This is a genomic window from Corynebacterium humireducens NBRC 106098 = DSM 45392 (assembly GCF_000819445.1).
Classification (GTDB): domain Bacteria; phylum Actinomycetota; class Actinomycetes; order Mycobacteriales; family Mycobacteriaceae; genus Corynebacterium; species Corynebacterium humireducens.
Genome location: NZ_CP005286.1, coordinates 1748967 through 1978630 on the forward strand (window position 1 = coordinate 1748967; position 229664 = coordinate 1978630).

Below are 229664 nucleotides of genomic sequence, written 5' to 3' on the forward strand. Positions count from 1 at the left end.
CCCGTGTTCCGCCGTCGTCGCTTCCTCGCGGGCGGCCCGCTGGGTTCCGACGTCCGTGAGCGTGACATCGCCTGGCTGGTGCCCTCCGGCAAGCTGATGACCCAGGACGACTGGGACTTCGCCTTCGGTAAGGCACTCATGGTGTACCTCAACGGCAACGCCATCAGCGAGCCGGACGCCCGCGGCCAGAAGATCGTGGACGACTCGTTCATCCTCATGTTCAACGCGCACTACGAGGAGATCGAGTTCACCCTCCCGCCGCGCTCCCTGGGTGTCCGCTGGCAGCTGCTCGTCGACACCACCGAGGACATCGGCTACCCGATCGAGGCCTCCATCATCGAGGCGAAGGGCACCATCACGGTCCCCTCCCGCGCGACGATGGTGCTCAAGCAGATCGAGCCGCCGGCCTTCGACGAGGAGGACGAGGTCGAGGAGCTCGAGGTCGTCGACGAGGCCGAGCGCGAGAAGGACCTCGGCGTCGTGGGTGACAAGGTCACCGCCGATTCCGCGGCCACCGCCGAGAAGGTCGCCGCCGAGCCGCCGGTCAAGGAGCTCGACGAGGAGGAGGCCCCCGAGCCGGAGGCCGAGGAGTCAGAGGAGGACGAGAACAAGCCCACGACCGTCCTGCCGAGCCTCTCCGAGATGACCGAGGAGCAGCAGATCGCCGCGAAGCGCCACGCCGCCCTCCGCGACGAGTACACCGACGAGGAGCCCTAGACCCCGTTCAGCGGTGGTGCTCCTCCACCGTGGCGTAGTTGTCCGCGACCCAGTCGACGAGCGCCTGCGCCACGGGCAGGAGGCTCCGCCCCAGGTCGGTGAGCTCGTACTCGACCCGCGGCGGGATCTCCTCGTAGGCCCAGCGTTCGATGAGGCCGTCAGCGGTCATGGTGCGCAGTCGCTGGGTGAGCATCTTCTGGGAGATGCCGTCGACGATCTCCTCGATGCGTCCGTAACGCAGGGGGCGCTGCTCCAGCGCGAGGATGATGAGGATCGTCCACTTGTCCCCCACCGAATTGAGCAGGCCGCGGCTGGGACAGGTCCGGTCGAAGGGGTCGTACCGGCGCGCCCACGAACGCTGGCGGCTGCTCATACCCCCTGATCGTAGCCGGGTAGACTGGCCTGACCCAGCCCCCGAAGAAACGGAGTCGACGAGTGATCCCGGCCCACGGCGCCCACCTCAGCGTCACCGAGACGAGCATCCGCATCGAACAGTCGGCGTTGGCCGCCGCCCTCACCGGGCAGACCGTGGTCACCGTCCCGTTGGCGGAGGTCACCGGCGTGCGGTCCACACCGCCCACGCTTCTCGACGTCGGCGTGGTCCTCCTCGAGGGCCCCGGCACGACAGTCACCTTCGCCCCCGGGCAGGACCGGGCCGCTGCGGACTTCGTCGCCGACGTGGAGGCCGCCCTGCGCGGTGAGGCCCCCACCGCCTCCGCCGGCGGGGTCACCGGGCTCAGCTTCGTCGGGTTCGACGTGGAGACCGCTAACGCGGACGTCGGGTCCATCTGCCAGATCGGCGTGGTCCGGGTCGTCGACGGCGTGGAGGTCGCCGCCGAGTCGTGGCTGTGCACTCCCCCGCCGGGTCTGTCCGAGTTCCAGGCCGCCAACATCGCGGTGCACGGCATCACCCCGGAGATGGTGGCGGACCAGCCCGGCTTCGCGGAGCGTCTGCCCGCCCTGCTGGAGTTCATCGGTGACCTGCCGGTCATCGCCCACAACGCCCAGTTCGACATGATGGCGCTGCGTCGTGCCTGCCTGGCGGCCGAACTGCCGGTCCCGGAGCTGACCTTCGGCTGTTCCCTGGTGCTGTCGCGGGCCGCCCGCCTCGGTCTGCCGGACCACCGGCTGCCCACGGTGGCGGCTGGTCTGGGGGTGCCGCTGGACAGGCACCACGACGCGACCGAGGACGCCCGCGCGGCGGCTGGCATCGTCGTGGAGCTGGCCCGACGCTCAGATCACAGGGGCCCCTTCCGGGAGATGCAGGAGGACGCCGGTTTCCGCACGGGCACCCTGAGTCAGGACGCGGTCCACCCGGTGCTGCGGCAGCGCCCCGGTCTGCCCACCGAGCCGACGCAGGCCCCGGAGCGGAAGCCCGCGCGGCGGGCCCCGTGGCAGTCGGTGGCCACGCCGGACGTCATCCCCGACGCCAACCCGGACGCCGATCCGACGGGACCGCTCTTCGGCCAGCACGTCACCCTGACCGGTGACTTCGAGCCCTTCGACAAGGGGCGGCTGTGGTCGGCGATCGCGGACATGGGTGCGGAGATCGGCCGGAACGTCACCCGGAAGACCACGATCCTCGTGGCCGGCACCTGGGCGACGAAGACCTCCAAGGAGAAGCGGGCGGAGGAGCTCATCGCCAAGGGGCAGGAGCTCCAGATCTGGACGGGTGAGCAGCTCATCGCCGTCCTCGGCCTGACCGAGGACGGGAGCGAGGACGAGCAGCCCCCGTTCTAGGAATTTTCGCGGGGCAGGGAACCTCCGGGCGGTTTCCGGAGTCCAACAGTGGTGAAGGAATCAGCTCCCGATCCGAGGACCGCCCATGCCACTGTCCCCGTCCACCCTCCTCCCGGCCCTGCGCCCCGCCACGTGGGTCCGTCGTCGCGGTCTCAGCGACGACGGGTTCAGCGACACCGTCGCCTCCATCACCCTGTCCCGGGACCTGTGCGTGACCTTCGTCTGTGACGGGGTCGACGTCAGTTACCGCGGTCTGGGGGAACTCGATCTCTCGGCGCACCGGGCGTGGGAGCTGGCCGCCACGAACCTCGTCGCGCGGGCGCAGACCCCGGTGGGTGTCCGGGTGCACACCCGTCCCGCCGCCGCGCTCCTCGGGCCCGGTGCGCCGGGCCTGCAGGTGGCGTTGCCCGGGGCCCCGGCGGCGAGCTGGCTGGCCCACCCGCACCCTTTCGCGGTGCTCGACGAGCATCTGGCCGCCCTCACCGGAGGGCCCGTCGCGTGGCTCGCGCTCACCGAACGGACGGTGGTGGCGGTGCCACGGGAGGACGTCGGCAGGCAGGTGGTGGACCTGGGGGACGCGCTGTCGCGGGTGCCGCTGGAGCGGCGTCACGGCTTCCCGGCGGCTGTGTCGCCCCGCACACCGGTGTCCACTCCCGCCTAGGCTGTGGGGGAACACTTTTCTCTCTATTCCGTTCTTTAACTGAGGAGTTCCATGCGTCGTCCGATCACCGCCACCTACCGTCTGCAACTGCGCGGACCGCAGGCGGACCCGTCGGGACGGGCCTTCGGTTTCGCCGAGGCGGCCGCCCAGGTTCCCTACCTGCAGTCCCTCGGAGTCAGTCATATCTACCTCTCCCCCATCTTCACGGCGATCCCGACGTCGAACCACAACTACGACGTCACCGACCCGACCGAGATCAACCCGGAGCTCGGCGGCATCGAGGGGCTGCGCGAGTTGGCGGACGTCGCCCACGAGGCCGGCCTCGGGCTCATCATCGACATCGTGCCGAACCACCTCGGCGTGGAGAACCCGCGGCTGAACAAGTGGTGGTGGGACGTCCTGCGCCACGGCCAGGACTCCGAGTACGAGCACTACTTCGACATCGACTGGCACGCCGACAACGGGGCCGGCGGCAAGCTGGGGCTCCCGGTGCTGGGGTCGCCGGAGGACGTCGACAAGCTGGAGCTGCGGGAGGTCGACGGGGAGGTCGTCCTCGCCTACTACGACAACCTCTTCCCCGTCGGGGAGGACGTGACCCTCGACGACGACGTCGCCGAGGTGTACGAGCAGCAGCACTACCGCCTCATGTACTGGCGCGACGGGGTCATCTCCTACCGCCGTTTCTTCTCGGTCAACGGTCTGGCGGGCATCCGCCAGGAGGACCCGATGGTCTTCGAGCACACGCACCGCATCGTGCGTCAGCTCATCGCCGAGGACATCATCGACGGCGTCCGCGTCGACCACCCCGACGGACTGTCCGACCCCTTCGGCTACCTCAACCGCCTGCGGGAGGTGGTGGGTCCGGACCGCTGGCTGGTCGTCGAGAAGATCCTCGAGGTCGACGAGACCCTGGACCCGCGCCTCGCCGTGGACGGCACCACCGGCTACGACGCCCTGCGTGAGCTGGACGGCGTGTTCATCGAGCGGGAGGCCGAGGACTCCCTGTCCATGCTGGCGCTGCAGCACTCCGGCTCCACGTGGGACCAGGCCGCCATCGACGTCACGCAGCAGCAGCTCAAGCGGGAGGTCGCACAGACGGAGCTCTCTGCGGAGATCCGCCGTCTCGCCCGCGCCATGCGCCGCGACAACTTCTCCACCGCCGGTTCCTCCGTGTCGGAGGAGGACCTGCTCACCACGATCACCGAACTCGTCGCCGCCATGCCGGTCTACCGCGCCGACTACCTCTCCCTGTCGCGGGTGACGGCCACGGTCGTGGCGGAGATGTCGCGGCGGTTCCCGTCGCGCCGTGACGCACTCGACCTCATAGTCGCCGCCCTCAACGCCAACGCGGAGGCGAAGATCCGTTTCGCGCAGGTCTGCGGTGCCGTCATGGCCAAGGGCGTGGAGGACACCACCTTCTACCGGGCGTGCCGTCTCGTCGCCCTCCAGGAGGTCGGTGGCGCGCCGGGTCGTTTCGGGGTGTCGGCGGCGGAGTTCCACCTGCTGCAGCAGGAGCGTGCCCGCCTGTGGCCGAAGGCCATGACCACGCTGTCCACCCACGACACCAAGCGCAGCGAGGACGTCCGCGCCCGCATCATCGAGCTGACCGAACGCCCCCTGGACTTCTCGGAGCTGGTCCACCGCGTGACCTCCGTGGTCCCGGCCCCGGACTCCGGGACCGGCCACTTCCTGCTGCAGAACCTGCTGGGCGTGTGGCCGGCGGACGGGCAGATCACGGAGCAGCTCCGTGAGCGTTTCCGCGCCTACGCCGTCAAGGCGCTGCGGGAGGCGAGCGTGCACACCACGTGGGTGGATCCGGTGGAGTCCTTCGAGAACGCCGTCCTCGACTGGATCGACGTGCTTCTCGACGGCCCCGTGACCTCCATGATCACCGAGTTCGTGGCGCCGCTGGCCCGTGGCGCGGTGCGTATCTCCCTGGGCCGCAAGCTGCTCCAGCTCACCGGCCCGGGCATCCCGGACGTGTACCAGGGCACCGAGTTCTTCGACGACTCCCTCGTCGACCCGGACAACCGGCGCTTCGTGGACTACACCGCCCGCCAGCAGACGCTCGACATCCTCGCGGAGGGCGTCGACTGGGAGGATCTCGCCGCGGAGGCGGAGGCCCAGGCGGAGACCACCGGCGACTACCCGCACCTCGACCTCTACGGCGACCGCGCCAAGCTGCACATCGTGCACGAGGGGCTGAAGGTGCGCACCGACCACCCGGAGTACTTCGTGGGCGGTGAGATGCAGGCCGTGTTCGCGGTCGGCCCGGCGGAGGCGCACCTCATCGGTCTGGCCCGCGGCGCGTCGCACATCCCGGGTGAGGCGGGTATCGGCGTGATCACCCTGGCCACCCGCCGCCCGCTCGACCTGGAGCGCAACGGCGGCTGGCAGGACACCACGGTCACCCTCCCGGAGGGCACGTGGCTCGACCGTCTGACGGGCCGCACCTACGAGGAGACGGTGCCGCTCGCCGAGGTTCTCCGCCTCTTCCCGACGGCACTGCTGGTCAAGCAGCCGGTGGAGCGTGATGTCTGACCGGATGGCCCGCCTGGGCAGCAGGTACCACGACTGGGTGCGGGCGCACCCGGACGCGGCGGAGGACTTCGCCGCGGGCGTGGAGGATCTCCTCGCCGACGCCGGCGTCACCTATGACCGGGTGGTCGCGCGGGTGAAGGACTGGCCGTCGATGAAGGCCAAGGCCTACAAGAAGCGTGCCGACGGCTCGTGGATGTACCCCGACCCCTGGAAGGACATCCACGACCTCATCGGTGTGCGGGTGACCACCTTCCACTCGACGGAGATCCCCGTGGCCATCGAGGTGCTGCGGCAGTCCTTCACGGTGGAGCGTTCCGTGGACAAGACCGCGGAGACGCGGATCTCCGGTGGCTTCGGCTACGGCTCCCACCACCTCATCCTCACGGTCGACGAGAACTCCGCCGACGTGACGGAGCTCGCCGACTATGCGGGGGTGAGCTTCGAGGTGCAGATCCGGACGGTCCTGCAGCACGCCTGGGCGGAGTTCGAGCACGACATCCGTTACAAACGGGGTCAGGAGGAGCTGGATCCGAAGGTGGACCGTGCCTTCGCGCTGGCCGCCGGGCTCATTGAGCTGGCGGACCAGCAGTTCGACCAGATCGCGGCGGCGCAGTACACCGACGAGTCCTCGACTGAGGATGTCGACCTCACCGCCGAGACGCTGCCGGGTGTGCTGGCGATGCTGCTGGGCAACCGTTTCCCGCGTTCGCGTTCGGAGAACTACCGTTTCCTCGCGGAGATCCTCGCCGCTGACGGGATCACCACGGTGGCTGAGCTGGATGCGCTGCTCGACGACATCGACATCGACTCGGTCCGCGGTGCCCTGAACTACCGTTTCCGCCCCGGTCAGATCCGTCTCATCGACGATCTGCTGCTGCGCAGGTACGGGCAGGAGCACATCCGGAGGACGGGTGAGATCGGTCTGCGTCCGGCGCAACGTCCGCAGCAGTTGGCCCGTCGGCTGAAAACAATGCGCGCCGCACGGATCCTTCGCGACGGAAGGACAGACAGGCAGTAGTATGAACAGGGTCTACCGCACCCGCGAATAAAGGAGCACCAAAACATGGTTTCGTCCATCCGTGAAGATTTCCCCCAGGTGGCTGACGCCATCCACGTGTGGGCACTGACCATCGCGAACTTCTTCCGTCCGCTGGGCATCGATTTCCCGCCGGCGCACTGGGGACTCTGGTAGGGCCCTGAATCACCTGTCGGCCCCGACGACCTGCACGCTCATGAGCGCGGAGGTCGTCGGGGCCGACTGTCTGTGCGGCCTCAGTAGCTCTCGCGGCCCCGCAGCCGGTCGAGTTCGCGGCGTTCCCGTTTCGTGGGTCGGCCCGCTCCCCTGTCACGTTGCGGCAGGGAGGCGAGGATCTCCTTCGGCGGGGGCGGCGGCGAGTGGTCGATGTAGCAGGTGCGGGCCACGGGGGCGCCGACGCGCTTGCGTGGGGTGTCCACCACCTCGAGGTGGAGTTCGCGGTGGTTCACCCACACGCGCACCCGGTCCCCGGGGACGACCTGCTGGGCCGGTTTCACCGACGCGCCGTTGAGTTTGACGTGACCGGCCCGGACGGCGGTGGCGGCGGCGGACCGTGTCTTGAACACGCGCACCGCCCACACCCACACGTCGATACGGACTGCCTCAGACACGGCTAGTAGTTGTCGCGGTGGTTGACGATCTTCTGCACCTGGTTCCAGTTGTAGAAGCCACCCACGACGGCGACGACGAGCCCCAGGATCACCCAGGTCCAGCTGGTGAAGAGGAGGCCGAGGGCGAGGCCTCCGACGACGCCACCGCCGACGGAGACGGCGGCGTTCCGGGTGTACTTCCGGACGGCCTGCTTACGCTGTTCAATCGGGTTGTTCGGGCGGCGCTGCATTGTCATGCGCACCATCCTAATACTCCACCCAGGACGTGCCCGCCTCCACCGGCACAACGGCACCTGCGGTGAGTGAGGCGAGGGTGGATTCCAGTTCGGCGCGTCCGCCCGGCTCCACCGCGAGGGTGTAGGTGACGGCTGCGCCGTAGTCGGTGTCGGTGACCGCGATGCCGCGGTTGCGCAGGTCGGCCTCGAGGCGGCCGGCGTCGGCGTGCGGCACCTCGATGAGGTAGAGCTCGCGGATCGCCCGGGTGACGCGCTCTATCTTGGGCAGGAGGTCGCCGACGGACTGGGAGTAGGCGTGGACGAGTCCGCCCGCACCGAGCTTGATGCCGCCGAACCAACGGACGACGACCACGGTGGTGTCGAGAAGCTCTGAACCCCGGAGCATGTCGAGCATGGGCTTGCCGGCGGTGCCGGAGGGCTCGCCGTCATCCGAGGAGCGCTCGATGGGGTTGGAGCCCTCGACGTGGAGCATGTAGGCGCTGCAGTGGTGGCGGGCGTCCGGGTACTCGGCGCGGATCTCGTTGATGAAGTCGCGGGCGGCGTCCTCGTCGGAGGTCCGGCGGGCGAGCGAGTAGAAGCGTGACCGTTTGACCTCCCACTCGTGCGTCCACGTCCGGTCGGCGGCGGGCAACTGGTAGGTCGTGAGCATGAACACTGATAGTAGCTGGCGTTTCCGTTAGCCTGGGTTGCATGACTGCGCATGAACCGTTCTCCGTGTGGGCCCCCTACGCCCGGGATGTCCGTCTCCGACTCGACGACGAGGTGATCGCCATGCGGGCGACCTCCGGCGGATGGTGGGTGGCTGACCGCATCGCGGAGCCGGGCATGCGCTACGGCTACGAGCTTTTCGACGGCGAGAACTGGTCGCAGACCCTCCCCGATCCGCGCACCACCTCCCAGCCCGACGGCGTGCACGGGCTCTCCGAGGTGACCGACCCGCACTTCGACTGGACCGCCGAGTGGACCGGCCGCCCGCTGGCCGGGCAGGTGCTCTACGAGCTGCACGTCGGCACGTTCACCCCCGAGGGGACGTTCGACGGGGTGATCGGGAAGCTGGGGTACCTGCGGGATCTTGGCGTCACCGCCATCGAGCTCATGCCCGTCCAGCCCTTCGGCGGCGAGCGGAACTGGGGGTACGACGGCGTGGAGTGGCTCGCCGTCCACGCCGGCTACGGCGGCCCCGAGGGGCTGAAGAGGCTTGTCGACGCCGCCCACGCCGCCGGCATCGGCGTCATCCTCGACGTGGTGTACAACCACTTCGGCCCGGACGGCAACTACAACGGCATGTTCGGCCCCTACACCGCGGGTGGTTCCACCGGCTGGGGTGAGGTGGTGAACATCTCGGGCCACGACTCCGACGAGGTGCGCCGTTTCATTCTCGACTCGGTGCGCCAGTGGCTCGCCGAGTTCCGTTTCGACGGCCTGCGTCTCGACGCCGTGCACTCCCTCGACGACACCGGCGCATACTCCATCATGGAGCAGATCCAGGAGGTCGCCGACGACGTCACCGCCCGCACCGGTGTCCCCCGCCACATCATCGCGGAGTCCGACCTCAACGACCCGCGCCTGATCACCGAACGTGACGGCGGCGGTTACGGGCTGGCCGGCCAGTGGGTCGACGACATCCACCACGCCCTGCACACGATCGTCTCGGGTGAGCGCCACGCCTACTACGAGGACTTCGGTTCCCTCGACGCCCTGGCGAAGACCCTGCGCGGCGGTTTCTACTTCGACGGCACGTACTCCTCCTACCGCGGGCGGACCCACGGCCGTCCGATCGACGTGCGCTCCATTCCGGCGCACCGCCTGGTCACGTACACCACCACCCACGACCAGACCGGCAACCGTGCGCGGGGCGACCGCCCGTCGATGAACCTCACACCTGCTCAGCAGGTGTTGAAGGCGGCGGTGATCTACTGCTCCCCCTTCACCCCGATGCTGTTCATGGGTGAGGAGTTCGGCGCACAGACCCCCTTCGCCTTCTTCTGCTCCCACACCGACGAGAACCTCAACCGCCTCACCTCCGAGGGCCGCAAGCGGGAGTTCTCCCGCTCCGGCTGGGACCACGCCGAGGTGCCGGACCCCGCTGACCCGGCGACGTTCGAGATGTCGCGGCTGGACTGGGACTTCACGGAGGAGCAGCAGGAGATCCACGCCGCCTACCGGGAGCTGCTGCGTCTGCGCCGCGAGCTCGGCCTCTCCCGCGCCGATCTCTCCCGCCTCACCGTCGAGACCGGGGACGGCTGGCTGGCGATGGGCTGGGAGGACGTGATCCTCGTGGCCAACCTCTCCGACGCGGAGGTCCGCGCCCCCTACGGCGGCGAGCTCATCTACTCCTTCACGGAACCGGAGGTCGGCCTCGACGACACGCGCCTGGGCCCGTGGGAGTTCGCGCTCCTGCGCAGGTAGAGACCCCTAGGTGTTGACCAGGTACTCGTACTCGGGGGTGTTCGGCTTGAGGTGCTGGCACTCGATGCGGGAGGCGTTCATCCGCTCGAGCAGCGGGTCGAGGTCGCTGGCCCGGCCGAGCTCGAGGCCGACGAGCGCGGCACCGGTCTCCCGGTTGTTGCGCTTGAGGTACTCGAAGAGGGTGATGTCGTCGTCGGGGCCGAGGATGTCGTTGAGGAAGTGGCGCAGCTGGCCCGGCTCCTGCGGGAAGTTCACCAGGAAGTAGTGCTTGAGGCCGCGGTGCACCAGGGAGCGCTCCATGATCTCGGCGTAGCGCAGCACGTCGTTGTTGCCGCCGGAGATGATGCACACCACGATGGAGTCCTGCTGGAGCTTCATCTCCTTCAGGCCCGTGACCGACAGTGCACCGGCGGGCTCGGTGATGATGCCCTCGTTCTGGTACAGGTCGAGCATCTCGGTGCACACGGCGCCCTCGGAGACGTCCATGACGTGGATGCGGCCCTTGTTGCGTTCGATGATGTCGAAGGGCAGGTCACCGATGCGCTTGACGGCGGCGCCGTCGACGAAGGGGTCGACCGCGGAGAGGGTGACGGGGGCGTCGGCACGCAGGGCGGCCTGGAGGGAGGCGGCACCGCCCGGCTCGACGCCGACGATCGCGGTGCGCGGCGCCATGTCGGCGAGGTAGCTGGCGACACCGGCCAGGAGGCCACCGCCGCCGACCGGCACGAGCACCGTGTCGAGGGACTTGCCGATGGACGTGAGCTGCGTGAGGATCTCCGCCGCGATGGTCCCCTGACCGATGACGGTGTCGCGGGCGTCGAAGGGCTCGATCATGGTGGCGCCGCGCTCGGCGGCGTCGGCACGCGCGGCCTCGGCGGCCTCGTCGAAGTTGTTGCCGGTGACGACCAGCTCCACCATGTCACCGCCGTGGACCATGATGCGGTCACGCTTCTGCTTCGGCGTCTGGTTGGGGACGAAGATGCGACCCCGGATGCCCATCGTGCGGCAGGCGTAGGCGACACCCTGTGCGTGGTTGCCGGCGGAGGCGGCGACGATGCCGGCGTCCCGCTGCTGCTCGTCGAGGTTGGCCATGGCGTAGTAGGCGCCGCGGATCTTGTAGGAGCGCACGTCCTGCAGGTCCTCGCGTTTGAGGTACACCTCGCAGCCGGTCTCCTCGGAGAGGCGGGGGCAGTACTGGAGCGGGGTGGGCTCGATGACGGAGGAGATCCGTGCCTGCGCCAGCTGAATGTCCGAGGCGCGGACAGGCTCGAAGGTGGTTACGGCAGACCGGGTGTCACTCATGGGGACTCAGTGTAGTCCCCCTGTCCACCGGCCACGGCGTTGCAGCCCACTTCACCGACTGTTCACCTGCAGGTGGTCCGGAATTGAGATTGGTGTCATGTCACTGGTCCACCATGTCACACGATCTGCACCCCACCGACCACAGGAGTTCTCCCCGTGTCCCTTCGCCGTTCCGCTGTCGCGCTGTGCGCGGCGCTCGCCACCAGTGTCTCCCTCATCGCCCCGGCCCACGCCGCTGTCGTGGACAACCCCGTCGTCCACTCGGCCCCGGGTGCGGCCCTCTCGCTGGCCCCGATCGGCACCTACGAGACCGGCATCTTCGACAGGTCCGCCGCCGAGATCGTCACGTACCACGCGGCCTCCCAGCGCGTGCTCACCGTCAACGCCCAGTCCGGCCAGATCGACGTCCTCGACATCTCCGACCCGACCGAGCCCGTCAAGGTCGCCTCCGTCGACGGCGGCCCCGGCACCACCATCAACTCCGTCGACGTGCGTGCCGACGGCCTGGCCGTGGCCACCGTCGAGCCCGCCACCAAGACCGATGCCGGTACGCTGCTGTTCTTCGACGCCGCCGCCGAGCAGCCCGTCGCCCTCGGCGAGGTCGCCGTCGGCGCCCTGCCGGACATGGTCACCATCACCGCGGACGGCGCCTACGCACTGGTCGCCAACGAGGGCGAGCCGGCCGAGGACTACTCCGTCGACCCGGAGGGATCCGTCTCCGTCGTCTCCCTGCCGGAGACCGTCACCGCCGCCACCGACGCCGACGTCCGCACCGCGGACTTCCGCGCCTACAACGCCCCGGGCGCCCTCCCGGAGGGTGTGCGCGTCTTCGGCCCCGAGGGCACTGAGAGCACCGTCGCCCAGAACCTCGAGCCGGAGTACATCACCGTCCAGGGCGGCACCGCCTACGTCTCCCTGCAGGAGAACAACGCGCTCGCCGTCGTCGACATCGAGACCGCCACCGTCACCGACATCCTGCCGCTGGGCACCGTCGACCACTCGGTCGTTCCGCTGGACGTCTCCGACCGCGACGACCAGATCAACATCACCACCTGGCCGGTCAAGGGCCACCTCATGCCCGACTCCATCGCCTCCTACGAGGTCGGCGGCGTCACCTACATCGTCACCGCCAACGAGGGCGACGCCCGCGACTGGGAGGGCTACTCCGAGGAGGCCCGCGTCAAGCACTTCGGTGACGCGGACCGCGGCATCGCCCCGCTGTGCGAGGACTTCAACGGCATGACCGCCGAGGAGATCGCCGACCTGCAGAAGGACGAGAACCTCGGCCGCCTCACCGTCACCACCGCCGACGGTTACAACGAGGAGCGTGGGTGCTACGAGGAGATCTACTCCTTCGGCGCCCGCGGCTTCTCCATCGTCGACGAGAACGGTGAGCGGGTGTTCAACTCGGACGACCAGTTCGAGCGGATCACCGCGCTGGCCAGCCCGGAGAACTTCAACTCCAACCACAAGGAGGCGAACCTCGAGGGCCGCTCCGACGACAAGGGCCCGGAGCCGGAGGGCGTCACCCTCGGTGAGATCGACGGCCGCACCTACGCCTTCATCGGCCTGGAGCGCATCGGCGGCATCATGGTCTACGACGTGACCGACCCGGCCCGCGCCACCTTCGTCACCTACGTCAACAACCGTGACTTCACCGCCCCGGCCGACAGCCCGCAGGCCGGCGACCTCGGCGCCGAGGGTCTGGTCTTCATCCCGGCGGTCGACTCTCCGAACGGTGAGAACCTGGTCGTCGTCGGCAACGAGGTGTCCGGCACCACCACGATCTTCGAGATCACCACCGCCGAGGTGACCGGCCAGTCCTCCGTCTCCGCGTTCTCCTCCCTCTCCTCCCGTTAACCCCTCGCGTCGGGAGGGGATGGCTGCTAAGTTCTATCAACGATCAGTAATCCCATCCTCAAGGAGTTCCTCTGTGATCCGTCGTCGTCTCGCCGTTGCCCTGGTTGCCGCAGCCAGCACCTCCCTGGCCCTGGTCACCCCGGTACACGCCGAGGAGACCGAGCAGGGCATCTCCTCGCTGTCCTCCCTCTCCTCCACCACTGGTTCCTCCGACTCCACCGAGTCCACGCCCACGCCCACCCCGGGTGAGGACGAGGACGAGGAGAAGGAGGTCCAGCTCCCGGGCTGGGCCGGCTCCCTGGAGATGACCCCGGAGGCCGAGCTGACCTTCGAGATCATCAGGGCGGTCTTCACCCTCGGACTGGCGGCCACCCAGGCGGCCGTCGTCCTCGTCCCGCTCATGCCGGGCGGCGTCGACCAGCTCCGCGCCTTCCTCGCCCAGTTCGGCATCCAGGGCTAGGACACAGAGAAAGGGCCCGCAGTTCCGTCACGGAACTGCGGGCCCTCCTGTCATCCGAGGATGCCCGCCCCCATCGTCGCCTTGAGGTCACCCATGAGGGAACCGGAGCGGTCGACGCGCAGGTGCTCACCGAGGATCATCATGGTGGACTCCTCGCCGTTGACCAGCTTGAGGTAGACGTCGGAGTCGCCGGCGTTGCGGACGAGGACCTCCTTGAGCTTCGCGATGGTGTCCATCGTGCACTGGTCCGTCCGCATCGTCAGGCGCAGCGGCAGGCCCGCACCGTTGCCGGGGCCCAGCTCGGGGACCTTGAGGTCGTCGCAGAACAGGGACATGCGGTCGTCTCGGATGGACACGTGCGCCTTCGCGAGGATGATGTTGTCCTCCACGATCGACGAGCTCACCAGCGAGTAGACCTTGTTGAACACCAGCAGTTCGACCTGCGCGCCGTTGTGGTCCTCCACCGTGACGATCGCCCAGGGAGAGCCGTCGCGCTTGGAGAAGCGCCGGTCCACCGCCGAGATGATCCCGCCGATGAGGACCTCCGCGCCGTGGCGCATCTCGCCGGCCAGGATCGTGGTCAGGGCGGTGTCGGTCTGCGCCTCGAGGGCCTCCTCGTAGCCGTCGAGCGGGTGACCGGAGACGTAGAGACCGAGCATCTCGCGTTCGAGGGCGAGCTCGTGCTTGCGGTCCCAGTTGTCGTCGGGGATGTCGATGGCGAAGACGCTCACGTTCTCCTCGTCCTCGCCGCCGAAACCCGCGAAGAGGTCGAACTGCCCCTTGTCGGCGGCCTTCTTGGTGGCCAGGACGGCGTCCACCGCATCCTCGTGGACGAGCATGAGGCCCTTGCGGGGATGCCCGAGGGAGTCGAAGGCGCCGGCCTTGATGAGGGACTCGGTGATGCGCTTGTTGCAGGGCAGCAGGTCGATCTTCTCCAGGTAGTCGGAGAAGTTGGCGAAGGTGCCCTTGGTCCGCCGCGTCTCGACGATCGAGTCGACCACCTCGGCACCGACGTTGCGGATCGCGCCGAGGCCGAAACGGATGTCCTCGCCGACGGCCAGGAAGTCGTTCTCCGACTCGTTGATGTCCGGGGACAGGACCTTCAGTCCGAGGTGGCGGCAGTCGCCGAGGTAGATGGCGGACTTGTCCTTGCGGTCCGCCACCGAGGTGAGCAGCGCCGCCATGTACTCCGGGGCGTAGTGGGCCTTGAGGTAGGCCGTCCAGAAGGAGACCAGGCCGTAGCCTGCGGCGTGCGACTTGTTGAACGCGTACGAGGCGAATGGGAGGATCGTGTCCCACAGTGCCTTGATCGGCTCCGGGCCGAAACCGTTGGACTTCATGCCCTCGGAGAACTTCGCGTACTCCTTCTCCAGGACCTCCGCCTGCTTCTTGCCCATGGCCTTACGGAAACCGTCTGCTTCACCGGCCGTGTAGTTGGCGAGCTTCTGCGCGATACGCATGATCTGCTCCTGGTACACGATGAGACCGTAGGTCTCCTCGAGGATGTCCTCGAGCGCGTCGCCTAGATCCGGGTGAATGGGCTCGATCGGCTTGCGCCCGTTCTTGCGGTCCGCGTAGTCGAGGTGCGCGTTGACGCCCATCGGGCCGGGGCGGTACAGCGCCAGGGAGGCGACGATATCGTTGAAGCCCGTCGGCTGCATGCGCTTGAGCAGTTCCTGCATGCCGCCGGAGTCCAGCTGGAAGACACCCAGGGTGGAGCCGCGGCCCAGGAGTTCGTAGGTCTCCTTGTCCTCGACGGAGAGGTTCTCCAGGTCGAGGTCGATGCCGCGGTTCTTCTTGATGTTCGCCAGGGCGTCACCGATGACGGTGAGGTTGCGCAGGCCCAGGAAGTCCATCTTCAGCAGGCCGATGGCCTCACACGCCGGGTAGTCCCAGCCGGTGATGAGCGCACCGTCGGCGGGGCGCTTCCACATGGGCACGTGGTCGAGCAGGGGCACGGACGCCATGATCACCGCACAGGCGTGGACGCCCGCCTGTCGGACGACGCCCTCGAGGCCGCGGGCGGTCTCGTAGATCTTCGCGACGTCCGGGTCGGTCTCGATGAGGGTGCGCACCGCGCCCGCCTCGTTGTAGCGCTCGTGGTCCGGGTCCATGATGCCGGCGAGGGGGATGTCCTTCGCCATGATCGGCGGCGGGAGTTCCTTCGTGATGCGGTCGGCCATCTGGTAGCCGGCCTGGCCGAACTGCACGCGGGCGGAGTCCTTGAGGGCCTGCTTCGTCTTCACCGTGCCGAAGGTGATCACCTGGGCGATCTTGTCCTCACCCCAGCGCTCGGCGGCGTAGCGGATCATCTCACCACGGCGGCGGTCATCGAAGTCGATATCGATATCAGGTGCCGACGGGCGCTCCGGGTTGAGGAAACGCTCGAAGAGCAGGCCGTGCTCGATGGGGTCGATGTTGGTGATCGTCAGCGCGTAGGCCACGAGTGCACCCGCCGCGGAACCACGGCCCGGGCCGACCCAGATGCCGATCGAGCGGGCGTGCTTGATGATCTCGGCGACGATGAGGAAGTACGACGGGTACCCCTTCATGTCGATGACCTCGATCTCGTAGTTCGCGCGGTCGATGTACTCCTGCGGGATCTCGCCGCCGTCGAAACGCTCGCGGAGGCCCGCCATCACCTCGTGGTGCAGCCACGTCGTCGGGGTGTGACCGTCGGGGACGTCGGCGATCGGCATGCGGTCATGGGGGTGGGACTCCCAGATCTCGCCGTAGTCCTGGACACGCTCGGCGATGAGCAGGGTGTTGTCGCAGCCGTCGGGCACGGTGTCGTCGAAAAGTGCGCGCATCTCCGCGGCGGTCTTGATGTAGTAGCCGGTGCCGTCGAACTTGAAGCGGTCCTCGTCGTGGAGGGTCTTGCCGGTCTGCACGCAGAGCATCGCCTCGTGGGCGGTGGCCTGCGACTCGAGGACGTAGTGGCAGTCGTTGGTCACCAGCGGCGGCAGGTCCAACTTCTTGCCGATCTCCAGCAGCTCCCGACGCACGCGCTGCTCGATGTGCAGCCCGTGGTCCATGAGCTCGAGGAAGTAGTTCTCCTTGCCGTAGATGTCCTGCCACATCGCGGCGGCCTCGAGGGCCTGGTCGAACTGGCCGAGGCGCAGCCGGGTCTGGACGTCACCAGAGGGGCAGCCGGTGGTGGCGATGATGCCGTCGGCACGCTCGGCGATGAGCTCGGCGTCCATGCGCGGCCACTTGCCCAGCTGCCCCTCGTAGGAGGCCATCGACGAGAGGTAGAAGAGGTTCTTCAGGCCGGTGGCGTTCTCCGCGATCATCGTCTGGTGCAGGTAGGCACCGGAGGCGGAGACGTCGTCGGACTTCTGGTGCGGCTCACCCCAGCGCACACGGTTCTTGTTGAAGCGGCTCTCCGGCGCGAGGTACGCCTCGATGCCGATGATCGGCTTCACCCCGGCCTTCGTCATCGCCCGGTAGAAGGCGTCGGAGCCAAACATGTTGCCGTGGTCGGTGATTCCCACGGCCGGCATCCCCTGCCGCACGACCTCGTCGGCGAGCATGTCGATCTTCGCCATGCCGTCGAGCATCGAGAACTCGGTGTGGTTGTGGAGGTGCACGAAAGAGGAGTTCTTGGCCATGGATGTGAGTGTATCGAGTCGGTCAAACAGGCATGCCCGCACGCTTTGATATGACCTGCGGGTACGATCCCACCCATGATCTTCGGCCTGCTCGCCTACCTCCTGTGGGGGCTCTTCCCGGCGTTCTTCCCGCTGCTGCTGCCGGCAGCTCCGGTGGAGATCCTGGCGCACCGCATCCTGTGGACCGCCGTCATCATGTCCGGGGTGCTCACCGTGGTGCGTGGCTGGGGTGAGCTGCGGCGGGCGTCGGGACGCTCGTGGGCGCTCATCCTCGCCGCCGGCGTGCTCATCTCCTCCAACTGGGGAATCTACGTCCTGGCGGTGAACACGAATCATGTGGCCGACGCCGCGTTGGGGTACTTCATCAACCCGCTGCTCGCGGTGCTGCTGGGTGTGGTGTTCCTCCGTGAGCGGCTCACCGGGCTGCAGGTCGTCGCGGTGGCGATCGCGACGGTCGGTGTCCTGCAGCTGACGTTCCTGTCGGGTCAGGCTCCGGTGATGGCGCTGGGGATGGCGATCTCCTTCGGGCTGTACGGCCTGGTGAAGAAGCAGGTGCAGGTGTCCCCGATCGCCTCGCTGGCCGCCGAGACCCTGGTCATGGCTCCCCTGGCCGCGATGTACCTGCTGTGGATCGGGGGCGGCACGTTCCTCACGGAGGGTCCCTCCCACACGGCGCTGCTGGTGCTCTCGGGGCTCATCACGACGGTCCCGCTGCTGCTCTTCGGCGTGGCGGCGAAGCGCCTGCCGTTGAGCACCGTGGGCATGATCCAGTACATGACGCCGACGATGCAGATGCTGTGGGCGCTGTTCGTCACGCAGGAGCACCTGTCCCCGGCGCGCTGGGCCGGGTTCATCATCATCTGGATCGCGGTGGCGGTCTACGTGTACGACCTCATGCGCCGGTCTCGATCCAGAACTGGCAGATCGGTGTAGTCATCCCCCAGCCACGGGCGAAGTCATCGACGGGGCGGATGTTCTCCAGCACTCCCCCGCAGGCGCGGATGACACCTATCGACGCCGCGTTGTCCTCCCGGCAGGTCACCAGCACCCGGCGCAGCCCCAGGACGGCAGCCTCCCACAGGACGGCCCGGAGCATGAAGGTCGCCAGCCCCTGTCCGCGGGCGGAGGGGCGCACCCCGTAGCCGATGTGGCCAAAGAGCTCGCGGAGCTGCAGGCTGTTGAGGTAGTGGCGCAACTGGACGGCGCCAAGGTACACGTCGTCCTCGACAAGCCAGAAGTTGCTGTCCGGGGCGAAGCCCTCCGGCCGCTCCGGGGAGATGAGCAGCTCGACCCAGCGGCCGAAATCCGCCCGGTCGCGGAGGTCGAGGCCGTTGAGTTCAGCCAGGTGGTAGGCTGCCCCCTCCTGGTCGAAGGTGCCCCATTCGGTGGCGGATTCCAGCCAGGACCGGTGGAGTTCGACGGTGGGGGCGACCAGTTTCATACCCGAATTCTAGGGCACCTCGACCGGGCGCACCCCGAAGCGGCCCCACGCGGCGTCGGCGGGCAGGGTCTCGAGGGCGGCGACCTGCGGTGCCTCGGCGAGCTGCCGCAGGGTGTCGCCGTTATCGCGGACGACGACGGCGTCGAGGTGCTCCGGCACAGGGACCGTGCCGACGCCCTGCAGGGACGCCGCGATGCGGTCGAGTTCCCGCTGGAACACGTCCTCCCGCCCCTCCCCCGAGACAGGTTCGGGCAGGGAGAAGGGCGCGGCGAGCTGGACGATCATCGCGTTGACGCGGGCGACGTCGTCCAGCAGGTCTCCCGCCTCCGCGGGGGTCAGCGGTGCGGTGAAGGTGACGAGGGCGTAGACGGGCTGGTCGGCGGGGGCGTCGAGAAGCGAGGTCCGGGCGCGCTCGGAGTAGGCGGCGAAGGACTCCCCCGAGTCCGTGCCCAGCATGTCGCCCTGCGGCGGGACGGGTTTGTGGGTGGCGTCGTCGAGGAAGGCGAGGACGAGGGCACCGAGCAGCGCCACGACGGCCAGGATGGCCAGGCTGCGGCGGATCATCCCCGGATCACCTCGAGGGCGTGGGCCAGGTCGTCCGGGTAGGGGGCCTCGATCTCCATGTACTCGCCCGTGCCCGGGTGGTGGAAGCCGAGCCGCACGGCGTGCAGCCACTGGCGGATGAGGCCGAGACGTTCGGCCAGGGCCGGGTCCGAGCCGTACATCGGGTCGCCGACGCACGGGTGCCCGATCGCGGACATGTGCACGCGGATCTGGTGGGTGCGGCCGGTCTCCAGGTCGATCTCGAGGAGCGTCGCCTCCCGGAAGGCCTCGATCGTCTCGTAGTGGGTGATCGCCGGCTTGCCGTCGGTGGTCACGGCGAAACGCCAGCCGGCGGAGGGGTGCCGGCCGATGGGGGCGTCGATGGTGCCGGTGAACGGGTCCGGGTGCCCCTGGACCAGCGCGTGGTAGACCTTGCGCACCGTGCGGTCACGGAAGGCGTTCTTGAGCACCGTGTAGGCACGTTCGGAGGCGGCGACGACCATGACGCCGGAGGTGCCGACGTCGAGACGCTGCACGATGCCCTTGCGCTCCGGCGGGCCGGACGTGGAGATGCGGAACCCGGCGGCGGCCAGACCACCGACGACGGTCGGTCCCTCCCAGCCGACGGTCGGGTGCGCGGCGACGCCCACCGGCTTGTGCACCGCGATGATGTCGTTGTCCGAGTAGAGGATGTCCATGCCCTCGATCAGCTCCTCCTTGGGGGTCAGATCGGGGGCCGCGGGCAGTGTCACCTCCAGCCAGGAACCCTCGTGGAGGCGGTCGGACTTGCCGACGGCCTGCCCGTCGACGAGCACGTCACCCTCGGTGGCCAGGTCTGCGGCGACCGTGCGGGAGATGCCGAGGAGCTTGGAGAGGGCGGCGTCGACACGCATGCCGGCCAGTCCCTCCGGGACGGGGAGAGTACGGGTGTCGCGGGTCATGCGGCCACCTTCGCCTTCCGCTCCTCCAGGAACAGCACGAGGACGAACACGACGACACCGACCGTGATGGCGGCGTCGGCGACGTTGAACACCGCGAAACCACCCACGGAGATGAAGTCCACGACGTGTCCGAACCAGAAACCCGGCTCACGGAACAGCCGGTCGATGAGGTTGCCCAGCGCGCCGCCGGCAATGAGCGCCAGCCCGAACGCCTGGCCCCGGTCGTGGATGCGGCGGGCGGCGACGGAGATGCCCACCACGAAGAGCAGCTGGATGGTGGTGAACAGCCAGGTGGAGTTCTCCCCCATGGAGAAGGCCGCACCCGGGTTGAACAGCAGCAGGAAGCGGAACCAGTCGCCGATGACGGGGAACGGCACCCCCGGTTCCAGCCACGCCAGCATGAGCGCCTTGGTGGCCTGGTCGATGGCCGCCACCGCAAGGATGATCACCGCCATGAAGGTGACGTTCCGGGAGGATGGTCTCGACTTTGTCTCACTCACGGCCCCCATCATTCCCCACCACGGCCGTGCGGGTCCACCCGGTGACCTGCCTGCGGTAGCCTTGACGAGGTGTTCTCCCGTGTTCCGCGGATCGCCGCCGCTCTCGGCGCCACCGCCCTTCTCGCCCTGACCGCCTGCACCTCCGAGCAGCCGGACCCGACGATCGAGGCCGCCGTCGGCCTGCCTGTCGACGCCGCCCGCATCACCGTCGTGTCCACCGGCGCCACCGGCACCGACGCCCGCGTCCTCACCTACGCGGACGTCGACGCGGAGCAGTCCGTCGAGGTCGAGGTCGCCGAGGGGTTCAACCAGCTGCTCATGCGTGCCGACACCGTCGACGTGCAGGCCCCGGCGGGCGGGGACGTCACCCGTCTGACGGTGCCGCTCACCGGTGCCACCACGGTCGCGGGCGAGGCCGTTGAGGGTGAGCGTCCCGCGACCCGGGACGTCGAGTTCCGTGTCGGGCGGCCCGCCGCCGACAACCTCGAGCTCACCGACGACATCCGCTCCGCCGAAGGCTTCCTCCTGGGCTGGCGCGCCGGGGACGCCGGGGACGTGTCCACCGTCCGTCTGGCGGCCCCGAAGGAGGCCACCGACGAGGGGCGGGCGCTCGTCGAGAAGGCGCTGATGAAGCTGCTCAGCCTGCCGGTCGTGTTCCCGGAGGAGGCCGTCGGCGAGGGTGCCACCTGGTCGGTGGACACCCGCGTCACCGGCGAGTCGACGCTCCTGCAGACCGCGACGTACACGATCACCGGCATCGACGGCGACCGCGTGGACCTGGATGTCAGCGTCCAGCAGCGCCCCGCCCTCGGTGCCCTGGAGATGGAGGACGGCCAGTCGCTGAACGTCCTCAACTCGAACACCACCAGTGAAGGCACGCTCACCGTCGACCTCGGCCGACCCCTGCCGGTCGACGGGCGTGTCTCCTACACCACCCGCGTCATCTACGGTGGCGCAGACTCCGACGTCCGCGTGGTCCAGGACTCCACCACGTCCCTGGCGTTCGCTGACTCCCCCGACAGTTAGGAACCACCATGGCCTCCCCACACCACATCAAGGTTGACGGCGTCAGCTTCACCTACCCCGGTTCGATCCGGCGGGTGCTGACGGACATCACGTTCGCCGTGCCCTCCGAACGCGTGACCGGCCTGATCGGGGAGAACGGTTCCGGCAAGTCGACGCTGCTGCAGCTCATCGCCGGCGAGCTGGAACCGGACGTCGGGGAGATCACCACTCCCCCGGTCACCGGTTTCATCGAGCAGGAGACGCAGCTGCCCTTCACCTCCCCGGCGTCCGCGCTGATCGACGCCGCGGTGTCGGAGCTGCGCGACGTCGAGAAGCAGATCGCCGTGGTCTCCGAGCGCATGGCCGAGGAACCCGACAACCCGCGGTTGGCGGAGGAGTTCGACGCGGCGCTGGCGATGGCGGAGCAGTCCGGCGTGTGGGAGCTCGACTCCCGTATCGCGACGGTGCTCGCCGGGCTGGGCCTGGCGAACGTGCCGCTGGGGACGACGCTGGGCGACATGTCCGGTGGCCAGCGTCGTCGTTTCGCGCTCGCGGCGCTGCTGCTGCGGCCGGTCGACGCGATGGTCCTCGACGAGCCGACGAACCACCTCGACGATGACGGCGTGGACTTCCTCATCAGGGAGCTCGCCGAGTTCAAGGGGCCGGTGCTCGTGGCCAGCCACGACCGTTTCTTCCTGGACAAGGCGGCCGACTCGCTCGTCGACCTCGACCCGGGTCTCGGGCACGAGGGCGGCGGTGGCGAGGACACGCGGCAGGGCACGCTGTTCACGGGTTCCTTCACCGACTACCTGGAGTCCCGCGAGGACATCCGACGTCGCTGGGAGGAGCTCTACACCGTGCAGGAGCACGAGCGGGCCCGCCTGGAGAAAGCTGCGGAGCAGACCGCGGAGGACGTGTTCCACAGTCAGGTGTCGAAGTCGGAGTCGCGGATCTCGGACAAGTTCTTCGCCGACCGCGCCGCCAAGACCGTGGGCAACCGTCTGCGTTCCGCCCGCAACCGCCTCGAGGCCCTCGAGCGTGACGAGCTGCCGAAGCCCCCGGCACGTCTGACCTTTCACGGCATCCCCGAGCACACGTCGGCGTCACTGGGTGAGCCCGCGGTCTTCGCCAGGGACATCTGGGTGGGTGACCGCCTCGGTCCCCTGACGGTGAAGATGAACCCCGGCGACCACTGGCTCATCGAGGGGCCGAACGGGGCCGGCAAGTCGACGTTCCTCAAGGTCGTCGAGGGCAAGTGGGAGATCACCGCCGGTGAGCTGCGCATCCCGGAGGAGGTGGTGATCGGCCGTCTCAGCCAGGATGACGAGTGGACGGACCTCGACCTCACCGCGGAGGAGATCTTCGCGTCGAAGGTGCCCCCGAAGTCCCCGTCCCTGGTCGACATGGGGCTGATGAACGAGGAGACGGTCACCCGCCCCCTGGGCGAACTGTCCCTCGGCCAGCGACGCCGCGTGTCGCTGGGCATCATCCTGGCGTCACCGCCGGACATCCTGCTTCTCGACGAGCCCACCAACCACCTCTCCCTCGCGTTGGCGGAGGAACTGGAGGAGGCTCTGTCGACGTTCCCGGGCACGGTGCTGCTGGCGACGCATGACCGGTGGATCCGCCGCAGGTGGGCGGTACGCACGGACGGCCGCGGCAAGGTGCTCACCCTGCCGGGCCGTCGCGACGACTAGCTACTGGGCCGGAGCCTCCTCGACGGGGGCCTCCTCAGCCGGGGCCTCCTCGACGGGGGCCGGGCTGTAGTCGAGGCACATCTGCGGCACCTGCTCCGGGGCCACGGTGTTGGTGATCAGGGTGCAGGCCCAGGACTGGGACAGCTTCCAGGTCCCGTCCTCGAAGATGAACTCGACGTTCTCGGCCGGCTGGGCCTCGGACTCGGGGAGGATGAAGTTGACCGACGCGAGGACGGAGTCCGGGGTGTAGCCCGGCAGGACCGGGTTGACCACCTGGAACTGGGCACCCGACTCCGCCTGGGAGGCGGCCATCGTCTCGAAGAGCTCCGGCGCGGTCTCGCCGCCCTGGACGGTGTTGACCTTCTCCTCGAGCGGGACGTTCGGGTCAGTGGCGCGGGCGAGGATGGCGTTGAGTTCATCGGCCGTCGGCAGGGCCGGGGCGGCGGCCTCCGTGGTGGTGTCGGTGGCCTCGACGGTGCCGGTGGTGGTCGTGGTGCCACCGTTGCCGTCCTCGCTGCTGCACGCGCTCAGGGCCAGGGCGGCACCGAGTGCGGCGGTGATCGCGGTCATCTTGGTCAACTTCACGGGAAAATACTCTCCTGTAGTTAGGGGCACATCTGGTCCGATGCTACACGCAATCCTGTGGCACCCTGGTTCCATGACCCGTATTGCGCTGCTCACCACCGGCGGAACCATCGCCTGCACCACCGACGAGTCCGGGGCGCTGCGCCCGACGGTCTCCGGCACCGAGCTTCTCGACGCCGTCCGTGACCACCTCGCCGTCCCCGCCGACGTCACCGTCACCGAGCTCACCCGTCTCGACTCCTCCGCGATCACGCTCGCCGAACTCGACGGACTCATCGCGGCGGTCCACTCCGCCCTGGAGGATCCCTCCGTCGACGCCGTCGTGGTCACCCACGGCACCGACTCGATGGAGGACACCGCCTTCGCACTGGACTGTTTCCACTCCGATGACCGTCCGGTGATCCTCACGGGGGCGCAGCGGGCCTTCGACCACCGCGAGTCCGACGGTCCCGGCAACCTCATCGACGCCCTGCGTCTCGCCGCCGATCCCCTCGCCCGCCGTCAGGGTGTGCTCATCGCCTTCGGCGGCTGGACCATCCCGGCCCGCGGCGCCGTCAAGCGGCACACCACGGATCTCGACGCCTTCATCTCCACCGTCCCGCGCGAGGTCCGGCGTCCCGCCTCCGTGCCGGTCGCCCCGCTGGCGGACGTCTCCGTCCCGGTGCTCGCCTCCTGGCCCGGCGCCGACCGTTCGCTTGTCGACGCCGCCCGTGCCGCCGGCGCCCAGGGCCTGGTCATCGAGGCCCTCGGCTCCGGCAACATCGGCCCGGAGATGGGGGCGGGCGTCGTCGAGGCCCTGGAGGCCGGCGTGCCTGTCGTGATCACCACCCGTGTCCCCTCGGGTCCAGTCGGTCTGGCCTACGGCGGCGGTGGCGGCGGCGCCACCCTCGGTTCCCTCGGCGCCGTGAGTGCCGGACACCTGCGTGCGGGCCAGGCCCGGATGGCGCTCATCGTGGCGCTGGCCACCGGACACGACGTGTCTGACCTGCTGGTTTAACGCGACCACCCCCGAGGATCACCCCCATGTCCGGGGCGTGTTCTAGCCTCAGTTTCGAACACACGAACGAGGCTTCAACGAGGGGGTGAACCTCATGTCCGAACCGTCCTGGTCAGTACTCAACCCGCACAGCTTCTACTCCCGCGCCCGACGCATCCGCGTCGAGGCCGAGTACGCCTTCTGGCACCAGCTCCGCCCGGTCGCGGACGTCGAGTCCGACGAGGACTGGACCACCCTGACCACCCTCCTCCACAAGGACACCGGCCTGTCCAAGGTGCCCCTGACCCGCAACTTCGACGCCCTCGACACGCTCGACCAGCTGCCCCGCCTCAAGGCCCTGATCCAGGAGACCTTCCTGCTGGATCTGCATCACGTGTCCATCATCGACTCCGCCGTCAAGACCGCCCCCGCTGCCCTCCTCCACGACGACTTCTTCTGGGCCTCCCTCGACGAGGACCTGATGACCCGCTTCACCCCCTCCCGGCCGCAGCAGCTGCTGCCCGGTCGCAGGGCGATCACCGACACCGTCATCAACACCATCCGCAGCGTCGAGGAGTTGGCCGCCCCCGCGCGTCCCTCCCCCTGGGGTGATCCCGCTCCGCCGCCGGAGCCCGCAGCGGGGCCGGCACCCTGCGAGGACCCCGCCGCCACCATGCGGGCCCTGCCTCCGGCCGATGACGACGCCGCCCGCGTGGCCTCCCTGTTCACGGAACCCCAGCCGGACGGCACCATCTGCTTCACCCTCACGGTCGACCAGGCCACCGGCACCCTCATCTCGGATGTCGTCGCGCAGGCCGCCCACACCCGCGGGACCGGCCAGGCGCGTGCCATGGCCGATCTCCTGTTGGAGCCGGCGACCATCCAGGTCAACTCACTGCTGTACTCCGCGCACGACGTCGACGACGCCCCCGTCTTCCACCCCACCACCGGCCTGCTCACCGAGGAGACGGCGGCCACGCTCCGGGAGATGGTCACCCGCACCCTGGACATGGACGACGCCCAGCAGGCGGAGACCCCCGCCCATGACATGCCCTTCCGCATCCGCTGCTGCGTGATCGGCCGCGACTGGGTGTGCCGCTGGCCCGGCTGCAACGCGAAGGCCACCCATCTGGACGGCGACCACCGCATCAACCATGAGGACGGCGGTCCGACGCGGGCGGACAACATGGTCATGCTCTGCAGACACCACCACAACCGGAAGACCGATGTACAGGCCACCTACCTGCTCGACCCGGTCACCGGCGACGTGTACTGGCACTTCCAGGACGGCACCTACGCCGTCGACCTGGCCACCGGTCCCCTCGCCCCGCGGGAGCGCCGCTGGGTGCAGACCTTCGCCCAACGCAAGGCGAAGGCCCGGGAGTACGCCCACCGCAAAGCTGTCGCCGAGCGTTTCGACGCCTACCGGGCCCACCACGAGGAACGCGAACACCCGCCCCCGTTCTAGTGTTCTTCAGCCAACCAGTCGTCCCACGCGAGGCTCGCCAGTGGATCAGCCGGCTGCAGGGCAGGGTCATCCTCGGCGAAGGTCCGGGTGAAACCGGGGCCGGTAGCACGGGTCTCGAAACGCACCGAGACTCTCCCGTGCCCCGCGCCCTGCACCCAGCCGTGCCCGAACTCGGGGTGGTGCACGTCCTGGGTGGCCCGCCACCCCACCGGAGGGGCGGTCTCGACGCGGGGCTCGACGTGGTGCTCCAGCTCGGGGCGCTGGTCGAGTTCGGGGAAGAGCACGTCCTGCCGCGCCTCCTCGAGGCCGGAGAAGCCGACGCCGACGAGGCGGATGGGACCGACCTCTTCCGGGTAGCGCACGAGCCGGAAGGCGGCGGACTGGAGGGTGTCGAGGTTGTCGGTGGCGTAGGGCAGGGTGGCGGACCGGGACTCGATGCGGAAGTCCGCCATGCGGAGTTTGACGGTGATGGTGCGGGAGCCGCGGCCGTCGAGAAGCAGGCGGCGGTGGGCGGACTCGGCGGCGCGGACGACGGCGGCGTCGACGTCGGCGTGGGTGGTGAGGTCGCGTGGGTAGGTGTACTCGGCGGAGATGGACTTCGCCTCGGCGCGGGGTTCGACGGGACGTTCGTCGATGCCGCGGGCCAGGTTCCACAGGACGGGGCCGACGGTGCCGCCGAGCAGGATCTCGACCTCCCGCTCGCTGAGTGCGGCGAGGTCACCGATCGTCTCCACGCCGATCTGTGCCAGGCGGCCCTCCGTCACCGGGCCGACGCCCCAGAGCTCCCGGACGGGCATGGGGTGGAGAATCTCGAGCTGCCGGTCGCCGGGGATGACGAAGGTACCGTCCGGTTTCGCGCGCCCGGAGCCGATCTTCGCGTACTGCTTGCCCGTGCCGGCGCCGATGGAGGAGGGCAGGCCGGTCTCCTCGCGGATGAGTCGCCGCAGGTCATCGGCCCAGGCGCGGACCTCCCCGGGGGTGGCGCCGACGAGTTCGGCGGGTTCCATGAAGGCCTCGTCGATGGAGAGCTGCTCGACGACGTCGACACGTGTGGCGATGAGCTGGAACACCCGGCGCGAGGCCGCCACATAGACCTCCCGGCGCGGGGCGACCAGGACCGCCGAGAAGCCGACGAGGCGGGCGGCCTGGTGGGTGGGCATGGCGGAGCGGGCCCCGAAACGGCGGGCCTCGTAGCTCGCGCCGGCGACCACTCCCCTCCCCGACACACCCGCCACGAGGACGGGGCGGCCGCGCAGGGTCGGCCGGGTCAGCTGCTCCACGGAGGCGTAGAACGCGTCCATGTCGATGTGGAGAACCCAGCGCTGCATGCCGACCATCCTAGGATCGGCGCAGTGCGACGGCGGCCACCACCAGGACGATGCCGAGCATCTCGGCGCCGGAGAGCCACTGCCCCAGCGCCACCGCCCCGAGCACCGCGGCCACGACCGGCAGCAGTGCCTGGAGCAGCGCGAAGTGAGCCGCACCCGCCATCCGCATGACCACCTGGTCCAGCGTGTAGGGGATGACCGCGGACAGCACGCCCAGCCCGAGGGCCAGGCCGAGGAGGGTGGTGCCGGGCGTGCCGACGTCCGCCGGCCAGAGCCACACCATGAACGGCAGCGCCAGCACGGCGGCGAGGGAGAAACCGACGGTCATCGACGTCCGCGGGCTGTCCGAGCTGGCCACGATCCGGGAACCCACGACGATGTACACCGCCCACAGACCACCCGCCAGCAGCGCGAACCCGAGGCCCACGGCGGCCGTCGACCACACGGCCCCGGAGATGACCACCACCCCGAGGGTCGCCAGGCCGAGAGCCAGCCAGTCCCGGAGGGAGCGGGACCCGAGGGCCGCCACCAGGACGGGGCCGAGGAACTCCACCGCCACCGCCGTGCCGAGCGGCAGGCGGGCGATGGCCTCGTAGAAGCTCATGTTCATGCCCATCGTCGCCACGCCGTAGACCAGCGCGGAGGAGCTCCGGAAGTCCCGCAGGCGGGGACGGACGAGCACGAGCAGGATCAGCGCCGCCGCTGAGATACGGAACCAGGCGACGATGACGGGCGGCAGGACGTCGAAGAGCCCGACCGCCACGGCGGCTCCCGCGTACAGGCTGACGCCTGACGCGATCATCACCGCCGGGGCGCGGAGGTTCATCGCTTCGCGACGGTCGCCTTCACGTCCTTGACGACGTCGTGGGCGTCACCCGCGAGTTCGTCGGTGGTGACGTCCAGCTCCACGGCGAGCACCTCACCGGCGATGAGATCGCGGTGACGCTCCGCCCACTCCTTCTTCTCCTCCGGGACGGAGAGGACGACGGAGATGCGGTCGGAGACCTCCAGGCCGGTGGCCTTGCGGGCGTCCTGCAGGCCACGGATGACGTCGGCGGCCCATCCCTCGGCCTCGAGCTCCTCGGTGAGGGTCATGTCGAGGACGACGAGGCCGTCGAGGCCGTCGATACGCGCGGTGGACTCCGGGTTCGCGGCGACGAGACGCTCGGTGTACTCGTCCTCGTTGAGCTCGATGCCGTCGGCGACGACCTTGTCCCCGACACGCTCGTAGTTGCCGGACTTGACGGCCTTGATCACGCGCTGGACGTCCCTGCCCAGGCGCGGTCCGGCGGCGCGGGCGTTGACCACGACCTCGAAGGTGCCCACCGAGTCGACGTCGGAGGTCAGCTCGATGTCCTTGACGTTGACCTCGTCACGGATGATGGCGGCGAACGGCGCGAGCTGCTCCGAGTCGGGCAGCGCGACGGTCAGGGACGGCAGCGGCAGGCGGTTGCGCAGCTTGTGGGCCTTACGCACCGAGGAGGCCGCGGAGCAGACGCCGCGGGTGGCGTCCATGGCGGCGACGAGGTCGGCGTCGGCGGGGAAGTCTTCCGCGGAGGGGTAGTCCGCGAGGTGGACGGAACGCTCGCCGGTCAGTCCCCGCCAGATGACCTCGGAGGTCATCGGCAGCAGCGGGGCGGTGACGCGGGTGAGTACCTCGAGCACGGTGTAGAGGGTGTTGAAGGCCTCCGGGTGGGCGTCGTCGCCCTCCCAGAAACGGTCACGGGAGCGGCGCACGTACCAGTTGGTCAGGGCGTCGGCGAACTGGCGGACGGCGTCGGTGGCGTCGGCGATGTCGGTGTTGTCCAGCGCGGTACGCACCGTGTCGACGAGGTCGTGCAGCTTCGCCAGGATGTAGCGGTCGAGCACGTCCTCCGAGGAGACGGACCACTCGGCCGGCTTCGAGGAGTACAGCTGCAGGAAGGAGTAGGCGTTCCAGATCGGCAGCAGCGCCTGGCGGACACCGTCGCGGATGCCCTGCTCGGTGACGATGAGGTTGCCGCCCCGCAGGATCGGCGAGGACATGAGGAACCAGCGCATGGCGTCGGAGCCGTCGCGGTCGAAGACCTCGTTGACGTTCGGGTAGTTGCCCTTGGACTTGGACATCTTCTGGCCGTCGTCACCGAGGACGATGCCGTGGGCGACGACCTTCTTGAACGCCGGGCGGTCGAAGAGCGCCACGGACAGGACGTGCAGCAGGTAGAACCAGCCGCGGGTCTGGCCGATGTACTCGACGATGAAGTCCGCCGGGTTGTGGTCCTCGAAGAACTCCTTGTTCTCGAAGGGGTAGTGGAACTGCGCGAAGGGCATGGAACCGGAGTCGAACCACACGTCGAGGACGTCCGGGACACGGCGCATCGTGGACTGGCCCGTCGGGTCGTCCGGGTTCGGGCGGGTCAGCTCGTCGATGTACGGGCGGTGCAGGGACGTCGGGCGGACACCGAAGTCGGCCTCGAGCTCGTCGAGGGAGCCGTAGACGTCGACACGCGGGTACTCGTCGTTGTCGGAGACCCACACCGGGATCGGGGAACCCCAGTAACGGGAACGGGAGATGTTCCAGTCGCGGGCGTTCTCCAGCCACTTGCCGAACTGACCGTCACGGACGTGCTCCGGCAGCCACTCGATCTCCTCGTGGTTGAGCTCGACCATGCGGTCGCGGATCTCGGTGACGCGGACGAACCAGGACGGCAGCGCCATGTAGATCAGCGGCTCGCCGGAACGCCAGGAGTGCGGGTAGGAGTGCTCGATGGTCTGGTGGCGCAGGACGCGGCCGCGCTCCTTGAGGTCGCGGATGATGTCCTTGTTCGCGTCGAAGACCAGCTGGCCCTCGTACTCCGGGACCTGGGAGGTGAACTTGCCGTCCATGTCGACCGGGATGACCACGCCGATGCCGTACTTCTTGCAGGACTCCATGTCGTCCTCACCGAAGGCCGGGGCCTGGTGGACGATACCGGTGCCGTCCTCGACGGTGACGTAGTCGGCGAGGATGACCTGGAAGGCGTTGACCTCGTCGGCGAAGTAGTCGAACATCGGCTGGTACTGCAGACCCTCGAGCTGCGCGCCCGGGACGGTCGCCAGCACCTCGTGGTCCTCGCCGAACTCCTTCGCCAGGGTCCCGACCAGCGGGGCGGCCATGAGGTAGACCGCGCCGTCGGCGGCACGCACCAGCGCGTAGTCGACCTCCGGGTGGACGGCGAGCGCCAGGTTCGACGGCAGGGTCCACGGGGTGGTGGTCCAGGCGAGGGCGGCGGCGTCGGCGAGCAGCGGCTGCTCGGTGAGGGTCTTCTCCGCGGCGGAACCGGCGACGGCGCCGGTGACCGGGAAGGTGACGGTCAGGGCCGGGTCCTGGCGCATCTTGTAGGAGTCGTCGAGGCGGGTCTCCTGGTTGGACAGCGGGGTGTGCTCCGCCCAGGAGTACGGCAGGACACGGAAGCCCTGGTAGATCAGGCCCTTGTCGTAGAGCTGCTTGAACGCCCAGATGACGGACTCCATGTAGCCCGGGTCCATCGTCTTGTAGCCGTTGTCGAAGTCCACCCAACGCGCCTGGCGGGTGACGTACTCCTTCCACTCCTCGGCGTAGCGCAGGACGCTCTCGGCGCAGTACTCGTTGAACTTCGCCAGACCCATGTCCTCGATCTGGCCCTTGTCGGTGATGCCGAGCTGCTTCTCCGCCTCCAGCTCCGCCGGCAGACCGTGGGTGTCCCAGCCGAAGACACGGGGCACGTGGTGGCCGGTCATGGTGCGGAAACGCGGGATGATGTCCTTGACGTAGCCGGTGAGCAGGTGGCCGTAGTGCGGCAGACCGTTGGCGAAGGGCGGGCCGTCGTAGAAGACGTACTCCTTCTCCCCCTCACGCTGGTCCAGCGACGCCTGGAACGTGCCGTCCTGCTTCCAGTACTCCAGGACGACCTTCTCCATGTCGGGGAATCGGGAGGAACCCCCGGTCATGTCGACGCGGGGGTACACGCCGCCCACGGCGGTCTTCTTCTGCTCGGACATATCTTCCTTCACTCACGAGTCGTCGGTCGGTGCAGGGACGCACGTGCGTGCGCGGTACCACCCTGCTTGGGTGCCGGGGCACCCCACTTCATTCGTGGTGAAGGTCTGTCACGGTCCCACCCGTCCGGTTCTACTCGGCGTGCGCCTTTCTTCCGGATGCTCCCCGGTGATGGCCGGATCACTGCGTGTTGCCCGCCGACACGGCGGAACAGTCACAGGGGATTATACACGGTGGCCGGTAGCCGCTCCCCTCCGGCATCGGGAAAGCCCGTGGGGGTGGGAACGACCTGAGTCGTTCCCACCCCCACGGGCTTCAACCGGACTAGTTCTACTTTCCTGCGTCGGCGTTCGGGGCCGCGGAACCGCGGGCCTCGAGCTCCTGCAGCTGGGTCTCCAGCAGGGTCTTCAAGCGGGTGCGGTACTCACGCTCGTAGGTGCGCAGCTCCGCGATACGGGTCTCCAGGGCCGTCTGCTGCTGCTTGACGGTCGCCATGATCTCCGTGTGCTTGCGCTCGGCGTCGGCCTGCAGGGCGTTCGCCTTCTCCTCGGCCTGACGGATCTGGGCCTCGGCACGGGAGGTCGCCTGGTTGGTGGTCTCCTGCGCACGCTTCTCAGCGTCTGCGACCAGCGACTTCGCACGGGTGTCGGCCTCGTTGATCTGCTGCTCGGCGCGCTTCTTGGCGTCGGCCAGCTGGGCCTGGGACTTCTCGTCGGCGTCGGCGAGCTGGGCCTCTGCCGCGGTGCGGGCCTCGTCGAGCATGGAGCGGGACTCCGCCTGTGCCTCGGAGGTGAGGCGGTCGGCCATCTCCTGGGCCAGGCCCAGGACCTTGGCGGCCTGCATGTGGGTGTCCGCGGTGGCCGGTGCGGTGTCCTGCGGGACAGCTGCCACGGCGGCGGCCTTCTGCGGCTGCTGCTCGGCCTTCTTCTTGGCGGCCTCGAGCTCCGCCTTGGTCCTCTGCAGCTCGGCCTTGACGTTCTTCGCCTCGGACTCGGCCTTCTCGGTGGCCTTCCGGGCGTCGGTCAGCTTGGCCTCGTACTCCTTGCGGAGCTCCTCCTCGATCTCCTTGCGGAGCTTCGCCTCGTCGACACCGTCGCCGGCCGGGGCGGAACCGCCCTGCTCCAGCTTTGCGCGGAGATCGTCGTTGTCGTCCTGCAGCTGGGCGAGGGTGTCTTCGACGAGGTCGAGGAACTGGTCAACCTCATCCTCGTTGTAACCCCGCTTGCCGATCGGCGGCTTACTGAAAGCGACGTTGTGCACATCAGCTGGTGTCAGCGGCATTGGCGTTCCCTTCGAGTTTGTGGTGGCCCGGTAGGCCGGTGCGGGCTGGCCCACACTATGCGTTTTCAATAATCGTACGTTGAGTGCTTGGTCAAGTGTAACCCCCGGAGGGGCCGTCCGGACCACGGACACTCCAAATCTTTACCGGAGGTTGAACCCTGCGGCCACTCAACCGGCGAACACCGCCAGCACAATGTACTGCAGAACACTGAGGATGATGAACAGGACAATCACCGACATGTCCAGGGCGACGCCACCCAACTTCAGGGGCGGAATCACGCGGCGCAGCGCCTTGACCGGCGGGTCGGTGATGACGAACAGCGGCTCCGCGATGTAGATGAACCACCGCGGCGGCTGGAAGTTACGCGAGAAGGACTGGATCATCTCGATCACGATGCGCGCGATCAGAACGAGGATGAAGATCCGGATGACGAGGTAAATGGCAGAACCGAGGAGACTCACATTCACCGAGCCTAGTGGTTGTCACAAAGAAAAAGGTAGGTACCCCACCGGGAGTGGGACACCTACCTCACGACCAAAAGCTGCGTGACCGGTCGGGTCAGCGCAGCTTGGCTGCCCTTTCAAGCTCGATCTGGGAGAACTCCGCGCCCTCCGGGGTGATGGCGAAGACGGTGCGGTCCGTGTCGATGTTGCGGGTCACGTTGACCATCTTGCCGCGCAGGGCGTAGCAGAGGCCGGCGGCGAAGTCGACGATCCGCTTGTTGTCGCCCGGCTCCATGCGGGTGAGGTCGAAGACGACGGCGTCGCCGTCGCGGAAGGGCTCACCGATCTGGGCGGCCTGGCTGTAGGAGGTGACCTCCACGGCGATCAGCTTCGGCTCGGGGGCCTGGTACTGGGGGCGCTCCTCGCGCTCCGGGCGGCTGTAGCCCCCGTACTCGTAGTCGCGGGACGGCGCGTAGGCGGCGGAACCGCTGGTGCGGTAGCGCGGGTCCTCGCGGTCGTAGTCGTAGTAGGCGTCCTCGTGCTCCATGTCGATCGGAGACAGACCGAAGAACTCCTTGGCGTTCCTGATGAAGGACATTTGTTTTCCTCTCCCGTTAGTGCAGCTGGCGCGGGGTTTTGGTCGTTTACTGACCCCTACGGTAGTGGTCGGCTGCCCAGCACGCCGGTTCCGACACGCACGATGTTCGAGCCCTTGGCGACGGCGCTCTCCAGGTCGGCGGACATGCCCGCCGAGAGCTCCATCCCCGGACCGAGGTCATCACACAGCGTACGCGCCCACGCGAAGACAGGTCCCGGATCCTCCCCCAGGGGAGGCACCACCATGAGACCCCGCAGTTCCAGGTGCGGGGCGGCCTCGACGACGTCGACAAGCTCCTGCAGGTTCTCCTCGGTCACGCCGCCGCGGGAGGGGTCGCCGTCGGCGGAGAGCTGCAGGTAGACGGGCAGTACACCGGCCGGGCGGTCGCCGCGCTCGATGGCCAGGCCCATGCCGCGGTTGAGGCCCTCCGCGAGGCGCACCGAGTCCAGCGAGTGGACGCTGGCGGCCCAGCGGGCGACGGAGTTGGCCTTCTTGGTCTGGATCTGGCCGATCATGTGGATGCGGGCGTCCGGCACCTCGGCTGCCTTGGCGCGGGCCTCCTGCTCGCGGTTCTCGGCGACGTCGGCGACGCCGAGCTCCACGAGCAGCTCCAGGTCGGAGGCCGGGTGGAACTTCGTCACCGGCAGGAGGCGGATGTCGGCGGGGTCACGGTCGGCGGCGCGGGCGGCGGCGTCGATACGCTCCCGCACGGCGGTCAGGTTGGTGCGCAGTTCCTCGAGTCTGGTCACGGCAGCCACACCAGCCCCGCCTGGCGACCGGTGGTGCCCTCCCGACGGTACGAGAAGAAATCCTCGTCCTCGATCGTGCACCGCGGGTCCGCCTCGATGTTGGTCACCCCGAGGCCCATGAGCTGGCGCACCAGCCCGGCCCGGATGTCGAGGCCGACGGTCCCCTGCTCCGTGCGGGTCCGGGACCCCGGGAGATGCTTCTCGACGTCCGCCGCCATCTCCGCCGGCACCTCGTAGTGCCGCCCGGAGGCCGCAGGCCCCAGGACCACCTGGATGGCACCCGGCTGCGCGCCGAGCTCCACCATCTTCGCGACCGTGCGGGAGACGATCCCGTTGCGGGCGCCCAGGCGGCCGGCGTGCGCCGCGGCGACGACGCCGTGGACGTGGTCGGCCAGCAGGACCGGCACGCAGTCCGCGACGAGCACCCCCAGTGCCAGACCACGCTGCGTGGTCACGAGGGCGTCGGTGGCCTCGACCGGACCAGGCTGGGGCCCGTCGACGACGGTGACGTTGTGGGAGTGGATCTGCTCCATCCACACGATGTCGTCCAGACCGAGGATGCGGGCCAGCCGCTCCCGGTTGGCGGCGACGGCGTCGGGGTCGTCCCCGACATGGTCACCGAGGTTGAAGGAATCATACGGAGACGACGACGCCCCGCCCGCACGGCTGGTGAAGACCATGCGGACGGGGCGGGGAGCCTCGTTCGCGCTGCTGAGGGACATGCCCTACAGGTTAGCGCAGGAAGTCGGGCACATCGAGATCGTCGTCACGGGTCGGGCGGGAGCTGGTGAACAGGCCGCCGTTGCCGGAGCTGCGGTGACGACCGGTGTCGGCGGCCGGGGCCGGGGTGACCGGCGGCGGGGTCGGCTTCGGCTCCTCCTGCTGCTGACGCTCCTCGAAGAGGCCGCCGCGGGCCGGCTCCTCCATCGGGGAGGGCACCGGGGTGGGCTCGGCGGGACGGCCGGCCGGCGGGTTGTTCTTGGCGGCGTCGAAACCGGTGGCGATGATGGTCACGCGGACCTCGTCGCCCAGGTTGTCGTCGATGATCGTTCCGAAGATGATGTTGGCGTCCTCGTCGGCCTTCTCCTGGACGATGGTGGCCGCCTCGTTGACCTCCATGAGGCCGAGGTCGGAGGCACCGGCGACGGAGAGCAGCAGACCCTTCGCGCCCTCCATGGTGGACTCCAGCAGCGGGGAGTTGATGGCCTGCAGGGTGGCGGTCATGACGCGGTCGTCGCCACGCGAGGAGCCGACGCCCATGAGCGCGGAACCGGCGTCGGACATGACGGAGCGGACGTCGGCGAAGTCGACGTTGATCACACCCGGGGTGACGATGAGGTTGGTGATGCCCTGGACACCGTTGTGCAGGACCTCATCGGCGGCGCGGAAGGCCTCCATCATGGACAGCGACGCGTCGCCCAGCTGTAGCAGACGGTCGTTGGGGATGACGATGAGCGTGTCACAGACCTGACGCAGCTCCTCGATGCCGGCCTCGGCCTGGCGGGTGCGGCGCGGACCCTCGAACTTGAAGGGCTTGGTGACGACGCCGACGGTCAGCGCACCGAGCTTCTTCGCGATCCCCGCGACGACCGGTGCGGCGCCGGTTCCGGTGCCACCGCCCTCACCGGCGGTGACGAAGACCATGTCGGCGCCCTTGAGGGTCTCCTCGATCTCGGACTTGTGGTCCTCTGCGGAGGTGCGACCGACCTCCGGGTTCGCGCCGGCACCGAGGCCACGGGTGGCCTCACGGCCGATGTCGAGCTTGGTGTCCGCGTCGGAGAAGAGCAGGGCCTGCGAGTCGGTGTTGATGGCGACGAACTCGACACCCTTGAGGCCCTCTTCGATCATGCGGTTGACGGCGTTGACTCCGCCGCCGCCGACGCCGACGACCTTGATGACGGCGAGGTAGTTGTTCGGTGAGGTCATGGGTTCTGGCCGCGCCTTTCGGGGAAGTGTGTGATCTGGAACGAGGTTGTTTCCATCATGGGTGACCGCGCCCGAAAAGTCAGGGACATTTCGGGGCGTGTCGATACCCTCAACCTCAGGTTTAACGTACGGTCAGCAGCGTGGGATTGGACACGTTCCAGTGTTCTCCCGGCTGCTGGATGGCGGTCTGCATCGCCAGGGACTTGTCGTGGTTGCTTTCCGACGCGCCCCAGTAGACCGTACGCCCATCATGCAGATTGAGTTTCAGAGCATACCTGCCCGGGGCGTCGATGGTGTACACCATCGCCCGCACATGCTCCGGAAGCGAGGAGATGACCGCCGCCACGTCGGCCAGCACCTCCGGGTCCTCCCGCAGGTCACCGGTGACCTCCACGGAGCTCTCCGGGGGCACGTCGATGATGAAGGGACGCCCATCCTCGTCGATGAGGTGGTCTCCGTCGGACTCCCGGCTGTACAGCAGCGCCTGCCGCTCGGTCACCTCGACGACCAGCGTGGACGGCCACTGACGCGAGACCGTGGCACTGCGGACCCACGGCAGGTCGACGACGCCCCGGGCGGCCTGCCCGGCGTCGACACGCACGAGGTTGTCGCCCCGCGACACCCCCGTCGCCTCGATGACGTACTCCTCCGGGGAGTGGACGTTGCCGCTCACGGCGTAGTTGTTCACCCGCAGGACGGGGAACACCCACATCACGGCCACCAGGAGCAGCAGTACCGCGAGCAGGGCCCCGCCGATGCGGAGGATGCTTCTGCGTGACATCTACCGGCCCAGCGCCGCCAGGATCTCGCCCGCCAGCAGGGTGACGTCACCGGCACCCATCGTGAGGACGAGGTCACCCTCCCGCACCAGACCGAGGACGGTCTCCGGGGCGTGCGAGAAATCCGGCTCATAGGTGACGTCGCAGGTCATCGCGTCGGTGATGATGCGGGAACTCACGCCCTCCACCGGCCTCTCGCGGGCCCCGAAGATGTCGAGGACCACGGCGGCGTCGGCCAGCGAGAGCGCCGCGGCGAACTCCTCGGCGAACTCGATGGTGCGGGAGTACAGGTGCGGCTGGAAGACGACGACCACCCGGCCGTCCTCCCCCTCCGCCTCCACCTTCTGCTGCGCCGCCTGCAGCACCGCGGTCACCTCGGTCGGGTGGTGGGCGTAGTCGTCGTAGACGCGCACCCCGCCGGCGGTGCCGCGGTACTCGAAGCGCCGGCGCACGCCGTTGAAGTCGCTCAGGCCCTCGGCCAGCTTCTCCAGGTCACCGCCCGCCAGGTGGCAGGCCAGCAGGGCCGCCGCGCCGTTGAGGACCATGTGGCTGCCCGGGGTCTGGAGGAGGACGGTGAGGTCGCGGCCGTCGATACGGATGTGCGCGGTGGTGCCGCCCTCGGTGACCTCGGTGCTGAGGATCTCCGCCCCCAGCGGGATCACCGGGTGCAGGGCCGCCGCATCGGTCGTGCCGTAGCCCAGCACGGAGATGCCGTTCCGCATCGCGCGTTCACCGAGGGCGGCGGCGTGGATGTCGTCGAGGCACACGACCAGGTGGCCGTTCTCGGTGACCCGCTCGGAGAAGTCGTCGAAGACCTGGTGGTAGGCCTGGGCCGTGCCGAAGAAGTCGAGATGGTCGGGCTCGATGTTGGTCACCACCGCCACGTCCGGGGAGTAGCGCAGCAGCGAGGCGTCGGACTCGTCGGCCTCCGCGATGAAGCAGTCACCGGTGCCGTGGTGCGCGTTGGTGCCGGAACGGCTCAGCTGGCCGCCGATGGAGAAGCTCGGGTCCATGCCCGCCGCCTGCGCCGCCGCGACCGCCATCGAGGTGGTCGACGTCTTGCCGTGCGTGCCGGCGAAGAGGATCTGGCGGTACCCGGTCATCAGCTCACCGAGCAGGTCGGAACGCCGGATGACCGGGATCCCCTGCTCGTGGGCGGCGACGAGCTCCGGGTTGTCCTGAGGGATCGCCGCGAAGGAGACGACGACCACCGTCGGCGGCTCACCGGCGAGCGTCAGGTTCGCGGCGTCGTGGCCGACGGCGACATGCGCGCCGTTGGAACGCAGGGCCCGCACCGGACGGGAGTCCTTGACGTCGGAGCCGGTGACCACCGAACCGCGGTCGAGCAGGATCCGGGCGACGCCGGACATGCCGGAGCCACCGATGCCGATGAGGTGGACGCGGGAGAGATCGACGGTCACGGTGAGTGCTCCTGGGTGCTTGAAGGTGGACGGGTCTGAATTACTCTACTGCCGCCACGACCGCGTCGGCGAGCAGCCCGGCGGCGTCACCGGCGGCGTGGTCACGGGCGGCGGCCCGCATGGCGGCGAGCTGCGCGTCGTCGCCGAGGATCTCCGTGACCTCGGAGACGAGGCGGTCGGGGGTGAGCTCGGCGTCGTCGATGAAGCGGGCGGCCCCGGCCTCGACGACCCCGGTCGCGTTGAGCGCCTGCTCACCGTTGCCGTGCGGCAGCGGCACGTACAGGGCGGGGAGGCCGGCGGAGGTGACCTCGGCGACGGTCATCGCGCCGGAGCGGCAGACGATGAGGTCGGCCACGGCGTAGGCGGCCGCCATGTCGTCGATGTAGGGCAGCGCGACGTAGTGGTCGTGCTTGTCCGGCGCGGTGTTGCGCTTGCCGTAGGCGTGGAGGATCTGGATGCCGGCGTCCGTGGTGAGCGTCTCCACCGCCCCGGCCACCGCCTTGTTGATGCGCACCGCGCCCTGGGAACCACCGGTCACCAGCAGGGTGCGCCGCCCCGGCTCGAGGCCCCACAGTTCGCGGGCCCGCTCGACGGCCGCGTGGGTGTCGCCCCCACGCAGACCGGCGCGCACGGGGATGCCGACGACCTCGCCGGGCATGCCCGAGTCCGCGACGGCGTTGTAGCTGCGGCCGCCGAGGCGCTGGCCCAGCTTGTTGGCCATGCCGGCGCGGGCGTTGGCCTCGTGCACGAGGAAGGGGATGCCCAGCGAGCGCGCCGCCAGGTAGGCGGGGGCGGAGACGTAACCGCCGAAGCCGATGAGGACGTCGGCCCCGGTGTCCCGGAGGATCGCCCGGGTCTGACGGACGGCACCCAGCACGCGGAACGGCAGCTTGAGCAGGTCCAGGTTGGGGCGGCGCGGCACCGGGACGGGGTCGATCAGACGCAGCTCGAAACCGCGGGCGGGGATGAGGTCGCGCTCCAGTCCGCGGGGGGTGCCCAGGGCGGTGACGGTGGCACCGTGCTTCTCGACGAGCGCCTCAGCCACCGCGAGAGCGGGCTCGATGTGGCCGGCGGTTCCACCTCCTGCGACAACTACGCTCAGAGGCTTCTTCGCTGCGGGCATGGGTCACCGTCTCCTGTCGTTGGGGGGCCTGTTTCTCCTCCTGACGCTACCAGTGACCGGCTCCCCAAACCTCTCACGTGACGTGGGGGCGGGGGCCCGCCGCACCGGGGTGGGGCGGGTCGCCGGTTCGGGCAGCAGAGCGAGCCGGTCGAAGAGGGGTCGGCCGTAGGACTGCATCGCGGAGACCGCCTCCGGTTCGTGGCGGGCCACCGAGGCCAGCAGGCCCATCGAACCGAGGGTGATGATCGTCGACGTGCCGCCCGCGGAGATCATCGGCAGCTGGATGCCGGTGACCGGGAGCAGGCCGATGACGTAGCCGATGTTGATGAAGGCCTGCGACACGACACCCGCCGTGAGCGCACCGGCCATAAGCGACTGGAACTGGTTCTGCGCGCGGAACGCGGCGCGGATGCCGAAGTATCCGAGGAGGGCGAAGAGGATGATGACCAGCGCGCCGCCCCACAGTCCGAGCTCCTCGCCGATAATGGCGAAGATGAAGTCGTTCTTCGCCTCGGGGAGGTAGAACCACTTGGCGCGGGACTGCCCCACGCCGACGCCGGTGACGGAGCCGTCCGCCAGGGAGAGGAAGCCCTGGTAGGACTGGAACGCCACGCCCTGGGTGTCCTCGAAGCGGCCGAAGAGGGCGTCGAAGTAGACGTGGAAGCGGTTGGAGCGGAAGCCGCCGGAGAAGAACACCCACAGCAGTCCGAGTCCGGCCACGGCCACCGACGCGAGGATGAGACGGAGATCCACGCCCGCGAACAGGAGCGTGAAACCGACGACCACGGCGAAGTTCACGGCCATGCCCAGGTCACCCTGGAGAGCGATGAGCAGCGCCATGATGGCGGCCACGCCGGCGTAGAGGGTGAAGGGGCTGCGCATGCCGGTGCCGGGGGTGTGCCGCCGGTCGGCGAGGTAGGACGCGCCCCACACGGCGATGGCCACCTTGGCCAGCTCGGAGGGCTGGAAACGCAGTGGTCCGAGGACGATCCACGACTGCGAGCCGACCTCGAGTCGGCCCGTGCCGATGCCCGGTATGAGCACCGCGATGAGCAGCACGAGTGACAGGCCGAGCAGCCAGGGCGTCAGGCGCCGTACGGTCTCCGGGCGGGTGCGCAGGGCGATCCAGAAGGCGACGAGTCCGGCGGCGATCATCATGAACTGGCGCACGGCCTGGTTCCACACGGTCGCGCCCTCGAGGACGGACCAGGTCATCGTCGAGGACATGACCATGACGGCGCCGATGCCGACGAGCAGGAAGACCACGGAGCGGATCATGAAGTAGTCGAAGCCCGGACGGGACTCCAGCATGCGGTGCCAGTCGGCGCGCCACCTCGTGAATCTGCCGGTGGAGTTGCTCATGAAAGCCTCCGTGCTGCCGCGGCGAACAGGTCGCCGCGCTCGGCCATGCCGGTGAACATGTCCAGGGAGGCGGCGGCGGGTGCGAGGAGGACGGTGTCGCCCTGCTTCGCGACGCCCGCCGCCCACCCCACGAGCTCGTCCATCGCGGCGGCCGGGTCGGTGTGGGTGGTGGTGTGGACTGGGACGTCGGGGGCGATCTCGGCCAGTGCCGCCGCGATGAGCGGGGCGTCGACGCCGAGCAGCCCGACGGCGCTGAGCCGGTGGGCGTGGTCCCGGATGAGCGGGACGACGTCCGCCCCCTTGAGCTGGCCGCCGGCGATCCAGATGACGTCGTGGAGTCCGGCGAGCGCCGCGTCGGCGGCGTGCGGGTTGGTGGCCTTGGAGTTGTCGATCCACGCCACTCCCCCGCCCTCCGCGACGGTCTGGCCGCGGTGGCCGTCGACCTGGAAGTCGGCGAGGGCGGCGGCGATGTGCTCCGGGCCCGCGCCCTGGCTGCGGGCGATCGCGGCCGCGGCGAGGGCGTCGAGGACGCCGGCCGGTCCGGCGGGCTGGATGCCCGCCACGGGGGCGAGCACGACGCCGGTGTCGTCCACCAGGTGTCCGTCGCGCACGCCGAACTGTCCGGGGACGGGTTCCCCGAGGGTGAAGCCGACGTACGTGTCGACGCCCGCCCGCTCCAGCACCGCCCGCACCTCCGGGTCGTCGACGCCGGCGACGGCCACCGCGCCCCGCAGGGCACGCGCCTTGTCGTCGGCGTAGCCGGTGAAGGAGCCGTGCCAGTCGATGTGGTCCTCGGCGAGGTTGAGCAGCACGCCGGCGTCCGGGATCAGCTGGCTCGACCAGTGCAGCTGGAAGCTGGAGAGCTCGGCGACGAGGATGTCGACGCGCTGCGGGTCCACCAGGGCGTCGGCCACCGCGACGCCGATGTTGCCGACCGCCTCGGCCCGCAGGCCGGTGTCGCGGCCGAGCTGCTGCATCATGGCGGCGAGCATGGCGGTGGTGGTGGTCTTGCCGTTGGTGCCGGTGACCACCAGCCAGGTGCGCGGCGGGCCGAAGGTCCCGGCGCGGTCGAGGCGGTAGGCCAGCTCGACGTCGCCGATGACCTCGAGGCCGCGGGCGGCGGCGTCGACCAGCAGTGGGCTGTCGGGGCGCCAGCCCGGGGAGGTGACGACGAGCTCGACGTCGTCGAGAAGCTCGCGTGCCTCGGCGACGGAGACGGTGCGCACGCCGTCGAGGCGGGTATTGTCGTCGGCGACGATCAGGTCCACCCCCAGACCGGCGAGCAGGCGGACCAGGCCGCGGCCGGACACTCCGGCTCCGGCGACGAGGGCGGTTCCGGTGATCATCGCAGGCTCACTCCCGTGGCTGTCAGCCACTCAGCGTAGAAGATGGACGTTCCCAGCATGACGGCCATGACGGCGATGAGCCAGAAACGGATGACGACGGTGGTCTCGGGCCAGCCGCCGTTCTCGAAGTGGTGGTGGAACGGTGCCATGCGGAAGAAGCGCTTGCCCGTCGTGCGGAACACGATGATCTGGATGAGCACGGAGGCCGCCTCGATGACGAAGAGGGCGCCGATGATGATCATGAGCAGCTCGGTGCGGGAGGCGACGGACAGTCCGGCGACGAGGCCACCGAGGGCCAGGGAACCGGTGTCGCCCATGAAGATCTTGGCCGGTGCCGCGTTCCACCACAGGAAACCGAGGCAGGCGCCGAGGCCGGCGGCGGCGAGGACCGCGAGGTCCAGCGGGTCACGCACCGAGTAGCAGCCCGGCTCCACCGAGACGGTGCAGGAGTTGCGGAACTGCCAGAAGGTGATGAGCGAGTAGCCGCCCATGACGAAGGCGGTGGTGCCGGCGGCGAGGCCGTCGAGGCCGTCGGTGAGGTTGACGGCGTTCGACCACGCGGCGATGAGGATGTACATGAACACCAGGAACACGATGATGCCGATCACCGAACCGCCGAAGGCGATGTCCAGGGTGTCGATGTCACGGATGAACGACAGCTGCGTCGACCCCGGGGTGAGCCCCTGGTCGTCCGGGAACCACAGGATGAGCAGGCCGAACGCGATGGCGATGACCAGCTGGCCGACGAGCTTGGCCGTCTTGTTGAGGCCCAGGTTGCGGGCCTTGAACAGCTTGATGAAGTCGTCCGCGAAGCCCAGGGCACCCAGGCCCAGGGTCAGGCCGAGGACCAGGAGGCCGGAGACCGTGAAGCCGCCGGAGCCGGTGATGAGCCCGTAGAGGCTGACGGTGAGGTAGGCGATGACGATGCCCGCGATGATGGCGATGCCGCCCATCGTCGGGGTGCCGCGCTTGCGCATGTGCGACTTGGGGCCCTCCTCACGGATCTCCTGCCCCAGGCCCTCCGCGGAGAAGCGCCGGATGAGGACGGGAGTGGTGAAGATGGCGACGAGGAAGCTGACGATTCCTGCCATGATGATCTGTGTCACGTCGAATGCGCCCCTAATGACCCTTCTGGATGAGTTTCTCTGCCACCCGCCACAGCCCCAGAGCATTGGAGGCCTTCACCAGCACCACGTCACCGGGGTTGCCGGTGCCCGTGTACTCGATGGGACGGGTCTGCAGCACGTTCCCGACGAGGCGGGTGGCCTCCTCGACATCGTGTGCGATCTCAGTAGTTATACCCCGCGCCTGCGCCGCCGTCGCCATGGCACGGCTGTTGGGGCTGTCCCCGACGGCGATGAGGTGGGACACGCGGTAGCGTCCCAGCTGCTCACCGAGCTCCCGGTGGGAGGCCTCGGCGTCGTCGCCGAGCTCGCCCATCTCACCGAGGACCGCGATGGCCCGGGCGTGCGGCCGCGCCGCCGCCGTGTAGGCCAGGGCCGCGACGCCGGCGCGCATGGAGTCGGGGTTGGCGTTGTAGGAGTCGTTGATGACCGTGACGCCGTCAGCCCGGGTCTGCACGTCCATGCGGTGCGCCGAGGCGTTGGTGTGGCGCGACAGTCCCGCCGCCACCTGCTCGAGGGTGAGCCCGGCCTCCAGGCCGACCGCGGCGGCGGCCAGTGCGTTGGACACCTGGTGCTCGCCGAAGACCTGCAGGGTGACGGGGACGGAGCCGTCCCGGCTGTGGAGGGTGAAGCTGGCGCGGGCGACGTCGTCGAGGCGCACGTCGGCCGCCCACAGGTCGGCGCGGGAGTGCGTGGAGTAGGTGACCACGCGCGCCCGGGTGCGCGGCGCCATCGCCGCGACGAAGGGGTCGTCGGCGTTGAGGACGGCCACGCCGTCGGCGGGCAGCGCCTCGATGAGCTCGCCCTTGGCCTGCGCGATGTTCTCCTGGGAGCCGAACTCCCCGAGGTGCGCGGAACCGACGTTGAGCACGACGCCGATGTGCGGCGGCACCGACTCCGCCAGGTGGGCGATGTGGCCGATTCCGCGGGCCGACATCTCGGCGACGAGGTAGCGGGTGTCGGCGTCACAGCGCAGGGCGGTGTACGGGTGGCCGATCTCGTTGTTGAAGGAGCCGGGCGGGGCGACGGTCTCCCCCGCCTCCCGCAGCACGGACGCCACGAGGTCCTTGGTGGAGGTCTTGCCGGCGGAACCGGTGATGCCCACCACCGTCAGGTCGGGCAGGCGCGTGACCACGCCGTGCGCCAGGGCGGCGAGCGCCTCCACGACGGCACGGGCGGAGCCGTCCTCGTCGTGGGCGTAGATGTCGGCGTTGGAGTCACTGCGGCCCCGCGGCTTCACGACGACCGCCGGCACCCCCACCGGCCGCGCCGCCAGGACGGCGACCGCGCCGGACTCGACGGCGGTGGCGGCGAAGTCGTGTCCGTCGACGCGCGCCCCCGGCAGGGCGAGGAACAGCCCGCCCGGGGTGACCCGGCGGGAGTCGAACTCGACGGACCCGGTCACCCGGGTCTCCGGGTCGGTCACGTGCGAGAGTTCACCGCCGGTGATGTCCGCGATCTCCGCGAGAGTGAGGGGGATCAATGCTTCTTCTCCTTGAGTGCGCGCCGGACCTCTTCCCGGTCGTCGAAATGGTGGTTGACGCCGTTGACCAGCTGGCCGACCTCGTGGCCCTTGCCGGCGACGACGACGCCGTCCCCCGGGCGGGCCCACTCGATCAGCGCGTCGATGGCGGCGGCGCGGTCCCCGATCTCGCGGATCTCCGCGTCCGTCCCGGCGTCGACCGCCCCCTGCAGCACGGCCGCCCGGATGGTGGCGGGCACCTCGCTGCGCGGGTTGTCGTCGGTGATGATGACCAGGTCGGCGCGGTGGGCGGCCTCCGCCCCCATGAGGGGACGCTTGGTGGCGTCGCGGTCACCACCGGCCCCGACGACCACGCCGAGGCGGCCGCGGACCTGCCCGCGGAGGGTGTCGAGGACGGCGGCGACGGCGGCCGGCTTGTGGGCGTAGTCGACGACGGCGAGGAAGTCCTGGCCCTCGTCGATACGCTCCATGCGCCCGGGGACCGCGACGTCGAGGAAACCGGCGGTGAAGGCCTGCGGGTCGACGCCCACGGCCCACGCCATGGCGGTGGCCAGGGCGGCGTTGGCGATGTTGAAGTCACCCGGCAGCGGCAGCTCCGCCTCGACGGCCCCCTCCGGCAGGGTGAGCCGGATGACCTGGGCGCCGGTGGGCGTGAGCGAGCTCTGGACGGCGGTGACGTCGGCCTCCGCGCCGCGGGTCGCGACGGTCACCGGGTCCGAGGCCAGGTCGGCCATCCGCCGCCCCCACTCGTCGTCGACGCAGACGACGGACCGCTCCGCGGCCAGCGGCGACGCCGGGTCGAAGAAGCGGGCCTTGGCCGCGAAGTACTCCTCCATCGTCGGGTGGAAGTCGAGGTGGTCCTGGGAGAGGTTGGTGAACCCGGCGACGTCGAAACGCGTGCCCGCCACCCGGCCCAGCTCCAGGGCGTGGGAGGAGACCTCCATGACCACGTGCGTGACGCCCTCCGCGAGCATCCGCACGAACAGGGGCTGCAGGGTCGTGGCCTCCGGGGTCGTGAGGTCGGTGGGGACGGGACGGCCGTTGATGCGCGTGCCCGTCGTGCCGATGAGGCCGACCTTCAGGTCGGCCGCCATGAGCCCCTGCTCGAGCAGGTAGCTGGTGGTCGTCTTCCCGGAGGTGCCGGTGATGCCGAGCAGGGTGAGACGCTCCGAGGGGTGGCCGTGGATCTCCGCGGCCACGGCCCCGAGGACCGCGCGGACGTCATCGACGAGGATGACAGGGCGGGTGTCGCCGGCGGCGTCGAGAAGCTCCTTTCCGGCGGCGTCGGTGAGGATCGCGACGGCCGGCGTGCCGCGCGCGAACTCCGCACCGTGGCGGCGCGTGCCGGGGACGGCGGCGAAGAGCGCGCCCTCGTCCGCGAGGCGGGAGGAGTCGAGCTCCACCGACGTGACGACCGGGGCCACGGATCCGGTCAGCTCTCCCCCGGCGATACGGGCGAGGTGGGACAGTGTGGTCACTGTGGTCTCCATGGTCATACTCCTCCGTGGTGGGCTGGGTTAGTGGGCGTGGAGGATCAGCATGTCCTCCATGGGCGGTGACGCCGGGATGTTGTCCCGGTTGAGCAGCCAGGACGCGATGTCACGGAACAACGGCGCCGAGGACTGGCCACCGCCGCCTCCCGCCTCGACGCCGGCGCGGGGCTCGTCGACCATGACGGCGACGACGAAGCGCGGGTCATCCGCCGGGGCGATGCCGGCGAAGGTGATCCAGTAGTCCGAGTTCGAGTACGCGCCCGTCCGCGGGTCGACCTTCTGGGCCGTACCCGTCTTGCCGGCGGTCTGGTACCCGGGGACCGCGCCGTTCGCGCCGGTACCCGACTGCAGACCACCCGGGTCGTTCTGCATCACGGAACGGAACATCTGGACCACCGTCTCCGCCGTCTGCGGACTGACCACCTGCGTCCGCCGCGGCTCCGTGGTCGAGGTGACCTTGCCGTCCGGACCGGTGACCGACTCGATGATGCGCGGCTCGATGCGCTCCCCGTGGTTGGCGAGCGCCTGGTAGATGCTCGCCATCTGCAGGGTGGTGAAGGACATGCCCTGCCCGATGGGCAGGTTGGCGAAGGTGCCGCCCGACCACTGCTCACGCGGCGGCAGCAGACCGGCGGACTCGTTCGGCAGCTCCACCCCGGTGGGGCGGCCGACGCCGAAACGGTCGAGGTAGTCGGCGAAACGGTCCTCCCCGAGGCGCTCCGCGAGCATCAGCGTGCCCACGTTCGAGGACTTACCGAAGATGCCGGTCGTGGTGTAGGGCACGAGTCCGTGGTCCCACGCGTCCGAGACGGTCACGCCCGCCATGTGGATGGAGCCCGGCACCTGGTGGACCTCGTCCGGCGTGGTCAGCCCCTCCTCGAGGGTCGCGGCAGCGGTGATGACCTTCGCCACGGAACCCGGCTCGTAGGGGTGGGAGATGGGCTGGTTCTCGAAGTCCTTGCCCTGCTCCAGCTGGCGCTCGATGTTGCCGTTCGGGTCGATGGTGTCGGTGTTCGCCATCGCGAGCACCTTGCCGGTGGCCACGTCCAGGACGACGGCCTCCGCGGACTTCGCCTGCGAGTTGGCCTTCGCCTGTTCGAGGAGCTGCTGCACGTAGGTCTGCAGGTCCAGGTCGAGCGTGAGCTCGATGGAGGAGCCGTCGACGGCGGGCACCACGTCACGCAGCGTGCCCGGGATGACCTGCCCGTCGGTGGAGACGTCCTCCGTGGACCGGCCGTTGATGCCCGAGAGCATCGCGTCGCCGGAGGCCTCGAAGCCGAACTGGCCCTGGCCGTCCATCGACACCTTGCCGATGATGTTCTCCGCGATCGCCCCGTTGGGGTACTGGCGGATGTCCTGGTGGTCGGCGGCCACGCCGTGGAAGGTCGAGGCGATCTCCGTCGCGACGTCCGGGTCGACGTTGCGCACCAGCACCTCGTAGTTCGTCTCCGCGTGCAGCTTGTCCAGGATCTCCTGCGACTTCACCTCACCCGTGATGGCTCCGGCGTCCTCGATCATGCGGGGGATCTCCTCCGACATCCGCACGAGGACGTCCTCGACGCGGCCGTCGATCTGGGAGTCGATGTCGGCGCGCGACATGCCGTCGATACGCATCGCCAGGTCCTGCTGCTGACGCAGCTCACTGCGCAGCAGACGCGGGGAGACGGTGAGGCTGCGGGCCTGCATGGTGTAGGCCAGCTGGTTGCCGCGCCGGTCGACGATCTCGCCGCGCCGCGCCGGATCGACGTACACCCGGGCACGCTGCTCCTGCGCCTTCGCCGCCAGGTCCGGGCCCCACACGACCTGCACCCAGGCGAGACGCCCGACGAGGACGAGCGCGATGACGAGGAAGATGTTGAGGATCACCCGCATGCGGGTCACCATCATCGTCTTCTGGTCCTGCGGCTGACGGCGTGGCCGCTGCTGCGGCGGCGGCACAGGGCGGCGGGGCCGGGTGACGCGGGCCTCGGAGTAGGTGCGGGATGACGAACGGCGGGACGAGTGTCCCCGTCCCGCATCACGTCTCACGCCACCGGTACCGGGTCGTGTCACTGGCTGTCCTCACCTGTCAGTTGTCGTTCATGTTCTCTGGTTCCGCCTCCGGCACATTCGGGGCATACGGGAGCACCCCACGCTCCGGCGCCGGGGCGACGGGGTCCGGGAGCGCATCATACGGGGAACGGAGCTGGTGTCCCTGCGGCACGGCCTCCAGGTTGTCCTCGAGCTCGTGGGTCGCCTCCGGGTCACTGGACGCCTGTCCCGGCCGGACCGGGGCACCGTTCACGTCAATGATAGGGTGCGTCGCCGGATCCGCCGGGCGCTGCACCACGATCTCGCCGTTCTCGTGCACGCCCAGGATCCCGGGCTGCGCGGGCAGGACCAGGCCGAGTTCACCGGCCCGACGGGCGATCTCCGCGGAGGACCGGACGTTCTCCAGGTCGCGGTTGAGGGTCTCGAGCTGGTTCGACAGCTGCTTGTCCTGCGTCTGCAGGAGCTGCGTCTGGAAGGTCTGCTGCGTCGCCAGTCCGGCCAGCCACATGGCCACCGCCACGCCGGCGATCGCCAGGACGATGGACACGCTGATGAGCTTGGCCAGCAGCGAGGTCTGCTTGAGTTCCGCGACCCTGCGTCCCCGGACGGAGACGACCTGGCGGGAGCCCAGCCGGTTGGGCACCGGGCGGCGGCGCGTCGGCAGCGGCGTCTGGGCCGGCGGGGTGAAGGATCGGGTGTGCTGCTCCCGGTCGAGGAGTGCGGTCCCGACACTGTAGTCACGGCTCGCGCCCATGCGACGCTGCTTGCTGGTGGTGCTGTTGGTCGGGTTCACGATCGGTCTCCAAACGGGTCAGGGAGCTTCTCGACGGCGCGGACCCTCACCGGGGCCGCACGCGGGTTCTCCTCGATCTCGGCTTCGGTCGCCTTCTCCGCGCCACGGGTGACCGTGGCGAAACGCGGCGCCGTGCCCGGCAGGTCCATCGGCAGGCCGGGCGGGGTCTTCGATGCGGTCATCTCGGCGAAGGCCGCCTTGACGATGCGGTCCTCCAGGGACTGGTAGCTCATGAACACGGCACGGCCCCCGACCGCCAGCAGCCCGGCGATGACGGGGATGACGTTCTCCAGCGCCTCCAGCTCGGCGTTGACCTCCACGCGCAGCGCCTGGAAGGTGCGCTTGGCGGGGTGTCCACCGGTGCGCCGGGTGGCGGCGGGGATGGTGGCGTAGAGCAGCTCCACGAGGCGGGCGGAGGTGGTGAAGGGAGCCTTCTCCCGCTCCCGCAGCACAGCCGAGGCGATCTTGCCGGCGAAACGCTCATCGCCGTAGGTCTTGAGGATGCGCGCCAGCTCACCGTGGCTGTACGTGTTGAGGATGTCGGCCGCGGTCCGCCCCTTCGTCGGGTCCATGCGCATGTCGAGCGGCGCGTCGGTGCGGTAGGCGAAACCGCGCTCCACCTGATCGAGCTGCATGGAGGACACACCGAGGTCGAAGAGCGCGCCGGCGACGCCGTGCTCCCGGACCAGGTCGAAGATCGGCCCCTCCCCCGTCTCGACGGCCTCGCCGATCCCGTCGAAACGGGTCTGCACGCCCACGAACCTGTCCCCGAAGGGGGCGAGTCGGGCGCGGGCGTCGGCAAGCGCGACGGGGTCACGGTCCACGCCGATGACGTGGGCCTCGGGGAAGGTGCGCAGGAAGTGCTCGGTGTGGCCGCCGGCACCGAGGGTGCCGTCGACGATGACAGCCCGGGAGCCGAGCTTCTCGACGCCCGGCGCGATCAGATCCGCCATGCGGTCCCGGAGAACCGGGACGTGGCCGTGGTTGTCGTTGATGTCGAAGCTCATGTCACTCATGACCGCACCCCCCTTCCTGATTCCTGTGTCCGGACAGCGGGACGCGTACAGGGCCCTGCCCGATGTGTCCATCTGATGTCGGGGAAGTACACCAGAGCATCACCTCGGGCAGAGTCCTCCACGCATCCCGCTCATCCCGTGACGACCGTCGTGGGTCAGAGCAGTCCGTCGAGGATCTCTTCCGCGTCGGCCGCGGAGAACGCGGCCTCCGTCTCCTGCTGGTATGCAGCCCAGGATTCGGCATCCCAGATCTCGAGAAAATCCACAGATCCGATGACCACACACTCCTTTGTCAGGCCCGCGTACTCACGGTGCCCGGCAGAGAGGGTGATGCGCCCGTTGCCGTCAGGTCGCTGTTCATCCGCGCTGGCAGCCAGATTGCGGATGAAGGCACGAGCCTGCGGGTTGGTGCGAGACACCGCTGCAGCCTTACGGATGCGGGCGGCGAACTCCTCCCGGGGATAGACCGCAAGACTGTGATCCTGCCCCTTCGTGACCATCAACCCTCCGGCCAGTTCCTCACGGAACTTGGCCGGTAGTGTCAGTCGACCCTTGTCGTCGAGCTTCGGAGTGTAGGTACCGAGAAACATCCCCGGGCCACCTTCCTCGTCTCGACTCCACGGATCTGTCTGACCTGATTCAATTCTGGCGGTGCACTACGTCCACCGCTGCGCCCCACAATACCCCACTTTGCCCCACCAACAACCCTCATTCCCGGCCTGTCGGATACCTATATCTACAGATCCGCAGGTGAAGGGAAGAAAAGAAGGTGGGGCGCGCCACCCGCCGGGCGCGTCACGCATGTCGGCACACCCCGTCGCCACAGGCCACCGGCGGCCGGAGGGGCGCCGTTCCGACCCCCGGTGGGGCAAAGTGGGGCCTGTGGGAGGGCATGAAAAAACCGCCGCCCCGGGTGCGGGACGGCGGTGCTTTTCTCTGGCTGTGAGGGGTCAGCGCTCCTCGAAGCGGCGACGGAAGTTCTCCTCCATCTTGCTCGCCATGGAGGACGGGTCGTTGGAGCGCTCCCTGCCCGGGCGACGCTTGATGATGCGGTCCGCGGAGGAGGCACCTCCACCACGGAGCATCCACACGCCGGCCCCGAACATCACGAGGAAGCCGACGACACTGAGGGCGATGAACCACAGGCTCTGCTGGGCGAGTGCGACACCGCCGACGAGCATGACGAGCCCCACGACCGCGATGGCGAGTCCACGGAGCGTGATCCCCGGGGCACCGTCCCCACCGAAGACGTGATCGCCCGCCACAGTGGACCCGAACTTGGGGTCATCGGCGAGGAGAGACTGTTCGATCTCCCGGAGCATCCTCTGCTCCTGCTCTGAAAGCGACACTGTTCCTCCCGGATATCGCTGGGGTTTGATCTATCTACTCGTTTAACGCCCAGACTATCGGGAATGTTCCCGCAATTGCCAACCTGCACTTTCGGCACCCTAAGCAGCCGCCGGAACCCACCCCGCCTCAGCCTCGGTCTCCGCCAGGAACTGCGCGGCGAGGTCCATCACCGTGGACACGACCCCCCGGTCGACGTCGAGCTCCAGTCCGGAGGCCACCCGGGAGCGCAGGCGCGAGTACTGGCTGAAGACGAGCGCCCACCGCTCCCCCTCCGCGTCCACCATCCGGAGCTGGTCCCATGCGCCGGTGGGCCGGCGCCGCCTGCCGGCCACGGCCGACGCCGAGATACGCGCACCCGCCGTGCGCAGTGCGGCCTGATACGCGACCTCCAGGGCGAGGTCCCACTCCCCCGCCTCCCGGTGGCGGTGGGCTTGGGCCAGCAGGACCTGGGCCTTGAGAATGAAGCCGGCCCGTCGCGTCCCCGCACCCGCTCCGGCGAACCTCGTCGTTGCCGAGATGATCTGTGCCATCGGGACCGTCTCCTTTCCTCAACCTCTGCGATCCAACCTGCCCTCACCCTAGGAACGGGCCTGGACACCACACCCCAATTATAGAACAGCCTTTCGAACAGGTCAATGGTTCTCCTGCGGATTCGTCCACTCCCGGTGGTCTTTTCCCCACACACCCGGCCGTTCATGGTTCAGTGGTGGTGTGACCATGGAGATCCGCCGCTTGTCCGGCCCCGAATTCGCCGTGCTGGCCCCCCAGCTCGTCGACCTCTACATAGAGGCGATGGGCTACGACCCGAGCATCCGCGCCGGTCGCATCGACGTCTGGAGGCGCGAGATCGTCCAGCCGGGATTCACCGCGCTGGCCGCCCTCGACCAGGACGAGGTCCTCGGCGTGGCTTACGGCTACATCGGCATGCCCGACATGTGGTGGGACCGACAGGTGCGGCGCGGCATCCGGGAGGCCGGCGGGCCGGACACCCGGCAGGTGCTGCTCCTGCGCGACTACTTCGAGGTGGCGGAGATCCACGTCTCCCCCACGCAGCAGGGACGCGGGATCGGCCGGATCCTGCTCTCCCAGCTGCTCTGGCTCGCCCCCGCCGGCAACGCCATGCTCTCGACGCCCGAGGTCGACGACGAGGCCAACAACGCCTTCTCCCTCTACCGATCCATGGGCTTCCGCGACGAGCTGCGCCACTTCCGCTTCGACGGCGACGCCCGCCCCTTCGCCGTCCTCTCGGTACCCCTCCCCCTGCCCGGCATGGTGGAGAAGCCCGCCGTTGAACGACGCGGGTGACCGGCTGGGTATCGTGGGAGCAGTCCGCCCACCACCCACATGAAGGATCATCCGCGTTGAGCACTCCCAGCCCCCTCACGACGCTGACCCTCGACCAGGTCCCGGACGCCGTCCGGGAGGAACTGACCCGCTTCATCGACGACCGTCGCCGACAGGTCGCCGCCATCGGCGGCCCGGTCACCGAGGCGGTCGCCCACCTGGAGTCCTTCGTGCTCGGTGGGGGCAAGCGCATCCGCCCTCTCTACGCCTGGGCCGGTTTCGTCGGCGGCGGCGGCCTCGAACGCGCGGCGGAGGACCCGGCCGCGATGCTGCGGGCCGCCGCCTCCCTCGAGTTCATCCAGGCCTGCGCGCTCATCCACGACGACATCATCGACTCGTCCGACACCCGGCGCGGCAACCTGACGGTCCACCGGGCCGTCGAGAAGCAGCACCGGGACCGTGCCTGGGCGGGTGACCCCGCGCACTTCGGCGAGTCCGTGGCCATCCTCGTCGGCGACCTCGCCCTCGTGTGGGCCGAGGACATGCTGCAGGACTCCGGGCTGTCCGTCGCCGCGCTGCAGCGCGCCCGCGATCCGTGGCGGGGCATGCGCACCGAGGTGATCGGCGGGCAGCTGCTCGACATCACCCTGGAGGCGACCGCCGACGAGAACATCGAGCTCGCCGACTCCGTCAACCGCTTCAAGACCGCCGCGTACACCATCGAACGCCCGCTGCACCTCGGCGCCGCCATCGCGGGCGCCGACCAGGCCACCATCGACGCCTTCCGCGGCTACGGCCACGACATCGGCATCGCCTTCCAGCTCCGCGACGACCAGCTCGGCGTCTACGGCGACCCGGCGGTCACCGGCAAGCCCGCCGGCGACGACCTGCGGGAGGGCAAGCGCACCGTCCTGCTCGCCACCGCTCTGCAGCGTGCCGACGACCGCGACCCCGCCGCCGCCGCCGAACTGCGCGCCGGCGTCGGCGCCACCGACGATCCCGCGCAGATCGCCCGTCTGGCGCAGATCATCGCGGACACCGGCGCCGTGGAGGAGATCGAGGAACGCATCACCGAGCTCACCCGCTCCGGTCTCGCCCACCTCGCCGCCGCGGGCACCTCCCCGGAGGTCACCGCGACGCTCACCGACCTCGCCCACCGCGCGACGGCGCGCCGCCACTGATGACGCTCCGTCTGCCCGGCGCGCTCCCGCTGGGAATCATCGGTGCGGTCATGCTGTTCCTGGGCTCCTTCGGAGGCGGCGCCATCCGCAACCGCGGTGGCGTGCTGGAGGCCCTCGACCTGGACTTCCTCTCCTACGGGCACGGCGCAGGAATCTCCAACGCCGTGTTCTGGGCGGGCGTGGCGACGCTGCTGGTCGCGTGGGCGGTCCTCGGGCGTCGGCACGTGCTCAACCGCACGGAGGGGGCGGAGAAACGGGTCCGCACCGCGCTGTGGGCCTGGGTCCTGCCGCTCCTCCCGGCCGCCCCGATGCTCTCCCGCGACGTGTACTCCTACCTCATGCAGGGCGCCATGCTCCGCGACGGCTACGACCCGTACACGCAGGGCGCCGCGGTCAACCCGGGGCCGTTCCTGCTGGAGGTCTCCCACGACTGGCGCAACACCACCACCCCGTACGGGCCGCTCCACCTGTGGATCGGCGAGGGCGTCACCCGCCTCGTCGGGGACAACGTGACGGCCGGGGTGGTCGTGTACAAGCTCATCTCGGTCCTCGGCTTCGCCGCCATCGCCTGGGCGGTCCCCCGCATCGCCCGCGCCCTCGGCGGCGACCCCGCCCTGGCGCTGTGGCTCGGCGTGGCCAACCCGGTGATGATCCTCCACATGGTCGGCGGCATGCACAACGAGTCCGTCATGGTCGGTCTGGTCAGCCTCGGACTGCTCGCCAGCCTGCACCGGCGTTTCCTGCTGGGCGTGGCGCTCATCGCGGTGGCCGTGTCCCTCAAGGCCACCGCCGCCATCGCCCTGCCCTTCGTCGTGTGGCTGGCCACCATCCACTACGCGAAGCGCATCCACCGCGTCCCCGCGTTCGTGCTCAGCGGTGCCGTGGGCGTCGTCGAGACGCTCGCGGTCGTCGCCGCGGTCACCTGGCTGTCCGGGTCCTCATGGGGCTGGCTCTCGGAAATCTCCGGCAACTCGAAGGTCATCAACCCCCTCGCGCTGCCATCACTGCTGGCCAGCTGGATCACCTGGCTGATCCAGGTGTTCCAGACCTCCTTCGAGTACAACACGGCACTCGGCGTCCTGCGCAGCATCTCGATGGTGCTCATGCTCGCCGGGCTGGTCATCGTGTGGTGGCTCTTCCGGCAGAACGAGCGCCGCGCCGTCGCCGGCACGGCGCTCGCCTACCAGGTCGCGTTCGTGTTCAACTCGGTGACGCTGCCCTGGTACTACGCCTCGGTGATCTCACTCGTCGGCGCGGTCCGCCCGCCCGAGTGGGTGCTGCGGCTGGCCGTGGGCGCGTCGGTGGTGGTCACCCTGGCGTTCACGGGCAGCGGCAACCACCAGCTCTACAACACGTGGTGGATGCTCGGCGTGTTCGTCATCGCCTGGTTCCTCACGGACTGGGTGTTCGGGCGGGACCTCACAGGGCCATGGCCTGCGCGCGGCGCAGCACCTCACGCGCCAGCTGACCGTGGAGAGCGTCCACCGGCCGACCCGGCAGTGTCTCATCCTCGGTGAACAGGTAGCGCAGGATCTCCTCGTCGGTGTAGCCGCCGTCCTTCAGAAGGGTGATCAGGCCGGGCACGAACTTGCCCGTCGAGTGTGAGCCCTCGTGGAACAGCGCCTCCGGGATGTGCCGCTTCCCGTCGATGACGTGCGCGATGAGCTTGTTGGCACCCAGCAGGTCATGGACGCGGGTGATCACCACACCCAGCCTCTCGGCGGTCTCCGGGAGGGTGAGCATGGGCTCGTCGGCGAGCAGGGTCTCAAGGGGGATGTCGTTGGGAATCACGTCGTCCACTCTACCGCCCGCGTTGGCGTGGGCACCCGCGTGTGGACCATACTGTCCCCATGGCTCAACTGGCAGTGGGAGACCTCCTCGACGACAGGTACCGCATCGATCACCCGATCGCCCGCGGCGGCATGTCCATGGTCTGGCGCTGCGTCGACCTCCGCCTGGGGCGCGCCGTCGCCGCGAAGGTCCTCGACGAGAAGTACATCGCCGACCCCGTCTTCCGGCAGCGTTTCCGCCGCGAGGCCCGGGCGATGGCGCAGCTCACCCACCCCAACCTGGTCAACGTCTACGACTTCGGGTCCGACGGGGACCACCTCTTCCTCATCATGGAGCTCATCACCGGCGGCACCCTGCGGGAGCTGCTCGCCGAGCGCGGCCCCATGCCCCCGCACGCCGCCGCCGCGGTGATGCGGGCGGTCCTCACCGGCCTGTCCATCGCCCACACCGCCGGTCTGGTGCACCGGGACATCAAGCCGGACAACATCCTCATCAACGGCGACCACCGCGTGAAGCTCGCCGACTTCGGCCTCGTCCGCGCCGCCGCCGCGGGTGCCACGCCCTCGCAGATCGTCGGCACCGCCGCCTACCTCTCCCCGGAGCAGGTCGACGGCACCGACATCACCCCGGCCTCGGACGTGTACTCCGCCGGCATCGTCCTCTTCGAGCTGCTCACCGGTTCCACGCCCTTCTCCGGGGACACCCCGATGGAGCACGCCTACCGCCGCCTCAGTGAGGACGTCCCCGCCCCGAGCTCCCTCATCTCCGGCGTGCCCCCGCTTATCGACGCCCTCGTGGCCACCGCCACCGCCCGCCGCCCGCAGGACCGCTTCGCCGACGCCGCCGAGTTCCTCGCCGCCCTCGACGACGTCGCCGGGGAGCTGACCCTCCCGGCGTTCACCGTGCCCATCCCGGAGAACTCCGCCGCCACCCGCGCCGCGGCCGTGCCCACCGACATCACCGACCTGGTCGGCCCGCCGACGATGGTCACCGAGATCTCCCCCGCCCCCTCCCCCGACGTCACCGAGACCCGGGTCCAGGAGCCCGTCCCCGCCCTGCAGCCCCAGGCTCCGCCGCCGGTCCCGGCGGTGCCCACAGCGCCGGCAGCGCCCACGGCTCCCACGACCCCCAAGCCGGTGAGCAACCGCTCGCGTACGGGCCTGGTCGTATGGCTGCTGGTCATCGCCCTGCTCACCGCCGCCATCGCCGTGGGCGGCTGGTGGTTCGGGTCCGGTCGCTACGGCGAGATCCCGCCGGTGCTCGGCATGGACCGCACCGCCGCCGTCAGCACGATCGAGGAGGCCGGGTTCACCGCGGTCACCGAGCTCGTCTACCACGACGACGTCGCCTCCGACCTCAGCGCCGGCACCGACCCCGCCGACGGGGAGAAGGTCGTCCGCGGCCAGCAGGTCACGGTGCTCGTGTCCCAGGGTCGGCCGACCGTCCCGGAACCGAAGGGCATGGACGTCCTCGCCTACCAGGCGACGGCCGCGGAGCGCACCCTCAAGGTCGCCACCGGGGAGCCCGTCTGGTCCGCGGACGTCGGGGAGGGACTCGTCGCCGCGACCGACCCGGCCGCCGGGGAGCCCGTGAAGATCGGCTCCACCGTCACGGTCCACCTCTCGCGGGGACCGGAACCCATCCAGGTGCCCACGATCATCGGCACCGACCTCGCCACCGCCGAGGCCCGCCTCGCCGAGCTGGGGCTGACGGTGGCGGACGTCGAGAGGCGTTTCGACGAGGACGCCCCCGCCGGGCAGGTCCTCGACGTCTCCCCCGCCCCCGGCACGACGCTGACGCGCGGCAGCGAGGTCTCGCTCGTGGTCAACAGCGGACTGACCGTGCCGGACGTCGAGGGCATGTCCGAGGCCGACGCCACCGCCACCCTGCAGGCCGCGGGATTCAGCGTCGAGGACACCCGCCGGGACCGCAGCGCCGTCGGCGCCACCCCGGACACCGTCGTCCGCACCAGCCCCGCCGCCGGCGAGACCGTCGCCCCCGACGAGGCCGAGGTGACGCTCACCCTCGCCGGCCGGGTCATGGTGCCGGACGTCGTCGGCATGACCGTCGCGCAGGCCCGCGCGACGCTCGAGGCCGTCGGCCTGGACACCACCGCGCGCGAGCGGGACAACGACCGCATGGTCACCCGCCAGCGCCCCGAGGCCGGCACCGACGCCCGCCTCGACTCCACCGTCCGCCTCACCCTGTAGTGGGAACGCAGGAACGCCGCCTGCCCCGGGGTGGGGCGGGCGGCGTTCAGGCATTCAGTCCGGCTAGTTGCGGAGCATCTCCGCGACCAGGAAGGCCAGCTCGAGGGACTGCTGCGTGTTCAGACGCGGGTCGCAGGCGGACTCGTAGCGGCCCGGCAGGTCGACGTCGGTGATGTCCATGGCACCGCCGAGGCACTCGGTGACGTCCTCACCGGTGAGCTCGATGTGGATGCCACCCGGGTGGGTGCCCAGCTGACGGTGGACCTCGAAGAAGCCCTGGACCTCGTCGATGACCTTGTCGAAGTGACGGGTCTTGTAGCCGTTCGACGCGGTGAAGGTGTTGCCGTGCATCGGGTCGGACTGCCAGATGACCTTGTGGCCGGCGGCCTCGACGGCCTCGACGACCGGCGGCAGCGCGGTGCGGACCTTGTCGTGGCCCATGCGCGCCACCAGGGTCAGGCGGCCCGGCTCCTTGTCCGGGTCCAGCTTCGCGGCGTACGCGACGGCCTCCTCCGGGGTGATGGTCGGGCCGATCTTCAGGCCGATCGGGTTGGCGATGAGGGCGGCGAAGTTGACGTGGAAGTCCTCGATGCCGCGGGTGCGCTCGCCGATCCACAGCTGGTGTGCGGACAGGTCGTAGAGGCGGGTCTGGCCGTCCTCGTCCTCGTGCAGGCGCAGCATGGCGCGCTCGTAGTCAACGAGCAGTGCCTCATGGGAGCAGTAGATGTCCGAGGTGCGCAGCGACTCGTCGCTGACTCCACAGGCATCCATGAAACGCAGGCCGCGCTCGATCTCCGCGGCGAGGGCCTCGTAGCGGGCGCCGGCCGGGGACTGGGCGACGAACTCCTGGTTCCACTCGTGGACCTTGTTCAGGTCGGCGGTGCCGGAGCTGACCAGCGCACGGACCAGGTTCATCGCCGCGGAGGAGTTCGCGTAGGCACGGATCATGCGGGCCGGGTCGTGGCGACGTGCCTCCGGGGTCGGCTCGACACCGTTGACGATGTCACCGCGGTAGTTCGGCAGGCCGTTCTCGTCCAGGTCCTGGGAACGCGGCTTCGCGTACTGGCCGGCGATGCGGGCCAGCTTGACCACCGGGGTCGACGCACCGTAGGTCAGGACGACCGCCATCTGCAGCAGCGTCTTGATGTTCGAGCGGATGTGGGGCTCGGTGTTCGACTCGAAGGTCTCGGCGCAGTCACCGCCCTGCATGAGGAAGGCCTTGCCGAGTGCGACGTCGGCGAGCTCCTTCTTCAGGCGGGTCACCTCCGGGGCGACCACGGTCGGCGGCACCGACTCGAGGATCTTGCGGACGGTCTCCGCCTGCGTCCGGTCCCAGCTGGGCTGCTGCTTGGCCTCGCGGGAAATTACGTCCTCGAACCGCTCCTGCAGGCCGGCGGGAAGCGGCGGCAGGTCGGGGAGAACCTCTTTGGGAATGTCAACAGTCCAACTCACACCCATATTCATAGCACGGCTGTCCAGTCAAGTAACCCCCTTGGGGCAGGAGGAACCTCAGTTCTGCACCCGGTTGCGCCGTGTCAGGGGGAGCGCCTCGGCGCAGATCCGGAACTTCTCCAGGTTGTGGCGGGCGTCCACGAGCGCGTCATGCGAGCCGTCCGGGGTCTTCGGCAGGTAGGGCCGACCGGCGAACTCCCAGTACTGCTTGAGCTCCCGGGTGTAGCGCGGGATGGCCCGCGGCAGACCGGCCATGTCTCCCCACAGCTGGGCCAGGACCACGTGGTCGTAGGCGCCGACCCAGGCCCACAGCTCCGGGTCGCCGTCCCGGGCGGAGGTGAGGAACGCGAGGACCTCCTCCCGGATGGTCTCCAGGGACTTCCACACGGGGTCCCCCGGGTTGGGCAGCTTGTCCAGCACGTTCTCCCGCACCCAGGCGTTGGCGCGGGTCGCGTCGAAATCAGTGGAGACGGCGTAGTACTCGCGCCCGTCCTCCGCGACGATGCCGATGGAGACCAGTTCGATGGTCCGGCCGTCCTCGATGAACTCGGTGTCGTAGAAGTAGCGCACGCCAACAGCCTAACGTGTGACCTCCCACGCCTGGGTGCCGGGTGCCGCCGGTTATAGTTTCAGCCGTGAGCACCACTTCTCCTGCCCCTGTGCTGTCGACCCGTCGGAACCGGACGTGGACGGTGATCGCTGCGGTGGCCTCCGTGGTGGCGGTCCTCCCCTGGCTCATCGACGGCGGTCCCTCCATCCGCTACGCCATCGACATCGACGTCTACCGTGCCGGCGCCGCCGCGCTTCTCGACGGCGACAACCTCTACACCCGCGGCTACGAGGTCGGCGACATCACGCTGCCCTTCACCTATCCCCCGCTGGCGGCGATGCTCTTCGTCCCGCCGGCGTTGGTGCCGTACGCGGTGGCCCTGGTGACCTGGACCCTCGCGTCAGCGCTCCTGCTGTGGTGGTGCCTGGTCATCGTCCTGCGCCACGCCGCGCCCCGGCTGGCCGACCACCGCATGGTCGCCACCTGGATCCTCCCCTTCGCGCTGGTCGCCGAACCGGTCCGGGAGACCATCGGCTTCGGGCAGATCAACATCCTGCTCATGACGCTGGTGCTCGTCGACACCCTCACCCGCCGCCCCTGGCTGCCCCGCGGCGTGCTCATCGGGCTGGCCGCCGCCATCAAGCTCACCCCCGCGGTGTTCATCCTCGTGTTCCTCGTCCGCCGGGAGTGGCGGAACGCGGCGGTGACGTTCCTCGCCGGCGTCGGCTTCACCCTGGCCGCAGCGGCCGTGCACTGGGAGAACTCCCGGACGTACTGGCTGGACACCCTCCGCGACACCGGCCGCATCGGCAGCGAGTCGTATTCCTCCAACCAGTCGCTCCGCGGATTCCTGGCCCGGCTGGCGGATCCCGGCGAGTCCGCCGACTCCCTGGTCTGGCTCATCCTGGTCCTGCTGGCCGTGGGCCTGGTCGTCTGGGCGATGGTCCGCGTCGACTCCCTCCTGTGGACCGTCCTGCTGGCCTCGACCGTGGCGCTGGTCTGCTCGCCGGTGTCCTGGTCGCACCACTGGGTGTGGCTCGTGCCCATCGCGGTCACGCTGGGCATGACGGCGGGCAGGCTCCCCCGGGTCCTCGCCGCGGCGGTGGTGCTCGCCGTCCTCACCTCACCGCACTGGCTGCTGCCCAACAACGGTGTCGAGCACGCCTGGCCCTGGTGGGCGCAGGTGCTCGGCAGTTCCTACCTCGTCGTGACGCTGGCGGTCGTGGGGGCTGCGGCGGTGGCACCGGCGGCGTTGACGGGGCGTCGGGAAGCAGCGACCAGCTGAGGCGGCATGATCGTCCACCGCAGGTAGGGGATGCGGGTGATGAGGTACAGCGCGAGGGAACCGACCGCGGAGATCAGCAGGCCGATGACCATCCACAGGGAGGTGCTCAGCAGCGCGGACTCCGCGTCCCGGCTGATCGGCAGCTGCCACCCACGCACGTTGTAGTGGTACAGCACCGTCAGTGCGATGGGGTGGCCCAGGTAGATCACCAGCGTGTGGCGTCCGAGGAAGGCCAGGACGTCGTTGAGCACCGGGACCCGGCCGAGCAGCACCGCCACGATGACGGCCATGGGCAGCATGAGCAGCTGGACCAGTGAGTTCACCACCAGGCGCACATCGGAGTAGCCCACCGTCTCCGCGAAGGGCAGCATCCACGGGAGGGACACATCCGCGACCGTGTTCCACCAGGCCCACACGGCGGCCAGGCTGAAACCGGCCGCATAGAGGATGGTGCCGCGGGTGAGGTGCCGCAGGCTGGTGGCGGTCTCCGCGAACTCGCGGATGTGCCGACGCAGATGCGCACCCAGCAGGAAGGCCGGCAGGTAGAGGACGGCCTTGCCGATCATCTGCTGTTCCGCGTGCAGCGGCAGGATGAGGATCGGGGCCAGACCGACGAGGAGACCCGCCCACCAGGGGAGCTTCCGGGTCAGCCAGAGGATGACGTTGAAGATGACCAGGGCGTAGAGGAACCAGTACATGTTCCGACCCTCGATGATGTGCTCGAGGTAGCGGTCGACGCCCGGCATGGGCTTGTCGTCGAAGCGGTGCCACTCCTGGAACTTGAACCACAGCTCGATGGGCACCCACAGGAGGTAGGGCACGAGGAAGAACCACAGGCGCCGCAGGAAGAGGTCCCGGAACGTGAAGCCGAACACCTTCGCCGAGAAGAATCCGCTGACCATGAAGAACAGCGGCATACGCAGCGGGTCGAGGAGGCTGTTGATCTGCGCCGCCGTGGTGCTCATCCCCTCGGGGACTGCGAGGCTGACATGCAGCAGGACGACGCCGATGATGGAGAGTCCCTTGGCCACGTCAGGCCAGCGCATCCTCGTTGCCGGGGTCGCCTGACCCGCAGCCGTCCTACTGTTCAGCGTCATTCGCCACGCCCCTTCACGTCACCGGTGATCCAGCGGCTGAGTATATAAGAGGAACACCCCAGCGGCGAACAAGGTTCCGGTCAGGTGACCCCTAGGAACGTGCCGGTTCCGTCCCCTTGGGCCAGCCGCGACCGGCGGCCAGGGAGGCCTTGACCTCGGAGGCGTACATGTCGACGTAGGGCTGACCGGACAGCTCCGTGAGGATGGCCATCACGTGGTCGGTCAGCGGGCGGGCGGCCTCGCGGGAGTCCGGGTCGATGCCCAGGGACTCGACGTAGGCGCGGCCGTCGATAGGCTCGCCGACCTTCATGCGCACCTTGAACGGGCGCGGGATCCACGTGCCGATGGGGTTGGCGTTCCGGGAGCCGATCATGGCCAGCGGCACGATCGGGGCGCCCGTGGCCAGGGCGATGCGGGCCATGCCCGTGCGTCCCTTGTAGACGCGGCCGTCCGGGGAGCGGGTGCCCTCCGGGTAGATGCCCAGGACGCCGCCCACGTCCAGGACGGTGCGGGCGGCGGCGAGGGTGGCGTCGCCGGCGTTGCTGGCGGTGCGGTCCACCGGGATCTGGCCGATGGAGGTGAAGAACCAGCGCTGGATCGCGCCGATGACGCCGGTGTTGGTGAAGTACTCCTGCTTCGCCGGGAAGGTGACACGGCGGGGGCTGAGGGCCGGGAAGTAGAAGGAGTCCATGACCGACTGGTGGGTGGAGGCGACGATCGCCGCCCCGGTGGCCGGGATGTTCTCCCGTCCCTCCATGGTCGGGCGGTTCCACACGCGGAGGAAAGGACCGATGAGAACGTTCTTGTACAGCCAGTACCACTGCTTTTGCATCGGTGTCTCCCCTTAAGAATGCGTACGCGCTAAATCTGCCACGCCAATCATACCCGCGGCGGGGCCGAGTTCCGTGGTTCCCACGACCGGGAGTGGCCGGTGTCCCGCGCCGACGATGTTCGCGGCCAGCGCGGCCTGCGCGTCCGCGAGGAAGAGGTCGGCGTCGACCGCCACTCCCCCGCCGAGGACGATGAGTTCCGGGTCGAGCACGTCCACCACCGTGGCCAGGCCCTGCCCGAGCCACGCGGCGAAGTCCGCGATGACCGCCTCCGCCCGGGCGTCTCCTGCACGGGCCGCGGCCATCAGCGCCGGTCCGCTCATCCCGGGCGGCAGGCCGTGCTCGACGGCGGTGTCGGCGAGCGCGGTGCCGGAGGCGTAGCGCTCCAGACAGCCCCGACGGCCGCAGGCGCAGAGCCGTCCCCCGGGCACGACGGTGAGGTGCCCGAACTCGGGGGCGGTGCCGTAGGCGCCGCGGAACAGCTGCCCGTCGATCATGAGTGCCGCGCCGATGCCGGTGCCCACCGCGAAGAACACCCAGGTCCCGGCGCCGCGGGCGGAGCCGAAGCGGTACTCGCCCCAGGCGGCGGAGTTGGCGTCGTGCTCGAGGACGACCGGCAACCCCAGCCGGTCCTGCAGGCGTGCACGCACGGGTACGTCGCGCCACGGCAGGTGCGGGGCGAAGCGGACGGTCTCGCGCTCCGCGTCGAGGAATCCGGCGACCGCCAGTCCAACGGCCGCCGGGTCGTGCTCTGCACGGAGCTTCTCGACGAGCCCCACCACCGCGTCCTCCAGCGCCGCCTCGGTGTCCGGGGTGGGCACACTCAGCGTCGTGAGGATCTCCCCCGCCGCCGACACCACCGTCGCCCGGCACTGCGTCCCACCGATGTCGAACCCCACCGTCGGGCGGGCATCCGCCTCACTGAGCTTCATCAACGGAGTATATCCCGCAGCCGGGCACCCATGATGTCCCAGGTCCAGCTGTCCGTGACGTGCCGACGCCCCGCCTCCCCGAGGGCGGCGGCGTGCGGAGGGTCGTCGAGAAGCTGCAGGAGGGCGGCGGTGAGCTCCTCCCCGCTGCGGCCGTCGACGACGATGCCGGTCTCGGGGGTGACGGTCTCGGGTGCCCCGCCGGAGTCGCCGGCGATGACGGGCACGCCGCAGGCCTGCGCCTCGAGGTAGACGATGCCGAGGCCCTCGACGTCGAGTCCCCCGCCGCGGGTGCGGGCCGGCATGGCGAAGACGTCCGCGGAGGCCAGCAGCGAGCGGAGGTCAGGAGTGGACAGCGGGCCGGTGAATGCGACGGCGTCGCCGAGGGGGGCGGCCATCCTGCGCAGCACAGCCTCGTGCGACCCCGAGCCGACGATGAGGAGCCGGGCCGTCGGATGCCGCTCGAGGACCTGCGGCCAGACCCCGATGAGCATGTCCTGTCCCTTGCGCGGGACCAGACGGGAGACGCACACCACGAGCGGGCCGGTGCCGTGACGCTCCCGGGTGTCGGCCCTCTCCTCCGGGGTGGCGGGGCGGAACCAGTCGACGTCGACGCCCGAGGGCAGGTGGCGGAACTCCGGGTGCGGGCCGAAGGCGCGGCGGACGCGACGCAGGGTGTAGTCGGAGATGTAGGTGACCACGTCGGCGGTGTCCCCGATGCGCCGCAGGACGCGGCGGGCGCCGGGCAGCATGGACCAGCCGACCTCGTGGCCGTGGGTGCTCGCGATGATGCGCGTGGCCCCCGCCCGGCGGGCCGCGGCCCCCATGAGTGCCAACGGGGCGGCGGCGCCGAACCACACGGTGTCGATGTCCAGTTCACGGATGATCTGGCTCATGGCCTCCGCGGTCGTCGGCGTGGGCAGCATGACGTGACGCGGCCAGCGGATGACGCGGTACGGCAGCCCCGCGTCGTGGGCGGCCGCGGCGGTCCGGTCCTGCGTCGAGGCGAACACCACCACCTGCTCCGGGTCGAGGGTGCCCAGGAAGTCACGCAGGTACGACTGGATGCCGCCGACGGTGGGCGGGAAGTCGTTGGTGACCAGCAGCGTCCGGGACATGGGTCAGTAGCGGACGGCGCCGGCCCACGGCATCGAGTCGACGGACACGACCTGCACCGGGATGCCGTAGTCGGAGGCGTGCACGAGCTGGCCGTTGCCGATGTACATGCCGACGTGCGTGACACCCGGGTAGTAGCCGACGATGTCGCCGGGCTGCAGCTCCGCGCGCGACACCGGCCGACCGCCGGCGAGCTGGGCCTGCGAGGTGCGCGGGATCGACTTGCCCTGCTGCTGGTACGCCCACACCATGAGACCGGAGCAGTCGAACTGGTTCGGGCCGGTCGCGCCCCAGCCGTAGGGCGAGCCGAGCTTGCTCAGGGCGGCGCCGACTACGCCACTGGCGTCGCCGGTGAGGATGGGGGCCAGCGGGTTGTTCTTGTTCTCCCAGGCCAGGCGGGCCGACTCGTCGAGGGAGGCGACCTTCTCCTCGATCTCCCGGATGCGGATCTGCAGCTCCTCCTGCTGCTCGGCGAGGACCCGGTGCTGCTTCTCCAGCTGGGACTGCTTGAAGTTGGCCTCCGCCACCATGCGGGAGGCGTCGGTGTGCTCCCGGCCGGCGGCGGCGGTCGCCTCCGCGAGCTTCTCGACGGTCCGCTCCGTGTGCCTGGTCAGCGCCCCGAGGTAGGACGCGCGGTCGATGGCGTTCTGCGGGTTCTCCGCGGAGATGGCGTTGGTGACCGGGTCGATCTGCAGGCTGCGGTACTTCGCGCCGGCGAGTTCATTGACGTCACGCTGGTAAGCGTGCTGCGCGTCGCGGGCCGCGGTGGCCCGCTCCCGCGCCGCCTCCGCCTGCTCCCGCAGGGTCCCGAGCCGTTCCTCGCCCCGGGTGAGGTCATCCTCGAGCTGCTTGACCTCCTCGTTGCGGGCGGTCGCCTCCTGGGAGACGTCCTCCAGGGAGGCGATGAGGGTGTCCAGGTCCTCGTCGGCAAGTGCCGTGGGAACGGCGAATCCGGAGGTCAGCAGGACAGCGCCGAGGGTGGTGGCGCCGGTGGTTCGCAGGGTGCGGGGGAAGCGCAAGGTCACTCTTTCAGTAACGGAGGCCGGTGTTGTCCAGACACCACTATAGACCGCGGCCCCTCCCCCGGTACAGCCTCCCCACCTGCTCTTTCCTCTTTGCCCGGAAACGCGAAGACCCGCCTCGGGGGCGGGTCTCGGAAGGGGGTGCGGGGCGCTTAGAAACGGACCGCGGAGTGGATCGGCTGGAAGTGCAGCGGACGCTCACCGACCGGGGTGCCGGAGTTCAGGGCGTCGACGATCATGCCGTTGCCGACGTAGATGCCGACGTGGGTGGCACCACCGTAGTAGGCGATGATGTCGCCCGGCTGCAGCTGGTCCAGCGGGACACGCTGGCCCTGGGCTGCCTGCGCCTGGGAGGTGCGCGGGATCGACTTGCCGACCTGCTGGTAGGCCCAGGTGGTCAGGCCGGAGCAGTCGAAGGCGGACGGGCCGGTGGCACCCCAGGCGTAGGGGGCACCGATCTTGGAACGCACGGCGTTGGCGATGGCCTGGCCGGTGGAGGAGGCGGCCGGAGCTGCCTGTGCCGGGGCCGGAGCCGGGGCCGGAGCCGGGGCGTTGTTCACGGCTGCCACGTAGGAGTTGGTGGCCTGCTGCAGGGAGGGGACGAACTGCTCGACGTTCGGGACGCTCTCCAGACCCTGGACGTTGGCCAGTGCCGGGACGTCGACACGGATGTCGGTGTTCGGGATGACGACCTCAACGGCGTCGGCGACCGGTGCGAGGATGGTGGCGCCCATGACGACCGCGGAGGCGGTCGCGAGACGACGGGTAGCGGTCTTGGTGAGGCGACGGTGCTGAGCCACGAATGTTTCTCCAGATCTTCCTTGTGCCTACCGGGTTAGCTGACGGGTTGGGAGCGGAAGCTTCCCTCCCCCACTCCACGCCCCACACTCTGGTGTGCGGCGCTCTTGCGGAGGATGAACCCCAGAAAACGCTGTATGGTTCCCCGGCTCCCCTGACGGGGATTAGGCATTCTTTTCAGTTCAGTCATTCGGCGGCTTCCTTGCGAAGCCCCGCAATGTCTCGATCAGGTTACGAAACGACAACGAAGCTTGTCCAACGCTCGCCTCTGGCGTGTCGCCGTTATCGCACTGTTATCGAACAGGGGCGCCCTCCCCGGCCGGAACGCGTTCGGGGACAAATCAACTATCGACGACCGCCCATATGACCCCCTGACCTTGCGGTATCCAGCCTTGGAAGGTTCCGTCGACATGGCCCGACCACACCTCGGGAAAGGCGATCTTCGCCACCCCACGATTCCACTGTGATTTAGCGCACTTTTCGACGTTCCAGCGGAAACCGGGGCGTTATCTCCCCGGTCCCGACCGGATACTCCCAGGGGTACTTCTCCCCTCGGGGCGTCGAGAAGGAGGAGACAGCAACTGGGATATGCCGTGAGGGGCTCCCGTCACTGTCGCCGGGAGCCCCTCGCGGCATTCTTTGGTTGCCGCTAGGGGCCGGAGGCACCTACCGGCTCGGCCATCACCCGCGCCACCCTGATACCCAACCCCTCAGAGGAACGCCTCCAGAACGGCGCGTGGGGCGTCGAGAAGCAGGAGACAGCAACCGGGATATGCCGCGAGGTGCCGGAGGCACCTGCCTGCTCCGCCGTCACCCAAGTCACCTGATACCGAAACCCTCAGAGAAACGCCTCCAGAACGGCGCGTGGGGCGTCGAGAAGCAGCAGACAGCAACCCGGACATGCCGCGAGGGACTCCCGTCGACAGCAACGAGAGCCCCTCGCGGCATTCTTTGGTCGCCGCTAGGCACCGGAAGTGCTTGCCCGCTCGGCCATCCCAACCGGTCAAGTCCGCGGGAGTGGTGTTTCTGCCTTTCGATAAAACAAGCAGCGTGACGGTGTCAGGGACCGGCACGAGCCTGGGGCCGTGACTTGCTCATGCGACCTCCTGAGTGGCTTCGCCGGCATCGATCACAGCCGCGGCCATCATCGCCTTCGTCTGCTCCAGGCTCGTCAGCGACATGTAGCGCTTCTGCTGGATCCAATCATCGTGCTGCTCCGCCAACACGGCACCCACGAGGCGGACCACGGCCTCGCGGTTGGGGAAGATCCCGACGACGTCGGTGCGCCGGCGGATCTCCCGGTTGAGCCTTTCGGTCGGGTTGTTCGACCACACCTTCGTCCACACCGCCCTCGGGGCGTGGGTGAAAGCCAGCAGCTCGTCGAGGGACTCCTCGAGGTAGTCCGCGACATGCGGGAACTTCTGCTCACAGAAGCCCACCACCTCCCGTGCCTGATCCCACACAGCCTGGGCATCGGGTTGCTGGAAGATCGTCTGAAACATCGCCGACAACGTCGGCCACTGCGTCTTGGGCACCAGCCCGGAGAGGTTCTTAGCGAAGTGCGTGCGGCACCGCTGCCAGGAGGCGTTGGGCAGCACCTCGCCGATGGCGTGCTGGATCCCCAGGTGCGCGTCGCTGGTGACCAGGTACACCTGGTCCAGGCCCCGGGCCTTGAGATCGCGGAAGAAACCGGTCCAGGAGGCCACCGACTCCGAGGTGGCGACCTGCATACCGAGTAGTTCCCGATAGCCTTCGGCATTGACGCCGGTGGCCAGCAGGACGGAGGTCTTGACCACCCGCCCGCCTTCACGGACCTTCATGGTCAACGCGTCGCAGGAAACATACAGATACGGGCCAGAATCCAACGGGCGGGTCCGGAAATCCTCCACCATCTGATCAAGATCTTTGGCCATCTCTGAGACCTGTGATTTCGAGAGATTGTTGATCCCCAAGCTGGCGACCAGGTCGTTCATCCTGCGGGTCGACACGCCTTTGAGGTAGCAGGTGGCGATCACGGTGGTCAGGGCCCGTTCGGCCCGGGTGCGTCGTTCCAGCAGCCAGTCCGGGAAGAAGGAACCGGTGCGTAGTTTCGGCACGGCGACGTCGATGGTGCCGACTCTGGTGTCGAGGTCTCGGTGGCGGTAGCCGTTGCGGACGTTGGTGCGGGACTCGGATGTGGTGGCGTAATCGGCGCCGCAGATCTGGTCGGCCTGGGTGGACAGGATCTGGTTGATGAAATTCTGCAGCATCTGTCTCATCAGGTCCGGGGACGCTTGAGACAGTAGGTCGTCGAGGTAGGTGGTCGGGTCGATATGATGGGGGCCAGCGGCCATCGTGGGTTGTCCCTTTCGAGGAGATGTAGGAGTTGATTCGAAAGGTACTGCGGTGGCCGCCTCATGCATTCATGAGGGTTGTCACCGGCAGTCACAGATACACCACGCTAACGGACGCAACCATCCCAACCCTCAGCCCGGATCCAGAGCTCGGTAGCAGTCTCCACCTCGGACTAGCACCCCCACCCGTGAGAAATGAGGAGGTACACCGAGACGGCAGCCGAGACGACGGTGATGCGTCGTTCAGCCAAGCCAGAAGGGGTCAGAGTCCGTGCTTGCGCCCACACGGACACACAGGCCCGCAGAAACGAGGAGACCCCGCCTCCCCCAGGTACCGGGGAAGCGGGGTCTCAACTCGTGAGCGCAGTGGAAACTGCAGGCGTGGCCTAGTCGAGCAGGCCGGCCTCGCGGTCCTTCGCGCGGTTGGCCTCCTGGAGGTTCTCCAGCATGGCCTTCTCCTCACGCTCGTTGGCGTGTGCGGTCTCGACGGCAGCGTCGGTGAAACGCTGGTCGTCGGCCTTGATGAGGGAACCACGGGCGATGCGGTCAGCGAAGCCCAGCTGGTTCATGCGCTTCGGGACGGTGGCGCCGGCGTATGCCAGCGGAACCGGGTGGCCGTGCTCATCGACCGGGCCGAGCGGCTGGTGGATCTCCACGAAGGCACCGTTCGGCATCTGCTTGATGACACCGGTCTCGATGCCGTGCTCGAGCACTGCGCGGTCAGAACGCTGCAGGCCGACACAGATGCGGTGGGTGATGTAGTACGCGATCGGCGGCAGGATGATGACACCGATACGACCGAACCAGGTCATGGCGTTCAGCGAGATCTGGAAGAAGTGCGCGATGTGGTCGTTACCACCGGAGATGGTCACCAGCAGGAAGAAGGTGATGGCCATCGCACCGATGCCGGTACGGACCGGAACGTCGCGCGGACGCTGCAGCAGGTTGTGGTGGGCGTCGTCGCCGGTGGCGTTCTTCTCGATCCACGGGTATGCGAACAGCAGGACAACCATGGCACCACAGACCAGTGCGACCCAGAAGGCGGACGGGATGGTGTAGTTGCCGATGTACAGCTCCCACGCCGGCATGACACGGGCGACACCATCAGTCCACAGCATGTAGACGTCAGGCTGGGAACCTGCGGAAACCTGCGACGGGTTGTAGGGGCCGATGTTCCAGATCGCGTTGATCGTGGTGAGGCCGGACATCAGGGCCAGGACACCGGCGGTCAGGAGACCGTAGCCGATGGCCTTGGTCGCGAAGACCGGCATGATGCGGACACCGACGACGTTGTTCTCGGTGCGGCCGGCACCCGGGAACTGGGTGTGCTTCTGGTACCAGACCAGCGCCAGGTGAGCGGCGATCAGGCCGAGGATGATGCCCGGCAGGATGAGCACGTGTGCGATGTAGAAACGGTTGAGCATGAGGTCGGACGGGAAGTCGCCGCCGAAGATCAGCCAGTGCAGCCAGGTGCCCATGATCGGCAGACCCAGGATGATGGCGGACATGATGCGGAGGCCGACGCCGGAGAGCAGGTCATCCGGGAGGGAGTAACCCATGAAGCCCTCGGCCATGCCCAGGATGATCAGGGTGCAGCCGATGATCCAGTTGGCCTCACGCGGGCGTCGGAACGCACCGGTGAAGAAGACACGCAGCATGTGCGCGACCATGGCCATCATGAACATCAGGGCGGCCCAGTGGTGCATCTGGCGGACGAAGAGTCCACCGCGGACCTCGAAGGAGATGTCCAGTGCGGTTGCGTAGGCACGGGACATTTCGACACCGTTGAGCGGCAGGTAGCCGCCGTCGTAGATCACCTTGGTGATGGAAGGGTCGAAGAACAGCGCCAGGTAGACACCAGTCAGCAGCAGGATGATGAAGCTGTAGAGAGCCATCTCACCGAGCATGAAGGACCAGTGGGTCGGGAACACCTTGTTCAGCTGCGGACGCAGCAGACCGGACGCGGTGTAGCGCGAATCAATGTTGTCGGCAGCTTGTGCCAGCTTGTTGCTCATTAGGACTTACGCTCCCAGAATGCAGGGCCAACGGGCTCGATGAAGTTGCCCTTGGCGATGAGGTAACCCTCTTCGTCGACAGTGATCGGCAGCTGCGGCAGTGCACGGGCGGCCGGGCCGAACACCGGCTTGCCGTACTGCAGTGCGTCGAACTGAGACTGGTGGCACGGGCACAGGATGCGGTTGGTCTGAGCCTCGTACAGAGAGGTCGGGCAGGCGATGTGCGTGCAGATCTTGGAGTACGCGTAGTAGTCGCCGTAGTGGAAGTCCTCCTGGCCCTCACGCTCGATGGCCTTCTCGGCATCGGAGGTGCGCAGACGGATCAGCATGACAGGGTTACGCGGACCGTGCACGGAGTGCATGTGCTCCTCGTAGACGTCACGCTCCGGGTTGTACATGTCGCCGTCGTTGACCAGGGAGGTCGGCAGCGGGTAGACGGTCTCCATGCCGCCGGCGTCCAGGTCCTCCGGGCGGACACGCACGAGGCGGGAGACGCCTACGGTGGTCCAGTGGGAACCGGTCTCGCCGGAGTGCTGCTCGGCGATGGCGCCGGTGTCACGGGCGAGGTAGAGCTTGACGCCCTGCTCGTGGAGGGTCCAGCCGGAGGTCCACAGGGTGCCGTCACCCATGATGCCCAGCTCGCCGCGCTTCCACGGGTTCTTGATCATGCCGCCCAGCGGGGCGACGACGACCAGACCGAAGAGGATGCCGGCACCGCCGAGCAGACCCTGCAGCGCCTTGCGGCGGCCGAGGGTGGAGGTCTCCCAGGAGTCGTTGAGCAGCGCGGTCAGGGTGCGACGGTCGACCTCGGAGGAGGGGCCGTCATGACGACGCTGGACGGAGATCTCCTCCGGGACGATGGTCTTCACGTAGAGGACCACGGCGATACCCAGGGCGACGATCGAGATGCCCGAGGTCAGACCCAGCAGCGGGGTGTAGAAGGTGTGGAAGAGGTGGCCTTCCTCACCGAGGTTCTTGAACTCCCACGGCCAGAAGATGTAGACGCCGAGGAAGGCGATGGCGGCGATGATGCCGACGAGCACCCAGATGGTGACCGCACGGGCCGCACGCTTCTCAGCCGGATCGTTGGCGACCGGGAAGCGCTCCTTACGGAAGGCGACGGTCACATCATCCAGCTCAGTACCCAGACGCGCGAGCTCGTCGTTGCTCATCGCGTTGAGTTCCTGGTTGGTGTAGTTCTTCTTCACTTCGTTGCTCATGAACGCGATCCAATCCACATAGCGGCAAGACCAAGGATGGTGATGCCGATGAACCACATGGCCATACCCTCAGAGACCGGGCCGAGGCCGCCGAGGCCCCAGCCACCCGGGGACGGGGTCTCCTTGGTCGCCTTGATGAAGGCGATGATGTCCTTCTTCTCGTCAGCGGAGAGCTGGCGGTCGGAGAACTTCGGCATGTTCTGCGGGCCGGTGAGCATGGCCTGGTAGATCTCCTGCTCGTTGGCGAAATCCAGCGTCGGTGCGTACTTACCGGAGGACAGTGCGCCGCCACGGCCGGTGAAGCTGTGGCAGGAGGCGCAGTTCAGACGGAACAGCTCGCCACCACGGGCGATGTCCCGGGCGTCGATCATGCCGTTGTAGTTCTTGCCGCGGAGCTCCTCCATGGCAAGGGTGCCGTCCTCGTTGTACACGAGCTCCGGGCCGCCGCCGTTGGCTGCCACGAAGGCGGCTATGGCGAGGGCCTGGTTCTCGGTGTAACGCGGGGCCTTACGCTCGGCCTGAGCGTCGTTGGACATCATCGGCATACGGCCGGAGTGCACCTGGAAGTAGACGGCACCTTCGCCGACACCGATCAGGGAGGGACCGCGGTCCTTGACACCCTGCAGGTTGGCGCCGTGGCAGGTGATGCAGGCCACGTCATAGATGTCCTTGCCCTCCTGGATGAGAGCCTGGTCGTCACGCTGTGCGGTGGCGACCTGCGCGTCCGGGGTGATTGCGGTGGCGAGAACGCCGGCACCGGTCAGACCCAGGGTGAGCGCGAAGGCTCCGACGGCAGTCCGGCGCATCTTGCGGCGGCTGCGGGCCTTCTTGGCCGACGCGGACGACACAGCGGAGGTGTCGCCGTTGGCGGCGATGTTCGGATTGGTATCCATCATTTTCCTTTGAAATTCGGTTGCGGAAAGTGAATGGCTGCAGGCCGATTGCTCGGCAGGCTACGGCCTACTGGACAAGGTAGAGAGTGATGAAGACGCCGACCCAAATGACGTCAACGAAGTGCCAGTAGTAGGACACTGCCATGGCGGCGGTGGCCTGTGCCGGCGTGAACTTGGACACGGTCACACGACGGAGCACGACGAGGAAGGCGATAACACCTGCCGACACGTGCAGAGCGTGGAAGCCCGTGATGATGTAGAAGACCGAGCCGAAGACGCTCGACTGGACGGTCACTCCGTGAATGATCAGCTCGTACCACTCGTACGCGAGGAAGCAGAGGAATCCCACTGCCAGCGCGACGGTGATGAGGTACCAACGACGGAGACCGTAAACGTCACCCCTTTCTGCTGCGAAGACGCCGAACTGCGAGGTGACCGAGGAGGCGACCAGAATACTGGTGATGATGAAACCGAACAGGACGTTGAGATTTGCCGTCTGTTCGTTCCAGTCGCCTGCCAGGCCGTTCGCACGCGAGGTGAAGTACATCGCGAAGAGTCCGGCGAAGAACATCAATTCCTGAGACAGGAACACAATCGTGCCGACACTGACCATGTTGGGTCGGTTCAGTGCGGGAACACGCTGTGGTGCTGCCATACCTGAGTTTGAAACTGCGCTCGTCACGCTGACTAGTATGACCGCTCCGGGCGGCAAAGTCACTTCAACTCCCCCCGCTCACGTGAGGGATTTCTGATTTTCACCTGCGGTTTTGTTTGTTGAAGGGCCCCCGAAAAATTCTGCTACACCCGCGGGAACTTTTCCGGGAGACATCCGACGCTCTAAAAGTGCAGGTCATTTCCCCGGGTTCGGTGCCACACCCCCTGCGACACTCGTTTGGCGTAACCCTACCCCAAAACCAGGGCACAGTCCTGCATTCGACACGTGGGGGGTAAGAGATGTAAATCACACCCCCCAGGGGAACTCAACCCTGGTTTCCAACTTTCGGTTGACCCCCTCCTACCTGCGGTTTCCCGGCTTTTCAGCGGCCGCCCACACCTCGACCCCACGCTCCTCCCATACAGCTTCCAGCCTGGCGCGTGGGAGGGAGAGGGACGGGAAGCACGACGAGGCACCCGCCCCCTGGGTGGGGACGAGTGCCTCGTTCGTGATTCGTGTGGCTTACGCCGGGAAGACTAGTGCTTTTCCTTCGGCAGGCCGTACTGCATGCTGAGGTTGTAGGTACCCCAGATCAGCAGGATCGCGCCCATGGCGATGAGCCAGAAGTGCCAGAAGGCGATACCCAGACCCAGGACACCGACGGCGCTGGCCATCCATGCCGGGTAGATGGAGCCCGGGGAGAAGAAGCCGAGGATGCCGGCCTTGTCCTCGACCTCAGCCTCTTCCCAGTCCTCGGGGAGGACGTCAGAGCGGGAGTCGGTGAAGTGGAGGTAGACGCCGAGCATGAGAGCCAGGGCGGTGGAGAGGACCAGCGCGGTGATGCCGACCCACTCGGTGCGTCCGCCGTAGCCGTCCTCTGCGACGAAGCCGGTGCCGAAGGTGTAGATCACAGCCATCAGAGCCAGGAAGGCTGCGATGCCGTACATCAGTTTAGAACCAGAGTTCATGGTGACAATCCTCCGTTAGATGTTGGCGTTGTGGTCGACGTAGTTCTCGCCGTCCCAGGTCTGACGGGACGAGTTGAACGGGTGGGTGGTGGTGGCGTACGGAGCCTCACCGATCGCAGCCAGGGCCTCGGAGTTCGGGGCGTCCGGGTTGTCCATGCGGAACTGGATGTACTGGGTGAAGGCCTCCGGGGAGACGACACGCAGCTCGAAGTTCATCATGGCGTGGTAGGTACCGCACATCTCGGCACAGCGGCCGACGAAGGCACCCTCTTCCTCGATGGCCTCGATCTGGAAGGCACGCTGCTGCTGGTTGGCCTCCGGGTGAGCGTAGGCGTCACGCTTGAAGAGGAACTCCGGGATCCAGAAGGAGTGGGCGACATCGCCGGAGGCGAGCTGGAACTCGACCGGGGTGTTGCTCGGGAGAACCAGGACCGGGATCTCGTCGGTGGTGCCGACGGTCTCGATCTGGTTGAAGTGGAGGTAGGACTGGTCACCCTTGGACATGCCGTGAATCGGGTTCGGGTTCTTCACGAGCTCCGGGTCGTCGTACTTGGAGGCCTCGGCCAGGGCCGTGCGCTCCTCGTCGACGCCGTTGTACTCGGAGCCGGTCGGGCTCAGGTTGGCGGCGACGTTCTGGTAGCCGAACTTCCAGTTCCACTGGAAGGCGGTCACGTCGACGACGACCTCCGGGTTCTTGTCCAGGGCGGTGACCTTCTGCTGGGTCTGGACCGTGAAGAAGAACAGGCCCATGACGATGAAGATCGGCATGATGGTCAGGACAAGCTCCAGGGGAACGTTGTACTGCAGCTGCTTCGGGAACTCGCCCTCGCCGCGCTTCTCAGCCTTCTTGGCGTTCCAGCTGAAGACGGCGACGAGCATGAGAGCCCACATGATGATGCCGATGATCCAGGCGGTGACCCACACCCAGACCCAGAAGTTGTACATGGCGGTCGCCTCCGGGGTGATACCCGTCGGCCAACCCATACCGATGATCCTGCCGACGCTCTCCGGCGGAGCGACGTCACAAGCGGCGAGGGCGAGGCCACCAAGAGCCATCACACCGCCGAGACCCGCCTTACGGGCGAAGCCGCGCTTCTTACGCTGTTCCACGTGTGTCTGCCTTCCTGTCCACACTAAATCCTTGAACACTGGTTTAAGCATTCCTGATACAGCAGGATAGTTCATTCACGGTGGTTATCCATGCTCTTTCCATCCTGCCGAGATCTTCCGGATGCCACCGGTGCCCCTCGAAGTACCCCGGATGTTACAGCCCATATGGGCTTACTCACGAATGATGGGCCACCCCCTCCCGAATCCGTGTAACCCATCTCACAATCCGCAGGTCGCGGGATCATCCGAAAGTATCCACCCATATATCCGTCCTTACTACCCCCTGCCGGACCTGGGACGGAACGGCGTCGACAAGCACTCCGCCGCTATCTCGTGCCGGTGTCGCTTCCCGACGCCCCCGCGCCGTATCGTAGGACCGGACACTTTCGTTATATATGAGGAGAACAATTCCACATGTGCGGCTTTCTTGGCATGCTCACCGCCGGCGGTGACGCAGAGGCCTTCGTCGACGCTGTGACCCGGGCCCTGCCGTGCATGCGCCACCGCGGCCCGGACGACGCAGGCACCTGGCACGACGAGGACGTCGTCTTCGGCTTCAACCGGCTCTCGATCGTCGACCTGGAGCACTCGCACCAGCCGCTGGTCTGGGGTCCGGAGGAGTCGCCGGAGCGCTACGCCCTCATCTTCAACGGCGAGATCTACAACTACGTCGAACTCCGCGAGGAGCTCAGCGCCGCCGGGTACGAGTTCCGTACCCGCGGCGACTCGGAGACCATCGTCGTCGGCTACCACCACTGGGGTGAGGACGTCGTCGAGCACCTGCGCGGCATGTTCGCCTTCGCCATCTGGGACACCGAGGAGAAGGTCCTGTTCGTCGGCCGCGACCAGTTCGGCATCAAGCCGCTGTTCTACGCCACCACCCCGGCCGGCACCGTATTCTCCTCCGAGAAGAAGTCGATCCTGGAGATGGCCCCGGAGCTCGGTCTCGGCCTGGACCTTGACCGTCGCGCCATCGAGCACTACGTCGACCTACAGTACGTGCCGGAGCCGGAGTCCCTCCACGCCTCCGTGCGCCGCCTCGAGTCCGGCTGCACGGCGACGCTGCGCGCCGGCGGGGAGGTCGTCGCCCGCCGCTACTTCAAGCCGCGTTTCGACGTTACCCCGGTGCCCAAGGGCGGGGAGCAGGACCTCTTCGACCGGATCGCCCGCGCACTGGAGGATTCCGTCGAGAAGCACATGCGTGCCGACGTCACCGTGGGCTCCTTCCTCTCCGGCGGCATCGACTCGACCGCGATCGCCACGCTGGCCAAGCGCCACAACCCGGATCTCCTCACCTTCACCACCGGTTTCGAGCGCGAGGGCTACTCCGAGGTCGACGTGGCCGCGGAGTCGGCGGCGGCGATCGGCGTGGAGCACATCGTCAAGGTGGTCTCCCCGGAAGAGTACGCCGCCGCGATCCCGAAGATCATGTGGTACCTGGACGACCCGGTGGCGGACCCGTCCCTCGTTCCGCTGTACTTCGTGGCCCAGGAGGCCCGTAAGCACGTCAAGGTCGTCCTGTCCGGTGAGGGCGCGGACGAGCTCTTCGGCGGCTACACCATCTACAAGGAGCCGCTGTCGCTGGCGCCCTTCGAGAAGGCCCCCACCCCGCTGCGCCGCGGCCTCGGCCGCCTCTCCCGCGTGCTGCCCGACGGAATGAAGGGCAAGTCGCTGCTCGAGCGCGGCTCCATGACCATGGAGGAGCGCTACTACGGCAACGCGCGCTCCTTCAACTTCGAGCAGCTCAAGCGCGTGCTGCCGTGGGCGAAGGAGGAGTGGGACCACAAGGAGGTCACCGCCCCGATCTACGCCCAGTCCACCCACATGGACCCGGTCGCCCGGATGCAGCACCTCGACCTGTTCACCTGGATGCGCGGTGACATCCTGGTCAAGGCCGACAAGATCAACATGGCCAACTCCCTGGAGCTGCGCGTGCCGTTCCTGGACAAGGAGGTCTTCGCCGTGGCGCAGACCATCCCGCACGACCTGAAGATCGCCGGGGGCACCACCAAGTACGCCCTGCGCAAGGCCATGGAGCAGATCGTCCCGCCGCACGTCCTGCACCGGAAAAAGCTGGGCTTCCCGGTGCCGATGCGTCACTGGCTCGCCGGCGACGAACTCTTCGGCTGGGCCCAGGACACCATCAACGAGTCGCAGACCGACGACATCTTCGACCGCCGCGCGGTGCTGGAGATGCTCAAGGAGCACCGCGACGGCATCTCCGACCACTCCCGCCGCCTGTGGACGGTGCTGGCGTTCATGGTGTGGCACGGCATCTTCATCGAGGACCGGATCGATCCGCAGATCGAGGAGAAGGACTACCCGGTCGACATCTGACCCGGACGCAGAAAAGCGCCCGCACTCCATGGTGCGGGCGCTCTTTCGTCCCGTGACGATAGACTCCTAGTTGAAGGAGTCGCCGCAGGCGCAGGCGCCGCCGGCGTTCGGGTTGTCGATGGTGAAGCCCTGGGACTCGATGGTGTCGGAGAAGTCGATCTTCGCGCCGGAGAGGTACGGCACGCTCATCTTGTCGACGACCAGGCGCACGCCGCCGATCTCGTCGGACTTGTCACCGTCGAGCTCACGGTCGTCGAAGTAGAGCTGGTACCGCAGGCCGGCGCAACCGCCCGGCTGGACGGCGATGCGCAGAGCCAGATCGTCGCGGCCCTCCTGGTCGAGCAGAGCCTTGGCCTTGGCGGCCGCGGCGTCGGTGAGGATGACGCCGGTGCTGGAGGCGGGAGCGGTCATGGTGGTGATCTCCTTGCATACTGAGTGCTTCGTTACGCGCCCACCATACTCGTCAGGGGCCGGGGTGCGCGCTTACACATTCACAACGCGCGGGCGCCCACCCGTATTCCCGACTCCTTTCCCGGCCTTGTAGCCTGGGACACGTGAAACTCCCCTGGCAAAAATCCGATGAATCCTCCCCGGTCGAGCCGACCTCCACGCCGACCCCCTCCCCCGCCGAGCCCAAGAGCCCGGCCCCGGCGCACCCCAAGGGCTACACACCCCCGAAGGGCCGTCCGACGCCGAAGCGTCGGGAGGTCGAGATCGAGCGCGGCATCATCCGCGACCCGCGTGCACCGCGGTCGGCGGCGCAGGCCAGCGCGCAGCGCAAGGAACTGAAGAAGTCCATGTCCAAAGAGGAGTGGAAGGCCTACAAGTCCCGCGAGCGCGACGAGAACCGGAGGCGCCAGCAGGAGGTCCAGCGGGCCATGGACGACGGCGACGAGCGCTACCTCCTGCCCCGCGACCAGGGCCCGGAGCGTCGTCTCGTGCGCGACTGGGTCGACTCGCGTCGTTTCGTCAACAACTGGGTCCTCCCCGTGGCGCTGGGTCTGCTGGTGACCCTGTTCATCGGCACGTTCGCCCCGGACGTCGCCAACATCATGTCGCTCATCGCGATGGCCCTCATGGTCGTCTTCTTCATCGAGGGCGTGTGGGCCGGCATGGCCGCCAACCGCACTGTCCGGGAGAAGTTCCCGGACAGCACGGCCACGGGCCTCGGTCTGGGCTTCTACACTTACTCGCGTATGACGCAGCCGCGTAAGTGGCGTTCGCCGAAGCCGCGCGTGAACATCGGCGACAAGGTCTAGAGCCCAGGAGGCCCCCATGCTTTTCGATGCCACCGAGCCCCTCGCCACCCCGGACCAGCAGGTCCGGGAGGAGGCGCTCGCATCCGCCGCACTCTCCGGCACGGGACGCCTCCGTGAGCTCGGGGCGTGGGTCGCCGCCTGCCAGGGCACGTTCCCGCCCCGCCCGCTGGAGCGCTGCCGGGTGGTGGTGTTCGCGGGTGACCACGGCGTCGCCCGCCGGGGCATGTCGGTGCTGCCGCCGGAGCACTCGGTGCAGACCGCGGCGGACATCGAGCGCGGTGGCGGTGCCGTCAACGTGCTCGCGCGGGCGGCGGGGGCGTCGGTACGCCTCGTGGACGTCTCCCTCGACCACGAGGCGTGGGGCGAGGAGCGGGTGCGCCGCTCCACCGGCTCCATCGACGTCGAGGACGCCATGAGCGTCGAGGAGTTCGCCCGCGCCGTCGAGATCGGCCGCCGGGTCGCGGACCAGGAGGTCGACTCGGGTGCCGACCTGCTCATCCCGGGTGACCTCGGGGTGGGCAACACCACCGTGGCCGCCGCCGTCCTGGGCGCGTTCACGGCCACGGAACCCGTCGCCGTGATCGGCCCGGGCTCCGGCATCACCGATGAACTGTGGAAGATCAAGGTCTCCGCGATCCGCGACGCCATGTTCCGCGTCCGCGGCACCACGGGCACCCCGGAGGAGGTCCTGCGGCGGATCGCCTCCCCGGACCTGGTGGCACTGGTGGCCTTCATCGCGCAGGCCGCGGCACGCCGCACCCCCGTGCTTCTCGACGGCGCCCCCGTCACCGTCGCCGCCTACCTCGCGGAACGTCTCTCCCCCGGCACCGCCCCCTGGTGCCAGGCAGGGCAGCTGACCCCGGAGCCCGCGCACCTCATCGCGCTGCAGGCCCTCGAACTCACGCCTCTCGTCGCCCTGGACATGAACGCCGGCCAGGGCACCGGCGCGCTAGCGGCGCTCCCGCTGGTGCGGGCCGCCGCCGAGCTGCTGGCCGACTAGTCCGCCGGCTGGTCCTCAGCCGGGACGAGGGTGTGCACCCAGCCGTGGGTGTCCTCGTACAGGCCGCGCTGGATGTCGGTGAGACGCTCGCGCATGGCCATGGTGACCTCACCCGGCTGGTTGTCATTGATCTGGAACTCGCCGTCGTTGGACAGGACCCGGCCGACCGGGGTGATCACGGCGGCTGTGCCGCAGGCCATGGCCTCGGTCATCGCACCGGAGGCGACGTCGTCGCGCCAGTCGAACTTGGAGATCCTCCGCTCCTCGGTGCGGTGGCCGAGATCGCGGGCGACCTGCAGGAGGGAGTCGCGGGTGACGCCCGGCAGGAGGGAGCCGGAGAGCTCGGGGGTGGCCACGGTGACGTCGTCACCCGAGCCGTACACGAAGAACAGGTTCATGCCACCCATCTCCTCGATGTAGGTGTGCTCGATGGCGTCGAGCCACACGACCTGGTCGCAGCCCTTCTCCTCCGCCTGCGCCTGCGCGAGCAGGGAGGCGGCGTAGTTGCCGGCGAACTTCGCGGCACCGGTGCCACCCGGGGCGGCACGGACGTAGTCCTCGCTCAGCCACACGGAGACCGGCTTGACGCCACCGGTGAAGTACGCCCCGACCGGGGAGGCGATGACGAAGAAGGTGTACCGGTTGGCCGGGCTGACGCCCAGGGAGACCTCGGTGGAGATCATGAAGGGACGCAGGTAGAGGCTGGCCTCGCCGCCGGCGGCGGGGACCCAGTCACGGTCGACGTCGACAAGCAGGCGGAGCGTCTCGAGGAAGTCCTCGGTCGGCAGCGGCGGCATGGCCATGCGCTCGGCGGAACGCTGCATGCGCTCGGCGTTGCGCTCCGGGCGGAAGGTGGCGATGGAGCCGTCCGGCTGACGGTAGGCCTTGATGCCCTCGAAGATCGCCTGGCCGTAGTGGAACACCGTGGTCGCGGGATCCATCGGGATGGCCTCGTAGGGACGCACGCGGGCGTCGTGCCAGCCCTTGTCCTCGGACCACTCGATGGTGACCATGTGATCGGTGAAGTTCTTGCCGAACCGCGGATTCTGCAGAATCTCCTCGCGCGCCTCATCGGACGTCGGGGTGCTCGTACGGTTCACGGTGAAATTGAGAGACGTCATGGGGAACACGCTACACCGACGACCCAGAGGTGATCTCTATAAGCTGGGTTCATCGCTTGTCAATCTCAGGAGGTACTTTCCATGGCGAACCCCACTTTCACCCTTCCCGCCCGCGGCACCACCCCCGCCGTCGAGCTGGCCAAGAAGGCCCCGAAGACCCCCGACGCACTGCTCGTCCCCGTCCTCTGCGGTGAGGACGGCCCGGAGCTGCCGGCCTCCGTCCTTCTCGACGACGCCGCCTCCCGCGAGGTCCTCGACGCCCTCACCGCCGTCGGTGCCACGGGCAAGGCCAACGAGATCACGCGCGTGCCCTTCCGCAAGAGGTCCGTGGTCGCCGTCGGCCTGGGTGATGCGGAGGAGCTCACCGACGAGATCCTCCGCCGCGCCGCCGGATGTGCCGCCCGCTCCCTGAAGAAGGTCGGCACCGTCGCCACCACCCTGGGTGTCTTCGGCCTCGCCGCCGCCGTCGAGGGCCTGATCCTCGGCGCGTACCACTACCGCGGCATCCGGAGTGAGGAGGCGGAGAACGGCGGCGTCGAGAAGATCGTGTTCGTCGGCGGCGACAAGCAGGAGTTCGAGACCGCCCGCGTCACCGCCGAGGCCGTCGCCCTCGCCCGTGACCTGGTCAACACCCCCTCCTCCCACCTCTACCCCGAGACCTACGCCGGCCTGCTCGCCGACGAGGGCAAGGCGGCCGGGCTCAAGGTCGAGGTCCTCGACGAGAAGTCACTGGCCAAGCAGGGCTTCGGCGGCATCCTCGCCGTCGGACAGGGCTCCGAGCGCGGGCCGCGCCTGGTGCGCCTCACCTGGTCCCCGAGGAAGAAGGCGAAGAAGTCCGTCGCGATGGTCGGCAAGGGCATCACCTTCGACACCGGCGGCATCTCCCTCAAGCCGGGCGCCAACATGGAGGCCATGATCTCCGACATGGGTGGCTCCGCCGCCGTCGCCGCCACCGTCATCGCCGCCGCGAAGCTCAACCTGCCGGTCCACATCACCGCCACCCTGCCGCTCGCCGAGAACATGCCCGACGGCCGGGCCACCCGCCCGGGTGACGTGATCACCCACTACGGCGGCCAGACCTCCGAGATCATCAACACCGACGCCGAGGGCCGCCTCGTGCTTGCCGACGCCCTCGCGCGCGCGTCCGAGGACAAGCCGGACTACCTGCTCGAGGTCGCCACCCTCACCGGTGCGCAGATGGTCGCCCTGGGCACCCGCACCACCGGTGTTATGGGTTCCGACGCCTTCCGCGACCGCGTCGCCGCCACCGGCCGCGACGTCGGCGAGCCCGCCTGGGCCATGCCGCTGCTCGAGGAGCACGAGGAGACCATCAAGTCCCCCACCGCCGACATGCGCAACGTCGACAACACCCGCTGGGGCGGCATGGAGTTCGCCGGCCTGTACCTGTCGAAGTTCATCGACGAGGGCATCGAGTGGGCCCACCTGGACATCGCCGGCCCGTCCTTCAACTCCGGCTCCGTCCACGGCTACACCCCGAAGCGTGCCACCGGCGTCCCGGTGCGCACCTTCCTGGCGCTGCTGGCGGAGATCGCCTCCGAGTAGCCGTCGGGGAGGTCGAAAGGTGTGTAGCAGTGCCGTTTCAGGGAGCTGAAACACGCACTGCTACACACCTTTCCCCCACGCCCGGATCAGTCGGGCAGTTCACCCCGGTCGAAGGCCGCCCGACGCCGCCGCTGCTCCTCGCGCTTGCGCAGGATGCGCTCGTACTCGATCCGCTCCCGCATGCGCTGGGGGTACCCGGTCTCCTCCACGTCGTAGACGGGGACGCCGAGCAGCTTCTGCACGGCGTCGATGCCCTTGGGGCCGCCGATGCGGCGGCGGGTGAACTCGCCGTGTTCGTCGACAAGCACCACCGACATCTCGTTGACCACGGTCTCCGGCTCCACGAAGGCCTCCACGAAGGCCCGTCCCGCACACCACTGACGGAGGTGCTCGGCGTCCTCCGGGCGGATGGTCTCACCGGGGGCGCGAGGTGGCCGGAGACCGGACCGGGACTTGTTGCGACCGAATAGATTGAACACGCCTTACAATTGTAGATGCACCGAAACTTCTAACGGGATACTCGGTGACACCAGGCTGATCAAACCCGGTACGCTGGGGTCATTAGCTATCGATCAACTAACGACTTTCGAGGAGTCAGAAACACTATGGCGTTCTCCGTAGAGATGCCCGAACTGGGCGAATCCGTCACCGAAGGCACCATCACCCAGTGGCTGAAGCAGGTTGGTGACCGCGTCGAGGTGGACGAGCCGCTGCTCGAGGTCTCCACCGACAAGGTCGACACCGAGATCCCGTCCCCGAAGGCCGGCGTGCTGCTGGAGATCAAGGCGGACGAGGACGACACCGTCGACGTCGGCTCCGTGATCGCCATCATCGGTGAGGAGGGCGAGGAGTCCACCGCGGATTCCGCCGAGGCTGAGGCTGAGGAGGCTCCGGCCGAGGAGCCGAAGGAAGAGAAGAAGGCCGCCCCGAAGGCCTCCGGCCCGGCCACCGACGTGGAGATGCCGGAGCTGGGCGAGTCCGTCACCGAGGGCACCATCACCCAGTGGCTGAAGTCCGTCGGCGACACCGTCGAGGTCGACGAGCCGCTCCTCGAGGTCTCCACCGACAAGGTCGACACCGAGATCCCCTCCCCGGTCGCCGGCACCCTCATCGAGATCCTGGCCGACGAGGACGAGACCGTCGACGTCGGCGAGGTCATCGCCCGCATCGGTGACGCCGACGCCGCAGCTGACTCCGCTGACGAGGACGTCCCCTCCGAGGAGGCCATCGAGGAGGCCGAGTCGAAGGACGAGAACGAGACCGTCGACGAGGCCGCCCCCGCCGAGGAGGACGCCGCCGAGGGCGAGTCCACCGACGTGGAGATGCCGGAGCTGGGCGAGTCCGTCACCGAGGGCACCATCACCCAGTGGCTGAAGTCCGTCGGCGACACCGTCGAGGTCGACGAGCCGCTGCTCGAGGTCTCCACCGACAAGGTCGACACCGAGATCCCGTCCCCGGTCGCCGGCACCCTGCTGGAGATCCTGGCTGACGAGGACGAGACCGTCGACGTCGGCGAGGTCATCGCCCGCGTCGGTTCCGGTGCCCCGAAGAAGGCCGAGCCGAAGCCGGAGCCGAAGAAGGAGGCCCCCAAGGCCGAGCCCAAGGCTGAGCCGAAGCCGGAGCCCAAGGTCGAGGAGAAGAAGGAGGAGCCCAAGCCGGAGCCGAAGGCCGAGGAGAAGGCTGCCCCGAAGAAGGTCGACAACGCCAACGTCCCGTACGTGACCCCGCTGGTCCGTAAGCTCGCCGACAAGCACGGCGTCGATCTCACCCAGGTCGAGGGCACCGGCGTCGGTGGCCGCATCCGCAAGCAGGACGTCCTGGCCGCCGCCGAGGGTGGCGCACAGGCCGCCCCGGCCGCCGAGAAGGGTGCCCGCGCGAACTGGTCCACCAAGTCCGTGGACCCGGCGAAGGCCGAGCTGATCGGTACCACCCAGAAGGTGAACCGTATCCGCGAGATCACTGCCGCGACCATGATCCGCTCCCTGCAGACCACCGCGCAGCTGACCCACGTCCAGGAAGTCGACATGACGCGTGTCGCGGATCTGCGTGCGCAGGTCAAGGAGGCCTTCGTCGCGAAGCACGGCGCGAACCCGACCTACCTGGTGTTCATCGTCAAGGCTGTCGCCGAGGCGCTCGTCTCCCACCCGAACGTCAACGCGTCCTACAACGCGGAGACCAAGGAGATGACCTACCACGCGGACGTCAACATCGGCATCGCCGTGGACACCCCGCAGGGTCTGCTGGTTCCGGTGATCAAGAAGGCGCAGGACCTGTCCCTGGCCGAGATCGCCGCGGCCATCACCGACCTGGCCGAGCGTGCCCGCACCCGCAAGCTGCGTCCGGACGACCTGTCCGGCGGCACCTTCACGGTCACCAACATCGGTTCCGAGGGTGCCCTGCTGGACACCCCGGTGCTCACCCCGCCGCAGGCCGGCATCCTGGGCACCGCGGCCATCGAGAAGCGTCCGGTCGTGGTGACCGATGACGGCGTCGACTCGATCGCCATCCGCCAGATGTGCTACCTGCCGTTCACCTACGACCACCAGGTCATCGACGGTGCCGACGCCGGTCGCTTCATCACCACCATCAAGGACCGCCTGGAGACCGCGGACTTCCAGTCCGACCTCGGCCTCTAAGCTCTCCCGCTGAGAGAGACCGCCACCTGACCTTCCCGGTCGGGTGGCGGTTTTCTTCTTATAATCGGAATCATCCGGTCCCCCATCGAGGAGCGATTCCGCATGGCCCTGCACCCGATCACCGATTCCGCCTCCTACCTGGCCCGACACCTCGGCCCCGACACCGCGGAGGAGCAGGTCATGCTGGGGGCGCTGGGCTACGGTTCCCTCGCCGAGCTTGTCGACGCCGCCCTGCCCACCGACATCCGCCTCACCGAACCTCTCCCGCGGCACGCGCCCCTCTCGGAGACGGAGGCGCAGGCGCGACTGCGGGAGTACGCCTCGCGGAACACGGTGCTCCGTTCCTTTTACGGGCAGGGTTTCTCCGACACGGTCACTCCCCCGGTGATCCGCCGCGGGGTGCTCGAGGCCCCGGGCTGGTACACCGCGTACACGCCGTACCAGCCGGAGATCTCGCAGGGCCGCCTCGAGGCGCTGCTCAACTTCCAGACGATGGTCTCCGAGCTCACCGGCCTGCCGGTGGCGAACGCCTCGCTCCTCGACGAGGCTTCCGCCACCGCCGAAGCCGTCGGCCTCATGTCGCGGGCGCAGAGGAAGGGGCGGCGGGTGCTTCTCGACGCCCGCCTCCACCCCCAGGTCCTCGCCGTCGCTGCGGAGCGGGCCCGGGCGATCGACCTGGAGGTCGCCGTCGAGGACCTGTCCGGCCCGCTGGTGGGTGAGGATCTCTGCGGCGTCGTCATCGCCTACCCCGGCACGGAGGGCGACATCGCCGATCCCCGCCCGGTCATCGAGGCCGTGCACGCACGCGGGGGTCTGGCCACCGTGGTCACCGATCCCCTGTCGCTGCTCCTGCTCGAGTCGCCGGGTGAGATGGGGGCGGACATCGCGGTGGGCTCCTCGCAGCGTTTCGGCGTGCCCCTGTTCTACGGTGGCCCGCACGCCGCGTACATGGCCGTCAGTGACGCCCTCAAGCGCCAGATCCCCGGCCGCCTGGTGGGCGTGTCCGTCGACGCCGAGGGCGCCCCCGCCTACCGGCTCGCGCTGCAGACCCGGGAGCAGCACATCCGTCGCGAGCGGGCGACGTCGAACATCTGCACCGCGCAGGCGCTGCTGGCGGTCACCGCCGGCATGTACGCCGTCTACCACGGTCCCGAGGGGTTGCGTGCCATCGCGGAGCGCGTGCACGGTCTGGCCTGTGACTTCGCGGCGGCCGTCCGCGCCGCCGGCGGGACGGTGCTGCACGACGCCTTCTTCGACACCGTCGCGGTGCGGGTGGAGGCTGCACGACCGATCGTCGGCACGCTCGCGGAGGCGGGCTACCTCGTGCGTGCCGTGGACGGCACGACCGTCGGCGTGAGCTTCGGTGAGTCGGCGGAGGAGGGGGACGTCGAGAAGCTCGCCGCCGTCTTCGGCGCCTCCCTGACGGCGGGCACCCGCTGCATCCCCGCGTCCGTGGCGCGGCAGACGCCGACGCTGACGCACCCGGTCTTCTCCACGCTCCACTCCGAGACGCAGATGATGCGCTACCTGCGCACGCTCTCGGACCGGGATCTCGCGCTCGACCGCACGATGATCCCGCTGGGTTCGTGCACGATGAAGCTCAACCCGACCGCCGGGCTGGAGACGATCACGTGGCCGGAGTTCGCCGACATGCACCCCTTCGCCCCCGACGACCAGGCCGCGGGCTGGCTGGCGCTCATCGCGGAGCTGGAGGGCTGGCTCGCGGAGCTCACCGGATACGCGAAGGTGTCCGTGCAGCCCAACGCGGGTTCCCAGGGGGAGCTGGCCGGACTGCTGGCCATCCGCCGCTACCACGTGGCCAACGGGGACATGGACCGTGATATCTGCCTGGTCCCGGCCTCGGCGCACGGCACGAACGCGGCGTCGGCGACGCTGGCGCACCTGCGGGTCGTGGTGGTCGGCACCGCCGGGGACGGCTCCATCGACATGGACGACCTCGACGCGAAACTCGCCGAGCACGGCCCGCAGGTGGCCGCGATCATGATCACCTACCCCTCCACGCACGGCGTCTTCGAGGACACCGTGCGCGAGGTGTGCGACAGGGTGCACGCGGTCGGCGGGCAGGTCTACATCGACGGCGCGAACCTCAACGCCCTGACCGGCCTGGCGCTGCTGGGCCGCATCGGCGGCGACGTCTCCCACCTCAACCTGCACAAGACGTTCACCATCCCGCACGGCGGCGGTGGCCCGGGCGTGGGCCCGGTGTGCGTCGCGGAGCACCTCGTCCCCTTCCTGCCGGCGGACCCGACCTCCCTCGACGGCGCCACCCCGGCGGCGGTCGGCACCGGCGTGCCCGTCTCTGCGACGCGCCACGGCTCGGCGGGCGTCCTGCAGATCTCCTGGGCGTACATCGCCATGATGGGCACCGACGGCCTCACCCGCGCCAGCGCCGCGGCGATCCTCAGCGCGAACTACGTCGCCCACCGCCTGGGCGAGGCCTTCCCGGTGCTCTACACCGGCCGCAACGGCCTGGTGGCGCACGAGTGCATCCTCGACCTGCGCGACCTGACGAGGCAGACCGGCGTCACCGCCACGGACGTGGCCAAACGCCTCATCGACTTCGGCTTCCACGCCCCCACGCTCTCCTTCCCCGTCGCCGGTACCCTCATGGTCGAGCCGACCGAGTCCGAGGACCTCGCCGAGCTCGACCGCTTCATCGAGGCGATGCTCACCATCCGCGCGGAGATCGACGAGATCAGCGGCGGCGACATCGCCTACGAGGACTCCGTCCTCCACCACGCGCCGTTCACCGCGTGGAGCGTGTCCCGCGACGACTGGGACCACGCCTTCACCCGTGAGCAGGCGGCCTGGCCGGTCCCCGGTCTGCGCCGCACCAAGTACTTCCCGCCGGTCCGCCGCCTCAACGAGGCCTACGGTGACCGCCACCTCGTGTGCGCCTGCCCGCCGCCCGAGGCCTTCGACCTTTCCGAGGAGAACCAGTGACCGACCTGCGTACCAGCCCCCTCCACGAGCGTCATGTGGAGCTCGGGGCCTCCTTCACCCCCTTCGGCCCGTGGAACATGCCCCTGCGCTACGGCAACGAGCTCGACGAGCACCGCGCCGTCCGTTCCACCGCCGGGCTCTTCGACCTCTCGCACATGGGTGAGATCCGCGTGTGGGGCGCACAGGCCGCGGAGTTCCTCGACCATGCGCTGCTCTCCGCCTTCTCCACGCTCCCCGTGGGTAAGGCGCGGTACTCCATGCTTGTCGACGCCACCGGTGCCATCCTCGACGACCTCCTCACCTACCGCCTCGCCGGGGACGAGTTCCTGGTGGTCCCCAACGCGGCGAACACGGAGACCGTGTGGGAGGAGTTCCGGGCCCGCGCCGCCGGCTTCGACGTGGAGCTGGCCGACGAGTCCGCCGACACTGCGCTGCTGGCTGTGCAGGGCCCCCGCGCCGAGCAGATCATCGCCGACCTCGTCGCCGGGGACGACGAGTCGGTCGTGCGCACGATGAAGTTCTACTCGGCGGCCCCGTTGACGGTGGCGGGCGTCGATACGCTGCTCGCCCGCACCGGCTACACCGGGGAGGACGGCTTCGAGCTCTACGTCTCCGGCGCGGACGCCGCTGAACTGTGGGACGCGCTGCTCAACGCCGGCGCCGCCTACGACATGCTGCCCGCCGGACTGGCGGCGCGGGACTCCCTGCGCCTGGAGGCCGGGCTCCCCCTCTACGGGCAGGAGCTCACCCGCGACATCACGCCGGTGGAGGCCGGGATGGCCCGCGCCTTCGCCTCGAAGGAGGGGGACTTCGTCGGCCGCGACGCCCTCGTCGGCAGGGAGCCGACCAGCGCCATCGTCGGGCTCCGGGGTCTGGGGCGCCGCGCGGCCCGCGAGGGCGCCGAGGTCTACCTCGACGGCGAACAGGTCGGCGTGGTCACCTCCGGGCAGCCGGCGCCGGTGCTCGGCTACCCGATCGCACTCGCCCGCCTGCGCCCCGACGTCACCGCGGCCGGCACGGCACTGGAGGTGGACATCCGTGGGAGGCGGCACCCCTTCGAGATCGTCGACCTGCCCTTCTACCGCCGCGCCGCACGATAACCTGAACCCACCACCAACGGAAAGGCTCCCCCACCATGGCCACCGAGCACTCCCTGCCCGGGAACTACTCCTACTCCGAGGACCACGAGTGGATCGACGCGACGCCCGAGGACGCCGTCGGCGCGACCGTGAAGGTCGGCATCACCTCCGTGGCCACCGAACGCCTCGGCGAGGTCGTCTACGCGGAGCTCCCGCAGGTCGGTGACGCCGTCACCGCCGGTGAACCGTGCGGCGAGGTCGAGTCCACGAAGTCGGTCTCCGACCTCTACGCGCCGGTCACGGGCACCGTCACCGAGGTCAACGACGCGGTCCACGACGACTACGCCGTGATCAACGACGACCCCTTCGGCGCGGGCTGGCTCTTCGCCGTCGAGGTCGACGAGGTCGGACCGCTCATGACCGCCGCCGAGTACGCGGAGGCCAACGGCGTGTGACCGCCCGGGACCGGTACCCTGGTCCCATCATGACTGCACCCCGTGAGCCCTTCTTCCCTGCGGACCGTTCCATCCGTGCCTCCGGCGAGCCCCCGGAGATCCGTTATCTCGGCGTCGTCGACTACCAGGAGGCCTGGAATCTGCAGGCCGAGCTGGCGTCGCAACGCGCGGCCGGGGAGATCGGTGACCAGCTCCTCATCCTCGAGCACCCGAGCGTGTACACCGCCGGCAAGCGCACGCAGCCGGAGGACCGCCCCACCAACGGCCTGCCGGTCATCGACGTCGACCGGGGTGGCCGCATCACCTGGCACGGCGAGGGACAGCTGGTGGTCTACCCGATCATCAAACTGGCCGACCCGGTGGACGTCGTGGACTATGTCCGCCGCCTCGAGGAGGCGGTGATCGCGACGGTGCGGGAGGTGGGCGTCGGCAATGCGGGTCGCATCGACGGCCGCTCCGGAGTCTGGGTCCCCGCCGACGGGACCCGACGCGACCGGAAGGTGGCGGCGCTCGGCATCCGTGTCACCCGCGGGGTGACCATGCACGGGCTGAGCCTGAACTGCTCGAACACGCTCGAGCACTACGGGCACATCGTGGCGTGCGGCATCGACGACGCCGACGTCACCACCCTCAGCATGGAACTGGGGCGCGACGTCAGCGTCGGGGAGGTCACGGCACCGCTTGTCGACGCCCTCCTGGCCGCCCTCGCCGGTGAACTCGCCGTCGCGGACCACACCTTCGGATCGGCGCCCGATCCGACGAAGATTCCCGCGAAAACGCGCTGACCTCTAAGTTTATCCCTATCAGTAGAAAGAGTATGGTGGCGTTGTGACTATCGCACCTGAAGGACGCAAGCTGCTCCGGGTGGAGAAGCGCAATGCGCAGACCCCCATCGAGACGAAGCCCCGTTGGATCCGCAACGCGGTGAAGACCGGCCCCGAGTACGAGGACATGAAGAAGAAGGTGGCGGGCGCCTCCCTGCACACCGTCTGTCAGGAGGCGGGCTGCCCCAACATCCACGAGTGCTGGGAGTCCCGCGAGGCGACGTTTCTCATCGGCGGCGCCAACTGCTCCCGCCGCTGCGACTTCTGCCAGATCAACTCCGCGAAGCCGGAGCCGCTGGACCGCGACGAGCCGCGCCGCGTGGCCGAGTCCGTCCGCGAGATGGGCCTGAACTACTCCACCATCACCGGCGTGACCCGCGACGACCTCGAGGACGAGGGTGCCTGGCTCTACGCGGAGGTCGTCCGCCAGATCCACGAGCTCAACCCGAACACCGGCGTCGAGAACCTCGTGCCCGACTTCTCCGGCCGTTCCGAGCTGCTGGAGCAGGTCTTCGAGTCCCGCCCCGAGGTGTTCGCCCACAACCTGGAGACCGTGCCGCGCATCTTCAAGCGCATCCGCCCGGCCTTCCGCTACGAGCGTTCCCTCGACGTGATCCGCCAGGCCCACGACTACGGGCTGATCACCAAGTCGAACCTCATCCTCGGCATGGGCGAGACCCTCGACGAGATCCGTGAGGCCCTCACCGACCTGCACAGCGCCGGCTGCGACATCATCACCATCACGCAGTACCTGCGCCCCGGCCCGATGTACCACCCGATCGACCGCTGGGTGAAGCCGGAGGAGTTCGTCGAGCACAAGGACTTCGCCGAGGAGCTCGGCTTCGGTGCCGTCATGTCCGGCCCGCTGGTCCGTTCCTCCTACCGTGCGGGACGTCTCTACTCGCAGGCGATGGCCGCCCGCGGCCGGGAGATCCCCGACCACCTCAAGCACCTGGCCGAGACCTCGCAGGGCAGCACCGACCAGGAGGCCACCACCCTCCTGGCCAAGTACGGCCCCTCCCAGGACACACCGGTCACCTCACGTTAGGCACCCACCGGACCCTGACCTAAAGTAGAGGCCATGGCAGACGACAAGCAGAAGGCGGCAGCAAAGGCCGCGAAGGCAGAGGCACGGGCCGCCAAGCGGGCGAAGAGCAAGGAGACGCGCGCCCAGCTCTGGCAGGCGTTCAACATCCAGCGCAAGCAGGACAAGATGCTCGTCCCGCTGATGGTGCTCTCCGTCGTGGGTGTGGCCGCGCTCCTCTTCCTCATCGGCCTGGCCTGGGGCGGCCAGTGGTTCACGCTCATCCTGGGTATCTTCCTGGGTGCCGTCCTGGCGATGTACATCTTCTCCCGCCGCCTGGAGAAGACCATGTACGACCGCGTCGGCGATCAGCCGGGTGCGGCCGGCTGGGCGCTGGACAACCTGCGCAACACCGTCGGCATCGTGTGGCACACCAAGCAGGGCGTGGCCATGAACCGCTCCCTGTCCGCCATCGTGCACCGCGTGGTGGGCAACCCGGGTGTCGTCCTCGTCGCCGAGGGCAACACCAACGCGGCGAAGGAGCTGGTCAACCAGCAGAAGCGCCGTCTGGACCGCCTGGCCGGCGATGTCCCGGTGTACGAGATGTACGTCGGTGACGGCGAGGGCCAGGTGCCGCTGAAGAACCTGCAGCGCGAGCTGCTCAAGCTGCCCCGCAACTACCGCAAGAACGAGGTCTACTCGGTCAACGCGAAGATCGAGGCCATGGACACCATCGGCTCCTCCCAGCCGGGTGCGGGACTGCCGAAGGGTCCGCTGCCGAAGGGCGGGAACCTGTCCGGCATGAACCGCCGCATGCGTCGCGCCAACGAGCGCCGCAGCAAGTAATCTCTCTGCCACCTCAGACGTCCTGTGATTCCCGTCAAAGGGGAGCACGGGACGTTCTGCCGTTCCGGGGTCCGTCTGGCACGATGAGTCCGTGAACGTTTTCGTGGAGAACCCTCTTCTCGCCCTGCTCGTGATCATGGCGGTCGGCCTGTTCCTCGGCCGCATCCGGATCCTCGGGTTCCGTCTCGGTGTCGCCGCCGTCCTCTTCGTCGGCCTGGTGATGGCGGCCATCGAGCCCGCCATCCAGATCCCCCCGTTGATCTACATCGTGGGCCTGGCGTTGTTCGTCTACACGATCGGCCTGGAGTCGGGGCACGACTTCTTCGCGACGTTCCGCTCCAAGGGCCTGCGCAACAACACCCTGGCCATCGGCGTGTTCGCCGTGATCACCGCCACCGCCTACGGGCTGGTGAAGCTCCTGGACATCAACGCGGTGACGGGCGCCGGCATGTTCACCGGTGCGCTGACCAACACCCCGGCCATGGCCGCGGTGGTCGACGCCCTGCCCTCGCTCGTCACCGACGAGGGCGAGCTGCGTGCCCTGGAGCCCCTGCCACTGGTCGCGTACTCGCTGGCGTACCCGCTGGGCGTCATCGTCGTCATCCTCGCCATCGCGGTGCTGGGCAAGATGTTCCGCGTCGACCACCAGCAGGAGGCCATCGACCACGGGGTGGCCATCCACGAGCTCTACACCCGACGCATCCTGGTCCACCGTGACGATCTGCAGGCCATCGCCGACCTCCCGGAGGATCTGGGCCTGGAGGTCATCGTCTCCCGCCTCGAGCGCGACGGTGACCAGCGGCTCCCGGGCAACGGCGCGTGGGCGAAGCCGGGCGACGTGCTCTCGGTCGTCGGCACCGCGGAGGAGCTCGACCGCGCCGCGACGCTCATCGGCGAGGCCCTGCCCGGTGACCCCTTCCACGGCCACGACCTGGACTACCGGCGCATCTTCGTCTCCAACAACGACCTGGTCGGCATCCCCCTGTCCAAGCTGCGTCCGCAGCTCTCGGGCATGCTCATCACCCGCGTGCGGCGCGGTGACCACGACATGGTGGCCACCCCGGAGACGATCCTGCAGCTCGGTGACCGCGTGCGTGTCGTCGCGGCACACGAGCGCATGGGCAAGGTCACCCGCCTCTTCGGCGACTCCTACCGCCGCCTCTCCGACGTCAACCTCCTCCCCCTCGTCATCGGCCTCGTCATCGGCGTGGCCGTGGGCATGATCGCCGTGCCGCTGCCGGGTGGGGCGTCGCTCAAGCTGGGTACCGCCGGTGGTCCGCTGGTCGTGGCCCTCATCCTCGGCGCTCTGGGACGTTCGGGCCGCATCGTGTGGCAGATCCCCTACGGCGCCAACCTGGCGCTGCGGCAGCTGGGCATCACCCTGTTCCTGGCCGCCATCGGCACGACCGCCGGCGCGGGTTTCCGGGCGGCGCTGTCCGACCCGACGTCGCTGACCATCATCGGCGTGGGTGCGCTCATCACCCTGCTCATCTCCGTGCTGGTGCTCGTCATCGGCTACAAGGTGCTCAAGCTCTCCTTCGGTGAGACGGCGGGCATCCTCGCGGGCATGCAGACGCACCCGGCGGTGCTCTCGTACGTCTCCGACGTGACCCGCAACGACCTGCCGGCCATGGGGTACACGTCGGTGTACCCGGTGTCGATGGTCGCGAAGATCATCGCGGCGCAGATCCTGCTCTTCCTGCTGCTGTAGGGGCCGGGGCATCGTGACGATCGACCTGAAGAAGGACCTGCCGGAGTTGTACCGGCCGTCGGCAAGCGACTTCAGCGAGGTCGTCGTGCCTCCCATGCGCTACCTCTCCGTCGCCGGGGAAGGTGACCCCAACACCTCCCCGAGCTACCCTGCGGCGCTGGAGACGCTCTACCCCGCCGGCTATGCGGTACGCAGGGCCTTCCGGGAACGTACCGGGGAGGCCTTCGTCGTCGGCCCTCTCGAGGGGCTGTGGTGGGCGGAGGACCCCCGTGACTTCGTCACCCGCCGCAAGGATGCCTGGCGCTGGCGGATGCTCCTCCCCCTGCCCGCGGAGGTCCGTGAGGAGGACTGGTCGGGAGTCGACGTCGCGGTCGAGTTCATCGACGAGGGGCGCTGCCTGCAGATCATGCACGTCGGTCCCTACGATGCGGAGGGGCCGACGCTGGCCCGTCTGCACGATGAGGTGATGCCGGCGCGCGGCCTGACGTTCAACGGGCCGCACCACGAGATCTATCTCAGTGACGCGCGCCGGACCGCCCCGGAGAAGCTGCGGACGGTGCTGCGGCAGCCGGTGCGGGAGCTCTAGCCGCGGATGACGGCGGTGCCGGTGGCGCGGTCGTGGAGGCCGCGGCCGTCGGAGTCGACCATGGCGGCCGGGAGGATGAGGCCGGTGAGCAGGGTGCGCATGACGGCGCGCCAGAGGCCGACCTTGGCGCCGCCGACGTCGACACGCGCGACACCCATGCCGAGCAGCATGTGGCCCGGGGTGCGGGCGAAGAGCCAGCCGAAGATGATGCCCAGGATGACCCAGAAGATATAGACCACGGTGCCGGTGCCGCCCAGGGCGTGGGAGTAGTTGGTGAACACGATGGCCAGGCCGAGGCAGATGAACCAGTCGATGAGGACGCCGCCGGTGCGGCGGGCCACGGAGGCCAGCGAGCCGGGGCCGGTCTCGGGGAGGCCGAGTTTCTCTCCGGGGTACCGGCCGGGTGCGAAGGGGTCCTCGTGTTCGCCGGGGATCTGGGGGCCGTCGAGCCAGCTACGCTTGGGGTTCGCCATACCGTAGACATTAGCCGGGGGCGTGCGGGCAGGGGAAACTCGAGTTTCCTGCGACTATTGATCGGTCAACAGATAGCAGTTTAGAATGAGCGACAGGTAATAGGGAGCGGTGCCCGCACCTGTAGACTGGCTGAGATACCGCACGACCTAGAGCGTCAACAACCAAGGAGTCATCGTGGCCTTCAACACGATCGAAGAAGTCGTCAAGTACATCAAGGATGAAAACGTCGAGTTCGTCGACGTCCGCTTCACGGACGTCCCGGGCACCGAGCACCACTTCACCATCCCCGCCTCGATGTTCGACGAGGAGGCGGCGGAGGAAGGCCTCGCCTTCGACGGCTCCTCCATCCGCGGCTTCACCACGATCGACGAGTCCGACATGAACCTCCTGCCGGACCTCAAGACCGCCAAGCTCGACCCCTTCCGCGAGGCCAAGACGCTGAACATCAAGTTCTTCGTCCACGACCCCTTCACCCGCGAGCCCTTCTCCCGCGACCCCCGCAACGTCGCCCGCAAGGCCGAGGAGTACCTCGCCTCCACCGGCATCGCCGACACCTGCTTCTTCGGCGCCGAGGCCGAGTTCTACCTCTTCGACACCGTCCGGTTCGAGACCTCCACCAACGGCGGCTTCTACGAGGTCGACTCCGACGAGGGCTGGTGGAACCGCGGCAAGGAGGAGCGTCTCGACGGCCGCCGCAACCTCGGCTACACCAACCGCGTCAAGGGCGGATACTTCCCGGTCGCCCCCTACGACCAGACCGTGGACATCCGTGACTCCATGGTGCGCCACCTGCAGAACGCCGACTTCCACATCGAGCGCTTCCACAAGGAGGTGGGCACGGGCGGCCAGCAGGAGATCAACTACCGCTTCAACACCCTGCTCCACGCCGCCGATGATCTGCAGACCTTCAAGTACATCATCAAGAACACCGCCTTCAACGCCGGCAAGACGGCCACGTTCATGCCCAAGCCCATCGCCGGCGACAACGGTTCCGGCATGCACGCCCACCAGTCGCTGTGGAAGGACGGCGAGCCGCTCTTCCACGACGAGTCCGGCTACGCCGGCCTGTCCGACATGGCCCGCTACTACATCGGCGGCATCCTCCACCACGCCGGCGCCGTCCTGGCCTTCACCAACCCGACGCTGAACTCCTACCACCGCCTGGTCAAGGGCTTCGAGGCACCGATCAACCTGGTGTACTCCCAGCGCAACCGCTCCGCCGCGATCCGCATCCCGATCACCGGCTCCAACCCGAAGGCCAAGCGCATCGAGTTCCGCGCCCCGGACCCGTCCGGCAACCCGTACCTCGGCTTCGCCGCGATGATGCTCGCCGGCCTCGACGGCATCAAGAACCGCATCGAGCCGATGGCCCCGGTGGACAAGGACCTCTACGAGCTCCCGCCGGAGGAGGCCGCCGCCATCCCGCAGGCCCCGACCTCCCTCGAGGCCTCCCTGGCCGCCCTGCAGGAGGACAACGACTTCCTCACCGAGGGTGACGTGTTCACCGAGGACCTCATCGAGGCCTACATCCAGCTCAAGTACGACAACGAGATCACCCCGGCCCGTCTGCGCCCGACGCCGCTGGAGTTCGAGCTGTACTACGACTGCTGACCATGCCCCCACCGCAACCCCCGCGCCGGAGCTTTCCGACGCGGGGGTTGCGCGCCTCTCCCCTGTCAGCTAACTGACAGTAACTATACTTTCCACCGTGAACATATCCCTGGCAGGCCCCCGTCGCCTCGCATCCCTCATCCTGTCACTGTTCCTGGCGTTGTCCCTGGCCCCCGCGGCACACGCCGCCACCGGCAGCCCCCAGGAATTCGTCCCCTACACCGACAGCCACGGCACAAGTTCGAACTACCACTTCTACCCCTCCGGCCGCGAGAACGCCGGACTCCTCGTCCACCTCGACGGTGACGGTCAGTACGGGCACGACAACCCCCGCTCCACCTACGCACTGGCCGGATCCGCGGGCATTGTCGCCCGGGGTCACTCCCACGGTTTCGACGTGCTCTCCGTGCGCACCCCCTCCGCCGACAAGACCTGGTGGACGTCCTGCGCACCGAACATCGCCTACCTCAACGATCTGCTCGCCCACATCCGCGGCACCCACGACAGCAGCCCGCTGTGGCTGTCCGGCTTCTCGGGTGGCTCGGAATTCCTCTCGGTCTGCTTCATCCCCTCCCAGGCCAACCGGCTCGGCGCACAGGGTGTGGTGATGTTCGGCGGCGGCGGACGCGCCTGGCCGCCCGAGGAGCCCTTCACCGCGCAGACGCTGGCCACCATGTCGATGCACTGGATCACCGGACTGGAGGACACCGCCGCCAACTCCCCCGAGGGCTACGACGCGCTCGGCCGTGCGCAGTCCGGTTACGCCTACTACCTCGCCGCCGGCGTGACCAGCACCGGCACCTGGCCGGCCGGTATCGACCACTACAACATCGGCGGCAAGTTCGGCACCTTCCTCGGCCAGGTGCTGCCGGTGCTGCCGGAGCCCACGCCCGACCCGGAGCCCACGCCTGACCCGGAGCCCACGCCTGACCCGGAGCCGGAGCCGGAGCCGGAGGAGGACCCCGTCCCGGTGATCCACGAGTGGGTCACGGACGTGACCGCCACCCGCGACTACGCGTACTTCACCCTCGACGTCCCGGCCGAGGCCGCCCGCCACACCACGGTCTGGGTGTACGGCCCGTACGGCACCTACTGGTACGAGACCGTCCGTGGCCGCGGCGTCAGCACCCTGCGGCTCGGTGATCCGTGGGACAAGCTGCGTCCCCGGACGACGTACACCTACGAGGTCATCAACGACGGAACGGTCCAGGCGTCGGGAAGCTTCACCACCCCCCGCCGCTGACCCTTGACCAGAACCCACTAACGCCGTTAGCATGAACGCTAACGGCGTTAGTCTTTTGGAAAGGGGCGCGTCATGAAAACCCGCACCATCGCACTCACCCTCACCACCCTCCTGACCGCCACCGCCCTGAGCGGACTGCTCCTCCCCTACCGCGTCGAGCACAGTGCCGTCGCCACCGCCGACGCGGACACCGCCTGGGACGTCATCGCCGACCTGGGGAACCACCCCACCTGGAACCCGTACACGGCGGAACTGCGGGGTGAACCGGTCGTCGGCAGCCGTCTGTTCAACCGCACCCACTCCGGGGGCACTGAACTCACCTTCGAGCCGGTGGTGCTCGTCGCCACCCCCGGCAGCCAGTTGCGCTGGCGGGGCAGTCTGGGCGTCCGGTGGATCGCCGACGGCGAGCACTACTACCGCATCGACCCCGGCCCGACACCCGGACAGGTGACGATCACCCAGGGGGAGGTGTTCCGCGGCATCCTGGTCACGCCGCTGCGCCCCTGGTTCAACCTCGAGGAGGAGTTTGCGGTGAGCACCGCCGCGCTCGCGAAACACATCCAGGCCCGACACGGGTAGATTGCACCCATGCGTCCTGAAATCCCGCCCCTGCGCCCCCGCACAGCCGAGATCGTCCAGGTCGCCCGCAACCTGCTCGAGGAACTGGGCTGGGAGGCGCTGACCATGCGCCTGCTGGCCGAGAGGGTCGGCATGCGCGCCCCCTCGCTGTACAACCACGCGGCGAACAAGGACGAACTGCGCACGTTCATCCTCACCGAGTCGTTCCTGGCGATGGGCGACGCCTGCTGGCAGGCGGTGGCCACCGAGAGGTCCCCCGCCAGCCTGGCCCGCGCCTACCGCGAACAGGCGAGGACCTTCCCCCACCACTACCGGCTGGCCACCTCCGGACCACTCGACCGGGAGGCGCTCCCGGAGGGGCTGGAGGAGTGGGCCGGCACCCCCTTCAGACTGGTCACCGACTCCCCCACGACGGCACAGGCCCTGTTCGCCTCCTTCCACGGGCTGGCGATCCTCGAGGTGGACGGGCGGTTCCCGGAGGGGACGGACATCGACAGACTCTGGGAACGCACCGCCGAACTCTACTCGGCGTAGAGCGGCGGGAGAATCGCAGAAGGACGCCACACGACCTCCGGGAAGGAGGTTGCGTGGCGTCCCTGACGGAGGAACTAGGCGTCGACCTCGACGGCGACGCGGTCGGCGGCGTCGAGAAGCTCGTCGGCGACGTTGGCGAGCATGGCGGCGCCGCTCTCACCCGGGGTGAACACGAAGTCCGGGAAGTGCTCCTGGAAGGTGAACTCCACCTGCGCCGGGGTGACGATCATGCCCACGCGGGTGACGATGTCGTTCCAGTGGGAGATGGCGGTGCGGGCGGCGTCGGAGCCGTAGCCGATGAAGCTGATCGGCTTGCCGGTCCACTCGGCGTAGAGCAGGTCGTAGGCGTCCTTCATCGGGCCCGGTACAGAGGCGTTGTACTCCGGGGTGACGAAGATGTAGGCGTCGTAGCCGCCGATGAGCTCGGCCCAGGCCAGGGTCTTCGGGTCCGCGTAGGCGCCGTTCTCGACCATGCGCGGCGGGATGGCGGTGTTCGGGTTGAGATCCTGCTCGAGGATGTCGACGAGCTCGTAGGTGTGGCCGTCGTTGCGGGCCTCCAGCTGCTCGATGGCCCACTGGCCGATGCGGAGGCCGGAGCGGCCCTCACGGATGGAACCGACGAACACGGCGATCTTCATTTTTTCTCCCTCATACGTTGGTGATACGTCAACATTAACCTTCTGCTGACATGAACGCAACTTCCTGTGGCCGACATCACCACAACAAGGTTGAATGGACTTATGGATCCACGCAGCGCCACCGACAGCGCGCGCCATCACGCCGACCGCGCCCACCGACACCCCGCCGTGAAGATGATGGCCCGGGGCGGCTACGTCGTCCTGGGTGTCCTGCACATCCTCATCGGCTGGATCGCCGTCCGGATCGCCACGGGCTCCGGCGGCGGGGAGGCCTCGAACTCCGGGGCCCTGGCCACCATCGCGCAGGCTCCGGGAGGACAGCTCCTCCTGTGGGTCGCGGTGGCCGCCCTCGCCGCCCTCGCCCTGTGGCGGCTGACCCAGCTGTTCACCGAGGAGGAGCTGAAGGACAGGGCCAAGGGCGGCGTCCTCGCCGGCGTGTTCGCCTCCCTGTCCTTCACCACCGCCACCTTCGCCGCCGGGGGCAGCACCTCCGACGGCGACACCGCCACCGACGTCACCGCCCGGACCCTCGCCCAACCCTGGGGCGCGGCGCTGGTGATCATCACCGGCCTGGTCGTCCTCGGCGTGGGCCTGTTCAGCATCCACCGCGGCGCGACCAAGGGCTTCAAGGAGGACCTCGAGGCCGGGGCCGGCGCCGGCAACGTCGGCTCCGCCATCGTCGGGGCAGGCATGGTCGGCTACATCGCCCGCGGCATCGCCTTCGCGATCCTGGGCGTCCTCATCGTCATCGCCGGCTGGCGGTCCGACCCGGAGCAGGCCGCGGGTCTCGACGCCGCGCTGCGCACCCTCGGCGAACAGCCCTTCGGCGCGGTCCTGCTTATCATCATCGGCGTCGGACTGGCCCTCTACGGCCTCTACTCCATCGCCCGCGCCCGCTACATCAGGATGTAGCTAGCACTCCTCGTGCGGGCTGTCGATGAACAGCCCGCCGTGGTCGTGCAGCTCACCGAGGTTGTAGGCGTCGCGGAGATGGGCCTCCGTGAGCACCTCCTCCGGCGGCCCGGAGGCCACCACCCGCCCTGACATGAGCACCACATGGTCGGCGGCGCGGGCCTCCGCCAGGTCATGCGTGGTGAGCACGACCGTGCGGCCGTTGTCCGTCTCGTCGTGGATGATGTCGTCGATGATGCGGGCGGAGACTATGTCGAGCCCGGTGAGGGGTTCGTCGAGAAGCAGCACGTCGTGGTCCTGCGCCATGCCCTGCGCGACGTAGACGCGCTGGCGCTGTCCACCGGAGAGCTCCTCTAGGTGACGCCTGCCGAGGTCGGTCACGTTGAGGCGCTCCATGACCTCGTCGACACGCCGCCTGTCGGCACCACGGAAACGGCCGAACCAGCCGGTCGTCGGGTAGCGGCCCATGCGCACCACCTCCCGCACGGACAGCGGCACGCCCTCCGGGAAGGACACCGACTGCATGACGTAGCTGATCCGCTCCCGCGGGTAGGCCACGCGCAGGGTGCCCGCCTGCGGTTCGATGAGACCGCCGATGGCGTGCAGGAGCGTGGACTTGCCCGAACCGTTCGGGCCGATGATCGCTGTGAGCCGACCCAGCGGGATGCTCACGTCCGAGGGACGGACGGCGACGACACGCTCGTAGCCGAGCTGCAGGCCGGTGCCGACGGCGAGATCCCCCGTCATGCCGCCACCTCCCGGGAGAAGAAGCGGCGCCGCACGTACCGGTACTCCATGACGACCAGGAACGCGGCGATCGGGACCAGCGCCATCGTCGCGGCGGCGGCCGTGCCCAGATGGAAGGACAGGACCAGACCGATGACCACCGAGGCCGCACCGATGAGGGCGGACACCGCGATCATCGTGGGGATCGACCGCGACAGCAGCGCAGCCGTCGCCGGCGGGGCGACGAGCAGGCTGAAGACGAGCATCGTACCGACGGCCTGGAAACTGCCGATCACGGACGTCGCGATGAGCACCAGCAGCAGCGCGTGGGTGAGCTTCGGACGCATGCCCAGCGACTCCGCCTTCACCGGCGAGAACGACAGCGCCATGAGCGGACGGTAGAGAAGCAGCGAACCGAGGATGACCACCACCGCGAGCACGGCCTGCTGGCGGATCGTCTCCCACGAGACGCCGAGGGCGTCACCGAAGAGGATGCTGGTCAACGAGCCGGAGTAGGAGTCGGAGCGCGAGATGATCACCACGCCGAGCGCCATCATGCCGACGAACAGCAGGCCGATGGCGGTGTCCTCCTTGAGGTGCGTGTGCCGGTGGATCACCTCCACCGCACCGACCATCACGGCGGCCGCGACGGCGGCGCCCAGGAGCGGGCTGAAGTCGAAGACGACCGCGGCAGCAATGCCCGGCAGCACTCCGTGCACGAACGCGTCGCCGAAGAAGCTCATGCCGCGCAGCACGAGCCACACGCCGACGGTGGCGCTCATCACGGCTGCGATGAGCCCACCGACGAGTGCCCGCTGCTGGAATCCCAGCAGGAAGGGGTCAAGAAACCAATCAATCACGAACTGATTCTAGTCCTCTGCAGACCTCAGGCCAGCGCCTCGGAGATGAGGCGGGCGTTCTCCCTCATCATGCCCTGGTAATCGGCGGCCGGCCCGTCCTTCGGACCGACGGAACCCTCGTAGAGGGAGACCACCTTGACCTCACCGCCGACCTCGGCGGCGAGGGCGTCGACCAGGCGCTGGTTGACGGCCGCGTTGGTGAAGATGACCGGGACGTTCTCCGCGCGGATGACGTCAGCCAGGCCCGCCAGCTCCTGGGAGCTGGGCTGGGCCTCGGTGGAGCCGCCCGGGATGACGACGCCGGCGGAGTGGAAGTCGTAGGCCTTGTTGAAGTAGCCGTACGCCTGGTGGTCGGTGACGATGACGCGGCGCTCCTCCGGGATGTCGGCCAGCGCGTCACGGATCTCGTCGTCGAGGGCGGTCAGCTCATCGGAGATCTCGGCGCCGCAGGTGGCCCACTTCTCGTTGCCTGTGAGGTCGGCGACCTTGTCGCCGATCGTCTGCGCGGCGGTGGCCATGCGGGAGGCATCGAGCCAGAAGTGCGGGTCGAACTCGCCGTGGGCGTGGCCCTCGTGGCCATCATTTTCGCCGTGGCCTTCATGTTCGTCGTGGTCAGCGTGCTCATCGTGCCCCTCGTGGTCGCCGTGGTCGTCGGCGCCCCACGGCAGCGGGTCGACGTGCTCGGCGACGGGGAAGACCTCGGTGCCGTCGGCGGCGACCTGCTGGAGGGAGGCGTCGAGGCCGCCCTCGAGGCCGAGGCCGTTGGCGACGACGAGGTCGGCCTTGACCATGTCGGCGACCTGCGCGGAGGAGGCGGAGAACTGGTGCGGGTCGGCGTTGACCGGCATGAGGGTGCTGGCGGTGCCGCCGGCGCAGGTGGCGATCTGCTCGACGACGGAGCCGAGCGGGGTGGTGGTGGCGACGATGGAGATGTCGTCACCGGCGGCGGTGGTCGCGCCGCCTTTCCCGGCGTCCGAGCAGGCGCTGAGGGTGAGGGCGGTGACGGAAGCGATGGCGAGGCCGATGGTGGTGCGTGCCCGCATGTGGTGGCTCCTTGGGTTTCTTATTGAAAAACTACTGAAAACTGTTTCCAATAGTACCCGTGGGCACGCTTCCGCACCATTCGGACGGGACCGGGCAGGGCCTCCCGGCAACCCCACAACCACCCCCATGATGGGGTGACGGCAGAGCCTCCCCCGATTTCCACCCTCACCTGGATTGATCGCCCATCACCCGGGTGCCCGCTCAATTTGGAAGGTTTCACTTATGTACGGTGGAATGCTGAAGACCCCACCGCATGACTTTGTCACCGGGTCCCCGGCGGTCCATGTCTTCACGGGTCGCCCCGCGCGCCCGGGAGCGCCGCAGACCCCCTGGAAAGGTAGATGTGAGCTCCCCCTACGCAGACACCCCGCGCATCGACACCCTCTGGCTCTCCGAGCCCGACATGATCGAGGCGGGCGTCACCGACTCCGCCGCCTGCGTCGAGACCATGGAGGAGACCCTGATCCTCCTGGCCGACGGCGACTACCGCATGGCCGGTGCCTCCGCGAACTCCCACGGTGCCCAGATCAACTTCCCCGAGAACCCCGAGCACGAGGGCATGCCCGCCGACGGCCCCGACCGCCGCTTCATGGCCATGCCGGCCTACCTCGGTGGCCGCTTCCGCGCCGCCGGCGTGAAGTGGTACGGCTCCAACGCCGAGAACCGCAACCATGACCTGCCGCGTTCCATCCACGTGTTCGTCCTCAACGATGCGGTCACCGGCGCCCCGCTGGCGATGATGTCCGCCAACCTGCTCTCCGCCTACCGCACCGGCGCGGTCCCGGGCGTCGGCGTGAAGCACCTGGCCGTCGAGAACGCCGAGGAGGTCGGCATCATCGGCCCCGGCGTCATGAGCCGCACCATCTTCGACGCCGCCCTCTCCCAGCGTCCGTCGATCAAGCGCGTGAAGATCAAGGGCCGTTCCGCCGACTCCACCCGACGCGTCGCCGACTGGTTCACCGAGACATACCCGCAGCTCGAGTCCGTCACGGTCGTCGACACCGAGCAGGAGGCCATCGAGAACTCCGACATCCTCATCGCCGGCACCTCCACCTCCCCGGACGGTCCCTCGGGCTTCCCGTACTTCAGGCGTGAGTGGATCAAGCCCGGCGCGCTGATCCTGTGCCCGGCCGCGGCGCGCTTCGACGAGGACTTCATCCGCTCCGACGAGGCCAACCTCGTCGTGGACTACACCGGCCTGTACGCCGAGTGGTTCAACGAGAACGGCCCCGACGTCACCTACGAGCGGCTCCTCGGCATCCCCGGCAACCGCTGGTGGGACATGACCGAGGAGGGCATCCTGCCGAAGGAGCGCCTGGTGAACATCGGCGACATCGCCGCCGGCCGTGCCCTGGGCCGCGAGAACGACGAGCAGATCTTCTGCTACTCCATCGGCGGCATGCCCGTGGAGGACGTCGCCTGGGCCTGGGACGTCTACCACAACGCCCTGGAGAAGGGCATCGGCACCAGGCTCAACCTGTGGGACACCCCCACCCTCAAGTAAGCCCCTCAAGCAAGACACCTGAACACAACAATCTAGGAGCCCTGACACCTGTCGTGTCCTTCCAGTCCACCACCGACCTGATCGACTTCATGCGCGATGAGGGGGTGGAGTACCTGGACATCCGTTTCACCGATGTCCCCGGCACAGAACACGCGCTGACGGTTCCCGCCGCGGCGCTGACCGAGGAGACCGCGGCGGAGGGCTTCGCCTTCGACGGCTCGTCGATCGCAGGTTTCACCTCGGTCGACGAGTCCGACATGACCCTCATGCCGGACGTCTCGACGGCCTACGTGGACCCCTTCCGTCACCGGAAGACGGTGAACATGCAGTTCTTCGTCCACGACCCCTTCACCCGCGAGGCGTTCTCCCGCGATCCGCGCAACATCGCCCGCAAGGCGGAGGAGTACATGCGTGCCTCCGGCATCGCCGACGAGTGCTACATCGGCGCCGAGGCCGAGTTCTTCGTCTTCGACTCGGTCCGCTACTCCACCGACGTCCACCGTTCCTTCCACCAGGTCGACTCCGACGAGGGCTGGTGGAACTCCGACGCGGAGACCATGATCGACGGTTCCCCGAACCTGGGCAACAAGATCCGCGTCAACGACGGCTACTTCCCCGTCGCCCCCTACGACAAGACGATCCCGGTGCGCGACGAGATCGCGCACAACCTCTCGCAGGTCGGTTTCGAGATCGAGCGTTTCCACCACGAGGTCTCCACGGGTGGCATCCAGGAGGTGAACTACCGCTTCAACACCCTCCTGCACGCGGCGGATGACCTGCAGAAGTTCAAGTACATCGTGAAGAACACCGCCGACGCCCACGGCAAGGTCGCCACCTTCATGCCGAAGCCGCTTCTCGACGACGGCGGCTGCGGCATGCACGCCCACCAGTCCCTGTGGAAGGACGGCCGACCGCTGTTCCACGACGAGGAAGGTTACGCCGGCCTCTCCGAGACCGCCCGCCACTACATCGGTGGCCTGCTGGCCCACGCCCCGGCGGTCCTGGCGTTCACCAACCCGACGGTCAACTCCTACCGTCGCCTCTACTCCGGTTTCGAGGCCCCGGTGAACCTGGTGTACTCCCAGCGCAACCGTTCCGCCGCGATCCGTATCCCGGTGACCGGCCCCTCCGCCGCCGCCAAGCGCATCGAGTTCCGCGCCCCGGACCCCTCCGGCAACCCCTACCTCGGTTTCGCGGCCCAGCTGCTGGCCGGTCTGGACGGCATCAAGAACCGCATCGAGCCGGGCGACCCGGTGGACAAGGACCTCTACGAGCTGGAGCCGGAGGAGGCCGACAAGGTGCCGCGCGTCCCGCACTCCCTGGAGTCCTCGCTGTACGCCCTGGAGAACGACCACGAGTTCCTCACCGAGGGCGACGTGTTCACCGAGGACCTCATCGAGGCCTACATCCAGCTGAAGTACGACAACGAGATCAACCCGATGCGCCAAGGCCCGACGCCGAAGGAGTTCGAGCTCTACTTCAACTGCTAGGTTCAGCAGGCATGCGGCGCAGTTACGTCCTCGGGGCGACAGAGCACACGGACCTCCGGGGCATCCGGCGGGTGCTCGCACGCTACCGCTACGACGCGCCGTGGGTGCTTCTCGACGCCCGCCCCGTCCTCGAGGTCTCCTGGTTCGGGGAGGGCGCGGTGTCGTTCTACGCCACCACTCCCCCGCTGCCTCCCGACCCCGCCCTGGCCCGCCTCCTCTTCGACCTCGGGTCCTGCGGACTGCTGCTCGGGGTGTCGCCGGGGCCGCCGGACATCGTCATCTGCGGTGGTCACAGTACGGCGGCGGAGGTGGCCAATCCGGGGGAGATCGTGGTCACGGTGCATGATCCGGGGCAACTCAATGCAATAATGACCGGTATGAGCGACACTAACTTCCCGCCCTGCCCGGAATGCAACAGCGAGTACACCTACGAGATGGACCCCCTCCTGGTCTGCCCGGAGTGCGGCCACGAGTGGAACCCGGACGCCGCCGAGTCCACCGAGTCCACCGCCTCCGGTGAGCCGGTGATCCGCGACTCCGTCGGCAACGTCCTCGCGGACGGCGACTCCGTGACCGTGGTCAAGACCCTCAAGGTCAAGGGTGCGAGCCAGCCGATCAAGGCGGGCACCACCGTCCGCAACATCCGCCTCATCCCGCCTGTCGACGGCCACGACATCGACGCCCGCGTCGACGGCTTCGGCCAGATGAAGCTGAAGTCCTCGATCGTGAAGAAGATCTAGGCGTCGCGCTTGCGGTAGCCCATCCGCGGACGGAACCCGCCCGGGTGCTTCATCTGGGCGACGGCGTCCGCGATGACCATGCGGTAGCGCGGCGCAATGGGCGGCAGCTGCGCGATGGAGAACCAGCCGACGTCCGTGGACTCCTCGTCGCCGACCGCCGGGGTGTCGTCGCCGACGACGCTGAGGCGCATCGACGTGTCCATGTAGCGGGCGATGTCCCCGTTGCCGTAGGTGACCGGCTCGATGGCGCCGACGCCGAGGAGGGCCTCCACGCGGGCGTCGAGAAGCGTCTCCTCCTTGACCTCCCGCACGGCGGTGACGTGGGGGTCCTCCCCGGGGTCGCAGATGCCGCACACCGGGGTCCAGGCGCCGTTGTCGGCGCGCCGGACCAGCAGCACCTCCGGGACGGCCCACAGCGGGGCGCCCGGCGGCACATCCCGGACGACGACCGCGGTGACGGCGGGCAGCCACAGTTCGTCGTGGCCGACCTTCTCGCGGAGACGGAGGATGAAGTCAGGGGTGGGCACGTGTGGGTCCTTTCCTAGAGTCCGAGGATGAGATCGGCGATGTCGTCCTGCCGGCGGTGCCGGAAACGGGACACGGTGCGGCGGCGCGGGGCCCCAGCGTCGAGGCCGACGGCCCTGTTCAGACGCTCGAGGGCCTGCTCGTCGGCGGCGCTGATCCAGGTGTCCAGGCCGGTGACGTTGAGCACCTCCGCCACTCCCGCACCCGAGGTGCGCGGGGTGGCCCGCTGGACGTCGAAACGCCCGTCGGCGGTGAACTGCAGCCAGATGCGCTCGCCCTCCCCGATGCCGGCGGCCTCGAGGAAACGGCGGATGGTGCTCACGGTGGCGCCGGTGCGGGTGTTGCCCACCGTCTGCTCACCGAGCGGGCTGTCGAGGGTCCGCTTCCCCAGCATGGGGATGTCGAGGGCCACCGCCACGCCCCGCGGCACCCCGCTGCCGGACCCGCGGAGGTGCTCGGAGGTCACGGTGACCAGCAGGAACCAGTCACCGCCGACGCGGTAGAGGCCCGGGGTCTCGTCCGGGTCCAGGTCGAGTTCCTGCACCTCCTCCACGCAGCTGACCATGCCGTCGACGGTCTGGAACTCGGCGGACGAGGCGTACGCGCGCACCGAGGTCTCCGCCACCCCCAGCTCCCCGGCCTCCGCGAGGAGGTCACGCAGCGGGACGGGACCGTCCTCGACGCGGCGGCCGATCCACTCCACCAGGGTCGAGTACTCCTCCATCCCCCAGTCGACCAGGGCCCAGCGGTCACGGCCCACGCGGATGATCCGCGGGTCCGCGCCCATCGCGTTGGAGAGGGTCCGCGGGTTGACGTCACCGAGCCGCGCGACGAGGTCGGCGACGGTGAGCGGCTCCCCCTCGATCGCGAGCAGCGCCGCCGCCCGGTCCTGCGAGGAGCGGGTGCGGGTGAGGATGTGGTCCCCCTCCACGATCGCCTCCCCCGCCAGCCGCTCCGCGAGCAGATCCTTGTCGACGCCCAGGTTCTCCCCCACCGCGCTCAGGGACACCACGCCGAACTCGTCGGCGAAGTCCTTCAGCGCGGCGGCGAGGTCCGCGTCGAGGCCGGCCCGCTGGAACCAGCCGTCGGCGATGACCCAGGCGTCGGCGAGCCAGGCCACGGCCTCGAGCATGGAGTGTCCGGCGACGGGTCCCTCAGCCGCCAGGGCCGGCAGGTCACGCAGCACGTCGGCGACACGGGCGAGGGCGCCGTAGCGCTGCGGCAGGGCGTCGATGACGAGGTGGAGGGCGTCGTCCGGCTCGACGAGGCGTCGCTTGAGCTGGGTCTCCAGCTGCCGGATGCGCTCGCGGGTGATGCCGTGGTCGGCGCCGATCTCCTCCAGGGTGCGGGAACCCATGATGCGGCCGACGAAGATGTCGATGTCCCGCTGGTCGGTGCCGATGCGGCGGAGCAGCTCCGCGCGGGCGCGACGCACGGCGGAGGTGGCCGGGTCGGACCAGTAGGCGTCCGCCGCCAGGGTCCGCCACGCACGGTGGACCGGGGCCGGGGCGCCGTCCGCGGGGGCGGCGGGCAGGGAGCCGGTCAGGGCCAGCCACTCGGTGAGGGTCTCCACCTCCCGCTGCGGCGCCGCCCACTCGCCGGTCTCCTCTGCCCCGTCGTCGAGGTAGATGTCCTCGGCGCCGGTGACCAGGTAGTCCCCGGTGGGGGCGTCGAGGGCCGAGTGCACCACGGCGACGAGCGTGCGGTGGACCCGCAGCCGACCGAAGCCGGGGACGTCCATGAGCTGGGTGGCCGAGGCCTCCAGCGGGCGCGGCCACCGGTTGAGCCAGCGGGCGACGACCGTGCCGGTACGCGGCAGGGAGTCGGGCACCTCGGTGGGGTCCAGGCGCGGGGACAGCTCATGCAGGGGCACGTTGCGGTGGCGCTGCAGCCAGGCCTGCGCGATGTCGTCGGCGCCGGCGGGCTCCACCCCCAGGGAGGCGAGCCACGGGAAGATCTCGGTGAAGGGGGTGCCCGGGGTGGCGGGTGCGTCCGGGGTCTCCGGGGTGTCCAGCGGCGCGAGGTCCCGCAGCATGCGGGCGAAGGTCGTCTCATCGACGATGGGCACGCCGAACTCCCGGGCCCGGCGGGCCTTGCCGCTCATGGAGTCCGGGTTCGCCGCCACCAGCAGCGCGGAGCGCCGGGTGACGCCGCCGACGTCGAGTCCCGCGGCCCGGGCGCGCTGCTCCCAGGTGTCCCGGCCCAGGGTGAGGGCACCGGTGAAGGTGACACGGTCGCCGTGCCGCAGGCCGGTGTCCTCGGCCTCGCCGTAGACCGGCTCCGCCAGCAGCGCGTCGACGGATTCCGGGTCCACGGCCAGCTGCACCGCGATGTCGTGCAGATGCGCGCGTTCCGCGGCGGTGACCACCCCGTCGGCCCACGCCTCGACGGCGAGCTGACGCAGGTAGTCGAGGTGGATCTCCAGGACCTCGTCGCGGCTGAGGCCCAGCTCCCCGGCGGCGGCCACGAGCTGCTCGATCTCGCTGCGCGAGAGGTGGTGGTCCAGCAGGGCACCCCGCAGGAGGACACGGTAGCGGTCGATCTCGGCGACCCCGGTGTCCGGGACGTTCGCGGTCAGCCGCTCGAACCAGTGACCCGCCCCGTCGGAGGCCGGCTCCGTGCCGCGGACGAGGAGCGCCTCCCGCGGCAGGTCAGGCACGGGCCACGACAGGGGTGCCACGTCCCCGCCACGGGCCCCGTGCTTCTCGACGAGCACCCGGAACAGCTCCGCCGTCGCCGTCGCATCAGCCAGCGCCGCGTGCGGCAGCTCATTGTGCAGGCCGGCGCAGCTCAGGCAGTCCGCCAGCCGCTCCGGCGCACCCGGCAGGTGCGCCCGGGACAGGACGCGGGTGCACAGGGACCAGGAGCCCGGGTCGGGCAGGTCGACGTCGAGACGCGCGAACTCCGCCGCCAGGAAACGGGTGTCGAAGGGGGCGTTGTGGGCGATGAGGACGCGGTCGTCGAGAAGCTCGGCGAGCTCCGCGGCGATGCCCGCGAAACGCGGCGCCGACACCAGCTCCGAGGCGCTGATGCCGTGGACGTGCGTGTTGTCGATGTCACGGTCCGGCTGTACGAGCGTCTGCCAGGTGGACTCGACGGTGAGGTGTTCGTCGAGAAGCACCACGCCGACCTCGATGACCCTGTCCGAGGGCCCGAACCCGGTGGTCTCCAGATCGAGGACAGCGGACTTGAAGGGGACGGTCACTGATATTCAGCCTCCGGGATGACGCGGTCGATGACCGTCTGGATGGCGGGCATGGACGTGTAGGACATGGTCATGGGACCGGCCTCCGGGTCCGCGCAGGAGTGGTCCTGCGCGGCGTCGCGGGTGCCCGACACCAGCCCGATGATGACGCGCTGTCCCTCGAGTTCGGCGTAGACGGGCCCGCCGGAGTCACCGGCCCGGGCACACACCGCCGCGGTGGCGGCGACGGCCCGCAGCTCGACGCCGTTGTGGTCGGCGAGGATCTCCACGCCGGTGGGGTTGATCGGGGGGCCGCACGTCTCCCCGGTGGTCATGCCGTACTTGCAGATCGTCTCCGGCAGCTCACCGACCATCTCCGCGACGACCGTCGGCACCGTCGCGGCCGGGGTCATCATGGGGTGCCACGGGTTCGACACCTCGATGATGCCGACGTCGAGACGGCTCGACGCCTCGTCGTAGAGGTCCGAGTACAGGAACTGCCCGACCGGGGCGCTGAAGTCCGCCTCGACGCCGTCGACGGTGGCCCACACGTGGTCACCCGGCACGCCGCAGTGCGACGCCGTGACCGCGAAGGTCCGGTCGTGCGCGGTGAAGCTGTAGGCGATGGTGCACTGACCGACCTGGATGGTCTCCCCCGGCACCGGCAGGGTCTTCGTGATGGTCACGGCCGTGCCGGGCGCCCAGGGACTGACCGCAGGGGCACGGAACTCCGTCGGGACCTGCGTCGGCGCCGCCGCGATCACCTCGGCGATGGGCGTGGGGTGCTGCCGCTGGTCCTCGACGGACCAGGCGATGAGCGACCCCACGCCGGCGGTGGTCAGTGCGACCAGACCCGCCCAGACGCGGATGTTCACTGCTTGTCGACGCCGTCTTCCCCGGCCGCAGCGTCAGCCTCAGCCTCGGCCTGCGCCTTGATCATCGCGGCGAACTTCTCCGGGTCGAAGTCCTGGAAGTACTCCTGACCCATCTTGAACTCCATGGCCACGACGGTTACACCTCGGTGGTGCGGATGGAGTCGGTGATGAACTTCTTGACGGTCTCCGCGTCGTTCGGCAGGTCCGTCACGTGGCGCTCGGCGTCGAGGATGCCGGCGAAACGCTCCGGGGTCTCCGGCTGCACGCCGGTGGCCTCCTCGATGGTCTCGGAGAACTTCACCGGCAGGGCGGTCTCCAGGCACACGATCGGGCCGTCGATCTCGGAACGCCACTCGCGGGCGACCTTCACGCCGTCGGCGGTGTGCGGGTCGAGCATGATGCCCAGGCGCTCCCACACGTCCCTGATCGTGTCGAGGCGGTCCTGGTGGGTGGAACGACCGGAGGCGAAGCCGTACTTCTCTGCGGCGGCCGGGAACGCGGGGTCGTCGGCAAGCGAGAAACCGTCGGCGCGGACGTCGACGCCGAAGTGCTGCGCGACGCGCGCGGCGTCACGGCCCAGCAGGTCGAAGACGAAACGCTCGAAGTTGGAGGCACGGGAGATGTCCATCGACGGCGAGGACGTCTCCAGGGTCTCCTCCGCCGGGCGCGGACGGTAGTTGCCGGTGCGGAAGAACTCGTCGAGGACGTCGTTCTCGTTGGTGGCGACGATGAGACGGTCGATCGGCAGACCCATCTGACGGGCGATGTGGCCGGCGCAGATGTCACCGAAGTTGCCGGTCGGCACGGAGAAGGAGACCTTCTGGTCGTTGCTCTCGGTGATCCTCAGCCAGGAGGAGACGTAGTAGACGATCTGCGCCATGAGGCGGGCCCAGTTGATCGAGTTGACCGCACCGATACGGTTCTCGGCCTTGAACCCGGCGTCGGCGGACACCGCCTTGACCACGTCCTGGCAGTCGTCGAAGACGCCGTCCAGGGCGATGTTGAAGATGTTGGGGTCCTGCAGGCCGAACATCTGCGCCTGCTGGAACGGGGTCATGCGACCGGCCGGGGTCAGCATGAAGACACGGATGCCCTTACGGCCGCGCATCGCGTACTCGGCGGAGGAACCCGTGTCACCCGAGGTCGCACCCAGGATGTTGAGGGTCTCCCCGCGACGGGCCAGCTCGTACTCGAAGAGCTCGCCGAGCAGCTGCATCGCCATGTCCTTGAACGCGGCGGTCGGGCCCTCGGAGAGGTGGCCGATCCACAGGCCGTCCTCGAGCTCGGTCACGGGGACGATCTCCTCGTGCGCGAACTTCGGGGAGGTGTAGGCGCGGGCGGCGATGCCCTCGAGATCCTCCGCCGGGATGTCGTCGACGAAGAGCTTGAGGATCTCCGCCGCCAGGGCGGCGTACCCCTTCTCCTGCAGGAGAGACCGCCACTGCGTCAGCTGCTCATCGCTGATCTGCGGGTACTCGGCGGGCAGGTAGAGGCCGCCGTCGGGGGCCAGTCCACCGAGCAGGATGTCGGTGAAGGTGGCGGGAGTACGGGAGGAGTCGCGCGTCGAAATGTAATCCACGTGGACAACCATACGTGGCGGGGCTGGAAGCATGCGCAACATCCCACCCGCACGCCGGGGCGGGGATCCCGGTGAATTCCCCTTTCCCGGGAAAAGCAGTTGAGTACGCTACGGGGTACTGCGGCCGCACGCCCCTGCCGGGCGGCGTTGTCCACGCCGCGTCGCACAGAGTCGTACAGAGTCGCAGAGAGTCGCACAGAGGAGTGAGCGCCCCGTGGCCTCCCGAGGTAACACACGTACCGTAGCCACCGTCACCGCGGTCCTGCTCGTCCTCGTCGTGGCCATCGCGGTGCTGCCCCGGTTCAGTGGCGCGGACACCTGCGTGCCCACCAGCACCCGGGAGTGCGGCTGCCTCACCGAGAGCTCCGAACTCGAGGGCCTGACGTCGACGGACAAGAGAACCCTCTCCGCCGGACAGATGACCTTCGAGGAGCACAGCTTCGAACATGACGGCACGGAGAGCACCTACCGCGTGTTCTCCCACGGCATCAACCGGGACAAACCGGCCGGTGTCGTCGTCCGCCTGCACGGTGACGGCGCCTACGAGTACCTGTACTCCAAGCGCCACCCCTCCTGCCTGGCGGCCGTCGCCGCCAGCCACAACCTCATTCTCGTGCAGCCTCTCACCCCCGCGGAGGACCGGACGTGGTGGACGGACCTGGACACCAACACCGACTGGCTGGAGGCGTTCTACGACGAGGAGATCAGCACCATGGAGGGTGTCGACCCGGACAGGGTGTGGTGGATGGGGTACTCCGGCGGGGCGGAGATGATCAGCTACGGGCTGCTCCCCTCGGCGGGCCGGGTCATCACCGCCGGGGCGATCCTGGTGGGCGGCGGCGGGGCGCCGCGGAGGACGGGCCACAGCGTGCCGGAGGAACGCGTCGCCGACCTGCCCCTGTACTGGGTCACCGGGAGCCGCGACACCGGGGAGGACCCCCGGGAGACCTTCGACGCCCTGAGCGCGGCGTCCGAGGGCGCCGACGCCTACCGGTCGCAGGGTTTCGAGGCCGTCTCCACCGATTTCTGGAGGGACGACAACCACATCTCCATCGACCAGGTGGAGATCCTCCACTCGATCCTCCGGGACAACTGACCCCCTGGACAGGGTGGGTGGAGCCCCTACTTCGCGCCCCACCGCTTTCTCCGGGTCACCCACCCCTTAATCTGGAAACTAGACGTAGCAACTGACAACCGCGCAGCAGACCACACCAAGGGGGGCTGTTTTTCATGAACTATCAACTCACAGGGCAGATGCACCGCAACCGGAAGACGCGGATGGCTGTCCCTGCGATCGGCACCACCGTCCTCCTGCTCGCCGGATGTGCCGGAACGGCCGACGTCGCAGAGCAGGGGGACCCCTCCCGTGACGCCACCGGCACGGTCTCCCTCGTCCCGTCCCGGGGCGCACTCAACGGTGGCAACACCGTCCTGGTGGACACCGGGGACGACACCACCGCCCCGATCACCGCCACCTTCGGCGACTCCCCGGAGGTTGAGTGCCAGTTCGACCAGAGGTCCGCCCGTCACGCCTGCACCGCCCCCGGTCGGCACACCCCCGGAACCGTGGACGTGACCGTCAATGTCGAGGGCACCCCACTGCCGCAACAGCTGCCCTACACCTATACGACGGATGGTTCCCAGGCATCCCCGGCCATGGTCATCAACACCGAGACGGTACGCCAACGGGCCCAGGAGGTCCGGGCGATCTACCCGTACGGGGTCAAACTCGGCGCCGTCCTGAAGAACGGTGAACCAGTGGACGTGTTCGGCAGAGTGATCAACGACGCCGTCAGTCCGGACTACTTCTTCGTCCCGACCCTGGATGACGCCATCACCCTCCGAGAGTCCGGGATCCAGTCGTCCATCGCCGTCATGTACGTGTCCCGCGTCGAGGAGATTCCGCTCTTCCTGCACTACGACATCGAGGCCTCGGCCATCGACTCCGCATGGGCGGAGGAGGCGAACCGGATCGCGGCGGCAAGCGGCGGCGACCCCCTGCGGGTCCACCTCTGGATCGACACCGGCATGGGCCGGGAGGGTGTTGTCCCCGATGACGCCTTCACCGTGGCCCGCACCATCGAGGAGTCGCCGCATCTGGAGCTGGTGGGCATCGCCACCCACTTCAACGCCATCAAGGCGGACGACTCGGCGGCGATCGCGGCCAACGACCTCACCCGTCACACCGTTCTCCAGAAGAACCGTTTCGAGGGTGCGGTCAACCAGATCCGGGAGGCGGGAATGGGACAGAACGCTCTCATCCATGCCGGTGCCACCGATGTGCTCGTGCACGGAATCGAGGAACTGAACTACGACCTCATGCGCATTGGCGGGGCGTTCTTCGGAGCCTCCGCCCCCGAGGAGCGCATCTACTCGTGGACCACGACGCTCACCCAGGTCAAGGAGCTTCCGGCGGGCTGGTGCCTCGACTACGACTGCACGACCCCCACTGCCTCTCCGATCAGGGTGGGACTGGTCAACCATGTCCCGAGAAGGGAGAACGAGGTGGAGTTCACCGTCCGGGGCGTCAAGGTTCCGGCACTCCTCAACCACGGCACCGTGGTGACCCTCGACCTGTCGGGAGTGCCCGATGCCGTGGCCGGCGACGAGGTCACCCTCGACTTCGACCCGAGAGCCTTCTACAACCCTGACGGCACCGCCCCCCTGCCGGTCACCACCACCGGATAGCGCTCGCTGCGGCATGTAACGCGACCCCGACACCACCGATCTATGAAAATGACACGCCTGGAGATCCGGATCTCCCCGAAGGTGGGGACGTGAATTGTTTCCGATTCCAATTGTCTGGACTTATGCGTAAAATACATGACATAGAAAGCGAGTGTCCTGAGCTCAACGACTGACCACGAGGCCCGCCGCTGATTCGTCTCCGGGACACCAGGAACACATCTGCGAAAGTGGGCCATGTCTCATTCAATCCCGCCCCCCCCGCATCCCCCGGTCCCCGGGGCCCAGGCAGCGACGACCACCCGGATCTGGCGATCTACGGCGTCATGCCGGCCTCTCCCCCACGGACCCTCGTCGACATTCTCCGGGCCACGATGGCCGCCCACCCCGAGGTCGTCGCCATCGAAGCCGCAGGTAAGGCCATCACCTACGGTGAGCTCGAGCACGTCCTCGACGCCGAAGCAGGCCGCCTGGCGGACATCGGCGTCACCCGGGGCTCCCGGGTGGGAATCCGGGTCCCCTCCGGAACCACCGACCTCTACGTCGCCATCCTCGCCACGATCTGGGCCGGCGCCGCCTATGTGCCCGTCGACTGGAACGACCCTGACTCCCGGGCCACCACCGTCTGGGAGGAGGCCGCCGTCGATGCCGTCTACGGACGTGACCTGTCCCTCACCGTCATGCGTGAGGATCCCCCCACCCGGGTGACGCCTGCGTCACCGACCCTCGACGACGACGCCTGGATCATCTTCACCTCCGGCACCACCGGCAAGCCGAAGGGTGTGGCCATCAAGCACCGGTCCGCCGGCGCGTGGGTGGACGCGGAATCCCGCATGTTCCTTCTCGACGCCCCGCTGGGCCCCCGTGACCGCGTCATGGCCGGCCTGTCCGTCGCCTTCGACGCCTCCTGTGAGGAGATGTGGCTCGCCTGGCGCTTCGGGGCGACCCTGGTCGCCGCCGACCGCGAGACCGTGCGGGCGGGCGACATTCTCGGTGACTGGATCATCGAGCAGGACATCACCGTCGTCTCCACCGTCCCGACCCTGGCCGCCTTCTGGCCCTCCGAGGCCTTCGACAAGGTCCGCCTGCTGATCTTCGGCGGCGAGGCGTGCCCCCTGGAACTGGTGGAGAGGCTCGTCGGCGACGGCCGCGAGATCTGGAACACGTACGGCCCCACCGAGGCCACAGTGATCGTCAGTGGACAGATGATGACCCCTGAACCGCCGGTGCGGATCGGCCGCCCCATCCCCGGCTGGGAGCTGGTCGTCGTCGGCGAGGACGAGAAACCCGTCCGGTGGGGAGAGACCGGCGAGCTCGTCGTCGGCGGTGTCGGACTGGGCCGCTACCTCGACAAGGAGAAGGACGACGAGGTCTACGCCCCCCTCCCCGCTCTCGGCTGGGAGCGTGCCTACCGCACCGGCGATCTGGTGCAGGCGGAACAGGACGGCCTCATCTTCCGGGGCCGTGCCGACGACCAGATCAAGTTCGCCGGCCGCCGCCTCGAGCTCGGCGAGCTGGACAACCACCTGACCGCGCTCCCCGACGTCCGCGTCGGAGCCACCGCACTCCACAAGACACCCGCGGGTTCCGACGTGCTGGTCGGCTACCTGGTGCCCGAACCCGGAATGACGATCGATCTCGCAGGTGCCCGGACCCAGTTGGCCACGACGTTGCCCGGCGGCATCGTCCCCACGCTCTGTGTGCTCGAGGAGATGCCCACCAAGACGTCCGGCAAGGTCGACCGCAAGGCACTGCCGTGGCCTCTGCCCCGCGCGAACGACGACACCCCCGACCTGCCCGCGGAGCTGACCTGGCTCGCGGAAAGGTGGATGGACCAGCTTGGCCCCGTCCCCCTCGCACCGGACAGTGACTTCTTCGACATGGGCGGCAGTTCAGTCGCCATCGCCAAGCTCGCCACCGCCCTGCGGCAGGACTACCCGGGCGCCAACATCGCGGAGCTCTACCTCCACCGCACCCTGGAGTCGATGTCCGGGTACCTGGACTCCCTGGAATCGGAGACGTCCGTCCGCCCCATGCCTGGACCACTGCCCTGGTACACCGGTCTGGTGCAGGCGGCGACCGTGCTCGCGCTCTACGTCATCAACGGCCTGCGCTACATCGTCGGCGTGATGCTGGTTATCTGGGTGCTCAGCGCCGGCTTCCACGCCAGCTGGGTCAGAACCCCCGCCCTGCTCACGCTGGCACCACTCATCGTGGCGTGGCTCCTGTTCTTCTCCAACCGCGGGAAGTTCCTCGTGGCGGCCGCCGGAGCCCGTGTCCTCACCTGGAGGCTCCGTCCGGGCAGCTACCGGCGCGGCGGCATGACGCATCTGCGGGTCTGGGCTGCCGAACGGCTGCTGATCCACCAGCGTCTGGACGCGGTCCTGGGCACCCCGCAGATCCGGACCCTGTACCGGCTCCTGGGCAACCACGTGGGGAAGCGGGCCGAACTCCACAGCTTCCCACCCGTGACAGGACTGCTCACGATCGGCGACGACGTCTCCATCGAACCGGAGGTCGACCTCAACGGCCACTGGATCGACGGCGACCGATTCATGGTGGGCACGATCGACATCGAGGACCACGTACGGGTGGGTACCCGAACGGTCATCTCCCCGGACACGACGATCAGTGAAGGCGCCGAGATCCTTCCCGGCTCCCACGTCTCCGGTGCCGTCGGAAGCTGGACCCTCTGGGGAGGTTCCCCCCTGCAGCCTCTCGGCGAGGCCGGACAGAACTGGCCGCTGGAGGACGCCCACACAGATCCGGGCGTGCACCGTCTCGGTGGTCTCACCAACCATCTTCTCCATTCGGCGGGCCTCTTCTGGATCACCGTGCTCCCCCTGCTGGCCCTCCTCCCGGGAATCGGCGTGCTGTTCACGCAGATCCGGGGAATCGAGCGCTACCCCGCTCTCTTCCCGGTCCTGTACGCGTGGGTGCCGCTGACCATCCTGTTGACCATCGGCACCTGGCTCACGCTGGTCATCACCACCGTGCGCATCCTGTCGCTGTTCATCAGACCGGGCTACTACCCCGCCCAGAGTGCCACCGGCTGGGCGTTGTGGTTCACACAGACGCTCATGGAACGCACACTGACGTCCACCTACTTCATGTACGCCTCCTGGGTGACCCCGATCTTCATGCGGCTACTGGGAGCGCAGGTGGGTAAGGGCACGGAGATCTCCACCCTGGTCTCCATCCCGCACCTGACCCGGATCGACGACAACAGCTTCATCGCCGACCACGCGCTCCTCTCTGCACCCCGCTACCGGGACGGCTGGGTGCACGTGGGCACCACCACCGTCGGTGAAGGCAGCTTCGTCGGCAACTCGGGCATCGTCGGCCCTGACCGCGATCTGCCCCCGGACTCCCTGGTGGCCGTCCTCTCCTCCGCGCCCTACCGTCCGGAGCAGGGCACCTCCTGGCTCGGCCGACGCCCCGTGGAGATCCCGCGGAAGAAGGTCGAGTCCGACGCGTCGAGCACCTTCGCGCCGCTGCGCAGACTGAAGATCGGCCGTGCGCTGGTCGAGTCGCTGCGGCTGGTTCCCGCGATCCTCACCGCCTGGCTCGACCTCGCGGTCGTCTTCATCGGCACCGTCATCTTCATGCACTGGTTCTACCTGGGGCAGGCCGCCAGGGGACTGTTCATCCTCATCCTCATCTCCGGGCCCCTCGTCCTGGCCGCCGGAATCATCGCCTCGTTGATTCCTGTGATCATCAAATGGCTGGTGGTCGGTGTGTTCCGGGCGGGTGACCGTACCCTGTTCAGCACCTTCGTGTGGCGCAGTGAACTCGCGGACAACTTCGTCGAGCCCCTCGCAATCCCCAGCCTGGTCCGCATGAGCCTCGGATCCCCGATGTTCAACATGTGGGCGCGCCTGATGGGCACCCGCATCGGCCGGGACGTCTGGTGTGAGACCTGGTGGCTCCCAGAGTTCGACCTCATCACCCTGGAGGACCGGTGCAGCGTCAACCGAGGCACCGTGCTCCAGACCCACCTCTTCCACGACCGGGTGATGTCCATCGAGCCCGTGGTCCTCCGGCGTGGAGCGAGCCTGGGCCCCAACAGCTTCCTCCTGCCGGGAGCGAGCATCGGCGAGCGGTCCACCATCGGGCCCGGCTCACTGGTCCTCCGGCAGGATTCCATCCCCTCCGACTCCCTGTGGGAGGGAAACCCGGTGCAACGTGTCACCGCACCGGCCGCACAGATCAAGGAGGTCAGGGTGTCATGACCCTGGACTACCCCACTCCCCGCACCACCTTCGAGGGGGATCTACCCCCCGGAGTCCGTCCCCACCCGGGCCCCCGTCCCGAACGCAGCGTGTGGATCGGCGGTGCGCAGACCGACCCGGACGTCGGAAAGAAGCCCCGCATCACCGGTGTCGACGTCGCCCGCGGACTGGCCCTCATCGGCATGATCGCGACACATGTCCTGCCCTCCTACCACCAGGTCACCGGAGAGCCGACCCTGCAGTGGTCACTCTTCTCCGGCAACGCATCTGCACTGTTCGCCCTGCTCGCAGGCTTCTCCCTGACGTTGATGACGGGCGGGACCAACCCGCACACCGGCCGCCGCTGGGTACGCAGCGCCGTCGCGCTCCTGGTCCGCGCTCTCCTGCTGTTCCTCGTTTTCGGACTCGCGGTGAACCTGCTCGACATGCGGGTATACAACATCCTCCCCTACTACGCCCTGCTGTTCCTGCTGGCGATCCCGTTCACCCTGCTCCGCCCGCTGCAGCTCCTGGTGGTGTCGATCCTGTTCGGCCTGCTCGGACCGGTGGCGATCCACCTGATCAACAGGACCGCCAGCTTCAACGTCGTCGCCAACCCCACACCCACGGATCTGCTCAATGATCCGTGGAGCGTGGTCCTCAGCCTCTTCTCGGGCGGAGCCTTCCCGGTGTTCACCTGGATGACCTTCATCTGCCTCGGCCTCATGCTGGGGAGGATGGGGGTGGACCGGCTGTCCGTCCAGATACAGATCCTGGCGTCCGGAGCCGTGCTCATGGTGGCCTCCGGTGGCCTGTCGAACATTCTCCTCAACTCGGGCGGCGGTTGGCAGCGGATCATCGACGCCAACCCGGGCATGACATCGACCGACGCTTTCGAGATCGCCATCTACGGCACCACTGAAAGCAGCCTCCAGCTCGTCCCCACGACGTGGTGGTGGCTGGCGGTCGACGGCCCGCACACGAACACCCCGCTCTCTGTCGGGTACAGCGCCGGTGTCGCCCTGCTCATCCTCGGCGGCGCACTCCTGGTCAGCCGGGTCTGGTCCGAAGCCCTCACCCCCCCTCATGGCGGCGGGCAGCATGACCCTGACGATGTACACCGCCCACCTGGTCTTCATGGCCTACATCGACACCACCCGGCTGCCCATCCTGTGGTTCGTCCTCCAGATCGGTGTCGCCCTGGTGTTCGCCACGGTGTGGCGGATGAGTGTGGGACGGGGACCCTTCGAGGGGGTTGTCGCGCGGATCTCGAAGTGGACCGCCGGAGCACTGGTCCATGAATCGGCAGCCGGCAGGCACCATCTCGGGTCCTGAACCTGGGACTGCCGAAAAAAGAGACCACAGAACTGCTGTGGTCTGACCGATGGGTATAAGGTGTGATGGGTGACTCATCCGATACTGACCCCACACCCCCGCGAGCAGGTGACCCGCAAGGCGCTCATCGTCTGGGTGACCGCCGTGATGGTGTACGTCGTCGCCATCACGGGGCGCACCTCCTTCGGTGTCGCCTCCGTGGACGCGATCGACCGGTTCGGTGTCGACGCCTCCCGCATCGCCGTCTTCACCGCCGTCCAGATCGGCGTCTACGCCTTCGCGCAGATCCCCGTCGGCATGCTCATCGACCGCTTCGGCCCCCGCCGACTGCTGGTCGCCGGCGCCCTCGTCATGGCCATCGGACAGGTGCTCCTCGGATTCACCAGCTCCTACTGGGTGACCATCGGCGCCCGCGTGCTCATCGGCGCCGGTGACGCGACCGCCTTCCTGTCGGTCATGCGCATCCTGCCCTACTGGTTCCCGCTGAAGAAGACGCCGCTGTTCACCCAGATGACCGCGGCCATCGGCCAGACCGGACAGTTCCTCTCCGCCGTCCCCTTCCTCGCACTTCTCCACGGCCCCGGCTGGACCACCGCCTTCCTCTCCCTCGGCGCCACCGGAGTCCTCATCGCCATCGCCGCAGGCGTCGCGGTGGCGGACTCCCCGGAGACCTGGGCGGCGTCGAAAAGCACGGTCGACCCGGATGAGGTCCGGGAGAAGCAGGCCCCACCGTCGAAGATCCCGATCGGCACCCTGCTGCTCACCGTGGCGAAGGAACCACTGTGCTGGCAGGGATTCTTCAACCACTACTCCGCCATGCTCATCCAGATCGTGTTCACGCTGCTGTGGAGCGCACCGATCATCACCCTCGGCATGGGACTCGACCCCGCGGCCATCGGCGTCATCCTCACGGTGAACGTGATCGCGTCGATGTTCGCCGGCCCGATCCTCGGACCGATCTCCGCCCGCCTGGGCCGCAACCGCGTCCTCGCGTCGATCACGTTCTCGGGCTTCATCGGCCTGGCGTGGATCATCTTCTTCCTGCCGGAGGAACCGCGCGGCATCACGGCGATCATCATCGTCAACATCATCATGGCGCTGTTCACCCCGTCATCGAACTTCGGTTTCGACGACATCCGTGAGGACCTCGACCGCCGCATCGTCGCCACCGCCACCGGCATGTCCAACATGGGAGGCTTCTTCGCCGGCATGATCGCCGCCCAGCTGGTCGGTGTCCTCCTCGACCACTCCTCGCAGGGCGCGGCCTACACGTGGGCCGACTTCCGCTTCGCGTGGTGGGCCGTCATCGTCACCTGGGCGATCGGCATGACCGGGCTGATCACGTTCCGGATCATCGTCGCCCGTCGACGCCGCGAGCAGGCGGAGGGTGGCCGCGGATCCGTCCGCATCGTGGACAGTTCCGACGGCGAATAGGCCCCTTACCGGCAGAAACTACCCCCGAAATAGGTGTTTACATCTCATTTTCCGCGGGGAGGAAGCATGATCTTCCCCATGCGTAAGACCATCATCAGCCTCATCGCAGCCACCGCCGTGGCCTTCGGCTCCATCCAGCCGGCAACCGCCCAGTCCTCCCTCAGCTCGGAGGAGACCACCTCGGCCAGCTCCCTGAGCTCCGCCGACACGTCCTCCGAGGACACCGGCGACACCGACGACGCCGAGGGCGACGGACTTTCCGCCGCAGGCTCCCTCGACTCCTCCTCCGAGGGCGACGCCGCCCTCATCATCGGCGTCGTGGCCGTCACCGGCCTCATCGCGGGTGGCCTCCACTGGGCCGTCCAGCAGCGCATGATCCCGAACCCGCTCCCGGGCATCATCCCGGATCCGGCTCCGGTCCACCAGCCTGCACCGGCCCCTGCTCCCGCTCCGGCCCCGCAGCCGGCACCGGCTCCGGCCCCGGCTCCCGCGCCGGCACCTGCCCCGCAGCCCGCTCCCCGTCCTGCTCCGGCCCCGGCACCGGCACCGGCACCCGTGAACAACGGTGGCGGCGTGTACTACAAGAACTGCGCCGCCGTGCGCGCCGCAGGCAAGGCTCCGCTCTACCGTGGGCAGCCGGGTTACGCACCGCACCTCGACCGCGACCGCGACGGCATCGCCTGCGAGTAGTTGATTTACTCGCAGCGGCGAGTACCCTCATGCGTGGACAATTTCCCAGTTGTCCACGCATTTTTTGCTTCTCGACGTCAGCGAGGCCCCATGTCCCCCAGGACCACCACCCTCCGTTCCGGGATTGCCGTCCTCTCCCTCGCGGCGTGCGCGGTGCTTTCCGGCTGTGTCGTCTCGCCCGCGGACAGCAATCCGCAGCAGGCCTCCCTGCCGTTGCCCCCGGCAACGACGACGGTCCGGGAGACCGCGACGACCACCGCCACCTCGACGGTGACGGCGGAACCTGTCACCGAGACGATGTACATCATCCCCGACGCGTTCACCGAGACCGTCACCGTCACCCCGGAGCCCGTCACAGAGACGATGTATCCGGAGCCCGTCACGGAGACGGTGTATCCGGTGCCGGTCGTCGAGACAGTGGTGGTCACCGAGACCGTCGAGGTGTACATCAGCAACAGGCCCAGGCGGCGCCAGCACCGGTGGCCACGTACTATCCGAACTGCGCGGCCGCGCGGGCGGCTGGCGTCGCCCCCATCTATGAGGGCCAGCCGGGCTACGGCACCCATCTGGACCGGGACCGCGACGGCATCGCCTGCGAGTGACCCCCTTCCTCCGTGCCCGTCCCCACCGACAGCGAGGTCCCATGACTCCCCACGCCTCTGCCCCGCCCCGGAAGACTCTCCGGAGGATTCTGGCTTTCGGCACGATCAGCATCGGCCTGCTCCTGTTCTTCACCTCCTTCAGCATGGGAGGCTGGCGGGACACCCTCGGGGGAATCCTCATGGGGTCGGCACTCATCCTTCCCGGAGCGTGGTTCCTGTGGGCGGAGAAGAACGACCGGGACAGGTTCGCCGCCTATGAGGAGAAGCTCCGGCAGCACGTCTACTACTCCGGTCTCCTGGGACCTGAGGACCAGCCCGTCGTGAGTGGCATGGGCACGCCGGAACCTCCGCGGCCGGTGAACCGCCGCTGGGGCCTGATCTACCTGGGGTCCGTCGCGCTCTTCGCCCTGGCCGCGACCGTCCTGCCCCCGACCGAGACCACCGCCGGGGAGCACACCACGGTGACCTCGACCCCGACGCCGTGACCCCGGTCCCTCACTCCAGGATGTAGCGGATCGTCCCCTGCGGGTCCTCCAGGAACTCGCGGGTGGCGATGACCGCCTCCGCCTCCTCGTAGACGGTCTCCTCGAGGCCTTCCTCGGTGATGTCGATGATCGCTGCGTCGGGGATGGCCAGCATGATCGGTGAGTGGGTGGCGATGATGAACTGTGCGCCCCGCCGCACCGCCTGGTAGATCTCCGCGACCAGTGCCATCTGCCGCACCACGGACAGGCCGGACTCGGGCTCGTCGAAGATGTAGAGGCCGGCGCCGTCGATCTGCTCCCCGAGGATCGACATGACCGACTCGCCGTGCGACATCTCGTGGCGTGACTGCTCGGCGTCGGGAAGCGTGTCGAAGACGGTCACCGTGTCGTAGTGGGTCTCCGCACGCAGGAAGTAGCCGCGCATCGGGATGTCGCGGCCCCGCAGGGTGAGCCAGCGGGACAGCGGCGAGTGCGTCGGGTGGATCTGCCCGCGGAAGGCCCGGTCACGGAGGGGGCCACCGCCGGGGTCGAAACCGGCGGCGATGGCGATCGCCTCGATGAGTGTCGATTTTCCGGAACCGTTATCGCCCACGAAGCAGGTGACCGGGGAGGTCAGCCGGAGCGACTCCCGCTGCATCAGGTGACGCACCACAGGGATCCGGGTGACGTAGGTGTCCTCCTCGATGGGGGCCACTCGCAGAGATCGGATGAACATATCCCCATGCTAGTGGCGGAGATCACCCCGCCGCCGCGTTTAGAGGGTGTTACGAAAGTCGTTTCAGCCAGTAGCGGATATTCGCCAACTGCACCGTGGCCTCGAAATGCACCGCTAACTTGTCGAAACGCGTGGCACACCCACGATGCTGCTTGATCCGGTTGATACCCCGCTCCACGGCATTACGCCGCTGGTAAGCCACGGCATCGAAGGCAGGGGGTCGGCCACCGGCCGACCCCCTGCGCCGACGGTTGGCGACCTGGTCCTTCGGCTGGGAGATCGTCGCCTTGATCCCCCGCGCCCGCAACCACGCCCGGTTCGCCCGTGAGGAATACGCCTTGTCCGCCAACACCCGCTCGGGTCGTTTCCGCGGCCGACCACGCGTGGCGGACGGCACCCGGATTTTCTCCAGTACCCGCACCATCTGTGGACCATCACCGGCTTGACCTGGGGTGATCGCAAAGGACAGCACCCCGCAGTCAGCGTCAATGGCCACATGGATCTTGGTCGACCACCCGCCCCGCGAGCGGCCGAACCCATGATGATCCGGCTCCCCCGGGTGGCGGAGGGGGCTGTCTTTCCGTGCACCCGCGGCGTGGATATGTCCACGGGTGGTTGTGGAATCCACGCTGACCTCCCAGGAGAGTTTTCCTTTCTCCTGGGCGTGGGTGAGCAGCCGGGTGTGCACGTTCTCCCATACTCCGTTGGCCCGCAGCCGGGCGAACAGATCGTGGACCCGCCACCAGGGGCCGTAGCGCTCATGGACATCGCGCCACGGGCAGCCGGTGCGGATGCGAAAGAAGATGCCGTTGACCAGGGACCGTAGGTCCCAGGTGCGGGGGCGTCCCCGCCGTGACGGGGCCGGTAGCAGTGGGACAAGCAGGTCCCATTCAGCGTCGGTGAGGTCATGGCGTGCTGAGGGCGGTACAGTAGGCAACGAGGGTTTCCTTGCAAGCGTTGATGATTCGACACCAACAGCGTGCGCGGGGAGACCCTCGTTGCTGTTTATGACACGCCGGTCTCACTCACCGGATTTTCGTAACACGCTCTAGTCGTTGCGACGCGGCGGCTCCTGCCGGCCGGTGAGGATGTCGATGACGCTGCGGATCGCGGCGTCACCGATCTGGGCACCCTGACCACCCCAGTTACCGGAACCGAAGGGTCCGCGGGCATGCTCGGGGCGGGGGTGGGTGGTTCGCGTGGTGGCGTCGACGACCTCGTCTCGGTCAGCGGTGTCGGCGGCGGTGACGATCAGGGTGGTGTCCTCCAGCTCGAGGCGGACGTCGTCGCTGACGCCGGCGGTCCGGGCAGCGTCGACGAGCGCACGCAGGTCGGCGAAGGTGGCGTCGGAGAGATCGATGGACAGGGACAGTGACATTGTCGGCTCCTCATGTGTCGGGTTGTATGGCCTCAGCGTAAACGCGCGGGCACGGGGGTGTCACCACCCCTAGTGGTGACACCTCACCCCGACTCAGGGTTGCAGCGCCGCCTCACCCCAGAACACCTCGTCAACGACCTGCCGGGCCTTCCGCGTCACCTTGAGGTAGTGCTCGAGGAATCCCTGGTAGTCCTCGGGGTCCCAGCCTGCCGCGCCGGCGACCTGCGCGAGCGCCGGCCCCGGTCCCGGCAGCTGGTCGGTGCGTCGGCCTTTGACCAGCACGAGGGAGTTGCGGGCGTTCGTGGCGCACAGCCACGCCTCCCGCAGGATGGCGACGTTCTCCGGGGGGATGATCTCCTTCTCGGCGATGACGTCGAGAAGCTCCAGCGTCGATGTGTTGTGGAGTTCGGGGTACTCGTGGGCGTGCATCATCGTCAGCAGCTGCACGGTCCACTCGATGTCGGTCAGCGCGCCTCGCCCCAGCTTCGTGTGGGTCGTGCGGTCGGCGCCACGCGGCAGCCGTTCGTCGTCGATGCGGGCCTTCATACGGCGGATCTCCCGGATGTCGCTTGCCGACGCCCCCTTCTCCGGGTAGCGGAACTCGTCGATCATGGTGAGGAAACGGGTGCCCAGTTCCTCATCGCCGGCGACGACCGTGGCGCGCAGCAGGGCCTGGATCTCCCAGATCTCACCCCACTGCCGGTAGTAACGCTCGTAGGAGTCGAGGGTCCGCACCACGGCACCCGAGCGTCCCTCCGGACGCAGACCGAGGTCGACCTCCAGTGGCGGATCACCGGAGGGCTTCGCCAGGCGCGCACGCATGCCCTCGCAGATGCCGATGGCCCACTTCACCGCCTCACCGTCCTCGACACCGTCCGCCGCCTCGCAGACGAACATCACGTCGGCGTCCGAGCCGTAGCCCAGCTCCGCCCCACCGAGACGGCCCATGCCGATGATGGCGATCCGGGCCGGGGGCTCCGGGAGATCGTTCTCCTCCAGGCTCCACCGCACCTCCGCCAGGAGGCTGGCCTGCAGCACCGCGTCCCATACGAGGGACAGCTCCATGCAGACCTGGTCGACCGGCATGAAACCGAGCAGGTCGGCGGAGGCGATGCGGGCCAGCTCCACGCGGCGCAGCGACCGCGCCACCGACACCGCCCGGTCGGGGTCGGAGTGCCGTTTCGAGGAGGCCACCAGGGCCTTGCAGACCTGGTCGGGGGCGGGTGCCAGCACCTTCGGGCCGGTGGCTCCGTCGCCGAGCTGTTTCACGAAGTCCGGCGAGGAGATGATCAGCGCCGAGGTGTACGGGGAGGTCCCGAGGATCCGCATGAGCCGCTGGCCGACCACGCCCTCGTCGCGCAGCATCCGCAGGAACCACACACGGTCGTAGGCCGCGTCGGAGAGCTTGCGGTAGTTGAGCAGGCCGGCATCCGGGTCGGCGGTCTCCGACAGCCAGGTCATCAGGGTCGGCAGCAGCATGGCCTGTAGCTTCGCCTTGCGTGAACCTCCCGCCGCCAGCGCCGTGAGGTGCTCGAAGGCGCGGACGGGGTGACGGTAGCCGAGCGCCGCGAGCTGCAGCTTCGCGGCCTCCGGGGACAGGGTGATCTCGTCGACGGAGAGGTTGACCACGGTGTGCAGCAGCGGGCGGTAGAACAGCCGCGAATGCAGGTCCGAGATGAGCAGACGGATCCTGCGCAGGTGCTTCTGCAGGGCGTCGACGGCGGACTTCTTGCCGGACCCGACGAAACCGGCGGTCCCGGCCAGCCAGACGAGGTTCTTCTCGTCGTCGTCGGCCGGCATCGTGTGCGTCCGGCGGAGCCGGTGCAGCTGCAGGCGGTGCTCCAGCAGGCGGAGGAACTCGTAGGCCTCGATGAGCTGGTGCCCGTCCTCCCGTCCGACGTAACCCCCGTGCACGAGTGCCTCGAGTGCGTCGACGGTGGCCAGCACGCGGAGCGTCTCATCGGAACGGCCGTGGACCAGCTGCAGCAGCTGGATGGCGAACTCGACGTCGCGCAGCCCGCCGACCCCCAGCTTGAGCTCGCGCAGGCGCAGTGCCTCGGGAACGTTCTCCAGGACGCGGCGACGCATGGCCTGCACGTCGTCGACGAAGGAGTCCCGCTGCGAGGCCGTCCACACCATGGGGGACAGCGCCTCGATGTAGTCACGCCCCAGGTCCATCGACCCGGTCATGGGGCGGGCCTTGAGCAGGGCCTGAAACTCCCAGGTCTCCGCCCAGCGCCGGTAGTACGCGACGTGGCTGTCCAGGGTGCGCACCAGCGCGCCGGACTTACCCTCCGGCCGCAGGTTGGCGTCGACCTCGAAGAACGCCTTCGACCCGATCCGCATCATCTCACCGGCCAGGCGCGTGGCCTTCGGGGTGGCGGGCTCCGCGACGAAGATGACGTCGACGTCGGAGATGTAGTTCAGCTCCCCGGCACCGCACTTGCCCATCGCCATGACCGCCAGACGCGTGTCGACGCCCCGCCCCTCCCCGTAGACCCCCGCCACGGCGACGGCGAGGGCGGCGGTGAGGGCGGCGTCGGCAAGCGCGGTGAGCAGGCCCGTGACCGTGGTGAACGGGATGACGGGCTGTTCCGGGACCTCGCCGCGCCGGGCACCGAAGGTGCCGGCCAGGTCGTGCGCCGCGATCCGCATGATGAGGGTGCGGTAGGTCAGACGGAGGGCGGTGGCGGCCTCGGAGTCGACGATCCGCGCCCGGTAGGTACCGGGCGTGGTGAGGTCGCTGGTGGCGGTGTCGGTGACGCCCTCGGGTTCGTCGGCCACGTCGAAGTCGGCCGGCACCGCGTCGACGGCGCCGAGCATCACCTGCATGAGCTCCTCGGGGGTCGGCAGACCGCGGGCGAGTTCCTGCCAGAGGTGCGGGTTGGCGGCGAGGTGGTCGCCGAGGGCGGTTGACCCGCCGAGCAGGGCGAACAGCCGGACGCGGAGCCCGGGATCCCGACGCAGTGCATCGTCGAACTCCGCCCTGTCGTCGCCCAGGGCCGCCATGATGCGGACGAGCGTGTTGAGCGCCAGATCCGCGTCCCCGGCCCCGGCGAGAGCCCACAGCAGGTCAACGGAGTCCTCGTTGTCCCAGCCCAGCTCCGCGAGGTCCTCGGCGGCGCGGCGACCGGTGAGACTGAGGACCGCCGACGACGGGACGATGGTGCGGGTCATGCTCGCTTCTCCTCTTCTGCCTGGTCAGTAGTCCAGGGTGTTCCGCAGCTCCCAGGGCGTGATCTGCTCCTGGTAGCTGTGCCACTCGTTCCACTTGGAACGCAGGAAGTACTCGTAGACCTGCTCCCCCAGGATGTCGGCGACGAAGTCGGACTTCTCCAGCACACGCAGAGCCTGGTCCAGCGAGGACGGCAGGTCCTCGTACCCCATGGCCAGGCGTTCACGCCGGGTCAGCGCCGAGATGTCGTCCTCTGCCGGGTCCTGCAGTTCGTACTCCTCCCGGATGCCCTTGAGCCCCGCGCCGAGCAGCACGGAGAAGGCCAGGTAGGGGTTGCATGCGGAGTCCGGGGAACGGACCTCGACGCGGCGGGACTCAGCCTTGGCCAGCCGGTAGGTGGGGACCCGGACCAGGGCGGAACGGTTGGACACGCCCCAGGTGGCCGCGGTCGGCGCCTCGTTCCCGAAGACGATGCGCTTGTAGGAGTTCGGCCACTGGTTGGTCACCGCGGAGATCTCCTGCGCGTGGCGCAGGATGCCGGCGATGAAGTGCTTGCCGGTCTTGGACAGCGAGATCTCGTCGTCCGGGTCGTGGAAGGCGTTCGTGTCGCCCTCGAACAGGGACATGTGCGAGTGCATCGCCGAGCCGGCGTGCTCCGTGAAGGGCTTAGGCATGAAGGTGGCGCGGACCCGGTTGGAGGCGGCCACCTGCTTGATGAGGTAGCGGAACGTCATGATGTTGTCCGCCATCGTCAGGGCGTCGGCGTGCCGCAGGTCGATCTCCTGCTGGCCCGGCGCGGTCTCGTGGTGGGAGAACTCCGTGGCGATGCCCATCGCGTCGAGGGCTGTCATTGCTTCCCGACGGAAGCGCGGCGCCATGTTGTACGTGGCCTGGTCGAAGTACCCGCCGTTGTCTGTGGGGGCGATCATGCCGGGACCCTCCCCCTGGCTGAACAGGTAGAACTCGACCTCGGGGGAGATCATGCAGGTGAATCCCTCGTCGGCGGCCAGGCTCACCTGGCGACGCAGGATCTGCCGCGGGTCCGACCAGGAGGGCTGCCCGTCGGGCATCGTGATGTCGCAGAACATCCGGGCGGTCTGCAGCTCGGGGTTGTCCGTGTCGAAGGGCAGCACCTGGAAGGTGGAGGGGTCGGGCAACGCGATGGTGTCCGACTCCGAGACTCGGGAGAGACCCTCGATCGAGGAACCGTCGAATCCGACCCCCTCCTCGAACGCCCCCTCCAGCTCGGACGGGCTCATCATGACGGACTTGAGGTAGCCGAGGATGTCGGTGAACCACAGCCGGATGAAGCGGATGTCCCGTTCCTCGACGGCGCGGAGCACGAATTCCTGTTGACGATTCATGCCCTCAACTCTAATTGCGCACCCGACACGACCGTCCCGAGGTCGCCTCCCCGGGCTGCGGCGGGGGTGATTTCCCCGCCCTGTCCGCGCTGGTCGTCAGGGCTCGCACGGGTGAGCGGGGGTGGACATGTCGGGTGCGGATGATCAACTGTCCCTGCCCGAACAAATCGAACACTCATTCCCATGAATGGAGAGCCGGCAGCCGTGCACCTTCCCGAACTCGACGACATCTCCGAGCAGACCATCACCAGAGAACTTCTCGACGCCGCCCGCCAGGGCTGGACCCCCGACGACCTGCGCCACGTCCTGGGCCCCGCAGTGGTGCCCCTCCTCCGGGCGACCCACCCGCGGGTACCTGGTGTGGCACATCCACGCATCGCGGCCGCCTGGGACCGCCACCTCGGCGAGGTCGCCGACGACACCCCGGCCGCGCTCGACCACCGCGCGCGGCAGGTACTCGCCGGCGATCTGTGGCGCCTGCCCGCGTTCACCGACACCGACGTCTACACGGACCGGCACGCACTTCTGCGGGGCGGTGACCCTGCGTCAGGCCCCTCCCCCGCGCAGCGACGCGCCCGGCAGCGCATCACCGGGCTGCTCCGGAAAGCCCGGTCCACCACCTTCGCAGCGGAGGCCGAGTCCCTGGTGGCGAAGGCCCAGCAGCTCCGTCAGCGCTACCGACTCGAGCACGCGCTCGATGAGGGGCCGGAGGAACTGGGCGACGTGGTGAGCGTCCGCGTCCACCTGCACGCCCCCTGGATCCGATTCCAGTTTCTGTTGCTCGGTTCCGTGGCGGTCCCCAACTCCTGCCGCACGGTCCTGTCGGGCGAGGTCGGCATCGCCACCCTTCTGGGTCACCCTGATGACGTCCGGCACTGCCTCGAGCTGTTCACCAGCCTCAACCACCAGCGGGACTACTTCATGCGGCACTCCCCCGGCGCCACCGCCGCGCACCGCCGGGGACAGACCTCCGCTTACCGACGTTCCTTCCTCTTCGCCTACGCGAACCGCATCCTGGACCTGCTGAACCAGGCGACGATGGACGTTCCGGCGGACGCGGGAGCATCCGGCGGCGCACTGCCGGTGCTCGCCCGGCGCGACGCGGTGGCGGAGGAGGTCCGCGACCGGATCTTCCCCCACACCAGCGGAATGAGCTTCGGGCACCGACACTGTCACTCGGGGTCCACCGACGGTGTCGCCGCCGCCGAACGCTCTCACCTGGGACCGTCCCGGACCACTCTGAACAGTGCCTGAGCGCCACGCCGTCACCCCCGGCACGGCGGTAGATTGGGGTCAACACCCCCTTCCCCCACCCCTTCGACACACCCACAGGAGGAGCAACCATGTCCACCAGCACGTTTCTAGAGGTCGAGGCTAAGTTCGCGGTCTCAGACACGTCCGTTGTCCCGGATCTGACCCGGCTGACCGGTGTCGACGCAATCGCGGCGACGAAGACCCACCGGCTGTCAGCGGTCTACTACGACACGGCGGACCTTCGTCTGACCCGTTCCCGGATCACCCTCCGTCGACGGGAGGGCGGGGACGACGACGGCTGGCACCTCAAACTCCCCGGCATCGCCGGGCGGCTGGAGATCCATGCGCCTCTGGGGGAGCCGGTGGACGGTCGCTTCGAGGTTCCTGAGGAGATCGCCTCCCAGGTCCGTGCCCTGGTCCGGAGGGAGACTCTCAACCCGATCGCGCAGGTGGACAACGAGCGGGTGGAGTCGACTCTGGCGGCCGCGGACGGCACGCCTGTGGCGGAGTTCTGTGATGACCACGTCTCCGCCTGGTCGCTGCTCCCCGGCGGTGCCCACACCTCCTGGCGTGAGTGGGAGGTCGAGCTCACCGGCGACTCCCCGGCCACGACCGTGGGGAATCCGCTTCTGCTCTCGGCCACACAGCTGCTGGTCGGTGCCGGGGCGCGGGTGTCCTCCTCCCCCTCCAAGCTCGCCATGGCACTGGGCGACTCGGTGTCCTCGGCGGAGCTGCCGCCTTTCCTCGTCGATGCGGACATCGACCCGGAGTCCCCGGCCGCGGCCGTCATCGCGGCACTGAAGCTCAACCGGGACAAGCTCCACGAGTACGACCCCAAGGTGCGCCGCGACGAATGGGACTCCGTCCACCAGATGCGCGTGGCGACCCGCGAGCTGCGCAGCCACATGGAGACCTTCGACGGCATTCTCGGTGGCGAGGAACTCAAGCACATCGAGTCGGAACTCAAGCTCCTGGCAGGCATGCTCGGCTACGCCCGCGACGCGGAGGTCGTCGAGGAACGTTTCCTCCGTCTGCTGGACTCGGAGGACTCCGACGTCCTCGACGAGACCACCCGTGAGCACCTGCGCCATGACATGGGTGAGGAGTACCGGCGCGCGCACCGTCGTGTGGTCGCGACGCTGAACTCCGACCGCTACCTGGCGTTGCTCGACGCCATCGACGCGCTTCTCGCTGATCCGCCGGTGGCCGGCGCCCACGCCCATGTCCCGGTAGAGCAGGTCGCCTCCCCTGAGCCAGCCACCGAGGAGGATGTCGCCGCCGACCTGGACATGGGTGCCGAGGGTGGCGCCGGCGAACCGGTCATGGAGGTGTCCACCGACGGCGTCGACCCGGAGGAGGACACCACCGAGGAAGAGGCGGACATGGTGGCGGAGGGCGCTCCGACGGAGGATCCCGGGGCCGACGTCCCTGTGGAGGTCCACCGTGCCCAGAGCCCGGAGGAGGTGGAGGCGATCCTCTCGGAGCACCTGGAGGACGCCTACCGCCGCCTGATGAAGCGGCACCACAAGGCCGTGAAGAACTGGGACAACATGGAGCTGACCCTGCACCAGCGCGAGGAGTACTTCCACGACATGCGCAAGTCGGCGAAGAAGCTGCGCTACGCGGCGGAGGCGGTCGGCGCTGCCACGCAGTTGAAGACGAAGCGGCTGTACAACGCCTGTAAGGCGCTGCAGTCCAGCCTCGGGGACTTCCAGGATGCGGTGACGTCCCGGGACAAGCTCGTGCAGATGTCACAGGCGGCCCGCCGCCGCGGCGAGGACACCTTCGGTTACGGGCTGCTCTACCAGCGTGAGCGCACCATCGGCCTGAAGTCGCTGGAGGACTACGCGGAGGAGGTCAAGACGATCCGGAAGGCGTATGAGCGTCTGATGAAATCCGTGAAGGAGGCCCACGAGAAGGCCGAGAAGGAGGCAGCGAAGGCGGCCAAGAAGAAGGACAGGAAGAACAAGAAGAAGGACCAGGACTAGACGCGGTGGCCCGGCCCCTGACGGGACCGGGCCACCGGGTTGTTCACACGGGGTGGGGCTACTTGTCGGTCTCCCAGGAGGCCGGCTTGCCCCAGTCGTCCTCCTTGCGGTCCTCCGCGTCGGCGGCGGCGGTGCGTGCCGCGGCGATGTCGAGCGCGGCCGCAGCCTCCTCGCGGGTGTCGTAGGGCCCCATGCGGTCGTCCCAGGCGCCTTCCTTGCCCTGGGTGACGTCACCGGTCTTCGGGTCGAAGTACCACTTCAGATCCTCAGGTTCCATGCTGTCCTCCTCTGTCGATTCTGTCGGATAGATAAAGCCCAGGCTACCTGTGCTCGACGGTGTATGGCGGCGGCTACAGTGGGAAAGGTCACGACTGTAAGGAGATTCAGAAATGCCGATGTGGCCTGTTGCCGACCTGCCCGTCACCGATCGTGCGGCCGCCGCCCACCGTGAGCGGACCGGTGCAGAACCGGTGTCGGTGGCCCACGCCCCCGCCACCTGGCTGCTCATCGGTGAGCACGTCGACCACTCCGGTGGTGTGGTGCTGGCGGCGCTGGCCGAACCCGAGGTGGGTGTCGCACTGAGCCCCCGCTCGGACGACCTGGTCACTGTCGTGGCTCACGTGACCACGCCCACCGGGGTGGACCTCGTGGAGGACCAGATCAGCCTGGGTGTCGTGGCGGAGATGGCCGCCGCCCAGCAGCCGTCCATCGATGAGCGGGGTCGCCCCGAGGAACCGCCGACCCCGGAGGGTGGTCTGGCGGCCCGGGTGGGTGGTCTGGTCTGGACGATGATCAACCGCCAGCTCCTCTCGCGTGACACCGGCGGCCTGGAGGTCACGGTGGTCAGCGACATCCCGGATGGCGCGGGACTCGGCGATGAGGCCGCCCTCGACGTGGCCTTCACGCTGGCTCTGCTCGCGGACTCCACGGACCTGGACGACGCCCCGATGCGGGCCCGGCTGGCGGAGATGTGCAGCCAGTCCGCGGAGATGTTCTCGCCTGCCCCGCCGCTGCGGGCCCGGCACACGGCGGCCCTGCGGGGGCAGCCGGACACGGTGTCGGTCATCGACTACGCCGACGGTTCGGTCACCCAGGTCCCCCATCCCCAGTCCTCCGATCTGGAGTTCTTCGCCGTGTCGGTGGAGCAGGCCCGCGTGGACCGTGCGGACGCCATCCTGGAACGGCGCCGTTTCGTGGCCGAGGCCTGCCGCGCCTTCGGCACGGAGTCCCTGCGGCTGCTCCCCGATGCGCCGCAGCGGGTGGTGGAGTGGCTCACCGCCGTCCACAAGGTGCACGGCACGGAGGACACCCCCTCGGTGGCGGAGGCCGCCGCCTGGCTGGCGTTCGAGGAGAAGGAGACGATCCGTGCGCAGCGGATGGCGCGGGTGCTGCGTTCCCGCCGCACGGAGGACATCTGGCCGCTGCTGGCCCAGTCCCAGTCGGGCCTGACGGGGCCCTACAGTCTGCTGGGTTCCGAGGCGATGGTGCAGCTGTGTCTTATCCGTGGGGCGTTGGGCGCCCGCGCGGCGTCGGCGGGCAACGTGGAGGCCGTCATCGCGGGTGTGCCGGGCCGTCAGGCGGACATGTTCGTGCGGGACCTGTCGGAGGATGGTCTGGTCGTGGTGCGGCTGGGTCGCGGGCGGGTGGCCGACGTCTTAAAGCCTGAACAGTGATTCGTGTCACAGTGTAGGCTGCGGGCATGACGCATATTGTGCTCTACGCCTTCGACACCATGGCCGACTGGGAGTACGGCCCCCTCGCCGGTGCCCTCGGCCACCTCCGGGAGACCGGGATGGCCGTCGACCTCATCGTCGCGGGTGACTCCACCGCGGAGGTGAGCACCTTCGGTGGCCTGCGCCTGCACCCGGAGTACACGCTGGGGGAACTGGATCCGGCGCACATCGACATGCTCGTCCTGCCGGGCGGCTCGACATGGCACAGGCGCCACGACGCCATCCTCGGTCTGGGCGCCGACCGGCTCGCCCACGGGCAGCCCGTCGCCGCGATCTGCGGCGCCACGCTCGGGCTGGCGCGGAGGGGGCTTCTCGACGCCCGCCGTCACACCAGCAACAGCGCCGACTTCCTCGCGGAGAGCGGCTACCGCGGGGGTGGGCTCTACGAGGAGGCCCGCGTCGTCGTCGACGGTCCCCTCATCACCGCGCCGGGCACCAGCGCCCTGGAGTTCACCCGGGAGATCCTCGTGGCCGCGGGGCTGATGAACGCGGAGGCGGCGCACGCCTGGCACCAGATGTACGCCACGGGCGACCCGTCCTGGGGTGGGCGGCTCATGGCGGCGCTGCGCGGGTAGATCCGGTCAGTCCGCGGGCCAGGCGAAGGCGACGTCACGTGTCTGCCTGTCCGCCCGGATGAGCGACACCTTCGTCGTGGTCCCCTGCTCGGGGTGGCCGAGGGCGTTGGCCAGCACGGGCGGCTCGGCGACGAAGATGCGGGCCTGGTCGCGTTCCCGGTCGGAGGAGAGGATGACCGCGTCGAAGTTGTGGCCCACCCACGGCGCGAGGACGGTCGCCTCGGTGAGGTCGAGGCTGGCCCGGTCCACGGAGCTGGCCAGCGCGGAGGTGCGCTGCATGACGGCGATGACCTCGTCGGCTCGTCCGGCGACCCACTCCGGAACCTCCCGCCCGGCGCAGAGTGCGAGGCAGTACTCCGTGGCGAAGCGGTCGACGAGACGCCGCAGCGGTGCCGTGACGTGCGCGTAGTAGCCGCCGATGCCGGCGTGGACCTCCGCGTCGCCGGCCTCGACGCGGGCGTAGCCGGAGCCGCGCAGGAGTTTCTGGGCCTCCCGCATGACGGCCATGCCGCGGGGCGTGTCGGCGTCGATGAACTGGAGGAACTCGCCGATGGGGCGGTCGTCGGGAAGTTCGTACCCCAGGGCACGGACCTCGGAGCGGAACTGGGCCTCGGACTCGGGGGTCGCGGGGCGCAGGATCCGCAGGAGTCCCTGCCCGTGGTGGACCATGAGCTGCCCGGCGCACATGCCGGTGAGCAGGGAGATCTCCGAGTTCCAGTCCATGACCTCGTGGCGGGGTTCGACGATGAGCTCGTAGGTGCCGTCGTCGAGGGACTTCACACGCTGGGAGGGCAGGCGCAGGTTGATCGCGCGCCGACGCAGCGCCGACACCTCCCGGAGCTGTCCCACCTCCGGCAGCAGGGTGACGGAGGGGTGCATCTCGCCGCGGAGGTAGTCCCCGTGGACCTCGTCGTAGTCGAGGCGGGCATGGGACCGCACCAGGGCGCGCTCGACGTGGAACTCCTCGACCTCACCGGCGAGGTCGAGGTCGAAGGTCCAGACGACGGCGGGCCGGTCGACGTCGGGAAGCAGGGACGCCGACCCCTCGGACAGTTCCTCCGGGTGCAGGCGGGCGGGTTCGTCGGGCAGGTAGATCGTCTGGCCGCGGCGCAGGGACTCCGCCTCGAGGGCGCTGCCGGGGACGATGAACGCGGCGACGTCGGCGATGGCGTAGAGCACCCGGTAGCCCGTGGCGCTCCGCTCGATGTAGACGGCCTGGTCGAGGTCCCTGGACCCGACCGGGTCGATGGTGACGAACGGGACGCCCCGCATGTCCCGCCGCTGCCCGGCGAACCGGTCCTCCGCGGCCGCCGCCTCAGCGTGCAGTTCAGCGGGGAATTCGGTCGGGACACCGAACTCCTCGGCGATGCCACGGAAGTTGAGGGGCGCAGCGTAGAGCTTCATGAGGTCCCATTGTTACACAGGAGCCGGGTACCCTGGGTCCCCATGGACATCGCCCTCTCGGAGACTCACCAGGCCCAGCTGGAGATGCTGGCACTCGAATCAGGTCGTTCGCAGGACCAGGTCGTCGCGGAACTGATCCGCCGGGAGTGGGAGCGCTACTCGGCGCGGCAGGCGGTGTGCACCGCCAGTGACAACATCGCGGCGGCGCGGGAGGTCGTCGAGAAGCAGCTCCGCGAGATACACAGGGGCGAATGAGCCGGCCTGTAAGCCGGATTCTGTGCCCGTGAGGGCGGTGATCATCCATCTGGGACGGCCATCGCTGACCGCCTCAAGCAGCTACCTTCGGACTCGGGCGAGCAGCCCTCGGACGTCCGATCCGGTCTGCGACGTGGCAGACCATGATGCCTTGCTCCCGGTGGGGTTTACCTGGCCGGACCAGTCACCTGGCCCGCCGGTGCGCTCTTACCGCACCCTTTCACCCTTACCGCAGTCCCAGGGACTGCGGCGGTCTACTTTCTGTTGCACGTGCCCGCGGGTCACCCCGGGTTGCCGTTAGCAACCACCGTGCTCGGTGGAGTCCGGACTTTCCTCGACCACCGCCTGGCCCCTGCAGGGGCTGGTCCGGTGGCCGCGATCACCCGGCCGACTCATTCGCGTCTCCCCACCTTACTCCGGTGTCGGGCGATCAGGAAGAGCGCAGGTGGGCGGTGTCGTTGAAGATGCGCAGAGTGGAACCCACGCGGGCGTCGGCGTCGTCGAAGAACTCGACAACGCTCAGCGACGCCAGATCGAGGAACATCCGCGCCACCACGTGCGGCCCGGCGTCGAGGGCCTGCCGGACGAAGGACTTGATCGGCTGGACGTGGCTGACCACCAGCACCGTCTGCCCGGGGTAGCGCTGCTGCAGGTCCCGACGCACGGAGCGCACCCGGTTGTGCAGCTTCTGCAGGGACTCGCCACCCGGCGGGGCGATGGACGGGTCGGCGAGCCACTCGTCGTGGAGCTCGGGGTGCATGGTGTGCGCCTCGTCGAAGGTGAGACCCTCCCACTCGCCGAAGTCCTGCTCGATGAGCTTGTCGACGACCTCGACCTCCAGCCCCAGCACCTCCCCGGCGGCGGTGGCCGTCTGCACGCAGCGGTCCAGCGGCGAGGAGACGATGACGTCTATGCCGCCGCGGTCCTGCAGCGTGCGCGCCGCCGCCCGGGCCTGCTCCCGTCCCAGCTCGGTGAGCGAGGGGTTCGAGTGGCCCGAGTACTGCTTGGCGGCCGACATCGGGGTCTGTCCGTGGCGCAGGAGGACGAAGCGCGTCGGGCGGGAGGTCGCCCCGGTCCAGTGCGCGGGGGTGCCGGTCTGGGAGTCCGGGGTGGCGACGATCTCGCAGTCGTCCACGGCGGGGTCCACGGCCGGGTCCTCGGCGGGGGTGGCGTCGGTGCCGCCCACGATGCCCGGCTCGGCGCCGGCGGCCGCGGCGTCCATGGCCTGGTTGGACAGGGCGTCGGCGACCTCGTTCCTCCCGCGCGGCACCCAGGTGAAGGTGACGGAGTCGAAGGACTCCATGAGGCGGCGGGCCTGCAGGGCGAGTTTCTGCATGTCGGGGTGCTTGATCTTCCAGCGCCCGGACATCTGCTCGACGACGAGCTTGGAGTCCATGTACACCTCGACGGTGCGGGCCCCCAGGTCGCGTGCCGCCTCCAGGCCGCGCAGCATGCCGTGGTACTCGGCGACGTTGTTGGTCGCCCGGCGGCCCACGACGTAGACGATGTCCCGCAGCGCGGTCCTCCCGTCGGCGGCGTAGACCACCGTGCCGGAACCGGCGACCCCCGGGTTGCCCCGGGAGCCGCCGTCGGCGTAGACGATCACATGGTCATGCGGTCCCGGCACTAGGCCTGCTTCCGGATGAGGTAGGTGCCGCACTCGGGGCAGCGGGGCAGCTCATCGGCCGGGGCCCGGCGGATGCGCTCCTGGTCGGCGCCGGAGAGCACGATGTAGCAGCCGCCGCAGGTGCGGCCGTTGAAGTCGGCGGCCCCGACGTCGGAGTCGTTCTTCTGCGCCTCGTACTCGGCGAGGACGTTCTCCGGGAGCTGGGCGCGCAGGTCGGCGATGTGCTCGGCGGGGTCCTGGACGGCGGAGCTGGCGGCCTCGGCGGCCTCGGCGGCGCGCTGGGCGGCCTCCAGCTTCCGGGCGATCTCGTCGCACCTGGCACCGTGGTTGTCGCGGTTGTTGCGCAGGGCGTGGATCTGGTTGTGGCACTCGGTGAGTTCGCCCATGAGGTCGGCGATGCGGGACTTCACGGAGTAGCGGTCGTGCTCGAGGTCGCGGCGGCGTTCCTCGTCCAGCTCGGCGGAGAGCTGGGCCTTGTCGTCGGCGGCGCGCTTGCGCAGCTTGCGCTCGTCCTCCTGGATGCGGAGGATCTCCGCCTCCATGTCGTCGACGGCCATCTGGGCGGCCGCGGAGGCGTTGAGCATGCGCTGCTGCTCCTTGAGCAGGCGGTCGACCTCCTCGCGCTCCGGGGTGACGAACGCCTTGTCGCCCACCACGTCGAGGGATCGTTCGGTGTTGGCCAGCTCCAGCAGGATCGTCTGCTGCTTGGGGTCGAGTTTCATGTCTACTCTTTCTACTCGCTTGCGTGGGCGGACAGGGTCCAGGGGTCGGTACGGAGGTCGATGACATGCGTCTCGACGTCCGCCTCCCGTCCCACTATCTCAGCAGCCTGCGCCGTCCAGGGGAATTCGCTGGCCCAGTGGGCGGTGTCGATGACGGGCGGACCACCGGCCCGCAGGTACTCGTCGACGGGGTGGTGGCGCAGGTCGGAGGTGACGTACACGTCGACCCCGAGGCCGCGGACGGCGTCGAGGAAGCTGTCGCCGGAGCCGGAGCTCACGGCCACGCGCTGCACGGTGGCGTCCGGGTCGCCGGCGGCGCGCACGCCCCACTCGGTGACCGGCAGGGCGTCGGCGACCTGCTGGGTGAACTCGCGCAGGGTCATCGGCTCCGGCAGCTCGCCGATACGTCCCAGCCCGAGGGCCTCGTCGGCGTCGGTGGTGTCGGCCGTCTCGACGATGTCGAAGGCCGGCTCCTCGTAGGGGTGGGCGGCGCGCAGGGCGTCGATGAGCGCGCGGCGGCGCCGGGCCGGGGCGACGAACTCGACGCGGACCTCCGCGGCCCGGTACGTCTGCCCGATCTCCCCCTCCGTGGGGTCGGCACCCGCGACGGGCGTGAACTGGCCGGTGCCCTCGATGTCGAAGGAGCAGTCGCGGTAGTTGCCGATCTCGCCGGCGCCGGCGTCGAAAAGCGCCTTCTTGACGGTGTCGACGGACGCGGGCGGCACGTGGACGCCCCACTTGTCCACGCCCGCGCCGGACTTCGGCAGGATCGGGCGGCCCGGGGTGATGCCGACGAGTTCCGCGAGGCGGTCGTTGACGCCGGGGCGGGCGGAGTCGGCGTTGGTGTGCGCGGCGAACAGGGCCACGCCGCCGCGGATGAGGGTGTGGATGACCCTGCCCTTGGGGGTGTCGGCGGCGACGGAGGTCACCCCGCGCAGGAGCAGCGGGTGGTGCACGACGAGCATCTGCGCGCCGCTGCGCACCGCCTCCTCCGCGACAGCCTGGGTGCAGTCGAGGGCGAAGGCCACCCTGGTCACCTCATCGGCCGGGTCGCCGCAGATCAGGCCGACGGCGTCCCAGCTCTCGGCGAGCGAGGGCGGGTAGGCGGACTCCAGGATCGAACGAATGTCACCGACGGTACTCATGGCCCCCAAGTGTAGACGGGCGCCTAGTCGTCCTCGTCGTCGTCCCAGTCGTCGAACGCCTCCTCGAGGACCTCCCACACCGCGGGTGGCATGCCGTCCTCCCACTCATGGTCGGCGGCGTAGTCCCCCGTGTTGATCTCCTGCCCCGGGACCGCCCGGAACAGCTCCTCGGGGATCTGCCAGGCGACGTCCGCGCCGTTGCGCGCCTCCCCGGTCCAGTCCTGTCCGTCGTCATCCTGAGGGTCGAAGGCGATGCCACCGTCGACCAGTTCCCCACCGGTCAGGCGTTCCTGCAGGTGGTGGATGATCCGCCAGCTGCCCCTGGCGAAGTCCGGGACGTCATCCTCAGACGGGTACTCCTGCATGAAACCCGGCTGGGAGTACCAGTAGAGGGCGAGAGCGCTCGCCCGGTCGAGGCGGGGGTGGGACGCCATCCACTCCGCGAGTTCGGCGCTGTAGTCGTAGTTCATGGTCGTGACGACGACCAGCCACTCGACCGGCCCGGCCTCGTCCAGGAACTGCTGCATGAGCCGCACCTGCAGGCTCTCCGCATCATCAGTCATGCCCGGACCATAACCGCGGGCCCGGGTTCGCGCAGTGTGGCAGATTGGGGGCCGTGAGCATTCTTCTTCTCGACGTCGACGGCACCCTCATCGATTCCCTCCCCGGCATCCAGGGTGGCTTCCTGCACACCCTGGACCAGCTCGGCTGGCCGCACCCGGAGCAGGAGTTCACCGACCGCATCGCCGGTCCCCCGATGGAGGTGACGCTGCGGTCGCTGGGCATGAGTCCGGAACAGGCGTACGAGGGTCTGCAGATCTACCTGGAGTACACGCGCCGGGGCGGGTGGGCCAACGCCACCAGCTTCCCCGGCATGCTCGACCTGCTGCGCCGTTGGAGGGAGCAGGGGTTGACGATCGCGACGGCCACGTCGAAGGGCGAGGGTTTCGCCCGGCTGATCCTCGAGCGCGAGGGTTTCCTGGACTACATCGACTTCCTCGGTGCGGCGCAGGAGGACGGCCCGCGACGTGGCAAATCCGCTGTGATCGACTATGTTCTCGATGCGAACGGGTGGGCGGCTGACACACACGCTATCCTCATGGTCGGTGACCGCTCCCACGACATCGAGGGGGCGGCGGAACACGGTATTGATACAGTGGCCGTCTCCTGGGGTTACGGAACCCCCGAGGAGTGGGCCACCGCGGCCCACACCGCACACACTCCGCAAGATCTGGAAGGGATCGTCAATGACTGGCTCGCCGCGCGAGGATGAGCGTTACCACGTCGACTTCGTCTGCACCGGCAACATCTGCCGCAGCCCGATGGCCGAGGTGATCTTCCACGACGCCGTGGAGGCCGCCGGCCTGTCCCCGTTCGTCCGCGTCTCCTCCTGCGGCATCGGTGGCTGGCACGTCGGCAACGGAGCCGACCGCCGCGCCGTCGCGGAACTGCGGGCCGCCGGCCACGACGGTTCCGACCACGTCGCCTCCCAGATCGGCCCCGAGGACATGGCCGCCGACCTGCTCGTGGCCCTCGACACCGGCCACGTCTCCGAGCTGATCGCCCGCGGCGTCGACGAGAGCCGCATCCGCCTGCTGCGCAGCTTCGACCCGGCCTCCCCCGAGCAGGCCTCCGTCGCCGACCCGTACTACGGCGGGCCGGAGGGCTTCGTCGAGACCCGGGAGCAGATCGAGGCCGCCGTCGCGGGCATGCTCGAGTTCGTGCGCGCAGCCGTCCAGGTGAGCACCCGGAGCCACTAGACACGGCCTGTACACTGTTTTCCGTGGATACGTCAGGGAAGACAGTGACCAGGCAGAGGTACGGAAGCACGCGTCAGAAGGGCCGGAGGGGCTGGCTGACCTTCCTGCGCCCGGGATGGGTCGTGATGTTCCTCCTCGTCGTCGCCTTCTCCTACGCCGCGTTCACGTTCCTCGCGCCGTGGCAGCTCGGCAAGGACGACGCCATCGTCCACCGCAACGAGCAGATCGACGCCGCCTTCAAGAGCGACCCGGTGCCCGTCACCGACGTGTTCGACGCGGACGGGGTGATCACCGCGGATGAGGAGTGGCGCCGCGTCACCCTGCAGGGCGAGTACCTCCCGGACGCTGAGGTCCTCCTGCGCATGCGCCCCGTCGACTCCTCCCCCGCCTTCCACGCCCTCACCCCGTTCCGCCTGGACTCCGGGGAGACGTTCCTGGTCAACCGCGGTTTCACCGTGCCCATCGACGGCAACATCCCCGACATGACCGAGGCCCCGACCGGGCCGGTCACGATCTCCGGTCACGCCCGTCTCAACGAGGTGAAGCCGACCAGCGCCCCGATGGAGGACCAGGGCTACCGCCAGGTCTACGGCATCCACACCGAGCAGGTCTCCGAGGTCGTCGGGCTCCCCCTGGCCCGCGACTACGTGCAGCTGTCCGCCGGTGAGGCCGGCGAGCTCAACGCGATCCCGGTGCCCAAGCTCGACCGCGGTTCCCACCTGTCCTACGGCTTCCAGTGGATCGCGTTCGGCATCATGGCCCCGCTGGGCCTGGGCTACTTCATCTGGGCCGAACTCCGCGAGCGTCGCCGCGTGCGCGCCGAGGAACAGCAGCTTGCCGACGCCCCCGTGGTCACCGACACCGCCGAGGCCGTCGCGGAGCCGGTGGCACCGCAGGCACCGCAGGCACCGCAGACGCAGCGTTCGCGTTACGGCGACGAACGCCCCGACCACTACGCGCGTTTCGCCCGCCGCAACCGTGACCGATTCTGAATAGTCCACATACAGGCAGAACGGCCCGCGGAGCACTAGGGTGGTAGACGTCAACCCACCTAGTTTCCGCAGGACGAATCATGGGCTTCTGGAACAGACTTCTGGCTTCCTCCGGCGTGGATCGCATCATCGACGCACGCGCCGCCGGCACCCCCTCCCCCCGTCGACGGCGCGACGCCGACGGGCCTGAGCCTCTGGCCTGCGATCCCCGCGAGGCCGCCCAGGTCCTGCTACTCGCCCTGGACAACGCCGCGGACCTCGGCTTCGTCCCCCGCCGGGAGATCACGGTCGACGACGTCGACTTCAACTTCTACAACGGGCCGGACGGCTTCCGCCTCGAGCACCTCACCGCACTGCTGCAGCTCACGGAGGATGACGGCACCCCCCTGTTCGAGCGGTCCTTCGTGTTCGACCCGGAGTGCGTCGAGGCCAACGACACCTACTCGCAGCTGCTGTGGCAGATCGCCGACGCCGCCGGCACCCGCGAGCGTTTCGCCGACGTCCACTGCGACCTGCACTTCGGGCCCGGCTTCGCGGACAACCCCGTCGGCGAGCTGAGCTACTTCCTCGACGGTGAGGTGGTCCACCTGGACGTCGCCGTGGAGGGTGACTGGGCCGACCCCGAGGTCATCCGCCGGATCTTCGAGGACGCCACCCCGCAGGGCCACCGCTGGGTGAGCACCGGCGACTACGGCGTCCATGTCTGGGTGGTGGACGAGCACGCCGACGAGGTGGCGCGTCTCTTCGCCGCCGAGGACATCGCCGCGGAGGCCCGCATCGCCGGGCACATCCACCGGGAGCGTCACACAGGACGCAGCTAGGAACAGATCAGGCCCGTTCCCCTCTCCCGGGGAACGGGCCTGATCTGCTTAAACAGTGGTGCGCCCTGACGGGCTCGAACCGCCGACCTACTGGGTGTAAACAAGGGTAAACGTCCTGGTCAAACCTGTTCGTGCAGGTCAGGACACTTTACCCCGTCTCACATAATCCCAGGTGATAACAGCCATTTTTGGGCAACTGTGGGCAAAATGTGGGCACCAACAGCGGGCTGATCGGCCCCACATCACACGCGCACGCGCGCGAGGACCAGGCCCCACACACCCCACCGACCAACAGCTTCTTGCAGCTCAAACCCCCGGTCAGCTCCGCCAGAGAGATATTCCGAACCGTGGGCAAAGGGGGGATCTGCCGCCGGGGCGGGCTCAGGATTCCGGCCGCCCCGGTACTCAGCTGGTCAGCGGACCCAGCCCTTGTTCTCCTGCTCATCCAGGTTGACCTTGGAGTAACCCCGCTCGATACGCGGGATCTCCTGCGCCTTGTTCAGGCGGCGGGTGATCTCCTCCGGGTCCTTGATGAACGCGGCGATCCACTGCTCACGCTGTCCCGGTGATGCCTTACCCACCCGGATGGCCTGGTCGACTACCTGCTCAGCATTGAGCCGGCCTGCCTGAGTCTGGGCGACGACACCGACCTTCAAGGTCTCCTGCATCTTGTCCCACACGGCAGCGTCGACCACGACGGTTCTGTCGATCTTCGCCTGAGCCTTGACCTGAGCCTTGACGTCGTTGATTGCTGCGGCGATCTCCTGGTCGGTGGCACCGGAAAGGGTTTCCACCGCGGCGACAACCTCCTCGAGGGTGGCGGCCTGGTCGAGTCTCAGGGCGGCGGTGAGTCGGTTCCACTGCTCCGGGCTGAAGCCGATGTTCTCCTCGGCAGCCGGTGGGGTGCCCTCCTCGTTGCGGGCGAATCGGTTGAGGAAACTCACGATGTTCTCCTTTCGGGAGGGGGTGGCCAGGGCGGCCAGGTTGGGGGCCGGTGCGTTACTGCGCCCGGCGTAGCGGTACTGGGTCAGGGCTGAAGCGGACACCGTGGCCGGTTGTTCAGCCTTCATGCCGTGGATGGCGTCGGCCAGACCAGCTTTCACAGCTTCTTCCGCGCTGAACCAGGTCTCTGCCTTCATGAGGTCGCGCCATTGCTCCTTGGTGCCGCCCGCTTTCGTGGCGTAGATGCCAGCGAGAGTGTCTGAGATGCGGTTGAGCTGTGCAGCGTCCTTGGTGAGCTGATCGAAGTTGCCCTGTGTCATGAGCATGGCGTCATGGATCATGAGCTCGGCGTTACTGCACATGACGAGCCGGTCGGCACCGCCGATGGCGATGTAGCTGGCGGCGCTGGCGGCCAGGCCCTCAATGATGACGGTGACCTTCCCGGCGTACTCACGGAGAGTGTTCATGATGGCCAGCCCTGCGTAGGCGTCACCACCCGGGGAGTTCACCCGAACCGTGAGGTCACCACTGCGGTTGGCCAGGGCGGTGGTCACTGCCTTCGGAGTGCTGTCACCGGTCCCGATCTCGTCGTAGATGAGTACGTCATTCACGGGTGTCTCCTAGTGGGCGAGGGAGACCAGGGCGTCAGCCCCGGCGGTCGCGTCATCCGCAGCCCAGCCGACGACCGTGCCGGTGGTGGCGGGGATGGCGGTGCCGTCCTCCCCCACCTCGATGCCGGTGCCCGCGGTGATGGCAGCTCCGGCGAGGACGGTGACGACTCGGCCGGAGCCGCGGGCGACACCGACAAGATCGTCCTGGTCGGCGTCATACTTCGCGACACCGGCAACAGCGGAACCGGCGGGGGCGGTGGCTACGGCGATGTTGCCGTAGCGCATGGGGCCGGAGTAGGAGACGAAGGTCTTACCGCTCACCGCAGCGGTGGCCACTGCGGTCAGGTTAGTACCGGGGTTGAAGCGGTCACGCATTTCGTTGAGATACACGATGTTCCTTTCGGGTTAGGCGTCGATGCCGTGGATGGTGGCGACAGCCGCGGGGAGGGTCACACCCATGACCGGGACGGCGTAGCCCTGAACCCAGTCCTGGCGGTGCTGCTCATCACGCCAGGTACTGACGGTCAGGCCCTCCTCGTAGCGGACGAAACCGGCATTGTTCGGGTCGACCAGAAACGCCTTGTCGCTGGCGACGTAGGGGGAGGAAATCATCTCGAGACCGTAGTCATCGAGCATGGCCTTCAGGCCGGTGCCGTAGATGCCGCGGAGGTTGGCGCGTGTCATCGGGTTGACCAGCAGGCGCTTGTACTCGATGCCCAGCTCCAGGTTCTCGGCGAGGGCGAACACACCCGCAATGTGATAGTGCGGGCGGTCCATCGGCGGGGTGGGTGTCGCACCGTCGACCAGGGTCTCATGCCACGGAGTGTCGATCACCAGCTGTACATTCTCTCCGGCGTTGATGACCGCATCGAGGGTGGAGATAGCCACGCGGTTGATCTTGCGGGCGATGGTGTTGGCCAGGCGGGTGGTGTCGTTGTCGAAGTCGATGGAGTTGTTGCGCTTGCGGGCCTCATCGGAAACGGCGAACTTGCCTCCGAAGTCCTGCACCCGGGCAAGCTGTGCCTCCGGGCGGGCGGTGTAGAGGACCGGGTACTCATCGCCGGGCTGGCGGTTGGCGACATCGTTCTCGGTGAACAGGTGCTTCTCGGTGATCTTGGAGTAGATCACGGTGCCGCCGGTGACTTCACCACCCTCGGCGAAGACGGAATCGACGATCAGGTTCTTACCTGCGATCTCGGCGACACGCTGCTCGATGATGGTGGGATCGTTGAGCGCCTGGTCAACGGAGATGACGCCGTTGTTGTAGTCGGCGCGGCCGGGGTAAAAAGACACGTTAGTTCTCCTTCTCAGAGGCGGCGGCCAGGTAGCCCAGGTACCAGACAGCGACATGGCTGGGATCGAGGTAGGCCGGTGGCTGGGGAATGCCCGGCACCTGGCCGGTGAACGCGATCCCCTCCTCCTGCGGGTTGAGGTGCTGGTCAGTCGGCAGACTGTTGAACAGGTCGCTCAGTGAGAGCGGGATAATGCGTAGTGCCATGAGGGGCACTCCTTCCTTGTAGTTGGGGTATGAGCTATCGCCAGTCGCGGAAGACTTCCACGTCCTCACGGTTGAGGTGCCACCGGCCGGCGATCTTCTGCCCCGGGAGTCGTCCCCTGGCCAGCAGGTCACGGACGTTGCGCTCGGTGCAGTCGAGGAGTTCAGCGGTGGTGGCGACGTCGATACGCTCATACTCGATATGCTCATCGGCCAGCTGCTCAGGCGGTGCCGTGGTTCCGGTGGCGGAAGTCAGTTCTGCCGCCAGGACGAGGACGTTGGACTGCAGGCGGGCACCGTGCCGGCCGGCGATGTCCTGTGCGGCGATGATGGCGCGACCCAGGGCGACAGCGTCATCGCGGTTGAGGATCACCCCACCAGCGGGGAGATAGCGGACTCTAGACAACGTTGACCCCCTCGAGAGTGGTGGTGACCTGGCGGGCGTCGACACCGGCCCAGATTCCCTCACGCTGGCCCAGGGGAAGGTCAAGAAGGGCTTGGGCACACCGGACGGTGACGGGGCACCTGGCGCACATCTGGCGGGCCTGATCGTGCCGGTCCTCGGCGTCGAGGAGTCGCTCGTTCTTCCCGGGCGCGTCGAACAGTGGGGCGTGGCCAGTGCAAGCGGCGCCGTGAAGATCCGGGTTGATGAGGGCGGTCAGTTCGGTGGGAATCCTCGGCCAGTGGGTCAAGGCTGGTCGACCTCCTCAAGCAAGTCGGCCAGGGCGTTGGCCAGGTCGATGGCCTGCTGTTGGGTGAGGCTGGCGAGGGTGGGGCCGCGGAAGAAGATCCGGCCAGGGGTGATCCTGTCGTGGCGGATGACGATGGGCAGGGTGCCACCACCAGTGAGCCGGTTGACTCGAAGACGGATAGTCATGGTTGCCTTTCGATTTCTGTAGAGAAGTTTCGCTGGAACTGATTCCACTGATTCCAGCAGGTCAGGGGGCGATTCCACGGAATTGTGGAATCAGTTCCACCGGAAGTGGAATCAGTTGGAATCGGTATGGAATCAGTGTGGAATCAGTCGGTGACCTGCATGGAATCAGTGGAATCACTTTTTTCAGAACTTTCTTTGAATTCCCTTGACTACCTCCACCCGTTTCCCGGTTATCTCCCGCTTGGTGGGACCGACTCCGGGGAGGCCGGCGGCCTTGAGCTTGGCCTTGAACCGGTTCTGGGAGACCGGAGTGCCACCCCGCCCCCTCATCGACAACTGGAAGGCGGCGTACACCTCGGCCAGTGGCTCGTAGTCCTCAGGCTCTCCGGTGACGGCGTAGTGCTCCCGGATGAAGGTGGCTTCGGGGGCGGCGGCGTCATGGAGCATTTCGACGGTCTCGGCGGTACTGGCCGGAGTGGTGAACCTCCCCTGGTCGTGCAGGCGGGTGGCACCGTGCAGGGCCCAGTTGAAGATCCCGGGCAGCTCGACGACCAGGCGGTCGAACAGGCTGGTGTCCTCCCTACCGATGTGGCTGACAGCGGTCTCGAGGACGACCCACCGGTCGACGAGGGCACCGGAGGAGTCGCGGAAGGACGGCAACTCGTTGGAGACGAGCATGACGCGGGTGGGCAGGGTGCCGGTCCAGTTGTCCTGGTACTTCTTCTCGACGGGCACGGCGTCCTGGCCGATGACCATGAGCAGTCGTTCAACGACGGCGTCAGGCAGTGCGCCGCTGTCGCGGGAGTCGGAGAGCACGGCCAGGGGTTTGCCTACCCAGTCGGCCAGCCCGAAGTTCCCGGCCAGGGACTGCATGGACGTCGGCGCAACGTTGGTCGCCCCCAGCAGGGCGGTGACGATCCGGACGATCAGGCTCTTACCGGAGCGGCGGGGGCCGATGAGCATGAAGCCCTTCTGCTGGTCCAGACGTCCGGTGACGAGGTAGCCGAAGATCTCCTGCAGGGCGAGGCCGGCGGCCGGGTCGTGGGCGAACGTCGTGGTGACGAAATGCTCCCACTGCGGGCAGGTGGCCTGCGGGTCGTAGTCGAAGCCCAGTGCCCACGTGTTGAACAGCTGCGGGGTGTGGGGGCTGAGCGTGACCGTGGACAGGTCCAGCAGGCCGTTGCGCAGGCTGACGAGCTGCTCGGCACCCTGAGTGCCGTCGAGCCATGTGGGGGCGTCCAGACGGTCGGGGATGAACGTCTGCAGCTGCAGGGGCTCGATGATGTTGTTGACCTTCGCGGTCGTCGGAGCCCACGCTTTCGGCTCTCCGTCCTTATCGGTGTAGGTGACCTCCTCGAGCCGGTCCCAGACGGGCTTGCGCAGCTCGAGTTCGGTGGACAGCTGACGCCAGTAGGTGCCTTCCCAGCTCCACCACTGTCCACGCCAGTACACCAGGGTTCGGTGCCCGCCGGTGGTGAACAGGTCGGCAATGAGGCGGCGGGCAACCTGCATGGGGAACGAAGACGGCGGGTAGGTGTTCCAGTCGTCGGCGGCGTCGACAGCACCGGTGGCGACGAGCTCGGCGACGCTCGGCGGGTCGGGCAGGGGGACGACGTTGCTCAGGTTCGACACTTACGCCGCGCTCCGTTCTGCCCCTTCGCGGGCACTGCGGTGGGTGGCCTCGATTTCCTTCTCGTCGAGGCCGATGGTGAGGGCGGCGTCGAGAAGCTCGTCGACGCGGTGCTCGTAACCGAACTGGTAGGCCTGGAACAGGACACTGTTCAAGGTGGTGTTGCGGGTGCCGTCGGTGGCGGCGAGAAGCGTGGCGACCAGGTGCCCGCCGTCGCCCTTCTTGATCAGGTTGACGGGGATGATCGGGCGCGGTGGCTTGACGGGCTTGAACACGTGACGCTGCAGGTGGTGCGGGAGCTCGGGCAGCTCGGCAGGGTCGCACCAGGACAGGCAGCGGTAGAGTCGGCCGGTCTTCGGGTGGATGGACCCGGGCATGACGAGCAGGCCACCGTGGTGCTTGATGTCGATCCCCTTCCCGGCGGTATCGCGAAGGTCCATGCGGTAGGGCAGGCGGAACCACACGTGCAGTCCACCGGTCCCGGTCTCGGTGACGAAGGTGGCCGGCAGGGTGTGGCCGGCGTTGATCGCGGCCCAGGTGTCCAGGCCACCGCTGCGGACGTCGACGTCGAGGACGACGACGTGGGCCGGGGGCCGGCCCCCGATGTTGGCGTCAGGCCAGCGGGTCCACCACTGGCTGATCTGGTCGAGGTTGTCGGTGAAGTCGGCGAAGCTCATGTCCCACATCGGCCGTTTCCCCGCGGCCGCGTAATGCCATGTCGGGGGCATGAGTGGGCCGACCTCGAATCCCCACCCGGCGAGGGTGATGGCGTCGACATGCTGCGGGCTCATCTGGCCGTTGGCGGGCTGTTTCCGCTCGAAACTGTTGGGAGACACAGAATCAACTTTCTGTCGTAGGTGAGTGAATGGGGCCCGTCCTGTGAGATGTGGCGTGGTCCTCGTTGTTGAGGTTGTGCGCTCCGGGGACTTGAACACCCGGTGTCTGCCAGTAGCGCGGTTCAGGCGTCACAGTGACGCAACGGTCAAGGGGCAGGGATCATGGTGATTCCGTAGGCTCGGCCGTTCACAATGCCGAGGTAGTGGGTGAACATGTTGTTGACTTGCGCCTCGACGTCCTGCTCCGGGGTCTGACACTTCGGGCACAGCACGGCAACGAGCAGGCCGGCCTTCCACTCCCCGTTCCACAGCTCGACATCATGCGAACCCAGTCGGAACCGGCGGCGGCACACCGTGCACTTGTAGGGCTTCTTCACTGCGGGCACCTCGTCACTTCCAGGCCCAGGGCGACGACCAGGACGGTGACGCCGACGAGCGCAACACCGATCACGGCTCCCCCTCGATCTCCTCGACGTCGAGGACGTCACCCAGGATGTGGAAGGTGTGGGGGTCGTGCGGGCCGACAAGCTCGAGGATCACACCGCTCTCCGGGCTCGTCCGGTTCGCGGACGGGCGGAACAGGGCCGTGGGGCCGAACTCCTCCCGGATGATCGATTCGACGCTTTCACCGACGTAGGACAGGCCCCCGCGGATGGTCAGGCGGATCACAGTTCCTCCTCGAGCCGTGCGAGCTGGAAGTCACGCCGACGACGCCGGGCATGGCGAGCTTCGGCCAGCAGTTCCGGGGTGACGGTGGTGACGTCCTGGTCGAGGACTTCCTCGAGGAACTCAACGGCGTCATGTTCGAGCTGCTCGGTCCACTGGTCGGTGCCCAGGGCGTCGAGAAGTTCGACGGAGTACGTGATGTCAGCTTCGGCACCCTGGACGATGACGGCACGCTCGTTGTTCAACCGAACACGCCGGTCCTTCTCGGCGGCGGCGCGGGCGTGCTCGGACTGCGCAGCGACGCAACCCTCGTTGATCGTGACGGCCTGCGGGCCGTCGGCGACCATCTCCTGCGCGACGTGGATGGGAACCAGGACGGGGATGAAGTCTTCCTTCGAGATCTTCACGCCTTCCCAGGTGCCGAAGGTGTCGCGGGTGTTGTGTCCCCAGCGGGAAAGGTAAGCTGTGGTCACGGAGCGCTCTGCAATGCTCTTGTTGTCCTCGACGCCGGTGGCCGCCGGCGCGGGGACATTCTTCGTGTTGGTGGACATGGGTCAGTTCCTTTCGGTGAGTGCGGCGCGGCCGCGGGACAGGATGGTCGACGGATCATCGGGGCCGGCGTTCCGGGTGAGCGTGAAGAGCACCATCCGGGTCAGTCGGCTGACCAGGCGGAGGGCGTCTTCCTCGGTGAGGGTCCACGCCCCGGTGGGGGTGATGATCTGCAGGCCGGCGCCGGTGGCGAGGATGTCGCCTACCTCGATCGGGCCGTCGTAGTCGTCGTGATCGTCGTCGAGGTCTTCGGGGTAGTCCTCGGCGGCCTTGAGCGTGTTCGCCTGGATACGGGCGTCAAGCTCGTCGGCCGGGACGGTGCGGATGGTCTCGTGCCCCTCGGCGAGGAGTTCGTCGGCCAGGCAGTAGACGTAGCAGTCCTCCGGGTTGGTGACGACGTGCGGGGCCCGGCGGCGAAGCTCACCGGCCAGCAGTTCACGGATGTAGTCGGTCATGGTTACGCGGCTTCCTGCGGGACGTCGTCAGTGCGGGTACGCAGCTGGGATTCCTCCCACGCCTCGACGTCCTCGAGGCGGTAGAACACGCTGCGGCCGACCTTGAAGTACTTCGGGCCGTCCCCGCGGTACCTCATCTGGGCAAGAGCCTGCGGGGTCTTATCCCACCGCTCCCCCAGACACCCCGGGTTCAGAATGATGCTCATTCCATTCCTTTCTCAGTAGCGGGCCACTGAACACTGTGGCTATCAGTAGATAACCACAGCGCCTAGACGCTGTCAATAGCTAGCGTCTGTACACTGTGGGCATGACGGAGAGTTTTCCCACACTTCCCCAGGTCATCGGCGCTAACGTGCGACGCCTACGCGGCAATCACCCCCTGGCCGATGTCGCCTCATTCGGCCGACTCCTCGGAGTCCGCTGGTCAAGCGGCTCAATCCACGCGATAGAGCGCGGCGACTTCAAAGCAACCATCGAAACCATCGCGCTCCTACTCGTCGCCCTCGACAGCCTCGAGACCGAAGGAAAAACCCTCCGGGGCTCCCTAACCATCCGAGACCTACTCGAAGGCGACGACCTCCCCGGCGGACAGTCTGTCCAGCTCACGGACGAATTAGTCACTAGCCGTTCAAGAATCCTGGCACTTCTCGAAGGCGGCACCTCCGGAACAATCATCGACGGAGAGCGAATGCTCAAGAAAGCTGCCGAAGGGGTCAAGGACTACGTCAACCAGCTCGAAAACCTTCACCTGGCCAGCGACACGATCGATCACCTGTCAGCGGTCGAAAAGTCAGGCCCGATTACGGCCACGGAGCAACGGCTTTCAGCTAACGCAGGAATCCACGAAACCGAGTTCAGGTCCTGGGCCCTACACCTCTGGGGCAAGCCATTCGAACAGCATCGCGACGAAATCGCCGGCAAGGACTCAACCCCACAGAAAAAGGGCCGCGTATCCCGCGCGCTCCTCGCGGAAATCAAGACCGCCATGAAGGCCAACCGTGGCAACGATTGAGCCCTACGAAACGAAAGCCGGTCGGCGCTACCGCGTGCGCTACCGCACACCGGACCGACGATCCACCGATAAGCGCGGATTCAAGACGAAGCGCGACGCCCAAGACTGGCTGGCAGCCAACACGGTCCAGATCAACACCGGCACCTGGCGCCCACCGGCGGCCGGGAAGATCACCGTCAACGAAGCAGCCCAAGCGTGGCTGGCCGCGAAGTCAGCGACCGTCGCGCCGAAGACCCTCACCGCCTACGAGCAGGCCGTCAACCGGATCAAGACCATCGGCACCATCGGCCGCGTCAGACTCGTCGACGTCGACCACGAAGTCGTCGAACAGTGGGTGATCGACATGAGCCTGCACACCGTGCGCGGCGGGAAACGCATGGCGCCGAAGACCATCCGCAACACCTTCTCCGTCCTCTCCGGAGTGATGAAACGCGCGATCCGGGACAAGCGCATTCCAGCCAACCCCTGCGAAGGCGTAGACCTCCCGAAGGTCACCACGCGAGACAAGACGATCCTCTCCCCCGCCGACGTCGCCACGATGGCAGCGGCGGCAGGCGACTACTCCGATCACGTCAACGCCCTGGCGATGGCTGGCCTACGGTGGGGCGAACTGGCCGGCCTCCAGGTCCAGGACGTCGACCTCGACCGGCGCCGCCTGCAGATCAACCGGCAGATCACAGAGAACAAGGGCAAGTTGATCGAGGGCCCACCGAAGCACGACAAACGGCGAACCGTGCCGATCATCCGGCCGTTAGCGGCGATCCTCGAGACACGGGTCGAGGGCAAGACACGGGACGAGCTCGTGTTCCCCACCACCGGCGGAGCGGCAATGTGGCCGGGCAACGCTCGGCGGGACTGGTTCGATCCAGCGGCGACGGCGGCCGGCTACCCGAAGCTGACGCCTCATGAGCTCCGGCACACGTTCGCGTCCGTGGCCATCTCCGCGGGGGCGAACGTGAAGGCCCTGCAGCACGCGCTCGGCCACCACTCGGCGGCGTTCACTCTCGACGAGTACGGGCACCTGTTCCCGGACGACATGGACACATTCGTCAACGCCATGTCCTCCCGATTCACTACAGAGTGTGGGCAAAATGTGGGCACGGAAAAGGAAACAGGCCACGACGGTTAGGAAAAACCTGTCGTGACCTGCTGTAACAGTGGTGCGCCCTGACGGGCTCGAACCGCCGACCTACTGGGTGTAAACCAGTTGCTCTTCCAGCTGAGCTAAGGGCGCGCACACCCGCGTAACGGGTGCCGCAAGAGTACCACGGGCCTCAGCAGGGCCGGTGAATGAGGTACTACTTCTGCGGGCCGCTGCTCTGCAGGCAGGAACCCTGCCAGGCACCCAGGCGGGTGGCCGTGGTCTGCACGAGACCTGCGAGCTGGGCGGATTCGGAGATCTCACCGGGGGCGATGAAGCCGGGCTTGCCGGCACCCGGGGTCAGCAGCCAGATGCGACCACCGTCGGCGAGCGGGCGGAGGGAGTCGACGAGGCCGTCGACGAGGTCCCCGTCCTCCTCGCGCCACCACAGCAGGACAACGTCGCAGAGTTCATCGGTGTCCTCGTCGAGGAGCTCCTCCCCGATGACATCCTCCACGGCCTCGGAGATGGCCGAGTCGGAGTCCTCGTCCCAACCGACCTCCTGCACGACCATGTCAGGCTCAATGCCGAGAATCTGTGCGTATTCCTGGGCGTTCTTGTTCGCAACGCCCGGAGCGTCCACCACTGTGTATGTCCTCCTTGTTCGTGACCGGCACCCACTCGGGGCCGGTCAATTACAGATACTGCTAGGCAGAATACAAGGTATGCGGGGCATTTTCCTGTTTTCGCACATGAACGGGCGTGGGAGATGACCCTCGTTGCCGCCCCTTGTGGGCTGGTTGTGACCTCGGGGGTGGGAGCCGGGGTTTGCAATCTCCGCCACACACCTCGCGGAGAGGCGGGACAGGCCTGCGACAAGGGGCGATGGGACGTCGATAAGCGGAACGCCGGACCCGTTCATCTTCGCAAGCTTTACAGGAATGCAGAACTACGTTGGCCAATGAAAACACGTATCCTGGACTGGACACTCGGGCCTGTCCGGACCACCTTGCCGGCGGGCCCGTTGCTCCACCACGACACCCAGAAACCTGGAGGCACATCATGGCAGATGACCTGAACGCGAACGGCCGCAAGGGCAACTCCCACTACCCGGCGATCCGCGACGGCGTCGCGTCCTACCTCAAAGACACCGACCCGGAGGAGACCCAGGAGTGGATGGACTCCCTCGACGGTCTCCTCGCGGAGAAGGACCCGGCCCGCGCCCGCTACCTCATGCTCCGCATGCTGGAGCGCGCGGCCCTCAAGCGTGTCCCGCTGCCGAACCTGACCTCCACAGACTTCGTCAACACGATCCCCACCACCATGGAGCCGGAGTTCCCGGGTGACGAGGAGATGGAGAAGCGCTACCGCCGCTGGATGCGCTGGAACGCCGCCATCATGGTGCACCGCGCCCAGCGCCCCGGCATCGGCGTCGGCGGCCACATCTCCACCTACGCCTCCGCCGCCCCGCTCTACGAGGTCGGCTTCAATCACTTCTGGCGCGGCAAGGACCACCCGGGCGGCGGCGACCAGATCTTCTTCCAGGGCCACGCCTCCCCCGGCATCTACGCCCGCGCCTTCCTCGAGGGGCGCCTGAGCGAGGACGACCTCGACGGCTTCCGCCAGGAGGTCTCCCGCGGTGAGGGCAACGGCATCCCGTCCTACCCGCACCCGCACGGCATGCCTGATTTCTGGGAGTTCCCGACCGTCTCCATGGGACTGGGCCCGATGGACGCGATCTACCAGGCACGTTTCAACCGTTACCTGCACAACCGCGGCATCAAGGACACCTCCGACCAGCACGTGTGGGCCTTCCTCGGCGACGGCGAGATGGACGAGCCGGAGTCCCGCGGCCTCATCCAGCACGCCGCGCTGAACAACCTGGACAACCTCACCTTCGTGGTCAACTGCAACCTGCAGCGTCTCGACGGCCCGGTCCGCGGCAACACGCAGATCATCCAGGAGCTCGAGTCCTTCTTCCGGGGTGCCGGCTGGTCCGTCATCAAGGTCATCTGGGGCCGCGAGTGGGACGCCCTGCTGGAGAAGGACGAGTCCGGCGCGCTGGTCAACGTCATGAACACCACCCCGGACGGTGACTACCAGACCTTCAAGGCCAACGACGGCGCCTACGTCCGCGAGCACTTCTTCGGCCGCGACGAGCGCACCGCCAAACTCGTCGAGGACATGACCGACGAGGAGATCTGGGCCCTGCCGCGCGGTGGCCACGACTACCGCAAGGTCCACGCCGCCTACAAGCGGGCGCTGGAGACCAAGGACCGCCCGACCGTCATCCTCGCGTTCACCATCAAGGGCTACGGCCTGGGCCACAACTTCGAGGGCCGCAACGCGACGCACCAGATGAAGAAGCTCGCCGCCGAGGACCTGAAGAACTTCCGCGACAAGCAGTCCATCCCGATCCCGGACGAGGTCCTCGAGGCCGACCCGTACCTGCCGCCGTACTACCACCCGGGCGAGGACGCCCCGGAGATCCAGTACATGAAGAAGCGTCGTCAGGAGCTGGGCGGTTTCATCCCGGAGCGTCGCCAGACCTACACCCCGCTGCAGGTCCCGGACATCGAGAAGCTGCGCAGCGTGCGCAAGGGCTCCGGCAAGCAGGAGGTCGCCTCCACCATGGCGCTCGTGCGTGCCTTCAAGGAGCTCATGCGTGACAAGGAGCTGGGCCGCCGCGTCGTGCCGATCATCCCGGACGAGGCCCGCACCTTCGGCCTCGACTCCTGGTTCCCGACCCTGAAGATCTACAACCCGCACGGCCAGAACTACGTGCCGGTCGACCATGACCTCATGCTGTCCTACCGGGAGGCCACCGACGGCCAGATCCTCCACGAGGGCATCAACGAGGCCGGTTCCGTCGCGTCCTTCATGGCCGCCGGCACCTCCTACGCCACCCACGGCGAAGCGATGATCCCGCTGTACATCTTCTACTCGATGTTCGGTTTCCAGCGCACCGGCGACGGCATCTGGGCCGCCGCCGACCAGATGGCCCGTGGCTTCCTCATCGGCGCCACCGCCGGCCGCACCACCCTGACGGGTGAGGGCCTGCAGCACATGGACGGCCACTCGCAGATCCTCGCCTCCACGAACCCGGGCGTCGTGTCCTACGACCCGGCGTTCGCCTACGAGATCGCGCACCTGCTCCATGAGGGCATCGACCGCATGTACGGCCCGGGCCGCGGTGAGAACGTCATCTACTACCTCACCGTGTACAACGAGCCGGTCCCGCAGCCGGCCGAGCCGGAGAACCTCGACGTCGAGGGCCTGCACAAGGGCATGTACCTGTTCTCCCGCGCGGAGGAGCTCGAGGTCGAGGACGGCCACGAGGCCTCCATCCTGGCCTCCGGCATCGGCATGCAGTGGGCGCTCAAGGCCCAGCAGATGCTGGCCGAGGAGTACAACGTGCGTGCCAACGTCTTCTCCGTCACCTCCTGGGTCGAGCTGGCCCGCGAGGGTGCGGCGAAGAACAAGGAGCAGCTGCGCAACCCGGCCGCAGAGATCGAGGAGGCCTTCGCCACCAGGCAGCTGAAGCAGGTCGACGGCGGCACCTTCGTGGCCGTCTCCGACTTCGCGACCGACCTGCAGGAGCAGATCCGCGCCTACGTCCCGGGCGAGTACATCGTCCTGGGCGCCGACGGCTTCGGCTTCTCCGACACCCGTCCGGCCGCCCGCCGCTTCTTCAACATCGACGCCGAGTCCATCGTCGTCGCGGTCCTCATGGGCCTGGCCCGCGAGGGCAAGATCGACATCTCTGTGGCCCAGCAGGCCGCCGAGAAGTACCAGCTGGACGATCCGACCGCTGTGTAACTGATCCCCCGGTCAAGGCCCTGCTCCGGCAGGGCCTTGCTGCTTTCCCGCTTGTCGACGCCCCTCTCACTCCCTGTTGAGGTACCGCGGCCAGGAGGTGTCGCGGGTGGCCAGCGAGATCTCCACCGCGGTGTCGAGCTCCGCTGCCAGGGGCTCGGGCAGCTTGTGCCGGAGCGCGTCGCCGAGGCGCGCGATGACCTCCAGGCGCAGCAGGTTGCGGGTCTCCGTGATGTAGATGCGCGGGTACCGGGTGGCCAGCTCGACCTCGGAGGGGTCGGCGGGCCCGCCGTACATCTCGACGAAGTAGTGGAGGTACTCGCTCTTCACGTCCTCGTTCCAGACCTCCCCGGTGAGCCGTACCCAGTGCACCGCCCGGCACCGTCGCTCCAGCGCAGGGTTGTCCTGCAGGACCGACTCGATGAAGGAGTCCCCCACCTCATCGCACAGCCGGGCGGGCAGGTGCTCCTTGAGCGGGTAGTCACGGGTGCGGCGGAACACCTGGTAGATGTCCTCCATGAGGGGTGCCACGGGGTCGCAGTCGCGGATCTCCCACGAGGGGTCGGGGATGCACCCCCGGCCGTGGTCGTGGTGGACCTCGGGGAGCTCTGGCTCGGTGCCCCAGATCTCGAGGCTGCCGCACCCCGCCTCGTGCGTGAGGTGACGGCGACCGGCGGCGAACCAGTTCCACTCACTGCCGAACGGGTCACCGGTCAGCGGGGCGAGGACGATCCACTCCAGTATGGTCTCCTCGCCGGACGAGGAGAGGGCGGCACCGGTGAGGGGGTCGGCCCGGTACTCACCACGGTCATACTCGACGAAGCGGGTCTCCCCCTGCCCGTCGATTCCTTCGATACGCCAGTTGACCACTGTTGATCACTCCCTCAATCTTCTTCAGTCGGTGCCTGGGCACCGTATCGCACGGTCCCGACATGTCCTGCCGGACGATCGAATGGAAAAGCGATCCGGGCCGGTGGCTATCCCTCCAGTTCCGCCCAGATCGCCGCGTTGGTCTCCGACCAGAGGGGCTTGGCCCAGTCGCCGAAGGGACGGTCCGTGAGGGCCACCATGGCGCGGCCGGTGCCCGGCGCGACCCAGACGTAGGTGCCCGACTGTCCGAAGTGGCCGAAGGTGTCGGGCGGCATGGTGGCGCCCAGCCAGTGCGGCTCCTTGTCACCCTTGATCTCGAAGCCGAGTCCCCAGGGGCAGGGCTTCATCATGCCGTAGCCTGGGACGATGCCGTTGAGCTCCGGGAACTGGACGGAGGTGGCCTCCGCCATGGTGGACTCGTGGATGAGGGTGGGGTTCATCAGCTCGAGGAGGAAGGTGATGAGGTCGTGGGCGGTGCCCTCGGCCTCCCAACCGGCGGAGCCGCGCAGGCGGGTCCACTTCATGTTGAGCGGCTCCATGATGCCCAGCTGGAGGTACTCGGCGAAGGTCATGCCGGCGGCGTCCTCAACGGCGTCGGCAAGGATCTCGAACCCCTGGTTGGAGTAGATGCGGCGCTCCCCCGGGGCACGCTCGCGGTCGCCGCGGTTGAAGCCGACGCCACTGGCGTGGGCGAGCAGGTGCCGCACGGTCGACCCCTCGGGGCCGAGCGGGGTGTCGAGCTCGAAGATGCCCTCCTCCACCGCCATGAGGAAGCCGTAGGTGGACAACGGCTTGGTCACACTCATGAGTTCGAAGACCTTGCCGAGGTCACCGACACGATGGATGTCCTCGCCGTCGATCACCGCCGCCGCGTAGTTGTCGACGGGCCAGTGCTTCACCAGATCCAGAGCATTCACGCCCCTCAGTCTAGGAGAAGTCCGCCTTCGCCTGTTCCAGGGTCCGGATCATCAGCCGGTCGATCGCGGCGTTGAGCACCTCCGGGGCCTCGAGGGGCACCATGTGGCCGGCATTCGGGGCGATCTGCAGCCACGCCTCGGGCCACACCTCGATGAGGCGCTCTGCCTGGGACAACGGGGTGACGCCGTCCTTCTCCCCGGCGATGACGTAGCCGGGGATGCCCTGCAGGTGCTCCCCCGCGGCCAGCTCATCGTGGACCTGCAGGTCATCGAAGTAGCCGACGAAGGTCTCCAGCGGGGTCTCGTGGATCATGGCGGCGTGGAACTCGATGATGTCGTAGTCCGTCTTCCGGTGGAAGACCGTCACCGCCAGGGTCGGGGCGAGGATGAGGGCCGCCTGCTCCTTGAACTTCCGGGCCTCCTGCGGGGAGCTCTCCACCGCCTCGTAGACCTGGGTGGCGACGGGCGACGCAAGGATCTGCGGCAGCCCCTGGTCGGAGAGCGCCTCGATGGAGGTGTCCACGAGGACGATGCCGGCGATGTTGCCGCGCAGCACGGGCGGGCAGCGCCGCACCAGGTTGAGTGCCACGAGGCCGCCGAGCGAGTGACCGACGAGGATGATCGGACCGTCCACGCCCCGGGCCTCCATCACCGCAAGGGTGTCGTCGGCGGCGCCCTCGACGGTGCACGCCGCGGGATCGCACTTGCCGGTCTGGCCGTGGCCGCGGACGTCGAGAAGCAGGAGCCGGGCCGACGGCCACCTCTCACGCAGGTGATTGACCTGCAGGTAGAAGGACTCGGCAGCGAGGGTGAAGCCGTGGACGAAGACGACGGTCACGGAGGAGTCGTGGGCGTGGACGTCGCCGTACTCGTACCAGTGGACGCGGATGCCGTCGTTGTCCACGGTGCCGACCCGGTCGATGTCCGTCAGCCCCGGCTCACGCACCCCGGAATGGAGTTCGCCGAGTTCCAGCGCCAGACGACGGCGACCGCCGGGGGTCAACCTCATCACCCAGCTGCGGAGGAGTTGCGGAACGTCGCTGAGGGTGAAAGCCATACCTGCGACCTTACCGACCCCCTCCCCGCCCACTAGGATCGGTGTCATGACCATCTCACCCGAACTCGCCCAGATCATCGAGGAGGCCTCCGGACTGGAGGCCGACGCGCTCACCCCCGAGGCGAAGATCTCCGAGCTGGGGATCAACTCCCTGGCGATGATCGAGATCGCCGTCCGCATCGAGGACGCCTTCGGGGTGCGCCTCGACGACGAGACCGTGTTCCGGACCTCCACGGTGGGTGAACTGGCGGAACTCATCGAGACCCCCGGCCCCCGCTAGCTTCTCGACGCGCGGTTTGGCACCGCAGCAGCCACAATGGCGGCCATGACCGCCAGCATCAGCTACCTGACCGACATGGACGGCGTCCTCATCCGTGAGGGCGAGATGATCCCTGGGGCCGACCGTTTCCTCCGTGCCCTGCACGAGCACGACATCGAGTTCATGGTGCTCACCAACAACTCGATCCACACCCCGCGTGACCTCTCCGCCCGTCTGTCCGCCTCCGGCCTCCGGATCCCGGCGGAACGGATCTGGACGTCCGCCACCGCCACCGCTCACTTCCTCGCCCAGCAGCGCTGGGAGGGCACGGCGTATGTCGTCGGGGAGTCCGGACTGACCACCGCCCTGCACGCGAAGGGCTGGATCCTCACCGACGCGGACCCGGAGTTCGTGGTCCTGGGCGAGACCCGCACCTACTCCTTCGAGGCGATCACCACCGCCATCAACCTCATCATCGGCGGAGCCCGGTTCATCTGCACCAACCCGGACGTCACCGGACCCGCCCCGCAGGGCATCCTGCCGGCGACCGGGTCCGTGGCCGCCCTCATCACCGCCGCGACCGGCAAGGAGCCGTACTACATCGGAAAACCGAATCCCATGATGCTGCGCTCCGCGCTCAACACGATGGGCGCGCACTCGGAGCACACCGTCATGATCGGTGACCGCATGGACACCGACATCAAGACCGGCATGGAGGCCGGCATGCGCACCGTCCTCGTGCGGTCGGGCATTTCCGACGACGCCGCGGTCGACCGCCACCCCTACCGCCCGACCCGCGTGGTCGACGACATCGGGGTCGTCGCGGACGCCATCCTCGACCCCTTCGGGGACGGTCACTACCAGGGCTGAGGTGTGACCTGCCTGGCGGGCAGGTGACCCGCCAGCCGGAAAAGGCTACAGTGTGGACCGAGAGGGCAACCCCCTGGCCCGCATTCCACACAGGGGGATTTCCCATGGTGTAACTGGCAACACGCCGGCTTGTCCGGCGTCCCGGGTTCAAGTCCCGGAGGGAGAACGTGAGCATGCACAAGACGATCAGCACCCCTGTCCACTACGAGGCCGGCGATGTCCTTGACTCCATCGACTGGAACCGCATCCCGGACCAGACCGACCTGGACATCTGGAACCGCCTGACCTCCAACTTCTGGCTGCCGGAGAAGATCCCGGTGTCCAACGACATCCCGTCCTGGCGCAACATGACCGCCGAGGAGCAGCTGGCGACCATGCGTGTGTTCACCGGCCTGACCTTCCTGGACACCATGCAGGGCACCGTCGGCGCCGTGTCGATCCTCCCGGACGCGGTCACCCCCCACGAGGAGGCCGTTTACACGAACATCTCCTTCATGGAGTCCGTGCACGCCAAGTCCTACTCCAACATCTTCATGACGCTGGCCGACACCCCCGAGATCGACGCCGCCTTCCGCTGGTCCCGTGAGAACGAGAACCTGCAGTACAAGGGCCGCACCATCATCGAGCAGTACCAGAACGGCACCCCGCAGCGGAAGAAGATCGCCTCCGTCATGCTGGAGTCCTTCCTCTTCTACTCCGGCTTCTACCTGCCGCTGCGTTTCGCCTCGATGGGCAAGATCACCAACGCCGCCGACATCATCCGCCTCATCATCCGTGACGAGGCCGTCCACGGCTACTACATCGGCTACAAGTTCCAGCAGGCCGCGAAGCACCTGTCCGCCGAGGAGAACGAGGCGGACAAGGAGTTCGCACTCGAGATGCTCCTGGACCTCTACGACAACGAAGCCCACTACACCCAGGACATCTACGACCCGATCGGCTGGACCGAGGACGTCAAGGCGTTCCTCAAGTACAACGCGAACAAGGCGATGAACAACCTCGGCTTCGAGGGTATCTTCCCGCCGGACACCTGCCGCTTCAACGCCGGCGTCATGACCTCGCTGGACCCCTCCGCCAACGAGAACCACGACTTCTTCTCCGGCTCCGGCTCCTCCTACGTCATCGGCACCGCCGAGGAGACCACCGACGACGACTGGGACTTCTGACCCCTCTGAAGACACGTCGACGCCGCGCTTCCCCCTCCGGGGTGGCGCGGCGTTGGTGATTTCGGGGCAGGTTGCTAGTCGGTCAGTGAGAGTTCGGCGGTGAAGCCGTAGTCACGGGCCAGGTTGATCACCATGTCACGCAGGCGTGCGAGTTCGTCCTCCGTGCCGGTGAGGACCTGACGGCAGTCGATGTAAGAACCCGGCCCGCTGCTGTGGCTGCGGTGCCACGAGGTGAACCAGTCTGCGGTCAGCGGATCAGCACCGGGGACACGGAGCTCGGACTCACTCGGGATGCAGATGACCATGGCCGTCTCAATGCGCGGGCGCAGAGCCCGCGGCATGCCGGTGATGGTGAGCATGGCGGTGCGCGCGACCGTCGACGCCGGGGTGCGGTAGGCAGCGGCGAGAACGGACACGTCGGAGGGCTCCCACAGATGGTCCGGTGCCTCGGAATCGGCGGCGCCCAACCAGCGTGCGAGCGTTGGTGCAAGGGTGGTCATGTCGAAGATCCTTAGGCAGGAACGACCACCGCACTTGCATCCGCCTACGACGGTAGGCGGATGCGGCGGTGTAAGACGAGGTTCGTCTTCCCCAACGGCCTCGTTTACGACTTACTTGCTAAGTGCTTGCTAACACGGACCAGTTTCCATCCCGTCGATCACACCAGCAACTCTAAACCCCCACTTCAACCCCCGTTTATTCAAGCTTCAGTTGAGGGTTAGGGATATCCGAAAGGGGTGCCGAGGGAGGCTTCCCCCGACCCCGTCGACGCCACAGGCTGGCATAACCGGCTCTTCGCTTTTTAGAGTGCGTTGATCTTCCCCTACAGCTGCCCGGAGTGGATCAGGCACCGCAAGATGTAGTGGTCCAGGTTCCTGAACCCGAGGGCGATTCCCCGCAGGTGCTCCAGCCGTCCGTTGATAGCCTCAACTGGCTCGTTCGACGCGCCGATATCGAAGTAGGCGAGGACGGACCTGACCCCTGTTTAGTGGACACCCAACACCCCGGCTTCACACCGGTAAACCGGCCTGCCGATTGCCGACGGGTCGAATATGTACCTCGCGACCGTCATCGACTGTTTCTCCCGCCGGCTGGTGGGTTTCGCGATTGCGGACCACATGCGCACCTCCCTGGTCCAGGACGCGCTGATCATGGCCAAGGGACAGCGCGGGAGCCTGAAGGACGCTGTTTTTCACTCCGATCACGGAAGCGTCTATACCTCGCATGCGTTCCAGGACACGTGTACGCAGCTGGGGATCCGGCAGTCCATGGGAGCGATCGGTAGCAGTGCGGATAACGCGTTGGCGGAGTCGTTCAACGCGGCGTTGAAGCGCGAAGTCCTTCAGGATGCCAAGACGTTTGCCAATCAGCTGGCCTGTCGGCGGGATGTGTTTCGCTGGTGTACCCGCTACAACACGGTGCGCCGGCATTCCTGGTGTAGATATCTCGCGCCGGCAGTGTTTGAGGAGCAGTGTCCTGTTATGCTGAGATCTGCTTCCTGATCACATCCCCCGTGTCCACTTTCCGGGGGTCGGGCCCATCGCCGCGGTACCGTCGGCGGTGAACACGACGCCTGTGCCGCTGACGAGCACCTGCGCTCCATCGGCATGGACCGGTGGCCGGTGTTCTTCGCCGTCGACTTCGACATCACTCTGACCCAGTGGAGCTTCGTGGCGTCGGAGAATTTCCGGGCCACCTGCCGGATGCTCGGCCGAGACCGGATGGAGATCTACGACCACTCCCGGGTCTGCGACTGGGCACGTGAGGACGCAATGATCGCTGACCTCGGTGGGGCAAACTCCTGATGATGCACCACACCGGCGGCTCCACCCCGGACCGCACCTCCCCCGGCTACGTCGCCGATAGCCCCGACGTCGGCGCCAGCATCGCCTACCACGCTGGCCTGGCTGACCCGGGGTGTAGTGGTGCCGCCGGTCAGGGCTACCCCACCCGACCGTCGACCACCGGCCCGAAGCTGTATACCTCGGGCGATGCCCGCTACATCGGGATCGAGCCACAGAACTCCGGCCGGGAGCCGTGGGAACCCGAACTGTACGACGCGTTCGTGCGCTCCGCGGCCGCGGTGCTCTGCTACAAGGGCCTGTCCGCCGACCGGGCCCACCTGCCCAGCCGCAAGGAGTACGCCCCCAGCCGCAAGGTTGACCCCAACCTGAACATGGACGCGTTCCGCCGTACTGTTCAGCACCTGATCGACCGCGTCCACTTCGAGCCCACCCACAAGTTCCAGTCCCGCTACGTGAACGCCAACGGCGTTCGGCCTGAGCACTACGAGACGCTGATGGGCTACATCCTCAACAACCGCAAGATCGAGGACTTGCGGGCTATCACTACCGGACCCACCCCGACGGCCGATGCCGCTTGTGAAGGTGCGGGCTGATCTACCGGGCTAGTCTTCGCAGTCGCGTTCCAATCCCTGATCACGGGCGAATGCTCTTGTGGTGAATAGATGATGGAAACGCCCCCTCCGACCTTGCCGGAGGGGGCGTTTCCGCTGTTCAACGTGGGGCCAGCGGGGCTCGAACCCGCGACCTACGGATTATGAGTCCGCGGCTCTAACCGACTGAGCTATGGCCCCCTGAAGGTGGAACCTCGTCAGTATAACCGCGCGGCACCCCGTTCCTGCAAAGTGTCTGGACCTGCTTTCACGGCACCTCGAATATGTGGGTTGAACTGGCGATTTGTCACCTGAACGAAGGTGTCATATAGTTATGTCTCGTTGCAGGGAAGCGCGAAAGCGAAGAACAGCACAACACAAGTTAATCCCCTATAGCTCAGTTGGCAGAGCATTCGACTGTTAATCGAAAGGTCACTGGTTCGAGCCCAGTTGGGGGAGCAGAAGAGAAGGCCACCGGATTTCCGGTGGCTTTCTGCGTTTCAGGGTGCGTCCGGCTATTGACCCCGTGACGTGATGCAGGTTACACTCACTGTATTGCTTCACCGAACCGGTTCCAGCTTCTGCAGAACCGAGAACGTGAAGAAGTGAATCCCGGGACCGTTGCCCTGCAACGAACACCCCGGGATTTGCGCTGTGCCGGCAGCACTCAGAGGAAGATGGCCGCCAGGACCGCCGCACAGGCGATGAGCAGCACGGGCACCTCGGCCATGCCGACCCGGCGGGCGGTCCAGGGCTCGCCACGCCGGGCCGACCACGGGATACCCACCGCACGGCCGAGGGCCACGAGCATCGTGAGCACCGCGAGGGATCCGGCGAGCCACTTCCCCGCCCACACGGCGATCGCCAGCACGATGAGCAGCGCGATGACGTGGTAGCCGATGGAGATCTTCAGGTAGAGCGGGTTGTGGCGCTCACGGATCATGGTCTTGACGAAGGGGATCGTGCCCGAGAAGTACAGCGCCAGGAACACCATGCACACCCAGATGATGGTCGGCACCTCCCCCGGCGCGCCGGACCCGGCGCCGACGGCGGTCAGGGCGGGCAGGAGCAGGGCGGAGGCGACGACCGTCGATACGCCGGAGAGGGCGGAACGCCCGCGGCCCTGCAGGGTCTCCCACACGGCGACCGCCACGAGTGGGGCGAACGGGATCGCCCACCACATGAGCTGCGGTTGCAGCAGGAGCGCGACCGCGATGCCGGCCATGGAGACGGGCCCGTAGACGTAGATCGGCCGCAGGTAGCCGGACCGGCGCCGCGGGTTGCGGGCCTTGGCGGCGAGGCCGAAGGCGAAGAAGGCGAAGTAGCCGAAGAACCAGGCGAGCAGCACCGCCGGGAGGACGGCGAGGGGGCGCCACGAGGGGGCGTCGGCAAGCATGTGGACGCCGGAGATGAGGCCCAGGGCGGCGGGGCTGATGAGCATCGCCCAGGCGCCGTGCTGGTTGGGGACCCACGGGGAGACGCCGTGCCTGCCGCGTTTCCCGTTCTTGCGCTGTCGGACAGTGGTCGTGGCCATGCCACTCACGTTAGCACCATCCGAAAGTTTGATACGAGTTCCTCCGGGTTATTTCCCCGGAGGGGACAGGTGTCCCGACTCCCCCGCACCGGTGCCCGGATACGGCTCCTGCTCGGCGACGCTGGCGCAGAGGAGCGCGGCGAAGGCCAGCACCCCGGCCAGCCGACCACGTGGGTTGTCGCTGTTCACGCCACCTCCATCCGCTTTGTTGGTAGTACGAACTTATCGCGTCCGCGACCGGGTGTCCGGGGATTGGAGGTCACATTCGCCTAACGCCATCTGTCGCTCTCTTCGCCCGCTCCACCGACGACCCCCGCACTCATGCATCTACCATGATGTCATGACCACTAGCACGCCCCTCGAGCAGTACGCCCTCCTGTCCGACACGCACACCGCGGCCCTCGTCGCCGAGGACGGCAGCATCGACTGGCTCTGCCTGCCCCGTTTCGACTCCCAGGCGGTGTTCACGAAACTGCTGGGCACGGAGGAGCACGGTCACTGGCGTATCGACGCCCCCGGCGCCCGCGTCACCGTCCGCCGCTACCTCGGCGACTCCTTCGTCCTGGAGACGACGTGGGAGTCGGACACCGGCACCGCCACGGTCACCGACTTCATGCCGATGGACCCGGAGAACGAGCTGTTCGACTGCACCGACCTGGTGCGCCGCGTGGTGTGCACCTCCGGGGAGATCGACATCCGGGCGGTCCTGCGCCTGCGATTCGACTACGGCCAGGCCACCCCCTTCCACCGCTACCGGGTGCTCGACGCGGAGCGGAACATCGGCGAGATCCGCTGCGTCGCGGGCCCCGACTCGGTCCACCTCCGCGGGCCCTACCTGACCCTCAACGAGGACACCGGCGCCCACCTCGGGGAGTTCCGCCTCACCGAGGGCGAGAGCCTCGAGTGGGTGCTCACCTGGTTCCCCTCCCACCACGACACCCCGGAGGCCCCCGACTACAGCGAGGCCCTGGCGATCACGCAGCAGGCGTGGGAACGGTGGGCGGCGGGAAGCAGTTACACGGGCGAGTACCCGGAGATGGTGACCCGCTCCCTCCTCGTGCTCCGCGCGCTCACCGACTCCCGCACCGGCGGCATCGTCGCCGCCCCCACCACCTCCCTGCCGGAGGAGTTCGGCGGCGAACGCAACTGGGACTACCGCTACGTGTGGCTGCGCGACTCCGCGTTGACCATCGAGGTGCTCGTCGAGTCCGGGTTCACCGCGCGTGCCGACAACTGGCGTCAGTGGCTGCTGCGCGCCATCGCCGGCGACTCCCGGGAACTGCGCATCATGTACGGCCTGCGCGGCGAACGGCACCTCCCGGAGTTCGAGCTCACCCACCTGCCCGGCTACGAGAACTCCCGCCCGGTGCGCATCGGCAACGGCGCCGCCGAGCAGTACCAGGCGGATGTCGTCGGGGAGGTGATGATCGCCCTCGAGACCCTGCGTAACGCGGGCGTCGAGGAGGACGAGTTCTCCTGGGACCTGCAGAAGTCGATCCTCGACTTCCAGGAGCACATGTTCGACATCAAGGACCACGGCATCTGGGAGATGCGCAGCGAACCCGCCTACTTCACCCACGGCCGCGCCATGATGTGGGCGGCGTTCGACAGGGGCGTGAAGGCCGTCGAGAAGCACGGGCTCGTCGGCCCCGTCGACCGCTGGCGCGAACTCCGCGAACGACTGCGCACCGAGATCATGGAGCAGGGTTGGAACGAGGAACTGCAGTCCTTCACCCAGACCTACGGCGGCACCGACGTCGACGCCTCCCTCCTGCAGCTCGCGCAGATCGGTTTCCTCCCCTACAACGACCCGCACATCCTCGGCACCGTCGCCCGCATCGAGGAGACGCTTCTCGACGACGCCGGCTTCCTCCACCGCTACCCCGCCGGCACCGGCGTCGACGGCATCGCCGGCCGCGAGTACCCCTTCCTGCTGTGCTCCTTCTGGCTCATCGAGCAGTACGCCCACTCCGGCCGCCTCGACGAGGCCCGCACGAAGATGGACCGCGTGTGCGGCGTCGCCTCCGACCTCGGGCTGCTCGCCGAGGAGTACTCCACCGAGTTCGGCAGGCTCGCCGGCAACTACCCGCAGGCCTTCTCCCACCTCGGGCTCATCCGCGCGGCCGCCGCGATCTCCCACCCGGGGACGCCCATCGACTCAGAGGCCACCAGGTAGGCTGTCCCCTGACCTTCCACCCCCTGAATCAGTAGGAGCCTCATGATCCAGTTCGTCATCGGAGCCGCAGCAGGATACGTCCTGGGAACCAAGGCCGGCCGGCAGCGATTCGAGCAGATCAAGAAGGGCTACACCGCCGCCGTCAACTCCCCCGTGACGAAGAAGGCCGTCAACGCGACCCGCAAGGCCGTCGCCGACCGCCTCGACCCGCAGCCCCGCATGCGCGAGGTGAAGAACCTGCGTACCGACGACCAGCAGGTGCTGGAGCCGGACCAGGACTAGCTACTCCGCCGGCAGCCCGCGGAAGGCCCGCTCGTTGAGTTCCCGGCGCGCCTGCTCCAGGGCGACCAGGTCGGCGAACAGGGAGTTGTAGGCCTGCTCGTCGTCGGAGGGGCGCATGCGCTGCAGCTGGCTCTTGAGCTGGGCGATCTGGTTGCCCACCTCTGCCTCCTGCAGGCGGGAGAGCACCGAGTCGGCGTAGTCGCGCAGGTGCGCCGCCTCCATGGGGATCTCCTCGACCGCCAGCTCGGAGACGAGGTTGCGGCCCATGAGGTCGACCATCTCGCCGGCGACACCGGCGATCCAGTCCACGCCGCTGTGGGCGGTGGCGGCACCGCCCAGGCGGCCCATCCCCTCGCGGATCATGCGGTAGGCGGGGTGGGTGAAGGCGTCGGTGCTCAGTCCGTCGAAGTAGGGGCCGACGATCTCCGGGTACTGCAGGGCCAGTTTGAGGGACTCGCGCTGCGGCCACAGGTAGGGGTCGCGCGGGTTCGGCATGGGCACCGCCGGGGTGGTGTCGATGGGCGCGGACGAGGCGTCGTCGAAACGCACGGCGCGGCGGCGCTTCTCCTCCTTCGGACGGCGGGCCTCCGCGCGGACCTGCTGCACGACCCCCTCGGTGTTGGCCCAGCCGACCCAGCCGGCGAGCTGGCGGGCGTACTCGCCCTGGAGAACCGGGTCCTTGATGGAGGCGACGACGGGGACGGTGCGTCGCAGGGCCTGGAGACGCCCCTCCACCGTGTCGAGGTTGTGCTCCGCGAGCATCGACTCGACGACGAACTGGAACATCGGGATGCGGTCGGCGACGAGGTCGCGGACGGCGGCGTCGCCCCGCTCGAGGCGCAGGTCGCAGGGGTCCATCCCGGCGGGGGCGACGGCGACGAAGGACTGGCCGGTGAACTTCTGGTCCCCCTCGAAGGCGCGCATGGCGGCCTTCTGACCGGCCTCGTCACCGTCGAAGGTGTAGATGAGCTCGCCGCGGAAGTAGTTGTCGTCGAGCATGAGGCGCCGCAGGATCTGCAGGTGCTCCTCACCGAAGGCGGTGCCGCAGGAGGCGACGGCGGTGGTCACGCCCGCGGCGTGCATCGCCATGACGTCCGTGTAGCCCTCGACGACGACGGCCTGATGCCCGGCGGCGATATTCTTCTTCGCCACGTCCAGGCCGAAGAGCACCTTCGACTTGTTGTAGAGCATGGTGTCGCGGGTGTTCATGTACTTGCCCATGTTGTCGTCGTCGAAGAGCTTGCGCGCCCCGAAACCGATGACGTTGCCGGACAGGTCCTTGATGGGCCACAGCAGGCGGCGGTGGAAGGCGTCGATGGGTCCGCGGCGGCCCATCTTCGACAGGCCCGCGGCCTCCAGCTCCTTGAACTCGAAACCCTTGCGCAGCAGGTGCTTGGTCAGGGTGTCCCAGCCCTCCGGGGCGTAGCCGCACTCGAAGGTGTAGATGTGCTCCTGGGAGAAGCCGCGGTCGAGGAGGAACTCGCGGGCGGTCTGCGCCTGCGGGGTCTCCAGCTGCTCGCGGTAGAACTGGTGGGCCGCCTTGTTGGCGTCGATGAGGCGCTTGCGGGTGCCCGGTTCCTCGCGACGCGCGCCCGTCGTCCCGCCCTGGTAGTTGATCGTGTACCCGATCTCCTGGGCCACCGCCTCCACCGCCTCGGGGAAGGAGATGTGCTCCATCTCCATGAGGAAGGTGAAGACGTCGCCGCCCTTGCCCGTGGAGAAGCAGTGGAAGTAGCCGCGGTTCGGGCGGACGTGGAAGGAGGGGGTGCGCTCGTCCTTGAACGGGCTCAGTCCCTTGAGCGAGTCATGCCCGGCGGGCTTGAGCTGAACGTACTCGCCGACGATCTCCTCGATGAGGGCCCGCTCGCGGATCGCCTGAATGTCACTGTCCGGAATACGCCCCTTAGCCATGATGAACAGGGTACCGCGCGGGTCAAACCCCCGGCCTGGTTAGGATCGGGGCGTGAAGAAGAACTCCGTCCTCGCCACCCTCGGGGCCGTCCTCCTCGCCGCCGTCGCCGCCTTCTACGGCATCGACCTCGGCTCCTCCGGGCAGCCCTCACCGCTTGTCGACGACCTCGAGGTCTGCGAGGTCGCGTCCCTGCCGGCGGAGGCGGAGCCGGTCATCGCCGACATCCTCTCCGGCGGCCCGTACGAGTACCCGGGCGAGGACGGCGGCCACTTCGGCAACTACGAGGGACTGCTGCCCGAGGAGAGGGGCAGCTACTACCGCAGCTACACGGTCGACACGCCGGGTATGGGTCACCGCGGGCCGAAGCGCATCGTCGTCGGCGGGGGCACGGAGACCGATCCGGAGGTCTGGTACTACTCCGGGGACCACTACGAGTCGTTCTGCGTCATCCCGGATGCGGAGGACTGAGACTTGGACTTCGAAACCACAAAGGCAGATCTAGAAACTCTCGCATATTTGCTTGATTCTTTAGCACCAGCCGCAGCCGACCCTGCGGACCTTCTGCAGTCGCTTGGATCATTCATATACGACATGCGACAAAGTTTCGATTCACACGAATCTGTATCGGCAATCGAGCGAGGACTAGCTTACACCTTCTCCAGCGACGAACGACATCCTGGCTTCTTAAAGCTCGGAAATGAGTTCAGCTCCTTGAATAAAAACTGGCCGCCGCCATTCAGCCTAGTCCCAAACCATGAAAAGGATTTATGGCTTGCATTAGCAGAGATGGCAAAGACCCCTCTCACCCAAGCCCACTTCCTCGACCTGGCCATCTCTTCCGGAAAACACACGAACCGAGATGCTGCAGAAAAGCTCGTCAGACTCTACCTACAGATTGGAACTGGCGCAATTGGCGATACATTCTATCAATCGGCTTGCCTGCATCGAGCCTCAAGCCTAAGCAGGCAGTTCCAGCTCCCACTAGAAATGAACGCCAGACAAGCTCTATTCTCTTTCGCCACGGAAGATCGTCCTGACGAACCTCTATCCCCAGGCGCACTAATGCATTGCCTTCGACCACTTTCAGTCCCACCCCGCTATGGAGAATTTGCCAACCCCTCCAAAAATCAGATAATCGAACTCCTCAAGGATAGGAGACCCCGCCGCGCTGACACATTCCTCCTTGAAGAACTAACTGAAATGCTAGCTCAGCTATTGGAGGAAGAAGAAGACATCCGCATAGCTCGCCAATTCTTTGTTCAAGTAATGCTGGACACTGCTCACGAAACGATCGGCATCGGAAGGATTTCATGGCTAAACCAAGCTGCCGAAACCGCCAAACGGTTCCAACTTCATAAGATGCACGACGAGGCGGTACAGGCGCTCCAATCGCTTCAACCGGAAGAAGTCGAACTCCAGAAATTGGAGGTGGAAATGCCTGTCCCCGTTTACGCCTTCGACCAACACCTTCGCACGTTCCGCAAAGCAATTGACATATACACGGCCCTAAGAATGTGGCTAACTACCGGCTCGCCCACCGGACACCATGAAAAAAATCTAGAACAGGCTGCGACCCTTTCGGAAGAAAGTATCGTGTCTTACATGACTAGGATTGAGCTTGACTCCAAGCTGCTCCCTCGGAAAACAAGTTCCGATTTCGACAGCGCCAGGGATTATTGGCTAAATACGGTCGAGCAATTGGAGTTCCAATCAAGAGGGCAGATGCTGGCGGGTGAACTCCTTCTCATTCGCGATAGTTTCAAGGTGCCGACTTCCGAACATATTGCCACGCGCTTGGCCAACGATTATAAGTGTAGTTCAGAACTCGCCCAAGGGTTCAGTGAAGCACTCTCCAGCTTTTGGGATGATCGGTACTCCGATGCAGGACGAGCAGCGTACCCATTAATTGAAGCAGGAGCTCGCGGGCTTCTTATGAGCCTTGGCTGCCCACTGTATCGAATTCAGATCGGCAAAAGTGCTGGAAGATTCCCGGCACTCGAAAAATATATTGATGAATTGGAGGCACGCGATTTCGACCCCGACTGGGTTCGCTGCTTGAGGAACCCGGTAAGCTACCTAAGAAATTCTTTGGCTCATGGACATCTACTCAGCCTATCCAAGGTTGACGCTGCTATACTATTGCGAACGGCTGGGCTGTTGACCGTACTCGCTCCCGAACACTCCATTCCAGTGGATCAGAACAGCGTCCACTCACGACTCCGTGACCCAGTTTCTTGGATAGGTACTATTGGCCGCTTGGTGCCCCATGCGCGCATAGTCTGGGAGCCAAGTTCCGGCTAACTCGCAAGCCATTGGAAACGCCTGCCACGAATGTGGTTTTCGCGCAAGCACTCGAAATCACCCGTGCAGCGGCTCCCCGCTGCGCACGTGATCCGCCCGGCTGAGCGTCTCGACGACCAGCCGCACCACATGCCCGTCCGCCACCCGGTAGTAGACGTTGCGCCCCTCCCGGCGGTTGACCACCAGCCCGCCGAGGCGCAGCTTCGCCAGGTGCTGGCTCACGAGGGTGCGGGAGGCGCCGGTCGCCGCGACGAGGTCCGAGACGTTACGTTCGGCGTCGATGAGCAGGAACAGCAGGTGCAGGCGCGTCGGCTCGGCGATGAGCCGGAGCGTCTCGGCGGCCTCGCTGAGCAGGGCCTCGTCGGGAGTCAGTTGATGCTCGGAGCTCATGCCCTCACCCTAGGCCACGTGAGGGCGGCCATGACCGTGCCCAGCACGGCCAGGCCGAGCAGCGTCCATGTCGCCGCCTCCAGCCCGAGCCACCCGGCGACGGGGTACGTCACCAGGTAGCAGGCATGACTGAGGGAGAACTGCGCCGCGAACACGTAGCCGAGATCGCTTTCCGACGCCCGCCCCCGGACGATCCGCCCGATCGGCGTCTGCATCGCCGACAGCGCCCCACCCAGCAGGAGCCAGGTGACCGCCAGTAGCTGCCAGGTGACGGGCACGAGTGCCAGCACCGCGAGGACGACGGCGCCGAGGACGGCGGCGGGCAGCATGACCGCCCGGTCGGGCACCGTCTCCAGGAGGCCGGGCAGGACGAGTGCGACGAGCATGGAGCCGAGGCCGAAGACCGCGAGGGTCCAGGCGAGCGCGGCCTCGTCGAGACCCAGCTGCGCACGGACGAGCACCACGGTGTTGACCATGACCATCGCCATCGGGGCGGCCACCGCCAGATTGAGCCACAGCACGGCACGCAGGGGGCGTTCGTGCAGCATGATGCGGACGCCGCGCCAGGTCCGCTCGAGAAAGCCGGACTGCGGCCCCGTGATCTGCGGGACAGCGGGCAGGCCGGCGGTGACCACGAGCAGCGCCGAGGCGAGGAAGCCGACCACGGTGCCCAGGAAGAGGTTCGTGTAACTCATGACCGTGAGCAGGGCGGCGGCGAGCACGGGGCTGGCGATCTGCTCGAGGTCGTAGGCCAGGCGGGACAGCGAGAGCGCGTTGGTGTACTGCCCCTCCTCGGGCAGGACGCGCGGGATGGCGGCCTGGAAGGTCGGGGTGAAGGTGGCGGACGCCGCCTGCAGGACGCCGATGGCGAGGTAGAGCTGCCATTCGGCGCCGATGAAGGGCAGGGTGAGGGCCACGCCGGCGCGGACCAGGTCGGCGGCGACGAGCACCGGCCGCGTGCTCCAGTTGGCCGCCAGTGCGGTGACCACCGGGGAGAGAAGTACGTAGATGAGGATCTTGATGGTCAGCGCGGTGGCGAGGACGCGGCCGGCGCTGCCGCCGGCGATGTCGAAGGCCAGCAGGCCGAGAGCGACGGTGAGCAGGCCGGTGCCCACGAGCGCGACGACCTGTGCGGAGAACAGGTGCAGGTAGACGCGGTTGCGGAGAGGACTGAGGAGCGACACACCCCAACCATACAACACGTGCACACGTGTGCACATGTGGCTTATCCCAGGAACGCCACCAACCCCGCCGACTGCTTCGCCAGCCGCTCCAGCCGGGACTCCGTCATCGACGCGATCTGGTCGACCACCACCCGCTGCCGGGCGGCCTCATCCGGGGCGGCCTCCCACCACTGCCGGAACATCGGGTCGAGGGAACCCGGCGCGCCCGCGGTGAGGTAGTCGAAGACCCGGTAGATCCGTTCGCGCTGCCGGTCCTGACGCGCCAGGTGCGTGGGCAGGTCCATGACGTAGAGGACGGCGATCGTCTTGAGCAGCGTCACCTCGGCCTGCGCCTGCGGCGGGATGATGAGCTGCCCGTGCTGCCGCCCCAGCCGCTCCTGCCCCACCGTGGCCCCGACGGTCGCCCCCACGTACCGGCCGACCAGCTCGGAGGTCATCCGCTTGAGGTCCGCGTAGCCGGCGAGTGAGTGGTCGAAGTCGGCGGCGCGGTTGACCACGGGCAGCTGTCGGAGGGAATCGGCGGCGTCGACAAGCGATTCCGGGGTACCGCCGAAGGCGCGTGCCCCCTTCTCCGCCAGCGCCGCGAGTTCGACCAGGTCCCACAGCACGTGCAGGTTGATGCGGCCGGAGACGATGCCGTCCTCGACGTCGTGGACCGAGTAGGCGATGTCGTCGGCCCAGTCCATCGTCTGCGCCTCCATCGAGGGCCGCTCGTCGTCGTGGCCCTCACGCAGCCAGGCCAGCACCTCGGCGTCCTCGTCGTAGCAGCCGTACTTGCGGTTGACGGTGCCGTCCGGGTTGGTGCGGGTGCGCGGGTACTTGCAGGCCGCGTCGAGGGCCGCGCGGGTGAGGTTCAGGCCGTGGCTCTCCCCCTCCTCCGACACGATCTTGGGCTCCAGTCGCGTGAGGATGCGCAGCGTCTGCGCGTTGCCCTCGAAACCGCCGCAGTCGGCGGCGACCTCGTTGAGCGCGACCTCACCGTTGTGTCCGTAGGGCGGGTGGCCGATGTCGTGGGTGAGGCCGGCCATCTCGCAGAGGTCCGGGTCCAGGCCCAGCCCGGAGCCGATGCCCCGGGAGATCTGCGCGACCTCGAGCGAGTGGGTCAGGCGGGTGCGTGGGGTGTCGCCGTCCCGGGGTCCGACGACCTGCGTCTTGTCCGCCAGGCGTCGCAACGCGGCGGAGTGGAGCACGCGGGCCCGGTCACGGCCGAAGTCTCCGCGGTGGTCGGCCTGCGAGTCCTCGAACTCGCTGCCCTTCGGGGCTTCTGCGTACCGACGTTCCGTGTCGGCGGACGAGTAGTCGTACATCGGTCCTTTCACCTGTCGGTCAGCGCGTCGTGACGCGCCCGACGCGAGGGACGCAGACCGGCCTCCAGCCTGCGCAGTAGTCCCTCCAGCCTATCCGCCGGCCCCTCCCCCAGGACGCGGGACACATCGACGACGACCATCCCACCCACCTCATGCGCCAGCGTCCGCCACCACGCCGCCGACGGGAAATGCGAGGGACTCGTCTGCGTCGGCGAGGCGACGGCGTCCATCCCGGCCTGCCGCGCGAGGATCTCCGCCCGCAGCGCATGGTTCGGGTCGGTCACGATGATCACCCGCCCCACCTCGTGCCCGGCCACCAGCGCGGCGTAGGAGCCCTGCGTGTCATTGCCCTCCGGCACCGGCGTCACCGCCTCCGCGGGCACGCCACGCTCGACGAGGTAGCGCTTCCCCACCTCCGCCTCGGTGAAGCGATCCCCGGGGAGTTTCCCGCCGAGGGGGTACACATGCTTCGCGACGCCCGCCTCCCACAACCCCACCGCATGATCCAGGCGGGCGGCGAACTGGCGTGACGGCGTGCCGTCGTACTGGGCCGTCCCCAGGATGACGAGGGAGTCGGCGGGGGACGGACGACGGCGGCGTCGGTAGGCGTGGAGCAGGATACGGATCACTCCACAAACGGTAGTCTGGGCGGCATGAAACGCATGCTGCCCCGCCCGCTGACCCTGGTCGCCGCCCTCGGTGCCGCCGCTCTGGTCGGCGCCGCCCCGTTGACGACCGCGCTGGCCGGCCCGCAGGTACTCGCCCAGGCCGCGGCCACCGCCGTCGCCCCCGAGCACCTCACCTCCCCGGTGACCGACTACTCCGGGGTCCTCGACGCCGGCCAGAGCGCCGACCTCACCGACCGGATCCAGCAGTACAAGATCGACGCCCACAAGTCGATCTTCGTGGTCCTCCTGCCCAGCTTCGGCGACATGGACAACGAGGAGTGGGTGAAGCAGTCCGTCACCCTCAACGGCGGCGGCAACACGGCGGTCGTGGCGATCGCCACCGAGCAGCGCCAGTACCGCATCCTCGGCGGCAACGAGTGGCCACAGTCCGAGATCGACCGGATGGCGGACGCCGCGTACCCCCACCTGGTGAACTCCGACTGGTACGGCGCCGCCGACGCGGCCGTGAACGCCGCCGCCACCTCCGGTGAGATGTCCGGCGAGTCCCTGGCCTGGCTCGGCGGCGGCGCCGCAGCCGCCGTCGCGGCCGGTGGCGGCATCTACGCCTACTCCCGCCGCAAGCGGAAGCAGACCTCCGCGGCCGTCCTCGAGGACTCCCGCGCCATCGAGCCCTCCGACACCCGCCGCCTGGCGTCCCTGCCCATGGAGACCCTCGAGCAGCTCGCCCACGAGGAGCTCGTCTCCACCGACGAGTCGATCCGCCGCGGCCGCGAGGAACTGGACCTGGCGATCGCCGAGTTCGGCCCCGAGCGCACCCGTTCCTTCACCAGGGCGATGAACCACTCGACCACCACCCTGCAGAAGGCCTTCGCCCTGCAGCAGCGCCTCAACGACTCCATCCCGGAGACCGAGGCCGAACGCCGCTCCATGCTGGTCTCCATCATCTCCTCCTGCGGCCAGGCCGACAACGCCCTCGACGCCGAGGCCACCGCCTTCGCCGACATGCGCAACCTGCTCGCCACGGCCGACCGCAAGATCGACGAGCTCACCCAGCGCACCGTCGACCTGCGCACGCGCCTGCCCCGCGCCGGGGAGCAGCTCGCCGACCTCCGCAGCCGCTACTCCGCCGACGTGCTCGAGTCGATCGCCGACAACGTCGACCTGGCCTCCGCCTCCCTCGACGAGGCCGAGAAGTCCCTCGCCGTCGCCCGTGACCTCGAGGCCCGCCCCGCCGGCGAACAGTCCGGCCTCGTCGACGCCATCCGCGACTCCGAGCACGCCATCGAGGTCGCCGACCGCATGCTCGGCGGCATCGAGCGTGCCGACGACAACATCGCCACCGCCCAGGCCGGCCTCAACGACCTGCTCACCGAGGTGGAGGACGAGATCCGCGAGGCCGGCGACCTCAAGCGCCGCGGCATCTCCGAAGGCGCCCGCGCGGACTGGGAGAAGCTCGACGCCGTCGTCGGCCGCGCCATCACCGTCGTCCAGCAGGCCCGCGAACAGTCCACGACGGACCCGCTCGGCGCCTACACCGCCCTCACCGACGTCGACGGCGAACTCGACGAGCAGCTCGACCGCGTCCGCGAGACCACCGCCGACCAGACCCGCCAGCTGCAGATCCTCGACCAGCAGCTCCACTCCGCGGGCTCCGCGATCCAGTCCGCCGAGGACTTCATCGCCTCCCGCGGCCGCGTCGTCAAGGCCGAGGCCCGCACCCTGCTCGCCGACGCCAAGCGCCTCCACGCACAGTCTCTCCAGTTGCGCACCTCCGAGACCCGCCAGGCGATCGACTACGCACGCCAGGCGGCGACCGTGGCCAAACGGGCCCTCAAGCGCGCCCAGTCGGACTACAACGACTACCAGCGCCGCCAGCAGGCCAACTACCGCGGCCGCGGCGGGGGCGGCGGTATGGGCGGCATCGTCACCGGCATGGTCATCAACGAGATCCTCTCCGGCGGCGGCCGCGGTGGCGGCCGCGGTGGCGGCTTCGGTGGAGGTTTCGGCGGGGGCGGTGGCTTCGGCGGCGGTGGCGGCTTCGGCGGCTCCCGCGGCGGTTCCTTCTAGGCGGGGTCCTCTGCCTGCCGAGGAGGTGTTCGCCTTCCACGAGGGAGACGACCATGTGGCCGAGGCCGCTGGTCGGCACCACCCGGGCTGCACGCTCCCCGGGTGGCGACGACCCCGGAAGCGGGGATTGGATAAGAAGCTGTCAGCTGGGCATCCCCCGAAGGTGTGGCGGAGTTCAGCCGCTCACCGCCGAGCCTGTAGAGTGAGGGCATAAGCCACCGGCCCCCTCTGTCAACTAGTTGACAAGGGGCCGGTTTTCTTTTCGGGCTATCCTCCGGTCATGGTGAATGTGAAGCCGTACCTGGATCACGATGCGCTGGTGGCGGGACTGGTTGCCACAGGGTTGAGTATTCCGGATCGCGAACAGGCGAAGGTGCAACTGCAGAAGTACGGTTACCACCGTTTATCCGGCTACCGGTACCTCTACCGGGTTCAGCTCCCTCCCGAGCAGCAGGACCCGTCCAGCCGACGTTTCCGAAGCAAGGAACACGTGCCGGGGACTTCACTCGGCGACGTGATCGACCTCGCGGAATTCGATGTCCGACTACGCTGCGTTCTGGCGTCGGGAATCGAGGATTTCGAGATTCGCCTGCGCACTGCCGTCGCGCATGTGATCGCCCGCCGCTCCGAACTCGGTCATCTCTACGTTGAGCACCTCGACGAGAAACACTGCCTCAAGAGACCGCGCAACAGCAGCAAGACGAGCCACGAGATTTTCCTGCAACAGGTCAACGAGGCCACCGCCCTTGCCCACAGGAGAAACGACGACTTCGTCATCCACCACCGTCAGATGTACGGGCGTGATCTTTCCGTGTGGGCGGTGGTGGAGTACCTGACTTTCGGTTCCCTGATTTTCCTGCTCGACTACCTCAAAGCAGAGGACAAGCGCTCGGTGGCCAACACCTTCGGTGCCTCACACCCGGCACAGTTCGTCAAGTGGGTGAGGGCGATCGGCACTCTCCGCAATGACGTGGCACACGCGGTGAGACTCTTCAACAAGCCACTGAAAAACGAGATAGCAATCCCGCCTCGCTCCTGCACCAACACGCTACTCACCGAGACAGCAAGCCACCTCAGAGTGAACAGCACGCTTCCTGAGTCAAGACGTCCCTCAAAGAGGATCTACTCCCACTCCGCGGTGCTTTCCTATCTGCTGAGGAGCCATCCTGCTGGATCGGAGTGGTGGAAGGAGTTCCGTGACGTCTCCTCCACCTTTCCCCGACACTCTGCAGTTCCTCTCTCCCCTGAGGAGAACATGGGATTTCCCGCAGGCTGGAAGAACGATCCACTCTGGAACTAATGGCTCTGTTCCTGCCTACTACACCCGCGGGCGGCGCACCGGGGAGTCCACCAGCACGCAGCCCCAGGACAGGAACACCGCGTCGATGGGCGGCAGATCGTCGTAGGTGGGGCCAGCGTGCAGTTCCACCCGGCCGGAGATCAGCGGCCGGACGCGGGCGACCATGCCGCCGGAGGAGTCGATGATGGTGCGTTCCTTCCGCCAGATGCTGGTGCGGCGCAGCTCGTAGAGCCGACCGACGCAGTCGGCGTAGAGGGTGCCCACGGTGAAACCGTTCTGGGCGAGGGTGAACACCCGGCCGTCGCCGGTCGTCGCCCGGGCCCGGAACTGGATGGGACCGGGCTCGGACTCGACGAGGAGGCGTTCCGAACCGAAGAAGATCACGTCGGAGCGGACGGCGGCGACGAGGTTCCGGTTGGCGTCGAGAAGCTCGTTGCCCTCCCAGAACCACGGCCCGGCGGGACGTTCCTCGATCTCCATGCGCCTAGATGAGGAACGCCAGGATCGCGACGACGGACATGAGCGCCAGCGTGGCGATGACCGCCATCGTCGAACGGGACAGGCGGGTCTCCAGGACCAGCCGGGTCAGCCAGCTGAGGCCGACGACGACGTCGGCGGGCAGATCAGTCTCCCCCTCGAACTCGAGGATGGCCTTGCGCACGCCGTTGTTGCCGCCGGAGAACTGGCCGACCTTGTTTCCGTTCTCGTCGTCGATGATCCAGTTGTTGGCCGACTCGTTGACGAGGACGAAACTGCGGGACCCGACGGACACCGGGATCGACTTGTCCTTCTTGAAGTTCGCCGCAGCGGTGACCACGGGGGCGTCGAGAAGCGTGGCCGTGGCACCGGTCTCCGGACGGAAGTCCAGCGTCCACCGCTCACCGGCGACGTCGGCGGAGGTCGCGTCGAAACGTGCGAGCACCTCCGGGCCGCCCTCCGCGAGGAGGACGGGGCGATCGACGTCGCTGCGGTCCCAGCTGGTGTAGTGCATGACTAGCAACCGACGAGGCGGGTGGCCAGGTAGTCCTGCAGGTCCTCGATCTTGACGCGCTCCTGCTCCATGGAGTCACGCTCACGGACGGTCACGGCGTTGTCCTCGAGGGTGTCGAAGTCGACGGTGACGCAGAACGGGGTGCCGATCTCGTCCTGACGACGGTAACGGCGGCCGATCGCACCGGAGGTGTCGTACTCGATGTTCCACAGCTGGCGCAGCTGCGCGGCGATCTTCTCGGCCGGCTCAGCCAGCTCCGGCTTCTTGGACAGCGGCAGCACGGCCACCTTCACCGGGGCCAGACGACGGTCGAGCTTGAGCACGACGCGGGTGTCGACGCCGCCCTTGGAGTTCGGTGCCTCGTCCTCGGTGTAGGCGTCGACCAGGAAGGCCATGAAGGCGCGACCCAGGCCGGCGGCCGGCTCGATGACGTAGGGGTACCAGCGCTCGCCGGACTCCTGGTCGAAGTAGGACAGGTCCTCGCCGGTGGCCTCGGAGTGGACCTTGAGGTCGTAGTCCGTGCGGTTGGCGATGCCCTCGAGCTCGCCCCACTTGGTGCCCTGGAACTCGTAGGCGTACTCGATGTCGACGGTGCGCTTGGAGTAGTGGGACAGCGCCTCCTGCGGGTGCTCGTAGAAGCGCAGGTTGTCACGGTTGATGCCGAGGTCGACGTACCACTGCATGCGGTCGTCGATCCACTTCTGGTGCCACTCCTCGTCGGTGCCCGGCTTGACGAAGAACTCCAGCTCCATCTGCTCGAACTCACGGGTACGGAAGATGAAGTTGCCCGGGGTGATCTCGTTGCGGAAGGACTTGCCGATGTTGGCGATGCCGAACGGCGGCTTCATGCGCGCGGAGGTCATGACGTTCTTGAAGTTGACGAAGATGCCCTGCGCGGTCTCCGGGCGGATGTAGTGCAGGCCCTCCTCATCGTCGACCGGGCCCAGGAAGGTCTTGAGTAGGCCGGAGAAGGGGCGCGGCTCGGTCCAGTTGCCCGGCTGGCCGGTCTCCGGGTCGTTGATGTCCGCGAGGCCGTTCGCCGGCGGGTGGCCGTGCTTCTCCTCGTAGGCCTCGAGCAGGTGGTCGGCGCGGTAGCGCTTGTTGGTGTGGAGGGACTCCACCAGCGGGTCCGTGAAGACCTCGACGTGACCGGAGGTCACCCAGACCTGGCGGGGCTGGATGATGGACGTGTCGACACCGACGACATCAGGACGGGAGGTCACCATGTGACGCCACCACTGGCGCTTGATGTTCTCCTTGAGCTCGACACCGAGCGGACCGTAGTCCCATGCGGAACGGGAACCGCCGTAGATCTCGCCTGCCTGGTACACGAATCCGCGACGCTTGCACAGGTTGATTACGGTATCGATGACGGACGCCATGGGGCTTCAGACTCCTCTGGTAGGGGATAAGTCGTTGATGATTCACAACGAGTGTAGCCCCACCGCGTTTTCTGGGTCATTCGGGGTTGTCGGTGTCACAGGGCGACGCCGGTGGTGTCCGCGGAAACCCCACCCAATCAAGCCCATACAGGGGCATTTCGCGGATGAAACTTTAACATGCTACGGCAAATGTCTAGAGTGATATACGGTACGGGTACAATCCAGAAACCAGCACGTCTGAGTACTTATGCCGGTAGAGTAGAACATTACTGATATTATCTATGGTCTAGAACGGAACCACTGCTGCCCGTTCGGACCCGTTTCGGAAAGAACTGGGTTGGGATGAACACCTATTCGGACACTGATCTTGATGCCGCCGAAGTCATCATCGGTGCACTCGACTCTCGCCTGCGTGTGCAGATCATCTGGCGGCTGTCCATCCGCGAGCACTTCGTCCACGAGCTTGTCGACGGTCTCCAGAAGTCCCAGCCCCTCATCTCCCAGCACCTCCGCGTGCTCAAGCGCTCCGGCATCGTCGACTCCGAGCGCCGTGGCCGCGAGGTCATCTACCGCCTCGTCCTCCCGCAGGCCGCCGACCTCATCGGCGCCGCGGTGACCCTGGGCCTCCACGCCCGTGAGATGCAGGCGGCCCAGACCACCACGAACGGTCGCACCGATGAGCGGTCCCCGCTGGCCGCCGTGGTCCAGATCGGCCACACCGATGAGGCCCGCGGCTCCGGAACCGAGGAGGACGTGGTCGGCCAGGTCGCCCACGCCCCGGCCGCCGCCGCCGCAGCCCCTGGCCTGGAGACCATCCCGGACCCCTCCCCCACCCCGCCCGTGCCGGCCTCCTTCTCCTGACCCCGCAGCCGCCGGGGGCCACTAACGCTGCCTGAATCGGGCGCAGCGTACATAATGGGCTTTGTACTCGATCCCTTTTCCCAGGAAGAACCCGTACATGTCTCCCTTGCCTTCCGGCGTGCCGAAGCTGGGCGCCCGCAACACGCGCCAGCGCACCGCAGTGATCAACGTCCTCTCCGAGATCGACACGTTCGCGTCGGCCAAGGAGATCCACCGTGAACTGGAGAACCGGGATCAGCAGGTCGGACTGACCACCGTCTACCGCACCCTGCAGTCCCTCGCGGAGATCGAGGCGGTCGACGTCCTCCACATGGCCACCGGCGAGACCCTCTACCGGCAGTGCGTCTCCCCGCACCATCACCACCACCTGGTGTGCACCGGCTGCGGACGCACCGAGGAGATCGGGGGCGACACGGTCGAGACGTGGGCGCAGGCCGTCGCCAAGGAGCACGACTTCGAGCTCACCGGCCACGACGCCGAGGTCTACGGCCGCTGCCCCGCCTGCCGCACCACGTCGAAGAACTAGCCGACGACGGTGCCGAACGCCACGCCCAGCAGATAGGTGATGCCCGCGGCACCCAGCCCGATCGCCAGCTGACGCATGGCCCGGGAGAACGGCGGTTTCCCGGAGAGCACGCCGACGACGCCACCGGTGAACATGAGCGCACCGGACACGAGCACGACGGCGATGATCGCCCCCAGCACCGGGGACGCCCCGAAGATGTACGGGACGATCGGGATGAACGCGCCGCCCGCGAAGAACAGGAAACTCGAGCCGGCGGCCGTCCACGGCGAACCGACCACCTCACCGGGGTTGACCGGTTCCACGTCGTGGCGGGCGTCCGGGCTGTCATCCCGGTCGAGCCCGATGGCCTGCTCCAGCGCCACGCGGGAGAACTCGGACTTCGCCTTCGCGACGGCCTCCTTCTCCCCCATGCCCCGCGCCCGGTAGACCAGTGCCAGCTCGTTGGCGTTGACGTCCAGGGAGGGCAGCAGCGTGTGCGCCTTCGGGTGCGGGGTGGACGCCTCGAGCAGCTCCTTCTGCGAGCTGACGGACACGTACTCACCCGCGGCCATGGACAGGGCGCCGGCCAGCAGGCCGGAGATGCCCGTCAGCAGGATCATGTTCGCTGACACACCCGAACCCATGATGCCGACGACGAGCGCCAGGTTGGACACCAGACCGTCGTTGGCGCCGAAGACCGCGGCCCGGAAACCACCGGACATCTGTTCCCGGCCCCGGGCGGCGAGGCCGCGCACCACCTCGGCGTGGATGCGCTCGTCCGCGGCGATCTGCGGAGAGGCGTCCTCGTCCTTGATGTAGGGGCTGCGGGACTCCGCGGTCTGCATGAGCGCCAGGGTGAACACGGAACCGAAGTGCCGGGCCATGAACCCCATGAAGCGGGTGGTCAGGTCCGGGTTCCGGGGGAAGCCGACGTACTCGCCGAGCTTCTCCCGCCAGAACTGCTCGTGGCGGGACTCGGACTCCGCGAGCGCCATGAGGATCTCCCGCTCCTCGCCGGTCTTCTTGCGGGCGAGCTCACGGTAGAGGGCGGCCTCGGCGCGCTCGTTGGCCAGGTAGCGACGCCACTTGCTGATCTGCGCCGGAGTGGGTTCGGTGGTGGGAGGAACCTTGTACACCACGGGGTATCGTCTCTTTCCTCTACTGCTGCTTGACTCCGCCGAATCGACGGTCACGCGAAGCGTACTCAACCACAGCATCGTACAGATCCTGCGGGGTGAAGTCCGGGAACAGCTTGTCCTGGTAGACCATCTCGGCGTAGGCGGACTGCCAGATGAGGAAGTTGGAGGTCCGCTTCTCACCCGAGGGACGCAGGAACAGGTCCACGTCGGGCATGTCGGGCTCGTCGAGGAAATCGGGGAACGTCTTCTCCGTGATCTGCTCCGGGCGCAGCTCACCGGCGGCGGCGCGGCGGGCGATCTCCCGGGCGGCGTCGACAAGCTCGGCGCGACCGCCGTAGTTGACGCACATCGCCAGGGTCATGCGGGTGTTGTCCTTCGTCAGCTCCTCCGCGACCTCGAACTCGCGGATGACGCTGCGCCACAGACGCGGGCGGCGGCCGACCCAGCGCACGCGCACCCCCTTCTCGTGGAGGGTGTCCCGCTGCCGACGCAGCACATCCCGGTTGAAGCCCATGAGGAAACGCACCTCGTCCGCCGAGCGGCGCCAGTTCTCCGTCGAGAAGGCGTAGGCCGACAGGTACGGCACGCCGAGGGCGAGGCAGGCGTCGACGACGTCCATGAGGACGGCCTCCCCGCGCTTGTGTCCCTCGGTGCGCTTGAGCCCCTGCTGCTGGGCCCACCGCCCGTTGCCGTCCATGACCAGTGCGATGTGGTCGGGGATGAACTGGGCGGGGATGTCCGGTGGAGTTGGAAGAGTCACGCAGACAAGTCTACGTCTGGTCCATCACGCCCAGGCTCGTGACCTTCTGTTCCAGGTGCCACTGCAGATGTGCCCTGGTCAGACGGTGTGCGACGGCGCCGAGGTGCGGGGCTTGCGCGACGATCCCCAGCGCTGCCGGCCAGTGCGCGTTGTTGAGCAGCCACATCAGGTGCAGCGACTCCTCCGGCACCTCCGCCGAACCGGGCGGACGGCACTGCACGCACGCCGCCCCACCCACCGCCGGGTGGAAGGCGTGGTGCGGGCCCGGGGCCCCGCACTGGGCGCAGTCGAAGAGGCTCGGGGCCCAGCCGGCGTGCGTCATCCCCTGCAGCAGGAAGGCGTCGAGCACCACCGTCGGATGCGCGGTGGTCTGCATGCGGGCGAGGGTCTCGGTGAGGTGGTCGAAGAGCCACGGGTCCCCCTCGTGGGCGAGCCGCTCCGCCGTCTCGAGCGCCGCGCAGGCCGCGGTGTAGCGCTCGTAGTTGTCGATGATCCCGCTGCCGTAGAACGCCACCGTGTCCGCCCCCGTGATGGACTCCAGGTTGCGGCCCGGGTAGAGCTGCACGTCGATGTCCACGAAGTGCTGCAGCCGCGACCCGAAACGCGACTTCGCGCGCCGCACCCCCTTAGCGACGCCGCGCTTCACCCCGTGACTCCGGGTCAGCAGCACGATGATGCGGTCGGCCTCGCCGAAGTCATGGGTCCGCACCACCAGGGCGCGGTCCCGGTACGGCTGGGCACGCACCTAGAACCCCAGTCGGCCCAGGGACTTCGGGTCGGACTGCCAGTTCTTCAGCACCTTCAGGCGCAGGTCCAGGTACACGTTCCGGCCCAGCAGCCGGTTGATCTCCAGGCGCGAGTTGTGGATGATCCGGCCGAGACGACGCCCGTCACGCCCCTGGATGATGGCCTTCTGGCCCTCCCGCTCCAGGTAGATGATGGCGTGGATGGTGGTCCTGCCCTCGTCGTCGTAGATCTCGTCCACCTCGACCGCCACCGAGTGCGGCAGCTCGTCCTTGAGGCCGCTCAGCGCCGCCTCCCGGATGAGCTCGGAGATGCGCTTCTCCGTCTCCTCGTCGGTGACGTGGTCGTCCGGGTAGAACTTCGGGCCCTCGGGGAGGAGGGACGTGATGACGTCGAGAAGCACGTCCACCTGGGTGCCGTCCTGCGCGGAGACCGGCACCACCTCGGACTCGCCGCCGAGCAGCTCGTGCAGCGCGAGCAGCTGCGCCCCGACCTGGTCCTTCGAGGCCTTGTCCAGCTTGGTCACGATGCCGACGATCGGGGTGTCCGGCACCACCTTGCGCAGGTTCTCCAGGATCCAGCGGTCGCCGGGGCCGATCTTCTCGTCCGCCGGGACCGTGAAACCGATGAGGTCGACGTCCGCGTAGGTGTCCTTGACCATCTCGTTGAGCCGCTCACCCAGCAGCGTCCGCGGCTTGTGCAGACCCGGGGTGTCCACGACCACGATCTGCGCGTCCTCCCGGTGGACGAGACCGCGGATCGGGTGACGCGTGGTCTCCGGCTGGTTGGCGGTGATGGCGATCTTCTCCCCCACCAGTGCGTTGGTGAGGGTGGACTTGCCGGTGTTGGGCCGGCCGACGAAGCTGACGAAACCGGAACGGAAACCTTCCGGGGTGTCGGTGAATGAGCTGATGGGGACTCCTCGGTCCTGGGGAATGGTGGTGTCCAGATTACCTGACCTGCGTGACCTCGAACTGCATCCGCGGGTGCGCGTAGGCGTCCTGGGACTCGATGAGCAGCAGCTCGCGGGAATCAGCACGGTAGGTGTTCTCGACGAGGTCGAAGACGGAGGAGGCCGTCTTCGCCAGCGCGTCGGCGGCGTCGCCGGTGGAGACGTAGTGGCCGGTGAACAGCGCGGCGGTGACGTCACCGGAGCCGTTGCGCTTGAAGGGCAGGTACGGGGTGCGGACGATCCAGGCACCCTGGTCATTGACCACCAGCATCTCGATGGTGTCGGCCGGACGGTCCGGACGCTCCACCGAGGTGACCAGCACCGTCGACGGGCCCATCCCGCGGGCGACGTCCACCGCCTCGAGGGTGGACTCCAGGCAGGTGGCCTCCCGGCCCGTGAGGTAGCCCAGCTCGAACTGGTTCGGGGTGATGATGTCCGCGACCGGGACGACCCGGTCACGCAGCAGCGGCGGGATGAGGTCGGAGACGTGGCAGCCGGAGCGGGCGTTGCCCATCACCGGGTCGCAGGCGTACACGGCCTGCGGGTTCGCCGCCTTGACCTTCGCCACGGCGTCGATGATGACGTCCGCGATCTCCGCGCCACCCTGGTAGCCGGAGAGCACCGCGTCGACCTCGCCGAGCACACCGCGCTCCTCGATGCCCGTGATGATCTCCGCGACCTCGGAGGCCGGGATCATCGGACCCCGCCACGCGCCGTAACCGGTGTGGTTGGAGAAGTTGACGGTGTACACCGGCCACACCTCGTGCCCCAGACGCTGGAGCGGGAAGACGGCCGCGGAGTTGCCGACGTGGCCGTACGCCACGGAGGACTGGATCGAGAGGATGTTCACGCCCGTCATTGTGCTCCCCCAGGAGGGGAAAAACAATCAGCTGGCGTCGTCGCCCTCGGTGGGACGCTCCAGCACCTCCACCACGACCGACCGCACACGCATACGGCCGCGGCGGTCCCGCCCGCCCTCGGCGGTGAGGCGCAGCCCGCAGGACTCCACCGTCGCCCCCGGCAGGGGCACGCGCCCCAGCTCGTAGCCGATGAGACCGGCGACCGACTCGACCTGGTCCTCGATCTCCTCGGTGAACTCGACGTCGATGTCGTGGTCGTCGTGGATCTCGTCGACGAGGTCCTCCAGCGACAGGCGCGAGACCGCCCGGTAGGTGCGCGGACCGATCTTCTCGATCGGCGCGACCTCGGCGACGTCGTACTCGTCGGCGATCTCACCGACGATCTCCTCGAGGATGTCCTCCATGGTGATCAGACCGGCGATGCCGCCGTACTCGTCCACGAGCATGGCCATGTGGATCTTGTCGCGCTGCATCTCGTGGAGCAGCTCGTCGAGGTTCTTCGAGTCGGGCACGAAGGTCGGCGGACGCATGACCTCGGTCACCGCCACGGACGCCCCGCCGTCGGTGAGGTGGTACGTGTGGCGCACCAGGTCCTTGATGTAGACGATGCCCAGGATGTCGTCGATGTTCTCACCCACGACCGGCACGCGCGAATGACCGGAACGCACACACAGCGTGGTGGCCTGGCCGGCGTGCTTGCCCTCCTCGATCCAGATCATCTCGGTGCGCGGCACCATGACCTGCCGGGCGGTGGTCGACGCGAGGTCGAACACCGACTGGATCATGCGGCGCTCCTCGATCTCCACGATGCCGTGCTCCTGGGCGATGTCCACCATCTCCCGGAGCTCCACCTCCGTGGCGTAGGGGCCGTCCCGGAAACCACTGCCCGGGGCGATGAGGTTGCCCACCCAGATGAGCACCCGCGACACCGGGCCGAGGACGAAGGCCGTGCCCTGCAGCACCATCGCCGAACGCAGGGAGACCGAGTACGGGTTCTTGCGGCCCATCGTCCGGCCGAAGACACCGACCACGGCGTACGTGAACAGGGCGACCGCCACGATGGCGATCGTGATGGCCCACGCGTCCGAGGCGATGAGCTCCCTCGCCAGGGCGGCGGCGAAGACGGCCGCGGTGGCGTCGAGAAGCGTCTTGAGCAGGATGAGCAGGTTGATGTTGTCCGCGCGGTGCTCCACGACCTTGAGCAGCGAACGCGCGCCGGCGACCTCGTCCTTCACCATGCCCTCGACGCGGGCGCGGGAGATGGAGCTGACGGCGGACTCGACGGTGCCGACCAGGCCCGACAGAGCCAACGCCAGCAGCGTCACCCCGCCGAACCAGATGACCTCCATCTCCATCAGGCGTCACCGGCGGGTTCGCCGATGGCCGGGATGCCGCCCCCGGGGACGATGTCGTCGAGGGCCTCCCGGTCCGCGGCGGAGGGGAAGGCCTGCGCGCCGCTCGGCTTCGGCTGGTACTCGACGCCGCGGCGGGCCACGTCGTCGTACCAGTCGGCGAGCAGCTCATTCTGCAGGGCGAACATCTCCTGCTCCTCGGCCGGGGTGGCGTGGTCGTAGCCCAGCAGGTGCAGGCAGCCGTGCACGGTGAGCAGCGCCAGCTCGTGGTCGAGGCCGTGCCCCGCGGCGGTCGCCTGCTTCGCGGCGAACTCCGGGCACAGCACGATGTCACCGAGCAGCGCCGGGCCGGGGTGCTTCGAGTCGGGTCGGCCCCCGAGGGCGGTGCCGGAACCCGGGGTGAGCTCGTCCATCGGGAAGGTCATCACGTCGGTGGGGCCGTCCAGGTCGAGCCAGCGCACGTGGAGGTCCGTGATCGTCTTCAGGTCGACGATGTGGATGGACGCCTCCGCATCGGGGTGGATGTCCATCTCGCCGAGGGCGAAGGAGGCGACGTCGATGAGCATCTCCTCGTTGACGCCCGCGTACCCGGATTCGTTGAAGACCTCGATGCTCATGACTGCACTTTCTCCTCGTAGGTGTCGTAGGCGTCGACGATGCGGCCGACGAGTGAGTGACGGACGACGTCCCTGCTCGACAGCTCCGCGAAGTGGATGCCCTCCACCCCGCGGAGGATGTGGCGGACCAGACGCAGGCCCGACTTCTGGCCGGTCGGCAGGTCCACCTGTGTGATGTCCCCGGTGACGATCATCTTGGACCCGAAGCCCAGGCGGGTGAGGAACATCTTCATCTGCGCGGGCGTCGTGTTCTGGGCCTCGTCGAGGATGACGAAGGCGTCGTTGAGGGTGCGGCCACGCATGTACGCCAGCGGGGCGACCTCGATGACACCGGCCTCCATGAGCTTGGGGATCATCTCCGGGTCGAGCATGTCACGCAGCGCGTCGTAGAGCGGACGCAGGTAGGGGTCGATCTTGTCGCTCAGGGTGCCCGGCAGGAAGCCGAGCTTCTCCCCGGCCTCGACGGCGGGGCGGGTGAGGATGATGCGGGTGACCTGCTTCGACTGCAGCGCCTGCACGGCCTTCGCCACCGCCAGGTAGGTCTTGCCGGAGCCGGCGGGGCCGACGCCGAAGACGATGGTGTGCTCGTCGATCGCGTCAACGTACTCCTTCTGCCCCAGGGTCTTGGGGCGGACGGTCTTGCCGCGGCGGGAGACGATGTCGCTGGCCAGGACCTCGGCGACGGACTGCGGGGCCTCGACGGTGACGATCGACACCGCGTGCTTCACCGAGTCCGGGGAGATGACGTGCCCGCGGCGGGCGATCGACTCCAGCTCCTCGAGCACCTTCACCGCGCGGGCGACCTCATGGTCCGGTCCGGTGACGGTGACGAGGTGTCCGCGGGCGTGGAAGTCCGCGTTGATCTGGTTGTCGAGGACCCGCAGGTTCCCGTCGTTGACGCCGAGCACCGACTGGGCGTACGCCGAATCGAGCTCGACCTTCCTCGTGATGACCTCTGCTGCCACGGAGTACGGCGCCTGCTTTCTTCTCGAAACGTTTAGGGGAACTCTACCAGCGGCCCGTGAGCACTCCGATGGCCGACAGGGCCACCATCGACGCACTCGCCGTGCGCAGTACCTCGGGGCCCAGTTTCACGGCCCGCGCCCCCGCGTCGGTGAGCTTCGCCAGCTCCTCCGGGCCGATGCCGCCCTCGGGTCCGACGATGAGCACGAGCTCGTCGACGTCGAGGTCGATCTCCCGCAGCGGGGTCGCCGACTCCTCGTGGAGGACCAGCGCGGGACGCCCGGCGATGAGCTCGGCCAGCTGCGCCGTGGTCACCGGCTCCCGGACCGTCGGGATGCGGGTCCGGCGCGACTGCTTCGCCGCCGCCAGCGCCGCCGCCTCCCACTTGGCCACACCCTTGGCGGCCTTCGGTCCGACCCACTTAGCGACGCAGCGCTCCGCCTGCCACGGCACGATCTCATCGGCCCCGGCCTGCGTCGCCAGGTCGACGGCCAGCTCGGAGCGGTCCGCCTTGGGCAGGGCCTGCACGACGGTCACCGCCGGACGCGGCTGCGTGTCGACGCCCACCTCCTCCACCTCCCCCGTCAGCTCCTCCCTGCCACGGGTGGCGGTGACGGTGACGGTGGCGTGGGTCCCGCGGCCGTCGACGAGCATGATCTGCTCGCCGGGCTGGATCCTCTTGACGGTGACCGCGTGCCGCCCCTCCGGGCCGGCCAGAGTGACCGTCCCCTCGAAGGGGCCGGGGTGGACGAAGACGGGCAGACTCATCGGTTACGGAACTTGCTCTTCAGCCGGGAGAAGAAGCCGCCGTCATCCTCGCCCTCGCGGTTGACGCGGGAGGACTCGTTGCGGTGCGCGCGGATCTGCTCGAGGAGCTCGCGGGTGCGGTCGTCGAGCTCGGTGGGGATGAACACCTGGACGTGGGCGTAGAGGTCGCCGCGCCCCTCGGTGCGCAGGTGCGGCATGCCCTCGCCGACGAGGTGGATCTGATCGGAGGGCTGGGTGCCGGCCGGGATGTCGATGATGAGGTCCTCGCCCTTGAGGTCCTCGAGGGTGACCTGCGCCCCCAGGGCGGCGTCGACGGCCGGGACGCGGACGGTGACGTGCAGGTTGTCCCCCTCCCGGTGGAACACCGGGTGCGGACGGGTGGAGACCTCCACGTAGAGGTCACCGGCCGGGCCACCACCGTGGCCGACCTCGCCCTGCCCCGCCATGCGGATGCGCATGCCGTTGCTGATGCCGGCCGGGACGTTGACCACCAGGTCACGGCGCTTCTTCACGCGACCACCACCGGAGCAGCGGGTGCAGGGGTCCTGGATGATCTCGCCGTAGCCGTCACACGCCGGGCAGGGACGCGAGGTCATGATGTTGCCCAGGAAGGAACGCTGCATCTCCTGCACCTCACCCTGACCGTGGCACTGGCCACAGGTGACGGGCTTCGACCGGGACTCCGAACCGGAGCCCGCGCAGTGGTCGCACACCACGGCGGTGTCGACGGTGATGTCCTTCTTCACACCCGCGAAAGCCTCCTCGAGGGTGATCGAGGCCCGCAGCAGGGCGTCATTACCCGGCTGGACACGGGACCGCGGACCACGGGCCCCGCCCGCGCCGCCACCGAAGAAGGCCTCGAAGATGTCACCGAAGCCGCCACCCCCGCCGAAGCCGCCCGGCATGCCGCCGTTGCCCTGCTCCATCGGGTCGCCGCCCATGTCGACGATCCGCCGCTTCTCGGGGTCGGTGAGCACCTCATGCGCCACCGACGCCTCACGGAACTTCTCCGCCGCCTCCTCCGAGGGGTTCACGTCCGGGTGGTACTTGCGGGCGAGCCGGCGGTAGGCCTTCTTGATCTCCGCGTCGGTCGCCGACTTCTCGACACCCAGAATTCCGTAATAATCACGAGCCACGATGAGACTGATTCCTTCTTGACTGTTGGATAACCGAATGAATTCTACTCGCCGGCGAGCACACGGCTGACATACCGTGCAACGGCCGACACCTTCGAGATTGTTCCCGGGTAGTCCATGAACGTCGGACCCACCACCCCGAGCCCGCCGAGGGCGTGCCCGTCGGAGCCGTAGGCCGTCGCGACGATCGAGGCGTCGTGCAGGTCCTCGTCCTCGTTCTCCTCACCGATGAGCACGCTGACGTTGCCCAGGTCCGGCACGTTGGTGAGCAGCTTGAGCACCGTCACCTGCTCCTCCAGCGCCTCGATCACACCCGGCAGACCGAGGGTGAGGTTGGAGGCGCCGGCCAGGATGAGCCGGTCGGCGGGCTGCTCCACCAGGGTCTCGATGAGGCGCGTCGCCGACCGCGTCAGGGCGTGACTGATCCGGGCCGGCGGGTTCTCCGCCAGCTCCTCCAGGCTCGTCGAGCCCTCCGTGAGGGTCCGGTCCACGAGCGCCCCGTTGAGCAGGTCACGCAGGAGGATGACACCCTCCGCGTCGATGGCCTCCTCGAGTTCGACGTTGCGCTGATCGACCCGCCCGGTGTCGGTGATGAGCACCAGCAGCAGGCGCGTCGGGCCGAGCGCCACCACCTCGACGTGCTTCACGCGGGAGACCTTGAGGTTGGGCAGCTGGATCACGGCGGCCTGGCGGGTGAGCTGCGCCAGCAGGGTGACGGAACGGCGCAGGACGTCCTCCAGGTCGACGCCGTCCTCGAGGAAGGTGAGGATCGCCCGCCGCTCGGCCGCGGACAGCGGCTTGAGGTCGTGGATGTGGTCCACGAACTGGCGGTAGCCCTTCTCCGTGGGGATGCGCCCCGAGCTGGCGTGCTGCTGCACGATGAAGCCCTCGGACTCGAGCACCGCCATGTCGTTGCGGATCGTCGCACTCGACACCTGGAGCTGGTGCCGCTCCAGCAGGGCCTTCGACCCCACGGGCTCCTGGGAGGCGATGTAGTCGGCCACGATGGCACGCAGCACCTCCTGCCGACGCCTGTCCGTCGCACTCGTCATCTGGCACTCACCTCCCTTGATTGCCAGCATTATATGCCTAAACACCCCGTATCGGGAATGCCGGCGACTGGCCTCCGGCGATCCCGGGAATTACATTTGTCCGAACAACCCGTCCGCATTCCCGCAGAGAACCAGAGGCCCCATGTCCCACCGCCACGACGAACCCCTGCTGGCCAACCCGTTCGACCCGCCGTCGATCCCGGCCGCGGTCGTCCCCACGGAGACCCCGGAGCGGTCCTCCCGGTCGCGGATGGTCGCCGTGATCCTGGGCATCTTCCTCGGCGTCCTCGGTGCGCACAACCTCTACCTCGGGTACCGCCGGAACGGCGTGGCCCAGCTCCTGCTGTGGGGCGCCACCCTCCTCTTCGAGGGCACGACCCTGGGCACCCTGGGCGTGCTCGTCCTCATCGGCTGGGTCCTCGCCGACCTCGCCCGACTGGTCCTCCGGTCCGGGAAATTCCTCCTCGACGGCCACGGACGACCCCTCCGCTGAACCTTCCCCCCGCCAGCCGCCCGCCCCCGAAGAACAGCGTGGAGCCGACACATCTGCTCTACTTGGTGGGTAGAACTGCGCACGACCCTGACCCTCCGGAGCCCCGATGTCCAACCCCTTCGCCCCTCACGGCGGACAGCCCTCGCCTGATCCCGCCCCCACCCCCGGGTCCCGTTCCGGAGAGCAGAGCCCGTTCGCAGCGCCCGCCCCCTCCCCCTCCCCGGGTTCCCAGGGGTGGGGTGCCGCCCCGGACACCGACCTCCCGGTGGCTCTCCCTCCCGGACCCACCACCGCAACCACCGGCCCCTGGCACTTCGTCAGCGCGGCGGCGGTCACCGCGGTGCTGAGCATCGTCCTCGGGCTGGCCGCCTGGCTGGGGTCCACCGCCACGGAGCCGCTCTGGCTGACGCTCTCCGGTCTGGGCTGGTTCACCGCCGGCATCGTCACCTTCATCCTCCTGGGGCTGCACATCCAGGCGGACACGAAGCGCCAGGCGGCGGGCCTCTACGTCTCCAATCCCACCCAGACCCTCCTGTACCGGGCGGCGCTGGGTGTCGGGGCGGTCGGTGTCCTCATCAACGCAGTGGAGATCGCACTGTGGTTCGGCAAGGCCTACGGAGGTTAGAAGGAATGAAGACCACACCCGCTCTCCGTCTGCTGGCGGCCACCGCCACCACGGCCCTCGCCGTCGGCCTCGCCGCCCCGGGCACCGCCCAGGACCTGTCACCGCGTGCGCAGGACAGTCTCGACGACTTCGGCTCCTGCCTGGCGACCACCAAGAGGGCCGACATCCTCTTCGTCCTCGACGAGTCCGGTTCCCTCTCCGGGCAGGGGGCGACCGCGCCCACCGACCCGGAGCACGTCCGCGTGGAGGCCACCCGGGACCTCGTCCGGCAGTTCCAGACCCTGGCCGAGGACCTCGACGCCGACATCAACGTCAAACTCGCCGGCTTCGGCCAGCACTACCGCTCCGACCCGGCCGTGTACGGCGGGTGGACGTCGGTGCAGGGGGGCGTCGAGAAGCTGTCGTCCCAGATCGACGGTTTCCGGGACCGCGCCAACGACGGGTACACCACCTACGGGGCAGCCTTCGACGGCATGCTCCAGGAGTTCGCCCGCCACTCCGACGCCGGCGCCTGCAAGGCCACCCTGTTCTTCACCGACGGCATGCTCACCGTGGAGGGCCCGCCCGAGGCGGACGCCGCCGCCCGCGCCGCCGTGTGCGCGGAGGGCAGCCCCGTCGGCATGCTGCGCCGCGCCGACATCCGGCTCTTCTCCGTCGGCCTGATCCCCACCGACTCCGACACCCCCGAGGAGCTGCTGCGCAACATCTCCGAGGAGGACAGCTGCGTCCCTGGCACCACCGCGAACGGCGCCTTCTTCAACGCCGGCACAGACGCCGCCGCCCTGTTCTCCGCGTTCCGCAACATCATCCCGGCACCGGGTTCGGCGGGCGCCACGCAGGGCATCCACGAGCCCTTCCCCTTTGTGCTGGACGACACCGTCGCCCCGGTCCGCATCTCCGCGCAGCCGACCTCGCGTTTCGACGCCGCCACCATCACCCCCGTCCTCACCGCCCCGGACGGGCAGACCCTCGACCTCGTCCCGGGTGAGCACCAGCTCGGGGACACCACCGTCACCGTCACCGGCGTCGACAGCCTGCCCGGCATGTTCGACGGCACGATGACCCTCAACGACGGCGGCACCTGGGCGGGCCGGTGGCAGCTGGGTTACCGCGTCGACGGCGACGCCCCCGGCGACTACGCCGCCTCCGTCCAGATCTCCCCCGGCCTGCACCTGCGGGTCGCGGAACTCGCCGAGGGCGGCCACACCGGCCTGGCCAGCACCGATCATCTGCACGTCAGCCTCCTGCGCGCCAGCGGGGAACAGGCCGTCCTGGCGGGCACCGCCGACCTCACCGCCGTGCTCACCGCCCCCGACGGCACCGAGACCGTCCTCGGTGCCCCGCAGTCCATCGCCGGGGGCACGGCCGTCGTGCCGCTCGACGCCGTCGACCGTCCCCTCACCGGGGAGCTGACGCTGCGCGCCGACATCACCACCCAGGGCGTCGACGACGCCCCCGGCACCCCCCTCACCCCGATCCAGGTGACCCACGGCATCACCGTCACCCCGGTGAACATGCCGCGCATCCCGGGAGAGATCAACGTCGACCTCGAGGAACGCGACACCACCTTCACCATCCCGGTCTCCGGGCCGGGTGCGGTGTGGATCGAGGAGGGCGAACTCGCCGGCGGCGACTCCCTGCTGCCCGCCGGCGTCGACAGCCTGCAGCTGAGCTCCCCGCACAACTCCGCCGCGACGGCCCTGCAGCTCGCGGAGGGCGAGTCCGGGGAGCTGGAGGTCACCGTCTCCACGCCCGCGCTTGCCGACGGCCCCGTGTCCCTCCTCCCCATCCTCCACCTGATCTCCGCGGAGGGCGACGCCGACGAGGCCGTCTCCGTGCCCCTCAACGGCTCCATGCGCGCCCCGGTCAGCGCCCCGGTCTTCGGCCTCGCCCTCGGCCTGGCGCTGCTGCTGGCCCTGCTCATCCCGCTGGGCCTGCTCTACCTGCTCAAGTACTTGACCGGCACCATCCCGCGGAACCCCGGCCTGCACGCCCTGGCCGTCCCGGTGCAGACGGAGAACGGCCGCCTCCTGCGCACCGACACCGGCGGCGACTTCCGGGTCACCTACGACGAGATCATCAACTCCACCCCCCGACTCGTCCACAACGGCCGCTCCCTCACTGCGGCGGGCCGCCCCCTGCAGGTCGCGCTCGGCTGGAACCCCTTCGGCCCCGCCCGCGTCAGCCTCCCCGGCGCCGCGGTCACCGACCGGGGGGACACCACCCTGCCGCTCGCGGTGCACAACCACTGGTACGCGGAGGCGACCCCCGGCGCAGCGGACCACGGGCACATCATCCTGCTCGTCGACGAGTTCATCACCCGCGACAAGCTCGACGCCCTGGTCTCCGAGATCGCCGCCGAGGGACCCGACCGTCTACGGCGGGCGCTCGACCTCACCGACGAGGAGCCCCCGGCACCGGACACCCCGACCTCCCCCACCACCCCGACCGGTGAGGGGTGGGGCGCCCCCTCCCCCACCCGCGACACCGGCTGGGGACCGGACACCGGTCAGGCCCCCGGCTGGGGCCCACCCACCGGCCACACCCCCTAACACACACGAACAACGAGAAGAGGATCCACGTTGAAGAAGTTCCTGGTAGTCGGATGTGGCGGTTCCGGAGCCAAAACACAGGCCTACATGATGGACCAGCTCAAGGCGATGCTGCGCAGCGTCGACCCGAGCATCACGCGTCTGCCGAAGGCCTGGCAGTTCGTCACCATCGACGTCGCCGGACAGCCCGAACCGGGCCCCTCCGGCCTGGCCAACGTCCCGGAGAACGGCGGACGCTACATCAGCATCGGCTCGGACCAGCAGTACGCCACCTTCGACGCCGGCGTCTCCGCCAGCCTGGGTGCCAAGGGGGCCCTCGGTGAGATCGCCACGTGGGCGCCGCGCCAGCCGGAGCGCATCACCACCCCGATCTCGGACGGTGCGGGCCAGTACCGCGGTCTCGGCCGCATGCTCACCATCAACTCCCTGCGCAAGATCCGCTCCGGCCTCAACCAGGCCCTCTCGGAGCTCTTCGACGCCGACACCGACTCCGAGATCAACGCCCTGAGCGAGAAGCTCACGGGACGTCGGCAGGATCTGTCGGCCTCCACCCCGATCATCCTGGTCCTGTCCTCCATGGCCGGTGGTGCCGGTGCCTCGATGTTCGTGGACGTCTGCCGCGCGCTGTCCACCCTGCCCAACGGTGACCCGAAGAACACCGCCGTGTTCATGTACACCCCCGAGATCTTCGAGACCCTCGCCGACTCCGCCGTCGTGGGCACCTGGCCGAACTCGCTGGCCATGTTCGGTGAGGCACTCGCCGCCCAGACGGGCGCCGCCACCGCCAGCGACCAGGCCCTCTTCCGCGCCGCCGGCATCGAGTCGCTCGGCAGCCACCAGACCTTCGCCCGCCTCTTCCCGCTGGGTGCCCGGATGGGCGCGCAGGGCACCGTCTTCGGCGACGGCACCCCGGACACCATCTACCGGGGCGTCGGCCGCGCCCTCGCCGCGCTCATGGCCTCCGAGGAGGCGTCGAACTCCTTCGCCTCCTACCTGCTGGCGAACACCGGTTCCCCGGACGCCGACCGTTCCTTCCTCGGCTGGGGCGACCGGGAGAAGCTGCCGTGGGACGTCATGCCCTGGGCCACCTGGGGCTACGCCCAGCTGAGCATGGGCCGTGACCGTTACGCCGAGTACTCCGCGCAGCGCCTGGCGAAGACCGCCTTCGAGCGTCTGCTCCGCGGGCACCTCGACCCCGCCAACCCGGCCACCGGTGAGGAGCAGCTCCAGGCCCGCCTCGCCGAGCGCTTCCCCCGGATCCTCACCCGCCTGCAGCTGGACCCCCGCTTCGGCCAGGCCACCCCGAACAGCGACAACCTGCGGGGGTGGCTGGCCCAGGTCTTCGAGAAGTACGGCAACCCGGCCACCGTCTCGGCGTCCGCCCTGGTGCACAAGAGCCTGCCCAACCACGAGGGCATGAAGTCCCAGGACTTCGCGCAGCTCATCCGCGCCCGCCTCGCCGACCCCCGCCTCAACGAGACCGTCTCCGCCCAGCTCTCCGACGCCGCCTACGCCGCCGTCCACGAGTTCGCCGACGCCCTGACCGATGCCCTCATCAGCATGTCCGAGGACGAGCTCGCCGCCCACGGCGTGCCCTACCTGGAGGCCGTGCTCGGGCACCTGCGGGACCTCTACACCCAGCGGGTCATCCAGCCGATGCAGACCCTGCTCAACGAGAACCGCGGCCGCACGGCCCTGGCCACCCCGCAGGGGCTGGACCAGTACCTCTCCCCGCTCAGCGGCCGCGGCAACGTCACCCAGGTGGGCAAGCTCCTCGACGACATCGCCGCCCTGTACCGCCCGCAGCTCTTCGACTACTTCCTCGTCAGAGTCGCCGCGAAGCTGGAGCCCGTCCTGGAGGACTTCGTCCGCACGGTGATCGGCCGTCTGGACAAGGAACTGCGTTCCGCGCACACCACCCTCGAGCTGGCGGACAGCAGCGCCCGGGCACGCACCAACCTCGCCGACGTCGCCACGAATGAGCCGGTCGCCTGGCCGAACGACAACGACGAGCGCATCGCCGACCGTTTCAAGGGCTCGCAGAACGAGATCCTCATCACCGAGGTCGAGTCCTTCCCACGCGACTACGAGGCGCACCTCCTGCAGACCATCCAGGTCGACGACCCGGGTGTCTTCGACTACCGGGAGGCCACGAAGGTGGCGGCCCGGGCGGTGATCGTCGGCAAGTGGAACACGCAGGCCGCGGAGAGGGCTCCCGCCGACACCCTGGCCCCGCGCCCGGTGGAGGGCCGGACCGGCGGCAACCGGGCCGGCTGGATCTCCAAGCACCTCCTCAAGTCCCCCACGGGTGGTGAGATCCGGGAGTCCCGCCCCGCCCAGTTCCGGGCCCGCATCCGCCCGGCCGACCTCCTGGAGCGCTCCCGCGCCTGGATCGCCCGCCCGAACGACCACTTCTCCAACTTCATCTCCGCTGACCTGCGCAGCTACATGACCGAGTCGACGATCAACGACATCGAGGCGAACAACCGGATGACGCGCCTGCGGGCCGCCTTCAACGAGGCGCTCAGCCAGGCCCGCCCGCTCGCCGCCGTCGACGCCAACCTGGTCTCCACGATCCACAACCGCCCCGACCTCTCGCGGTTCACCTTCTCCGAGATCCCGCTCAAGGACACCCGCGCGGGCGACGCCCTCAAGGAGATCCTCGACGCCAAGACCAACCTCGACGACACCACGCTCGGTGAGTTCAGCAAGGTCCTCAGCCTCGGTGAGAAGGTCCGCCACATCGACGTGTTCGGCTCCTACCCGAACTACTCGCCGCTGGTCTTCAGCTCCCTGCTCGCCCCGATCTCCCGGGCGTGGGCCAGCCGCAAGGGTCAGGAGGGCTTCTGGACGCTGCGTCGTTCCCGCCCCCTGCCGGCCGCACTGCCGCTGTCTGACGACGAGCGACGCGCCATGGTCGCCGGCTGGATCATCGGCGTCACCACCGGCCAGATCCACATCTCGAACCCGAACACCCCGCAGGCGGCCGCCCACATCTTCGACCGGGACTCCCAGACCTGGGTCGACTTCCCGTCGCCGATGCTCACCCCGCCTTCCGCCATGCAGGCCGCCATCGACTGGATGCCCGCCGTCATCGAGTCCGTGCTGCTGGCCTACGCCAACGTCGCGCTCAGCGACTCACAGGGTCGCCAGGGCAGCTCCCTGCGCCCGTACCACCTCCTGCGTGGCATCTACGACGACAACCCCTCCGGCCCGACCACCGGTGGAGTGGTCAACCACCCGGTCGTCTCCCACCTGGCGGAGTTCCTCCGCACGGGTGAGCGTCCCTCGCAGCAGGCCCTGGGCGCGGACATCGACGAGCGCCACGGGCTGCTGCGTGAGGCCCTCCTCCGCTCGCACAGCAACGCGCAGACCTTCGTGGCCGACAACCGCTCCGTGCTCCCCGGTTCGCAGACCGAGGAGAAGCCGTGGGCCACGGTCACCAGCCGTGAGTACGCCAAGAAGATGCCCCTCTACCGCGACCTGGCCCCTGATGTCATCGCGGTCACCGAGGACCTGCTCGGCCGCCTCGAGGAGGCCCGACAGCAGGCGGAGGCCCCGGTCGGCTTCGATCCCTTCCCGGGCGCGGTCCAGCCTGACCCGACCCGCCAGGCGTCCAGCGGCCCACAGCTGCCCGACTTCGGTGGGGGTCTGATCTGATGCTGCCCAACGTGATGTTCTTCGGTTCGGGGGCGATCTCCGACCAGATCCGCGCCCGACTGCAGGATCTGGCCGCGATGTCGCTCATCCGCTCCTTCGCGTGGGTGGATCCGCGCCTGGGAGCCGACCGCCCGGCCGTCCGCCTGTGCCGCCCCGACGGTTCCCTCCTGTCGGTCGTCACCCTCGACGAGGCCCTGCGGGACCTCGACGGCAACATCCTCCTCGTCGCCCTGGACCCGCTGAGTCGGGACTCCGCGACGGAGTTCGACATGTCCGCCGTACAGCGGTGGACCACCGCGATCGACGCCCGCGTGCCCGGCACGAACCCGCGCGTGCGGGTCCTGCTGCCGCGCCTGCCGCTGGACACCCTCGTCCCCGCCCCGGAGATGGGCTGGTCGACGGTGGCGATCGCGCCCGAGGACTCCGACGCCCCGACCTCGTCGGTCACCCCGGTCAACCGTGCCGACGACCCCCACGCCGTCGCCGAGCTGGCGGCCGCCACCCTGGCGACTCTCACCGGCCTGTGGCGTTCCGCCGAGCACGCGCCGCTTCTCGACGCCCACGGCCGCGCCGTCTCCACCGGCGACGAGCACACGTTCCGCCTGGTGCGCGCCTACCACCGCACGATCGACGCCTCCGAGATCGAGTCGCAGGTCCGCGAGCAGGTCTTCGACGTCACCGGCCAGCTGCCGCTGCCGATGGTCGAGGACGGCCGCCAGGCGGTGCGCATGCCCGACCCGGCGGTCACCGGCGGGCAGGCCGCGGACGCTCTCATCAACCGCTACCGCGACTCCCTCCTCACCCCGCCCCGACAGCTGCAGACCGCCGAGACCCTCCGCCCCTCCGCCTGGGCGGCGCTGAGGAAGTTCCTCGGGGAGTTCTTCCGGGCGTCGGTGGGCACCCCGAAGGACTGGAAGCACGCGCAGGGGCACGCCCTCAACGCGGCGATCGCCAAGGCCGTGCAGAACACCCTGTACGGGCAGGGCGCCTCCGTCGACATCGTGTGCGGCACCTACCGCGGACGTTTCAACGACCCGGGGCTCTTCGAGCTCACCTCCGCCACCGCCGACCTCAAGCGGGACGCCCGCAGCCGCGGCCTCAACATCGAGGACCCGCCGAGCCTCCCGGACCTGTGGAACGGCTACCGTCGCGTCGCGCTCATGCTCGTCGACGGCACCAACTACCTCGGTGACACCTTCGACGCCCCCCGCGACAACCAGCACAACCCGGCGATCGTGGAACAGGGCTGGATGTCGGTGCCGGACCCCGCCGACCGTTTCGAGGGCTACCACCCGCAGCTCACGGACATCCTCGGTCTGCAGCCCGCCGACGCCGTCATCAGCCCCTACGACTCCCACCATGCGCGCGTGTACAGCGAGGGACTGGATTTCGCGGTGACGCAGACCTCGGACCGTAACGTCCTGGCCCTGCGCGACCGCTTCCGGGAGTGGTCCGAGCGCATGTCGACGTCCTTCGCATGGCAGACCGGCGAACGCCTCATGCAGATGCTGGGGCAGGCCCAGCAGAACGCACACAAGTGGCGCGACGTGCACCAGGGGATCAGCTCCGCCCTCCGGGGCTACGAGGGCCGCGACTACGATTCGGAGAACCGCCGCCTCACCCGTGTGCTGCGTCTGTTCACCGCCCTGTGGGTGCTGCTCATGATCCTCATCGGCTACCTCACCCTGAGCCACTACCAGCCGAAGTACCGGTTCGCGGACTGGATGACGGGCATCGACTGGCGCTGGGCACTGCTGTCGGTGTTCCTCACGACGGTGGTCATCATGGGCACCCAGATGTTCATCTTCGCCCGCGCCCGCCGGGGGATCCTCGACGACCTCAACCAGATGCGTCTCCTGGTGGCCAACGAGGAGATCTCCCGTCTCAACTCCAACGCCGCCGTCAACGACGTCGAACGTCTCGCGCAGTCGTACCACCAGTTCCTGTCCTGGTCGACGCTGCTCGGCAAGGCCATCGCGCAGCCGCTGGGACGTGTGGACCACGACCACGGCGCCGTCACCATCCCGACGTCCGGCCTGCCCCGCACCACCCGCCTGGGACGGGCGGTCCTGCCGCCGGAGGAACTGCAGCGGATGGTCAATGACCTGCGCCATGCCGTCTTCCCCCGCGACTGGGCGGACCGCGCCCTCAACCAGCTTGTCGACGACGCTGCCCGGGAACTCCAGCACGTCGACGGCACCCGCATCGCCTCGGTCAACGAGCTGCACGGGCAGGCGGGCACCGGCTCCCGTTCCGCGCTGGACAAGCTGTCCTCCCTCGTCGCGTCGGGGGCGGCGGACGACCGCAGCCACTCCGACGAGGCGTGGGCGGAGGCCATCAGCAGCCACGGCATGGCCTCCCGTTTCGATCAGCGTGACATCGCCATCGAGATGTACCGCGACGGCGACCGCGTCACCGTCTCCCGGGACGCCTTCCGCGCCGACCTGACCGCGACGAACGGCATCCCGCACTTCTCCAACCGTTCCCTCAACTACGAGGGCGTCAACGCCGGCGCCACCGCGGTGGACCCCGCGATCGGCGGCGTCCTCCACTCCCCCGCCGACACCCGCGCCGCCGGCACCCTGACCAGTTCGGTCAGTGTCATCCAGTACGGCAACTTCACCCGCCTGGAGAACCTGTCCGCGAGGACCACCCCGGGCCCGCAGGACGACACCACGACCCCCGACTGGGACTCCCTGATCTAGGACCACATCCACCATGACTCAACTGACGCTCAGCGAGATCCCGCTGCCGGTGCTGCGTGGGATCGCGGCACTCCACGACCCGACCCGCGACGAGGTGTCCGCGGCACTGCCGGAGAACGCCCGGCACCTCGCCGACGACATCATCGCCCTGCTCAACGGCCGACCCGCCAGCGCCCCGGCGTTCCCCGCCCCGGAACCGGAGCCGGAGCCGGAGCCCGAGCCTGTGATCCCCGAGCCCGTGGTCCCGGAGCCGGAGCCTGTCCCGCGCAGCACCGCGACGGCCTCCCTCCAGGACCTGGCCCGCGCCCTCGAGGAGGAGGTCCGGGGCCAGACCGCAGCGGAGGCGGCCCGCCAGCAGGTCGACCCCGCCCTGTTCCTCGACATCGACCCGGCCCTGTTCGACAGGTACCAGTACGGTTCCACCCCCGACCACCTGTCCCCGGGCATCACCGTCGAGCACCACCCCGCCCCGGTGGACGAGGACGGCGAGCCCCAGGGCCGGGGCTCCGTCCTCATCTCCTGGGAGCCGCCCGCGGTCCCCGCCGGCCATCAGGTCGTCTACCGGGTCGTCGCCGCGGACCGGGAGGTGATCGCCTCCCCGGACGGCCAGCAGACGCTGGTGACCACGCTGGGTACCGCCTACCTCGATGAGGATCTCGGCACCAGCGGTGTCCGGCACTACATGGTGTGGGCGAACGTCCTCCGGAGCGAGCTCAAGGAGGCGCTGCACTCCCAGCCCACGCTGGTCGGTGAGCGGATGGTGGTGTTCCCGCCGGAGAACTTCCAGCTGGTCGAGTCGAAGGGCACCATCACCGGCACGTGGGACCCCCTGCCTGGGCATGCAGAGATGCGTGTGTACGCGAAGCTCGAGCAGGTCCCCGTCGACATGCGGGACCCCGGCAACCAGGTCATCAGCGGGGTGAGTGACCGCCGCTTCATCTACGAGGCCGCGGAACGTGGGCGGAACTACGTCTTCCAGCTCGTCCCGGCCGCCGAGTTCCGGGGTTCCCTCATCCTGGGTGAGGGCAGCGCGGAGCTCCGGCAGGCCACGAGCGCGGACATCCGGCAGGTGCAGCTGAATACGCCGCAGCTGTTCAACGACGGCCGGAACGAACGCATCATGCTGTCCTGGACGGCGCCCCCGACCGGCAGCGTGAAGATCTTCCTCTCGCAGATCCCCCCGCGTCCGACCCTCACGGTCGCCCCCGTGGAGTACTCCTGGATCGAGGACGACCCGGCCTTCGTCGGCGAGATCCCGACCGACACCAGCGAGGCCCCGGCCGGCAGCACCGCCGACACGACGATGACGTGGCCGGAGGGGTGGCACGAGGTGTACATCACCGCCGTCAACATCGTCGGCGACAAGGCGTGGGCCGGCCCCAGCGAGGTGATGCAGCGGGTCTCCCCGATCACGGAGGTCCGCCTGGTCGAACGCCTGTCGAGTCAGCTCATCACGTTCGACTGGCCGGCCGGCGCGCGGATGGTGCAGATCGAGACGTCGAACAGCCCGACGAGCCGGGAGCTGCTGGAGGAGGACTACCGGCGCCAGGGTGGCGTCCGCGTCCAGCTGGCGCACACGGGTGAGGAGGTCACCCTCACCCCGAAGTCCTTCTACGCCGGCCGGGACACGACGGCGGAGCCGACGCACCTGCGTTACCGCGGTCTGAAGACCTACTCCTACGATCTGCGGACGGTGGACAACGGGACGCAGCTGCTCATCTGGCGCAACGAGTCGGAGGACCGTAACCCGCCGCGTTTCACGCTCGTCCACAACCCGACGTCGCTGCCGCTGCACCCGCACGACGGCCGCCCGCTGCGGTGCGCCAACGTACAGGACATCCTGGACGGCCGGCAGGCGCAGGGTCCGGTGATCGTCGCCTCGCACGGTCTGTCCCGGGGCCGCCCGGAGGTCGGCAGCGCCAACCAGGTCACCTGGTGGGTCGAGATGCCTCCCGCGGCGACGGGCTACGTGCGTCTCTTCCTTCTCGACGACGACCAGGAGCAGGACGACTCCCTCGCGGCCAAGGTCGTCGTCGAGGGTGACGTGGCCGAGCGCCTGCGCATCGAGTCCCTGTGGAGGAGCCAGCCGTGAGTGCCGCAGCCTTCAGTTACGCGTCCTTCTCCCGGGGTGCCGGCGGTTGGCAGATCGGCGAGGTCGTCGGGCCGCTCGATGAGGGGCGGGTGAGGTCCCTGCTGGGTGCGGTCCCGACCCAGCTCGGTGACGGCACCCAGGTCCCCACGTACCCGGACAGGAAGGAACGCGCCCGTCTGGTGCGCCGTTTCGCCTGGCTGCCGGCCCCCTGGGATCCGCGGGTGCGGGTGTTCTTCTCCTCCGTCCCCGCGGGTTCCGACGCCACCGGCCGCCCCGGCAACGTCTTCACCTACGTGTCGGTGTGCGGTGGGCCGGACGTCCCCGTCGGTGCCGCCGTCTCCGCCATGTTCAGCCCGGACATCCCGACGCCCTTCGGGCCGCGGGAGACCGAGTCCGCCCGCATCCCCGCGCAGCCCGCGCAGGCCGGCCCGGTGGCCGGGCTGGTGCCGACGTTCCTGGACGGCTGGGAGGAGGGTACCTCCCCCCTGCCGGAGATCTTCGCCGCCGTGTCCAACACCCACGGCACCCGGCGCCGGGATCTCGTCCGTTTCCTGGCGTCCACGCTGGAGACGGGCGAGCCCGTCGTCCTGGCGTGCCCGCCGGCGGAGGCCCCCCTGTGGGTCGCCGCCGTGAACGCCGAGAGGCCACAGCTGGACTTCTGCTTCTCGACGATCGAACGCACCCCCACCGTCGAGGAGACCCTGTCCCGCGGCGCGCAGCTGGTCATGGTCCCCCTGCCGGACGCCGACCGCGTCCGGGTCATGCTCCCCCATCTGACGGTCATCACCACCACCGACGACATCCCCGCCGCGCCCGCCCCGGAACCGGTCGCCGACGCCCTGTCCAACCCCTTCGACGCGGAGCCGGAGCTCCCGCCTGCCCCGGACCTCTCAGTGCAGTTGTCCGAGGTGACCGACTACCTGGGACGCCCCGGCACGCCCGCGTACCTGACGGCCGGTCTCACGCTGACCCCGACGGCGGCGCAGAACTCCTTCCTCCACACCGCCGGGGTGCAGGAGTGGGTCGACGTCCTGCGCGGGGAGGTCGAGGATCCGCTCACCGTGTCCGACGTGCTCGGTTTCCTGCTGTTCCCGCCGACCAGTTTCATCGGCGCCCGCACGCGGGCGATGGTGCTGGCCGCGGAGACCGCGGAACCGTGGTGCAGCCGGGACGTCACGCGTTTCGGGTGGCTCTTCGACCTGCCCGACGACCTCCAGGAGGAACTCTGCCGGGACGCCGCCGCGCAGCTCCCGGAGACCCCCGGACCGGTTGCGCCCCGGGAGGACGGACTGCCGGTGACCGACCTGGTGCGGAGGGTCGTCGAGAAGCATCATGCCCGCACGCCCCGAACCCAGGTGAGGAAGTAGCCATGTCCACCATCACTCTCAGCGCGAACGACTCCCACCCGATCCCCCTGGGCGGGTACCTGCGCATCGACGCCTTCTCCGTCGGCGGCGCCGCGGAACCTGTCCGCGTCAGCGTCAACGGCGAGCAGCTGCAGGCCAACGCCGCAGGCGACAGCTGCGTGTTCCTCATGTCCTGCCCGCAGCGCGCCACCATCGTCGTGGCCCCCGCCCACGGTGGGGAGTTCGGGCCGGACCAGTCGACGCGGGTCACCGTCACGCGCAGCGGCGCCAGCGACCACCGGGACATCACGGTGGAGTTCCCCATCGTGCGTGTCGACGGCGTCAGCGAGAAGATCATCGGCGAGATCGACAACACCGGCGAGCACTACCTGCTCACCGCCTACGGTTCCGACGAGTCCACCAACCTGGGCCGCGAGTCCATGGTCGTGCTCTCCGCGCTGCGCAGCCGCCTGACCGCCCCCACCGGAGTGACCTCGCTCGTGCTGTGCCCGGACGCCTCCGCGACCGCCGCCCAGCTCAACGATCCCCGCATGATCGCCGGGGCCGCGCACATGGTCACCGGCGTCGCCACCGCGCTCACCCTCGACTCGGTCCGCCTCGGCGGGGAGTCGTGCACCTTCGACCAGCTGGCGGCACGACTGGAGGCCCTGGTGGGGGCGGGAGCCACCCGCATCGGTGGCGAACGTCCACCGCAGGTCGACGACCACACCCTGGTGGTCCACCTGACGCCGACCCCGCGGGCCGCGATGGTGAGCACCGGGCACCCCAGCCTGGTCCTCGCCTACGGCCCCACCGCCGCCGCGGAGCAGGAGCTCTTCGAGCTCAACCTGCGCAGCGGCGACCGGACCGGTTTCGTCGCCCTCACCGACCACGTCCTCACCGCCCTGGAGGACGGCAGCCACTCCGCCATCGCCCCGCACGCGGACACCATCGCGGCCGTCCTGTCGTCCCCCACCAACCCCCACGGAGCCACGGAATGAGCCAGTTCGCACGTTGCCCGCACACCTTCCGACCCCTGGACCCCGGCGCCACGGTCAGTCCGTACACCGGTCTCGAACTTCCCGCGGACTGGTCCGAGAGCGTCACCCACTGCATCGCCATGGCCGGCGCCCGGGCGTCCGGCAAGTCGCTGTACACCGCCGTGGTGATCAAGCAGCTGGAGCTGCTGGCGGCGCGGTTCCACCGCCTCATCCGGCCGCTCGACGAGTCCACCCGGGAGCGCTACACCACACACTACGAGACCCCGCTCTACCTCGAGATGCGGCACATGGCCCCCACCCCGACGAGCACCAGCACCGACGCCTACCAGCGGGACCCGCTGATCTTCACCCTGGGCACCTGGCGCGCCCCGGACGGCGTCGACCGTGTCCACAACCTCGTGCTGCGTGACGTCGCGGGCGAGGACCTGGAGAACACCGAGACCCCCGTCGAGGAGCTGGAGTTCTTCCGCCACGCCCACCTCATCGTCTTCCTCTTCGACCCGCTGAAGGTCCCGCAGATCAGCAGCTACCTCCACGGGCTCATCCCGCCGCAGGCCAGCCTCGGCGGCAACCCGGAGGACGTGCTGGAGAACCTCCGGCGGATCCTCGGCGACGCCCGCCCGGCCCTGGCGGTGACGATCTCGAAGTTCGACACCCTGCAGAAGCTCGCCGCCCTCCCCGACGGGGAGTGGCAGGCGATCATGGGCAACGAGGGCTCCAGTTTCCGCCGCGACACCGGCTGGGACTTCGACCGGCACGACCAGCTCATGCTCGACATGGAGATCGACGCACTCCTGCGGTACGTCAAGGCCGACACCCTGCTCAACCAGCTGGAGGAGGCCTACGGCAGCCGCGGGGAGCGCCACTACTTCGCCGTCTCCGCCCTGGGTGAGTCCCCCACCGGTGAGCACCTCAGCCGGCAGGGCATCGCGCCCTTCCGCACCACCGATCCGCTGCGCTGGCACCTCCAGCGTTACGGGGTGTTCGAGGAGCCGCAGCCGGGAGGTGTGTCGCTGTGACGTTCCAGGGACCTGAACGCATCGGCTGGGACGAGCCCGACTCCTCCGCCGGGCACGGACACACGCAACCGGAGAGCTACGTCTACGGTCAGCCCGTGGCGGACACGGAACGCCGCCACGTGTCGGCCCGCGGGGTCAACCCGCTGCAGGCGCCGTGGAACCTGCTGATCTCGGCGGGTCTCTACCTGCTGGGTGTCGGCTACCTCACGTACCTGCTCATCTCCCACGTCAACTCCACTCCCCTGCGGCACGACTTCTACTGGGAGTTCTTCACCCTCAAGGTGGTGGCCCTGGTGGCGATCGTCGTGCTAGTCGGGGCCATGCTGCTGGCCCAGCCCTGGGGCAGGTACGGGCTCAGTGCGGTGACGGTCGTGGGGATCCTCGTGGTCGTCCTCCCCGGGTTCTGGCCCGCCAGCCTGCTGGGCATCGCCGCGGGTGTTGCGTTGTGGCTGCCCCGCGGGCACGCCTGGTTCGGCTTCCGCTGATCAGCGGGCGCGGGCCTGCTCCACCTGGCGGTGCAGGCCCAGCTCCTCCATGGTGGTGACGGCGCGGCCGAGCATCTCCTCGTAGGTGGTGTGGGCCCCGGCGAAGCGGTGCATGAGCGCCAGCTCGAGTTCCGCCATGGCGTACCCCAGCCGGTCGCTCTTCTCGGTGAGCGTGTCCTGCGGGTACTCCGTGAGGATGTCGATGAACAGGTTCGCCGCGTCCCGGTGCATGCTGCGCAGGAAGTACAGCCGGGCCAGCCCGGTGCTGGCCACCACCTGCGCCGGCAGGAAACGTTCCCGCCGGGCCAGGGAGTACGCGTGGTTGAGCGAGGTGAAGGCGTCGCGGGGGTTGTCCTCGCGGGCGAGGAACTCGCCCTCGTGGATGAGTGCGTCGATGTACTCGCCCACGTCACCGTCGCCACTCAGCAGGGTCTCCTTGGCGGACTCCATCAGGGGCCGCCACTGCGGGGAGTTGTGTGCGGCACGGTAGCCGGCCGTCCCCATGTCGACGGCGGCGAGCCCCTCCTCGCCCAGGAGCTCCGCGCCCACGACGTGCCGGCTCTCGTGGAGTGGCGCCGCCGCCAGGGCCAGCACCTGGTAGGCGGCGGCCCGGTCCACGAAACGCAGCGCGACGTAGTACTCGTAGGCGATGCGGAAGCGGTCGACCAGGGTGCCGATGCTCTCGTCCGCCGGGTCGAGGACGGACATCGTGGCGTCGAAGAGCGTCTGCACGGCCTCGAGGTCGAGGTCCTCACCGCGGTCAGCGATGAGCTCGACGATCCGGTCGACCTGGTCCTCGCTGAACTGGGCCGGTCCGGCGGCGAGCCAGGTGGCCACCTCCTCGTCGACGGCGGCGAGCGCGGGATCGAGCGGGCGTGCCAGGAGGGAGTCCAGATGGTCCAGCGCCCGGACGATGCGCTGGTTGAGGGGTTCATGGTTCATGCGCAGGGGGTGGACGACCAGCCACTCGGCGAGGTCGAGCATCCTCTCCGCCGCGTCACGGTCGGTGGTCTGCATGATCTCGGTGACCAGCTGGTTGGCCTTGCCCTGGAACACCAGGTCCGGGTCGCCGGAGGCGAGGCCGAGGGCCGTGAGGTGCTCCGCGTGGCGCCCGGCGTGGGGGTCCTGCAGTGCCCCGTCCCCGGAGATCTCCGCCAGGTCGGTCGCCTGCATGAGTCGGGCGGCCTCGACGAGCAGGTCGGTGTGCTCCTCCACCGCGGCGAGGGTGTCGAGTCCGCGGAGGGTCTCGTCGATGCGCGGGCCGACGCGCCGTGCGTGCCCCAGGTAGTCCTGCGGGGCGAGGTCCCCCCGACTCCGGTGGATCTCGTCGACCAGGGTCCGCAGAGAGTCGATGTCCTGCACAGATCTTCCTTCTTCCGGGGGAAAGGTCCCCTCATCATAGGTCACGGGACGGGTGGCTTCAGCGCGTCTCCGCCCACCGGGCGAGGGTCTCCTCGCCGAGTTCCCGGAGCAGTCCGGCCGCCCGCGCGGTGAGCTGCCGGTGGAGGTCGGCTCGCCCGGCGGTGCGGTGCATCCCGGCCAGCTCGACGAGGGCGTAGGCGTAGGACACCCGCGACCTCGTGTCGGGCAGTGTCTGCGGGTCCGTCTGCGCCAGGATCTGCACGAACAGCTCCGCCGCCTCCCGTCGCCGCCCGGCCTTGAGGTACAGGTTCGACAGTCCGATGGACGCGGAGACGACCGGCGTGAGGTGCCGGTTCCAGTCGGCCTCGCGGTACACCGTCGAGAGCAGTGCCTCCGCCTCCTGCGGGTCCCCGTCGGTCATCTCGAGTTCCCCGGCGATGAGCAGTGCCTCGAGGCGCTGCAGCGGGTCCTCACTCAGCCGGGCGGCGGCCCGGGCGGCGGAAATCCGCCGCCGCACGTCCACGGCAGTGTCCTGCGCGACCCACCGCCACCCCAGGGCGATGAGTTCCGGGGAGCCGGAGCCCAACCCGAGCGCGACCGCCTCCTCCCCGACTCCCCCGCCCGGGGACTGCCGGTGGCGGGCACGCATGGCGTCGATGAGCTCCTGCGGCCCCATGCCCAGGGCACCGACGGTGGGGGCGTCGGCGATCCGGTCGAGTCCACCCACTCAGGCCTCCTCCGCCACCAGGATGTCCGTGATGATGCCGTCCGCGAGCAGCCGGCCCGCATCGGTCAGCGCGATGCGGTCACCGCGGTGCTGCAGGAGTCCCCCCGCCACATGCTTCTCGACGACACCGTGCCCCGCCTCCGCGACCCACGCGAGGGGGATGCCCTCGCGGAGGCGCAGGCCGAGCATGATTCTCTCGGTGTGGCGTTCCACCTCGGTGAGGGTCTCCTCCCCCGCGACCGGCAGTTCCCCGGCGGCCAGGAGCGCCGCATAGCGGGCGGGGTGCTTGACGTTGTGGAAGCGGCGGTCACCCAGGTGGGAGTGCGCGCCCGGGCCGGCTCCCCACCAGTCGCCGTCGCGCCAGTAGATGCCGTTGTGGCGGCACTCGCCACCCGGCTTCGCCCAGTTGGACACCTCATACCACTCGAAGCCGGCGTCCTCGAGGCGGGCGGCGATCATCTCGTAGCGGTGCGCGTAGACGTCCTCGTCCGGGGCAGGCAGCTCGCCGCGGCGGACCTTGCGGGCCATGGCGGTGCCCTCCTCCACGATGAGGGAGTAGGCGGAGACGTGGTCGACGTCGGCGGAGAGCACAGCGTCGAGGGTGGCACGGACGTCGTCGTCCGTCTCGGTCGGGGTGCCGTAGATCATGTCGAGGTTGACGTGCTCGAAGCCGGCGGCCCGGGCCTCCTTCGCGGCCTCCACGGCGCGGCCCGGGGTGTGCATGCGGTCGAGGACGCGCAGGACGCCCGGGGCGGCGGACTGCATGCCGAGGGAGATGCGGGTGAAGCCGGCGTCGAGAAGCGCGGCGAAGAACTCGGGTGACGTGGACTCCGGGTTGGACTCCGTGGTCACCTCCGCGCCGGGCGCGAGGCCGAAGTTGTCCCGGACGAGCGTGAGGATGCGCGTCAGTCCCTCCGCGCCGAGGAGGGAGGGGGTGCCGCCGCCGATGAAGACGGTGTCGGCAGGGGGACCGGACGCGAGCTCCAGTTCCCGCGCCAGGGAGTCGAGGTAGGCGACGGGCGCCATGTCGAGCTCACCCGGGGTGTAGGTGTTGAAGTCGCAGTACCCGCAGCGGGTCGTGCAGAAGGGGACGTGGACGTAGACGCCGAACATTCCGTCAGGCTAGCTGGCGGCGCCCCGGCGTGCACGTTTGGCTGCGACACGGGCCACGATGGCGTCGATACGCGCACGTTCCGTGAGGAACGCCGGCGGGTTGTCCCCGCGCATGGAACGCGTGTACCCCGGGTAGGCGTGGGCGACGGTCTCCAGCCAGCCCTCCACCACCGTGGTCACGTGCGTGCCCACGCGGGCGAAGAGGTGCGGCAGGCTCACGGCGTCGAGGTTGCCCGCCACCATGTCGGTCTGTGCCAGCACCCACTCGACGATCTCCCCGAGATGCTCGACGACCAGCGCGGTGCGCCCGTCGAGTTCGGTGAAGGTGAAGAGTTCCTCGAGCGAGGCGGCGTCGAGAAGCTCCGGTTCGACGAGCCGTGAGGACGGCGACGCCGACGCGGAGAGCACCCCGGCGCGCACGCCGGAGATGAGCGCCTGGCGCAGGCCGAGGAGTTCACCGATGATGTGGCGGGAATCGCGGCGCGCGTCGGCGAGGATCTCATCGAACTCCGCGAGGCAGTCGACGGTGAGTTCCGCGTCCCAGTCGCGGATGGCCTCGAGGAGATGCTCGATGTATTCGACGACCTCGTCGCCGATGTTGTAGATCTCCTGGGTGAGCTCGCGGTGGCGCAGCTCGGCGGCGATCTTCTGCATCGTAGGCTGCCCCCTGTCTTTTTCCTGGATCGAGGCTGACTCTATGACAGTTCCGTCCCAGAGTCGGTGTGACTCGCCGGACTACCTCTTGTAGAGGTGTCGGATGGCGTCTGCGTAGCGCTGGGCGACGACGTTGCGCTTCACCTTCATCGTCGGGGTGAGTTCATTCTCCTCCTCCGTGAGGTCCCGGTCCAGGATGTAGAACTTCCGGATACCCTCCGCCTGGGAGACGGTGGAGTTGACGGTGTTCACGGCGTCCTGGATCTCGGCGCGCAGGGCCGGGTCCATGGCCAGGTCGGAGACGGACTTGTCCTCCGGGATGTTGCGGTTGAGCTTCCAGCGGGTGAGGGCCTCCTCGTCGAGGGTGACGAGCAGACCGATGAAGGGCTTGCCGTCGCCGACCACCATCGCCTGGGAGATGAGCGGGTGGGCGCGCAGGGAGTCCTCCATCGGGCCGGGCGAGACGTTCTTGCCGCCGGCGGTGACGATGAGGTCCTTCTTGCGGCCCGTGATGACCAGGTGGCCGGACTCGAGCAGCTCGCCGAGGTCGCCGGTGTTGTACCACCCGTCCTCCATGGACTCGGCGGTGGCCTCCTCGTTGTTCCAGTAGCCGTCGAAGAGGATGGGGCCCTTGATGAGGATCTCGCCCTCGTCGTTGACCCGGATGCTCACCCCGCCGAGCGGACGCCCGACGGTGCCGATCTTCTGGTCCTCGAAGTCGACGGCCGCGGCGGCTGCGGTCTCGGTCAGGCCGTAGCCCTCGTAGACGGTGACGCCCAGGCCGCGGAAGAAGTGCAGCAGGTCGTGGCTCATCGCCGATCCACCGGTGATGCAGTACTTCACGGAGTCACCGATCGCGGCGCGGATCTTGGAGTAGACCAGCTTGTCGAACACGGCGCGCCTTGCCGCCAGCATCCGCGACGGCCCCTCCGGGGTGTCCAGGGCGCGGGAGTAGGCGATGGCGGTCTTCTCCGCGCGGGCGAAGATGGCGGCCTTCGCCGGTCCCCCGTCCGCGGCGTTGGCGGCGGCGGAGTTGCGGACCTTCTCGAACACGCGGGGCACGCCGAGGATGAGGTTCGGGCGGGAGCGGGCGAACTCGACGGAGAGGGTGGAGAAGTCGGACCAGTGGTTCTGGGTGGCGCCACCGATGACCACGGCCAGCGACACCGCGCGGGAGAGCACGTGGGCCAGCGGCAGGAACGTGAGCACGCGGGTGCCCGGGACGGCGATCGCGCCGATCGGGTGGCTGAGCACGCCCCGGACCTCGGCCAGCCAGTTGCGGTGCGTGAGGCGGCAGCCCTTCGGCTTCCCCGTGGTGCCCGAGGTGTAGACGATGGAGGCCAGGCTGTCAGTGTCGGTGCGGGCGATGCGGGCGTCGATCTCCTCGGCGGGGATCTCGCGGCCCTCGAACTTCAGGGTGGCGATCGCGGAGGAGTTGATCTCCAGCACGCGGCGCAGCTGCGAGGGGGAGTCCTGCAGACGCGGGGTGCCGTCCTCGGTGAGGACGAGGTGGGAGATGAGCTCCGTGTGGTCGCGGGTCTCGGAGATGGCGAGCACCGCGCCGGAGTCCTCGATGATCCACTGCATCTGCGACAGGGAGGAGGACGGGTAGACGGGCACGCTCACGGCACCGGCCGCCCAGATGGCGAAGTCCAGGAGGGACCACTCGTAGCGGGTGTCCGAGATGAGCGCCACGCGGTCGCCGGGCTGCACGCCGGACGCCACCAGGCCCTTCGCCACCTCGTAGACCTCGGCGACGAACTCCGCAGAGGTGACGTTGACCCACTCGAAGTTGGCGGGGCGCGTGAACATGACGCCGTGCGGGTAGCGGCGCGCGGTGTCCAGCATGGCGGTGAGGCAGGTTTCGCCGGGGGCGATCTCGTAGTCGGCCGGGGTGTGGAACTCCTGCACGGGTGCGTCCTCTCGCATCGGGATACATGACGGTTTCCTCATAACGCTACCCCTGTCGTGGCGCGGGAGGGTGGCCACACCCCGCAGCTTCCAGCGGAACGACCACCGAGATGGCAGGATGTGCGGTGTGACTAACCAGGACGTGCTGAGAGAACTCGCGGACGCCCACGGCGTCGCCACGCGCTACACCGCCAGCGACGGGGAGGAGATCACCGTCACCGACGACACGCTGCTCAAGACGCTGCGTGCCCTCGGCGTCGCCCTCTCCGCCGCCCCCGACGGCGAGGAGCTGCGCGCCGCCCTCGACGCCCACCGCACAGCCGAGGCGATCCGCCCGCTGCCGCCGTGCGTCGTCGCCGTCGCCGGTGACGCCCGCACCTTCAACGTGCACGTCCACGACGGCGCCCCGGCCGACATCCAGATCATCCTCGAGGACGGTTCCGTGCGTTCCGCCCACCAGGAGGAGAACTGGAACCCGCCGGTCACCGTCGACGGTCAGCCCTGGGGCGAGGCGACGTTCCGCATCCCGGGTGACCTGCCGCTCGGCTGGCACCGCATCACCCTGCAGTCGAACGACGCCCACCACGAGTGCGCGCTCATCATCACCCCGGCCCGCCTGTCCACCACCGACCGCTACGTGGAGGAGCCGGTCACCGGCGTCATGGCGCAGATGTACTCGGTGCGGTCCGAGAAGTCCTGGGGCCTGGGCGACTTCCACGACATGGGGCAGCTGGCGGAGGTCCTGGCGAAGGAGGCCGGCGCCGACTTCCTGCTGGTCAACCCGATGCACGCCGCGGAGCCCTTCCCGCCGGCCGAGGACTCCCCCTACCTGCCGACGACCCGCCGCTTCATCAACCCGATCTACCTGCGCATCGAGGACATCCCGGAGATCGCGCAGCTGGACGAGGAGACCCGCGCGGACCTGCAGGAGCTCGCCGCCGAGCTGCGGGAGATGAACCGTTCCGACGAGATCATCGAACGCAACCCCGTCTACCAGGCCAAGCTCGACGTCCTCCACGAGATGCACCACCGCGGCCGCACCCCCGAGCGGGAGGCCGCCTTCCGCGCCTACGTCGAGCGGGAGGGCCAGGGCCTGGTCGACTTCGCCTCCTGGTGCGCCCGCCGCGAGAACGAGCAGATCCATCAGCAGCGGGCCCACGGCATCGTCCCGGACATGGACGAGATGGTCGACTTCTACATGTGGCTGCAGTTCCTCTGCGACGAGCAGCTCGCCGCCGCGCAGGCCCGCGCGAAGGCCGCCGGCATGAAGATCGGCATCATGGCCGACCTCGCCGTCGGCGTGCACCCGGGTGGCGCCGACGCCCACAACCTCGCCCCCTGGCTGGCGCCGGACGTCTCGGTGGGTGCCCCGCCGGACGGCTACAACCAGCACGGCCAGGACTGGTCCCAGCCGCCGTGGCACCCGGTGAAGCTGGCGGAGTCCGGCTACCGCCCGTGGCGCAACCTGCTGTCGACGGTGCTGCGCCACTCGGGCGGCATCCGCGTCGACCATGTCCTGGGGCTGTTCCGTCTCTTCGTCATGCCGCGCATGCAGCCGCCGACGACGGGCACCTACGTGTACTTCGACCATGAGGCACTCGTCGGCATCCTGGCGCTCGAGGCCGAGCGTGCCGGCGCCGTCGTCGTGGGCGAGGACCTGGGCACCTTCGAGCCGTGGGTGCAGGAAGTCCTGGCGGCCAAGGGTGTCATGGGCACCTCGATCCTGTGGTTCGAGGGCTCCCCCACCGTCGAGGGCCCGCGCCTGCAGCACGAGTACCGTCAGCTGGCGCTGAGCTCGGTGACCACGCACGATCTGCCGCCGACCGCCGGTTACCTGGCCGGCGAGCACATCGAGCTGCGTGAGCGTCTGGGGCTGTTCACCACCGACGCCGCCGAGGAGGACGCCGTCGACCTGGAGTGGCAGGGCGAGGTGCTCGACCGCATCCGGGAGACCGGCTGCTTCGACGGCACCCCCCTGGCGGACACCGAGTTCGAGGGGCTGGCCCGCGACGAGCGCGGCAGCACCGGCGACCTCATGGTCGGCATCCACCGTTTCATCGCCGGCACCCCGTCGGCGCTGAGCTGCATCTCACTGGTGGACATGGTCGGTGACATCCGGGCGCAGAATCAGCCCGGCACCACCAAGGACCAGTACCCCAACTGGTGCATCCCCCTGTGCGACGCCGACGGCACCCCGGTCCTCATCGAGGACCTCGCCGACGTCGCGCTGTTCCACCGCATCGCGGAGGCCAGCGAACGCTAGATCATGCTGATGAGCCAGGCGATGACCACGATCGCGAGGAGAACCCACAGCGACTGGGTCACCCGCGACTGCGGGTACTTGCGCCTGGCCTTCGGCAGCTTCTGATCCTCTTTACGCAGTTCCTCGGGGTTGGCCATGATTCTCCTTTGAGTGAATGTCAGTGGTCGCCGACGGAGGCCCGCCAGGCACGCTCAGCCGCCAGGGAGACGGTGTCGACGATCCGCACCAGCGCCACCGCCGCGACGGTGGCGACCGGAACGGCGACGCCCATCACCAGCGGGATCTGCAGCCACAACGGGGCACTGAGCAGAAACTGGGTGACGGCGTCCATGTCGGATCAATCTACCCCAGGTCTAGCCGAGTTCCACCCCGGCCAGCCCACGACGGTGCAGCAGCGGGGTGACGTCCTTGTCGCGGCCACGCAGGCGTCGGAAAGCATCGGTGTAGTCCAGTGATGCGCCGCGGGAGAGGATGTGCTCGCGGAACCGCTCGCCGGCCGCCCGGCGGTCCTCCTCCCCACGGAACCAGTCGAAGCCGTCGGCGTCGAGGGCCTCCGCCCACAGGTAGGAGTAGTAGCCCGCGGAGTAGCCGCCGCCGAAGATGTGGTTGAAGTAGGTGGAGCGGTAGCGCGGTGCCAGCTCATCGACCACGAGCCCGGCCTCCTCCAGGGCCTTCTCCTCGAAGTCGCTTATCGACGTCACCTTGCCCGCCTCCTCCTCCGTCAGGGAGTGCCACGCCAGGTCGATGATGGCGGCGGCGAGGTACTCGGAGGTGGCGAAGCCCTGGCCGAACTGGCGGGCGGCGACCACGGCGTCGAGAAGCTCCCGGGGGATGACCTCGCCGGTGTCGACGTGGCGGGCGTAGTTGCGGACGATGTCCGGCTCGAAGGCCCAGTTCTCGTTGATCTGGGAGGGGAACTCGACCCAGTCGCGGGGGACGTTGGTGCCGGCGAGGGTCGGGTAGCGCACGTCGGAGAGCAGCCCGTGGAGGGCGTGGCCGAACTCGTGGAAGAGGGTGGTCACCTGGTCGATGGTCAGCAGCGGCTCGGAGCCGTCCACCGGGTGGGTGATGCCCATGACGTTGACCACCACCGGGCGGCGGTCCAGCAGGCCGGACTGGCGCACGAAAGAGCTCATCCAGGCGCCGCCCCGCTTGGAGGGGCGGGCACGGTAGTCGGTGAGCAGCAGGCCGAGGCCCGCGCCGTCGTGGTCGAGGACCTCCCACACGTCGACGCCCTCGGCGTAGCCGTGGAGGTCCTCGCGCGGGACGACGGTGATGCCGTAGAGCTGGTTCGCGGAGTGGAAGACACCGTCGACGAGCACCTGGCGCAGCGGGAAGTAGGCGGAGAGCTCGTCCTCGTCGAGGGAGAAGTCACGCTCGCGGACCTTCGCCTGCCAGTAGGGCCAGTCGGCGGCGGTGACGTCGGCGGCGGCGAGTTCACCGGCCAGCTTGCGCTCGGCGTCGGCGTTGGCGGCGGCCGCCGGGGCGAGGTCGAAGAGCAGGCGGCGGGCCGCCTCCGCGGTGCCGGCGGTCTCCTCGGCGATGACGTAGTCGGCGTGAGTGTCGTAGCCGAGGAGGCGGGCCCGCTCGGCGCGCAGACGCACCTGCTCGAGGAGGTTCTCCCGGTTGGACTCGAGGCCGCGGCGCTGGGAGGCCTCGTAGAGGCGGGCGCGGGACTCCGCGCTGTCGAGCACCAGCTGATCCGACTGGACGGTCGGCAGCTCGAGGGGGATGAGCCACCCCTCCTGCCCGGCCTCCTCGGCGGCGGCCCTCGCGGAGGCGACACGGGACTCGCTGAGGCCCGCGAGGTCGGCGGCGTCGTCGAAGAGCACGGCCAGGTCGCGGGTGTCGGCCAGCAGCTGCCGGCCGAAGGACTCGGAGAGGGAGCTCAGGCGCTGGTTGATCTCCGCCAGGCGGGCCTTGCCGGCGGCGTCCAGGCCCGCGCCGCGGCGGGTGAAACGGCGCACGAGCAGGTCGTGGAGGCGGGCGGACTCGGGGTCGGCGGGCACGGGGGCGTCGAGAAGCCGCTGGTAGAGGCCCTCATTCTGGTAGATCGCGTCGGAGTGCGCGGACAGGCGCGGAACGATCTGCGCGACGGCGGCGTCCATCTCGTCGTTCGAGTCGGTGCCCTGCAGGTTGAACAGCCAGGAGGTGACGCGGTCGAGCAGCGCACCGGAGGTCTCCAGCGCCTCGACGGTGTTCTCCCACGTCGGCTCGGCCGGGTCGGCGACGATCGCGGCGATCTCCGCGGCGTGCTCCTCCAGGGCGGTGTCGAAGGCCTCGACGGCGTGCTCGAGTCGGATGGCCCGGAAGTCGGGGAGCTCGTAGGGCAGGGTGGACGGGGCGGTCAACGGGTTGGAGGTCATGCCTGCCGATGCTAGTACCGTGGGCTTCATGACCGACCATGACCGTGTGACCGTGAGCTGCCCCGCCGGCAGGATCACCGGCGTCAGCGACGGGGAGATCACCCGTTTCCACTCGATCCCCTACTCCGTCATCCCCGGCCCGTTCGAGGACGCGCGGCGTATCGGACGGACACAGGACGTCGACGCCACGAGGTACCGTCCCGACACCATCGCCCTGTCGATCGTCACGCCCACCGGGGCCCGGGAACTGAGTGACCTCCCGGTGGTCGTCTACATCCACGGCGGGCGTTTCGAGAACGGCACCCACGGCGACCGCCGCGCCGACGGGGCCCCCAACGCCCGCGACGGCATCATCACCGTCCACCTCGGCTACCGCACGAAGCTGCCCGGATTCGCCCGCTTCCACGACGACGAGCCCGACCGCTTCCGCGGCATCGACGACTGCCAGCTCGGCCTCGAGTGGGTGCAGCGCAACATCGAGTCCTTCGGCGGCGACCCCACCAACGTCACCCTCGTGGGCCAGTCCGCCGGCGCCACGGTCGCACTGTGGCTGGCCCGGCGCGACCATTTCCGCGGCGCTTTCCGACGCCTCATCGCCATGTCCCCCAGCTTCCCGCGGGAGAGCTTCGAACGCCGGAAGGGATCGCTGCGGGCGGCCCTCGGACGTCCGGTGACCCGGGAGTCCCTGACGCAGCTCGCGGAGGACAAACCCGACCTCCTGCGGAGGGGGTACAACCGTTTCCGCACCATCCACGGCCTGGACATGGCGCTCGGCCCCACCGGTTTCGACGGTGCCGAACTCTCCGACATGCCCATGCTCCTCACCTGCACCCGTGACGAGCACTACGCGATGCCCGCCGGACAGAAGGTGGACGCCCGCGGCTGGGGTCCCGCGTTCGTGCGGCTGCTCGCCCGGCGGATGGGCGTGCGCGGTCCCGTGGACCGGTACCTGCAGGCCGCCCGGGAGATGGACGCCTCCCGCCTCATGGGCCGGCTCATCGGCGACGCCGCCAACCGCCGCTGGGTCTCCCAGGCCGGGGACGAGGTCCCCGGGCCGGTGTGGGTGGCGGAGTTCGTCGAGAAGGACGGACCTGCCCTGCACTGCGCGGAGATCTCCCCGATGTTCGGCCTGGCGGGCGAGGAGGCGGCCGCGGTACGTCAGCTCTTCCTCGACTTCGTGCACGGCCGGGAGCCCGACTGGGCGGAGTACGACCAGAGCACCGGACGCGTTGTCTCCATATTTGGGTTAACGGCGAATAGCGTAGGTTTGGCTCATGACCCCCTGAGAATGGTCCGTGAGGCCTTCTCCCCCCACTGACGGAAGGACAAGGGCCGATGGGCGAGACCTTTGACCGGCGCTACTCGGAGCCGTGGATCCTCCACGGCTCCCTGCCGTCCCCGGAGGAACTGACCACGGTCATCTCGTCCGAGGTCCCCGGGGCCGTCCACACCCTGATGACCTCGGGGGAACCCGGGGACGACTCACTCCACCAGTTCGTCCTCCACCCCGAGGGCCACGAACTCGACCTCGAGGAACTGGCCACCGAGTTCTGCCGGAGCATCAGACGAGGGGTCCCCTTCGGGCTGGGCACCTTCCACGGCACGCTGCCGACGGAGGTGGTCTCCACCCGGATCGTGAGTGAACCCCACAGGATCAGCCTCTTCTGCGCGGACGCGGAGGGCACCGACCGGTTCGTGTTCACCCTGTACCGACGCGTGTGGCCGGGCATCCCCAACGAGGTCGAGGTGCTGTCGACCCTCACCGACTCCTACTCCCCCGGACTCACCGGTCACCTGGAGCTCGAACTCGACGGACTGGTCTACGTGCTCGGCACCGCCCGCCGCGTGCCCACCGGCATCAACGCGTTCGAGTACGCGAAGATGGGGGTCGCCGCCCAGGTGTTCTCCCACTCCCAGGGCCTCACCCTGGGGCAGACACTGCGTTTCATCCACGACTCCCTCATCATGTCCTTCCCCTACGAGTGGGCCCCCGCCGCCGAGGTAGCACGGGACCTGGAGAGTCGTCTCGACGGTTTCCTGGAACGCACCCCCGTCCTCGCGGAACACGCACCCTGGATCCGCGACTGGTACCGCAACCTGCGTGGCGAGGTCTTCTGCCAGCGTCTCCACGGGAACATGTCGTTCCAGCGGATCTGGCTCGAGGACGACGAGTCCTGGTTCATCGGCGGCTGGGAGGGCGACCTACGTCTCCCCCTCGAGGAACGCACCGTCTTCGGCTCCCCCCTGTCCGACTTCGCCATGCTGCAGCGTTCCCTCTTCTGGGCGTGCGAGGACAACAAGCCGTGGTGCATGAAGACGATGTCAGCCGTGTTCGAGGGCTACGGCGAACCCATGACGACGCGCCTGTTCTGTGCCTACGTCCTCGACCGGGCGTGCGAGGAACTCGCCGACCACTCGGGCACCCCCGACGGGCAGCCGGAGATCCCGCTCGGGTTCTTCACGTGGTTCCGCGACGTCCTGCTGCCCACCCGCGACACGATGGAGCTCTCCCAGTTCCACCGCGAGGTCACTGCGTGATGGCGTCACGCAGCCGCTGGTCGGACAGCTCCTCCACCAGCCACGGGCTGAACGCGAACGGGGTGGCGTCCACGGCGGCGATGACCTCCTCCGGGGTGGCCCAGGCCAGCGAGTCGATCTCGTCCGGCCGCGGGTCCGGCTGCTCCCCCTCCTTCAGGCGGGCGACGAACACCGGGCAGAACTCATTCTCGACGATGCCGCTCGAGTCCACCGCCCGGTAACGGAAGTCCGGCAGGACCGGCGTGATCTGCCCGACCGCGCCCGGCGCGAAACCGAGCTCCTCGATGCTGCGGCGCACCACCGCCTCCTCGTTGCTCTCCCCGGGGCCGGGGTGACCGCAGAAGCTGTTGGTCCACACCCCCGGCCAGGTCTTCTTGGACAGTGCCCGCCGGGTCATCAGCAGACGGCCGTCGGAGTCGAGCAGATAGCAGGAGAAGGCGAAGTGCAGCGGGGTGTCCCCGGTGTGGATGGTGGCCTTCGGCGCAGTACCGGTAGGCTCCCCGTGCTCGTCGGCCAGAACCACCAGTTCAACGTCGCTATTCATGCCACCACCCTACCCAGGTCTGTTTTCCCGGGTCAGCCGCGGGCCCACGCCCCGATCACGCCGGGCACCACCGCCGGCCGTTCACCGAGGACCGCGGCGACGTTGCCCTCCTCCTCGACGGCGGACGTCACCGCCCGCACCTTCGACGCCTTCGACGGCTGCTGTCCCGCCATCGGAGCCCCCATCATGGGCATCTCGCCGCGGCCCGCGGGTGTGCCGGCGCTTCTCGACGCCGCCCCTACCCCGCCACCGGCTCCCACCGCAGGGGTCCCCGGGACGGGACGCACAGCACCCACCGGTCCGACGCCCGCTCCACCGAACGCGGATCGGGCGGAGGCACCGACACCGCCACCCGGGCGGCCCGGCGGCAGGACACCGACCGGACCCAGCCCACCGGGGACGGCACCCGGGGCAGTGGTGACCCGGCTGCCGGTACCGGCCGCGGTGGTGCCCGCCTGGCTGAGGTTGCCCGGTGTACCCGGGATCAGCGGCGAGCCATGGGACGGCAGGGACAGCGGCGCGCTCGCCCCGCCACCCGTCCCGGAAGGGCCTCCACGGAACGGCGGTGCCCCGATCACGCCGCCGACGGAGGGAACTGACGGCACGGCACCCGTAGCACCCGCAGCACCCGCAGTGCCCGCAGTGCCCGCAGCACCCGGGGTGCCGAGGGTGGGCGGCACCGTCAGCGTGCCCGTCGACGCGGCGGTGGTGCCTACGTCTGCCCCGCTCACCAGGGCATCCAGCTCCGGCATGTTGCCGCCGACACCGGCCAGTCCCTCCATGCCCGCCTGCACGGTCCCGAACTCACCCGCCCCGATCGCCCGCTGCAGGGAGGTCAGCGACTCCAACGGCGCACCCGGCGCCCGCAGCCCAGTCGCATCATGCTTGGAACCCGTGCCCTCCACGGTGCCGCCCCCGAGTGCGATCTCCCCGCCACCGTCCGGTGCCGGGTCCATGACCATGAGGTTGCGGATGGGCGGGATACCCGTCGCCACGGTGGGCGTGTAACTCGCTGGGAAGGACGCCAGGAAGGAGCTCTCCGCCGCCTGGCGGGCCACGGGGTCCGGGATCGCCGCGATGGCGGCCATCGCCAGGTTCACCGTGACGGCACCCTGCTGCTTGATGAACGACAACCTCTCCACCGAGGAGCCCATCACCTGCGAGTTCATGGCGAAGGTCTCGCCGGCCCGCGCGACCTCGGAGACCCGGGCGATCGCGGCCTCGATGACGTCACCCCGGTTACGGGAACCGAGGTCGGAGGCCACCGCCTGCAGCTGCGCCGAGATCTCGGTGACATCGGCGGACATCTGGTGCCACATCCGTGCCGCCACGACACTGTCCTGGATCTTCGTCGACGAGAAGTCCGCCGACAACTGGCTCATGGACGTCGCCGGCAGCACCACCGGCGGCGTGAAGGTGAAGTTCTCGAAGCGGGGTCGGGGCCGCGTCGGGAAGCTCACCCCGTCCTGCCCGATCGCACCTCCCTCATCCGCGATGTCCATTCCCCGCGCAACGAAGGCGTTCTGCCCGGTCAACGCCTCGTAGCTGGCCGCCAGCGCCCCACTGAGCCAGGACACCTGCTCGGCGTAGGACTGCAGCACGGTGATCGCCGAACCGGCGCCTCCGTTGATGACGCCGCCGTGATTACCGCCGAGCTGGTCGAGGCCCGAGACCCCCGAGAAGCTGGCGTTCAGAGAGTTCTGGCTCGCTTCACCGGCCACGTCACGTGCGTTGGAGCCGATGGTCTCCAGCTTCCGGACGCCAGTGAGAATCGAATCATGATCGATGTACAACTCCATTGTTTTCCCCCAAGTAAGCGAAGAGATTCTCTAGCTTGTCGATAGCGAGAACGCAGAGCTCGTCACGGCTCTGCGTCGTGAGTGTTTCTGTGTACTGGACAACGAACCTCCCCCGGTTCGTGTGGACCGCCGCGCTGCACTCATCCGGCACACCGGCCCCCATGTGATGCAGGTACACCCCCGGAATCTGTGTGTCCGCGTCCGGTGCCACCATGAATCCCCTCTCGATGATGCGTTCCACTGGAACTCTGTCACCGGTCAACGTGTAGAAGGCACGCCCTCCATGCGCAGACGAGAAGTAGGAGCACCTGGCTGACAGTCCCCCGTCATAAGACGGCTCCCGCACCCGTTCCCCCAGCCCCGCCCCCGCCAGTACCTCCGGCGGGATCTCGGTGCACGGGTCGAACACCGCGAAGTCGCCCGCAGGGTCGAAATCCCCCAACTCGAGGACCGGGGCCGGTTCGGGTGTCGGGGCTGGTGGGGCGTCGTTAAGCGTGGTGGGCGAGCAGGCGGTGAGAAGCGCGCCGAGGGCGACGGGCAGGAGTCGGCGGACGGGCATGGGGTCCCCTCTGGTGGTGGTCGGGCGCGGAGGGTTTCCGCACCCGACACACTTAGACTCCGAAAAGGGGCCGAAGGTTCCCTGCCGGGCGGAATTTCTTCCTAGAAGTTGAGGTTGCCTTCCCAGATGATGTTGCCGACCTGCAGTTTCGCGTCCCAGAGGTTGCCGGGGCTGACGTTGAAGGCG

General features: G+C 68.5%; 213 protein-coding genes, 4 tRNA genes, 1 other RNA gene, 2 pseudogenes and 1 riboswitch (2 of these 221 cut by a window edge). Of the genes and pseudogenes, 89 read left to right on the forward strand and 131 right to left on the reverse strand.

Annotated elements, in window-relative coordinates:
• Window positions 1–717, forward strand: partial view of a glycogen debranching protein GlgX gene (glgX, locus tag B842_RS08700; RefSeq protein WP_040086182.1) — the final stretch only. 1746 nt of this gene lie to the left of the window's left edge; only the last 717 of its 2463 coding nucleotides appear in the window; the start codon falls outside the window, past its left edge; the stop codon is at window positions 715–717.
• A gap of 7 nt (window positions 718–724) precedes the next feature.
• Here glgX and B842_RS08705 read toward each other — a convergent pair whose 3' ends face one another.
• Window positions 725–1090 (reverse strand): winged helix-turn-helix transcriptional regulator, encoded by a 366-nt coding sequence (locus B842_RS08705; protein ID WP_040086185.1) that lies wholly within the window; start codon window positions 1088–1090, stop codon window positions 725–727.
• A gap of 62 nt (window positions 1091–1152) precedes the next feature.
• Here B842_RS08705 and B842_RS08710 point away from each other — a divergent pair, with 62 nt between their 5' ends.
• From B842_RS08710 to B842_RS14085, 5 genes are all read left to right on the forward strand, one after another.
• Window positions 1153–2457, forward strand: a complete 1305-nt coding sequence (locus tag B842_RS08710; RefSeq protein ID WP_040086186.1) for an exonuclease domain-containing protein — start codon at window positions 1153–1155, stop codon at window positions 2455–2457.
• Between the two features lie 85 nt (window positions 2458–2542).
• Window positions 2543–3118: a hypothetical protein gene (locus B842_RS08715; protein ID WP_052437838.1), complete on the forward strand. Its 576-nt coding sequence runs from the start codon at window positions 2543–2545 to the stop codon at window positions 3116–3118.
• A 51-nt stretch (window positions 3119–3169) separates the two neighbouring features.
• Window positions 3170–5659, forward strand: a complete 2490-nt coding sequence (gene treY / locus B842_RS08720) for a malto-oligosyltrehalose synthase (protein WP_040086187.1) — start codon at window positions 3170–3172, stop codon at window positions 5657–5659.
• The gene (locus B842_RS08725) at window positions 5652–6677 is read left to right on the forward strand and encodes a GTP pyrophosphokinase (RefSeq protein ID WP_040086188.1); all 1026 of its coding nucleotides are present in this window, start codon (window positions 5652–5654) and stop codon (window positions 6675–6677) included. Before treY ends, B842_RS08725 begins: the two co-directional genes overlap by 8 nt.
• Before the next feature lie 45 nt (window positions 6678–6722).
• On the forward strand, window positions 6723–6851 hold the full coding sequence (locus tag B842_RS14085) for a hypothetical protein (RefSeq protein ID WP_281178813.1): 129 nt from the start codon (window positions 6723–6725) through the stop codon (window positions 6849–6851).
• 80 nt (window positions 6852–6931) lie between these two features.
• Here the strand turns inward: B842_RS14085 and B842_RS08730 are convergent, their stop codons facing one another.
• From B842_RS08730 to B842_RS08740, 3 genes are read right to left on the reverse strand one after another with little or no spacing between them, the layout of a single operon-like run.
• Entirely contained in the window at window positions 6932–7306 is a 375-nt protein-coding gene (locus tag B842_RS08730) for an RNA-binding S4 domain-containing protein (RefSeq protein ID WP_040086189.1), read from the reverse strand.
• Between the two features lie 2 nt (window positions 7307–7308).
• Window positions 7309–7542, reverse strand: a complete 234-nt coding sequence (locus tag B842_RS08735; RefSeq protein ID WP_040087499.1) for a hypothetical protein — start codon at window positions 7540–7542, stop codon at window positions 7309–7311.
• Window positions 7543–7552: 10 nt separating this feature from the next.
• Window positions 7553–8191, reverse strand: coding sequence for an IMPACT family protein (locus B842_RS08740; RefSeq protein ID WP_040087500.1), 639 nt, complete (start codon window positions 8189–8191; stop codon window positions 7553–7555).
• A 41-nt stretch (window positions 8192–8232) separates the two neighbouring features.
• On the opposite strand from B842_RS08740, the gene treZ reads away from it, so the two are divergent.
• A complete protein-coding gene (gene treZ / locus B842_RS08745) occupies window positions 8233–9951 on the forward strand; it encodes a malto-oligosyltrehalose trehalohydrolase (RefSeq protein WP_040086191.1) in 1719 nt (572 codons plus the stop codon).
• A gap of 6 nt (window positions 9952–9957) precedes the next feature.
• Here the strand turns inward: treZ and ilvA are convergent, their stop codons facing one another.
• Window positions 9958–11253 (reverse strand): threonine ammonia-lyase IlvA, encoded by a 1296-nt coding sequence (gene ilvA / locus B842_RS08750; protein ID WP_040086192.1) that lies wholly within the window; start codon window positions 11251–11253, stop codon window positions 9958–9960.
• Between the two features lie 156 nt (window positions 11254–11409).
• Here ilvA and B842_RS08755 point away from each other — a divergent pair, with 156 nt between their 5' ends.
• Window positions 11410–13113, forward strand: a complete 1704-nt coding sequence (locus tag B842_RS08755; protein WP_061241393.1) for a choice-of-anchor I family protein — start codon at window positions 11410–11412, stop codon at window positions 13111–13113.
• A gap of 73 nt (window positions 13114–13186) precedes the next feature.
• Window positions 13187–13573: a hypothetical protein gene (locus tag B842_RS13220; protein ID WP_052437839.1), complete on the forward strand. Its 387-nt coding sequence runs from the start codon at window positions 13187–13189 to the stop codon at window positions 13571–13573.
• 50 nt (window positions 13574–13623) lie between these two features.
• Here the strand turns inward: B842_RS13220 and dnaE are convergent, their stop codons facing one another.
• Window positions 13624–17184, reverse strand: a complete 3561-nt coding sequence (gene dnaE / locus B842_RS08760) for a DNA polymerase III subunit alpha (protein ID WP_040086193.1) — start codon at window positions 17182–17184, stop codon at window positions 13624–13626.
• Window positions 17185–17259: 75 nt separating this feature from the next.
• On the opposite strand from dnaE, the gene rarD reads away from it, so the two are divergent.
• Entirely contained in the window at window positions 17260–18117 is an 858-nt protein-coding gene (rarD, locus tag B842_RS08765; protein ID WP_040086194.1) for an EamA family transporter RarD, read from the forward strand.
• On the opposite strand, the gene B842_RS08770 is transcribed toward rarD, so the two are convergent.
• The 4 genes from B842_RS08770 to lspA are packed head-to-tail and all read right to left on the reverse strand — an operon-like array spanning window position 18077 to window position 20618.
• Window positions 18077–18625: a GNAT family N-acetyltransferase gene (locus B842_RS08770; protein WP_040086195.1), complete on the reverse strand. Its 549-nt coding sequence runs from the start codon at window positions 18623–18625 to the stop codon at window positions 18077–18079. The genes rarD and B842_RS08770 overlap by 41 nt on opposite strands.
• Before the next feature lie 9 nt (window positions 18626–18634).
• Window positions 18635–19189, reverse strand: a complete 555-nt coding sequence (locus B842_RS08775; protein ID WP_040086196.1) for a hypothetical protein — start codon at window positions 19187–19189, stop codon at window positions 18635–18637.
• A complete protein-coding gene (locus B842_RS08780) occupies window positions 19186–20109 on the reverse strand; it encodes an RluA family pseudouridine synthase (RefSeq protein ID WP_040086197.1) in 924 nt (307 codons plus the stop codon). Before B842_RS08780 ends, B842_RS08775 begins: the two co-directional genes overlap by 4 nt.
• Window positions 20106–20618 carry a signal peptidase II gene (gene lspA / locus B842_RS08785; protein WP_040087502.1) on the reverse strand — a complete coding sequence of 171 codons (513 nt, stop codon included), beginning with the start codon at window positions 20616–20618 and terminating at the stop codon, window positions 20106–20108. Before lspA ends, B842_RS08780 begins: the two co-directional genes overlap by 4 nt.
• A gap of 60 nt (window positions 20619–20678) precedes the next feature.
• Here lspA and B842_RS08790 point away from each other — a divergent pair, with 60 nt between their 5' ends.
• The gene (locus B842_RS08790) at window positions 20679–21635 is read left to right on the forward strand and encodes a hypothetical protein (RefSeq protein ID WP_040086198.1); all 957 of its coding nucleotides are present in this window, start codon (window positions 20679–20681) and stop codon (window positions 21633–21635) included.
• Window positions 21636–21643: 8 nt separating this feature from the next.
• Complete coding sequence (locus tag B842_RS08795) at window positions 21644–23311, forward strand: ABC-F family ATP-binding cassette domain-containing protein (protein ID WP_040086199.1); 1668 nt, start codon at window positions 21644–21646, stop codon at window positions 23309–23311.
• Here the strand turns inward: B842_RS08795 and B842_RS08800 are convergent, their stop codons facing one another.
• Entirely contained in the window at window positions 23312–23896 is a 585-nt protein-coding gene (locus B842_RS08800) for a WKL family lipoprotein (RefSeq protein WP_040086201.1), read from the reverse strand.
• A 73-nt stretch (window positions 23897–23969) separates the two neighbouring features.
• Here B842_RS08800 and B842_RS08805 point away from each other — a divergent pair, with 73 nt between their 5' ends.
• Both B842_RS08805 and B842_RS13225 read left to right on the forward strand, forming a co-directional pair.
• Window positions 23970–24893 carry an asparaginase gene (locus B842_RS08805; RefSeq protein ID WP_082028420.1) on the forward strand — a complete coding sequence of 308 codons (924 nt, stop codon included), beginning with the start codon at window positions 23970–23972 and terminating at the stop codon, window positions 24891–24893.
• Between the two features lie 94 nt (window positions 24894–24987).
• Complete coding sequence (locus B842_RS13225; RefSeq protein WP_156119483.1) at window positions 24988–26340, forward strand: HNH endonuclease signature motif containing protein; 1353 nt, start codon at window positions 24988–24990, stop codon at window positions 26338–26340.
• Here B842_RS13225 and B842_RS08815 read toward each other — a convergent pair.
• From B842_RS08815 to B842_RS08925, 23 genes are all read right to left on the reverse strand, one after another.
• Entirely contained in the window at window positions 26337–27668 is a 1332-nt protein-coding gene (locus B842_RS08815) for a DNA polymerase IV (RefSeq protein WP_040087505.1), read from the reverse strand. The genes B842_RS13225 and B842_RS08815 overlap by 4 nt on opposite strands.
• Before the next feature lie 10 nt (window positions 27669–27678).
• Window positions 27679–28494, reverse strand: coding sequence for an EamA family transporter (locus tag B842_RS08820; protein ID WP_040086204.1), 816 nt, complete (start codon window positions 28492–28494; stop codon window positions 27679–27681).
• Window positions 28491–31667, reverse strand: coding sequence for an isoleucine--tRNA ligase (gene ileS / locus B842_RS08825; protein ID WP_040086206.1), 3177 nt, complete (start codon window positions 31665–31667; stop codon window positions 28491–28493). The genes B842_RS08820 and ileS overlap by 4 nt, the downstream gene beginning before the upstream one ends.
• 328 nt (window positions 31668–31995) lie before the next feature.
• Entirely contained in the window at window positions 31996–32946 is a 951-nt protein-coding gene (locus B842_RS08830; protein ID WP_040086208.1) for a DivIVA domain-containing protein, read from the reverse strand.
• A gap of 168 nt (window positions 32947–33114) precedes the next feature.
• Window positions 33115–33408 carry a YggT family protein gene (locus B842_RS08835; protein WP_040086210.1) on the reverse strand — a complete coding sequence of 98 codons (294 nt, stop codon included), beginning with the start codon at window positions 33406–33408 and terminating at the stop codon, window positions 33115–33117.
• A gap of 97 nt (window positions 33409–33505) precedes the next feature.
• Window positions 33506–33988: a cell division protein SepF gene (locus B842_RS08840; protein WP_040086212.1), complete on the reverse strand. Its 483-nt coding sequence runs from the start codon at window positions 33986–33988 to the stop codon at window positions 33506–33508.
• Window positions 33989–34044: 56 nt separating this feature from the next.
• Window positions 34045–34737: a YggS family pyridoxal phosphate-dependent enzyme gene (locus tag B842_RS08845; protein WP_040086214.1), complete on the reverse strand. Its 693-nt coding sequence runs from the start codon at window positions 34735–34737 to the stop codon at window positions 34045–34047.
• Complete coding sequence (gene pgeF, locus B842_RS08850) at window positions 34734–35459, reverse strand: peptidoglycan editing factor PgeF (protein WP_040086216.1); 726 nt, start codon at window positions 35457–35459, stop codon at window positions 34734–34736. Before pgeF ends, B842_RS08845 begins: the two co-directional genes overlap by 4 nt.
• Before the next feature lie 10 nt (window positions 35460–35469).
• The gene (gene ftsZ / locus B842_RS08855) at window positions 35470–36663 is read right to left on the reverse strand and encodes a cell division protein FtsZ (RefSeq protein ID WP_040086217.1); all 1194 of its coding nucleotides are present in this window, start codon (window positions 36661–36663) and stop codon (window positions 35470–35472) included.
• A 121-nt stretch (window positions 36664–36784) separates the two neighbouring features.
• A complete protein-coding gene (locus B842_RS08860) occupies window positions 36785–37444 on the reverse strand; it encodes a cell division protein FtsQ/DivIB (RefSeq protein ID WP_040086219.1) in 660 nt (219 codons plus the stop codon).
• On the reverse strand, window positions 37445–38812 hold the full coding sequence (gene murC / locus B842_RS08865; protein WP_218000550.1) for a UDP-N-acetylmuramate--L-alanine ligase: 1368 nt from the start codon (window positions 38810–38812) through the stop codon (window positions 37445–37447). It lies immediately after the preceding gene.
• A 91-nt stretch (window positions 38813–38903) separates the two neighbouring features.
• Complete coding sequence (gene murG, locus B842_RS08870) at window positions 38904–39986, reverse strand: undecaprenyldiphospho-muramoylpentapeptide beta-N-acetylglucosaminyltransferase (RefSeq protein ID WP_040086221.1); 1083 nt, start codon at window positions 39984–39986, stop codon at window positions 38904–38906.
• Window positions 39987–39989: 3 nt separating this feature from the next.
• Window positions 39990–41348, reverse strand: coding sequence for an FtsW/RodA/SpoVE family cell cycle protein (locus B842_RS08875; RefSeq protein WP_040086223.1), 1359 nt, complete (start codon window positions 41346–41348; stop codon window positions 39990–39992).
• On the reverse strand, window positions 41345–42694 hold the full coding sequence (gene murD, locus B842_RS08880; protein ID WP_052437841.1) for a UDP-N-acetylmuramoyl-L-alanine--D-glutamate ligase: 1350 nt from the start codon (window positions 42692–42694) through the stop codon (window positions 41345–41347). The genes B842_RS08875 and murD overlap by 4 nt, the downstream gene beginning before the upstream one ends.
• A complete protein-coding gene (gene mraY, locus B842_RS08885) occupies window positions 42691–43800 on the reverse strand; it encodes a phospho-N-acetylmuramoyl-pentapeptide-transferase (RefSeq protein ID WP_040086225.1) in 1110 nt (369 codons plus the stop codon). The genes murD and mraY overlap by 4 nt, the downstream gene beginning before the upstream one ends.
• Window positions 43801–43813: 13 nt before the next feature.
• Complete coding sequence (locus B842_RS08890; RefSeq protein ID WP_040086227.1) at window positions 43814–45301, reverse strand: UDP-N-acetylmuramoyl-tripeptide--D-alanyl-D-alanine ligase; 1488 nt, start codon at window positions 45299–45301, stop codon at window positions 43814–43816.
• Window positions 45298–46791 (reverse strand): UDP-N-acetylmuramoyl-L-alanyl-D-glutamate--2,6-diaminopimelate ligase, encoded by a 1494-nt coding sequence (locus B842_RS08895; protein WP_040087507.1) that lies wholly within the window; start codon window positions 46789–46791, stop codon window positions 45298–45300. The genes B842_RS08890 and B842_RS08895 overlap by 4 nt, the downstream gene beginning before the upstream one ends.
• A 27-nt stretch (window positions 46792–46818) precedes the next feature.
• A complete protein-coding gene (locus B842_RS08900) occupies window positions 46819–48678 on the reverse strand; it encodes a peptidoglycan D,D-transpeptidase FtsI family protein (protein WP_082028503.1) in 1860 nt (619 codons plus the stop codon).
• Window positions 48679–48862: 184 nt separating this feature from the next.
• On the reverse strand, window positions 48863–49618 hold the full coding sequence (gene ftsL / locus B842_RS08905) for a cell division protein FtsL (RefSeq protein ID WP_052437842.1): 756 nt from the start codon (window positions 49616–49618) through the stop codon (window positions 48863–48865).
• Window positions 49615–50625 (reverse strand): 16S rRNA (cytosine(1402)-N(4))-methyltransferase RsmH, encoded by a 1011-nt coding sequence (rsmH, locus tag B842_RS08910; RefSeq protein WP_373277280.1) that lies wholly within the window; start codon window positions 50623–50625, stop codon window positions 49615–49617. Before rsmH ends, ftsL begins: the two co-directional genes overlap by 4 nt.
• 164 nt (window positions 50626–50789) lie before the next feature.
• Window positions 50790–51224, reverse strand: coding sequence for a division/cell wall cluster transcriptional repressor MraZ (mraZ, locus tag B842_RS08915; protein ID WP_040086232.1), 435 nt, complete (start codon window positions 51222–51224; stop codon window positions 50790–50792).
• A 360-nt stretch (window positions 51225–51584) separates the two neighbouring features.
• A complete protein-coding gene (locus tag B842_RS08920; protein ID WP_040086234.1) occupies window positions 51585–51983 on the reverse strand; it encodes a DUF3040 domain-containing protein in 399 nt (132 codons plus the stop codon).
• Window positions 51984–52082: 99 nt separating this feature from the next.
• On the reverse strand, window positions 52083–52514 hold the full coding sequence (locus B842_RS08925; RefSeq protein ID WP_040086236.1) for an SAV_6107 family HEPN domain-containing protein: 432 nt from the start codon (window positions 52512–52514) through the stop codon (window positions 52083–52085).
• 187 nt (window positions 52515–52701) lie between these two features.
• Here B842_RS08925 and B842_RS08930 point away from each other — a divergent pair, with 187 nt between their 5' ends.
• Genes B842_RS08930 through B842_RS08940 form a run of 3 tightly spaced genes read left to right on the forward strand, consistent with a single transcriptional unit; the run spans window position 52702 to window position 55966 of the window.
• Window positions 52702–53289, forward strand: coding sequence for a GNAT family N-acetyltransferase (locus B842_RS08930; RefSeq protein WP_082028504.1), 588 nt, complete (start codon window positions 52702–52704; stop codon window positions 53287–53289).
• A 56-nt stretch (window positions 53290–53345) separates the two neighbouring features.
• Window positions 53346–54449, forward strand: coding sequence for a polyprenyl synthetase family protein (locus B842_RS08935; protein WP_040086238.1), 1104 nt, complete (start codon window positions 53346–53348; stop codon window positions 54447–54449).
• A complete protein-coding gene (locus tag B842_RS08940; protein WP_040086239.1) occupies window positions 54449–55966 on the forward strand; it encodes an alpha-(1->6)-mannopyranosyltransferase A in 1518 nt (505 codons plus the stop codon). Before B842_RS08935 ends, B842_RS08940 begins: the two co-directional genes overlap by 1 nt.
• Here the strand turns inward: B842_RS08940 and B842_RS08945 are convergent.
• Window positions 55869–56192: an Rv2175c family DNA-binding protein gene (locus B842_RS08945; RefSeq protein ID WP_052438002.1), complete on the reverse strand. Its 324-nt coding sequence runs from the start codon at window positions 56190–56192 to the stop codon at window positions 55869–55871. The two genes, B842_RS08940 and B842_RS08945, sit on opposite strands and share 98 nt — an antisense overlap.
• A gap of 107 nt (window positions 56193–56299) precedes the next feature.
• Between B842_RS08945 and pknB the strand changes: the two genes are divergently transcribed.
• Window positions 56300–58450, forward strand: a complete 2151-nt coding sequence (pknB, locus tag B842_RS08950) for a Stk1 family PASTA domain-containing Ser/Thr kinase (protein ID WP_040086241.1) — start codon at window positions 56300–56302, stop codon at window positions 58448–58450.
• Between the two features lie 63 nt (window positions 58451–58513).
• On the opposite strand, the gene B842_RS08955 is transcribed toward pknB, so the two are convergent.
• Together B842_RS08955 and B842_RS08960 are read right to left on the reverse strand one after the other, a co-directional pair.
• Window positions 58514–59902, reverse strand: coding sequence for a class II 3-deoxy-7-phosphoheptulonate synthase (locus B842_RS08955; RefSeq protein WP_040087511.1), 1389 nt, complete (start codon window positions 59900–59902; stop codon window positions 58514–58516).
• Between the two features lie 57 nt (window positions 59903–59959).
• The gene (locus B842_RS08960; RefSeq protein WP_040086242.1) at window positions 59960–60472 is read right to left on the reverse strand and encodes a polyadenylate-specific 3'-exoribonuclease AS; all 513 of its coding nucleotides are present in this window, start codon (window positions 60470–60472) and stop codon (window positions 59960–59962) included.
• A 65-nt stretch (window positions 60473–60537) separates the two neighbouring features.
• Here B842_RS08960 and B842_RS08965 point away from each other — a divergent pair, with 65 nt between their 5' ends.
• A complete protein-coding gene (locus B842_RS08965; RefSeq protein WP_156119485.1) occupies window positions 60538–61737 on the forward strand; it encodes a glycosyltransferase 87 family protein in 1200 nt (399 codons plus the stop codon).
• Here the strand turns inward: B842_RS08965 and B842_RS08970 are convergent.
• The 13 genes from B842_RS08970 to ctaC form a co-directional block, all read right to left on the reverse strand.
• Window positions 61650–62783: an acyltransferase family protein gene (locus B842_RS08970; RefSeq protein ID WP_052437845.1), complete on the reverse strand. Its 1134-nt coding sequence runs from the start codon at window positions 62781–62783 to the stop codon at window positions 61650–61652. The genes B842_RS08965 and B842_RS08970 overlap by 88 nt on opposite strands.
• Before the next feature lie 142 nt (window positions 62784–62925).
• On the reverse strand, window positions 62926–63666 hold the full coding sequence (locus tag B842_RS08975) for a lysophospholipid acyltransferase family protein (protein ID WP_040086246.1): 741 nt from the start codon (window positions 63664–63666) through the stop codon (window positions 62926–62928).
• A gap of 12 nt (window positions 63667–63678) precedes the next feature.
• The gene (locus B842_RS08980) at window positions 63679–64596 is read right to left on the reverse strand and encodes an ROK family protein (protein ID WP_040086247.1); all 918 of its coding nucleotides are present in this window, start codon (window positions 64594–64596) and stop codon (window positions 63679–63681) included.
• Window positions 64596–65711: a glycosyltransferase family 4 protein gene (locus B842_RS08985; protein WP_040086248.1), complete on the reverse strand. Its 1116-nt coding sequence runs from the start codon at window positions 65709–65711 to the stop codon at window positions 64596–64598. The genes B842_RS08980 and B842_RS08985 overlap by 1 nt, the downstream gene beginning before the upstream one ends.
• Window positions 65712–65714: 3 nt before the next feature.
• Window positions 65715–66728 (reverse strand): C40 family peptidase, encoded by a 1014-nt coding sequence (locus tag B842_RS08990; RefSeq protein WP_245631324.1) that lies wholly within the window; start codon window positions 66726–66728, stop codon window positions 65715–65717.
• 155 nt (window positions 66729–66883) lie between these two features.
• Window positions 66884–67531, reverse strand: coding sequence for a C40 family peptidase (locus B842_RS08995; RefSeq protein WP_040086250.1), 648 nt, complete (start codon window positions 67529–67531; stop codon window positions 66884–66886).
• Between the two features lie 9 nt (window positions 67532–67540).
• A riboswitch (cyclic di-AMP (ydaO/yuaA leader) is annotated at window positions 67541–67710 on the reverse strand.
• Between the two features lie 913 nt (window positions 67711–68623).
• A complete protein-coding gene (locus B842_RS09000) occupies window positions 68624–69862 on the reverse strand; it encodes an IS256 family transposase (protein WP_040086251.1) in 1239 nt (412 codons plus the stop codon).
• Between the two features lie 386 nt (window positions 69863–70248).
• Window positions 70249–71877, reverse strand: a complete 1629-nt coding sequence (qcrB, locus tag B842_RS09005; RefSeq protein ID WP_040086253.1) for a cytochrome bc1 complex cytochrome b subunit — start codon at window positions 71875–71877, stop codon at window positions 70249–70251.
• Window positions 71877–73097 carry a cytochrome bc1 complex Rieske iron-sulfur subunit gene (gene qcrA, locus B842_RS09010; RefSeq protein ID WP_040086254.1) on the reverse strand — a complete coding sequence of 407 codons (1221 nt, stop codon included), beginning with the start codon at window positions 73095–73097 and terminating at the stop codon, window positions 71877–71879. The genes qcrB and qcrA overlap by 1 nt, the downstream gene beginning before the upstream one ends.
• Window positions 73094–73993, reverse strand: a complete 900-nt coding sequence (gene qcrC, locus B842_RS09015; RefSeq protein ID WP_174520284.1) for a cytochrome bc1 complex diheme cytochrome c subunit — start codon at window positions 73991–73993, stop codon at window positions 73094–73096. Before qcrC ends, qcrA begins: the two co-directional genes overlap by 4 nt.
• A 64-nt stretch (window positions 73994–74057) precedes the next feature.
• A complete protein-coding gene (ctaE, locus tag B842_RS09020) occupies window positions 74058–74672 on the reverse strand; it encodes an aa3-type cytochrome oxidase subunit III (RefSeq protein ID WP_248700179.1) in 615 nt (204 codons plus the stop codon).
• 509 nt (window positions 74673–75181) lie between these two features.
• A complete protein-coding gene (gene ctaF / locus B842_RS09025; RefSeq protein WP_040086259.1) occupies window positions 75182–75613 on the reverse strand; it encodes an aa3-type cytochrome oxidase subunit IV in 432 nt (143 codons plus the stop codon).
• A gap of 15 nt (window positions 75614–75628) precedes the next feature.
• A complete protein-coding gene (gene ctaC / locus B842_RS09030; protein ID WP_040086260.1) occupies window positions 75629–76723 on the reverse strand; it encodes an aa3-type cytochrome oxidase subunit II in 1095 nt (364 codons plus the stop codon).
• Window positions 76724–77137: 414 nt separating this feature from the next.
• On the opposite strand from ctaC, the gene asnB reads away from it, so the two are divergent.
• Entirely contained in the window at window positions 77138–79060 is a 1923-nt protein-coding gene (asnB, locus tag B842_RS09035) for an asparagine synthase (glutamine-hydrolyzing) (RefSeq protein WP_040086261.1), read from the forward strand.
• 66 nt (window positions 79061–79126) lie between these two features.
• On the opposite strand, the gene B842_RS09040 is transcribed toward asnB, so the two are convergent.
• A complete protein-coding gene (locus tag B842_RS09040) occupies window positions 79127–79471 on the reverse strand; it encodes a HesB/IscA family protein (RefSeq protein ID WP_040086263.1) in 345 nt (114 codons plus the stop codon).
• A 143-nt stretch (window positions 79472–79614) separates the two neighbouring features.
• On the opposite strand from B842_RS09040, the gene B842_RS09045 reads away from it, so the two are divergent.
• Both B842_RS09045 and B842_RS09050 read left to right on the forward strand, forming a co-directional pair.
• On the forward strand, window positions 79615–80319 hold the full coding sequence (locus B842_RS09045; RefSeq protein WP_040086265.1) for a DUF3043 domain-containing protein: 705 nt from the start codon (window positions 79615–79617) through the stop codon (window positions 80317–80319).
• Between the two features lie 16 nt (window positions 80320–80335).
• A complete protein-coding gene (locus B842_RS09050; RefSeq protein ID WP_040086266.1) occupies window positions 80336–81319 on the forward strand; it encodes a nicotinate-nucleotide--dimethylbenzimidazole phosphoribosyltransferase in 984 nt (327 codons plus the stop codon).
• Here B842_RS09050 and B842_RS09055 read toward each other — a convergent pair.
• Window positions 81316–82440: a branched-chain amino acid aminotransferase gene (locus B842_RS09055; RefSeq protein ID WP_040086268.1), complete on the reverse strand. Its 1125-nt coding sequence runs from the start codon at window positions 82438–82440 to the stop codon at window positions 81316–81318. The two genes, B842_RS09050 and B842_RS09055, sit on opposite strands and share 4 nt — an antisense overlap.
• An 81-nt stretch (window positions 82441–82521) precedes the next feature.
• Between B842_RS09055 and B842_RS09060 the strand changes: the two genes are divergently transcribed.
• The gene (locus B842_RS09060) at window positions 82522–84003 is read left to right on the forward strand and encodes a leucyl aminopeptidase (protein ID WP_040086269.1); all 1482 of its coding nucleotides are present in this window, start codon (window positions 82522–82524) and stop codon (window positions 84001–84003) included.
• 86 nt (window positions 84004–84089) lie between these two features.
• Here the strand turns inward: B842_RS09060 and B842_RS09065 are convergent, their stop codons facing one another.
• Complete coding sequence (locus tag B842_RS09065; RefSeq protein WP_040086270.1) at window positions 84090–84482, reverse strand: hypothetical protein; 393 nt, start codon at window positions 84480–84482, stop codon at window positions 84090–84092.
• Between the two features lie 126 nt (window positions 84483–84608).
• Between B842_RS09065 and sucB the strand changes: the two genes are divergently transcribed.
• From sucB to B842_RS09110, 9 genes are all read left to right on the forward strand, one after another.
• Window positions 84609–86639, forward strand: a complete 2031-nt coding sequence (sucB, locus tag B842_RS09070; protein WP_052437846.1) for a 2-oxoglutarate dehydrogenase, E2 component, dihydrolipoamide succinyltransferase — start codon at window positions 84609–84611, stop codon at window positions 86637–86639.
• A 102-nt stretch (window positions 86640–86741) separates the two neighbouring features.
• Complete coding sequence (gene gcvP, locus B842_RS09075) at window positions 86742–89603, forward strand: aminomethyl-transferring glycine dehydrogenase (protein ID WP_040086271.1); 2862 nt, start codon at window positions 86742–86744, stop codon at window positions 89601–89603.
• Complete coding sequence (gcvT, locus tag B842_RS09080; RefSeq protein ID WP_040086272.1) at window positions 89600–90703, forward strand: glycine cleavage system aminomethyltransferase GcvT; 1104 nt, start codon at window positions 89600–89602, stop codon at window positions 90701–90703. Before gcvP ends, gcvT begins: the two co-directional genes overlap by 4 nt.
• A gap of 35 nt (window positions 90704–90738) precedes the next feature.
• Window positions 90739–91137, forward strand: a complete 399-nt coding sequence (gene gcvH, locus B842_RS09085; protein WP_040086274.1) for a glycine cleavage system protein GcvH — start codon at window positions 90739–90741, stop codon at window positions 91135–91137.
• Between the two features lie 29 nt (window positions 91138–91166).
• Window positions 91167–91922 (forward strand): lipoyl(octanoyl) transferase LipB, encoded by a 756-nt coding sequence (lipB, locus tag B842_RS09090; RefSeq protein WP_040087516.1) that lies wholly within the window; start codon window positions 91167–91169, stop codon window positions 91920–91922.
• Between the two features lie 43 nt (window positions 91923–91965).
• A complete protein-coding gene (gene lipA, locus B842_RS09095; protein WP_040086276.1) occupies window positions 91966–93009 on the forward strand; it encodes a lipoyl synthase in 1044 nt (347 codons plus the stop codon).
• A gap of 33 nt (window positions 93010–93042) precedes the next feature.
• Window positions 93043–93831 carry a DUF4191 domain-containing protein gene (locus B842_RS09100; RefSeq protein ID WP_040086278.1) on the forward strand — a complete coding sequence of 263 codons (789 nt, stop codon included), beginning with the start codon at window positions 93043–93045 and terminating at the stop codon, window positions 93829–93831.
• 91 nt (window positions 93832–93922) lie between these two features.
• Window positions 93923–95542, forward strand: a complete 1620-nt coding sequence (locus B842_RS09105; RefSeq protein ID WP_040086280.1) for an aspartate:alanine exchanger family transporter — start codon at window positions 93923–93925, stop codon at window positions 95540–95542.
• Between the two features lie 13 nt (window positions 95543–95555).
• Window positions 95556–96128, forward strand: coding sequence for a GyrI-like domain-containing protein (locus B842_RS09110; protein WP_040086281.1), 573 nt, complete (start codon window positions 95556–95558; stop codon window positions 96126–96128).
• Here B842_RS09110 and B842_RS09115 read toward each other — a convergent pair.
• Window positions 96125–96601 (reverse strand): RDD family protein, encoded by a 477-nt coding sequence (locus B842_RS09115; protein WP_040086283.1) that lies wholly within the window; start codon window positions 96599–96601, stop codon window positions 96125–96127. The genes B842_RS09110 and B842_RS09115 overlap by 4 nt on opposite strands.
• A 175-nt stretch (window positions 96602–96776) precedes the next feature.
• Between B842_RS09115 and glnA (B842_RS09120) the strand changes: the two genes are divergently transcribed.
• From glnA (B842_RS09120) to B842_RS09135, 4 genes are all read left to right on the forward strand, one after another.
• The gene (gene glnA / locus B842_RS09120; RefSeq protein ID WP_040086285.1) at window positions 96777–98213 is read left to right on the forward strand and encodes a type I glutamate--ammonia ligase; all 1437 of its coding nucleotides are present in this window, start codon (window positions 96777–96779) and stop codon (window positions 98211–98213) included.
• Between the two features lie 97 nt (window positions 98214–98310).
• On the forward strand, window positions 98311–99456 hold the full coding sequence (locus B842_RS13895; RefSeq protein WP_040086286.1) for a hypothetical protein: 1146 nt from the start codon (window positions 98311–98313) through the stop codon (window positions 99454–99456).
• Between the two features lie 72 nt (window positions 99457–99528).
• Window positions 99529–100035 (forward strand): SRPBCC family protein, encoded by a 507-nt coding sequence (locus B842_RS13230; RefSeq protein ID WP_052437847.1) that lies wholly within the window; start codon window positions 99529–99531, stop codon window positions 100033–100035.
• Window positions 100036–100044: 9 nt separating this feature from the next.
• Window positions 100045–100569: a TetR/AcrR family transcriptional regulator gene (locus B842_RS09135; RefSeq protein ID WP_052437848.1), complete on the forward strand. Its 525-nt coding sequence runs from the start codon at window positions 100045–100047 to the stop codon at window positions 100567–100569.
• Between the two features lie 74 nt (window positions 100570–100643).
• Here the strand turns inward: B842_RS09135 and B842_RS09140 are convergent, their stop codons facing one another.
• Window positions 100644–101207, reverse strand: coding sequence for an NADPH-dependent FMN reductase (locus B842_RS09140; protein ID WP_040086289.1), 564 nt, complete (start codon window positions 101205–101207; stop codon window positions 100644–100646).
• 102 nt (window positions 101208–101309) lie between these two features.
• Between B842_RS09140 and B842_RS09145 the strand changes: the two genes are divergently transcribed.
• Window positions 101310–102119: a DUF1206 domain-containing protein gene (locus tag B842_RS09145; RefSeq protein ID WP_040086290.1), complete on the forward strand. Its 810-nt coding sequence runs from the start codon at window positions 101310–101312 to the stop codon at window positions 102117–102119.
• Here B842_RS09145 and B842_RS09150 read toward each other — a convergent pair whose 3' ends face one another.
• The 3 genes from B842_RS09150 to B842_RS09160 are packed head-to-tail and all read right to left on the reverse strand — an operon-like array spanning window position 102120 to window position 104748.
• Window positions 102120–102866 (reverse strand): metal ABC transporter ATP-binding protein, encoded by a 747-nt coding sequence (locus B842_RS09150; RefSeq protein WP_040086291.1) that lies wholly within the window; start codon window positions 102864–102866, stop codon window positions 102120–102122.
• Window positions 102863–103705 carry a metal ABC transporter permease gene (locus B842_RS09155; RefSeq protein WP_211257052.1) on the reverse strand — a complete coding sequence of 281 codons (843 nt, stop codon included), beginning with the start codon at window positions 103703–103705 and terminating at the stop codon, window positions 102863–102865. The genes B842_RS09150 and B842_RS09155 overlap by 4 nt, the downstream gene beginning before the upstream one ends.
• 26 nt (window positions 103706–103731) lie before the next feature.
• Window positions 103732–104748 (reverse strand): metal ABC transporter substrate-binding protein, encoded by a 1017-nt coding sequence (locus B842_RS09160; RefSeq protein ID WP_040086292.1) that lies wholly within the window; start codon window positions 104746–104748, stop codon window positions 103732–103734.
• 344 nt (window positions 104749–105092) lie between these two features.
• On the opposite strand from B842_RS09160, the gene B842_RS09165 reads away from it, so the two are divergent.
• From B842_RS09165 to B842_RS09175, 3 genes are all read left to right on the forward strand, one after another.
• Entirely contained in the window at window positions 105093–106253 is a 1161-nt protein-coding gene (locus B842_RS09165) for an ornithine cyclodeaminase family protein (RefSeq protein WP_040086294.1), read from the forward strand.
• Between the two features lie 53 nt (window positions 106254–106306).
• Window positions 106307–107743, forward strand: a complete 1437-nt coding sequence (gene glnA, locus B842_RS09170; protein WP_040086296.1) for a type I glutamate--ammonia ligase — start codon at window positions 106307–106309, stop codon at window positions 107741–107743.
• Window positions 107744–108120: 377 nt separating this feature from the next.
• Window positions 108121–108483, forward strand: coding sequence for a zinc ribbon domain-containing protein YjdM (locus tag B842_RS09175; protein ID WP_040087519.1), 363 nt, complete (start codon window positions 108121–108123; stop codon window positions 108481–108483).
• Here the strand turns inward: B842_RS09175 and B842_RS09180 are convergent.
• From B842_RS09180 to thrC, 5 genes are read right to left on the reverse strand one after another with little or no spacing between them, the layout of a single operon-like run.
• Window positions 108480–109010: an NUDIX hydrolase gene (locus B842_RS09180; RefSeq protein WP_040086298.1), complete on the reverse strand. Its 531-nt coding sequence runs from the start codon at window positions 109008–109010 to the stop codon at window positions 108480–108482. The genes B842_RS09175 and B842_RS09180 overlap by 4 nt on opposite strands.
• Window positions 109011–109024: 14 nt before the next feature.
• Window positions 109025–112213 (reverse strand): exonuclease domain-containing protein, encoded by a 3189-nt coding sequence (locus tag B842_RS13235; RefSeq protein WP_052437850.1) that lies wholly within the window; start codon window positions 112211–112213, stop codon window positions 109025–109027.
• The gene (locus B842_RS09190) at window positions 112210–113067 is read right to left on the reverse strand and encodes a trypsin-like serine protease (RefSeq protein ID WP_052437851.1); all 858 of its coding nucleotides are present in this window, start codon (window positions 113065–113067) and stop codon (window positions 112210–112212) included. Before B842_RS09190 ends, B842_RS13235 begins: the two co-directional genes overlap by 4 nt.
• Window positions 113064–113192, reverse strand: coding sequence for a hypothetical protein (locus B842_RS14090; protein WP_281178867.1), 129 nt, complete (start codon window positions 113190–113192; stop codon window positions 113064–113066). The genes B842_RS09190 and B842_RS14090 overlap by 4 nt, the downstream gene beginning before the upstream one ends.
• An 11-nt stretch (window positions 113193–113203) precedes the next feature.
• Window positions 113204–114646 carry a threonine synthase gene (gene thrC / locus B842_RS09195; protein ID WP_040087524.1) on the reverse strand — a complete coding sequence of 481 codons (1443 nt, stop codon included), beginning with the start codon at window positions 114644–114646 and terminating at the stop codon, window positions 113204–113206.
• 214 nt (window positions 114647–114860) lie between these two features.
• On the opposite strand from thrC, the gene B842_RS09200 reads away from it, so the two are divergent.
• From B842_RS09200 to B842_RS09225, 6 genes are all read left to right on the forward strand, one after another.
• Window positions 114861–115742: an alpha/beta hydrolase gene (locus B842_RS09200; RefSeq protein WP_052437852.1), complete on the forward strand. Its 882-nt coding sequence runs from the start codon at window positions 114861–114863 to the stop codon at window positions 115740–115742.
• Between the two features lie 182 nt (window positions 115743–115924).
• Window positions 115925–117334, forward strand: coding sequence for an alanine racemase (locus tag B842_RS09205; RefSeq protein ID WP_040087528.1), 1410 nt, complete (start codon window positions 115925–115927; stop codon window positions 117332–117334).
• A 323-nt stretch (window positions 117335–117657) separates the two neighbouring features.
• Window positions 117658–121563 (forward strand): Pls/PosA family non-ribosomal peptide synthetase, encoded by a 3906-nt coding sequence (locus B842_RS09210; protein ID WP_052437854.1) that lies wholly within the window; start codon window positions 117658–117660, stop codon window positions 121561–121563.
• On the forward strand, window positions 121560–122843 hold the full coding sequence (locus B842_RS09215; protein WP_052437855.1) for a heparan-alpha-glucosaminide N-acetyltransferase domain-containing protein: 1284 nt from the start codon (window positions 121560–121562) through the stop codon (window positions 122841–122843). Before B842_RS09210 ends, B842_RS09215 begins: the two co-directional genes overlap by 4 nt.
• Window positions 122844–122958: 115 nt before the next feature.
• Window positions 122959–124311, forward strand: coding sequence for an MFS transporter (locus tag B842_RS09220; RefSeq protein WP_428839105.1), 1353 nt, complete (start codon window positions 122959–122961; stop codon window positions 124309–124311).
• A gap of 78 nt (window positions 124312–124389) precedes the next feature.
• Window positions 124390–125001 carry an excalibur calcium-binding domain-containing protein gene (locus B842_RS09225; RefSeq protein ID WP_040087530.1) on the forward strand — a complete coding sequence of 204 codons (612 nt, stop codon included), beginning with the start codon at window positions 124390–124392 and terminating at the stop codon, window positions 124999–125001.
• A gap of 77 nt (window positions 125002–125078) precedes the next feature.
• Here the strand turns inward: B842_RS09225 and B842_RS13900 are convergent, their stop codons facing one another.
• Window positions 125079–125450 carry a hypothetical protein gene (locus B842_RS13900; RefSeq protein WP_040086300.1) on the reverse strand — a complete coding sequence of 124 codons (372 nt, stop codon included), beginning with the start codon at window positions 125448–125450 and terminating at the stop codon, window positions 125079–125081.
• A 30-nt stretch (window positions 125451–125480) separates the two neighbouring features.
• Here B842_RS13900 and B842_RS13905 point away from each other — a divergent pair, with 30 nt between their 5' ends.
• Window positions 125481–125603, forward strand: coding sequence for an excalibur calcium-binding domain-containing protein (locus tag B842_RS13905; RefSeq protein ID WP_211257053.1), 123 nt, complete (start codon window positions 125481–125483; stop codon window positions 125601–125603).
• 41 nt (window positions 125604–125644) lie between these two features.
• Window positions 125645–126088: a hypothetical protein gene (locus B842_RS09235; protein ID WP_040086301.1), complete on the forward strand. Its 444-nt coding sequence runs from the start codon at window positions 125645–125647 to the stop codon at window positions 126086–126088.
• Between the two features lie 10 nt (window positions 126089–126098).
• On the opposite strand, the gene B842_RS09240 is transcribed toward B842_RS09235, so the two are convergent.
• The 5 genes from B842_RS09240 to B842_RS09260 form a co-directional block, all read right to left on the reverse strand.
• Window positions 126099–126803: an AAA family ATPase gene (locus B842_RS09240; protein WP_040086303.1), complete on the reverse strand. Its 705-nt coding sequence runs from the start codon at window positions 126801–126803 to the stop codon at window positions 126099–126101.
• Window positions 126804–126852: 49 nt separating this feature from the next.
• Complete coding sequence (locus B842_RS09245; RefSeq protein WP_040084736.1) at window positions 126853–127740, reverse strand: IS5 family transposase; 888 nt, start codon at window positions 127738–127740, stop codon at window positions 126853–126855.
• 111 nt (window positions 127741–127851) lie between these two features.
• Window positions 127852–128181: a hypothetical protein gene (locus tag B842_RS09250; RefSeq protein ID WP_040086304.1), complete on the reverse strand. Its 330-nt coding sequence runs from the start codon at window positions 128179–128181 to the stop codon at window positions 127852–127854.
• A 93-nt stretch (window positions 128182–128274) separates the two neighbouring features.
• Complete coding sequence (locus tag B842_RS09255) at window positions 128275–131358, reverse strand: bifunctional [glutamine synthetase] adenylyltransferase/[glutamine synthetase]-adenylyl-L-tyrosine phosphorylase (RefSeq protein ID WP_040086306.1); 3084 nt, start codon at window positions 131356–131358, stop codon at window positions 128275–128277.
• Between the two features lie 24 nt (window positions 131359–131382).
• Window positions 131383–132720 carry a glutamine synthetase family protein gene (locus B842_RS09260; RefSeq protein ID WP_040086307.1) on the reverse strand — a complete coding sequence of 446 codons (1338 nt, stop codon included), beginning with the start codon at window positions 132718–132720 and terminating at the stop codon, window positions 131383–131385.
• A gap of 183 nt (window positions 132721–132903) precedes the next feature.
• Between B842_RS09260 and B842_RS09265 the strand changes: the two genes are divergently transcribed.
• Entirely contained in the window at window positions 132904–133974 is a 1071-nt protein-coding gene (locus B842_RS09265) for a DUF2786 domain-containing protein (RefSeq protein ID WP_156119486.1), read from the forward strand.
• Between the two features lie 89 nt (window positions 133975–134063).
• Entirely contained in the window at window positions 134064–135962 is a 1899-nt protein-coding gene (locus B842_RS09270) for a CYTH and CHAD domain-containing protein (protein ID WP_061241440.1), read from the forward strand.
• Between the two features lie 58 nt (window positions 135963–136020).
• Here B842_RS09270 and B842_RS09275 read toward each other — a convergent pair whose 3' ends face one another.
• Window positions 136021–136239, reverse strand: coding sequence for a hypothetical protein (locus B842_RS09275; protein WP_040086309.1), 219 nt, complete (start codon window positions 136237–136239; stop codon window positions 136021–136023).
• A 118-nt stretch (window positions 136240–136357) separates the two neighbouring features.
• Here B842_RS09275 and B842_RS09280 point away from each other — a divergent pair, with 118 nt between their 5' ends.
• Complete coding sequence (locus B842_RS09280) at window positions 136358–137635, forward strand: galactokinase family protein (protein ID WP_248700180.1); 1278 nt, start codon at window positions 136358–136360, stop codon at window positions 137633–137635.
• Window positions 137636–137661: 26 nt separating this feature from the next.
• Window positions 137662–138270, forward strand: coding sequence for a DJ-1/PfpI family protein (locus tag B842_RS09285; RefSeq protein ID WP_040086311.1), 609 nt, complete (start codon window positions 137662–137664; stop codon window positions 138268–138270).
• A gap of 6 nt (window positions 138271–138276) precedes the next feature.
• On the opposite strand, the gene B842_RS09290 is transcribed toward B842_RS09285, so the two are convergent.
• Complete coding sequence (locus B842_RS09290; RefSeq protein ID WP_040086312.1) at window positions 138277–139674, reverse strand: ribonuclease catalytic domain-containing protein; 1398 nt, start codon at window positions 139672–139674, stop codon at window positions 138277–138279.
• 42 nt (window positions 139675–139716) lie between these two features.
• Between B842_RS09290 and B842_RS09295 the strand changes: the two genes are divergently transcribed.
• Entirely contained in the window at window positions 139717–139929 is a 213-nt protein-coding gene (locus tag B842_RS09295) for a hypothetical protein (protein WP_040086314.1), read from the forward strand.
• On the opposite strand, the gene rnpB is transcribed toward B842_RS09295, so the two are convergent.
• The 5 genes from rnpB to B842_RS09315 all read right to left on the reverse strand — a co-directional run bounded on the left by rnpB (window position 139923) and on the right by B842_RS09315 (window position 143986).
• An RNA gene (gene rnpB / locus B842_RS13320) (RNase P RNA component class A) lies at window positions 139923–140324 on the reverse strand. The genes B842_RS09295 and rnpB overlap by 7 nt on opposite strands.
• Before the next feature lie 35 nt (window positions 140325–140359).
• The gene (locus tag B842_RS09300) at window positions 140360–141556 is read right to left on the reverse strand and encodes a bifunctional RNase H/acid phosphatase (protein ID WP_245631365.1); all 1197 of its coding nucleotides are present in this window, start codon (window positions 141554–141556) and stop codon (window positions 140360–140362) included.
• Window positions 141556–142278, reverse strand: a complete 723-nt coding sequence (locus tag B842_RS09305) for a zinc ribbon domain-containing protein (RefSeq protein ID WP_040086317.1) — start codon at window positions 142276–142278, stop codon at window positions 141556–141558. The genes B842_RS09300 and B842_RS09305 overlap by 1 nt, the downstream gene beginning before the upstream one ends.
• A gap of 11 nt (window positions 142279–142289) precedes the next feature.
• Window positions 142290–143423, reverse strand: a complete 1134-nt coding sequence (locus B842_RS09310; RefSeq protein WP_174520274.1) for a Nif3-like dinuclear metal center hexameric protein — start codon at window positions 143421–143423, stop codon at window positions 142290–142292.
• Window positions 143424–143446: 23 nt separating this feature from the next.
• The gene (locus B842_RS09315) at window positions 143447–143986 is read right to left on the reverse strand and encodes a DUF4274 domain-containing protein (protein ID WP_040086319.1); all 540 of its coding nucleotides are present in this window, start codon (window positions 143984–143986) and stop codon (window positions 143447–143449) included.
• 53 nt (window positions 143987–144039) lie between these two features.
• Here B842_RS09315 and B842_RS09320 point away from each other — a divergent pair, with 53 nt between their 5' ends.
• From B842_RS09320 to B842_RS09335, 4 genes are all read left to right on the forward strand, one after another.
• Complete coding sequence (locus B842_RS09320; protein ID WP_082028423.1) at window positions 144040–144696, forward strand: HAD hydrolase-like protein; 657 nt, start codon at window positions 144040–144042, stop codon at window positions 144694–144696.
• A complete protein-coding gene (locus B842_RS09325; RefSeq protein WP_040086321.1) occupies window positions 144671–145183 on the forward strand; it encodes a low molecular weight protein-tyrosine-phosphatase in 513 nt (170 codons plus the stop codon). Before B842_RS09320 ends, B842_RS09325 begins: the two co-directional genes overlap by 26 nt.
• Window positions 145184–145227: 44 nt before the next feature.
• On the forward strand, window positions 145228–146175 hold the full coding sequence (locus B842_RS09330; protein ID WP_245631364.1) for an SURF1 family cytochrome oxidase biogenesis protein: 948 nt from the start codon (window positions 145228–145230) through the stop codon (window positions 146173–146175).
• Between the two features lie 116 nt (window positions 146176–146291).
• A complete protein-coding gene (locus tag B842_RS09335; RefSeq protein ID WP_156119487.1) occupies window positions 146292–146996 on the forward strand; it encodes a hypothetical protein in 705 nt (234 codons plus the stop codon).
• A 413-nt stretch (window positions 146997–147409) separates the two neighbouring features.
• On the opposite strand, the gene B842_RS13240 is transcribed toward B842_RS09335, so the two are convergent.
• The 14 genes from B842_RS13240 to B842_RS09405 all read right to left on the reverse strand — a co-directional run bounded on the left by B842_RS13240 (window position 147410) and on the right by B842_RS09405 (window position 155263).
• Window positions 147410–148549 (reverse strand): head maturation protease, ClpP-related, encoded by a 1140-nt coding sequence (locus B842_RS13240; RefSeq protein ID WP_052437859.1) that lies wholly within the window; start codon window positions 148547–148549, stop codon window positions 147410–147412.
• Between the two features lie 9 nt (window positions 148550–148558).
• Window positions 148559–148939, reverse strand: a complete 381-nt coding sequence (locus B842_RS09345; RefSeq protein ID WP_245631363.1) for a DUF2190 domain-containing protein — start codon at window positions 148937–148939, stop codon at window positions 148559–148561.
• 15 nt (window positions 148940–148954) lie between these two features.
• Window positions 148955–149842, reverse strand: a complete 888-nt coding sequence (locus tag B842_RS09350; RefSeq protein WP_040086328.1) for a major capsid protein — start codon at window positions 149840–149842, stop codon at window positions 148955–148957.
• A 1-nt stretch (window position 149843) separates the two neighbouring features.
• Window positions 149844–150047, reverse strand: a complete 204-nt coding sequence (locus B842_RS09355) for a hypothetical protein (protein ID WP_040086330.1) — start codon at window positions 150045–150047, stop codon at window positions 149844–149846.
• A 34-nt stretch (window positions 150048–150081) separates the two neighbouring features.
• Window positions 150082–150450, reverse strand: a complete 369-nt coding sequence (locus B842_RS09360) for a helix-turn-helix domain-containing protein (protein ID WP_156119488.1) — start codon at window positions 150448–150450, stop codon at window positions 150082–150084.
• The gene (locus B842_RS09365) at window positions 150443–150736 is read right to left on the reverse strand and encodes a WhiB family transcriptional regulator (protein WP_040086333.1); all 294 of its coding nucleotides are present in this window, start codon (window positions 150734–150736) and stop codon (window positions 150443–150445) included. The genes B842_RS09360 and B842_RS09365 overlap by 8 nt, the downstream gene beginning before the upstream one ends.
• The gene (locus B842_RS09370) at window positions 150733–150921 is read right to left on the reverse strand and encodes a hypothetical protein (protein WP_040086334.1); all 189 of its coding nucleotides are present in this window, start codon (window positions 150919–150921) and stop codon (window positions 150733–150735) included. The genes B842_RS09365 and B842_RS09370 overlap by 4 nt, the downstream gene beginning before the upstream one ends.
• 183 nt (window positions 150922–151104) lie before the next feature.
• Window positions 151105–152553, reverse strand: coding sequence for a DNA primase family protein (locus tag B842_RS09375; protein WP_052437860.1), 1449 nt, complete (start codon window positions 152551–152553; stop codon window positions 151105–151107).
• Window positions 152554–153387, reverse strand: coding sequence for a bifunctional DNA primase/polymerase (locus B842_RS09380; RefSeq protein WP_156119489.1), 834 nt, complete (start codon window positions 153385–153387; stop codon window positions 152554–152556).
• A gap of 146 nt (window positions 153388–153533) precedes the next feature.
• Window positions 153534–153764 carry a hypothetical protein gene (locus B842_RS09385; RefSeq protein ID WP_040086335.1) on the reverse strand — a complete coding sequence of 77 codons (231 nt, stop codon included), beginning with the start codon at window positions 153762–153764 and terminating at the stop codon, window positions 153534–153536.
• Between the two features lie 70 nt (window positions 153765–153834).
• Entirely contained in the window at window positions 153835–154056 is a 222-nt protein-coding gene (locus B842_RS09390) for a hypothetical protein (RefSeq protein ID WP_040086337.1), read from the reverse strand.
• Window positions 154053–154604: a hypothetical protein gene (locus B842_RS09395; protein WP_040086338.1), complete on the reverse strand. Its 552-nt coding sequence runs from the start codon at window positions 154602–154604 to the stop codon at window positions 154053–154055. The genes B842_RS09390 and B842_RS09395 overlap by 4 nt, the downstream gene beginning before the upstream one ends.
• 3 nt (window positions 154605–154607) lie before the next feature.
• Window positions 154608–155057 (reverse strand): hypothetical protein, encoded by a 450-nt coding sequence (locus B842_RS09400; protein WP_040086340.1) that lies wholly within the window; start codon window positions 155055–155057, stop codon window positions 154608–154610.
• 2 nt (window positions 155058–155059) lie between these two features.
• Window positions 155060–155263: a helix-turn-helix transcriptional regulator gene (locus B842_RS09405; protein WP_052437862.1), complete on the reverse strand. Its 204-nt coding sequence runs from the start codon at window positions 155261–155263 to the stop codon at window positions 155060–155062.
• 101 nt (window positions 155264–155364) lie between these two features.
• Here B842_RS09405 and B842_RS13245 point away from each other — a divergent pair, with 101 nt between their 5' ends.
• Together B842_RS13245 and B842_RS09415 are read left to right on the forward strand one after the other, a co-directional pair.
• Window positions 155365–156069 carry a hypothetical protein gene (locus B842_RS13245; protein WP_052437863.1) on the forward strand — a complete coding sequence of 235 codons (705 nt, stop codon included), beginning with the start codon at window positions 155365–155367 and terminating at the stop codon, window positions 156067–156069.
• Window positions 156056–157198, forward strand: a complete 1143-nt coding sequence (locus B842_RS09415; protein ID WP_082028424.1) for a tyrosine-type recombinase/integrase — start codon at window positions 156056–156058, stop codon at window positions 157196–157198. Before B842_RS13245 ends, B842_RS09415 begins: the two co-directional genes overlap by 14 nt.
• Before the next feature lie 29 nt (window positions 157199–157227).
• Here B842_RS09415 and B842_RS09420 read toward each other — a convergent pair.
• Window positions 157228–157303 (reverse strand) — tRNA-Val (locus tag B842_RS09420).
• Window positions 157304–157367: 64 nt separating this feature from the next.
• Window positions 157368–157796: a DUF3052 domain-containing protein gene (locus B842_RS09425; protein ID WP_040086342.1), complete on the reverse strand. Its 429-nt coding sequence runs from the start codon at window positions 157794–157796 to the stop codon at window positions 157368–157370.
• 416 nt (window positions 157797–158212) lie between these two features.
• Between B842_RS09425 and aceE the strand changes: the two genes are divergently transcribed.
• Entirely contained in the window at window positions 158213–160969 is a 2757-nt protein-coding gene (aceE, locus tag B842_RS09430) for a pyruvate dehydrogenase (acetyl-transferring), homodimeric type (RefSeq protein ID WP_040086344.1), read from the forward strand.
• Window positions 160970–161035: 66 nt separating this feature from the next.
• On the opposite strand, the gene B842_RS09435 is transcribed toward aceE, so the two are convergent.
• The 3 genes from B842_RS09435 to B842_RS09445 all read right to left on the reverse strand — a co-directional run bounded on the left by B842_RS09435 (window position 161036) and on the right by B842_RS09445 (window position 163810).
• Entirely contained in the window at window positions 161036–161836 is an 801-nt protein-coding gene (locus tag B842_RS09435) for a hypothetical protein (protein ID WP_040086346.1), read from the reverse strand.
• Window positions 161837–161943: 107 nt separating this feature from the next.
• Complete coding sequence (locus B842_RS09440; RefSeq protein ID WP_040086347.1) at window positions 161944–162753, reverse strand: serine hydrolase domain-containing protein; 810 nt, start codon at window positions 162751–162753, stop codon at window positions 161944–161946.
• 10 nt (window positions 162754–162763) lie between these two features.
• A complete protein-coding gene (locus tag B842_RS09445; RefSeq protein WP_156119490.1) occupies window positions 162764–163810 on the reverse strand; it encodes an alpha/beta fold hydrolase in 1047 nt (348 codons plus the stop codon).
• A 46-nt stretch (window positions 163811–163856) separates the two neighbouring features.
• Between B842_RS09445 and B842_RS09450 the strand changes: the two genes are divergently transcribed.
• From B842_RS09450 to nrdF, 4 genes are all read left to right on the forward strand, one after another.
• Window positions 163857–164090 (forward strand): acyl carrier protein, encoded by a 234-nt coding sequence (locus B842_RS09450; RefSeq protein ID WP_040086348.1) that lies wholly within the window; start codon window positions 163857–163859, stop codon window positions 164088–164090.
• 45 nt (window positions 164091–164135) lie between these two features.
• Window positions 164136–164939, forward strand: a complete 804-nt coding sequence (locus tag B842_RS09455) for an HAD-IIA family hydrolase (protein WP_040087542.1) — start codon at window positions 164136–164138, stop codon at window positions 164937–164939.
• Between the two features lie 98 nt (window positions 164940–165037).
• Window positions 165038–165105: transfer RNA gene (locus tag B842_RS09460), tRNA-Gln, on the forward strand.
• Window positions 165106–165112: 7 nt separating this feature from the next.
• A complete protein-coding gene (gene nrdF, locus B842_RS09465; RefSeq protein ID WP_040087543.1) occupies window positions 165113–166105 on the forward strand; it encodes a class 1b ribonucleoside-diphosphate reductase subunit beta in 993 nt (330 codons plus the stop codon).
• 74 nt (window positions 166106–166179) lie between these two features.
• Here the strand turns inward: nrdF and B842_RS09470 are convergent, their stop codons facing one another.
• Complete coding sequence (locus tag B842_RS09470) at window positions 166180–166605, reverse strand: hypothetical protein (RefSeq protein ID WP_156119491.1); 426 nt, start codon at window positions 166603–166605, stop codon at window positions 166180–166182.
• Window positions 166606–166928: 323 nt separating this feature from the next.
• Window positions 166929–167075, reverse strand: a pseudogene (locus B842_RS13470) (transposase); the annotation flags it as partial.
• Between the two features lie 52 nt (window positions 167076–167127).
• Here B842_RS13470 and B842_RS09475 point away from each other — a divergent pair.
• The 3 genes and pseudogenes from B842_RS09475 to B842_RS09485 all read left to right on the forward strand — a co-directional run.
• Window positions 167128–167607 (forward strand): annotated as a pseudogene (locus B842_RS09475) (transposase); the annotation flags it as partial.
• Window positions 167608–167706: 99 nt separating this feature from the next.
• The gene (locus B842_RS09480; protein WP_346190136.1) at window positions 167707–167910 is read left to right on the forward strand and encodes a glycoside hydrolase family 25 domain-containing protein; all 204 of its coding nucleotides are present in this window, start codon (window positions 167707–167709) and stop codon (window positions 167908–167910) included.
• A complete protein-coding gene (locus B842_RS09485; protein WP_040086351.1) occupies window positions 167910–168503 on the forward strand; it encodes an N-acetylmuramoyl-L-alanine amidase in 594 nt (197 codons plus the stop codon). The genes B842_RS09480 and B842_RS09485 overlap by 1 nt, the downstream gene beginning before the upstream one ends.
• A 124-nt stretch (window positions 168504–168627) precedes the next feature.
• On the opposite strand, the gene B842_RS09490 is transcribed toward B842_RS09485, so the two are convergent.
• Window positions 168628–168701 (reverse strand) — tRNA-Ile (locus tag B842_RS09490).
• Between the two features lie 185 nt (window positions 168702–168886).
• On the opposite strand from B842_RS09490, the gene B842_RS09495 reads away from it, so the two are divergent.
• A tRNA-Asn gene (locus B842_RS09495) sits at window positions 168887–168959 on the forward strand.
• Between the two features lie 208 nt (window positions 168960–169167).
• On the opposite strand, the gene B842_RS09500 is transcribed toward B842_RS09495, so the two are convergent.
• Both B842_RS09500 and B842_RS13695 read right to left on the reverse strand, forming a co-directional pair.
• Window positions 169168–170034 (reverse strand): YwiC-like family protein, encoded by an 867-nt coding sequence (locus B842_RS09500; protein WP_052437867.1) that lies wholly within the window; start codon window positions 170032–170034, stop codon window positions 169168–169170.
• 48 nt (window positions 170035–170082) lie between these two features.
• The gene (locus B842_RS13695) at window positions 170083–170223 is read right to left on the reverse strand and encodes a hypothetical protein (protein ID WP_156119493.1); all 141 of its coding nucleotides are present in this window, start codon (window positions 170221–170223) and stop codon (window positions 170083–170085) included.
• Window positions 170224–170374: 151 nt separating this feature from the next.
• Between B842_RS13695 and B842_RS09505 the strand changes: the two genes are divergently transcribed.
• Together B842_RS09505 and B842_RS09510 are read left to right on the forward strand one after the other, a co-directional pair.
• The gene (locus B842_RS09505; protein ID WP_040086352.1) at window positions 170375–172210 is read left to right on the forward strand and encodes a glycoside hydrolase family 15 protein; all 1836 of its coding nucleotides are present in this window, start codon (window positions 170375–170377) and stop codon (window positions 172208–172210) included.
• 42 nt (window positions 172211–172252) lie between these two features.
• Window positions 172253–172492, forward strand: a complete 240-nt coding sequence (locus B842_RS09510) for a hypothetical protein (protein ID WP_040086353.1) — start codon at window positions 172253–172255, stop codon at window positions 172490–172492.
• Here B842_RS09510 and dnaG read toward each other — a convergent pair whose 3' ends face one another.
• On the reverse strand, window positions 172493–174403 hold the full coding sequence (gene dnaG / locus B842_RS09515) for a DNA primase (RefSeq protein ID WP_040086354.1): 1911 nt from the start codon (window positions 174401–174403) through the stop codon (window positions 172493–172495).
• A 52-nt stretch (window positions 174404–174455) separates the two neighbouring features.
• Between dnaG and B842_RS09520 the strand changes: the two genes are divergently transcribed.
• On the forward strand, window positions 174456–174872 hold the full coding sequence (locus B842_RS09520) for a guanyl-specific ribonuclease (protein ID WP_040086356.1): 417 nt from the start codon (window positions 174456–174458) through the stop codon (window positions 174870–174872).
• 3 nt (window positions 174873–174875) lie between these two features.
• Entirely contained in the window at window positions 174876–176705 is a 1830-nt protein-coding gene (locus B842_RS13700; protein WP_156119494.1) for a hypothetical protein, read from the forward strand.
• Between the two features lie 57 nt (window positions 176706–176762).
• Here the strand turns inward: B842_RS13700 and B842_RS09525 are convergent, their stop codons facing one another.
• Genes B842_RS09525 through B842_RS09540 form a run of 4 tightly spaced genes read right to left on the reverse strand, consistent with a single transcriptional unit; the run spans window position 176763 to window position 180215 of the window.
• Window positions 176763–177095 carry an ArsR/SmtB family transcription factor gene (locus tag B842_RS09525; RefSeq protein WP_040086358.1) on the reverse strand — a complete coding sequence of 111 codons (333 nt, stop codon included), beginning with the start codon at window positions 177093–177095 and terminating at the stop codon, window positions 176763–176765.
• Window positions 177092–178279 carry an MFS transporter gene (locus tag B842_RS09530; protein ID WP_040086360.1) on the reverse strand — a complete coding sequence of 396 codons (1188 nt, stop codon included), beginning with the start codon at window positions 178277–178279 and terminating at the stop codon, window positions 177092–177094. Before B842_RS09530 ends, B842_RS09525 begins: the two co-directional genes overlap by 4 nt.
• 41 nt (window positions 178280–178320) lie before the next feature.
• Entirely contained in the window at window positions 178321–179586 is a 1266-nt protein-coding gene (locus tag B842_RS09535) for a deoxyguanosinetriphosphate triphosphohydrolase (RefSeq protein WP_040086361.1), read from the reverse strand.
• 8 nt (window positions 179587–179594) lie between these two features.
• Entirely contained in the window at window positions 179595–180215 is a 621-nt protein-coding gene (locus tag B842_RS09540; RefSeq protein WP_245631361.1) for a YdcF family protein, read from the reverse strand.
• A 24-nt stretch (window positions 180216–180239) separates the two neighbouring features.
• Here B842_RS09540 and B842_RS09545 point away from each other — a divergent pair, with 24 nt between their 5' ends.
• Window positions 180240–182282, forward strand: a complete 2043-nt coding sequence (locus B842_RS09545) for a TPM domain-containing protein (RefSeq protein WP_040086363.1) — start codon at window positions 180240–180242, stop codon at window positions 182280–182282.
• Window positions 182283–182562: 280 nt separating this feature from the next.
• Window positions 182563–183582: an Abi family protein gene (locus tag B842_RS09550; RefSeq protein WP_040086364.1), complete on the forward strand. Its 1020-nt coding sequence runs from the start codon at window positions 182563–182565 to the stop codon at window positions 183580–183582.
• A gap of 18 nt (window positions 183583–183600) precedes the next feature.
• Here the strand turns inward: B842_RS09550 and B842_RS09555 are convergent, their stop codons facing one another.
• From B842_RS09555 to B842_RS09565, 3 genes are read right to left on the reverse strand one after another with little or no spacing between them, the layout of a single operon-like run.
• Complete coding sequence (locus B842_RS09555; protein WP_040086366.1) at window positions 183601–184062, reverse strand: hypothetical protein; 462 nt, start codon at window positions 184060–184062, stop codon at window positions 183601–183603.
• A 4-nt stretch (window positions 184063–184066) separates the two neighbouring features.
• Window positions 184067–184573 carry a hypothetical protein gene (locus B842_RS09560; protein ID WP_040086367.1) on the reverse strand — a complete coding sequence of 169 codons (507 nt, stop codon included), beginning with the start codon at window positions 184571–184573 and terminating at the stop codon, window positions 184067–184069.
• Window positions 184574–184575: 2 nt separating this feature from the next.
• Window positions 184576–185955, reverse strand: a complete 1380-nt coding sequence (locus B842_RS09565) for a glycine--tRNA ligase (RefSeq protein ID WP_040086368.1) — start codon at window positions 185953–185955, stop codon at window positions 184576–184578.
• 342 nt (window positions 185956–186297) lie between these two features.
• Here B842_RS09565 and B842_RS13705 point away from each other — a divergent pair, with 342 nt between their 5' ends.
• Together B842_RS13705 and B842_RS09575 are read left to right on the forward strand one after the other, a co-directional pair.
• The gene (locus B842_RS13705; RefSeq protein ID WP_156119495.1) at window positions 186298–186816 is read left to right on the forward strand and encodes an ArsR/SmtB family transcription factor; all 519 of its coding nucleotides are present in this window, start codon (window positions 186298–186300) and stop codon (window positions 186814–186816) included.
• A 97-nt stretch (window positions 186817–186913) separates the two neighbouring features.
• Window positions 186914–187342, forward strand: coding sequence for a Fur family transcriptional regulator (locus B842_RS09575; protein ID WP_040086370.1), 429 nt, complete (start codon window positions 186914–186916; stop codon window positions 187340–187342).
• Here B842_RS09575 and B842_RS09580 read toward each other — a convergent pair.
• From B842_RS09580 to hrcA, 11 genes are read right to left on the reverse strand one after another with little or no spacing between them, the layout of a single operon-like run.
• Entirely contained in the window at window positions 187339–188460 is a 1122-nt protein-coding gene (locus B842_RS09580) for a VIT1/CCC1 transporter family protein (RefSeq protein WP_245631360.1), read from the reverse strand. The genes B842_RS09575 and B842_RS09580 overlap by 4 nt on opposite strands.
• Window positions 188461–188479: 19 nt before the next feature.
• Window positions 188480–189220, reverse strand: coding sequence for an isoprenyl transferase (locus B842_RS09585; protein ID WP_040086371.1), 741 nt, complete (start codon window positions 189218–189220; stop codon window positions 188480–188482).
• A 10-nt stretch (window positions 189221–189230) separates the two neighbouring features.
• Window positions 189231–189965, reverse strand: a complete 735-nt coding sequence (recO, locus tag B842_RS09590; protein ID WP_040086372.1) for a DNA repair protein RecO — start codon at window positions 189963–189965, stop codon at window positions 189231–189233.
• Complete coding sequence (gene era / locus B842_RS09595; RefSeq protein ID WP_040087554.1) at window positions 189966–190877, reverse strand: GTPase Era; 912 nt, start codon at window positions 190875–190877, stop codon at window positions 189966–189968. It lies immediately after the preceding gene.
• 37 nt (window positions 190878–190914) lie between these two features.
• A complete protein-coding gene (pdxY, locus tag B842_RS09600; RefSeq protein WP_040087555.1) occupies window positions 190915–191766 on the reverse strand; it encodes a pyridoxal kinase PdxY in 852 nt (283 codons plus the stop codon).
• Between the two features lie 36 nt (window positions 191767–191802).
• Window positions 191803–193125: a hemolysin family protein gene (locus tag B842_RS09605; RefSeq protein ID WP_040087557.1), complete on the reverse strand. Its 1323-nt coding sequence runs from the start codon at window positions 193123–193125 to the stop codon at window positions 191803–191805.
• Window positions 193126–193130: 5 nt separating this feature from the next.
• Window positions 193131–193745 carry an rRNA maturation RNase YbeY gene (gene ybeY, locus B842_RS09610; protein WP_040086373.1) on the reverse strand — a complete coding sequence of 205 codons (615 nt, stop codon included), beginning with the start codon at window positions 193743–193745 and terminating at the stop codon, window positions 193131–193133.
• Window positions 193742–194710, reverse strand: coding sequence for a PhoH family protein (locus tag B842_RS09615; RefSeq protein ID WP_040086375.1), 969 nt, complete (start codon window positions 194708–194710; stop codon window positions 193742–193744). Before B842_RS09615 ends, ybeY begins: the two co-directional genes overlap by 4 nt.
• A 43-nt stretch (window positions 194711–194753) precedes the next feature.
• Entirely contained in the window at window positions 194754–195476 is a 723-nt protein-coding gene (locus B842_RS09620; protein WP_040086376.1) for a 16S rRNA (uracil(1498)-N(3))-methyltransferase, read from the reverse strand.
• A complete protein-coding gene (dnaJ, locus tag B842_RS09625) occupies window positions 195473–196612 on the reverse strand; it encodes a molecular chaperone DnaJ (RefSeq protein ID WP_040086378.1) in 1140 nt (379 codons plus the stop codon). The genes B842_RS09620 and dnaJ overlap by 4 nt, the downstream gene beginning before the upstream one ends.
• A 44-nt stretch (window positions 196613–196656) precedes the next feature.
• Window positions 196657–197664 (reverse strand): heat-inducible transcriptional repressor HrcA, encoded by a 1008-nt coding sequence (gene hrcA, locus B842_RS09630; RefSeq protein ID WP_040086379.1) that lies wholly within the window; start codon window positions 197662–197664, stop codon window positions 196657–196659.
• A gap of 142 nt (window positions 197665–197806) precedes the next feature.
• Between hrcA and B842_RS09635 the strand changes: the two genes are divergently transcribed.
• The 10 genes from B842_RS09635 (at window position 197807) to B842_RS09680 (ending at window position 213642) form a co-directional block, all read left to right on the forward strand.
• Window positions 197807–198157 (forward strand): TM2 domain-containing protein, encoded by a 351-nt coding sequence (locus tag B842_RS09635; protein WP_052437869.1) that lies wholly within the window; start codon window positions 197807–197809, stop codon window positions 198155–198157.
• 106 nt (window positions 198158–198263) lie between these two features.
• Entirely contained in the window at window positions 198264–198782 is a 519-nt protein-coding gene (locus B842_RS09640; protein WP_040086380.1) for a hypothetical protein, read from the forward strand.
• Window positions 198783–198787: 5 nt separating this feature from the next.
• Entirely contained in the window at window positions 198788–201334 is a 2547-nt protein-coding gene (locus tag B842_RS09645; RefSeq protein WP_052437870.1) for a vWA domain-containing protein, read from the forward strand.
• Between the two features lie 30 nt (window positions 201335–201364).
• On the forward strand, window positions 201365–204994 hold the full coding sequence (locus B842_RS09650) for a tubulin-like doman-containing protein (protein ID WP_040086381.1): 3630 nt from the start codon (window positions 201365–201367) through the stop codon (window positions 204992–204994).
• A complete protein-coding gene (locus B842_RS09655; protein ID WP_052437871.1) occupies window positions 204994–207699 on the forward strand; it encodes a hypothetical protein in 2706 nt (901 codons plus the stop codon). The genes B842_RS09650 and B842_RS09655 overlap by 1 nt, the downstream gene beginning before the upstream one ends.
• A 13-nt stretch (window positions 207700–207712) precedes the next feature.
• Window positions 207713–209791, forward strand: a complete 2079-nt coding sequence (locus B842_RS09660) for a SaeA-related protein (protein ID WP_040086382.1) — start codon at window positions 207713–207715, stop codon at window positions 209789–209791.
• Window positions 209788–211158 (forward strand): GAP1-N2 domain-containing protein, encoded by a 1371-nt coding sequence (locus B842_RS13250; RefSeq protein WP_052437872.1) that lies wholly within the window; start codon window positions 209788–209790, stop codon window positions 211156–211158. The genes B842_RS09660 and B842_RS13250 overlap by 4 nt, the downstream gene beginning before the upstream one ends.
• Window positions 211159–211160: 2 nt before the next feature.
• Entirely contained in the window at window positions 211161–212138 is a 978-nt protein-coding gene (locus B842_RS09670; protein WP_040086383.1) for a hypothetical protein, read from the forward strand.
• A complete protein-coding gene (locus B842_RS09675) occupies window positions 212135–213157 on the forward strand; it encodes a hypothetical protein (RefSeq protein WP_040086385.1) in 1023 nt (340 codons plus the stop codon). Before B842_RS09670 ends, B842_RS09675 begins: the two co-directional genes overlap by 4 nt.
• Window positions 213154–213642: a hypothetical protein gene (locus B842_RS09680; protein WP_040086386.1), complete on the forward strand. Its 489-nt coding sequence runs from the start codon at window positions 213154–213156 to the stop codon at window positions 213640–213642. The genes B842_RS09675 and B842_RS09680 overlap by 4 nt, the downstream gene beginning before the upstream one ends.
• On the opposite strand, the gene B842_RS09685 is transcribed toward B842_RS09680, so the two are convergent.
• The 5 genes from B842_RS09685 to B842_RS09705 form a co-directional block, all read right to left on the reverse strand.
• Window positions 213643–215004, reverse strand: coding sequence for a hypothetical protein (locus B842_RS09685; RefSeq protein WP_040086387.1), 1362 nt, complete (start codon window positions 215002–215004; stop codon window positions 213643–213645).
• Between the two features lie 58 nt (window positions 215005–215062).
• Window positions 215063–215731: a hypothetical protein gene (locus B842_RS09690; RefSeq protein ID WP_040086388.1), complete on the reverse strand. Its 669-nt coding sequence runs from the start codon at window positions 215729–215731 to the stop codon at window positions 215063–215065.
• Window positions 215732–216844 (reverse strand): radical SAM family heme chaperone HemW, encoded by a 1113-nt coding sequence (hemW, locus tag B842_RS09695; protein ID WP_040086389.1) that lies wholly within the window; start codon window positions 216842–216844, stop codon window positions 215732–215734. It abuts the gene before it with no gap.
• A gap of 9 nt (window positions 216845–216853) precedes the next feature.
• Window positions 216854–217498: a hypothetical protein gene (locus B842_RS09700; protein ID WP_040086391.1), complete on the reverse strand. Its 645-nt coding sequence runs from the start codon at window positions 217496–217498 to the stop codon at window positions 216854–216856.
• 81 nt (window positions 217499–217579) lie between these two features.
• On the reverse strand, window positions 217580–219427 hold the full coding sequence (locus tag B842_RS09705; RefSeq protein WP_040086392.1) for an AMP-dependent synthetase/ligase: 1848 nt from the start codon (window positions 219425–219427) through the stop codon (window positions 217580–217582).
• A 109-nt stretch (window positions 219428–219536) separates the two neighbouring features.
• Between B842_RS09705 and malQ the strand changes: the two genes are divergently transcribed.
• Complete coding sequence (gene malQ, locus B842_RS09710) at window positions 219537–221672, forward strand: 4-alpha-glucanotransferase (protein ID WP_040086394.1); 2136 nt, start codon at window positions 219537–219539, stop codon at window positions 221670–221672.
• Here malQ and B842_RS13710 read toward each other — a convergent pair.
• The 3 genes from B842_RS13710 to B842_RS09720 are packed head-to-tail and all read right to left on the reverse strand — an operon-like array spanning window position 221669 to window position 224038.
• Complete coding sequence (locus B842_RS13710; RefSeq protein ID WP_040086395.1) at window positions 221669–221809, reverse strand: hypothetical protein; 141 nt, start codon at window positions 221807–221809, stop codon at window positions 221669–221671. The genes malQ and B842_RS13710 overlap by 4 nt on opposite strands.
• A 20-nt stretch (window positions 221810–221829) precedes the next feature.
• Window positions 221830–222003, reverse strand: a complete 174-nt coding sequence (locus tag B842_RS13860) for a hypothetical protein (RefSeq protein WP_169744860.1) — start codon at window positions 222001–222003, stop codon at window positions 221830–221832.
• A 22-nt stretch (window positions 222004–222025) separates the two neighbouring features.
• Complete coding sequence (locus tag B842_RS09720; protein WP_040086397.1) at window positions 222026–224038, reverse strand: M3 family metallopeptidase; 2013 nt, start codon at window positions 224036–224038, stop codon at window positions 222026–222028.
• A gap of 28 nt (window positions 224039–224066) precedes the next feature.
• Here B842_RS09720 and B842_RS09725 point away from each other — a divergent pair, with 28 nt between their 5' ends.
• Together B842_RS09725 and B842_RS09730 are read left to right on the forward strand one after the other, a co-directional pair.
• On the forward strand, window positions 224067–225356 hold the full coding sequence (locus B842_RS09725; protein WP_040087563.1) for a carboxylesterase family protein: 1290 nt from the start codon (window positions 224067–224069) through the stop codon (window positions 225354–225356).
• Between the two features lie 17 nt (window positions 225357–225373).
• A complete protein-coding gene (locus B842_RS09730; RefSeq protein ID WP_040086398.1) occupies window positions 225374–226576 on the forward strand; it encodes a hypothetical protein in 1203 nt (400 codons plus the stop codon).
• On the opposite strand, the gene idi is transcribed toward B842_RS09730, so the two are convergent.
• From idi to B842_RS09750, 4 genes are all read right to left on the reverse strand, one after another.
• Window positions 226566–227120: an isopentenyl-diphosphate Delta-isomerase gene (gene idi / locus B842_RS09735; protein ID WP_040086400.1), complete on the reverse strand. Its 555-nt coding sequence runs from the start codon at window positions 227118–227120 to the stop codon at window positions 226566–226568. The two genes, B842_RS09730 and idi, sit on opposite strands and share 11 nt — an antisense overlap.
• A 32-nt stretch (window positions 227121–227152) precedes the next feature.
• On the reverse strand, window positions 227153–228919 hold the full coding sequence (locus B842_RS09740; RefSeq protein WP_052437873.1) for a hypothetical protein: 1767 nt from the start codon (window positions 228917–228919) through the stop codon (window positions 227153–227155).
• The gene (locus B842_RS09745; RefSeq protein WP_040086401.1) at window positions 228897–229478 is read right to left on the reverse strand and encodes a DUF3558 domain-containing protein; all 582 of its coding nucleotides are present in this window, start codon (window positions 229476–229478) and stop codon (window positions 228897–228899) included. The genes B842_RS09740 and B842_RS09745 overlap by 23 nt, the downstream gene beginning before the upstream one ends.
• Window positions 229479–229579: 101 nt before the next feature.
• Window positions 229580–229664 carry the end of a hypothetical protein gene (locus B842_RS09750; protein ID WP_052437874.1) on the reverse strand. 437 nt of this gene lie beyond the right edge of the window, so the window shows 85 of its 522 coding nt (coding positions 438–522); its start codon lies beyond the right edge, outside the window; its stop codon occupies window positions 229580–229582.

Coding starts and splice junctions, on each gene's coding strand:
- B842_RS08820 (WP_040086204.1), bottom strand. CDS start 28,494: ATGAACCTCCGCGCCCCGGCGGTGATGATCGCGTCAGGCGTCAGCCTG.
- B842_RS09620 (WP_040086376.1), bottom strand. CDS start 195,476: ATGAGTCTGCCCGTCTTCGTCCACCCCGGCCCCTTCGAGGGGACGGTC.
- B842_RS09635 (WP_052437869.1), top strand. CDS start 197,807: ATGTCCCACCGCCACGACGAACCCCTGCTGGCCAACCCGTTCGACCCG.
- B842_RS09055 (WP_040086268.1), bottom strand. CDS start 82,440: ATGACGTCTCTCAATTTCACCGTGAACCGTACGAGCACCCCGACGTCC.
- sucB (WP_052437846.1), top strand. CDS start 84,609: ATGGCGTTCTCCGTAGAGATGCCCGAACTGGGCGAATCCGTCACCGAA.
- B842_RS09575 (WP_040086370.1), top strand. CDS start 186,914: ATGTCTCCCTTGCCTTCCGGCGTGCCGAAGCTGGGCGCCCGCAACACG.
- B842_RS09675 (WP_040086385.1), top strand. CDS start 212,135: ATGAGCCAGTTCGCACGTTGCCCGCACACCTTCCGACCCCTGGACCCC.
- B842_RS08780 (WP_040086197.1), bottom strand. CDS start 20,109: ATGACCCGCGACACCCGTACTCTCCCCGTCCCGGAGGGACTGGCCGGC.
- B842_RS09100 (WP_040086278.1), top strand. CDS start 93,043: ATGGCAGACGACAAGCAGAAGGCGGCAGCAAAGGCCGCGAAGGCAGAG.
- murG (WP_040086221.1), bottom strand. CDS start 39,986: ATGCCCGCAGCGAAGAAGCCTCTGAGCGTAGTTGTCGCAGGAGGTGGA.
- qcrB (WP_040086253.1), bottom strand. CDS start 71,877: ATGAGCAACAAGCTGGCACAAGCTGCCGACAACATTGATTCGCGCTAC.
- ctaF (WP_040086259.1), bottom strand. CDS start 75,613: ATGAACTCTGGTTCTAAACTGATGTACGGCATCGCAGCCTTCCTGGCT.
- B842_RS09295 (WP_040086314.1), top strand. CDS start 139,717: ATGGACATCGCCCTCTCGGAGACTCACCAGGCCCAGCTGGAGATGCTG.
- B842_RS09150 (WP_040086291.1), bottom strand. CDS start 102,866: ATGACGGGGGATCTCGCCGTCGGCACCGGCCTGCAGCTCGGCTACGAG.
- B842_RS09455 (WP_040087542.1), top strand. CDS start 164,136: ATGACCGCCAGCATCAGCTACCTGACCGACATGGACGGCGTCCTCATC.
- B842_RS08740 (WP_040087500.1), bottom strand. CDS start 8,191: ATGCTCACGACCTACCAGTTGCCCGCCGCCGACCGGACGTGGACGCAC.
- gcvH (WP_040086274.1), top strand. CDS start 90,739: ATGGCCACCGAGCACTCCCTGCCCGGGAACTACTCCTACTCCGAGGAC.
- B842_RS13705 (WP_156119495.1), top strand. CDS start 186,298: ATGAACACCTATTCGGACACTGATCTTGATGCCGCCGAAGTCATCATC.
- B842_RS09550 (WP_040086364.1), top strand. CDS start 182,563: ATGGTGAATGTGAAGCCGTACCTGGATCACGATGCGCTGGTGGCGGGA.
- B842_RS08940 (WP_040086239.1), top strand. CDS start 54,449: ATGACGCTCCGTCTGCCCGGCGCGCTCCCGCTGGGAATCATCGGTGCG.
- B842_RS09175 (WP_040087519.1), top strand. CDS start 108,121: ATGAGCGACACTAACTTCCCGCCCTGCCCGGAATGCAACAGCGAGTAC.
- B842_RS09670 (WP_040086383.1), top strand. CDS start 211,161: ATGTCCACCATCACTCTCAGCGCGAACGACTCCCACCCGATCCCCCTG.
- B842_RS08775 (WP_040086196.1), bottom strand. CDS start 19,189: ATGATCCGCCGCAGCCTGGCCATCCTGGCCGTCGTGGCGCTGCTCGGT.
- murC (WP_218000550.1), bottom strand. CDS start 38,812: ATGTCCGGCGTCGCCCGGATCCTGCTCGACCGCGGTTCGGTGGTCACC.
- B842_RS09040 (WP_040086263.1), bottom strand. CDS start 79,471: ATGACCGCTCCCGCCTCCAGCACCGGCGTCATCCTCACCGACGCCGCG.
- B842_RS08830 (WP_040086208.1), bottom strand. CDS start 32,946: ATGCCGCTGACACCAGCTGATGTGCACAACGTCGCTTTCAGTAAGCCG.
- B842_RS09370 (WP_040086334.1), bottom strand. CDS start 150,921: ATGACTATCCGTCTTCGAGTCAACCGGCTCACTGGTGGTGGCACCCTG.
- murD (WP_052437841.1), bottom strand. CDS start 42,694: ATGATCACCGGAACCGCCCTCGTCGCCGGAGCCGGAGTGTCCGGCCGC.
- B842_RS08715 (WP_052437838.1), top strand. CDS start 2,543: ATGCCACTGTCCCCGTCCACCCTCCTCCCGGCCCTGCGCCCCGCCACG.
- B842_RS09450 (WP_040086348.1), top strand. CDS start 163,857: ATGACCATCTCACCCGAACTCGCCCAGATCATCGAGGAGGCCTCCGGA.
- B842_RS09500 (WP_052437867.1), bottom strand. CDS start 170,034: ATGGCCACGACCACTGTCCGACAGCGCAAGAACGGGAAACGCGGCAGG.
- B842_RS09510 (WP_040086353.1), top strand. CDS start 172,253: ATGATCCAGTTCGTCATCGGAGCCGCAGCAGGATACGTCCTGGGAACC.
- mraZ (WP_040086232.1), bottom strand. CDS start 51,224: ATGTTTCTCGGTACCTACACTCCGAAGCTCGACGACAAGGGTCGACTG.
- B842_RS09290 (WP_040086312.1), bottom strand. CDS start 139,674: ATGAAGCTCTACGCTGCGCCCCTCAACTTCCGTGGCATCGCCGAGGAG.
- hemW (WP_040086389.1), bottom strand. CDS start 216,844: ATGTTCGGCGTCTACGTCCACGTCCCCTTCTGCACGACCCGCTGCGGG.
- B842_RS08875 (WP_040086223.1), bottom strand. CDS start 41,348: ATGAGCAACTCCACCGGCAGATTCACGAGGTGGCGCGCCGACTGGCAC.
- rarD (WP_040086194.1), top strand. CDS start 17,260: ATGATCTTCGGCCTGCTCGCCTACCTCCTGTGGGGGCTCTTCCCGGCG.
- B842_RS09285 (WP_040086311.1), top strand. CDS start 137,662: ATGACGCATATTGTGCTCTACGCCTTCGACACCATGGCCGACTGGGAG.
- B842_RS09400 (WP_040086340.1), bottom strand. CDS start 155,057: ATGACCGACTACATCCGTGAACTGCTGGCCGGTGAGCTTCGCCGCCGG.
- B842_RS09210 (WP_052437854.1), top strand. CDS start 117,658: ATGCCGGCCTCTCCCCCACGGACCCTCGTCGACATTCTCCGGGCCACG.
- B842_RS09720 (WP_040086397.1), bottom strand. CDS start 224,038: ATGACCTCCAACCCGTTGACCGCCCCGTCCACCCTGCCCTACGAGCTC.
- treZ (WP_040086191.1), top strand. CDS start 8,233: ATGACTGCGCATGAACCGTTCTCCGTGTGGGCCCCCTACGCCCGGGAT.
- pgeF (WP_040086216.1), bottom strand. CDS start 35,459: ATGTCCCTCAGCAGCGCGAACGAGGCTCCCCGCCCCGTCCGCATGGTC.
- ybeY (WP_040086373.1), bottom strand. CDS start 193,745: ATGAGCATCGAGGTCTTCAACGAATCCGGGTACGCGGGCGTCAACGAG.
- nrdF (WP_040087543.1), top strand. CDS start 165,113: ATGCACAAGACGATCAGCACCCCTGTCCACTACGAGGCCGGCGATGTC.
- B842_RS09565 (WP_040086368.1), bottom strand. CDS start 185,955: ATGGCGTCCGTCATCGATACCGTAATCAACCTGTGCAAGCGTCGCGGA.
- B842_RS09050 (WP_040086266.1), top strand. CDS start 80,336: ATGCTTTTCGATGCCACCGAGCCCCTCGCCACCCCGGACCAGCAGGTC.
- B842_RS08985 (WP_040086248.1), bottom strand. CDS start 65,711: ATGTCCCGGACGCTGCTGGTCACCAACGACTTCCCGCCCACCGTCGGC.
- B842_RS09645 (WP_052437870.1), top strand. CDS start 198,788: ATGAAGACCACACCCGCTCTCCGTCTGCTGGCGGCCACCGCCACCACG.
- qcrA (WP_040086254.1), bottom strand. CDS start 73,097: ATGAGCAACGAAGTGAAGAAGAACTACACCAACCAGGAACTCAACGCG.
- B842_RS09235 (WP_040086301.1), top strand. CDS start 125,645: ATGACTCCCCACGCCTCTGCCCCGCCCCGGAAGACTCTCCGGAGGATT.
- B842_RS09555 (WP_040086366.1), bottom strand. CDS start 184,062: ATGGAGATCGAGGAACGTCCCGCCGGGCCGTGGTTCTGGGAGGGCAAC.
- rsmH (WP_373277280.1), bottom strand. CDS start 50,625: ATGAGCTTCGACATCAACGACAACCACGGCCACGTCCCGGTTCTCCGG.
- B842_RS13245 (WP_052437863.1), top strand. CDS start 155,365: ATGACGGAGAGTTTTCCCACACTTCCCCAGGTCATCGGCGCTAACGTG.
- B842_RS09660 (WP_040086382.1), top strand. CDS start 207,713: ATGACTCAACTGACGCTCAGCGAGATCCCGCTGCCGGTGCTGCGTGGG.
- B842_RS09535 (WP_040086361.1), bottom strand. CDS start 179,586: ATGTACGACTACTCGTCCGCCGACACGGAACGTCGGTACGCAGAAGCC.
- B842_RS09605 (WP_040087557.1), bottom strand. CDS start 193,125: ATGGAGGTCATCTGGTTCGGCGGGGTGACGCTGCTGGCGTTGGCTCTG.
- B842_RS09505 (WP_040086352.1), top strand. CDS start 170,375: ATGACCACTAGCACGCCCCTCGAGCAGTACGCCCTCCTGTCCGACACG.
- B842_RS09445 (WP_156119490.1), bottom strand. CDS start 163,810: ATGGCTTTCACCCTCAGCGACGTTCCGCAACTCCTCCGCAGCTGGGTG.
- ileS (WP_040086206.1), bottom strand. CDS start 31,667: ATGTCCGAGCAGAAGAAGACCGCCGTGGGCGGCGTGTACCCCCGCGTC.
- B842_RS08970 (WP_052437845.1), bottom strand. CDS start 62,783: ATGCGCTGGCCTGACGTGGCCAAGGGACTCTCCATCATCGGCGTCGTC.
- B842_RS09270 (WP_061241440.1), top strand. CDS start 134,064: ATGTCCACCAGCACGTTTCTAGAGGTCGAGGCTAAGTTCGCGGTCTCA.
- B842_RS09730 (WP_040086398.1), top strand. CDS start 225,374: ATGGGCGAGACCTTTGACCGGCGCTACTCGGAGCCGTGGATCCTCCAC.
- qcrC (WP_174520284.1), bottom strand. CDS start 73,993: ATGATGGATACCAATCCGAACATCGCCGCCAACGGCGACACCTCCGCT.
- B842_RS09640 (WP_040086380.1), top strand. CDS start 198,264: ATGTCCAACCCCTTCGCCCCTCACGGCGGACAGCCCTCGCCTGATCCC.
- treY (WP_040086187.1), top strand. CDS start 3,170: ATGCGTCGTCCGATCACCGCCACCTACCGTCTGCAACTGCGCGGACCG.
- B842_RS08975 (WP_040086246.1), bottom strand. CDS start 63,666: ATGCAAAAGCAGTGGTACTGGCTGTACAAGAACGTTCTCATCGGTCCT.
- B842_RS09280 (WP_248700180.1), top strand. CDS start 136,358: ATGTGGCCTGTTGCCGACCTGCCCGTCACCGATCGTGCGGCCGCCGCC.
- B842_RS08840 (WP_040086212.1), bottom strand. CDS start 33,988: ATGTCCTTCATCAGGAACGCCAAGGAGTTCTTCGGTCTGTCTCCGATC.
- aceE (WP_040086344.1), top strand. CDS start 158,213: ATGGCAGATGACCTGAACGCGAACGGCCGCAAGGGCAACTCCCACTAC.
- B842_RS09485 (WP_040086351.1), top strand. CDS start 167,910: ATGATGCACCACACCGGCGGCTCCACCCCGGACCGCACCTCCCCCGGC.
- B842_RS09260 (WP_040086307.1), bottom strand. CDS start 132,720: ATGAATCGTCAACAGGAATTCGTGCTCCGCGCCGTCGAGGAACGGGAC.
- B842_RS09160 (WP_040086292.1), bottom strand. CDS start 104,748: ATGCGGGCACGCACCACCATCGGCCTCGCCATCGCTTCCGTCACCGCC.
- B842_RS08980 (WP_040086247.1), bottom strand. CDS start 64,596: ATGAAGCTCAGTGAGGCGGATGCCCGCCCGACGGTGGGGTTCGACATC.
- B842_RS09355 (WP_040086330.1), bottom strand. CDS start 150,047: ATGGCACTACGCATTATCCCGCTCTCACTGAGCGACCTGTTCAACAGT.
- B842_RS13230 (WP_052437847.1), top strand. CDS start 99,529: ATGAAAACCCGCACCATCGCACTCACCCTCACCACCCTCCTGACCGCC.
- B842_RS08815 (WP_040087505.1), bottom strand. CDS start 27,668: ATGCAGCGCTGGGTTCTCCACATCGACATGGACGCGTTCTACGCCTCC.
- B842_RS09745 (WP_040086401.1), bottom strand. CDS start 229,478: ATGCCCGTCCGCCGACTCCTGCCCGTCGCCCTCGGCGCGCTTCTCACC.
- B842_RS09545 (WP_040086363.1), top strand. CDS start 180,240: ATGAAACGCATGCTGCCCCGCCCGCTGACCCTGGTCGCCGCCCTCGGT.
- B842_RS14090 (WP_281178867.1), bottom strand. CDS start 113,192: ATGGAGTTCAAGATGGGTCAGGAGTACTTCCAGGACTTCGACCCGGAG.
- B842_RS09215 (WP_052437855.1), top strand. CDS start 121,560: ATGACCCTGGACTACCCCACTCCCCGCACCACCTTCGAGGGGGATCTA.
- B842_RS09135 (WP_052437848.1), top strand. CDS start 100,045: ATGCGTCCTGAAATCCCGCCCCTGCGCCCCCGCACAGCCGAGATCGTC.
- B842_RS09225 (WP_040087530.1), top strand. CDS start 124,390: ATGCGTAAGACCATCATCAGCCTCATCGCAGCCACCGCCGTGGCCTTC.
- B842_RS09560 (WP_040086367.1), bottom strand. CDS start 184,573: ATGCACTACACCAGCTGGGACCGCAGCGACGTCGATCGCCCCGTCCTC.
- B842_RS09250 (WP_040086304.1), bottom strand. CDS start 128,181: ATGTCACTGTCCCTGTCCATCGATCTCTCCGACGCCACCTTCGCCGAC.
- B842_RS13225 (WP_156119483.1), top strand. CDS start 24,988: ATGTCCGAACCGTCCTGGTCAGTACTCAACCCGCACAGCTTCTACTCC.
- B842_RS09395 (WP_040086338.1), bottom strand. CDS start 154,604: ATGTCCACCAACACGAAGAATGTCCCCGCGCCGGCGGCCACCGGCGTC.
- B842_RS08860 (WP_040086219.1), bottom strand. CDS start 37,444: ATGTCACGCAGAAGCATCCTCCGCATCGGCGGGGCCCTGCTCGCGGTA.
- pknB (WP_040086241.1), top strand. CDS start 56,300: ATGGCTCAACTGGCAGTGGGAGACCTCCTCGACGACAGGTACCGCATC.
- B842_RS09145 (WP_040086290.1), top strand. CDS start 101,310: ATGGATCCACGCAGCGCCACCGACAGCGCGCGCCATCACGCCGACCGC.
- B842_RS08770 (WP_040086195.1), bottom strand. CDS start 18,625: ATGAAACTGGTCGCCCCCACCGTCGAACTCCACCGGTCCTGGCTGGAA.
- B842_RS09315 (WP_040086319.1), bottom strand. CDS start 143,986: ATGACTGATGATGCGGAGAGCCTGCAGGTGCGGCTCATGCAGCAGTTC.
- B842_RS13710 (WP_040086395.1), bottom strand. CDS start 221,809: ATGGCCAACCCCGAGGAACTGCGTAAAGAGGATCAGAAGCTGCCGAAG.
- B842_RS08805 (WP_082028420.1), top strand. CDS start 23,970: ATGACCCGTATTGCGCTGCTCACCACCGGCGGAACCATCGCCTGCACC.
- dnaE (WP_040086193.1), bottom strand. CDS start 17,184: ATGGCCAAGAACTCCTCTTTCGTGCACCTCCACAACCACACCGAGTTC.
- lipB (WP_040087516.1), top strand. CDS start 91,167: ATGACTGCACCCCGTGAGCCCTTCTTCCCTGCGGACCGTTCCATCCGT.
- B842_RS08900 (WP_082028503.1), bottom strand. CDS start 48,678: ATGGTGACCCGCATGCGGGTGATCCTCAACATCTTCCTCGTCATCGCG.
- lspA (WP_040087502.1), bottom strand. CDS start 20,618: ATGGGGGCCGTGAGTGAGACAAAGTCGAGACCATCCTCCCGGAACGTC.
- ftsZ (WP_040086217.1), bottom strand. CDS start 36,663: ATGACCTCACCGAACAACTACCTCGCCGTCATCAAGGTCGTCGGCGTC.
- B842_RS09255 (WP_040086306.1), bottom strand. CDS start 131,358: ATGACCCGCACCATCGTCCCGTCGTCGGCGGTCCTCAGTCTCACCGGT.
- B842_RS09305 (WP_040086317.1), bottom strand. CDS start 142,278: ATGAAACTCGACCCCAAGCAGCAGACGATCCTGCTGGAGCTGGCCAAC.
- B842_RS08930 (WP_082028504.1), top strand. CDS start 52,702: ATGGAGATCCGCCGCTTGTCCGGCCCCGAATTCGCCGTGCTGGCCCCC.
- B842_RS08735 (WP_040087499.1), bottom strand. CDS start 7,542: ATGACAATGCAGCGCCGCCCGAACAACCCGATTGAACAGCGTAAGCAG.
- idi (WP_040086400.1), bottom strand. CDS start 227,120: ATGAATAGCGACGTTGAACTGGTGGTTCTGGCCGACGAGCACGGGGAG.
- B842_RS14085 (WP_281178813.1), top strand. CDS start 6,723: ATGGTTTCGTCCATCCGTGAAGATTTCCCCCAGGTGGCTGACGCCATC.
- B842_RS13860 (WP_169744860.1), bottom strand. CDS start 222,003: ATGGACGCCGTCACCCAGTTTCTGCTCAGTGCCCCGTTGTGGCTGCAG.
- gcvP (WP_040086271.1), top strand. CDS start 86,742: ATGGCCCTGCACCCGATCACCGATTCCGCCTCCTACCTGGCCCGACAC.
- B842_RS08725 (WP_040086188.1), top strand. CDS start 5,652: ATGTCTGACCGGATGGCCCGCCTGGGCAGCAGGTACCACGACTGGGTG.
- B842_RS08945 (WP_052438002.1), bottom strand. CDS start 56,192: ATGCTCACCCTCCCGGAGACCGCCGAGAGGCTGGGTGTGGTGATCACC.
- B842_RS13900 (WP_040086300.1), bottom strand. CDS start 125,450: ATGTACACCTCGACGGTCTCGGTGACCACCACTGTCTCGACGACCGGC.
- B842_RS09325 (WP_040086321.1), top strand. CDS start 144,671: ATGACTGGCTCGCCGCGCGAGGATGAGCGTTACCACGTCGACTTCGTC.
- B842_RS09265 (WP_156119486.1), top strand. CDS start 132,904: ATGAATGGAGAGCCGGCAGCCGTGCACCTTCCCGAACTCGACGACATC.
- B842_RS09240 (WP_040086303.1), bottom strand. CDS start 126,803: ATGTTCATCCGATCTCTGCGAGTGGCCCCCATCGAGGAGGACACCTAC.
- B842_RS09700 (WP_040086391.1), bottom strand. CDS start 217,498: ATGCAGAAGATCGCCGCCGAGCTGCGCCACCGCGAGCTCACCCAGGAG.
- B842_RS09275 (WP_040086309.1), bottom strand. CDS start 136,239: ATGGAACCTGAGGATCTGAAGTGGTACTTCGACCCGAAGACCGGTGAC.
- hrcA (WP_040086379.1), bottom strand. CDS start 197,664: ATGACGAGTGCGACGGACAGGCGTCGGCAGGAGGTGCTGCGTGCCATC.
- B842_RS09140 (WP_040086289.1), bottom strand. CDS start 101,207: ATGAAGATCGCCGTGTTCGTCGGTTCCATCCGTGAGGGCCGCTCCGGC.
- B842_RS09725 (WP_040087563.1), top strand. CDS start 224,067: ATGACCGACCATGACCGTGTGACCGTGAGCTGCCCCGCCGGCAGGATC.
- B842_RS09740 (WP_052437873.1), bottom strand. CDS start 228,919: ATGGAGTTGTACATCGATCATGATTCGATTCTCACTGGCGTCCGGAAG.
- asnB (WP_040086261.1), top strand. CDS start 77,138: ATGTGCGGCTTTCTTGGCATGCTCACCGCCGGCGGTGACGCAGAGGCC.
- B842_RS09205 (WP_040087528.1), top strand. CDS start 115,925: ATGGCTGTCCCTGCGATCGGCACCACCGTCCTCCTGCTCGCCGGATGT.
- B842_RS09310 (WP_174520274.1), bottom strand. CDS start 143,423: ATGAGTACCGTCGGTGACATTCGTTCGATCCTGGAGTCCGCCTACCCG.
- B842_RS09470 (WP_156119491.1), bottom strand. CDS start 166,605: ATGACCACCCTTGCACCAACGCTCGCACGCTGGTTGGGCGCCGCCGAT.
- B842_RS09705 (WP_040086392.1), bottom strand. CDS start 219,427: ATGCGAGAGGACGCACCCGTGCAGGAGTTCCACACCCCGGCCGACTAC.
- B842_RS09060 (WP_040086269.1), top strand. CDS start 82,522: ATGGCGAACCCCACTTTCACCCTTCCCGCCCGCGGCACCACCCCCGCC.
- B842_RS08795 (WP_040086199.1), top strand. CDS start 21,644: ATGGCCTCCCCACACCACATCAAGGTTGACGGCGTCAGCTTCACCTAC.
- B842_RS09115 (WP_040086283.1), bottom strand. CDS start 96,601: ATGGCGAACCCCAAGCGTAGCTGGCTCGACGGCCCCCAGATCCCCGGC.
- B842_RS09525 (WP_040086358.1), bottom strand. CDS start 177,095: ATGAGCTCCGAGCATCAACTGACTCCCGACGAGGCCCTGCTCAGCGAG.
- B842_RS09655 (WP_052437871.1), top strand. CDS start 204,994: ATGCTGCCCAACGTGATGTTCTTCGGTTCGGGGGCGATCTCCGACCAG.
- B842_RS08705 (WP_040086185.1), bottom strand. CDS start 1,090: ATGAGCAGCCGCCAGCGTTCGTGGGCGCGCCGGTACGACCCCTTCGAC.
- B842_RS09000 (WP_040086251.1), bottom strand. CDS start 69,862: ATGGCCGCTGGCCCCCATCATATCGACCCGACCACCTACCTCGACGAC.
- ilvA (WP_040086192.1), bottom strand. CDS start 11,253: ATGAGTGACACCCGGTCTGCCGTAACCACCTTCGAGCCTGTCCGCGCC.
- B842_RS09405 (WP_052437862.1), bottom strand. CDS start 155,263: ATGAGCATCATTCTGAACCCGGGGTGTCTGGGGGAGCGGTGGGATAAG.
- B842_RS08925 (WP_040086236.1), bottom strand. CDS start 52,514: ATGGCACAGATCATCTCGGCAACGACGAGGTTCGCCGGAGCGGGTGCG.
- B842_RS08895 (WP_040087507.1), bottom strand. CDS start 46,791: ATGGAGACCACAGTGACCACACTGTCCCACCTCGCCCGTATCGCCGGG.
- dnaG (WP_040086354.1), bottom strand. CDS start 174,403: ATGGCTAAGGGGCGTATTCCGGACAGTGACATTCAGGCGATCCGCGAG.